Here is a 173,524-nt window from a genome sequence, read left to right as displayed (position 1 = left end):
CCACCTCGCCGACGGCAAAACCAAGAAAGACATCCTCCGCCTCCTCAAACGAGCCCTCTGCCGCGAACTCTTCCCCCTCCTCTGCCGACCTTGACAAATAGAAGCTTCGAGATCCACCGTGATCAGGACGGCGGGTCTCGATACGCCGCTCCGCGGCTACTCGACCAGCATGCAGGGCCGCTGCTCGACCGGCGTGCGGATCATGCTGATCGAGTAGCCCTCGCAGAGGGCGTATCGAGATCCACCCTGCTGGAGACGGCGGGTCTCGATACGCCGCTGCGCGGCTACTCGACCAGCATGCAGGGCCGCTGCGCGGCTACTCGACCAGCACGGGGGCAGCCGCGCCGCTCCTCGATCAGCAGGAGGCGGCCGCGCCGCTCCTCGATCGGCAGGGGTGCCCCGCGCGGTCAGAGCCAGGCGTCCGCGAACCAGGGGGTCGAGACGGTGGCCAGGGCGGCGACGCCCTGGACGGCCGAGCGGTGCAGGTAGTGGTTCTGCTGGTCGTAGAGCGGCAGGATCCAGTAGCCCTCGAGCACGATCCGCTGGGCCTGCGAGTAGAGGTCGGCGCGCTCGGTCTCGTCGACGGTCGCGCTCGCCTGCTCGAGCAGGGCGTCGAGGGCGGGGTCGTTCACCTGGGCGTGGTTGGCGAAGTAGCCGCTCGGCGCCGGGGTGATGCCGGAGGACGCGTAGAGCGTGCGCAGGACGTCCGGTCCGACCTTCGTGTACGGCGCGCTGACCAGCTCGTACTCGTTCGCCGCGAGCGCGGTGTACCAGCTGGAGAGGTCGAGCAGGCTGATCTGCACGTCGAAGCCGGCGACCTTCGCCGACGCCTGGATCTGCTCGAACAGCGACTGCTCAGCCGGGATCGACTGGTTGGTGCTGACCGGCAGGCGCAGGACGAGCGGCGCGTCGTCCTTCTCGCGGATCCCGTCGCCGTCGGAGTCGACCCAGCCCGCGGCCGTGAGGAGGTCCTCCGCGGCGGCGATCTCGTCGTCCGAGCCGGCGTCCTCGAAGAGCGACGGATCGGAGTAGGCGGTCGCCTCGCTGCTCGACAGCGGCGAGTACGAGCGCTCGGCGGTGCCGAAGAAGAGGGAGTCGATCGCGTCGTTCACGCCGACGGCGCGGATGAACGCCTCGCGGACGCTCTGGTCGTCGAACGGCGCCTGGCCCGAGTTGAGCTCGAGGCGGTTCACCGAGCCGGGGCGGGGCGCGTCGATCTCGACCAGGTCGGAGGCGTCGGTCGCAGCCGCGAGCGTGTCGGGCTGGGCGTTGTCGATCACGTCCACCTCGCCCGCCTGCAGTGCCGCGTAGCGGGTGGCGGAGTCGGGGATGAAGCGCCAGGTGATGCTCGAGAGGTAGGCGGGGCCGTCGTGGCCCTCGCCGGTCGGGCCCGTGGCGGCGTCGTAGTCGTCGTTGCGGGTGAGGGTCACGTGGTCCTGCTTGACCCACTCCGTCACCGTGAACGGACCGGTGCCGACGGGCGCCTCGCAGTTGGCCTCCTCGCCGCGGGCGATGCCGGTGGGCGACTCGATCGCGGTCCACGGCTGCGAGAGCGACTCGAGCAGGGCGCTGTCGGGGGCACTGAGGGTGAAGCGGGCGACGGTCGGCGAGACGGCGGTGACCGACTCGACCTTCGCGACGGCGAGGTAGCCGGTGGAGGACTTGGTCGCCGGGTCCTGCAGGTGCTCGATGTTCGCGGCGACCGCGTCGGCGTCGAGCGGGGTGCCGTCGGTGAAGGTCAGGCCCTCGCGGAGGGTGAAGTCGTAGCTGAGCGCGTCGTCCGAGACGGTCCACGACTCCGCGAGCCACGGGGTGATGGTGCCGTCGTCGCTGCGCGAGACGAGCGACTCCAGCACCTGGGTCGCGAGCAGCGCCTGCGGGTAGTTGCCGCCGACGTGCGGGTCGAGGCAGGTGGGCTCGGCGTCGCCGGTCGCGTAGGTGAGGACGCCGTCGGCGACCGGGGTGCTGGAGTCTCCCCCGGCGTCGCCGTCGGACGCGGCGGTGCAGCCGGTCAGCAGGAGGGCGGAGGCCGCGAGGGCGGCGAGGGCGGAACGGCGCAGAGTCATGGCGGCTTTCGTCAGGAGGGGGAAGCCGCGTTTCTTGGACCCGGCCCACTAAACGCTACCAGCGCGCTCAGCCTCCGGGCGGAGGTCCCCTGTTCTGCCTCCTCCCGCGAGATGCCACTTGAGTACGCGACACGCCGAGGAAAGCGTGCACAAGTGGCATCTCGCGGGAGGGGGCAGACGCGCGGGTCAGCCGGAGGTCGAGGCGCGGACGACGAGCTCGGGCTGGAAGACGACCTGGCGGGGCTCGGACTCGAGGAGGAGCTCGACGGCGGTCGCGCCGATCAGGGCGCTGGGCTGGCGGATGCTCGACAGCGGCACGATGGTCGCGGTCGCGAAGGCGATGTCGTCGTAGCCGATCAGCGCCACGTCCTCCGGCACCCGCACCTCGCCCAGCAGCATCAACCCCTGCAGCACGCCGACGGCGAGCAGGTCGTTCGCGCAGAAGACGGCGTCCGGGCGATCGGCGGGAGCGCGCTCGGCGAGCGCCCGGCCCGCGGCCCGGCCATCCAGCACGGTGAGCCCCGGCGTCGGCAGCACCTCGAGCGTCGCGCTCGGCACCGCCGCCACGGCCTCGCGCGCGCCTGCGAACCGGTCCGCGACCTGGCGGATCGACTCCGGCCCGCCGACCACCGCGATCCGGCGCCGCCCGAGCCCGAGCAGGTGCTCGACCGCGAGCCGCCCGCCGGCGACGTCGTCGACCGCGACCGACGAGAACGCGCTGTCCCCCGACTCCCGGTCGACCAGCACGCAGGGGATGCCGTGCGCCCGGAGCCGGTCGAGCCGCGCCGATCCCTCCCCCTGCGGCGAGATCAGCACCCCGCTCACCCGCTGCTCCTCGAACAGGTCGAGGTAGGAGTCCTCGCGGTCGGCCTCGGCGTCGGTGCTCGCCAGGAGCACGGAGAGCCCCGCCTCGGCGGCGCGGGCCTGGGCTCCGCGGGCGAGCTCGGCGAAGAACGGGTTGCCGGCGTCGAGCACGACGAGGCCGATGCTGCGGCTGCGGCCGGCACGGAGCTGGCGGGCCGCGTCGTTGCGGACGAAGCCGAGCTCGGCGATCGCGGACTGCACGCGGCGGACGGACTCGGCGCCCACCTTCTCCGGGCGGTTCAGCACGTTCGAGACGGTGCCGACCGAGACTCCGGCGCGAGCGGCGACCTCGCGGACACTGATGGACGGCACATCGTCTCCTCGGGTCGTCGCGGGTCGCAGGGCTGCGCGCGATCCGGGAATCATCTCATCCGGCGGCACCGCAGGCGTGCCCCCTCTCTGCAGGCCTTTGACAGCCCGGGAAGCGGAGCGATACGCTCGGCCCACGGCGCTGTGAAACGATTCATACGGTGCCGCCCGGTCGGCGTCCGCCGCACGGCCGGATCGCCCCGCACAGAAGGACCCCGCCGTGACCGACCTCAGCCCCGACATCCTCCGCCAGCTCGAGCAGCAGGCGATCGAACTGCCCTCCTGGGCGTTCGGCAACTCCGGTACCCGCTTCAAGGTGTTCAGCACGCCGGGCACCCCGCGGACCATCGAGGAGAAGATCTCGGACGCGGCGAAGGTCAACGAGCTGACCGGCCTCGCGCCGAGCGTCGCGCTGCACATCCCGTGGGACAAGGTGGACGACTACGCGGCGCTGGGCGAGTTCGCCGCGTCGAAGGGCGTCGCACTGGGCACGATCAACTCGAACACCTTCCAGGACGACGACTACAAGTTCGGCTCGCTCACGCACTCCGACCCGGTGATCCGCCAGAAGGCGATCGACCACCACCTCGCCTGCATCGACATCATGGACGCGACCGGCTCGCGCGACCTCAAGATCTGGCTCGCCGACGGCTCCAACTACCCGGGCCAGCAGGACATCCGCGGCCGCCAGGACCGCCTCGCCGACTCGCTCGCCGCGATCTATGAGCGCCTCGGCACCGAGCAGCGCCTCGTCCTGGAGTACAAGTTCTTCGAGCCCGCGTTCTACCACACGGATGTTCCGGACTGGGGCACCTCCTACGCGCACGTCGCCGCGCTCGGCGACCGCGCGCTGGTCTGCCTCGACACCGGACACCACGCGCCGGGCACCAACATCGAGTTCATCGTCGCCCAGCTGCTGCGCCTCGGGAAGCTCGGCTCGTTCGACTTCAACTCGCGCTTCTACGCCGACGACGACCTGATCGTCGGAGCGGCCGACCCGTTCCAGCTCTTCCGCATCCTCTACGAGGTGGTGCGCGGAGGCGGCTACGGCCCGGACTCGCCCGTCGCCTTCATGCTCGACCAGTGCCACAACGTCGAGGACAAGATCCCCGGCCAGATCCGCTCGGTGCTCAACGTGCAGGAGATGACGGCGCGCGCGCTGCTCGTCGACCGCGCGGCCCTCGAGGAGGCGCAGCTCGCGGGCGACGTGCTCGGCGCGAACGGGATCTTCATGGACGCCTTCTACTCCGACGTCCGCCCCGCCCTCGCGGCCTGGCGCTCGGAGCGCGGGCTGCCGGCCGACCCGATGGCGGCCTATGCGGCGTCCGGGCACGCGCAGGCCATCGCGGAGGAGCGCGTCGGCGGCACGCAGTCGAGCTGGGGCGCGTAGGTCTCGGCGGGAACGTGTGCACAACTAAGGCTGGAAGGGCCGATCCGACCGTTTCTCGACGGATTCGGGGCTTCCAGCCTTAGTTGCGCACGGCGGCGGGGTGTGACCGGCCGGCGAGCGGGGTCCTGAGCGCCGTCGGGTCCGGGATCCGAGGGCCGATCGGGCCGTCCGGCTGACAGAGATGAGCTCCGGCTCGCGGAACGAGCTCCGGCACGCTCATTCGCGGCGTTTCGACGAGCCGAAGGTGTTTCCGCGAGCCCGACGTCGCCTCCGCATCCTCCGGCACGCAAAAGCAGCTCCGGCCCTTGAAATCGGCGAATTCTCGCAAGCCGGAGGTGATTCCGCGAGCCTGAGGCGGCTTCGGCAGGACCTCCGGCTCGCGGAACGAGCTCCGGCACGCGGGAACCCGGCGTTTCGACGAGCCGAAGGTGCTTCCGCGAGCCCGAGGTCGCCGCGGCATCTTCCGGCACGCAGAAGCAGCTCCGGCTCGCGGAATCACGGGATTCTCGCGAGCCGGAGGTGCTTCCGCGAGCCCGAGGTCGCGTCAGGGGTCAGAGCGCCGACCGGAGTCCGTCGACAAGGTCGTGCTGCGCCTCGCGGCCCGCGCGGGTCGGCACCAGCGGGTACACGTGCAGCTGGCCGACCGCCTCGTGCAGCTCGAACGGCACTCCGGCCGCCGCCGCCTTCTCGGCGAGGACGTGCGCGTCGGGGTTCAGGACGTCGCGGGTGCCGGTGTAGACGCTCAGCGGTCCGAGGCCGGCGAGGTCGCCGAAGAGCGGACTGACGATCGGGTCGAGCAGATCGAGCTCGCCGCGCCACTTCTCGGCGAGCACGCGGCCGCCCGGCGTGCCGAGCCACGGATCGCTCGGCTGCACCTCCGGGATGCGCGGGTTGCTCCAGGAGAGATCGAGCGCGGGCGAGATCAGCGTGGTCGACGGCAGGATTACGCCCTCGTCACGGAGGGCGAGGGCCGTCGACAGCGCGATCTGGCCGCCCGCGGAGTCGCCGGCGAGCGCCGTCGCGCCGTACCGGTCGAGACTCCGGTGCACCAGCGCGCGGACGCCGTCGCGCGCCTCGAGGGCCGTGCCGAACGGGACCAGCGGGTAGATCGGCAGGGTGACCGCCGCAGAGGCCTCGTCGGCGATGCGCGCCGCCAGCCACCAGTGCTGCGGCGCGATCTCGTTGACCCAGCCGCCGCCGTGGGCGTAGACGACCCCGCCGCGGATCCGCCGCGGGCGGATCGTGTAGACCGGCCAGCCGCCGACCTGCTCGACGTCGACGCGCACTCCGGGTCGCAGTCGCGGGGGCGGGCCGTAGCGGGCCGGGCGGAGGGCGTTCTCGCGGATCCGGCGGCGAGCGCCGTCCGCGCTGACGAACGTGCGGTTGGCGCGGGCCAGGCGCAGGGCGAGCGGGACGAGGGCGTCGGGGACGGCGAGGGGCATGCCCCAGCATCTCCCGCGGGGATCAGCGGAGCCTGGGCACTCCGGCGAGCGACGGATGCGGTCGCGGCTCCCCTCGGCCAGGGTGGTGCGATGGACACTGCACCGCTGCTCACCTGGACCCTCGCGCAGGAGATCCCGGTCCCCGCCGACGTCGACTCCCTCCTGGTGGAAGGGGAGAAGGCGGTCGCGTCGTTCCGCACGCTCCGCGACTCCGCCACCTTCACCACGAAGCGGCTCATCGTGCGCGACGCCCAGGGGCTGACCGGCAAGAAGGTCGAGATCTACTCGCTGCCGTACAGCTCGATCAACATGTGGTCGAGCGAGAACGCGGGCACGTTCGACCTCAACTCCGAGGTCGAGCTGTGGACGCGGGCCGGGCACATCAAGGTGAAGCTCGGGCGCGGAGCCGACATCCGGCGGCTGGACTCGCTGCTCGCCTGGGCGGTCCTGCACCAGCACTGACGCGGCGGCGCGTCCGCGAGCCCGGCGTGGCCGGCGTCGTCTCCGGCACGCGGGACGACCGTCGGCACGCGGAAACCAGAAGATTCGGCGAGCCGGAGGTGACTTCGCGAGCCGGAGATCGGACCCATCACCTCCGGCACGTGGAACGGGCCTCGGCTCGCGGAAACCAGCAGATCCCGCGAGCCGGAGCTGACTCAGCGAGCCGGAGATCGGACCCGTCGCCCTCCGGCACGGGAAACGAGCCTCGGCTCGCGGAGATCAGCGGACCCAGCGGGCCGGATGTGATTGCGCGAGCCGGAAGTGGGGCGGGCCTCCAGAATCGGTGGGCGGTGCCGTGGCTCAGTCGCCGCCCCCGCCGCCGCCGCCGTCGGAGCCTCCGCTGTCCGGCGAGCCGCCGTCCGGGGAGCCGCCGTCGTCGGCACGGCCGTCGCGGGTGTCCGATCCGCTCGAGGTGCCGTCGCCCGTCGCGGCGGTCGAGCCGCCGTCTCGTGAGGCCGGGCGCGCTCCCGGTGCACCCGCGCGCATCCGCAGGACGGTCGCGATGACCGATCCGACCACCGCGATGGCGACGACGAGGGCGACGAGCGCCGCGATCTGCTGGTTCTCCACGTCCGGCTCCTGACTGCGTGAGTGAATCCTCAGCGTCACCGTAGCGAGCGGGGCTGGACGAGGGCGACGGGACGGAGGCCGCGCAGAACATCAGCCAGGAGTGGTTCTCGTCGCCGATGGGCGATGGCGGACGCTCTCAGCTGATGTCCTGCCGAGCGGACGGGAGAAATCGCCTCGGGGAAGTGGGGGAACCCCATGCTGATCGAGTAGCCCGCGCAGCGGGCGTATCGAGATCCACCAGCGCCAGAAGACGAGTCTGCAGACCTGTCCTGCTGAGGACGGCGGGTCTCGATACGCCCCTGCGGGGCTGCTCGACCAGCATGCAGAGGCGCCTGCGGGGCTGCTCGGCCAGCATGCGGAGGCCGCTCCGGGGCTGCTCGACCAGCATGCGGAGGCCGCTCCGGGGCTGCTCGACCAGCACGGTGGGCCACGACGGCCGCGAGCGCCGGGCGCTACGGTGACCCCATGCCGAGACAGCCGACGATCCGCGACGTCGCGGTCAGCGCGGGCGTCTCGTACCAGACGGTGTCGCGCGTGCTCAACGACAGCCCGCAGGTCCGGCCGCGCACCCGCGACAAGGTGCTCGCGGCCATCGACGACCTCGGCTTCCGGCGCAGCGCCGCAGCCCGGGCTCTCGCGGCCGGCCGCTCCGGGCTGATCGGCATCCTCGCCGCCGAGAGTCACAGCTTCTACGGCACCGCCACGGCGATGGCCGCGATCGAGCAGGCCGCGCGCGACGCCGGCTACCGGGTGCCGGTGGTCAACGCGGCGCCCGACGCGGAGTCGCTGGCCGCCGCGCTCGAGCACCTCCAGCGCGAGGCGGTCGAGGCGATCGTCGTGCTCGCGCCGCAGGAGCGCGCGCTCGAGGCGATCGAGAGCCTCGCGATCGGAGTGCCGTTCGTCACCCTCGGCGCGGCGGGGCGCGGGGCCGACCCGCGGCTCCTCGTCGACCAGGCCGCGGGTGCGCGGCTCGCCGCCGAGCACCTCCTCGCGCTCGGCCACACCCGGATCGCCCACCTGGCCGGCCCGCAGCACTGGGTGGAGGCGCACGCCCGCCTCGACGGGTTCACCGCGCGGATGGCGGAGGCGGGGCTGGAGCCGGCCGCGGTGATCGGCGGCGACTGGACGGCGGAGTCCGGATACCGGGCGGGACTGCGGCTGCTCGACGAGGTCGCCGACCTCACCGCGGTCGTCGCCGGGAACGACCAGATGGCGCTCGGGCTGCTGCACGCCTGCGCGGACCGCGGCGTGCGCGTGCCCGAGGACCTGAGTGTCGTCGGCTTCGACGACGTGCCCGAGGCCGCGCACTACCGGCCGCCGCTGACGACGATCCGGCAGGACTTCGCCGAGGTCGGCCGCCGCACGATCGGCGTGGTGCTGGCGGAGCTGCGCGGCGAGCCGGCCGCCGTCGACCGGCCGGTGCCGCCGGTGCTGGTCGAGCGGGACTCGACACGGGCGGTCTGAGGCGGCGCGCCGGCGACGCCGGGTCTCGATACGCCCCTGCGGGGCTACTCGACCAGCATGAGGACGGCGGGTCTCGATACGTGCCCCGCGGGCGCTACTCGACCAGCATGAAGACGGCGGATCTCGATACGCGCCCTCCGGGCGCTACTCGATCAGCGTGGGACGCCGGGCCTCCTGGGAAAGCTCACCTACTGCGGAGGGGGAAGCCATGTTGATCGAGTAGCCCGCACAGCGGGCGTATCGAGATCCACCCGCGTCGGAAGACAAGTCTGCAGACCGCCCTGCCGGCGACGCCGGGTCTCGATACGCCCCTGCGGGGCTACTCGACCAGCATGACTGAAGACCGCCGCGTGCTTTCCCTCACCGCCGAGACGCGAAGCGGCTTCGCCGGACGGTGGATCTCGATACGCGCCCTGCGGGCACTACTCGATCAGCGAAGGACGCGCCCTGCGGGCGTCCTCCATCAGCAGGCCAGAGCTCCGCGCTTGCCGACCACAAGACACTTCGCCTACGCTGGCGCGTGGCTTTGTGAACGGTCACATGGCCCTCAGCGAGGAGTGCAATGGACCAGCGACGGCCCCCCGCCGAGGCGATCACGAGCGGCGCGACCGCCCTCGGGATCGAGCTCGGCTCCACCCGCATCAAGGCCTGCCTCGTCGACGCGGCCGATCCCTCCGTGGTCCTCGCCGTCGGCAGCCACGAGTGGGAGAACCAGCTCGTCGACCGCCGCTGGACGTACTCGCTCGACGCCGTGCACGAGGGGCTCCAGGCCGCCTACGCCGACCTCGTCGCCGACGCCGAGAAGCGCCACGGCGTGCGCCTCACCACGGTCGGCGTCCTCGGCGTCTCCGCGATGATGCACGGCTACCTCGCCTTCGACGAGGCCGGCGAGCTGCTCGTCCCGTTCCGCACCTGGCGCAACACCAGCACCGGCCCGGCGTCGGCCGAGCTGACCGAGCTGTTCGGCGCGAACATCCCGCTGCGCTGGTCGCTCGCGCACCTGCACCAGGCGGTCCTCGACTCCGAGCCGCACGTCGAGAGGATCGACTTCCTCACCACCCTCGCCGGCTACGTGCACTGGCGCCTCACCGGCGAGAAGGTCCTCGGAGTCGGCGACGCCTCCGGCATGGTCCCGACCGACCCGGCGACCCGCGACTACGACGAGACCGTCCTCGAGCGCTACGACGCCCGCGTCGCCGGCACCCTGCCGCCGCTGCGCGAGCTGCTGCCCGCCGTCCTCCCCGCGGGCGCCGCGGCCGGCGAGCTCACCGCCGAGGGCGCGCTGCTGCTCGACCCGACCGGCGCGCTCCAGGCCGGCGTGCCGTTCTGTCCGCCCGAGGGCGACGCCGGCACCGGCATGGTCGCCACCAACTCCGTCGCCCCGCGCACCGGCAACGTCAGCGCCGGCACGAGCATCTTCGCGATGGTCGTCCTGGAGCGCCCGCTCGAGAGCGTGCACCACGAGCTCGACCTGGTCGCCACTCCGGCCGGCGACCTCGTCGCGATGGTGCACTGCAACAACGGCGCGAGCGAGCTCGCCACCTGGGTCGGCCTGTTCTCGCGGTTCGCCGCGGCCTCGGGCGGACCCTCCGACAGCGACGCCGTCTACGGCACCCTCTTCGCGGAGGCGCTGGCCGGCGAGGCCGACGCGGGCGGGCTCCTCGCCTACAACCACCTCGCGGGCGAGCCGATCGCCGGGCTCGTCGAGGGCCGCCCGCTCGTCGTGCGCACCCCCGACTCCCGCCTCACGCTGGCCAACTTCATGCGCGCGCAGCTCTACGGCGTGTTCGGCACGCTCGCGCTCGGCATGCGCGTGCTGGCCGGCGAGGGCGTCGTGATCGACGAGATGTTCGCCCACGGCGGCATGTTCCGCACGGCCGGAGTCGCCCAGCGCTTCCTCGCCGGAGCGCTCGACGCCCCGGTCTCGGTCGCCGCGACCGCCTCCGAGGGCGGCCCCTGGGGCATGGCGGTGCTCGCCGCCTTCCGCCTGCAGGAGGGGACGACCCTCGACTCCTACCTGACCGAGCAGGTCTTCGGCGACGCCGGCTTCGAGACGGTGGCGCCCGACAGCGCCGACGTCGCCGGCTTCACCGCCTACCTCGAGCGCTACCGCGCCGGCCTCGCCGTCGAGCAGACGGCCGTCGACACCCTCACCACGCAAGGAGACACCGCATGACCGACAGCACGACCGCTGCGCCCGCCGGGTTCGGCCCCGAGGTCGAGGCGGCGATCGCCCGCGTCCGAGAGGACGTCGCCCGCCTGCACGCCGAGCTCGTCCGCTACGGCCTCGTCATCTGGACCGGCGGCAACATCTCCGGCCGCGTGCCCGGCGCCGACCTCTTCGTGATCAAGCCGAGCGGCGTCTCCTACGACGACCTCGCGCCCGAGAACATGATCCTCTGCGACCTCGACGGCACCGTCGTCCCGGGCAGCCTCGGGTCCGAGCGCAGCCCGTCCAGCGACACCGCCGCGCACGCCTACGTCTACCGCGAGATGCCCGAGGTCGGCGGCCAGGTGCACACGCACTCCACCTACGCCACCGCGTGGGCCGCTCGCGCCGAGGCGATCCCCTGCGTCATCACCGCCATGGCGGACGAGTTCGGCGGCGAGATCCCGCTCGGCCCGTTCGCGATCATCGGCGACGACTCGATCGGCCGCGGCGTCGTCTCGACGCTCACCGGGCACCGCTCGCGCGCCGTCCTGATGCAGAACCACGGCGTCTTCACCATCGGCAAGGACGCGAAGGACGCCGTCAAGGCCGCGGTGATGACGGAGGACGTCGCCCGCACCGTGCACATCGCGCGCCAGGGCGGCGAGCTCGTCCCCATCCCGCAGGAGTCGATCGACGCCCTGTTCGACCGCTACCAGAACGTCTACGGACAGAACCCCACCGGAGCACTCGCATGACCCGCTACAAGAGCATCGTCCCCGACCTCGCGACCCGCACCGTCCGGTTCCTCACCGGCAGCCAGGACCTCTACGGCGAGGACACCCTCCGCCAGGTCGCCGAGCAGTCACAGGCCGTCGTCGCGCAGCTCAACGAGTCCAGCGACATCCCCGTCACCGTCGAGTGGAAGCCGGTGCTGAAGAGCTCCGACGCGATCCGCCGCACGATGATCGAGGCGAACTCCGACGACTCCGTCGTGGGCGTCATCACCTGGATGCACACCTTCAGCCCCTCGAAGATGTGGATCCACGGCTTCGACGCGCTGGCCAAGCCGCTGCTGCACTTCCACACCCAGGCGAACGTCGCCCTGCCGTGGCAGGACATCGACTTCGACTTCATGAACCTCAACCAGGCCGCGCACGGCGACCGCGAGCACGGCTACATCCTCAGCCGGATGAGCGTGCCGCGGAAGACCGTCGTCGGCCACGCGAGCGACGCCCGCGTCACCGAGTCGATCGGCATCTGGTCGCGCGCCGCGGCCGGCTGGTCGGCCTCGCAGAGCATGAAGGTCGCCCGCTTCGGCGACAACATGCGCAACGTCGCCGTCACCGAGGGCGACAAGACCGAGGCCGAGATCCGCCTCGGCGTCAGCGTCAACACCTGGGGCGTGAACGAGCTCGTCGAGCGCGTGGACGCGGCGACCGACGCCGACATCGACGCGCTGGTCGCGGAGTACGTCGAGAGCTACGACGTGGTGCCCGAGCTGCTCCCCGGCGGCGAGCGCCACGAGTCGCTCCGCTACGGGGCGGCGGTCGAGATCGGCCTGCGCTCGTTCCTGGAGGAGGGCGGCTTCGAGGCGTTCACCGACAGCTTCGAGGACCTCGGCGGGCTGCGTCAGCTCCCGGGTCTCGCCGTGCAGCGGCTGATGGCCGACGGCTACGGCTTCGGCGGCGAGGGCGACTGGAAGACCGCCGTCCTCATCCGCATCGCCGCGGTGATGGGCGCCGGCCTGCCCGGCGGCACCAGCCTGATGGAGGACTACACCTACGACATGACGCCCGGCGAGGAGCTCATCCTCGGCGCGCACATGCTCGAGGTGTCGCCGTCGCTGTCGTCGAAGCGCGCGTCGCTCGAGATCCACCCGCTGGGCATCGGCGGCCGCGAGGACCCGGTGCGCCTGGTCTTCACCGCCGACGCCGGCGACGCGGTCGTCGTCGCGCTGAGCGACGTGCGCGAGCGCTTCCGCCTGGTCGCGAACAAGGTGACCACCGTCGAGCCGCCGCAGACGCTGCCGCACCTCCCGGTCGGCCGCGCCGTCTGGCAGCCCGCCCCCGACTTCGGCACCAGCGCCGCGGCCTGGATCACGGCCGGCGCCGCGCACCACACCGTCATGACGACGCAGATCGGCCTGGAGGCGTGGGAGGACTTCGCCCGCATCGCCGGCGTCGAGCTCCTCGTCATCGACGAGTCGACCACCCTCCGCGGCTTCGAGGCCGACATCCGCTCGAACGCGGCGTACTACCGCCTCGCGCAGGGGCTGTAGCGACACTGCACGACCGACGGCCGGCTCCCCGCGGGGGCCGGCCGTTCGTGCGTTCCCAGGGTCGCCTGATCAGCGGAGGTCCCCCTCGCATGCTGGTCGAGTAGCCGCGGCGCGGCATCTCGAGACCCGGCGTCGCCAGTGCGGCGGGACTGCAATGCCGACGTCTCGGCGACGGTGGATCTCGATACGCCCGCTGCGCGGGCTACTCGATCAGCATGAAGGGCCGCTCGATGAGCATCGAGCCTGCGGCGCTGCACAACATCAGCTGAGAAGGGGTGGCCTCCGCTGTCAGACGAGGGACCCTGCTCTCAGCTAATGTTGCGCCCGCCCCTTGCTGGTCGAGTAGCCGCGGAGCGGCGTATCGAGACCCGACGTCGTCAGAACGACGGGACGGCAGACCGAGGTCTCGGTGACGGTGGATCTCGATACGCCCGCTCCGCGGGCTACTCGATCAGCATGAAGAGCCTGCGGCGCTGCAGAACATCAGCTGAGAAGGGGTGGCCTCCGCTGACGGGCGAGGGACCCTGCTCTCAGCTGATGTTGTGCGGACCGCATGCTGGTCGAGTAGCCCCGCAGGGGCGTATCGAGACCCGACGTCGTCAGAACGACGGGGCTGCAGGCCGAGGTCTCGGTGACGGTGGATCTCGATACGCCCGCTGCGCGGGCTGCTCGATCAGCATGGAAGGGGAGCGCGGCGTCGGCCGCTCGATCGCGGCGGCCGGTCAGTCGGCGGCGCCGCGCCACTCAGCGGGAGGTGGAGAAGGCCGCGTCGAAGGCGTCGGCCGGGGGCGTGATGGCGTTGAGCTTGCGGACGAAGGCGAGGGCCTCGGGGGCGCCGTCGAGGCGGTCCATGCCGGCGTCCTCCCACTCGACGCTGGTCGGGCCGGTGTAGCCGATCGCGTTCAGGGCGCGGAAGACGGGCTCCCACGGGACGGCGCCGTGGCCGGTCGAGACGAAGGTCCAGCCGCGGCGCGGGTTGGCCCAGGGCAGGTGCGAGCCGAGGACGCCGTTGCGGCCGTCGAGGTTGGCGATCGACTCCTTCACGTGCACGTGGAAGATGTGCTCGGCGAAGTCGAGGATGAACGCGACGCTGTCGAGCTGCTGCCAGACGAAGTGCGACGGGTCGAAGTTGAAGCCGAAGGACGTCCGGTGGCCGATCGCCTCGAGGGTGCGCTTCGCGGTCCAGTAGTCGTAGGCGATCTCGCTCGGGTGCACCTCGAGGCCGTAGCGGACGCCGACCTCCTCGAAGACGTCGAGGATCGGGTTGAAGCGGTCGGCGAAGTCCTGGTAGCCGGCGGCGATCCACTCGTCGGAGGCGGGCGGGAACATCGCCACGCCCTTCCAGATCGACGAGCCGGAGAAGCCGTTGACCTGCTTCACGCCGAGCGCGGCGGCGAAGCGGGCGGTGTCCTTGAGGTCCTGCGCGGCCCGCCGGCGGACGCCCTCGGGGTCGCCGTCGCCCCAGACGCGGTCGCTGAGGATGTCGCGGTGGCGCGCGTCGATCGGGTCGTCGCAGACGGCCTGGCCGGTGAGGTGGTTCGAGATCGCGAAGACCTGGAGGCCGTTCTTCTCCAGGATGTCCTTCCGGCTCTGCACGTACTCCGCGTCGTCCCAGCGGGCGACGTCGATGTGGTCGCCCCAGCAGGCGATCTCGAGTCCGTCGTAGCCCCACTCGCCGGCGAGACGGGCCACCTCCTCGAACGGGAGGTCTGCCCACTGGCCGGTGAAGAGGGTGATCGGTCGCGTCATCGCGGAGTCCTTACTCTCGACTCCCGTGCGCCGTCGCACCGGGAGAGGTAATTTGAAGTTCCAGGCAACATATCAGGCGCTCCCACGAGCCCGAAAGGAACCGATCATCTCCTCGATCGACAGCGCATCGTCGCGCACCGACCTCCTCGTCACCGCCACCGCCGCTCCGACCTGGGAGGAGGGGCTGATCGTCGGCAGCGGCCGCGTCGGCGCCGTCGTCCACGGGCCGGCCGACGCGCTCACCGTGTCCCTGGCGCACGAGCGGTACTTCCTGCCCGTCAACGCGCGGCCCGCCGCACCCGATCTCGCCGGGTTGCGCGAGGAGCTGCGCAGCGCCCTGCTGGCCGGCGACGCCGATGCGGCGAGCGAGGCGCTGATCCGCGGCGCGCGCTCCAGCGGCTACGACGGCGGCCTGATCTGGACCGACCCGCTCGGGATCTGCGCGACCGTCTCGATCCGCACGGCCGGAGGCGTCGCCTCGAGCCGCCGCCTGATCGACCCGCGGCTGGGCGAGGTCGCGGTCGAGTGGACCGACCTCGACGGCGGGCGGCACGCGGTGCGGCTGATCGCCCCGCACGGCGGCGAGAGCGTGCGGCTGTGCGTGGAGTCCGACCGCGACGGCGAGAGCGTCGTCGAGCTCGGGCTGGGCGCGGGAGACGCGACCTCGTTCGACACCGGGGTCCCGGACGCGTCGGCGGTCGTCGAGGCGAGCGTCGAGGGCGGGGCGACGGGGCGGCTCGTCGCCCTGGCCGGGACCGGCAGCGCGGAGACCGGGGGCGAGCGCGTCCGCGCGGTCGTGACCGCCGCCACCGGGACGCCGTGGCAGGTGGAGGGAGACATCACGCGCTCCGTCGCGCCGGTCGCGGCCGGGGCGCCCCGGCTCCTCCGCGTCGACCTCTCGCTCTCGGACGGGGAGCCGGTGGCGGACGACCTGTCGTGGACCGACCTGCGCGCGGCGCAGCGCGACGGCCACGGCCGCCTCGTCGGCGCCTCCGCGCTCGACCTGGCCGGCGCCTCCACCGCCGTGCTCACCGAGGACCTCTGGGACGAGGCCCGCGCCGGCGACGAGGGCGCGCGCCGCCGCGTCGTCGAGCTCGCGTACCTCAGCGGCCGGGCGAACATCGTCGCGTCGACCGGCGAGCTGCCGCCGACGCTGCAGGGCGTCTGGCAGGGGACCTGGCGGCCGGCCTGGTCCGCCGACTACACGCTCAACGGCAACGTGCAGAACGGGGCGATGGCGGGGATGATCCCGACCGGCACGCCCGAGCTGGCGCTGTCGATCCTGGAGCTGGTGCTGCCGCACCTCGACGACTACCGCGAGAACGCGCGCCTCGTCTACGGGGCGGAGGGGATGCTGCTGCCGTCGCGGATGTCGACGCACGGCCGCGCGGACCACTTCGCGGCCAGCTACCCGCACCTGTTCTGGACCGGCTGCGGCGGCTGGGTGCTGCGCCTCGCCGCCGACGCCGTGGCCGCGACGGGCGACCGCGGGATCGTGGACGACCGGCTGTGGGAGCTGGCCGAGGGCGTGCTCCGCTTCGCCGAGACCGGCACGACCGTGGTCGACGGGGTCCGGCGGATCGTGCCCTCCTACTCCCCCGAGAACACCCCCGGCGGGGCGCGCTCGCCGCTGGCCGTCGACGCGACGATCGACGTCGCGGTGCTGCGCGACGCCGCCCGGGCGACCGCGCTGCTCGGACGGGCCCGCGGCGACGACGCGCTCGACGAGCGCTGGGCGCGGGTGGTCGCCGAGCTGCCGGAGTACCGCGTGGCCGACGACGGCACGCTCGCGGAGTGGATCGATCCGCGGTTCTCGGAGGAGATCGCGCACCGGCACGCCTCGCAGCTGTACCCGCTCTGGTACGGCGGCGACGCGGCGTTCGAGGGCGACGCTCCGGCTGCCGTGCGGCTGCGGGCGGCCGCGGCGGCGACCGTGGCCGCGAAGATCGCGTGGCGGGCCGAGGCGCCGACCGCTCCCCCGGGGCGGATGGAGATGGCGTTCGGGCTGGTGCAGGTCGGCACGGCGGCGGCGGCGCTGGGAGATGCGGAGTCGGCGCTGACCTGTGCGGAGTGGCTGGCGGTCGAGCACTGGTCGCCGACGCTGACGACCCGGCACGACGCGGGGCGCATCTTCAACCTCGACGCGAGCGGCGGGCTGCCGGGACTGGTCGCGGCGATGCTGCTCGGGTCGGACGACGAATCGCTGACGGTGCTCCCGGCGCTGCCGTCGGTGTGGGCGCGCGGTGCGGTGACGGGGCTGCGGGCGCGCGGCGGGCTGGTCGTGGACCGGCTGGAGTGGTCGCCGGGGCGGGCGTCGCTGTGGGTGCGGCGGCTGCCGGGCGCGGAGTGGCTGGCGCCGGCGGGCGGGACGCGGCTGCGGACGCTCCGCGGCGCGGTGCTGCGGGTCGACGGGCGCGAGGTGTCGGGTGGGCTACCGATCGGCGCGGAGGCGGTGCGCGTGGACGTGGAGTGGCGCGACTGAGGCTGCTCTCGGCGACTTCCGGCTCGCGGAACGCGCCTGGGCACGAGTGGCCGACCCCGCACCCCAGGCGGCCGATCCTCGCGCCTCATCCGCGCGAGAGGCACAGCTGGGCGATTATCCGACAATCGCGACTATGTCAGTTCAACCGCACGGACTCCCGCTCGACGGGGTCCAAGGTGTGGGTCGCAGTTGCGGGCGGCGGTGCTCGCATTCACTGCCGCGCTGGTTCGACGCCTGCCGAAGCGCCAGGGCTGGCCTAGGACGTCGCACCCCGGCCGGTCGGCTGACGGTCCGGTCGCCGCCACTTTCTTCGTGTCGTGGCAGGAGTCGACGCCAGGACGCGCTCGCGGAGGCCACCGCGCGCCCCGCCATCACCTGAGCTGGCGGGACTTCCAGATCGCCTTACCTCAAACGTTTGAGTCATATACATTGCCTCCGACCCCATCTCGACGAGGAGAACAATGACGACCCACACAAGTTCGACGGAGACGATCGCCTCCGTCCGTTCCTTCACCTGGAAGGACAAGGTCGGCTACCTCTTCGGCGACCTCGGGAACGACTTCATCTTCATCCTGGCCTCCAGCTACCTGCTGATCTTCTACACGAACGTGCTCGGCCTGAATCCGGCCCACGTCGGCACGCTCTTCCTCGTGATGCGTCTGGTCGATGCGTTCACCGATGTCGGCTGGGGCCGCTTTCTTGATCGCCACACACCGTCCCGGGCCGGCCGGTTCCGTCCCTGGATTCTGCGCGCGGCCATCCCGCTGGCGGTCGTGAGCGCGTTGCTCTACTCCCCCTTCGCCGCCGACTGGGACTACCCAGCGAAGATGATCTGGGCGGCCGTGACCTATGTCCTGTGGGGCACTGTCTTCTACACGATGGTCAACATCTCGTACGGATCGCTGGCCTCGGTGATGAGCCAGGACCCCGGCCAGCGCGCCTCCCTCTCCGTGTTCCGCGGAGTCGGCGCGAACCTCGCCGGCATCTTCGTCGCCCTCGTACCGCCGCTGTTCCTCTACGCGACGGTCGATGGGGTCTCGCAGGTCCTGCCCTCCGCGTTCTTCACGATCGGCATCGTCTTCTCGGCGCTGGCCCTCGTCTTCTACGTACTCTGCTACTCCCTCGTCCGCGAGCGGGTCCGCTCGATCCCGAACGTCGACAAGCCGAGCTTCGGCAGACTCCTGGCCTCGCTGGCCGGAAACCGGGCGCTGCTCTCGCTCATGTCAGCGAACCTCGTTCTCATCCTGTCATCGCTTCTCACCGGATCCGTCGGCGCTTATCTCTGGCTCATCTACTTCAACAACGGCGCTCTCTCAGGGGTGGCTGGACTCGCCAACGCCCTGCCAGCGTTGATCGCGGCGCCCTTCATCTCCCGACTGGGCCGTCGCTTCGGCAAGAAGGAACTTCTCGTCGTCCTGCTGTTCGGGAGCTCCACCCTCTATTTCGTGCTGTTCTTCGTGGGGGTGACCTCGCCGTGGGTGTTCATCGCCATCAGCGTGATCGCCGGATTCGGGATCGGCTCCTTCAACCTCCTCGTCTGGGCGATCATCAGCGACGTGATCGACTTCCAGGAGGTGCGCACCGGGCAACGCGACGACGGCACGGTCTACGCCGTGAACACCTGGGCGCGCAAGGTCGGACTCGGGCTCGCGGGCGGGCTCGGCGGATACGCACTCGCCTTCATCGGCTTCCAGGCGGGTGCAGCTGTGCAGTCGCCCGGCACGATCCAGGGCATCTACACGGTCGCCACCCTGGTGCCCGGAGTGCTCTACGCCGTCGTCGCGCTGATCCTGCTGTTCTGGTACCCCCTGGGTCGACGCGCGGTCGAGGGCAACAGCGAAGAGCTCGAGAGCCGCCGCGTGGCCGTGGTGTCCTAGTCGCATGAGTCGCATCACCCTCAAGGACATCGCCACACGAGCCGGAGTCTCGGTGTCGACAGTCTCCTATGCGCTGAACGACCAGAGCACGGTGGTGCTGGCATCGGAGACGAAGACGCGGATCCGGATGCTGGCACGCACGCTCGGCTACGTGCCGAACGGGCTGGCGCGCTCACTCCAGGCCCGCTCGAGCCGGACGATCGGTGTGCTCCTGAACAAGCCACTGACCACTCCGCGCTACGCGGAGATCGCTCAGGGGCTGAGTGAAGGTCTGGCGGCAAGGGGTTTCCATCTCGCGCTCCTGGACGGCGATTCGGCCGACAACTGCGTGGAGGACGCCCGCGGCGGACGCCTCGAGGGTCTGGTGTTCATCGGCCACGACGACCACGAGGTTCCGGCCGACCTCGCCCGTGCGGTCGTCGAGCATCGCGTCCCGTTCACGGCGCTCGACTGCGGCTCCACCGCCGACACGGCCTGGGCCACCATCGACTTCGACTACGCCGCTGGTGTGGAGGAGTTGATCAGCCACCTCCGAGAGGAGGGCGTGACGCGGATCGTGCACGTGCTGCCGCAGGTGACTTCACGTGCCGACCGCGTGCGCACCACCGCCATGGCCGCCGCCACCTCCTCCCACGGCCTGTCGTGCCTCCCCGTCTCGACGGGAATGACCGACGATCTGCTCACCCGGCTCGAGTCCGATCCGTCAGCCGGCTCCGACTACTCCGTGGACATCACCCGACGACTCGACGACGCCGCCGCCGCCATCCTCGCCCGCGACACCGACACCACGGCGCTCGTGTGCTCCTGGGGGGCGGACGTCGAGGCGGTCTACCGCTGGGCGGCCATGACTGACGCCGGCCTGCGCGTGGCCGCTCTCGCCGGCGGCCAGCTCGACCCCCGCCTCTGGACGCGGCTCACCTACAGCCGACTGCCCCTGCGACGAGCCGGCGAGATCGCGGCCGGACTCATCATCGACGCCCGCGATCCCGGAACTCGGGCGTCCCGCATCACCCTCGCTCCCACGCTCGATACCGGCGGACGATCGCCGCGAGCACACGACACGGAAGGCCCCCGATGACCAACGTCGTCTTCATCATGTCCGACGACCACGCCGCGCATGCCATCTCGGCGTACGGCAGCCGCGTGAACAGCACGCCGAATCTCGACCGCATCGCCCACGAGGGCATGCGGATGGACGCCGTCTACTGCACCAACTCGATCTGCAGCCCCTCCCGGGCCTCGATCCTCACCGGCACCTACAGCCACCTCAACGGCGTCTCGTCGATCTGGACCGAGATGGACTACCGCGTGCCCACCTTCATCGACGTCCTGCACGACGCCGGCTACCGCACCGCGATGTTCGGCAAGTGGCACCTCGGCGAGCACGGCGTCTCGCAGCCCCGGGGCTTCGACACCTGGAAGGTGTTCCCCGGACAGGGCGACTACGTCGACCCGGAGATGATCGACGAGAACGGCACCGCGGTCGTCCCGGGCTACGCGACGGACATCGTGACCGACCTCTCGATCGACTGGCTCGACAGTCTCGACGAGGGCGAGCCGTTCTGCATGATGGTGCACCACAAGGCCCCGCACCGCCCCTGGGTCCCCGATGAGAAGCACGCCCACCTCTACGCCGACGGCTCGATCCCCGAGCCCGAGACCTTCCTCGACGACAGCGCCTCGCGCAGCAAGGCCGTCCGCGGCGTCCACATGACCATCGCCGACGACATGGGCGGCGACGACCTCAAGGTCGACATGCCGGAGGAGCTGCGCGGCCCGGAGAACCGCGAGGCGCGGATGCGCTGGAAGTACCAGATCTTCATGCGCGACTACCTGCAGTGCATCCAGTCCATCGACGACAACGTGGGACGGCTCCTGGACCACCTGGAGGAGAAGGGCCTCGCCGAGGACACCCTGATCGTCTACACCTCCGATCAGGGCTTCTTCCTCGGCGACCACGGCTGGTTCGACAAGCGCCTGATGTACGACCAATCCCTGCAGATGCCGATGCTGATGAAGTGGCCGGCCGCGATCGAGCCGGGCACCCGGTCGGAGGCGATCATCACGAACGTCGACTTCGCCGCCACCTTCCTCGACGTCTGCGGCATCGCCGCGGACGAGGCGCTGCCCACGTCCCAGGGCCGGAGCTTCCTCCCGCTGCTGCGCGGCGAGCAGGTCGCGGACTGGCCCGACGCCGTCTACTACCGCTACTGGGAGCACGACGACCCGATCCACGCCGCTCCCGCCCACTACGGGATCCGCACGGACTCCTACAAGCTCATCTACTACTACGGCGCCGGCCTCGGCGTCCCGGGCGCCTCCGACGCGGTCTTCGAGCCCGAGTGGGAGCTCTACGACCTCACCGCCGATCCCGAGGAGATGCGCAACGTCGCCGACGAGCCGGCCTACGCCGAGATCAAGGCCGGCCTCGAGGTGAAGCTCGCGGAGTACCAGCGGCACTACGACGACGAGCCCTACGCGGGCCCGGAGACGCCGCGCCCCGAGTGGGGACCGTACGACCACGAGCTCTTCGGGCGCCTACAGGAGTACGTCACTTCGATCCGCTCGGCGCAGTAGGAGCCGCCGACCGCACCCGAGATCCACCTGCGCGCGAAAGGGCCGACGATGACCGCCTCCTCCTCCACGCCTCTCACGGCGACGGTCGCCGTAGGCTCGACGCATGACTGAGTGCGGCCCTTCGTGCACCTGCGGCCCGCCCTCTCGCGGGACGGCGACCCGCATCGGGCCCCGCCCGCTGCCGCTCGGCCCCGCGGTCCGCGGTGAGCACCGGGTGCCTCAGGCGTGGATCCCCCCGGGCGACTACCTCCGGGGCGATTCGTCCGGAGACGAGAACCGCGGCGACGGCGAGACCCCCCGGCACCGGGTCTCGCTCGCCGCGTTCTCGATCGACGCGACGACGGTGACCACCGCGGACTTCCAGCGCTTCACGACCGCGACCGGGTACCGCACCGAAGCCGAGACGTTCGGGTTCTCCGCCGTGTTCCATCTGGCCGTGCGGGCACCTCGGTCCGCTGTCATGGGCCCCGCGTCCGGCACGCCCTGGTGGTACGGGGTGCGCGGCGCGGACTGGGCCCACCCGGGCGGACCGGACTCGGGCATCGAGGACGTCCTCGACCACCCGGTCGTGCACGTCAGCTGGAACGACGCGCAGGCGTACTGCGGCTGGGCCGGCCGGCGACTGCCCACGGAGGCGGAGTGGGAGTACGCGGCCCGCGGCGGGATCGAGGGCGCGAAGTACCCGTGGGGCGACGACGAGGTCGACGCCGGCGGCTGGCGCGCGAACATCTGGCAGGGCCGCTTCCCCACCCAGAACACGGTCGAGGACGGCTGGCTCACCACCGCGCCGGCCGCCGCGTTCACCCCCAACGGGTACGGGCTGCACCAGAGCGTCGGGAACGTGTGGGAGTGGTGCGCGGACTGGTACGACCCCCGCGCCTACACGCCCGAGCCCGTCACCGACCCCCGCGGACCGGCGGCCGGGCAGGCGCGCGTGCTGCGCGGCGGCTCCTACCTCTGCCACCTCTCCTACTGCAACCGGTACCGCAACTCCGCCCGCTCCTCGAACACCCCCGACTCCTCCATGGGCAACGCCGGCTTCCGCACCGTCGGCCTGCGCGACGGCGAGCTGTCATGAGACGGTTCCCAGCGAACGTCTACCGGCACGGCGACGAGCCCGACGCCCGCTTCAGCCTCGCCAACGAGCGCACCTTCCTCGCCTGGATCCGCACCGCGCTGGCCCTGCTCGCCGGCGGCGTCGCCCTCGAGGCGCTCGGGCTGGGCCTGCACCCCGGCTTCCGGCTCGCGGCATCGATCCTGCTGATCACCGCCGGGATCCTCACGCCCCTGCAGGCCTGGATCGGCTGGACGCGCACCGAGCGCGCCCTGCGACTGAACACCCCCCTGCCCTCGGCCGCCCTCGCCCTGCCCCTGGGCCTGATCGTCGTCGTCACCGGGATCCTGGTGCTCCTCGCGATCGTCCTCGCGTGAGCGAGACCGACCGCTCCTCGCGCCCCTTCGACGCCGGGCTGCAGCCCGAGCGCACCGCACTCGCCTGGCGCCGCACCGCGCTCGCACTCACCGCCGGAGCCCTCGTCGGCATCCGCATCCTCCCCACGATCCTCGGACCCTGGGCCCTCCTGCCCGCCGGCGGCGGACTGCTCCTCGCGCTCCTGATCCTCATCCAGTCCCACCATCGCTACCGGACCCACCACCGCGTGCTCACCACCAGCAGCACCGACCGCGTCCCCCTCCCCGACGGCCGGCTCCCCGCACTGGTCGCCGCAACCGCACTCCTCGCGGGAACGGCCGCACTGCTCGTCGTCGTCGCCGGAGCGTCGCGCGGGAGCGGCTAGCTCGAACTGCGGGAGACCAGGACAGGCCCGCCGGGGTCGACGGCCCGGACCGCGTCGGCGATGCGGACCTCGGACGAGCCGCAGCGGGAGGGCATCCGCCGCGGTCTCGACCCGCTGCACGAGCGCTACCGGCGCTTCGCACTCCACGCGCTCGAGGTCACCGACCCGGAGGGGGCGCGGGCGGAGGACGTCGACCTCGTCTTCGGGCTCGTGGAGAGCATCGTGTCCCAGCGCTACTGGGGTGAGCAGGAGGACCGCGAGGCGTACGGCCGGTCGATCGCACGCGGGTGCCTGCGGCTCTCGGAGTCGGCGAGCCGGACATCGAGACGGCCGCGATCAGCGCCGCGGACGTCCTCGCACGGTATAGCGCTGGCGGCCGACGCCACGTGCAGTGATCGCGCCGAAGACGGCGGCACACAGTGCGGCCGCTCCGCCGCGCACGGGCGCCTGGTCGGCGCCTTCCCTCCGACGCCACGGGTCTCGTCGAACTCGTCCTGGTGCGGGCAGGCAGTCGGCCGAGCACCCGGGCATCGTCGGAACCGTCGTGGACGTCCTCGCTGACGAACCCCCAGTGCGCCTCTCAGACCAGTGCGCCTCTCAGAGGAGAGGTCAGGAGGTCGGTTCCAGCAGCAGGCCTGCCTGCTGCTGGAAGGTGAGGTCGTCCTCGAGGTGCCAGTCCTCGACGATCCGTCCGCTCGCGCCGATGTGCTGGATGTCGATCGCGCCGAACTCGATCGGCCGGCCCTCGCCCTGGACTCCGCCGGAGACGCCGGTGAAGTGGCCCGTGAAGGTCAGGCGTGCGGTGAAGGTGTCACCCGTGACGTAGAGGTCGTCGAGCGAGCACGCGAGGTCGGGGACGGCCGCGCGGAACTGCTCCGAGGCGGCGATCGGCCCCTCGGGCCCCTGGGGTCGCCCCTCGGGGAGGGGGCGGTCGAGGAAGGAGTCGTCGACGGCGAGCTCGAGCCAGGACGCGTCGCCCGTGTTCCAGAAGGCGTAGAGCTGCTGCGCGCGGAGGACGACGGGGCGGCTCGCGTCGACGCTCGAGCTGCCCAGATGCACCGTGCCGGGCTGCACGAGGCCGTCGTCGTCACTCACCGCCGCGGCCGGGTCCTCTGTCGGGACCGTGCCGGCGCATCCGGCGGTGGCGAGGAGTCCGGCGAGACCGACGGCGAGCAGGGGTGCGCGACGCTTCACGAGAGCCGCCCGCCGCCGTCGACGTGCAGCGTCGTCCCGGTCACGAACGTGTTGTCCATGGCGAAGCGGACGGCGGAGACGATGTCGCCGACCGAGCCGATCCGGCGAGCGGGGTTCCCGGCCGCAGTCTCGGCGAACATCGCTGACTTCTCCTGCTCGCCCAGCGCGTCCCAGGCGCCGGAGTCGATGATCCCCGGCGAGATCGCGACGGCGCGGACCGGGGCGAGCTCGACCGCGAGCGCCTCGACGAGGAAGGACACCGCTCCGTTGGTCGTCGCCATCACCACGAGCCCCGCCGACGGCTTCCACGCCGCGACACCGGAGAAGAAGAGGAAGCCGCCACCCGGCCGGATCGAGGAGGCGAGGTGCTTGGCGAGGAGGATCGGCCCGATGACCTTCGCGTCGAACGCCGTCAGGACGGCGTCGCGCTCCAGCTCGCGGACCGGGCCGTTCGCGTGCGCCGCCGCGAACGACACGACGAAGTCGAGCGGCCCGAGGTGCGCGGCCGCGGCGATGCTCGCCTCGTCGGCGAGGTCGATCCGAAGGGACCGGAACCGCTCTCCGAACTCCGTCGCGTCATCACCGAGGGCCTCCGGGTGACGCCCGCCGACGATCACCTCATCGCCCTTCGCGAGCAGCTCGCGCACGAGGGCGCGGGCGATGCCCGATCCCCCGCCGACGACGAGCACGCGGTTCTTCTTCTCGTTCATGGTGGCCTTCCTGTCGGGGAGCCGGTGCGGCTCCTTCCTTCGAGACAACCAGGGGAAGGACGCGCTCAGTCCATAAACGACCGTCGTATATCAGAGGTCAGGCATAGAGTTCGTCTATGCCCAGTCTTCGAGCTCTCGAGGTGATGGTGGTGCTGGCGCGGGTCGGATCGATCGGCGCGACCGCTCGCGAGCTGCACCTCTCGCAGCCCGCGGTCTCCCACCAGGTCGCGTCCCTCGAGCGCGAACTCGGAGTGCCCCTCGTGGACCGGAACCCTGCCGGCGCGACCCTCACCCGGTACGGCCGAGCGCTCGTCGTGCACGCCCGCCTCGCCGTCGACGCCGCTGAGCGCGCCGTGGCGGCCGCGCGGACGGCGGACGCGGAGCAGCCGATCCGGCTCGCCGTCGCCGAGAGCTTCACGCTGCCCTTCCTCGTCCCTGTGGTCACCCGGTGGAACGCCGACGGACGCACGCCGCTGCAGCTCGTCGAGACGACCAGCGCCTCCGCCTCGATCGAGGACCTGCGCGCCGGCCTCCTCGACCTCGTCGTCGTCCCCGGGCCGGCGACGCTCGACGGACTGCTCGTGGAGCGCCTGGGGATCGAGGAGATCGTCGTCGTCGGCCGGACCGCCGGAGAGGACTCGCCGGGTCGGATCCCGATCGCGGCGCTCGGCGACGAGGCGGGCGTGATCGGGGTGGACGCGTCGAACGGCTACAGCGCCTGGTTGGCGGAACGCCTCGCCGGCGCGGGAGTGGTCGTCTCCTACCGCCTGCAGACCCGCTCCGTGCAGCAGGCCGCCGCCCTGGCGTCCGCCGGTTTCGGGATCGCCCCCGTCCCGCGGAGTGCCCTCTCGGCCGGAACGGTCGCCGTCGGACTGCGACCCCCGCTCGAGCGCACCGTCCTGGCCATCACTCGATCCTCACCCGATGAGTCCGTGACGGCCCTCGTCGAAGCCCTGCGCAACAGAGTCTCCTCCGCGACCCGCGTGTAGAGCCGCGTCGCCGTACGAACGGTCGATACTCCGAGTTCCAGGAGCGGGAGGCTCCGGCTCGAACGATGCGCACTTCGCGTGCCCTCATCGGGGAACGCCCGCACCATCCGGCACTCACAAGCGCTCTCCATGCGGCGATGCTGCTCGGGTCGGACGACGAGACGCTGCCGGCGCTGCCGGCGCTGCCGTCGGTGTGGGCGCGCGGTGCGGTGACAGGGCTGCGGGCGCGCGGCGGGCTGGTCGTGGACCGGCTGGAGTGGGAGCCGGGACGCGCGTCGCTGACGGTGCGGCGGGTGCCGGGCGCCGAGTGGCTGGCGCCGGCGGGCGGGACGCGGCTGCGGACGCCCCGCGACGCGGTGCCGCGGGTCGACGGGCCGGCTGGTGCCGGCGGACGGGACGCGGCTGCGGACGCCCCGCGACGCGGTGCCGCGGGTCGACGGGCGCGAGGTGTCGGTCGGGCTGGCGATCGGCACGGAGCCGGTGCGCGTGGACGTGGAGTGGCGCGACTGAGGCCGCTGGGGTGACCTCCGGCTCGCGGAACGCGCCTCGGCACACCGAAACAGACGGAACCAGCGAGCCGGACGCGGAACCGCGAGCCGAAGATCGGCCGGAGGCCAGCCGCGGCGACCTCCGGCACGCGGAACACGCCTCGGCACGCGGAGACACGCGGATCCAGCGAGCCGGACATGGAACCGCGAGCCGGAGATCGGCCGGAGGTCGGCCGGGGTGACCTCCGGCACGTGGAACGCGCCTCGGCACGCGGGAACAGCCGGATCCGGCGAGCCGGAGGCGGTTCCGCGAGCCGGAGATGCCGCCGGAGATGCCGCCGGAGGTGCTGCCGGACGCCGCCCGCGCTCAGGCGTCCCGCCGCCCGTAGCGGTCGTAGATGCGGTTGCGCGCCGCCAGCTCGGCCGGCGGGAGGCGCTGGGCGTCGGCGATCTCGTAGACGCCGAAGGTGTCGCGCAGGCGCGAGGACGGGTCGACCTCGACGAAGGTGCACCAGGGCAGCCAGTGGTGGTGGCTGCGGAGGGTCTGGGTCGCGAAGTCGCCGCTCTCGTGGCCGAGGCCGGGCATCGCGTAGCCGATGCTGCCGTCGACGTCGGTCGACTGGCGGGTGTTGCGGTGCAGGAACTCCGCGACGTCCCGGTAGTGGTCGTCGCCGGTGATCAGGAACAGCCGGTAGTAGCTGTACGAGCAGGCCGCCAGGTAGACGTCCGCCCCGCCGCCGAGGGTGATGATGCTCTGGCCGCTGATCGAGTAGCGGTTGAACGGATGCGGCCAGGGCGCGACCACCGGGAAGGACCAGGCGTAGGTCCAGGTCTCGGTGTAGTCGGCGGCGCGGACGGCGCCCTCCAGCCAGCGGTGCTCCTCGGTCAGGTCGTAGAGCGCGAGGAAGCCGAACAGGCCGTAGATGCCGGCCTCCTTGTCCTGGATGTCGGCGTTGTCGCAGGTGCCGCCGCGGTACTCCAGGGTGCGGTGGATGTTCGCGAACGACCACTCGCCGGCGCGCACGGCGGACTCGCGGTAGCGCGCCTCCCCCGTCACCAGGTGCAGCTGCACGAGGAAGCGGATGACGCTCGGGGTGTTCGAGCGCGAGTCCATCCGCACCGAGCCGTCGGCGTTGTAGGCGCGGTGGAAGCTGCCGTCGGGGTCCTGCACCTCCAGCAGCCAGTCGGCCGTCCTCCGGCAGAACTCGAGCCAGACCGGCCGCTCGTCGCCGAGGCCGCGCAGGTGCAGGTAGGCGTCGAGGATCGCCTCGACACCGTCGGCGAGCATCCGCAGGTAGTGCGGGTACGGCTCGAAGCCGCCGAGGGAGGGGTTGAAGCACATCCGCGGCGGACCGGACTCGGGCAGGGCCGTCCGCGCCCAGAAGTCGACGATGCCGACGCCCTGCTCGAACGCCTCGGGCACGCCCTCGCGGTCGCCGTAGCGCAGCAGCTGGTAGCCGATGCCGGGCTGCTGCCCGACGAAGCCGAACTGGAACGAGACGCTCGAGACGTCCAGGTCCAGCAGCTGGCAGGCGAACGGCAGGCCCCAGGAGTCGCCGTAGCGGCGGGTGAGGCGCTGCAGGATCGCCATGCCGTGGTGGAAGTGCCGCTCGTTGTCGACCTCGAACAGGTCGTCGCGGAGGCGCGCGTAGGCGCTGCGCCACGTGACGCGCATCATCGTCGCGAAGTCGTCGTGGCGGCCGAGGTCGACGGCGACGGCGTAGCGCTGGCGGAAGCCGACCTCGACCGGGTGGTTGACCCGCTGCAGCGACTTCGGAGCCGCGTCGTAGTCGAGCCCGGAGTAGGGGTTGTCGACCGGGCGCTCGCCGTCGGCGCCGGGATAGACGTAGTCGATCGACAGGCCGGCCGGCTCCTCGTCGAGCGGGGTCCGCACGCCGAAGCCGTAGTAGAGGTAGTTCAGCGTGGTGCCCTGCGGGCGGCTCAGGCCGATCGAGCCGACGGTGCACTCCGGGTCGGTGAAGTTCTCCGAGCGCACCACGTCCAGGCGCGGCAGCGTGACGTCGGCCGCCCAGCGCGAGAGCGCCACGGTCTCGCCGGTGGCGAGGCTCTGCGCGGCGAACAGCGGCAGCGCGTAGTGCGTCTCGGTGCGCCAGAAGTACTCGCTGCCGGGGTCGCGGCCCATCGCGTCGGCCGGGCCGAAGGCGTTGTCGCGGTACCAGGCGCCGGGCGCGAAGCACTCGTAGTCGCGCAGGTCGGCGGACCCGGTCAGCCCGAGCGAGATGGCCGTCGAGAAGCCGAGGTCGCCGCCGGCCGCGAGCACCTCGACCTCGCGGTGCACGGAGAAGCCGGCGCCGGCGACGCGCCAGACGTCGGTGACGGCGAAGGACGAGCCCGAGCGCGCGGTGATCGTGCCGGTGGCGGTGAGCGCGCCGTCCGCGATCGAGACGTCGTCGTAGGGCGCGCCGGAGTACTCGCTGATCGCGGTGACGGTCTTCACCGTGACGCGCAGCGGGCGGTCGTTGGCGTAGAGGACGTGCTCGCCCGAGAGCACCTCGAGGCCGCCCGCGCGGGCGCGCAGGATGTAGTCGCCGGAGCGGAGTTCCACGGTGGATCCTTCCTGGAGGGTCATGTCAGTGCTTCTCGTCGTGCGTGCGGAGGTCGGGCGCGGGCGCGTCCGCCGGCCCCGGCTCGTCCTCGAGCCGCCGCGCGCCCGGATCGAAGCGCCGCGAGCCCGGCCGGAACAGCAGCGCCACCCCGCCCTCCACGAGCGCCGCGACGAGCAGGAGGATCGCGAACGGGATCAGCGAGATCTCGGCCCATGCGCCCATCACCGGCATCACCAGGCCGGCCGCGGTGAAGCTGACCGTGCCGAGGATCGCCGTGACGCTGCCCGCCTCGCTCGACGGGCCCTGGAGCGACAGGTACTGCACCGGCGCGAAGCCGAGCGAGCGGCCCGCGAGCGCGAAGGTGAGCGCGCCGACGACGACGAGCAGCGACTGCGTCCCGGTGAGGGCGAGCACCGCGACCACGACGGCGCCGAGGCCCGTGACGATCGCCGAGGCGAACATCGCGAAGCGCGGCCCGAACCGCGGCACGATCACCCGGCCCGTCGTCTGCCCGACCGCGATGGTCACGAGCGAGGTGACCAGGAACAGCAGCCCGTAGAGGTCCGGCCCCACCGCGTAGACGTTCGTGTAGAGGAACGGCGCCGTCGCCAGGTAGGCGAATCCGACCGACCAGCCGGCGGCTGAGGCGGCGGCGAGCGCCAGCACCCGTGGCCGCCTCAGCATCCCGAACGAGTTCCGCAGCGACGGGCCGAGCCCGCCCTGGTGCCGCCGCTCGCGGGGCAGCGTCTCGGGCAGCACCAGCAGCGCGATCACGGTGGCGAGCGCTCCCCAGGCGGCGACCGCGAGGAAGGAGCCGCGCCAGTCGATCACCTTGGTCAGCTGCGCGCCGACGGAGGGCACCAGGATCGGGAAGACCGACACGATCACGGCGAGGTTCGCGAGCATCGTCACGAGCCGCTTGCCGCTGTAGAGGTCGCGGACGATCGCGGTGACGACCACTCCGGCCGCGGTGCAGGCGGCGCCCTGGACGAAGCGGGCCGAGAGCAGCACCGCGGTGTCCGAGGTCATCGCCGCGACGAGGCTCGCCGCGATGTGCAGGGCCGCCGAGACGCCGAGCGGCCACTTGCGGCCGACCGCGTCGCTGAGCGGACCGGAGATCAGCTGGCCGGCCGCGAAGCCGAAGGTCGCACCGGTGACGACCAGCTGGGCGGTCGCGACCGAGACGCGGAGGTCGTCCTGCAGCGTCGGCAGGAAGGGCAGCACCAGGTCGATGGTGAGCGGCCCGAAGCCGACCAGCATCGCGAAGATCGGCAGCAGCAGCCGGCCGCGGGGCATCGCCCGGGTGGCGGAAGCGGCCGTGGCGGAGGCGGTCATGAGCGCGGAGCGCAGGTCACGGAGAGAGTCCTGTTCATCGGCTCCCGGCCGAGACCGGGAAGTAGAGCGAGAAGGGTTCGTCGACGACCTCGTGCAGAGGCCGGAAGCGGATCGCGACGGGCTGGCCGAGGGTGCGGTAGCCGCGGAGCCACTGGGTCCACTGCCGCTCGTTGTCGGGGGCGAGCAGCGCGGGGGCGTCCTCGAGGCGGCCGCGGAGGCTCACCTCGCGGTCGACGAGGCCGGCCAGCACGACCGGCCCCTCGACGAACGCGACGGTGCCGGGCTCGTCCGGGATCGGCACGGCGCGGATCTCGGTGCCGAAGGCGAGGTCGACGCCGGTGCGGCCGCCGGGGTGCGTCAGCAGGAGCTCGCCTTCGAGGCGCTCGACTCGCGCGGAGTCACCCGCGACGCCCGGCTCGCCGACGGTCCACTCCGGCACCCGGATCCGCACCTGCAGCGCGACCCCCTCCGCCGACTCCACATCGATGCGGATCCGCGAGGCGGAGGGCCGGTGCGCGTCGCCCGCGGCTCCCGCGTTCGCGTCCGGGCCCACGTAGCCGGCGTTGTCGAGCACCTCGACCCGCACGGCCACCTCGCCCGCCGCGGTCGCCATGCGGACGCTCGCGTCGACGTGCTGCGCGATCGTCAGCTCGGCGTCGCCGCCGCGGTAGAAGACGAGACCGGAGTGGCGGGTGTGCGCCTGCACCAGCGTGCCGTGGCAGCACCAGAAGTCCTCGGTCGGGCTGCCCCAGTCCTTGCGGGCGCCGCCCTCCAGCGGCAGGAAGTAGGCGACCATCCCGGTCCTCGGGTTCTGCTGGGCGAGCAGGCCGTTCCAGAGGTTCCGCTCGATGTAGTCGGCGTAGGCGAGGTCGCCGGTCCAGCGCAGCAGCACGTCGGCCAGCCGGATCATGTTGTAGACCGTGCAGTGCTCCTGCGTCTTCTCGCCGCGGCGGGCGGCGAACTCGAACGGCGGCGTCCAGATCTCGCCCGAGGTCTGGCCGCCGGTGCAGAAGGTGCCGCGGTGGACGACCGCCTGCTCCCAGTAGGCCTCGACGATCCGCCGCCAGCGCTCGTCGCCGGTGACCTCGTAGGCGCGGGCGGCGCCGAGCACCTCGGGGATCGTGGTGTTGGCGTGCATGTTGGTGAGCACGTCGCGGCCCGCGAGCAGGCCCTCGAAGAGCGAGCGGCGGTCGTAGCGCTCGAGCAGCTCGGCGTAGACGGGGTCGCCGGTGATCGCGAGGAGGTCGGCCCAGACCTCGAGCATGCCGCCGGTCTCGACCTCGAGGATCTCCTGGAACGCGTCGTCGTCGAAGCCGCGGACCCACTCCAGCAGCGGGGTCGTCGCCGCCCGCGCCATCCGCAGCGCCCGCTCGTCGCCGAGGTCGAGGTGCAGGTCGACCAGGCCCATCAGCAGCTTGTGCATCGCGTACTGCGGCGCCCAGATCGGGCGGCCGGTCGCCAGGCGGTCGAGGTAGCCGCGCGGGATCGCCCAGATCCAGCCGCCGCCGTTCTCCTCCTGGCAGCGCTCGAGGCCGTCGAGCACGGAGTCGATCCGGACGCGCAGCAGCGGGTCGCCGGTGACCGCGACCTCGCGCGCCGCTGCCGAGAGCCAGTGGCCGAGGAAGTGGCCGCGCAGCTGCGAGCCGGGCGTCTCCCAGCCCCAGTGCCGGTCGAGACCACGGGACTCGCGCGACTCCTGGGACGGGTGCAGGTGCCAGCCCTGGTCGCCGATCCCGGCCTCGATGCGGAAGTTCTGCAGCAGCCCCTCGTCGGTCAGCGAGAGCAGGTAGTCGCGGTTGAGCCGCCGCCGGGCGTCGAGCACCCCGCGCTCCAGGCGGGACTCGTGCGGGGCCGGGTGGGTCAGCGGCATGGGTGCTCCTCGGCGGTGAGTGATCGGGGTGGGTGGATCGAAGCGGGGTGGATCTGCAGTGAGCGGGACGACGACGGGATCGCCGGCGGTCGAGATCGATCTCTCACTGTACTCAGACCAGGATCGACGGTAGGAATGTCATCATGCAATCCCCGAGAGTGATCCATCTCGTCGCCGATGACGTGTCCGCCCTCCTCACTCAGTCGGGAGGCGACCTGCCCGTCCTGCTGCACTGGGGTCCGCGGATCGAGGCGAGCGACGACGACCTCGCCGGTTTCGCAACCACCCCCGTGAGGACGGGGATGGACGGCGGTTCCGACGTGCCCTACGAGCCCGGGATCCTCCCCGAGCACTCCTTCGGCTGGGCCGGTCTGCCGGGTCTCCGCGTGCACCGCGAGGGCGCCGGCTGGTCGCCGCGGCTCACCGTGGACGCCGTCTCGGTGGCCGGCGAGGCCCTTGCGGAGGGCGCCGTCGCGCAGCCCGGCAGCGCCGCCGTGACGGTCGAGGCGCACGACGCGCAGGCCGGAATCGGGGTCGTGCTGGAGATCGTTCTCTCGCCCGCCGGACTGCTCCGGACGCGCGTCTCCGTCCGCAACGACGGCGCCGGGCACCTCGAGGTGATCGGCGCCGACCCCGCCCTGCGGATCCCCACCGAGGCCCGCGAGATCCTGGACTTCTCCGGCCGCTGGGGCACCGAGAAGATCCCGCAGCGCCACCCCGTCGTCACCGGCAGCCACTCGCGCTCCTCGCGGCGCGGCCGCACGGGCCTGGACGCGACGACGGTCGTCGCGATCGGCACCCCCGGCTTCGACGCGGCCGACGGCAAGGTCTGGCTCTGCCACGTCGGCATCGGCGGCAACCACGAGCACGCCGTCGAGCGCGGCGACGGCTGGCTCGCCTTCCGCGGCGGCGAGCTGCTCCTGCCCGGCGAGGTCCGCCTGGCGAGCGGCGAGAGCTACTCCTCCCCCTGGATCTCCGGCAGCTTCGGCCACGGCCTCGACGCCGCAGCGGCCCGCTACCACGCCTACCTCCGCGGAGTCTCGCGCTCCTCGCGCCGCCCGCGCCCGGTCACCCTCAACGTCTGGGAGGCGGTCTACTTCGAGCAGGACTTCGCGACCCTCGCCGAGCTGGCCGACCGAGCCGCCGCCCTCGGGGTCGAGCGCTACGTGCTCGACGACGGCTGGTTCCTCGGCCGCAGCGACGACCGCGCGGGCCTCGGCGACTGGACGCCCGACCCCGTCTCCTGGCCGGACGGCCTCCTCCCCCTGGCCGAGCACGTCCGCGGCCGGGACATGGAGTTCGGCCTCTGGGTCGAGCCCGAGATGATCAACGAGGACTCCGACCTCGCCCGCGCGCACCCCGACTGGATCCTGCGCGCCCGCGAGGAGCTGCCGCCGCGCTTCCGGTTCCAGCAGGTGCTCGACCTGACGAATCCGGACGCGTTCGCGCACATCCTCGGCGTGCTCGACGGGCTGGTCGCCGACCTCGGCGTCGCGTACCTGAAGTGGGATCACAACCGCGATCTGATCGACGCCGGCCACCCCGCCACCGGCACCGCCGCCGTGCACGAGCAGACGCTCGCGCTCTACCGGCTGATCGACGAGCTGCGCGAGCGGCACCCCGAGCTCGAGATCGAGAGCTGCGCCTCCGGCGGCGGCCGCGTCGACCTCGGGATCCTCGAGCGCACCGACCGCGTGCACACCTCCGACAACCAGGACCCGCTGGACCGCTCGCGGATGCTGCGCTGGACCGGGCTGCTCGTGCCGCCGGAGATGCTCGGCTCGCACGTCGCCTCGCCGGTCAACTCCGTCACCGGCCGCACCAGCGACCTGCACACCCGCTGCGCGATCGCCTTCCTCGGCCACTTCGGCATCGAGTGGGACCTCCGCGAGCTGGACGCCGAGGAGGAGCCGGTGCTGGCCGGCTGGATCGCGGCGTACCGCGAGCACCGCGGGCTGATCGCCACCGGGCGGGTCGTCGGGAGCGGAGACTCCGATCCCGACGCGCCGTCGCTGCGCGGCGTCGTCGCGACCGACGGCTCCGAGGCGCTCTACACGCTGGTCACGCCCGCGCTGACGGCGGACTCGCGCCGCCGCGTCCGCCTCCCGGGCCTGGATCCGCGGGCCCGCTACCGCGTCGAGGCCGCGCGCCCCGGCTCGCTCGGCCCGCCCTGGCAGAGCCCGCGCTGGCTGGAGGCGACCGTGCCGCTCGACTCCGACGCCCCGGCCCCCGCCTACTCGGGGAGCCTGCTGGGCGAGGCGGGCCTGGACCTGCCGACCTTCCACGCCGACCGCGCGATCGTCCTGCGGCTCGTCCGCGTCGACGCATGAGCGCCGACGCGTGAGCGCCGCCGCCCCGACCACTGCCGACTCGCCCGCCACCACCCTGGAGCACCCCGTGAACACCACCGTCACCGTCGACCTCGACCGGCCCGGCGCCACCATCAGCAAGCACGTCTACGGCCACTTCGCCGAGCACCTCGGCCGCTGCATCTACGACGGCTTCTGGGTCGGCGAGGACTCGCCCGTCCCGAACGCCGGCGGGATCCGCCTGGACGTCGTCGAGGCCCTGCGCGCCCTCGACATCCCCAACCTCCGCTGGCCGGGCGGCTGCTTCGCCGACCGCTACCACTGGACCAACGGCATCGGTCCGCGCGAGGAGCGCCCCGGCCTGATCAACACCCAGTGGGGCGGGGTCGCCGAGGACAACTCCTTCGGCACCCACGAGTTCATGGCGCTCTGCGAGCTGCTCGGCGCCGACGCCTACATCTCCGGCAACATCGGCTCCGGCACCGTGCAGGAGATGGCCGACTGGGTCGAGTACCTCACCGGCTCCGGGAAGTCGCCGATGGCCGACCTCCGCCGCTCGCACGGCCGCGAGGAGCCGTGGACCGTCCGCTACTGGGGCCTCGGCAACGAGACCTGGGGCTGCGGCGGCAACATGCGCGCCGGCGCCTACGCCGACCTCGCCCGCCAGTTCGGCACCTTCGTGCAGAGCGGCAACGACGTGCCGCTGCACCGCATCGCGGCCGGCGCCGACGGCGCGGACACGCACTGGACGCAGACGCTGATGGAGGTGATCCCCGAGATCGAGGGGCACCCCTTCTCCTCCGTGCCGTGGGAGTCGGTCTCGGTGCACTACTACACGATCGGCGGCAGCTGGCACGCGAAGGGCAGCGCCACCGACTTCGACGCGGACACCTACTGGAGCACGATCGTCGCCGCGCAGGGCATCGAGGAGCTGCTGCGCTCGCACGCCGCCGTGATGGACGTGCACGACCCCGAGAAGAAGTACGGGATGGTGCTCGACGAATGGGGCACCTGGTGGGACGTCGAGCCGGGCACGCACCCGGGCTTCCTCTTCCAGCAGAACACCATCCGCGACGCGATGGTCGCGGGAATCCACTTCGACGTCTTCCACGCCTTCGCCGACCGGCTCTCGATGGCGAACATCGCGCAGACCGTCAACGTGCTGCAGGCGATGCTGCTCACCGACCCCGATGGCGGCGAGATGGTGCGGACGCCCACCTACCACGTGTTCGAGATGAACAAGGGCCACCAGGACGCGACGGTGCTGCCGACCACGGTCGCCGGGCCGACCCACGCGGTCGACGGGCGCGAGATCGCGCTGGCCTCCGCCTCCGCCTCGGTGAAGGACGGGCGCGTGCTGGTCTCGATGACCAACGTCGACCTCGACGAGCCGCTGGAGATCGAGCTGTCCTTCCGCGGCGGTTCCGTGACCGGAGCGACGGGGCGGCTCCTCACCGCCGACTCGCCCCAGGCGCACAACCGGCCGGGCGACGCCGACGCGGTCAGCCCGGTCCCGCTCGAAGGGCTGGAGACCACGGCGACGGGGCTGCGGGTGACGCTGCCGCCGCACTCCTTCGCGACGGTGTCGCTGGAGCTGGCCGGGGACGCGGCGGGCTCGCTCGTGGCAGGGTCGGACGCATGATCGCAACGCGAACCGAGGCCGCCCGCCGCCCGCCCATGGGCTGGAACAGCTGGGACTGCTTCGGCTCCTCCGTCACCGAGGACGAGGTGCTCGCCAACGCCGAGTACCTCGCCGAGCACCTGCTCCCGCACGGCTGGGACACGGTCGTCGTCGACATCCAGTGGTACGAGCCGGACCCCGGCACGAGCGACTACCAGGAGGTGTCGGAGCCGGTCCTGGACGACTGGGGCCGGCCGCAGCCCGCGGTGGGGCGCTTCCCCTCCGCGGCGACCGGAGGCTTCACCGCGCTCGCCGCGCGCGTGCACGCCCTCGGGCTGCGCTTCGGCGTGCACCTGATGCGCGGCGTGCCCCGCCGGGCCGCCGAGCTCGGGCTGCCGGTGCTCGGCTCCGACGCGACCTGCGCCGACATCGCCGACCGCGGGAACGTCTGCCCGTGGAACCCGGACGACTACGGCGTGGACATGACGGTGCCGGGCGCGCAGCAGTACTACGACTCGGTGATGGCGCAGCTGGCGTCGTGGGGCGTCGACTTCGTCAAGCTCGACGACGTGCTCTACCCGCCGATCCAGGCCGACGAGATCGCCGCGCTCTCCCGCGCGATCGACGCGACCGGCCGGCCGATGGTGCTGAGCCTCTCGCCGGGCAAGCAGCTCTCGCTGGAGAACCTGGACCTGCTCCGCGACACCGCGCAGATGTGGCGGATCTCGGACGACTTCTGGGACGACTGGGCGCACCTGCAGGAGCAGTTCCAGCGCGCCGCGCGCTGGGCGCCGCACCAGCGCCCGGGCGCGTGGGCCGACGCCGACATGCTGCCGCTGGGCCGGATCGGCGTGCGGGCGCACGTGGGCGAGGACCGCCTGTCGCGGTTCACCCCCGCCGAGCAGCGCACGCTCGTGACGCTCTGGTGCCTGCTGCGGTCGCCGCTGATGATGGGCGGGCACCTCCCGGACACCCCGCCCGAGACGCTCGCGCTGCTGACGAACGACGACGTGCTGGCCCTGCTGTCCAGCGAGGGCAGCCGCGAGATCGTCCGCGACGGCGACCTCGTCGTCTGGAGCGCCTGGCAGGGCGACGTGCAGTGGCGCGGCGTCTTCTGGCTCGGCGACTCCCCGCGCGAGTACTCCGCGCACCTCGCCGACCTCGGCTGCACCGGCACCCCCGTCGACGCCTGGACGGGCGAGCCCCTCCCCGTCGCCGACGGCGCGGTCACCCTGACCCTCGAGCCCCACGGCGCGCACCTGCTCCGCTTCGCCTGACCCGCCGCGCCCCTTCATGCTGATCGAGTAGCGCCCGCAGGGCGCGTCTCGAGATCCACCGCCGCAAGCACGCGAGGTCTCGATACGCCGCTCCGCGGCTACTCGACCAACAAGAAGGAAGCCGCTCCGCGGCTGCGTTTCCGGCATGAGAGGGAGCCGCTCCGCGGCTGCTGGACCGGCGTGAGAGGGCCGCTCCGCGGCTGTTCCACCCCGCAGGAGCAGGGCGCCGCTGCGCGGCTCCACGACCTCCCTGGCAGCTCGCGCGCACTCCCTGATGATTCGACCAGCACCCGAAGAGCACGGATCGAGAGCGACCTCACGCCGGAAAGTCCTCGCACAACCACGGTATGAGGATTTCCACACAAAGCACGGCTGTGCATTTTTCCTCACTGGGGCGTATTGTGAGGAAATACCCACAGTCGAGGTGTGACCCGAGTCGCACTCGAGCCTTCAGGAGGAGCAGTGCCGATCATCAAGGCTCGCAAGGCGAGCGACCTCGCCTCGATCGTCCGCGCTGTACGCGAGGAGTCCGGCCTGAGTCAGACCGAGCTCGCGGAACGGATCGGCCTGTCACGCGAGTACGTCGTGAACCTGGAGACCGGGCAGCCGACGCTCTACGCGCGAAGACTGTTCCGCATCATGCATGAGCTCGGTATCACCGTCTCCCTCGAGTATCAGGACTCGGCTCGTGATGACGACGGCGTCACCGCTTCGAACAAGCGCACGTGATCTTGGCGAGGATCGACGTCGGGCGACTTCGAACACGTGGGTCTCGATACGCCGCTCCGCGGCTACTCGACCAGCGTGCTGCCGCGAGTGCGCAGAAGTTGCGGTAGTCGGGCGCGACTACCGCAACTTTCGCGTTCTGGGGGCGGGTCAGGACTCCGTGTCGGTGAGGGCGTCGAGGCGGGCGACGTCGTCGGCCGAGAGGGGGAAGTCGACCCGGGCGTTCTCGCGGATGCGCGCGGGGGTGGTCGACTTCGGCAGGGGCAGGACGTCCTTCTCGAGCAGGTAGCGGATGCAGAGCTGCGCGACGGAGACGCCGTTCGCCTTCGCGATGTCGGCGAGGTCCGAGTTCTCGAGCAGGCCGCCGGTCGCCAGCGGCGAGTAGCCCTCGACGAGGATGCCGTTGGCGCGGCAGTAGTCGGTCGTCTCGTCCTGGGTGTTGCCGACGAACCAGCGGATCTGGTTGGCGTGCGGCTTCACGTCGGTCGCCGCGATCAGCGACTCCAGGTCGTCGACGGAGAAGTTGGAGACGCCGATGGCGCGGGCGCGGCCGGAGTCGTAGATCTCCTCCATCGCCTTCCAGGCCGCGATGTTGCCGTCGCGGTGGTCCGAGCCCATGTCCGACCACGGCCACGGGGCGTGGATCAGGTACAGGTCGACGTGCTCGAGCTCGAGCGCCGCCATCGTCGTCTCGAAGCTGTCCTTCGCGCCGGCGTGGTCCTTGACCTCGGCGGGCAGCTTCGTGGTGATGAAGACCTCGTCGCGGGGGATCCTGCTGTCGCGCAGGGCCCGGCCGACGCTCGCCTCGTTGCCGTAGCCGCGGGCGGTGTCGATGTGGCGGTAGCCGGCCTCGAGCGCCGTGGTCACCGCGTCGTAGGCGTCGGCGCCGTCCTCGATCTGCCAGGTGCCGAAGCCGATCTTCGGGATCTCGACCCCGTTGGACAGGGTGAAGGTGTCGGTCAGTGCAGGCATGTCTCTCCTCGAGAAGTCCGGCCCCGCGCGCGTCCTCGCGCCGGGGGTGCTGCCGTTCACGGTAGGCGCGCGGGGCGGCGGGCGCAGGCCCCTTGCGCCCCATGCTGATCGAGTAGCGCCCGCAGGGCGCGTATCGAGATCCGCCGTCACCAGGAGGGTGGGTCTCGATACGCCCCTGCGGGGCTGCTCGACCAGCATGTGCGGCCGCCGCTCAGTGGCTGCTCGGCCAGCAGGCGGCGGGTCAGCCGCGGGTCACCGACCAGGGGGTGCGGAGGGCGCGCTCGGCGAGCACGCGGCGCGCGCCCGTCAGCGCGACGTCGGCGGTCTGCGCGGCGTCGGCGGCCGACGGGCCGGCGATCAGGCGCAGCGGGCCCGGGTCCACGCTGAGCGCGCCGTCCTCGCCGGTCGCCGCGAGCCGCGCCGCCTCGACGTGGAAGTGCACGGTCAGCGACTCCCCCGCGGCGATCGGCACGCGCGCGTAGCCGAGCAGCTGCGCGGCCGGCCGCACGACGGGCGAGGTCGGGTAGGCGGCGTACAGCTGCACGACCTCGACGGTGTCCTCGCCGCTGTTGCGGATGGTGACCGCGGCGTCGAGCGCCCCGTCCACCGCCAGCACCGCCGGTGCGGACAGCGCCTCGTAGGAGATGTCGCCCCGCGTCAGCCCGAAGCCGAACGGGTGCAGCGGCGTGTTGTCGAGCGCAGTGATGCCCGGGTTCGAGAGCCCGAGCGACGGCTGCAGGTACGTCGTCGACGCCGAGGGGAGCCGCGGGATCTGCACGGGCAGGCGCCCGGTCGGCGAGACCCGTCCCGAGAGCACGCCGGCGACCGCGGCCGCCCCGTCCGCTCCGGGGAAGAACGCCTGCACGACCCCGCGCGCCGAGCCGTACGCGCCGAGCGCGTAAGGCCGGCCCGAGAGCACGACCAGCACGGTCGGCACGCCGGTCGCGAGGACCGCCGAGACCAGCTCGTCCTGGGCGCCCGGCAGCCGCAGGTCGGCCGCGTCGCAGCCCTCGCCCGAGGTCCCGTCGCCGAACAGCCCGGCCACGTCGCCGACGACGACCACGGCTGCGTCGCTCGAGCGCGCCACGGCGACGGCCTCGGCGATCGCGGAGGTGTCCGCGGAGGTGATCGATCCGCCGGCCGCGAAGCGCACCCGCTCCTCGCCGAGCTCGGCGCGCAGGGCGGTGAGCACGGTCGGGATCTCGATCCCGAGGTCGTGCCCCGGGTGCTTGGAGAGCACGTGGTTCGGGAAGGCGTAGCAGCCGACCAGGCTGCGGAACTGGTCCGCCGCCGGACCGACCACCGCGACCGTGCCGGAGGCGAGCAGCCCGATCATGTCCTCGTCGCGCAGCAGCACGACCGACTCCTCCGCGATCCGGAGCGAGATCGCCCGGTTGCGCGCGCTGTCGAGGTCCACCGACTCGGCGCCCTCGGGCACCAGCGGCCCGCCGTCGAGCAGCCCGGCCTCGAACTTGTGCCGGAGGTGCCGCTCGACGGAGCGATCGAGGTCGCGCTCGTCGACGACCCCCTCGCGGATGAGCCGCGGCAGCTCGCCGTACGCCGCGGTCTGCGGCAGCTCGACGTCCACGCCGGCGCGGATCGCCAGCCGCCCCGCGTCGGCGGTGTCGACCGCGACGTGGTGCATCGCCTGGAGGAACGGCACGGCCCAGTAGTCGGCGACGACCGTGCCCTCGAAGCCCCACTTCTCCCGCAGGATCGTGGTCAGCAGGTGCCGGCTCGCGCTGCTGGGCACGCCGTCGATGTCGGTGTACGAGGTCATCACGCTGCGCGCGCCGCCGTGCCGCAGCGCGGCCTCGAACGGCGGCAGCACGGTGTCCGCGATCTCGCGCGGCCCCATGCTCACCGGAGCGTGGTTGCGGGCGCCGCGGGAGGCCGCGTAGCCGGCGAAGTGCTTGAGCGTCGCGATGATCCCCGCCGACTCGAGCCCCGCGACGTACGCGGTGCCGAGCTGCGAGACCAGGTACGGGTCCTCGCCGAGGGTCTCCTCGACGCGGCCCCAGCGGTAGTCCTTCACGACGTCCACCACCGGCGCGAGCCCCTGGTGGATGCCGAGGGCGCGCATGTCGGAGCCGATCGCCTCGGCCATCTCGCCGACGAGGTCCTCGTCGAAGGTGGCCGCCCAGGCGAGCGGCGTGGGGAACGCGGTCGCGCCGTACGCGGCGAGCCCGGTCAGGCACTCCTCGTGCGCGATCGCCGGGATGCCCAGGCGCTGCGAGCCGACGACCCGCTCCTGCAGCTCGCGGAGCCGGCGCACGCCCTCCGGCACCGAGACGGGCTCGGTGCCGAAGACGCGGGTGAGCTGGCCGAGACCGCCGTCGAACGGGTCGGCAGCGGTCTCGGGGCCGCCCTCGAGCTTCGGGGCGAAGTCGTCGGCGGAGTCGGTGAGCCAGACGGAGCCGAGCTGGGCCGCCTTCTCCTCGAGCGTGAGCTCGGCGGTGAGGAGACGGGCCCGCTCGCTCGCGGAGAGGGAGCGGTCCCGCCAGTCGCGACCACCGCTCCGATCCCCGGTCTCGTCGGTGCGGTCGGAGGGGACGAGAGTGGTGGAGGCGTCGTGCATCAGCCCTTGAACGCTCCGTCCATGATCCCGGACACCATGCGGCGGCCGACGAAGAAGAACGCGATCAGCAGCGGCAGCGTGGCCATGAACGACCCGCCCATCGCCAGGGCGACGTCGATCGAGCGGTTGGCCTGCAGCTGCTTCAGCGCGATCTGCACCGTGAACAGCTCCGGCGACTTCAGCACGATGAACGGCCACATGAAGTCGTTCCAGACCGCGGTGAACGTGATCAGCCCGAGCACGAACGCCGCAGGGCGGACCACCGGGAAGGCGATCCGCCAGAACAGCTGCCAGGAGTTGGCGCCGTCGATGCGGGCCGCCTGGATCAGCTCGTCGCTGACCGTCGTGGACATGTGCTGGCGCATCCAGAAGATGCCGAAGGCGCTGGCCAGACCCGGGACGATGATCGCCTGGAGGGTGTCGACCCAGTCGAGGGCCGAGACGATCAGGTACTGCGGGATGATGCTCAGCTGCGCCGGCACCGTCATGGTCAGCAGCACGATCAGGAACAGCACGTTGCGGCCCGGGAACTGCAGCTTCGCGAAGGCGAAGCCGGCCATCGCGCAGAGGATCGCGGAGAGGACCGCGATGCTCAGCGACACGATCAGCGAGTTGAAGAGCGACGCGATGAACGGGACGGTGTCGAACACCTTCTCCGCGATGGCGAAGAAGTTCGTGCCCGGGTACAGGCGCGGCGGGATCGACGTGACGGCGGTCGCTCCGACCGACGCGATGACGAACATGTAGTAGAGGGGGAACACCGAGACGAGCACGGCGACGACGAGGAAGACGTACGTCGGCCAGCCGACCCCGCCGCCCTTGCCGCGGCGCTTCGGCAGCACCTTCGGGGTGTCGCCGGTGGCGACGGCCCGGGCCTGCGGGAGGGCCTGATCGATCACATCGGACATCAGACGGCCGCCTTCCGGGTGCGGGTGGACAGGTAGAAGTTGATCAGCGAGACGACCACGACGATCACGAACAGCACGACGCCGATGGCGGAGCCGTAGCCGAACTTGAACTGGCCGAAGCCCTGCTCGTAGAGGAACAGCGCGAGCGTCTGGCACTGCCGGCCGGCGCCGCAGGTGAGGCCCGATTCGGGAGACACCAGGAGCGCCTCCGTGAAGATCTGCAGACCGCCGATGGTCGACATGATCACGGTGAAGACGATGATCGGGCGCAGCGCCGGGATGGTGAGGTGGCGGAACTGCTGCCAGCTGGAGGCGCCGTCGACCGAGGCGGCCTCGAACATCTCGCGCGGGAGCGACTGGAGCCCCGCCAGGTAGAGGAGCGTGTTGTAGCCGAACCAGCGCCAGAAGACCATCGTCGAGATGACGATCCAGGAGCCGTAGTTGGTGGCCAGGAAGTTGATCGAGGGCAGTCCGAAGATGCCGAGGAACCAGTTGATCAGGCCGAAGTTCTTGTCGAAGATCTGCGCGAAGACGATCGCGGTCGCCGCGACGGAGGTGATGTAGGGCACCAGCAGCGCCATGCGCCAGAAGTTCGCCCAGCGCAGTCGCGCGTGGTTGAGCAGGTGCGCCAGGAAGAGCGCGAAGAGCAGCTGCGGCACCGTCGAGATGATGAAGATGCCGAAGGTGTTGACCAGGGCGTTCCAGAACCGGCTGTCCGCGAAGAGCTGCTGGAAGTTCGCGAGGCCGACGAAGGTCTGCTCGCCGATCGGGTTCCAGTCGAAGAGCGAGACGTAGAACGTGAAGAGCAGCGGGAAGAGCCCGAACACGATGAAGATGAGGAAGAAGGGCGCGACGTACGCGTAGGGGGCGATCCGCTCCGAGAGGGAGTTGCGGATCTTCGCGGCCTTCTGGACCGGGACGCTGGGCTGCTTGCGCTGCCTGGGGGGACGTATGGCTGTCGCCGTTGACACGTGGGTTACCTCCGTCGAAGGGGCGGCCCGGCGCGCGAGGCGCCGGGCCGCTCGGGTGGGTGGGGCGATCAGCCGCCGATGGCCTGCTTGGCCGTGTCGAGGGCCGTCGACCACGCCTTGTCGGAGGTGACGTTGCCCGCCTCCAGCTCGACGAGGGTGTTCAGCAGGGCGCCGTTGATCGGCGTCGTGTCGGGACCGTTGTAGAACGAGGGGAACTGCTCGACCGAGGTGGCCATGACCTCGCCGATCTTCGAGTCGCCGAAGAACGGGTCGGTGTAGTTGCGGACCTCGTCGCTCGCGACCGCCTCGGTGGCGGCGGGCAGGGTGCCCGAGGCCGCGAAGTGGTCGGTCTGGCCCTCGGCGGACATCATGGTCTTGATGTACTGCCAGGCGGCCTCGGGGTGCTCGGCGCGGGCCGGGATGGCGATGACGCTGCCGCCCCAGTTGCCGCCGACGCCGGGGACGCTCGTGACGCGCCAGTTCCCGGCGGTGTCGGGGGCGTCGGTCTTGATGCCGGCGAGGATCCACGACGGCGCGATGGTCACGGCGAAGGCGCCGTTGGCGCGGCCGGGAGCCCAGCCCGAGGACCAGGCGGCGATGCCGGCGCTGATGCCGGCGTCCTTGGCGTCCACGGCGACCTGGAACGCGTCCTTCACCTGCGGGTTGGTGTCGTAGACGAGCTCGCCGTCGGGCGAGTAGTACTTCTCGGAGACCTGGTTGACGGTCGAGAAGAAGACGCTGGTCTCGATGTTGTCGACGAACAGCTTGCCGGTGGCCTCGGTGTACTTCTCGCCCATGGCGATGAAGGACGGCCAGTCCTTCCACATCGCGGCGACCTCGGCCGGGTCGGTCGGCAGACCGGCGGCCTCGAAGAGGTCGGCGCGGTAGGCGAAGCCGAGTCCGCCGACGTCGGTGGGCACGCCCACGACGGAGCCGTCGTCGGCGGTCGCCGCGGAGGCGGCCCACGGGAGGTAGGCCGAGGCCACGTCGTCGCCGCCGAGGGTGCGCAGGTCGAGGAAGTTCGAGCTGTTGGCGACGAACTGGGGCAGGTCGTCGTTCTGGATCATGACCAGGTCGGGCACCTTGCCGCCGGCCAGCGCCGCGGTGAGGGCGGTCGCGGTCTCGGTGGTGCTGCCGACCTCGGAGAGCTTGATCTTCGCGTCGGGCATCTTCGCGAGGTACTCGTCGACGCTGTCCTTGGCGTTGATGCCGGTGAAGGACCAGAAGGTCGCCTCGGCGTTCGGGTCGTCGGACGCGCCGCCACCGCTTCCGGACGAGCATCCGGTGAGGGCGAGGGCCACGGCGGCGGCTGCTGCGGCCACGGCCGTCAGTCTTCTTTTCACGATTGTTCCTCTTCGTCGGGGATTCGCGGGGGGTCTCGCTGGAGGAGACCGGGAGCAAGAGAACGATCTCTTGGACGCCAAGGTAGCTGGCCTTTCCCCCTCGTGCAAGCGCGATCTCGGAGTCGTTATCGCAGCATGAGATATCGATCTCCCCTAGTATCTGTAAGAAGTTTCGCAAATCGGACCGCTACGGCCCCGGGGGAGGCGTCCCCGTGGGACTCTGGAGATCGAGCATCCGGCGCCCCGGCCGGCTCCCCTCCTCGTTCAGAAGGATGCAGCCATGACCCGACCCACGCTCGTGGACGTCGCACGGGCCGCGGGCGTGTCCCGCGCCACCGCCGCCCGGGTTCTCGCGGGCGGCACGAACGTCGACGTCCGCATGTCGGCCGCCGTCGAGCACGCCGCGAAGCAGCTCGGCTACGAGGCCAACAGCGCCGCGCGGATGCTGCGCGGCGGCCGCTCCGGCGCGATCGCGCTGATCGTCGCCTTCAACGAGCTCGACAGCCTCACCGGCACGTTCTTCACCTCGGTGCTCAAGGGCGCCGCGAAGGGGCTCTACGCCGCCGAGGTGCAGCCGGTGCTGCTGCCCGCGGACCACGACGACGGCGACCGCATCCCCAAGTTCCTCCGCTCGCGCGCGGTCGACGGGGCGATCGTGATCCTGCAGCACGAGATCACGCACCTCGCGCAGGCGCTCGCCGACTCCCCCGTGCCGATCGCCTGGGTCGGCCGGCCGCGGGTCGCGCTGGCCGAGGACGCCATCGTGATCGACTCCGACAACTACGGCGGCGGCCGGCTCGCCGCCCGCGCGCTCGCCGACTCCGGCCGGCGCCGGCTCGGCATCATCGCCGGCCCGCACGACATGGAGCCGGCCCGCGACCGCATCCGCGGCTGGCGCGACGAGCTGACCGAGCTGGGGCTGGATCACAGCCCGATCGTGCACGGCGAGTTCACCCTCGAGAGCGGCTCGGCCGCGATGGCGCGGCTGCTGCAGCGCCACCCCGACCTCGACGGCGTCTTCGCCTCCTCCGACCTGATGGCCAACGGCGCGATCCGCGTGCTGCAGGCCTCCGGCCGGCGCGTGCCCGCCGACATCTCGGTCGTGGGCTTCGACGACGTGGTCATCGCGACCACCTCGGACCCGACGCTGACCACGATCCGCCAGCCGCTGGAGGACATGGGGCGCGTCGCCGCGGAGACCGTGGTGGCCGTGGTGGCGGGCCGCGAGGTCGACCGGCAGCCGATCCTCGCGACGACGCTCGTGCAGCGGGAGTCGGCATGATGCCGCCGCCGCATCGCGTGATCGTCAGCACCGACGCCGCGAACGAGGCGGACGACCAGTTCGCGATCGTGCAGGCGCTGCTGAGCGCGACGCTCGACGTCCGGGCGCTCGTGGCGGCGCACTTCGGCCGGCCCGGCAGCCTGCGGGAGTCGCGCGCGGAGATCGATCGCGTGGTCGCCCTCGCCGGGGCCGACGTGCGGGTCGTGGACGGGGCGTCCGCGGCGCTGGTCGCCGGCGGTTCCGCGGAGTCCGTGGCGTCCGAGGGCTCGCGCGTGATCGTCGAGGAGGCGCTGCACGGCGAGGGCCGGCTGTGGATCGCCGTGCTCGGCCCGCTCACCGACGTCGCCGCGGCGCTGCTGGCGGAGCCGTCGATCGCCGAGCGCGACGTCGTCGTGGTCTGGGTGGGCGGCCCGCCCTACGAGGGCATCGCCGCGTACCACCCGGAGTTCAACCTGATCAACGACGTCGCCGCCGCGAACGCCGTGCTCGCCTCCGGAGTCGCCGTCTGGCAGATCCCGATGCCCGTCTACACGATGGTCGGCGTCGGCCACGCCGAGCTGCGCACGCGGCTGGGCGGCACGAGCCCGCTCGGCGACTACCTCGTCGACCAGCTGATCGCCTTCAACGCGACGATCCCCTACGGCCCGCTCGACTTCCGCTCCCTCGGCGACAGCCCCGCGATCGGCGCCGTGATGAACCCCGCCGGCGGCCGCTGGCGCGCCGTCCCCGCCCCGCGCTTCACCGCCACCGGTGACCTCCAGCCCGGCGTCGGCCCGCACCCGATCCGCGTCTGCGAGTCCTTCGACACCCGCTGGCTCCTCGAGGACCTCTTCGCGAAGCTCCTCGAGTTCGGCCGCGCCGGCCGCTGACCGGCCCGTGCTGGGCCGTCCGCGAGACGTCTCCGAGGAGCCGAGGCCGCCCGTTGCACGGGACGCCTCGGCCGTTCGAGGACCTCTCACCGGCGACGGCATCTCCTCCGGCGCACAACATCAGCTGAGAGCACAGGGCCTCCCCTGTCAGAGGAGGGACCCCCGTCTCAGCTGATGTTGTGCGCGACTTCGGCGGCAGAGCAGCAGCCGGATCGGGTGCAGACGGGGCCACGGTCAGGCGCGGGCCGCCTTGACGTAGGCGACGACCGCGTTCGCGTGCCCGTGGCCGAGACCGTGCTCGGTCTTCAGCCAGGAGACGACCTGCATGTGCGTCTCGGAGTCGAGCCGCTCGTTCACCAGGTCGAGCCACTCCTGAACGGGACGGCCGTAGGTGGTCTCGATGCTCGGGAAGTACGACGCGGGTCCCTTCGGCTTCGAGCCGTCGGCGGGAGGCTCCGGAGCGAGGACGCGCGAGGGGGTCATGCCGGTCACTGTAGCGGCGCCGGGGGCGGCGGGTCTCGATACGCGGCTGCGCCGCTGCTCGACCAGCATGGAGGAGGCGCCGCCCTGCGATGCCGGGCCGGCAGAGCCATGCTGATCGAGTAGCCCTCGCAGAGGGCGTATCGAGATCCACTGGCCTGGAGACGTGGGGTCTCGATACGCGGCTGCGCCGCTACTCGACCAGCATGAACGGCCCGCTCCGCCCCACGGCAGCCCGCCGGCCGCCCCACGGCAGCCCGCCGGCAGCCCGCCGGCCGCAGCATGCTGATCGAGTAGCGCCCGCAGGGCGCGTATCGAGATCCGCCCCTCCGGGCACGGCGAGTCAAACCTGCAGCTGCTCCCTCGCACCCTGAGCCGCTGACGCGACGCGGCGCGGCTGCGGCCCCTCGTTCCGCGTCACGCCCTTGTCGACCCTGATGGCTTGGGGGACGCTTATGGCCATACACAGAAGACCATGTCGATGAGGCGAGATCACCGGGCGGTCCTACTTCGACGAGGAGAAGACGGATGCAGAGGACGGACGAGGAGCGATGAGGTCCCTGGGCGGCGAGGTCCGGAGGGAGCTGCGCGGCGCGGTCGCCTCCCGGCTCCTCCTCGTCGTCCTGCTCGCGGGCGCCGTCTTCGCGGTCTGGAGCGCGGTGACCGACGTCGGCAACGCGCGGTCGACGGCGGCGCTGTTCGAGAGGACCGCCGCGGAGTACCGCTCGGCCGGGCACTCCGTCGAGGAGGCACTGGCGGAGCCCGTGAGCGTGACCACGGACGAGGACGGGCGGACGGAGATCGACAATCCGCTGCGCTACGACTTCGAGGCGGCGACGGCGGCCTCGGCGGCGCTGACTCCGCTCGGTGCGGTCGGCACGGGGCTGAGCCTCGCGGTGTTCCTCGTGACCCCGCTCCTCGGCTACGCGACGGGGCTCTTCGCGGCGACCACGGATCTCCGCGGCGGGTCGATCATCGTGCGATGGCCGCAGGTCCGCCGGGCGCGCACCTTCGTCGCGGCGAAAGCGACGCTCCTCGTCGTGGCCGTCCTGGCCTTCGGCGCGGCGCTCGTGCTGACGGCGGCCGTCGCCGGGCTCATCACCGCGCAGCTGAGGCCGTTCCCCGTCGACGGATCGTCGGCGCCGCTGTCCGCGGATCCCGCGGCGATCGGCGCAGTGGCGGCCGCCTTCGCGCTGATCGGGGTCGCGTTCGGGGCGCTGGGCTTCCTCGTCGCGACGCTGACACGGGAGCGCGCCTTCTCGCTCACCGTCTTCGCCCTGGCCTACTACCTGCTGCCGATTCTGGGGCCGTGGGACCCGCGGAACCTCGTGCCGAGCGTCGCGGCGCCGTGGCTCGTCTTCCACGGCGGGTTCCAGCCGCGGGCCGTCGGCGACCTCGGCGTGCCGCTGAGCGCAAGCGCCCTCGGCGTCGGAGCGCTCGTGCTCCTCGCCGTGAGCGCGGCGGTGTGGTCGCTGCGCGACAAGACGCCGCGGGGCGTCTGAGCGGCTCCCGCGCTGTCGTCCTCGGCGTCCACTGCGCTGGGGACGCCGGGTCTCGATACGCGGCTGCGCCGCTACTCGACCAGCATGAGGGGGGCGCCCCACGGCAGCACACCGACCGAAGCGCGCTGAACAAGCAGCGCCCGCAGGGCGTCCGCAGCATGCTGATCGCGTAGCCCTCGAAGCGGGCGTCTTGAGATCCACCTCGCTCGGGACAGGGCCGCGCCCATCATCAGCCGACACCGCCCGGCCTTCCCCGTCAGCGGAGGGACCCTCTTCTCACGCCGGCCGTCAGCGCTGCTGGTCGACCGAGCTCTCCCCCAGCGCGGGCTCGAGGTCGACCGACGGCGGTCCCGGAAGGGCGCCGGTCTCCGGCGGCTCCGCGCGCAGGTACTGCGCCGAGATCGTGCGGTACGAGCGGGTGAGCATCGCGGCGCCGGCCGCGACCACCATGACCGCCCCGCCGATCAGGAACACGAGCGCGATCCCCCGCCCGACCCCGTCGCCGAGCAGCCAGCCGTACGCCGCCCGCCCGTCGGCCGACTCCATGTACGGGATCAGCGCGAACTCCGCGATCGGCGCGATCAGGAACGCGGTGATCGGCGCCGCCGCCGACTCCAGCGCCGCCGCGAAGCCGAAGACGCGTCCCTGGGTCTCGAACGGGACGACCTTCTGCACGACGGTCTGCTCCGCCGCCTCGACCGCCGGGATCAGCGTCATGTAGACCCAGATGCCGCCGGCGTACAGCCACCACCAGTCGCGGAGGGTGAAGACCGCGCCGATCACGCCCATCGCCATGACCAGCAGCAGCATCGTCCGGATCGGGTTCCGGCCGAGACCGAGCTTCGCGACCAGCAGCCCGCCGATGATGAAGCCCGTCGCGGTCACGCCGAGCACGACGCCCCACAGCTCCACCGGGAACAGCTCGAGCCCGTAGGGATCCATCAGCGCCAGGTACACGCCGCCGATCAGGTTGTTGAAGGTCGAGAAGACGATCAGCGCGAAGAGCCCGGTCGCCTCGCGCACCGCCGTGATGCTCCCTCGCAGATCGATCAGCGGGGCCCGCGAGCCGGCCGCCGCGGGGATCGCCTCGGCGATCCGCAGGAACAGCAGGTGCACGAGCGCCGCGGCGGAGACGCCGATCGCGATCAGCAGCGTCCAGCCCATGCCGAGCAGGCCGATCGACAGCCCGCTGAACACGCTCGTCACCACGAACGCGAGCCCCTGCACCGTGCCGACCAGGCCGTTCGCGTTCGCGTGGCGCTCCACCGGCACCATCAGCGTCACCGTCGTCGACAGGGCGATGTTCCGCATGTTCTCGATCACCGCGCCGAAGAGGACCGTGCCGGAGAAGACCCAGAACCAGGGCCCGCCGAAGTCCAGCAGCGCCGCCTCCGGCAGCGCGAGGTACAGGCCGCCGGCGACGCCGAACGACACCAGCGTCACCGCCCCGGCGAACACCATCACCCGATGCTTGCGGTGCCGGTCGACGATCGTGCCGAAGGCCATCGCGAAGACCGCGACGAGCAGCATGTACGCGCCGCCGATGATCCCGGTGGCGAGCACCGAGCGCGTCTCGAGGTACACCCAGAAGGTCAGCGCGAACCAGAGGAAGCTCGTCGTCACGTTCGCGACCGCGGTGTTGACGAGGATCCAGCCGAAGGTGCGCAGGCTCGCCGCGCTCGGCTCCGCGGCGGGTGCGCCGGCGGCGTCGGGGACGGTCGAGGACATGGCTTCCCTCCGCTCGGCGACGGCCTGCCCGGAGTCGTCCCGGACCGCCGTCGCAGCCACTGTAGGCCCGAGCCGCCGACCGGTCGAGAGGCGACCGGGAGAGCAACGCGACCTCTCCGCGGACGCCGTCGCGTCACTCCGCTCGCGGCAGCGCCACCCCCATCCGGTAGAACCGGTCGGCCGTCCCCGCGAACACCGCGAGCCGCTCAGCCGGTGAGAGCTGCGCCGTCAGCGCGTCGAACGCCGAGTACAGCTCGGTGAAGGAGCTGTAGAGCCCGTCCACGGGGAAGTTGCTGCCGAACATCGACCGGTCCGGACCGAAGACCTTCAGGGTCTCGAGGACGAACGGCGCGATCGACTCCCGGGTCCAGGAGTGGTCGTTGGTGCCGAGCGCCGAGATCTTGACGACGGTGTTCTCCTGCGCGGCGACCGCGGCCAGGCCCGCGCGCCACTCGGCGACCGACTCCGGATCGCGCCCGATCGGCATGCCCAGGTGATCGAGCACGATCGCCGTCTCCGGGAAGTCCGCGGCGAGCGCCGCCGCCTCCGCGAGCTGCGCGGGGAACACCTGCAGATCGAACGAGAGCCCCAGCCCCTGCAGCCGGCCGAAGTTCGCCCGCCAGACCGGATCGCCGAGGACGTCGCCCCGGTCCCGGTGGCTGTAGACCGGGTCCGGATGCCAGTTCAGGATGTCGCGGACGCCGCGGGTGACCGCGAACGCGGCGTGCTCCTCGAGCAGCCGCGGCGCCTCCGGATCGAGCAGCGACACGTGCGCGACGTGGACGGTCGGCACCGTGCTCTCCCGGGCGAGCGCGTCGATCCACGCGGTCTCGGCGAGCGCGTCGGCGGCACCGTTCTCGACGTGCACCGAGGCGAGCAGCGTCACGTCGCGGGCGTCCGCGCGGTAGTCGTCGACGCTGTAGGAGCGGCGGAGCGGGCGGTCGTCGCCGTGGTAGCGGAACGGCTCGGCGGGTCCCTCCAGCCACGGGTACGAGCGGCGCAGGTCGGTGAGGTGGTGGTGCGCGTCGATGACGACGAGGTCAGGCATGCGGCTCCTCCGGTCGGCGGGCGAGCCCGGCGAGCGTGCGGTGCACGCCGGTGTGGTCGAGGTCGCCGTCGCCCTCGGCGATCATCCTCTCGAACAGCGCGGTCACCGCGGCGGTGGTCGGCAGCACGACGCCCTCCGCGGCGGCGGACTCGGCGACGAAGCGCAGGTCCTTGAGCTGGTTGCGGGCGCTGCCGCCCTCGGCGAAGTCCTCGTCGAGCCACTTGCGGCTCTTCTGCTCCAGGACCTCGGTGCGCGCCAGTCCACCCTGCAGAAGCTCGACGACCGTGGCGGGGTCGAGACCGGCGCTCCGGGCGAGCAGCAGCGCCTCCGACACCACGGCGACCGTGCCGGCGACGACGATCTGGTTGCAGAGCTTGGCGGTGGCGCCCGCTCCGCTCGGCCCGAGGTGGCGGACCGTGCGCCCGAGCCGCTCGAAGACGGGGAGCACGCGGGCCACCGGCTCGTCGGCGCCGCCGACCATGATGCTGAGCGTCGCGTCGCGGGCGCCGACCGTTCCGCCGCTGAGCGGGGCGTCGACCACCTGCACACCGTGCTCCGCGGCGAGGCGGCGGGCGAGCCCCGCGACCGCGACCGGCGAGATCGTGCCGTGCACGACGAGCACCGGAGCGGCGATCCCCGCCGCGCGCCAGCCCGCGAGCAGGCCGTCCTCGCGCTCGAGCAGCGATTCCACCTGCACCAGATCGGGCAGCACCGTCAGCACGACGTCGCCGGCCGCCGCCGCAGGGGTCGGCGCGACCACGGCGCCGAGCTCCGCGAAGGGCGCGGCCCGCGACGCCGTCCGGTTCCACACCGTGAGCGCCCCGCCCGCGAGCAGGTTCCGCGCCATGGGCGCGCCCATCGGTCCGAGGCCGAGCAGCGAGAGCTTCACGCGCCGTACCCCGCGGGCGCCACGTCGGCGAGCTCCTGCGGTGCGACGTCGTCGAGCAGCACCCGCGCCTCGAAGCCGAGCAGCTCGCGGGAGCGGGTCAGGTCGAGCCCGACCGCGCGCCCCTCGAGCCGCCCGCGCGGGACGTCCGGGGCGATCGCGTCGAGCGCGTCCGCGGTGCTCCCGCGCAGATAGGTGAGCGGAGCGGCGACCAGGATCCCCGGCGCCGGCGGTGTCTCGTGCAGCAGCGCCGCGAGCACGGCCCGCGCCGAGTCGGCGGCGTCGAGATAGCTCCAGCCCTCCGCCGCCTGCCGTCGCGGGTCGGCCGCCAGCACCGCTCGCAGGTGCGCGCCGAACACGCGGCCGCCGTCCACGGTGATGTCGCGGACCAGCGGGTAGCGCAGCCCGGTGAGGCTCAGCCCCCAGGTCGCGTGCGCCATCCGCGCCGCGTCCTCGGTCGCGAGCTTCGACAGCGAGTACTCGTCCGAGATCCGCGGCTGCGCGTCCTCGGAGTAGGGGAAGACGGGCGGCAGCACCTGCTCGGCGCCGAGCGGGTAGCCGTTCGCGTTGATGCTCGAGGCGTAGACGACCTCCGCGACCCCGGCCCCGGCGGCGGCGGCGAACACCGCGAAGCTGCCCACCGCGTTCACCCGGTAGGTCTCGACCGCGTCCGCCATGCCCAGCCCGGCGTAGCCGCCCAGGTGCACCACCGCGTCCTGCCCGGCCACCGCCTCCGCCAGCACGGCCGGGTCGGTCACGTCGCCGACGATCGAGCGGACGTCCGCGTCCGACGCGACGCGGTCCAGGACGGTGACCACCGCCCCTTCCGCCAGCAGCGCCCCGACCGTGGGCCGGCCGATCAGGCCGCAGCCGCCCGTCACGAGGACGCGGGCACCGTCGAGCGTCGTCAGCCGCGCCGTCGCGCTCCGCCGCGCCGTCACGCGCGCACCGACGGCGTCGACTCGGTGGGCGGCGCCGCGACGTCCTCGCGCTGCTTCTTCCTTCCCCGCGAGAGCATCGGCCAGCCCTTGCTGCCCTGGTCGAGGGTGACCGCGATGAGGACGACGAGTCCGGTCACGATCTGCTCGTAGAAGCTCGGCACGTTCAGCAGCACCAGGCCGTTGGTGAGCGCGCCGAGGATCAGCGCACCGACCAGGGTGCCCGCGATGCGGCCCTCGCCGCCCATCAGGTTCGCGCCGCCGATCACCGCGGCCGCGATCGCGGTCAGCTGGTACGGGCTGCCCGCGTCCGGCTGCGCCGCGTTGATCCGGGCGACGATCACCAGGCCGGCCAGCGCCGAGAGACCGCCGGAGATGCAGTACACCGCGATCTTCACCCGGTGCACCCGCACGCCCGAGAGCCAGGCGGTCTCCTCGCTGCCGCCGACCGCGATCACGTTCTGGCCGAAGACGGTCTTGCGCAGCAGCAGCCAGGCCGCGATGCCGACGACCGCCACGATCAGCACGACGACGGGCACACCGCCGACGTAGCTGTTGAGCAGCAGGATGAACTCCTTCGGCACGTCGTAGACCGGCTTGCCGTTCGTGGCGACGTACGCGCCGCCCTGGAAGACGCTCATCGTGCCGAGCGTCGCGATGAACGGCGGCAGGTTCAGCTTGGTGACCAGCAGCCCGTTGATCCCGCCGCAGACGAGGCCGAGGACGATGCCCGCGGCCAGCCCGAGCAGCGGCGGCACCCCGCCGTTGACCAGCAGCGAAGCGCTGACGATGCCGACGAAGCTGGCCATCGCGCCGACCGCGAGGTCGATGCCGCCGGTGATGATGACGAAGGTCAGCCCGATGCCGATGATCGCGTTCACGCTCGCCGACACCGCGACGTCGCGGAGATTGCCGAGGGTGAGGAAGTTCGGGTTCAGGACGCCGAGGACGACGAAGAGGACGACCGCGGCGAGGTAGATGCCGAAGGCCTGCAGGTTGAAGGAGCGGCGGGGCGGCGTGGCGACGCCCCCGGTCTCGGGGGAGGTCATGAGATTCCTTTCGCGACGCCCATGGCGTTGGTGACGATGCTGTGCTCGGTGATGTCGTCGCCGATGTGCTCGGAGACGAAGCGGCCCGCCCTCATGACGAGGACCCGGTCGCTGAGGGAGATGATCTCGGGCAGGTCGCTCGAGACGACGATCACCGCGTGCCCCTCGGAGGCGAGCTGGTCGATGAGCTCGTAGATCTCGACCTTGCCGCCGACGTCGACGCCCTTGGTCGGCTCGTCGAAGAGGAAGACGCTCGCGCCGAGCCAGATCCACTTCGCGATCACGATCTTCTGCTGGTTGCCGCCGGAGAACTGGCGGGCGTTCAGCCGGACGTCGGCCGGGCGCAGCGACATCCGCCGGCCCATCTCCTCCGCCGTCGCGATCTGCCGCTTCGTGCTGATGAACGGACCGAAGCCGTTGAGCTGCCGATCGGAGGTGAGGGCGACGTTCGCGTAGGCCGGGGTCTGCAGCACGAGTCCCTGGTGCTTGCGGTCCTCCGGGATGAAGGCGATCCCCGCGTCGCGGCTGTCGCGCGGCGAGCGCACCTTGAGCGTGCGGCCGGCGAGCCGGACCGTGCCCTCGCTGCCCTCGTCGGCGCGGATCAGCGCGCGGAGGAACTCGGTGCGCCCCGAGCCGACCAGGCCCGCGATGCCGACGACCTCGCCGCGCCGCACCTGGATCGACTCCGGCCCGACGCCGCTCGGGTGCGTGACGCCGGAGGCTTCGAAGTGCACCTCGGCGTCCGCGGCGACCGGGTGCCGCCGCTCGAACGAGAGCAGCTCGCGCCCGACCATCCGCCGGACGATGTCCTCGGAGGACGTCTCGGCGATCGGCGCGTCGTAGGCGGGCCGCCCGTCGCGGAGGACGACGACCGTGTCCGAGACGCTCATCACCTCCGGCATCTTGTGCGAGACGTAGATCACGCCGACGCCCCGCCCGTGCGCGATCTCGCGCACCCGGGTCAGCACGCCCTCCACGTTGTGCTCGAGCATGCTGGTCGTCGGCTCGTCCAGAGCGACGATCTTGGCCCCGAAGGCGAACGCCCGCGCGATGGTGAGCGCGTGCCGCTGCGCCGGGCTCAGCCGGCCGACCGGCGTCCGCCCGTCCATCGGGAAGCCCATCCGGTGGACGTCCTGGAGGGCCTGGTCGAGGTCGTCCTGGGCGGAGGCGCGCTGCGTGCGCGTGCGCCCGAGCAGCAGGTTCTGCGTCACCGTGAGCTGGGGCACGATGGCCGGCTCCTGGTGCGCGATCCGCACCCCCTCCGCGAGCGCCTGGCGCGAGGTGTACTCCATCCGCCGCACGCCGTCGATGGTGATCGAGCCGCGGTCGGGGCGGAGGGCGCCGCCGAGGATGTTGAGCAGGGTGCTCTTCCCCGCGCCGTTCTCGCCCGCGAGCGTGCGGATCTCCCCGCGTTCGAGGGTGAAGCTCACGCCGTCCAGGGCGCGGACGCCGGGGAACGACTTCGCGATGCCGCGGACCTCGAGCAGATGCTCGGCCATGTTCCGTCTTCTTTCCTGATCGAGAGGGACCTTGCTGGGAGCGCACTCCGCCGGAGGGGTCTCCGGCGGAGTGCGGGGGTCAGCCGCGGGTCACGGCATCCCGGTCTCGTAGTCGGCGACGTTCTCGCTGTCGATGATGAAGGCCGGCACGTCGATCCAGCCCGGGACCTCCTTGCCGGCGAGGAGCCAGAGCGCGGCGTCCACGCCGGTCGCGCCCTCCGTCGTCGGCAGCTCGCTGACGGTGGCGGTGTAGTCGCCGGCCAGGATCTGCTTCTTGGCCTGCGGGATGCCGTCGGTGCCGACGAGGATCACCTTCCCGGTGAGGCCCTTCGCGTCGATGGCGGCCTGCACGCCGAGCGCCATGCCGTCGTTCTGCGAGTAGAACGCCTTGATGTCGGGGTTCGCGGTGAGCATCGTGGTCGCGATCTCCTGCGCCTTGGTCTGGTCCCACGAGGCGGTCTGCGAGGCGACGAGCTCGAGGTTCTCGTGCTTCGCGAGCGCGGCCGTGAAGCCGTCGCCGCGGTTGATCGCGTTGGAGGAGCCGGGGTCGCCCTCGATCATCGCGACCTGGCCGCCGTCCGGCAGCAGGTCCGCGATGTAGTCGGCGGCCGTGGCACCGATGGTGGTCGCGTCGGGGCCGACGTAGACGACACCGGGGACGTCGCTCTTCGCGTCGTTCAGCACGACGGCCGGGATGCCGTCGGCGAGGGCGGACTCGAAGACCGAGTCGAGGCCGGTCGCCGAGATGGGCGAGGCGAGGATCGCGGTGCAGCCCTGGTTCATCGCGCTCTTGGCCTTGTCGAGCTGCTCGGTGATCGAGGACTCGTCCGTGACGTCGAAGGTCTGGTAGTCGACGCCGAGCTCCTTCGCGCGGTTCTCGAAGCCGTCGCGCTCGTAGCCCCAGAACTCGTTCGAGAGGGTGCGGGTGATGTAGCAGAGCTTGGCGCCGTCGGGGACGGCCGGGTCGCCGAGCGAGGAGGTGACCTCGTCGACCGGGGTCTGCGCGGACGAGTCGACGAGCGACACGATGTCGGCGCCGGAGCCGCCGGCGGCGGCACCTCCGCCGTCGCTGTCGGGCGAGGCCGAGCAGCCGACGAGGAGCGTCAGGGAGGCGAGCCCGGCGAGGGCGGCGCCGGTGGCGCGGGTGGGGAAGGACATGGGAGGGGGCCTTTCGTCATCGGAAGGTGGGGCGGGGTGTGCGGGGTCGCGGATCGCGAGGGTGGTGCGGAGGCGGGCCGGGCGGAGGACGCGCCCGGCCCGAGGGGGTCAGGAGGCGAGCAGCGCCTCGGTCTCGCGGCGCAGCTCGAGCGCCTCGGCGAGCGACTCGTCGATGATCACGTCGTCCCAGCCGACCGTCGCGCCCTGCGCGATGTCGTGGCGCAGCTCGACGTGGTGGGCCAGGGCGACGGGGAGCGCTCCGATGGCGACCGAGTGCTTCGCGGAGACGAGCTTGCCGTAGACGGTGAAGCCGCCCTCGCCGTCGAGGAACTCGCCGGCCTTGAGGTCCTTCTTCGCGGTCGCGACGACGTCGCCGTAGAAGCCCTCGGGGTGCCCGGTCGAGATGCCGCGCAGCGCCGCGTTGGCGATCGACACGTTCAGCTCGAGACCGACGTAGTGGTACGGCCGGTAGAGCGCCGCGTACTGCTTGGTCGGGTCCGGGTGCCACGGGTACTCGTCGAAGCAGGTGGACACGTAGGGGTTCGTCGCCTTGACCACGACGTAGACGCCCTCCTGCGTGTTGTGCGGGATGAGGGAGCCGTCGCGCCGGACGCTCGACATCACGTCGACCGTCCCCTCGTGGTCGAGGGCGCCGCCGATCGAGCTCGGCCGGCTGATCGTCGCGATCTCCTCCACATCGCCCGGCGTGAACGTGAGGCCGGAGTCGGAGGGCACCAGGCCCGCCGCGTTCGCGACCGCCGCCATCTCGATCGCGGCCTTCGTGCCGTCGCGGAACGAGGTGTGCATGTACGGGTTGAGCTGGCCGGAGTCGGTCAGCTCCTTGCTGAACTCCCAGTTCTCCCAGACGTTGTCGGGGTTCATCTGGTGGTAGTGCTCGAGGTACTTGGCGCCCTTGCCGGCGCAGACGACGTCGAAGCCGCTGGTGCGGGCCCAGTCGACGAGCTCCATGATCAGGGCCGGCTGGTCGCCGTAGGCCATCGAGTAGACGATGCCCGCGGCCTCGGCGCGCTTGGCGAGCGCGGGGCCGGCCAGCGCGTCGGCCTCGACGGTGACCATGATGATGTGCTTGCCGGTCTCGATCGCCCGGAGCGCGTGGTGCACGCCGACGATCGGGTTGCCGGTCGCCTCGACGATGACGTCGATGTCGTGCTCGAAGAGGACGGCGGCGTTGTCGACGATGGTGGTCGTCCGGTTCGCGAGCGCCTCGGGGATGTCCGCGGCCATCGCCTCGGCCGGCCAGTCGACCAGCTCGAAGGCCCCGCGGGCCCGGGCGACGTTGACGTCGGCGATGGCGACCACGTGGACGCCGGGGATGTTGCGCGCCTGCGAGAGGTACATGGTGCCGTAGCGCCCGGCACCGATCAGCCCGATGCGGATGGGGCGGCCCTCTCGTTCGCGATCGCCGAGGAGTTTGTACAGGTTCACGGTGGCCTCTCTGGTCCGGGGGCGCACGGACGCAGAGGGCCGCCTCGGGGGCGGAGGACGTCGTCGTCGTGCGCAGTCTTCGTCGGGGAAGTGCTGCTCGCCGGCTCCCAGTGGAACCGGTACCAGTTTTGTACCAGCAACGATTAGAGTGTGTCAACAGCGAGCGCGGCGGCCCGGTCCCGCGCCGATACGATTGCCCGACAGCTGGGGAGGAACCGTGCAGAAAGCACCGACGATCCGCGACGTCGCGCGCAGTGCGGGCGTCTCGGTGTCCGTGGTGTCGCGCGTGCTCAACGACGGGACCGGCCCGGTCGCCGTCGACACCCGGCGCCGTGTGGTCGAGGCGATCGAGCAGCTCGGCTTCCGGCCGCGCGCCGCGGCCCGCGAGCTGAGCCACGGTCAGACCCTGTCCATCGGTCTGGTCCTGCCCGACCTCACGAACCCGTTCTTCGCCCGCCTAGCCGACAGCGTCGTCTGGGAGGCGCGCGCCCGCGGCGCCCAGGTTCTCCTGATGACGACGCAGGAGGACTCGCACGTCGAGGGCGAGTCGCTCACCAGCCTGCTCGACCGCTCGGTCGGCGGCGTCATCGCGACCCCGTCCGGCGAGAACCTCGAGAAGTGGTCACGGCTGCGCCGGGCCGGGATCGACGTCGTCTTCGTCGACCGCACCACCCCCGGTCTCGACGACGTCGACGTGGTCAGCATCGGCAACTCCGCCTCCGCCGCCCGAGCGACCGATCATCTCCTCGCGCTCGGCCACCGCCGGATCGCGATCGTCTCGGGGCCGCTGCGCACCTCGACCGGCCAGGCGCGCGTCGCCGGCTACCGCGCCGCCCTCACCGCCGCCGGGCTGCCGATCGACGGGACGCTGATCCGCGAGGTCCCGTTCCGCGGCGACATCGGCGGCGAGGCCGTCGCCGCGCTGCTCGCGCTTCCGGAGCCGCCGACCGCCCTGATCGTCGCCAACACGGCGCAGGTGCGCAGCGCCGTGCACCGCCTGTTCCAGCTCGGCGTCGCGATCCCCGAGGCGCTCTCCGTGGTCGTCTTCGACGACAACCCGTGGAGCGAGCTCGTCACCCCGCCGCTCAGCGTCGTCCGCCAGCCGATCGACATGCTCGCCCGGCACAGCGTCGACCTGGTGCTGGCCCGGATGCAGGGCCGGATCCCCGACACCCCCCAGCACATCGAGGTCCAGGCCGACCTCGTCATCCGCTCCAGCTGCGCCGCCCCGGCGCAGCGCTGACTCCGCCCCACCACCCCTCCACGAAAGGCACTGCCATGTCCGACCCCGTCGTCGTCACCGCGATCTTCACCCCCGCCGAGGGCAAGCGCGACGCCCTCGTCGCCGCCCTCTCCCCCGCCATCGCCGAGGTCCACGGCGAGGAGGGCTGCGAGCTCTACGCGATCCACGACTCCCCCGACGGCACCATCGTCATGCTCGAGAAGTGGACCAGCGCCGAGGCCCTCGACGCCCACGGCGCCGGCGACCCCGTCGTCCGCCTGAACGCCGCCATCAAGGGCCTCGTCGCCGCACCCCCGGTCGTCACCCGCCTGTCCCCGATCCCCGCCGGCACCCCCACCCAGGGCGCCCTCTAGCCCCCCGCCCCACCGAATCGCCCGAGAAGGCTCGTTCTCCACCCCGAGAACGCGCCTTCTCGGGCGACTCGGCGCCGCGACCCCGCCGTGGTGGGCGAGCGGCCCCGCAGGGGCGTGCCGATTCATGCTGGTCGAGTAGCCCCGCAGGGGCGTATCGAGACCACCGTCCTCCGAGCATCCAGCCCGCAGACCCGCCGTCCGGCAGGGGTGGATCTCGATACGCCCGCTCCGCGGCCTACTCGATCAGCATGGGAGCGCCCGCACCGAATCGCCCGAGAAGGCTCGTTCTCCACCCCGAGAACGCGCCTTCTCGGGCGACTCGGCGCGCTCCCGGCACTCAGAGAAGAATCGGCCCTGGCGAGGGCGGCTTCTCCGGCAGCCCCGCCTCGAGAATCCGGGTCACGATCGCGACGGCGCGGTCGGCGAGCGCGTCGCCGGGGTAGAAGCTCTCGAACAGGTCTTCAGCGGCCTCCAGAGTGCCGACCTCGCAGAGACTCAGAAGCTGACGGATGTCGTTGGTATCGCGACCGGGTCGATTGGCGCGAAGCTTCATCGCGAGAAGAGCATCAGCTGATGCGACCTGGATCACGACCCCCGCACGGTCGTACACCGTCTCCCACTCGACGACCCGCTCGCCGAGAGTCGGCACCGATCCGGTCTGCTCCACCGCGAAGTTCAGCCAGTCGTCGCTCCACCCGTGCCTGCGTGCCACCTTCGCAGCCGCCCCTGTCACCACGTCATCACTGCCCGGGTTCACGTGGAGCGAGTCCAGATCCTGCGTCGTGCCCCTGTCGAAGTAGCGGAGGGCGAGGGCGGCACCGCCGACGAGCCGGATGCCCGCCGTCTCCTGCAGCTGATGGAGCTCAGCGACGAGTTCCGCGAGACCCGCGATGATGTCGTCGCGGTCGAGCGAGACGGCCACGATCACACGCTCGCGAAGGTGTCTCGCCACACGTGCACGCCGCGCCGCAGGAACTCCTCGGGCACCTCCGACTCGGGCGGCGCCGGATCCGCGGGGTCGATCTCGAGGACGACGGCGACAGGGAGGTAGCGCATGGGCCGGGTCACCCAGGCCGGGAGAGGCAGCCCCTCCTCGCCCAGACGCCAGGCGACGAGCGCGGCGATCGCCGCGTCCCACGCGCGGTTCCGCGTCGGCTCGGGCTCCGCCAGCCCCAGCACACCTCGGAGGAGCCCGTGCTCAGCGACGAGGTTGTCGTTGAGCTGCAGGAGTGCCCGCAGGGCGCGATCCCGATCCCCCACTCGCAGCCGTCCGCGGATCTCGACAGCGGCGTCCGCGGCATCGTCCCGCTGGAGGGGCAGCGCGTAGAGCCGGTGCCCCGCGCCCGCCAGGACGCGCTGCACCGTGCTGAAGTCCGCGTCTCGGCCGTTCTCGATGCGCGAGATCCGGGCCTGATCGACATCGGTCAGGTCCGCCAGCTGCTGCTGCGTGAAGCCGCGGCTGGAGCGAGCGGAGCGCACGGCGGTCGAGCTCTCCGTCATCAGCACACCTCCACGATCATGTCTCCAGAGACATAATCTACTCGCCTCGACCGCGGTGCGGGGAACGGCGCGGTCGACTGCTCAGAGGAGCAGTACGCAGCCCACCCGGCGGACCGCCCTCAGCGCGGACGCGCCACCGACGCGCGCTCGATCAGGCGCGTCTCGAGCTCCAGCCGTGTCGCGCTCGAGGACAGCGGCCGGGCCGCGCGGTGCGCCTGGTGCAGCATCCGGAAGGCGGCGGCCCCCATCTGGGCGATCGGCTGCTGGATCGTGGTCAGTGGCGGCGTCGCCCACGCCGACTCCTGCACGTCGTCGAAGCCGATCACGCTGAGGTCGTCCGGGATCCGCAGGCCGGCCAGATCGGCCGCGTCGTAGACGCCGAGCGCCATGGTGTCCGAGAGCGCGAAGAGCGCCGTGGGCCGGATCAGCGCGTCCGCCAGCATCGCGGAGGCGACGACCCGGGAGCGGTCGCGGTTCCAGCCGCCGTAGACCACGCGCTCCCGCGGCAGCGGCACCCCCGCGTCGCGCAGCGCCGTGCTGAAGCCGTCGAGCCGGGCGCTGCTGTAGAGCTGCCCGCGAGCGCCCGCGATCACGCCGATGCGGGTGTGGCCCTGAGCGAGCAGGTGCTCCGCCGCCATCCGGCCGCCGTCCCAGTTGGTCGCGCCGACGCTCGCCACGTCGGCGGGCGGGCGGGTGATCGGGTCCACGATCACCACGGGCAGCTCCGCCGTGGTGAGCAGGTGCAGCTGCGCCGCCGTGACGTCCACGAGGACGACGATCGCACCGAGGGACGAGCGGCGCAGGAGCCGGTTGACCCACTCCCCGTCGGGCCGCGCGCGGGTGAGCACCAGGTCGACGCCGGCCGCCGCGGCCTCCTCCTCGATCCCGCCGAGCACGGGCCCGATCCAGGTGCCGTCGAGGTGGCCGACCACGACGTCGACGATGTGCGCGACGTGCGGGTCCTCCGCCGGCGGGCGCAGCCGCGGCCGGCGCCGGTAGCCGAGCTCGTGCGCGGCCTCCATCACCCGCAGCCGGGTCGCCTCGGAGACGTCGGTGCCGCCGCTCAGCACCTTGGAGACCGTCGGCACGCTCGTCCCCGCGCGCTCGGCGATGCGCGCCATCGTCGGCCGGGGAGCGGCACCGCTGTCGTCCATGCCCCCACTGTAGAGCAGAACGAGTTGCGAAACCCAGCGGGGAGACGACCATTGCAGACACCCGGATACCGCCTTGCTCACGACTCTCCTCGGGTGCAGACTGGACGCACACGGGCGGCAACGGCAACAGAGTTGCGCAACTACCGTTCGATGACGAACCGCGGAGCGATCCGCCGAGCACCCCGAGGACACCGATGACCGACCTCCCCCCGTCCACTCCCGCCAAGAGGGCGCTCGTCGTCCGCGGCGGCTGGGACGGCCACCAGCCCGTCGAGGCGACCGAGCTGTTCCTCCCCTTCCTCGCCGAGAACGGCTTCGAGGTGCGCGTCGAGGAGTCGACCGCCGTCTACGCCGACGAGGACTACCTGCGCACCGTCGACCTGATCGTGCAGTCCAACACCATGACCTCGATCGAGTGGCCCGAGTTCCTCGGCCTGCGCGCGGCCGTCGAGCGCGGCACCGGCCTGGCCGGCTGGCACGGCGGCATCGCCGACTCGTACCGCAACAACTCCGACTACCTGCAGCTGATCGGCGGCCAGTTCGTCTCGCACCCGGGCAAGCACCCGGACGAGCGCACCGGCGAGCAGTCGGACAACTACGTCCCGCACACGATCGAGATGACGGCCCTCGCGGCCGACCACCCGATCACCCAGGGCATCGGCGACTTCGAGCTCACCACCGAGCAGTACTGGGTGCTGCACGACGACTACAACGACGTGCTCGCGACCACCACGCAGGCCGTCCGCGAGTGGGACCCGTGGCACCGCCCGATCACCTCCCCCGCCGTCTGGACCCGCCAGTGGGGCGAGGGCCGCATCTTCGTCTCGACCCCGGGCCACCGCGTCGAGATCCTCCAGGACGCCAACGTCCGCACCATCATCGAGAGGGGACTGCTGTGGGCCTCCCGCTGAGAGTCGGCATCATCGGAGTCGGGAAGATCAGCGAGCAGTACCTCGCCAACCTCCCGACCTTCCCCGGCCTCCGCCTCGTCGCGGTCGCCGACCTGAACACCGCGCGTGCGCAGGAGGTCGCCGACGAGCAGGGCGTCCGCGCCCTCTCGGTCGACGAGCTGATCGCCGACCCCGAGGTCGACGCGGTGCTCAACCTGACCATCCCCGCCGCGCACGTCGAGATCGGCACCCGCGCGCTGAAGGCCGGCAAGCACGTCTTCGCGGAGAAGCCGCTCGGCCTGAACCCCGCCGAGGCCGCGCCGATGCTCGACCTCGCCGAGGAGCTGGGGCTGCGCTTCGGCAGCGCCCCCGACACCGTGCTCGGCACCGGCGTGCAGACCGCGCGGCAGACGCTCGACTCCGGAGTGATCGGCACGCCGATCGCCGCGCAGGTGCACTGGGCCGCTCCCGGCCACGAGCGCTGGCACCCGGCGCCGGAGTTCTACTACCAGCCCGGCGGCGGCCCGCTGCTGGACATGGGCCCGTACTACCTGACCGCGCTGGTGCACTTCTTCGGCCCCGTCGTCCGGGTCACCGGTCTCGCGACCCGCTCGGACCGGCCGCGCACCATCGAGTCCGGCCCGCGCGCCGGCACGCCGATCCCCGTCTCGATCGACACGCACATCAGCGCGCTGCTCGAGCACGAGAACGGCGTCACCTCGACGGTGATGGTCAGCTTCGAGGTCTGGCGCACCCGCGCACCGAAGTTCGAGATCTTCGGGACGGAGGGCACCATCGCCGTCCCCGACCCGAACATGTTCTCCGACCCGGTCGAGGTCGCGGTGCGCGACGAGGACTGGCGGGTCGTCCCCGACTCCGCCGGCGTCGTCGACACCGGGCGCGGCGTCGGTCTCGCCGACATCGCCGAGGCGATCGAGGAGGACCGGCCGCACCGCGCCTCCGGCCGTCTCGGGCTGCACGTCCTCGAGATCATGGACGCGATCCTCCGCTCGAGCGCCGAGAAGGCGGTCGTCGAGATCGAGTCCAGGGTGGAGCGGCCCGAGCTGCTCCCGCTGCGGACGGCCGCCGGCGAGCCGGTCGGCGACCCCGTCCGCGCCTGACACCGCCCGCGCCCGCAGGCACCACCCGACCCCTCCCGCGCCGGCCGCGACCTCTTCCTGGTCGCGGCCGGCGCGCCCCTTCCGAGGAGACCCCCGATGACAGCACCCCTCCGCGTCGCCATGATCGGCCACGCCTTCATGGGCCGCGCCCACGCCCAGGCCTGGCGGACCGCCCCGCGCTTCTTCGACCTGCCGCTGCAGCCCGAGCTCGCCGTCGTCGTCGGCCGCGACGAGGGCCGCGCGCGGGCCGCCGCCGAGAACTTCGGCGCGGCCGAGTCCTCGATCGACTGGCGCGCGGTGATCGCCCGCGACGACATCGACCTGATCGACATCTGCACCCCGGGCGACCAGCACGCCGAGATCGCGATCGCCGCCCTCGAGGCCGGCAAGCACGTGCTCTGCGAGAAGCCGCTCGCGCGCTCCGTCCCCGAGGCGCGGACGATGACCGAGGCGGCCGCCGCCGCGACCGGCTTCGCGATGTGCGGCTTCAGCTACCGCCGCACCCCGGCGCTCGCGCTGGCCAAGCGCTTCCTCGAGGAGGGTCGGCTCGGCGAGATCCGGCACGTCCGCGCGCAGTACCTGCAGGACTGGCTGAGCGACTCCGAGGGCCCGCTGACCTGGCGCCTCGACAAGGAGAGGGCCGGCTCCGGCGCCCTCGGCGACATCGGCGCGCACAGCATCGACACCGCGCAGTGGCTCACTGGGCAGACGATCGACGGCGTCTCGGCGATGCTGCGCACCTTCGTCACCGAGCGCCCGGTCCTCTCCGCGCAGGCCGGCCTCGGCGGTCGTGCCGAGGAGGGCGCCGAGCGCGGCCCGGTCACCGTGGACGACGCCGCGCTGTTCACCGCGACGCTCAGCGGAGGCGCCGTCGGCGTCTTCGAGTCGACCCGCGTCGCCACCGGCCGCAAGAACGCCAACCGCATCGAGATCAACGGCGAGACGGGCTCGATCGCCTTCGACTTCGAGCGGCTGAACGAGCTCGAGTACTACGACGCCCGCGACCCCGAGGACGCCCAGGGCTTCCGCACCATCCAGGTGACGGAGCCGGTGCACCCCTACGCCGCCGCCTGGTGGCCGACCGGGCACGGGCTCGGCTACGAGCACGTCTTCAGCCATCAGGTCGTCGACCTCGTCACGGCGATTTCCGAGGGCGTCCAGCCCACGCCGTCGTTCGCCGACGCCCTGCAGGTGCAGCAGGTGCTCGACGCCGTCGAGCGCAGCGCCGCGGACGGCTCCCGCCTCACGGCCGTCGCCTGACCGGGGCGCCCTGACCGGGGCATCCTGACCGGGGCGTCCTGACGGGGGCGTCCCGACGGGGGCGTCTCCGCGGGCGATGGCCGAAGGGTCACCGCCCGGGGAGACGCCGCCCGATCGCACCCTCCGTCGAGACCGCTCGCGGCCGTCCGCCCTGCCGCGTCGGCCCTCCTCCGATTCCCGACACGGCCGCGGACCCCTTTCGGGGGGAGGGAGGCCGGGGGACCCCGTAAACTGGGGACCTGGGGGGTCGAGTGGGTCCCCCGAGTGGGGGAGTGCTGTAGTGGGGATCGGTTTCCGGACCGCAGGAGAGCTGCGCGTCCTCGCGGGTGCTCGCCTGCACCCCGTCGTGGGCCCGGCCCTCAGCCGCTCCCTCAGCCGCTCCCGGCTCTCGGCCGGGCTGTCGATGCCCAGCGGCCCCGGTCTCGTCCGGCCCTCGCCGCTGGCGCAGCCGTGGGAGGCGCCGCTCATCCGCCTGATCCGCGCGGGCGCCCCCGCCGCCGAGCTGCACGAGGCGACCGCCGCCTCCCCCGAGGGCTCGAAGCTCGCCGCCGTGATCGAGCTGGTCCGCGACGCGCTCTCGCGCCGGGAGGACGACCGCGCCCTCCGCCTCGCCGGCTGGCTGGTGCGGATGCGCTACGACCCGGCCGCCGATCCGTTCCTTCGCCGCTACGGGATCGTCCTCACGGCCCATCTACCGCTCAGCGCCGGACTCGACATCGACGTCCCACTCGACGCGACCGCGCTGCGCCTGCTCTTCGCCGAGCTCGCCGCCGTCGACGACCCGGCCGGCGCCACGGCCGCCGTCGAGACCCTGCCGCCGTCGACGCTGGCCGCCTCGACGCTCGCCTCGCTCTACTCCGCCCGGCGGCGCTGGGGCGACATGGCGCAGTTCTCGGCGCCGGTGGTCAACGTCGACGCCCCGTCCGCCGCGGTCCTCATCCGCCGCGGCGTCGCCCTGCGCGAGCTCGGCCTGATCGAGAGCGCCCTCGAGGCCTTCGACCGCGTGGTGCGGCCCAACGTCACGACCGCCCGACCCGTCGAGCTCCGGATCGAGGCCCTCTACGAGCGGGCCAGCACCCACCTCGCCGACGGCCGGCGCGCCCCGGCCCGCCGCGACCTCGAGCGCGTCCTCGCCCAGTACCCCGAGAGCGCCGAGGCCCACGAGCTGATGGCCGCCGTCGGCCGCTGACCCACCCGCCGTCGCCCCCCCCCCTCCTCAAAAGTTGCGGTAGTCGCCAGCGAGTACCGCAACTTCTGCTGAATGGACTGCCGTCGCCGGATCATGCGGGCGAGAAGCCCGCGCAGCGGGCACCCCCTGCTGATCGAGAAGCCAGCGCAGCAGGCACCCCATGCTGATCGAGTAGCCCGCGCAGCGGGCGTATCGAGATCCCCCCACCGCAGGCAACGGAAAGGGGCGCCCCCCACCGGGAACGCCCCTCCACCTCCGAGCCTTCGGCTCAGCCCTCGGCCTTCGAGGGCTTGCCCTCGGCGGGCAGCACCTCGACCGGGGTGTCGCGCGGATCCTCGCCCTCGGCCTGCGAGGGCTTGTCGGCCTGGTCGTCCGGGTCCTCGACGGGGCTCGGGGTCTGGTCGCTCATCGCAGTCCCTCCGGCTCGTCCGAGGTGGCGGACGGCTCGGGGTGCGCCTCGAACTCCATCCAGGCCCGGTCGAGCGAGGCCTGCGCCGAGGCGGGCTCGCTCGCGAAGTAGCCGTCGTAGATGGCGCGTCCGCCGTGCTCCGGCAGGTCGCCGCGGCCGGCGTAGGTCTGGGCGAGCTCGCCGACCTCGTCGTCCCTCTTCTCCTGGTCCCGCAACCACGCGGGGAAGGTCTGCGTCATGGTGACACCTCTCTCTCCTCCCTCCAGACAATCCCTCCGATCGGCGGGCTGCAAGCCCTTGCCCCGGACGTTCGCCCGCCGCGATCAGGGGCCGCGAGCACTGCGAGGATTCCGGTATGGACAGCAGCGAGCACCCCCGGCCGGACGTCACGACCGTCGACATCGTCGGCGGCGCCGAGCCGCTCGCGGTCGGACTGCACGCGTACGACGAGGGCTGGCCGGAGGCGTTCCGCGAGCACCAGCGGCGGATCGCGCAGGCCCTCGCCGCGCTGGACGTCGCGATCGAGCACATCGGCTCCACCGCGGTGCCCGGCCTCGCGGCGAAGCCGATCATCGACATCGCCGTCGCCGTCCCCGACATCACCGCGGAGGAGGACTACCTCGACCCGCTGCTCGCAGCCGGCTACGCGCTCCGGGTCCGCGAGCCCGGCCACCGCCTCGTCCGCACCCCGGAGCGGGACGTGCACGTGCACCTCTACGCCCGGGGCGACGCCGCGATCGAGGAGTACCTCCTGCTCCGCGACCACCTCCGGCGCGACGCGGCCGACCGCTCCCTCTACGAGGCGACCAAGCGCTCGCTGATGGAGCGGAGCTGGGCCGACATGAACGCCTACTCGGACGCCAAGACCGAGGTGATCGAGGCGATCAAGGCGCGGGCGCGAGCTGCACGCGGTGACACGGCGACGTCGGTCTCGACGCCGACCTGAGCCCCGGTGCGTCGCCTCGCGCCGGTTCGCCGAACGGCGTCGCCCACCGCGCCGCCGTCGCGTGAGGCTGGACGGATGCATGCCGACGAGTACGTGTCCCCCGAGGAGCTTCCCGAGCCGCCGACGCTGGACGTCGTGACGCGGTTCTTCCGAGGTCCGCTCTTCACCCTCACGCCGCAGCCGTCCCTGGAGGAGTGGGTGTCCTCGGCCTCGGCGCGCGATGCGGGCGGGGTGATCCTCTTCGACGAGGCCTCGATCGGCTACACCTTCTGGCGCAACCCGGACGACCACGACGACCCCGCGAATCTCGAGGAGCTCGGCGGCGAGCCGAGGCCCTCGCTCGACGTCTCGCCGACGCGCCCCGTGCCCGAGTGGATGGCGGAGATCGCCGCCCGGATGCCGTACCCCCAGCTCTGGGACGCGGTGCGGACGAGCGTGGCGGAGGAGCACTCGCCGTGGCAGAGCATCGAGTTCGCGCTCCTCGAGCACGTGAACCGCGTCCTGAGGAGCCGCCTCCGCAGCGAGCGCGCCGGTGGGAGCGACCCCGGCGAGCTCCTCGGCCCCGCGATGGACCTCGGCGTCGAGCACGGCGTCCCGCTCCTCCTCGACGGGCGGTGGGTCCCCGGCATCCGGATCGACACCGATCCGCACGTCCTCGGCGTCGGCGCCCACCTCGGCGACCGCTTCCTGACGGCCGTCGTCGAGCGCGACCGCCTCCCCTTCCTCGACTTCACCTTCGTCACCCGCCACGCCCCCGCCTGACCACCGTTGCTGGTCGAGCAGCCCGCGCAGCGGGCCCCCCTCATGCTGGTCGAGTAGCCCGCTCCGCGGGCGTATCGAGACCCACCATCACCGAGAGCCGAGTCTGCAGAACACACGTGCTGATGGCGTCGGGTCTCGATACGCCCCTGGCGGGGCTACTCGACCAGCATGCTTCCGCCGAGCACCGCGGAGCGACCCGCCCCCCTCCGCCCTTCGAGGAGCCCGCGCAGCGGTCCTCCTCGCTGGTTGATCGGCCCGCGCAACGGAAGTCCTTGCTGGTCGAGTAGCCCGCGCGGCGGGCGTATCGAGACCCGCCATCGCCGGACCGCCGCTCGCCTCCCCCGCTTCGCGCCGGCTCACCGCCCGCCATTGCGCCCGCCGCGCCGCCGCGGCACCCTCGGAGGATGTTCTACGACGAGAGCGCCCGCCTCGAGGACGTCCCGGTCCCGCCGACCCTCGACGAGGTGGCGCGAGCCTTCCCGGGCCCGCTGTACGGCTTCGTTCCTCAGCCGTCGCTCGAGCCGTGGACGTCCGGCACGTCGTCGAGCTCCTCCGGCGGACGCGTCGAGATCGAGTCCGTGGCGATCGGCTACACGCTCTGGCTCAACCCGGACGACCACGACGACCCCGCCAACCTCGCGGAGCTCGACGACGAGCAGCGCGCCTCGCTCGACGCCCCGCCGGTACGCCCGCTGCCCGACTGGATGACCGCGATCAAGGCCCGGATGCGCTACCCGTGGCTGTGGGAGGCGGTGCGGACGACCGTCGCGCACGAGCCCGCCCCGCCGTGGCACTCGGCCGAGAGCGTGCTCGTCGAGCACGTGAACCACATCCTGAGGAACCGGTTCCACGCCGAGCGCGTCCGCGGCCGGCTCCCCGGCGAGCTGCTCGGCCCCGCGACCGAGAAGTGCGTCGAGCACGACGTCCCGCTCCTCCTCGACGGCCGCCCGGTCCCCGGACTCCGGATCGACACCGACGCGCACGTCCTCGGCGTCGGCGCCGACCTCGGCGACCGCGTCCTGACGGCCGTCGTCGAGCGCGACCGCCTCCCCCTCCTCGACCTCGCCTTCGCCACCCACCGCGCCCCCGCCTGATCTCCCCTGCTGGTCGAGCGGCGCGCGCAGCGCGCGTATCGAGACCCACCCTCGTCAGGAGCCAAGTCTGCAGAACGCACGTGCTGACGGGGCCGGGTCTCGATACGCCCCCGCGGGGCTACTCGACCAGCATGATCGGGCTGAGCACTCCCGCTGGAGACCTCCCCTGCTGGCGAGCCGCCCGCACAGCGGGTTCTTCTGCCGGTCGAGCAGCCCGCGCAGCGGGCGTATCGAGACCCCCGACCCGCAACGTTCGGCCGGGGCTCTTCGACTCAGGGCGCAGCGAGGTGGAGCCGGTCGTCGCACCAGCTCGCGATCGCGGGGTCGTGGGTCGCTACGACCACGCTCGCGCCGTGACCGGCCAGCTCGGTCAGCACGTCGAGCACGGTCTCGCTGTTCTCGGCGTCGAGGGCGCCGGTCGGCTCGTCGGCGAGGACCAGGGTCGGGCCCTTCACCAGCAGCCGGGCGAGCGCGACCCGCTGCTGCTCGCCGCCGCTCAGCCTGGCGACGCGCTCGCGGCCCCGCCCCGCCAGGCCGACGCGCTCGAGCGCGCGCTCGAACCGGTCGCTGCGGCCGCGCCGCTCGCCGAGCGCGATCGCGAGGTTCTGCTCGACGGTCGCGGTGTCGACGAGGGCGTAGCTCTGGAAGAGGTAGCCGAGCCGGTCCCGCCGGAAGCGGCGTCGGCCGTGCGCCCGCAGGCGGGTCAGCTCCTCCCCGTCGACCTCGATCGAGCCCGAGTCGGGGGCGTCGAGGAGCCCGAGGCAGTTGAGGAGCGTCGACTTGCCGCTGCCGCTCGCGCCGGTGAGGGCGAGGGTGCTGCCCGAGGCGACGGTCACATCGAGTCCGCTCCACAGCGTGCGTCGGCCGTAGCCCTTGGCGAGGTGGGTGGCGAGGATCACGGGAGGCCTTTCCGTTCGGTCGGGAGGGAGGAGTGGAGCGGCGAGCGCATCAGGTGTCGACGACGGGCGAGCGGCTCGCCCTCCGGTGCGCGAGGGCCAGGCACGCGACGAGGAGCGCAGCGCTGGCCGCGACCACGCCGATGTCCAGCGCCGTCTGCTCGAGCAGGAAGTTCTCGGTGTCGACCGTGCCGAGGTCGATCACCGTGCGGACGTCCTTCGGATCGCGGAACCACTGCGGGACGACGGCGAGCGCCAGCGTCGCGGTCAGCAGCACACCCTCCAGCAGGAGCCCGCTGCGGTGCGCCGTGAGCGGTCCGAGCCCGGACAGCCGGTGCACGAACGCCCGCTTGCGGTCCTTCTCCACCAGCACCACCGCCGCGACCAGTCCGGTGAGCAGCACGACGATCCCGCCGCTCACGAACCCGATCACGTTGATCACGTGGGCACCGAGCGCCCGCCGGTACTGCTCGTTCGCCTGGTACGCCACTGGAGTGATGGAGGCCACGAAGGGGGAGAGACCGCCCACCTCGATGGCGGCCGGGAGCGCCGCGGGTTCGGTGAAGATCACTCCTCCCTGGGTGATCACCGCGACCAGCTCGGAGGCGGCGAGCACCCCGACCGATGGCAGAACGACGACGACCGGATCGACGAGCTCGGGCTCCGGGCGGAAGCTGTGCTCACCGGAGCCCAGGGTGACGAGGACCTGCCCCGACGGCACGACGTGCTCCGCGACGGGAAGACCGACGGTCGCGGGTGCCGGATCCAAGACGCTCGACTGCGTGTCCTGCCAGGAGTGCAAGTCGGCCAGCACGGACAGCCGGTACTCAGCAGACGTGTCCTCCGGCTCGAGGACAGTGAGGACGCCGTCGGGGACCTCAGTCATCCGGCGCCCGTCGTCGCCGAGCACCTCGACCCTCCGGAGGTATCCCTCATTGGCGAGCAGCACGTTTCCCTGGTCGCTGAGTCCCGGCGTGACGAAGATCACCCCGCCGGAGGCTTCCTGCGAGACGGCCAGATCGGCCAGTCGCCGATCAGCGGCGTGGTACTCGGACGGGCTCAAGTAACCGCCGATGCCGATCGTGACCGCGTCTTGCGCGACACTCCGGAGCTCGCGGCTGCGCCCCTCGACCTCGGCGACCCGGGCGCTCTGCCCGAGCGCGGCGACGATCGCGAGGAGCACCAGCACCGCCGGGACCCGGACCGCGTAGACGCCGAGCAGCACCCACCAGCCGTCGATCTCACCCTTCACCTGGTCGACGAGCCGGCGGCCGTCGGTGAGGGCGATCGCGAGGATCTGCGCGACGACCGCGGCGAGCAGGAGGAGCGCGAGCAGCCGGCCGGAGAGCGCGAGGACCGTCGGCAGCTGCGCGAGGCCGTTCAGAGCGGCCGTCGCGAGAGCGACCGCCGCCACTCCGCCGACGGAGAAGGCGACCACCGGGAGCGCGAGGAAGCGCCACTCCGCGAGCAGGATCTTGAGAAGCCCCGCGCCATGCAGCCGCTGCACCCCGTGCGCCCGGCTCCGCAGCAGCGTTCCCGCTCCGACCAGGACGATGACGGCGAGCAGCGCGACGGCGAACGAGCGCATCAGATCGCCGTATTCGCGGTACGTGTCGACGTCGATGCCCGAGGCGTAGGGCGCGACCCGGCCCGACCAGCCGCCGTTCTCGATGACAGCGAGCACCGCCTCCGCATCCGCTCGATCACCCCCGACCAGCCAGGCCCCGCGAGGATCGAGCAGGCCGAGGTCCTGCAGCGGCGCGACCGTCGTCGTGATCGCGGTGTCGACAGCGCCGTAGCCGTCGCGGAGCAGCTCCGCCGCGGTCCCCTCGCCTGCGACGTAGAGGTGGCGCACGGTCGCCGGATCCACCGAATCCTCGGCGTAGCGGACGATGTCGACACCACGATCGTCCGCCAGCGCCGTGAGGTCACGGTAGACCTCGCTCGCGGAGACCCGGGGTGTCGCGTCCTGCGACACGACGAGCTGCCAGCCCCCGTTCCACACCGGGCCACGCGCATCGAAGGCGCGAATGAACAGGACGGCGAGCACCGCCGCCAGGACGACGGCCAGCACATAGCCGAGGACCACACTCTTGCTTCTCACAGCTCTCCCGCTGTCAGGGCGGGCGAGGCCGAAGCCCCGCCCGCCTATCGATCAGGACTCAGCAGACGTCGTAGTACGCGGAGTCGACCTCGAACGTGCGAGCGGGTGCACTCACAGAAGCGTCTTTCCCGGGGTCCTTGCACTTCGTGCGGTGGTAATCGCCGTTGAACACTGTCGCCCGGTGCGACCGCGAGTCGTGCTGATACGACGACAGCACGGTCCCGCCGGTCGTCCCGTGGATCCACGTCCCTCCCTCCTCGGGGTGGGACACGGTGTACGCCGCCGCCACGGGCGCGATCAGCATCGCTCCCGTCAGGGCGAGTCCGGTGATGAAGGACCGGCGGGAGCCGGGTGCTCGGAAGGACATGGTGGGACCTCTCTGTATTTCGGACAGCCGTCGCCGAGGCCGGCGAGGCAGGCTGCGCTGCGGCAGCGAGGGAACCGTATGCCTGAAACCATACTGATCTGACCATCTGGGCGAGGTATCACGACAGCTCGTCGCGTTTCAGTGCCCGTGGAGGAGCCTCAACGCCTCCGTGCACCTCTCCGCACCCCTCCGACCGGCCGGGCAAGCGCATACCCGCCCCCACCCCGCGCTCGGCGGCCGGAACCGCCCCCGCACGGGAGTACCGTGACGCCATGACAGCGCAGGACGACATCGGTGCGGAGCAGGCGCCCGCGAAGGACTTCTCGCACGAGCAGGAGGGCTATCAGCACGGTCTGAAGCCCCGCCAGCTCCAGATGATCGCGATCGGCGGTGCGATCGGAACCGGGCTCTTCCTCGGCGCCGGCGGCCGCCTCAACTCCGCCGGCCCGGCCCTCGCGATCGCCTACCTGGTCGCCGGCGTCTTCGCGTTCTTCATCCTCCGCGCCCTCGGCGAGCTGGTCCTGCACCGCCCGTCGTCGGGGTCGTTCATCTCCTACGCCCGCGAGTTCTACGGCGAGAAGTTCGCCTACGCGGCCGGCTGGATGTACTTCCTCAACTGGGCGATGACCTCGATCGTCGACACCACCGCCGTCGCCGTCTACCTCAAGTACTGGTCGGCCTTCACCGCGGCGCCGCAGTGGCTCCTCGCCCTCATCGCGCTGCTCGTCGTCCTCGCCGCGAACATGGTCGCGGTCAAGGTCTTCGGCGAGCTCGAGTTCTGGTTCGCGCTGATCAAGGTGACGGCGCTGGTCGCCTTCCTCGTCGTCGCACTGATCTGGCTCGTCTTCGCCTTCCCGGTGCAGGCGGGCGGCGAGACCGTGCAGACCGGCGTCTCGATCCTCGGCGACAACGGCGGCATCCTCCCCAACGGCCTGCTCCCCGCGGTCCTGGTGATGCAGGGCGTCGTCTTCGCCTACGCCGCGATCGAGCTGGTCGGCACCGCCTCCGGAGAGACGCAGGACACCGAGAAGGTCATCCCGCGCGCGATCAACTCGGTGATCTTCCGGATCGCGATCTTCTACGTCGGCTCGATCGTCCTGCTCTCACTGCTGCTGCCGTACACCGCCTACAAGGAGGGCGAGAGCCCCTTCGTCACCTTCTTCTCCTCGATCGGCGGGCCCGAGGTCGGCACGATCGCCGGCTCGATCATGAACTTCGTGGTCCTCACCGCGGCCCTCTCCTCCCTCAACGCCGGCCTCTACTCCACCGGTCGCGCGCTGCACTCGATGGGCATGAACGGCTCCGCCCCGAAGTGGACGACGCGGATGTCGAAGGGCGGCGTCCCCTACGCGGGCATCCTGCTCACCGCGACCTTCACGGTGGCGGGCGTCGTGCTCAACTACTTCGTGCCGAGCCAGGCCTTCGAGATCGCGCTGAACATCGCGAGCCTGGGCATCATCACGGCGTGGGGCACGATCATCCTCTGCCAGATGCGGCTGCGGCAGTGGGCGAAGAAGGGTCTCGCGAAGGAGCCGTCCTTCAAGCTCCCCGGCGCTCCGGTCACCTCCTGGCTGACGCTCGTCTTCCTGGCCGTGGTGCTGGTGCTGATGGCGATCGACTTCCCGGTCGGCACGCTGACCATCGCCTCGCTGGTGATCATCGTCCCGCTGCTGGTGGCGGGCTGGTTCCTGCAGCGCGGCCGCATCCTGCGGATCGCGGAGCTGCGCGACGGAGTGACGGGGCCGTTCCCGGTGACCGGTCGCGACCCGTCCGCCCAGGTGCGGCGCGACCGCGACGACAAGGGCTGACGCCGGCCCGCACCGGCCCCGCCCGCGCCCACCGTTACTCTCGATCGCGCGGGCGCCCACGCGCCGGCGGAACGGGAGCGGCATGGCCACGGTGGACTCCGCGGAGCGGCGCGCGCGCCTGATCGAGCTGCTCGAGCGCGACGGCGCGATCCGCCTCGACGACGCGGCGACCGAGCTGGACGTCTCGACGATGACCGTCCGTCGCGACTTGGCCGACCTCGAAGCGGAGGGACGACTCAGCCGGGTCCGCGGCGGCGCGGTCGCCGCGCTCCGCCCCCGCCCCTTCGCCGAGCGCCTGGCCGCGGGCGCCGCCGCCAAGCGCGAGATCGCCCGCAAGGCCGTCGCCCTGCTGCCGGACTCGGGTGCGATCGCGGTCGACGCCTCCTCGACCGCCGGCACCCTGCTCGCCGCCGCCCCGGAGTCGCCGCGGCTGCTGATCGCCACCAACTCGCTGGAGAACCACGCCTCGGCCCGCGCCACCCGCGCCCGGGTCGTGCTGATCGGCGGCGAGCTCCAGGCCGAGACCGACAGCTTCGTCGGCCCGCTCGCCTGCGCCGGCGCGGCCGAGCTGCACTACGACCGCTTCTTCACCTCCGCCTCGGCCGTGACCCGCTCGGGCACCAGCGAGGTGACGCTCGAGGAGGCGCAGGTGAAGCGCGTGCTGGTCGCCGCCTCCGCCGAGACGGTGCTGCTGGTCGACTCCTCCAAGCTCGAGCGCACGGCCCTCGCCCGCGCGCTCGACTGGGACGCGATCGCGGTGCTCGTGACCGAGCTCGACCCCGCGGACGAGCGACTCGATCCGTTCCGCGGCCTCGCCGACGTGCGCTGACGAGCATTGACCGGAACGAGTCGGCCTGTTAGCTTCTGTGATAGTTAACACACTCGTTCAATCAGACGGAGAAGTCATGGCAGCCTCGACCGCCGCAGAGCTCATCGCCCGCTCGAACCGCCTCGGGGCCGACCCGCGCAACACGAACTACGCGGGCGGCAACACCTCCGCGAAGGGCGTCGAGACCGATCCGGTCACCGGCGAGCCCGTCGAGCTGCTCTGGGTCAAGGGCTCCGGCGGCGACCTCGGCACCCTGAGGGAGTCGGGCCTCGCGGTCCTCCGCATGGACCGCCTCCGCGCGCTGGTGAACGTCTACCCCGGCGTCGACCGCGAGGACGAGATGGTCGCCGCGTTCGACTACACGCTGCACGGCAAGGGCGGCGCCGCCCCCTCGATCGACACCGCGATGCACGGCCTCGTCGACGCCGCGCACGTCGACCACCTGCACCCCGACTCCGGCATCGCCTTCGCGACCGCCGCCGACGGCGAGCGCCTCACCGCGGAGGCCTTCGGCGGCACCGTCGCCTGGGTCCCGTGGCGCCGCCCGGGCTTCCAGCTCGGCCTCGACATCGCCGCGATCAAGGAGGCGAACCCCGAGATCATCGGCGCGATCCTCGGCGGCCACGGCATCACCGCCTGGGGCGACACCAGCGAGGAGGCGGAGGCGAACTCGCTCCGCATCATCGAGACGGCCAGCGCGTACATCGCCGAGCACGGCCGCCCCGAGCCCTTCGGCCCCGCCCTCGACGGCTACGCCGCCCTCCCGGAGGAGGAGCGCCGCGCCAAGGCCGCCGCCCTCGCCGCGCACCTGCGCTCGATCGCCTCGCACGACCGCCCCCAGGTCGGCCACTTCACCGACTCCGCCGAGGTCCTCGACTTCCTCGCGAGCACCGAGCACCCCCGCCTGGCCGCGCTCGGCACCTCCTGCCCCGACCACTTCCTCCGCACGAAGGTGAAGCCGCTGCTCGTCGACCTGCCGGCCACGGCCACGATCGAGGAGATCGTCGAGCGCCTCCCCGCGCTGCACGAGGCCTACCGCGCCGACTACCAGGCCTACTACGACGCGCACGCGACGCCCGAGAGCCCCGCGATCCGCGGCGCCGACCCGCTGATCGTGCTCGTGCCCGGCGTGGGCATGTTCTCCTACGGCGCCAACAAGCAGACCGCCCGCGTGGCCGGCGAGTTCTACGTCAACGCGATCAACGTGATGCGCGGCGCCGAGGCCATCTCGACCTACGCGCCGATCGACGAGGCCGAGAAGTTCCGCATCGAGTACTGGGCGCTCGAGGAGGCGAAGCTGCAGCGGATGCCGAAGCCCAAGCCCCTCGCCTCCCGCATCGCGCTGGTGACCGGCGCCGCCTCCGGCATCGGCAAGGCCATCGCCACCCGCCTCGCCGCCGAGGGCGCCTGCGTCGTCGTCGCCGACCTCGATCTCGCCAAGGCGCAGGCCGCGGCCGCCGAGCTCGGCTCGACCGACGTCGCGGTGGGAGTGGCGGCGAACGTCTCCGACGCCGCCGCCGTGAAGGCCGCGATCGACGCCACCGTGCTCGCCTTCGGCGGTCTGGACCTGGTGGTCAACAACGCCGGCCTCTCGCTCTCGAAGTCGCTCTTCGACACCACCGAGGCCGACTGGGACCTCCAGCACGACGTGATGGCGAAGGGCTCCTTCCTCGTCTCGCAGGCCGCGGCCCGCGTGCTCGTCGACCAGAAGCTCGGCGGCGACATCGTCTACATCTCCTCGAAGAACTCGGTCTTCGCCGGCCCGAACAACATCGCCTACTCCGCGACCAAGGCCGACCAGGCCCACCAGGTGCGCCTGCTGGCCGCCGAGCTCGGCGAGCACGGCATCAAGGTCAACGGCATCAACCCCGACGGCGTCGTCCGCGGCTCCGGCATCTTCGCCTCCGGCTGGGGCGCGAACCGCGCCAAGACCTACGGCATCGACGAGGAGGACCTGGGCGCGTTCTACGCCAAGCGCACCATCCTCAAGCGCGAGGTCGTCCCGGAGAACGTCGCCAACGCGGTGTTCGCGCTCTGCACTTCCGACTTCTCGCACACGACGGGGCTTCATGTCCCTGTCGACGCGGGAGTCGCGGCGGCGTTCCTCCGATGACCGCGACCGAAGGGATCCTCCGATGAAGGCCGTCGCTGCGGTCGACCTCGGCGCCACCAGCGGGCGCGTCATCCTCGGCTACGTCGGCCACGACGAGCTGCGGATGCGGCACGTCGCGCGCTTCCCGAACCAGCCGGTGCGCGTCCAGGAGGGCGGCGAGTCCGCGCTGCACTGGAACATCCTCGAGCTGCACCGCTCGCTGACGACCGGACTGACCAACGCGCTCCGCGACGAGCCCGAGGTCGTCTCGATCGGCGTCGACTCCTGGGCCGTCGACTACGCCCTGCTGCGCCGGGGCCGGATGCTCGGCGCGCCGTACCACTACCGCGACGAGCGGACCGCGCGCGGCGTCGCCGACGTGCACGCACGGATCGGCGCCGAGGAGCTCTACGCGCGCAACGGACTGCAGCACCTGCCCTTCAACACGCTGTTCCAGCTCGCCGCCGAGCGCGACGTGCTCGCCCTCGCCGACCAGGCGCTGCTCGTGCCGGACCTGATCGGCTACTGGCTGACCGGCGTCGCCGCGACCGAGATCACCAACGCCTCCACCACGGGTCTGCTCGACCCGCACACCCGCGCGTGGGACCACGAGCTCCTCACGCGCCTCGATCTGCCGCTCGGGATCCTCGCGCCCCTGATCGAGCCGGGCTCCCGGCTCGGCTCGCTCATGCCCGCCGTCGCCGCCGATCTCGGCGCCCCGGCCGGGCTCGGCGTCGTCGCCGTCGGCTCGCACGACACGGCCTCGGCCGTCGTCGCCGTGCCGGCCGCTGGCGAGGACTTCGCGTACATCTCCAGTGGCACCTGGTCGCTCGTCGGCGTCGAACTCGAGGAGCCGGTGGTCTCGCTGGAGGGTCGGGCCGCCAACTTCACCAACGAGGGCGGCGTCGACGGGCGAGTCCGATTCCTGAAGAACGTCTCCGGGCTGTGGCTGCTCTCGGAGTCGATCCGCACCTGGGAGCGCAGCACCGGCGAGCAGATCGACCTCGCCGAGCTGCTGCGCCAGGCCGCGGCGATCCGCGGACCGATCACGACCTTCGACCCCGCCGACGAGCGCTTCCTCGCGCCCGGCAACATGCCCGGCCGGATCGTCGAGTGGTGCGTCGAGCGCGGTCTCGCGCAGCCGCGCACCCGCCCCGAGTTCGTCCGCTCGATCCTGGAGTCGCTGGCCGAGGCCTACGCGAGCACCCTCGCCGACGCCGTCCGGCTGAGCGGCAAGCGGGTCCGCACGATCCACGTCGTCGGCGGCGGCTCGCAGAACGAGCTGCTCTGCCAGCTGACCGCCGACCGCACCGGGCTCCCGGTCGAGGCCGGCCCCAGCGAGGCCACGGCGATCGGGAACATCATCGTCCAGGCCCGCGCGCAGGGCCTCGTCTCCGGCTCGCTCGAGTCGCTGCGCGCGCTCGTCCGCCGGGCGTTCCCGCCGACGCGCTACGAACCCCGTCCCTCCTCCCCCGAGAAAGGCTGACCAGCATGGTCCAGCGCCAGTTCCCGAAGCCCGTCGAGCTGCTCGAGTACCTCAGCTTCAAGAAGCCCGAGCTCGACGGCCGCAAGCGCCGCCTCGACGCCGCCCTCACCATCGAGGACCTCCGCTCGATCGCGAAGCGCCGCACCCCGAAGGCCGCGTTCGACTACACCGACGGCTCCGCCGAGGGCGAGATCTCGATCGCCCGCGCCCGCCAGGCCTTCGAGGACGTCGAGTTCCACCCCCAGGTGCTCCGCGACGTCGCCGCCGTCGACACCACCGCGACCGTCCTCGGCGCACCCTCCGCCATGCCGTTCGGCATCGCACCCACCGGCTTCACCCGCCTGATGCAGACCGAGGGCGAGACCGCCGGAGCCGGAGCGGCCGCCGCCGCGGGCATCCCCTTCACCCTCTCCACGCTCGGCACCACCTCGATCGAGAACGTGAAGAAGGCGAACCCCCACGGCCGCAACTGGTTCCAGCTCTACGTCATGCGCGACCGCGAGATCTCCTACGGCCTCGTCGAGCGCGCCGCCGCCGCCGGCTACGAGACCCTCTTCTTCACCGTCGACACCCCCGTCGCCGGCGCCCGGCTGCGCGACAAGCGCAACGGCTTCTCCATCCCGCCCCAGCTCACCGTCGGCACCGTCCTCGACGCGCTGCCCCGCCCGTGGTGGTGGTTCGACTTCCTCACCACCCAGAAGCTCGAGTTCGCCTCCCTCAGCGCGACCGGCGGCACCGTCGGCGACCTCCTCGACCTCGCCATGGACCCCACCATCAGCTTCGAGGACCTCAAGGTCATCCGCGAGATGTGGCCCGGCAAGCTCGTCATCAAGGGCGTTCAGAGCGTGGAGGACGCCCACAAGTTCGCCGACTTCGGCGTCGACGGCATCGTCCTCTCCAACCACGGCGGACGCCAGCTCGACCGCGCCCCCATCCCCTTCCACCTCCTCCCCGAGGTCGTCCGCGAGGTCGGCACCGACACCGAGGTGATGGTCGACACCGGCATCATGAACGGCGCCGACATCGTCTCCTCCATCGCCCTGGGAGCGAAGTTCACCCTCATCGGCCGCGCCTACCTCTACGGCCTCATGGCCGGCGGCCGCCAGGGCGTCGACCGCACCATCGCGATCCTCTCCGACCAGATCGTCCGCACCATGAAGCTCCTCGGCGCCCACTCCCTCGAAGAGCTCACCCCGGCCCACGTCACCCAGCTCGAGCGCCTCCAGCCCCGCCCCCGCGCCTGACCCGGCACCTCCGGCACGCAGAACCGGCTCCGGCTCGCCAGGATCCCCCGATCCAGCGAGCCGGAGCCGTTTCCACGTGCCGAGCCGCCCGCGCCGGTCGAGTGGCCGGTACATGCTGATTGGGAGGCCGCCGCAGGCCTTCCATGCTGGTCGAGTAGCCGCGGAACGCGGCGTATCGAGACCCGCCGTCGCCAGCAGGGCGGGTCTGCAGACCTGTCTTCTGACGGTGGTGGATCTCGATACGGCCGCACTGCGGCCTACTCGATCAGCATGCAAGGGGCAGCCGCTCCACCGTCCTCCCGTCCGCGTAGGCGCCTCATGCTGGTCGAGCAGCCGCCGCAGGCGCCCTCATGCTGGTCGAGTAGCCGTCGCAGGCGCCCTCTTGCTGGTCGAGTAGCCGCCACAGGCGGCGTATCGAGACCCGCCGCACCCAGCCTCTTGCCAGGAACACCCGCAGCCCGCTACGGTCGACGAACGCCACCACGAAAGGAGCCGACCATGACGAACGCACCGCACTTCACCACCGCCGGCTTCTTCGGCGCCCTCTCCGACTGACCGGTCGAGCCTCCCGCTCGTCATCGCTCAGACGGTGACGGCGCAGAAGAAGCTCCCGGTCCGCGGCACCGCCGCACGGACCGTCGTCCCGTTCCCGACCCGATCCCCGGGTCCCGCGCGCCGCCCCTCCGGCGGCCGCTCCGCGCGCTCCGAGCGCGCTCCTCGCCGCGCCCACTTGGCGCTCTCCGGCGCGCCCGCGCGCCAGCCGCCCGGCATCGACCGGGCCCCGCACGAAGGACACCATCGTGAACACCGCAGCGACACTCGTCGCCCGCCTCCCCCGACCCCGCACCGCCCGCCTGCTCGACCGCCTCGCGCTCCGCGCGGGCATCGCCCTCGTCGCGTGGAGCACCCGGGAGCGCCGCCTCCCGCCGACCCACGCGGAGGTCGCCGCCCTCCGCCACGAGCGCGCCGCCCTCCAGGACCGCGAGCGCCGCACCGCACTCCAGCGCCTCCCGCGCTGACCCGCGGCCACAACGCAGAAGTTGCGGTAGTCGCACTCGACTACCGCAACTTCTGCGTCATGAGCCGAGCGGCCTAGAGCTGCTGGTCGAACACCTCGGCCTTTCGGAGTGCGTCCTGGAACCCGAAGCCCAGGACGCCCTCGTACTCCCAGACCTCCAGTCGATCGCCGGGGTTCACCCCGTCGATGAGGAAGGTCGTCTCCGCGTCCTCGGTCGACTTCGAGACACCGGCCACCCCGCGGGCATCGTTCTGCCGCATCTCGGCGACGGGCTTCCCGCCGACCACGACCACGAAGCGCCGATCCGACTCGACGATCGCGTCCGGCAGGGTCACCAGGGCACGACCGTCCGAGATCGACGCCTTCACGAACGTCGGCTCCGCCGGGGCGGGCGAGGCAGGCGCAGCCGGAGCGGCCGTCAGAACCTGGTCGAGCAGCTTCTCCTTGCGGTGGGCCGGATCGCGCGAGTCGTACCACGTGCCCTCGTACTCCCAGACCTCCAGGTGCTGACCCGGCGTCACCGTGCTGAACTCGAACAGCTCGGCGTCGCCCTCGCGCCACACCTTCACGGCCCCGTACGCCGCGTCGCCCTGGATCTCACCGAGGTCTCTCCCTCCGGCGGAGACCACCAACCGCTTGTTCGTCCGGAGGACCTCATCGGGCACGGACAGCACGGCGTTCCCGTTCACCAACGACACCACCACTCCGGGCTTCTCGCCCACCTGCTGATCGAACAGCTTCGCGATCCGCTTGACGCCCTCCACCCCGAAGTCGAACCCTGCTCCCTCGTACTCCGAGACCTCCACCCGGCTGCCGGGCTTCACACCGAGGAGCTGCACCCGCGTCAGGTCGCCGTCGGTCCGCTTGCTGCCGAGGAACATGGTTCTCCCGTCCTGGCCGCCGCCGATGAAGGTCTCCCCGCCGTAGCTCTGACCGACCTCCACCCCGTCGGCCCGGAACACGAGCCTCCTCTCCGCCGCGAAGACGGCGGTGGGCACGCTCACCACCGCGAAGCCGTCCTCGAACGTCGCCGTCAGTCCCGACTCGAGCGGAGCGTCCGACGCCCGGAAGTCGGCGAGCTTCTTGATCCAGTGGGCGTCGTCGACGTCGTCGCCCAGAGATCCCTCGAGCTGGAAGACCTCCAGCCGCTCACCCGCCTGCGCGGCACCGAACTCGACCTTCATCCGGCCGTCCAGCGCGTAATACGACGTCCCGCCGAGGACGACACCGTTCTGGATCTGACCGAGGACCCTCTCCCCGGCGCGGACCATGAGCCAGGTGTTCGACGAGGAGATGTCACCGGGGAGACTCACGATCACGTGGCCGTTCACGAGGGATGCCGTCACAGACGAACTCGGCGCAGGAGCGGACGTGACAGGCGCAGCCGCGGACCGTGAGGCCCCGATCTCGGCTCGATCGGCTGGTGCGGCCATCGCCGGCGTCGCCGACAGCAGCCCGACCAGGGCGGTGGCGGCAGCGCAGGCCGCCAGAGTGCGCGTGCTTCTCATGGAATTCCCTTCCCTCAGTGCGACCGGCGACGACGAAGCGGCATCTCCTGGAGCAGCCCCGGCCGGTCACGAGGAGCCATTGTGTTCGGAGCGCACCGCACCCCTTCTCCCGCTGTCGCGCAGTGCGGCATGCCCGTCCCGCCCCGCTCGAGACCCCGGACGTCGCGGTGGCTGCTCGCGAGTCCCGCTCGCACCGCCGCCGCCTCGACCGCCTCGCGCTCCGCGCGAGCATCGCGCTGAGCCGCCCCCGCAACGCAGAAGTCGCGGTAGTCGCACTCGACTACCGCGACTTCTGCGTTGTCAGCCGGAGCCCGGTGTCGGGCGAGACTGCGGGCGGTGCGGGCTACGCCGCGGGAGCGGTCGGCGTGGTCGCCGGGAAGGCATCGCCGAGCTGCGCCGCGTAGACCCTCGTCCGGCGGAGGGTGTCATCGAACCCGTCGTCCAACGATCCCGCGTACTCCGTGACCGCCATGCGATCGCCGGGCTTCACCCCGGGGATGTAGAGGACCGTCCGCCCATCGACGACATCGGGGACCACCCTCACCACCCCACGAGTCCGCTTGTTCTGGATCTGAGCGACGGGCTTCCCCTCGACGATCACCACGAACCGCTTGTCCGTGCGGTAGAGGTCATCGGACACCGACACCAGCACCCCCTCGTCCGAGAGCGTCGCGATCACGAACGGCTGCTCCGCGATCGGCGCCACTCCGGGAGCGGTCGGCGTGGTCGCCGGGAAGGCATCGCCGAGCTGCGCCGCGTAGACCCTCGTCCGGCGGAGGGTGTCATCGAACCCGTCGTCCAACGATCCCGCGTACTCCGTGACCGCCATGCGATCGCCGGGCTTCACCCCGGGGATGTAGAGGACCGTCCGCCCATCGACGACATCGGGGACCACCCTCACCACCCCACGAGTCCGCTTGTTCTGGATCTGAGCGACGGGCTTCCCCTCGACGATCACCACGAACCGCTTGTCCGTGCGGTAGAGGTCATCGGACACCGACACCAGCACCCCCTCGTCCGAGAGCGTCGCGATCACGAACGGCTGCTCCGCGATCGGCGCCACTCCGGGAGCAGTGTCGGTCGACTCCGTCGCAGCGGCGGGCTCGGCCGAGGTGTCGGCGAGCGCGGGCTCGATCGGCGTCGGAGCCGGGGCCGGCACGGTCGGCACCTCCCGGGAGGGGAGACCGAGCTCGCGGACGTCCGGTCCGCCCGGCTGCCGGCTCGCGGACAGGGCGGCCTCGCCGCGATCCGGCTGCCCGGCCGGCACGTCCGTCACGGAGTGGCCGAGGAGTCCGAGATCGGCGCCGGGCGACTCCTCCCGCTGGACGATTCCTCCAGCACCGCCGTCGAGCGGGCCGGCCACCGCCGGAGTCGCGGACAGCAGCCCGAGCAGAGTGGTCGCAGCGACGCAGGCCGCTGCAGTGCGCGTGTTCCTCATGGAGATTCCCTTCGATGAAGGCGACCAGCATCGGAGAGGCAGCACGTCTCTGTCGGCTGCGGCCGGTCGCGACGAGACATTCTCACCTCGACGCACCTCCGGCCGCTCCCCTGTGACGCGGTACGCACGCGAGCTCACGGAGCCCTGCTCGCGAGCCCCCGGATCACTCACCGCGCTCTCGTCCGCCTCGCGCTCCGCCTCGGGTCACCTAGAGCGTCACGGAGAACAACCTCCCCTTCGAGTTCTCCGCTGTCAGCGGGTCCGTGATCTCCCCCTCGAACTCCCAGACGTCCAGCTGCTCACCGGGCTTCACATCGGGGATCTCGAACAGCCGATCCGTGCCCTCCTTCCACTCCCGGTCCACCCCCACGGCGGTGTCCCCCTTGATCTCGGCGCGGACGGTGGTGATGCCGACCACGAGCAACTGGTTCGCGGCGAGGAACTTCTCCGGCACCGAGACCACGGCCTTGCCGTCCACGAGAGTCGCCGTGATATCGGGACTGACCGCGACCTGCTGGTCGAACACCGTCTCCTCCCGGGGCTCGGTGTCCCGGCCGAGATCCAGTCGGCCGAAGTACCGCCGGACCTCCACCCGGCCACCGTTCCTCCCCGCGTCGATCCGGAAGCGCGCCACTCCGTCCGGACCCTCCGTCGACAGGAGGTGGACGCCGCCGATCTGGCCGTCGGCACTGGTCTCGCCGACGTACGTCCCGTCGACGTAGATCACGAAGCGCTGCCCCGAGGAGAACCGCTCCATGGGCAGGGAGACGATCAACCTCCTGTCCGCTTCGAGGGATGCCGCGAAGCCGGGCGTCGGAGCCGGAGTCGACTCGGTCGGCACCTCCTGCACGGGCCGCGAGGGCAGAGGGGCGTCCGGTCCGCCGGGCTGCGGGGAGCCGAGCATGCCCGCGTCGCCCCGGTCGGGCCGCGCGTCCGCCGCGTCCGTCGCGAAGTGGCCGAGCAGTCCGAGGCCCGAGCCGCGCGACTCCTGCCCCTGGACGATCGAGGCGTCGCCCCGATCGAGCTCGGAGGCCAGCGCCGGCGACGCCGACAGCAGGCCGAGCAGGGTCGTCGCGGCCACGCAGGCCGCCACAGTGCGGGTGTTTCTCATGGGTGTCCCTTTCCTCGATGCGACCAGCAGCGAAGGAGCGGCACGTCGAGGGACGGCCGCAGCTGGTCGTGATGAGACATACTCACCTAGACGACTCGACGATCCGTCCGCCGTGGCGCGCCACGCACGCCCAGCCACCGAAGTGAGCCGACGGCAGGGCCGAGGCACAAGGCGGAGAAAGCAGTCGCTCACAGTCGCCGCACATATCGCTGAGTATCGTTCGGAGCGACACGGTCGTTCGGAACGGCACACTCGGAAGACACACGGAGGTCATCATGAAGAACCAGTCCTCGACCGGCGCGTTCGGCGCCGGCAACCCCGTCGACGGCATCTGGCAGGCGATGGAGCAGGCTCGCGCCGGCTTCGAGAAGCGCGTCGGCACCCGGGTCGGCCGCGGCGACGTCCGCGCCGCCGTCCTCGCCCTCCTCGCCGAGCAGCCGATGCACGGCTACCAGATCATCCACGAGATCGAGGAGCGCAGCGGCGGGAGCTGGAAGCCCAGCCCCGGCTCCGTCTACCCGACGCTGCAGCTGCTCGCGGACGAGGGCCTGATCGCCGCCGACGAGTCGAACGGCCGCAAGACCTACAGCCTCACCGACTCCGGACGGGCGCAGGTCGCGGCCTCCGGCACCGGCACCCCGTGGTCGGAGTCCGACCAGGTCGACTTCGGCGCGCTGCCGAAGGCCGGCGTCGCTCTCGCCCAGGCCGCCGCGCAGGTCGGCCGCTCGGGCACCCCGGCTCAGATCCGGCAGGCCGTCTCCGAACTCGAGGACGTGCGCCGCCGCCTGTACGCGATCCTCGCGCAGGACTGACCCGGGTGGCGCCGGTCCGCCCGGGTCCTGCCGACCCGGGCCGCCGAGCCCGCAGCGACCGGCGTCGCTACCGCCGCATCCTGCGGTTCGCCTCCTGGCACCTCGCGGTGACCTGGTTCTTCGATCTGCTGCTGCCCCGCATCGGGCTGACGGCGATCGCGCTGCGCACCCGCCCGCAGCGGATGCGGCGCTTCGCGCGCAGCTTCCACGTCCTGGCCGTCGACCTCGGCGGGCTGATGATCAAGGTGGGGCAGTTCATGTCGTCGCGCCTGGACGTCCTCCCGCCCGAGATCACCCGTGAGCTGGAGGGCCTCCAGGACGAGGTGCCGCCGGTCCCCTTCCCGCGCATCCGCGCGCTCGCCGAGGCCGAGCTGGGCATGACTCTCGTGCGCGCCTACGCGGACGTCGACGAGTCTCCGGTGGCCGCGGCCTCGCTCGGGCAGGCGCACCGCGCGCGGCTCTCGCCGGTGGACGCGGCAGACTCCGGGCACGAGAACGCCGTCGTCAAGGTCCAGCGCCCCGGCATCGACGAGATCGTCGAGGTCGACCTCGCGGCGCTCCGGCGCATCGGCGGCTGGCTGACCCACGTGCGCCTCGTCTCCGATCGCGTCGACGCGCCCGCGCTCGTCGAGGAGTTCGCGGTCACCAGCCTCGAGGAGATCGACTACCTGCGCGAGGCCGCCAACTCGGTGCGCTTCGCCGCGGACTTCGCCGGTGACCCGCGCGTCGGCGTCCCGGACGTGATCTGGGAGCGCTCGACCCGCAAGGTGCTGACGCTGCAGGACGTCACCGCGATCAAGATCACCGACGCGGAGGGCCTCGCTGCCGCCGGAATCGACCCGCGCGACGTCGCCCCGGTGTTCGCCGCGGTCATGTTCGACCAGCTCTTCACCCACGGCTGGTTCCACGCCGACCCGCACCCGGGCAACGTCTTCGTCACGCCGACCCCCGGCGGCGAGCTGCCCTGGCGGCTCACCTTCATCGACTTCGGGATGATGGGCGAGGTGCCGCCGACGACGCGGGCGGGCCTGCGCGCCATGCTGATCGCCGCCGCGTCCCGCGACGGCAAGGGGCTCGTCGACGCCGCGCGCAACGTCGGCGTACTGCTCCCCTCCGCCGACTCCCGCGAGCTCGAGCGGGCGATGACCCAGCTCTTCGCGCGCTTCGGCGGCATGGGCTTCGCGGAGCTGCGCGAGGTCGATCCGCGCGAGTTCCGCGACTTCGCGATCCAGTTCGGCGACGTGGTGCGCTCGCTGCCGTTCCAGCTGCCCGAGAACTTCCTGCTCATCATCCGGGCCATGTCGCTGACCTCCGGCGTGTGCAGCGCGCTCGACCCGGCCTTCAACCTCTGGGACTCGGTCGAGCCCTACGCGCAGCAGCTGATCCGGGAGGAGCGCGGCAACGTCGCACAGGACGTGGGCCGGCAGGCGCTCGACACGCTCGGGCTGCTCGTCCGGCTGCCGCGACGCCTGGACGAGCTGGCGACGACCCTCGAGGACGGGACCCTCGCGGTCACCGTTCCGACGGTCGAGCGCCGGCTCAACCGGCTCGAGGGGACCGTCCGGCGGGTCGTCTCGGCGGTGCTCTTCGCCGGGCTGCTCATCGCGGGCGCCGTCGTCCGGGCGGACGACACCGTGTTCGGCACGGTGCTGATGGCGGTGTCGGCGCTGCCGCTGCTGCACGCGCTGTTCTCGCGCTCCCGCCTGCTCTGACACGGTCGGCGACTGACCGATTCCCGCCAGGACATCGGTCTCCGCCGATCAGTGGAGAGTCGGCCGGTCGAGGTCCACGGTGGAACCACGGTCACCCACCACCGGGCGCCCGATCAGGTCCGAGGAAAGGAGTCGTCATGATCTTCGCGTTGATCGCCTATCTCATCTCGATCTTCGACTAGTCCCGCCGAATCGGCCGCGGCCACCCGCATACGCACGGGTGACCGCGACCACGACGGGGGCATGTGGATCCCACCACCGTGGATCCCACCACCGTGGATCCCACCACCGCGGATCCCATCACCGCGGACCGGAGCACCACGGAGGAGTCCCGGGATCGTCGAGCGTCAGCGCTCCGATCCGGGCGCGCTCAGTCGCTCCTCCAGCAGGCTGTACTGCCCGTAGCGGGAGCCGAGCGACCCGCCCGGCGTGCCCCCGATCACCGCGACCCGCAGCGCGTCGCCGGGCCTCGCGGGCTTCATCCTCAGGAAGACCCGATCGCCCACGGACCAGCGGTCCGCGTAGTAGGCGGAACCGCAGTAGGTCTCGCCGATGTACTCGTCGTTCACCAGGACGACGATCCGGGTGCGCGTCCGGAAGAGCCCGGCCGACAGGTCGATCACCACGTCCTGACCGTCCAGGTGGGCGTTGACGGTGGTGTCGACCTGGTAGACGGAGTGATTCGTGGTGCAGAGGGTCGGGTCGGTCGCCGTCCCACCCGTGTCGCCCGCCGCCGTCGCCGGGGGCGCGGACGCGAGTCCGAGAAGCGCTGCGGCGATCACGCCGATGGTCGTGGTGCGGACGAGCTTCATCCTGTTCCTTTCGATCGGACTCCCGACCGGTCGGGGGAGGACGGCGGCCTCCCCTCGTCCTGGACGAGAGGGGGTCGTCCGATCCTGGCGGAGCGATCGGCGAGGGACGTCATCGCTGTCACGGACTGACTCGGATGGCGCGGAGGCGACCCTCTGCTCCCTCGCGAAGAACAGCGATTCCGCCGCCCGAGACGATGAGCGCCACGGAGTTGAAGACGCCACGGGGCGTCGGCGACAGTGGACGCCGGTCCTCGCGACCGCTCCCTCCGCCCCCACCACGAAAGGAGACAGCCATGATGCCCAACGCCCTCGTCGCGATCTTCATCGCCTTCTTCGGCTCGCTCTAGCGAGCCGACGGTGGGGAGGGACGACCCGCGCGAGCGCGCCGTCCCTCCCCACCTCGAGGCCGACTCCCGGCCGGTAGGGGGAGGCGGCCCCATCTCCCCGCCTCCCCCTGCCCCACCCCGCACTGCTGAGACCGCGGTCGTGCCGTCTCACGCGAGGACGATCACCTTCCCCGCGATCCGGCCCGCGGCCGCCTCGGCGTGGATCGCCGGCAGCTCGGCCAGCGACACCCGGCGGGTGACCTCCACGGTCAGCTCCCCCGCGTCGACCAGGGCGACCAGCTCGGCGAGCCGCTCGCGGTTCGGGAGGACGAAGACCGTCGCGCCCCGCACGCCGCGGGTCTCGTCACCCGGAGTCGACAGGAAGGCCGTCGTGCTGACGACAGCCCCGCCGTCCCGCACCACGGCGACGAGAGCGGCGAACCGCTCCGGCTCGAGCGGCGCCAGGTTGAGCAGCACGTCGACCTGCTCGCCGAGAGCACCGAGGACGTCGGTCCGGGTGCGGTCGACGATCTCGTCGGCCCCCGCGGCACGGAGGGCGTCGATGCTGCGCGGAGCGGCGGTCGCCACGACGTGCACGCCGGCGCGCTTCGCGAGCTGCACGGCGTACTTCCCGACCACCCCGCCCGCGCCGACGATGAGGACCCGCTGCCCGGCGACGAGCCTGCCGTCGTCGAACAGCGCCTGCCAGGCGGTGAGCGCCACCGACGGCAGCGCGGCCGCGTCCGCGAGAGGAAGGCTCGTCGGAGCGGAGACCACGGCCTCGGTCGGCGCCAGCACGTACTCGGCCGCTCCCCCATCCCGCTCCATCGGCAGGAACGCGACGACCGGATCGCCCACCGTCACTCCCTCGACACCGTCGCCGACGGCATCCACCGTGCCGGACACGTCGTAGCCGGGCACGTGCGGGAGCTCGACCGGGATCGGCAGGAAGCCGGCGCGCATCCCCGCGTCGGCTGCATTGAAGGCCGAGGCGGCGACCCGGAGCCGCACCTGCCCGGCGCCCGGAACCGGAACCGGGATCTCCTCCCGGACGAGGACCTCGGGTCCGCCCACCTCGTGGAACCGCACTGCATGCATGATCGTCTCCCTCGCATATTTGCTTCCAATTCGAAGCACTGCGGTCACGCTAGCACTGCTTCAAATTCGAAGCAACGGTAGGATCGGAGGCATGACGAAGCCCGCCCTGACCGCGACCCAGCTCTCGGCCTATCTGGCCTTCACCGAGGTGGGCAGCCTGCTGCGGCCGGCGGTCGAGCAGCAGTTGCGCGAGGCGGGCGACCTCAGCTATCTGCAGTTCCAGCTGCTGGCGCGCCTCGGCGACGCCCCGGGCGGCCGGCAGCGGATGACCGACCTCGCCGACGGCGTCGTGCACAGCCGCAGCGGCCTCACCTACCAGGCGCAGCTGCTCGAGCAGCGGGGTCTCGTGACCCGCTCCCCGTCGCCGGACGACGAGCGCAGCACGGTCGTCGCGCTCACCGGCGCCGGGCGCGACGTCCTGGCGGCCGTCTTCCCGGGGCACATCGCGACCGTGCACGGCCTGCTGTTCGCACCTCTCACCGACGCGGACGCGGGCGAGCTGGCGCGCATCCTGGGGCGGGTCGGCGAGCACCTGCGGGCGGCTCCGCCGAGGTCGGCGCGGCGCCGACGGCCGAGAGCGGCGCCGGCGTCCGAGGCGCCCGGCGGGTTTTAGAGCAGGCCGGTCAGCACGCCGCCGTCCGCGCGCAGGGCCGCACCGTTCGTGGCGGAGGCGCGCGGGCTGGCGAGGTAGGTGACGAGCGAGGCGATCTCGTCCGGCTCGAGGAAGCGCTCGACGAGCGAGGTCGCGTTGCCGCCGATGATCGCGGCGCGGAGGACGTCGGCCGGCACGCCCTGGGCTTCCGCGATGCCCTGGACGCTGCTCGCGACACCGTCGGACCAGGTGGGGCCGCCGAGGACCGTGTTGACCGTGACTCCGGTGCCGCGGGTCAGCTTGGCCAGGCCGTTGCCGAGCGCCAGCATCCCGGCCTTGGTCACGCCGTAGTGCGTCATGTCGCCCGGCACGTTCACGCCGGACTCGCTGCTGACGAAGACGATGCGCCCCCAGCCCGACTCGAGCATCGGGTCGAGGAGGTGCCGGGACAGGCGGACTCCGCTCAGCACGTTCACCGTGAAGTAGCGCAGCCACTGCTCGTCGGTGATCGCTGTGAAGGGGGCGACCTCGAACAGGCCGACGTTGTTGATCAGGACGTCCACCCGGCCCAGGAGGCCCAGGAGCCGGTCCACCGACTCCGCGTCGGCGAAGTCGGCGGCGATCCCCGAGACGACGGCGCCCGGAACCTGCGCGCGAAGGCCCTCGACCGCTGCGCGGACTCCCGCCTCGCTGCGGCCGTTGACGACGACCTCGACGCCCTCCCGCAGCAGCGCGAGGGCGATGGCACGGCCGATGCCCTGCGTCGATCCGCTCACGAAGGCGCGCTTGCCGTCCAGTTCCAGGTCCATGCGGGTCGGTTCCTCTCCGTCGCAGCCGAATGCTTGCCTGGGAAACCATAGTCGAATCACTTTCCTGGTCAAGTGAAATCCGGCTACGCTCAGGGGATGCCCGATCCCGATGACTCCCCACTCAGCGGGGACGACCTCGCGGCCTGGAGCGCGCTCGCGACCCTCCTCGAGTGGCTTCCCGCAGCGCTCGACGCGCAGCTGCTGAAGGACTCCGGCCTCAGCCACTTCGAGTACGGCATCCTCTACGCCCTGGCCGCCGCGCCGGAGCGGACCCTGCGGATGAGCGCGCTCGCCGGCTTCGCGAACAGCTCGCTGTCGCGACTGTCGCGGGCGGTCTCGCGACTGGAGAACCGCGGCTGGGTCGGGCGGCGGGCCGACCCCGAGGACGGTCGAACGACCCTCGCGACACTGACCGCGGCGGGACTCGCTCAGCAGGCGAGCGCGGCTCCGGGGCACGAGGCCCTGGTGCGCGACGTCGTCCTCGGACCGCTCAGCGAGCGGCAGCGCCGGGAGCTGCGCGGGATCGCCACGACCATCGCCGGCGCGCTCCGCCCGGACGGCTCGTGGTCGGCGCCGCGGGGTGAGACGTCGCGGGACGGCCGCGCCGCGGGGTGAGACGTCGCGGGACGGCCGCGCCGCGGGGTGAGCCCTCGCGACGCGGCCGAACGGCGGCCCCACCGGGGCGCCACCAGGTGAACGTGTAGCCGGGAAGGTCGAAGACGCTCTGGTAGAACCACGCGACGGAGGGGTTGCCGGCGGGCATCTCCCCGGGGTAGCTCCGCTCCGCGAGGACCGCGCCCGAGGCGTCCTTCACCTGGAGGTCGACCTCGCGATCATCCCCCTGGAGGGTGGTCTGCCACGCGGGACCACCGGGCCGCAGGAGCGGGGACACCTCCTTGAAGGAGTCGCCGTTGCCCTGCTGGTAGCGCACCTCGAGGTACGCGGCGCTCGGAGCCTGCGGGGGGTTCGTGAAGGTCAGCGTCCTCTTGGGGGCCGGGGTCGCGGCCGGGTCGACCACCCGGTACTCGACGGTCCGCTCCTCGACCGGGACGAGTCGGTAGCCGGGCGTCTCGAGGTCACGCGCGGGTCCCGTCAGGAGCGCCGAGAGGTCGTGCGCGGGGGCCAGCGCGGCCGCGACCGGCCCGCCACCCTCGGCCGGTGCCGCCGTCGCCGGGGCGGCGGACAGCCCTGCGAGCAAGACCGTCGTCGAGCAGATCGCCGTCGTCTTCCAGAGTCTCATCGTGATCCCTTCTCTCGCCGCGCGCGGTGGCGGGAACCCGGACCACCGGGTCACCGCTCGCGGACCGTGGAGAGCACAGTCTGCGAGTGGCGCGCCGGATCTCCGCAGTCCGCGTCGGAGAACGATCGGGATGGCACGGAACAGTGCGACCGGCGTCCGATCGCCGGGCCCGTGGAGCACTCCCGGGCGGAGTCAGCTCACGACGATGCGGGTGAAGACGGTGCTCTCGTCGGGGGCCGCGTTCACGTAGGCGTAGCGGCGGGCGGTCGAGAAGGCGATGTGCTGCCCGGTCACGAGCCGGAGGTCCGGCTCGCCCTCGCGCTCGAGCAGGAGCACACCCGCGGTGACGAGGAGGATCTCGTGCCGGCCGTCGGGGTCGGGCTGTGCCTGGTAGCGGTCGCCGGGGCCGAGGGTCCAGGTCCAGAGCTGCGCCTCGGCACGGGCCGGGACGGAGGCGAGCAGCACGGCGACGCTCCCCGCGTCCTCGCCGCGCCAGGCGATCTCGTCGACCGCCGCGGGGAGGGAGCCCGGTGCGGAGACGAGGGCGGTGAAGCTGGAGCCGAGCGCGCTCGCGAGGCGGTCGACGCCGGTGAGGCTGATGTTCGCCTCGCCCGCCTCGACGTTGACGATCGTGCGCCGGCTGATGCCGGAGAGCTCGGCGAGCGCCGCCTGACTCAGCCCGGCCTCCACCCGCGCCCGGCGGAGGTTGCTGCCGACGTGAGCGAGGACGGCGGAGGGCTCTGGCGTGCGCATCGTTCTGCACTCTATAGTGTGCAGAATGCTGCGCACCCGCCTCCTCTCGGCCGTCCGGTTCTCGCGACCCGAGTGGGCGCTGATCGGCATCACGGCGCTCTGGGGCGGCACCTTCCTGGCGGTGCACGTGGCGATGCAGCACAGCGGTCCGCTCTTCTTCGTCGGGGTGCGGTTCCTGGCGGCGGGAGTGATCAGCGCGGTGGTCTTCCACCGGTCGCTGCGCGGGATGCGGCGTATCGATCTCGGCGCGGGGGCGGCGATCGGGGTGATGATCGTCCTCGGCTACGGGCTGCAGACGTACGGACTGCAGACGATCCCGAGCAGCACCTCCGCCTTCCTCACCGCGCTGTACGTTCCGCTGGTGCCGCTGCTGCAGTGGGTCGTGCTGCGGAAGCGGCCCGGCGTCTTCACACTGGTCGGCGTCGGTCTGGCGTTCGTCGGACTGCTGCTGATCGCGGGGCCGCAGACGGGAGTGGGGCTGGGCCCGGGCGAGCTGGCGACGCTGATCAGCACCCTCCCGATCGCCGCCGAGATCATCCTGATCAGCGCGTTCGCCGGCCGGGTCGACCTCGGGCGGGTGACGGTCGTGCAGCTCCTGGTCGCCGGGCTGCTCTCCTTCGCCGGCATGCCCTTCGCGGGAGAGGCGATCCCGGCGTTCTCGTGGGTCTGGCTGATCGCCGCCCTCGCGCTCGGGGCGAGCAGCTGCCTCATCCAGCTGACGATGAACTGGGCCCAGCGCTCCGTCTCGCCGACCCGCGCGACGATCATCTACTCCGCCGAGCCGGTCTGGGGCGGGGTGATCGGACGGCTCGCCGGCGACCGGCTGCCGGCGCTCGCGCTGGCGGGGGCCGCGCTGATCGTGGCGGGGACGCTGGTGAGCGAGCTGCGGCCGCGGCGGGCGAGCGGGGAGGATGCGGCGGGTGCGCGGGGACCGGAGGAAGCTGTCGAGGCGGCCGCTCCTGCGCCGGAGCGGCTGGACCGCACCTCCGGCTCGTGAGAACGCCTCCGGCTCGCTGGATGTTCGCGATTCGGCGAGACGGACTCTGTCCCACGGGCCGACCCTCACACCTCCTGACCTCGGCTCGCAGGAACATATTCGGCTCGCCGGAATCCGTCGATTCCGCGTGCCCGGGGCGGTTTCACGAGCCGAACCTCGGCCCCACGACGTCCGGCTCGCAGAAGCACCTTCGGCTTGCCGGAATCCGCGGATTCCGCGTGCCCAGGCCGGTTTCACGAGCCGAACCTCGGCCTCACGACGTCCGGCTCGCAGAAGCACCCTCGGCTCGTCGGAATCCGCGGATTTCGCGTGCCCGGGGCTGTGTCCCGAGCCGAACCTCCGGCGCGACGACCTCCGGCTCGCAGAAACACCCTTGGCTCGCCGGAATCCGCCGATCCCGCGTGCCGGACGCGGTTCCGCGTGCCGAACGCCGGACGGAGCCACCGCAGGCCCAGCGGAGCCAGGCCGGCGGACGACCAGCCTTGGAACTGGCAGCGGGCCAGGAAGTTAGGTTAGGTTAACCTTCGCAACCCCGTCACCCCCTCCGAAGGATCGCCGTGCCTGTCTCCCGCACCCCCCTCCGCCGCACGCCCCTGCGCGTCTCCGCCGTCGCCGCGCTCGGCCTCTCCGCCCTGCTGCTGACCGGCTGCTCCGCGGGGGCCGACGCCGCCGGCACCGACGGCGGCACCGACGCCGCCGCGACCGGCGCGGGCTTCCCCGTCACCGTCGAGCACGCGTTCGGCGAGACGACCGTCGAGTCGGCGGACCGCGTGGTCGCGACCAGCTGGACCAACCAGGACGTGGCGCTCGCCCTCGGCGTGACCCCGGTCGGTTTCGCGAAGGCCTCCTACGGCGACGAGGACGGCGACGGCCTGCTCGCCTGGACCAAGGAGGCGCTCGACGCGAGCGGCGCCGAGACGCCGACCCTCTTCGACGAGACCGACGGCGTGCCGTTCGAGGCGATCTCCGACCTCACCCCCGACGTGATCCTCTCCGCCTACTCCGGCCTCACGCAGCAGGACTACGACACCCTCAGCCAGATCGCCCCGACCGTCGCCTACCCGGGACTGCCCTGGGCGACCACCTGGCAGGACTCCGCGAAGCTCGACGGCGAGGCGCTCGGACTGGGCGACGAGGCCGAGGCGAAGGTCGCCGAGGTCGAGGGCGAGATCGACGCCGCCGTCGCCGCGAAGCCCTCGCTGGCCGGCAAGACCTTCACCTACGGCTGGTACGACCCGACCGACGCCAGCACCTTCACCTACTACACCGGCAACGACGCGCGCGTGAAGTTCGTCGAGGACCTCGGCCTCGAGCTCGCCCCGAGCGTCGTCTCGCTCACCGGCGACTCCGAGCTGTTCAGCGGCACCGTCAGCTCCGAGAACGCCGACCAGCTCGACGCCGACGTCCTCATCGTCTACGGCGACGACACCACCCTCGCGGCGCTGCAGGCGGACCCACTGCTCTCCAAGATCCCCGCGGTCGCCCGCGGCTCGGTCTACGTCCTCACCGACGACTCCTCCGAGGCGATGGCGACCTCGTCGCCGAACCTGCTGAGCATCCCGTGGGTGCTCGACGAGTACACGACCGGCCTCGCGACCGCCGCCGACAAGGTGTCGTGACCGCCGAGGCCACGGCACCCCACCGGCGCCCCGGACGCGACGACACTCGCCTCCGGGGCGCCGGTGCGCGCTGGCGCGTCCCGGCGCTGATCGCCGTGCTCGCCGCGCTGGTCGTCGCGTCGGTGCTCTCGCTGGTCTACGGCTCGCGCGAGATCCCGCTCGGCGAGATCTGGCCGGCGCTCACGGCACCCGACCCGGACTCGATCGTCGACGCGGCGGTGCAGGGGCGCGTCCCGCGCACGGTCCTGGCGCTGCTCGTCGGTGCCGCGCTCGGGCTCGCCGGCGCGGTGATGCAGGGGATGACCCGCAATCCGCTCGCCGATCCGGGGATCCTGGGGCTGAACGCGGGCGCGTCCCTCGCGGTCGTGCTCGGGATCTCGACGGTCGGTGCGACGACGCTCTCCCAGTTCATCTGGCTCGCCTTCCTCGGCGCGGCGGCGGCCGGCGCCTTCGTCTACGCGGTCGCCTCGCTGGGTCGCGAGGGCGCCACTCCCCTCAAGCTCGCGCTCGCCGGCGCCGCGACCGCCGCGGCCCTCGCCTCGCTGATCAGCGCGGTGCTGCTCACCCAGGATGCGACGCTCAACCGCTTCCGGTTCTGGCAGGTCGGCGGGGTCGGCGGCGCCGAGTTCACGAGCATCGTCCAGGTCCTGCCGTTCCTCGCGGTCGGCGGGGCGCTCGCGATCGGCAGCGCCCGCGGGCTCGACGCCCTCGCGCTCGGCGACGACCTCGCCAAGGGGCTCGGCCGCCGCGTCGGCCGGACGCGCCTGGTAGCCGGACTCGCCGCGGTGCTGCTCTGCGGGGCGGCGACCGCCATCGCGGGGCCGATCGGCTTCATCGGGCTCACCGTCCCGCATCTCGCGCGGCGGTTCACCGGGCCGTCGCACTCCTGGCTGCTCCCCTCCTCCGCACTGCTCGGCGCGCTGCTGCTGCTGGTCGCCGACGTGATCGGGCGGGTCGTCGCGCGACCGAGCGACGTGGAGGTCGGCATCGTCACCGCACTGATCGGGGCGCCGGTGCTGATCGCGATCGTGCGCCGCTCGAAGGTGCGGGCCCTGTGAGCGCCGCTTCGTCACTCCGTTCTCCTGCGGGTGCTCCGTCGCTCGGCGTCGCCGTGGGTCGTCGCCGCCGCGCCCGCCGCACCGCGCTGGGCTGCGGGGTGCTCGCGCTGGTCGCCCTCGCACTCGCCGTCGTGTCGCTCACCGTCGGCAGCACCGTCTACTCGCCGCTCGAGGTGCTGCGAGTGATGCTGGGCGAGACGGTGCCCGGCGCCTCCTTCACCGTCGGCACGCTGCGGCTGCCGCGCACGCTCACCGCCGTGCTGGTCGGCCTCGGCTTCGGGATGGGCGGCGTCGTCTTCCAGACGATGCTGCGGAACGCGCTCGCCAGCCCCGACATCATCGGCATCACCTCGGGCGCGAGCGCGGCGGCCGTCGTCGCGATCGCGTTCTTCGGACTCTCGGGCGGCGCCGTCTCGGTGATCGCGGTCGCCGCGGCCCTCGTCACGGCGCTGCTGATCGCCTGGCTCGCCGACGGCAGCGGAGTGATCGGCGCCCGGCTGATCCTGATCGGCATCGGGATCGCGGCGATGCTGCAGAGCGTGATCGCCTATGTGCAGACGCGCGCGCAGTTCGAGGACGTGCAGGAGTCGCTGCGCTGGCTGACCGGGAGCCTCAACTCCGCGTCCTGGGCGGGGGTGCCGGCGCTCGCGCTGTCGATGCTGGTGCTCGTGCCGCTCGCGCTGCTGCTGGCCGGACGGCTCTCGATGCTGCAGCTCGGCGACGAGTCGGCGACCGCACTGGGCGTCGACGTGCGGCGCAGCCGGCTGGGGCTGCTCGCGGTGGCGGTGTGCCTCGTCGCGGTCGCGACCGCGGCCACCGGTCCGATCGCGTTCGTCGCCTTCGTCTCCGGGCCGATCGCGCGGCGGCTCGTGCCGGACGCGCGCGTGCCGCTGATCCCGTCCGCGCTGGTCGGGATCGTCGTCGTGCTCGCGGCGGACCTGGTCGCGCAGCACGTCGCCGGGCTCGCCTTCTCGGGCGCCCGCTTCCCCGTCGGAGTGGTGACCGGTGCGCTCGGCGCGCCGTTCCTGCTCTGGCTCCTCGCTCGCCGCAACCGCACCGGAGGATCCCTGTGACCGCCCCGACCTCCCCCGTGACCGCCGGTCACTCCACGCTGTCCGTCGACGGCGTGACACTCGCCTACGACGAGCGCGTGGTCGTCGACGGGCTGTCGCTGACGGTGCCGACCGGGGCGATCAGCGTGATCGTCGGGGCGAACGCCTGCGGCAAGTCGACGCTGCTGCGCGCGATGGCGCGGCTGATCACGCCGAGCGCGGGGGCCGTGCTGCTGGACGGCGAGGCGATCCACCGGCTCCCGACGCGGCAGGTCGCGCAGCGGGTGGGGCTGCTGCCGCAGACGCCGATCGCGCCCGAGGGGATCGCCGTGGCGGATCTGGTGGCGCGCGGGCGGTACCCGCACCGCGGCTGGTTCGGGCGGGGCGCCTCCGCGGACGACGACGCGATCGTGGAGGACGCCCTGCGCGCGACAGGGACGCTGGAGATCGCGGACCGGCCGGTCGACGAGCTGTCCGGCGGGCAGCGGCAGCGGGTGTGGATCGCGCTGGCGCTCGCCCAGCGGACGGACGTGCTGCTGCTCGACGAGCCGACGACCTACCTCGACGTGTCGCACCAGATCGAGGTGCTCGACCTGCTGACCGACCTCAACCGCGAGCGCGGCACGACGATCGTCATCGTGCTGCACGATCTGAACCTCGCGGCGCGGTACGCCGACCACCTCTTCGCGGTGCGGGCCGGCGCGCTGTACGCCTCGGGCACGCCGGCCGAGGTGGTGACCGCGGAGACGGTGCGCGCGGTGTTCGGCATGGAGTCGCGCGTGATCGCGGACCCGGTGTCCGGGACGCCGCTGGTGCTGCCGATCGGCCGGCACCACTCGGGGTGACGGGTCTCGATACGCCCCTGCGGGTCTACTCGACCAGCATGAGGGCGGCGAGACGTCCTCGGACGGTCGAGGCGTCCCGGTGCTGCTGGACGCCTCGACCGTTGCAGGACGCCTCGGGGGGGTGCAGTCCATGCTGATCGAGCAGCCCGCGCAGCGGGCGTATCGAGATCCACCGGTGCCGAAAGGGTGGGCCGCAGACCAGCCGTCCTGACGACGGCGGGTCTCGCTACGCCCCTCCGGAGCTCCTCGACCAGCGTGCGGTGTGCGGTGGGAGCGGTTTCCTGGGGCGGGTGTCGGAGGCGTGTGGCACCCTCCTCCGAGGAGTCCGCAGGCGGCGGACGGAGCGGAGCGGCAATGATCGAGCTGGACCTGAGCGGACGGACGGCCCTGGTGACGGGGTCGGGGCAGGGCATCGGACTCGCGATCGCCGTCGGGCTGGCGCGCGCCGGCGCCGAGGTGGTCGTCAACGCACGGTCGGAGCGATCGGTGCGGCGCGCGATCAAGGACGTGCGCGCGGCGGTGCCCGACGCCACCGTGCGCGGTGTGGCCGCCGACGTCTCGAGCGAGGCCGGGACGGCGAAGCTGCTCGAGTCGGTGCCGCGCGTGGATGTGCTGGTCAACAACCTCGGCATCTTCGGCAGCACCGAGCCGCTCGACATCACCGACGACGAGTGGCGCCGCTACTTCGAGGTCAACGTGCTCACCGGCGTCCGCCTCACCCGCGCCTACCTGCCCGGGATGACGGAGGCGGGCTGGGGCCGCGTCCTCTACATCGGCAGCGACTCCGCCGTCGTCACGCCGGCCGAGATGATCCACTACGGCGTCTCGAAGACCGCGCTGCTCGGCGTCTCCCGCGGCTTCGCGAAGGCCGCCGCCGGCACCGGGGTCACCGTCAACAGCGTGCTCGCCGGGCCGACCCACACCGGCGGCGTCGAGGACTTCGTCTACGAGCTCGTCGACCACTCCCTCCCCTGGGAGGAGGCGCAGCGCGAGTTCATGCGGCTGCACCGCCCGCAGTCGCTGCTCCAGCGCCTGATCGAGCCGGAGGAGATCGCCAACATGGTCGTCTACCTGGCGTCGCCGCTCGCCTCGGCGACGACGGGCGCCGCGGTGCGCGTGGACGGCGGGTACATCGACGCGATCGTGCCGTGAGAGCCGGACCTCGAGGCGCCGGCGCGGACGGCAGGAGGACCGCGCGCGCCGGCGCAGGAGGTGCACTGCGCCGGATCACGACTCGCAGGACCGACACCACGCGCCACCGTTAAAGATGAAACCGCCGTGATCGAGGCGATCTACGGCGGTTTCCGAAACCCGACCGCGGCCGGTGCCGGGGGGATATGACCCCGACCATATCATTGTGGATGTGATCCCACAACTCAGTGAAGGAGAGCAGAGGGCTCTGATCGAGAGCCTCGCGAGGCAGCGTCTGCGCAGGTTCCGCGCCGCCACGACCGGTGACCGGGACGCGGTAGCGCTCTACCTGCTCGACGCGGAACTCGCCGCGCACCTCCACGCCGCGGTGCGCTTCGCTGAGGTAGCGCTTCGCGAGGCCCTTCATCGCTCGCTGACGGCTGTGTACGGCGAGAGATGGTTCCAGACGCAGCGAGGGCTCCTGGACAAGAAGGTCGACGCGGCGTTCGGCGAGGCCGAGGCGACGGTCGGTGTCGGCGCTCCGGGCGGGAAGATCATCGCTCAGGTCATGCTGGGAACCTGGGTGAACCTCCTCGGGAAGGGTGACGAGAAGCTCGACGGAACGCGTGCGCACTACGTTCGCGACCTCTGGGAACCTGCCCTGAAGCACGGCCTCTCGAAACCGCGCAAGGATGTCGCGCGTCTGGCCCAGCGCATGAATTGGGCTCGTAACCGGATCAGTCACTGCGAACCGGTGGTCTTCGGTCTGCCCATGCCGGGACTCGGCGCCCCGGGTCTCCAGGTGCGCAAGTCGCCGGAGCTGATCCTCGTCGACATCCAGGAGATCCTGCGCCTCACGGCTCCCGGCTTCTCCACCTGGCTCGATCGATGGACAGTGACGCGGAGACTCTGCACCGAACGGCTGGCACAGCAAGCTCTCGACCACATCGCCCGGGCTGGATCCATCCAGCTCGAGCGCTGACGCAGGCGAGGAATCCGACGCCGATCGTGAACACGGCGGCGCCTCCGGTATCCCCGCCGGCCTCAGCCCACTACGGGACCGCGGTCCGGTGGACGGCGGGTACATCGACGCGATCATGCCGTGACAGCCGGACCTCGAGGCGCCAGGCGCCGGAGTCCTCAGCGTGCCGGTGCCGGTGCCGGCGCCGGGAGCGTCAGCGACGTGAAGCGCCGCACCTGCTCCGTCAGGGCGCGCTCGGTCGGCAGCCGCTCCATGGAGGAGGCGCCGTAGAAGCCGTCGAGGCCGACTGCGTTGCTGAGCACGTACTGCGCGTCCTCCGGCTCGGCGACGGGGCCGCCGTGCACGAGTACGATCACGTCGCTGCGGACGCGGCGGGCCGCGGCCGCCCAGGCCGTGGCCAGCTGGACGCCGTCGTCCAGGGTCCGTGCGGTCTCGGCGCCGATCGAGCCGCCGGTGGTCAGACCCAGGTGCACCACGACGACGTCGGCGCCCGCCTCGGTCATCGCGACCGCGTCCTCCTCGGAGAAGACGTACGGCGTGGTCAGCAGGTCCTCGGCCCGCGCGGCGCGGATGAGCTCGACCTCCTTGTCGTAGCCCATCCCCGTCTCCTCGAGGTTGGCGCGGAAGTTGCCGTCGATCAGTCCTACGGTCGGGAAGTTCTGGATGCCCGAGAATCCCTGGTCCTTCAGCTGCCGGAGGAAGCGCGGCACGTCGAGGAACGGATCCGTGCCGTTCACCCCGGCGAGCACGGGCGTGCGCTGCGGCACGCCGAGGATCTCGCGCCCCATGTCGACGACGATGTCGTTCGCGTTGCCGTAGGCGAGCAGGCCGCTGAGCGAGCCGCGGCCCGCCATCCGGAAGCGGCCGGAGTTGTAGATGATGATCAGATCGGCCCCGCCGTCCTCCTCGCACTTCGCCGAGAGGCCGGTGCCAGCGCCGGCCCCGACGATCGGCTCGCCGAGGGCGACCTTGGTGCGGAGACGGTCGAGGATGTCGGTGCGGGCGACGAAGGTCATGAGTGCGCTCCCTGGAGGGTCGGTGTGCGGGGTGCGGTGATCGCGGCGTGCAGCCGGGCGACGGCCGCCTCGGCGAAGGCCGGATCGTTGATGTCTGTGTCGAGCTCCACGAGCTCGACCGGGGAGCCGGCGAGTCCGGCTCGGACCGCTCCGAAGAGCGCGTCGTCGGCCTCGCCGTCGGAGAAGGGACCGCCGGGAACGGCGATCGCCGAGACTCCGCCGAGCGGGAGCAGCACGGTGGTGGGCCCGGAGGACTCCGCGACCCGCGCGGCCAGGCGCGCGCCCAGCTCGGCGCACTCCGCGGCCGTCGTCCGCATCAGCGTGACGCTCGAGTTGTGCACGTGCAGCCGACGCTCGTGGAAGCGCTCCGGGACCGTGTCGACGGCGCCGAAGTTCACCATGTCGAGCGCGCCGACGGAGACCACCTGCGGCACGCCGACGGCGGCCGCGGCGCGCAGGCGGTCGGGCCCCGCCGAGAACACTCCGCCGACGAGCTCGTCGGCCAGCTCGGTCGTCGTCAGGTCGAGCACCCCGGCGAAGAAGCCCTGCCGGATCAGCGACTCCATCGCTCGCCCGCCCGAGCCGGTCATGTGGAAGACGAGCACCTCGTAGCCGAGCTCCTCGAGCCGCTCGCGCGCCCGGGTCACGCACGGGGTCGTCACGCCGAACATGCTGGCGGCGATCATCGGGCGCACGCCGTCGTCGGGAACGGGCTCAGCGGTGACCATCCCGGCCATCGCCGCCGCGGCGTTGGCGAGGATGCGCAGCGAGATCCGGTTCAGCCCGGCGATGTCGACGACCGAGGGCGCGAGGATCAGGTCGCTGCTCCCGACGTACTGCTCGGTCGCTCCCGACGCGGCCGTCGAGACGATCAGCTTCGGGAAGCCCAGCGGCAGCGCACCGAACGCGGTCGCGGCCAGCGAGGTGCCACCCGTCCCGCCGAGCGCGAGCGCGCCCTGCACGGAGCCCTGCGCGACGAGGTCGCGGACGACGGCCGTCGCTCCGGCCGCCATGACGGCCATCGCGGCGCCCCGGTCCCCCGCGGCGGCGAGCGCCGCAGCGCTCGAGCCGCCGGCGCGGGCCACCGTGTCGCGGTCGATGTCCGGCGCGAGTCCCGGTGCGCCGAGCACTCCGGCGTCGATCACGATCGAGTCGACGCCCGCCGATCTCAGGCGGTCTCGGAGGAACGCGTACTCCTCGCCCTTGGTGTCGAGCGTTCCGAGCAACACGACGGTGTGCGGCATCGCGAGGTCCTTCCTCCTCCGGCCCCGTCGCCATCGGTCGATTGACCCGGCCGGGGATTGCTCCCATGATGTGCCGATGACGTATCAGGCAGCGAGTGCCAATGCCTTCCGATTGGTCGCGGTCGGCGCGAACCGGCTCCTCCGGCTGCTCGGCGAGTGGCAGCAGGGTGAGAGCGCGCTGCATGAGGAACTCGCCGCGGCGCTGCGCACGCTCATCCGCAGCGGGGCGCTGCCGTCGGGATCGCGGCTGCCGTCCGAGCGGATCCTCGGCGCGGCGCTCGGCGTGAGCCGCAACACGGTGACCAAGGCACTCGACGACCTCCGCGCCGAGGGTCTGCTCTCGAGCCGACGGGGCGACGGGACGTACGTCAGCGCGTCACGGCACCCGCAGACCAGTCGTGGCGGCGACCGCCTCCGGTCCTTCGTCGGTGAGGCCGCGGCCGTCGACCGCATCGATCTGCGGAGCGCGGCGCTGCCCGGCCTGCCGATGGTCGCGGACGAGTTCAACGCGATCGACAGCTCGCGCACCCGCGATCTCGTGGCGGGCCACGGCTACATCCCGGCGGGTCTCGCCGAGCTCCGGCTGGCGGTCGCCGGGTACTACACCGACCTCGGACTGCCGACGATGCCGGAGCACATCCTGATCACCTCCGGGGCGCAGCAGGCCCTCCGGCTCGCTGCCGCGGTGTTCGTCGCCCCGGGCGCCACGGTGCTCGTCGAGGAGCCGACCTTCCGCGGGGCCATCGAATCGCTCAAGGCGCTGGGCGCGCGCCTGGTCGGCGTGACCTCCGGGCCGGACGGCATCGACGTCGACGAGCTCGCGAAGCTGACCGTCGCCCTGAAGCCGGTGCTGATCGTCGTGCAGTCCACGGCGCAGAATCCGACGGGCTCGGTGCTCGACCACTTCCGCCGGAGCCGCCTGGCCACCCTCTCGGCGCGGCACAGCGTCCCGGTCATCGACGACGCGACGCTCGCCGACACGGTCATCGACGGCGAGCGCCGCCCCATCCCGCTCGCCGCGGGCGGGGAGTCGATCATGACCGTCGGCTCGGTGAGCAAGTCGTTCTGGGGCGGGCTGCGCGTCGGCTGGCTGCGCGCCCGGCCGGACCTCGTGGCCGAGCTCGCCGCGGTGAAGGGCGGGGAGGATCTGGGCACCTCGGTCCTCGCGCAGATCGTGGCCGCGCGGCTGCTCGGGCGGATCGAGCGCGCTCGCGACGAGCGGCTGCTCCTGCTGTCGGAGCACCGGCGCCTGGTGCTCGACGCGGTGGCGGAGCACCTGCCGAGCTGGTCGCCGCAGATCCCGCAGGGCGGCGGCTCGCTCTGGATCAAGCTCCCCGAGCCTCGCGCGACGGCCCTCGCTCAGCGGGCGGAGCGGGCGGGAGTGCGGATCCTGCCGGGTCCGACCTTCAGCGTCGACGACCGCCTCGACGACCACGTCCGGATCTCCTACGCCAACGATCCGGCGCTCACGCGGGCCGGGATCGAGATCCTGGCCGCTACCTGGAACACGCTTCCCGACTGAGGGCGTCCCGTGGGCCAACGTGCCCGTATTGGCTCTCTTCTCGATCGGATCGGCCCTCCAGGCTGAACTCGAAGCGGCGACCGTGCCGCTCGACGCCGAGGTCGAACACCCTGACCTCGTCGTCCGACGAGGAGGTCCGGATGAACGACAGCGCAGGACAGACCGACAGCGCGGAGCAGACGAGACGGCACCGCATCGCGGTGGTGGGCGCCGGCGGTGTGAGCGAGATGCACTTCGACGGCTTCCGCCTGCGGCCCGAGCGGATCGACGTGGTCGCCGTGATCGACCCCTCGCCCGAGCGGCGCGAGTGGGCCGTCTCGACCTACGGCGTGCCGAGCGCCTTCGCCAGCATCGCGGAGGCCCTCGCGGCCGTCGATTTCGACGTCGCCGTGGTCTGCACGCCCAGCCACGTCCGGCTCGAGACCGTCCGCGAGCTCGCCGCGGCCGGCAAGCACCTCCTGGTCGAGAAGCCCTTCGCCGACGGGATCGACGAGGCGCGCGAGCTGGTCCGCATCACCGACGAGGCGGGAGTGCAGCTGGCGGTCGACCAGAACTTCCGCGAGCACTACGGCTTCGAGCTGGCCCGCGAGCTGATCCAGGCGGGCCGGATCGGGCGGGTCCGCGTGATCAACCACCGCGAGCTGATGCACCGCGTCGACGAGGGCTGGCGCAACGATCAGCCCCACCACGCTCTGATGGTGATGGGCGTGCACTGGCTCGACGGCTTCCGCCGGTTGATCGACCAGGACGCCACCTGGCTCACAGCCACCACGTTCTCGTCGCCGTCCGTGCCCGCCGTCGGCGAGACCGACGCGAACCTGCAGATCCGCTTCGGCGACGTCACCGTCACCTACACCGACAGCTTCTCGAGCTGGATCACCCAGTGGGACACCATCGTCCTGGGCGACGAGGGCACCCTGCACATCACCGGCGGCGGCATCGTCCTCGCCGGCCCCGACGGCACGGAGCGGATCGAGAACCCGCTGTCGACGGGCGAGGCGAAGCCGCTCACCGCCTACGGTGCGCTGGCCGGCCTCCTCGACGCCGTCGAGACCGGGGTCGAGGCGCCCAACTCCGGCCGCGACAACCTCAAGACGGTGTCGCTGATCGACGGGGCCTATCGCTCGGCCGAGACGGGTGCGCCGATCGATCTGGTGGACGGGCTCCTGCCATGACCACGGTGCTGGAGCCGCCGCGGCGCACGCCCGCGCCGCCGCCCGCGGTGACCCCGCCGGCGCGCACTCCCGTCGCGGCGTTCCGGGAGGTCCTCCAGGTCCGCGCCTTCGCGATCCCGCTGCTCATCGTGTTCGCGGTGCTGTTCGCGTATCCGCTGGTGCAGTCGCTCTACTGGAGCTTCACCGACTTCGGCGGCTACAGCACCGAGGTGTCCTTCGTCGGCCTCGACAACTACGCGGCGATCTTCACCGACCCGTCGATGATCGCCGGCCTCGGCTTCACGATCCTCTTCACGCTCGGCACGACGGTCCTCGTCACGGTGATCGCGATCCCGGCCGCGGTCGTGCTCAACCGGGCCTTCCTCGGCCGGAACTTCGTCCGCTCGGTCTTCTTCTTCCCGTCGATCCCGAGCGTCGCGATCCTCGGCCTCGTCTGGGGGTTCATCCTCTCGCCGCTCGGCTCCGGCGCCCTGAACTCGCTGCTGCGGAGCACCCTCGGCATCGGACCCGTGCCGTGGCTGTCCGACTCCGCCCTCGCCCAGCTCTCGGTGATCGTCGTGGGGGTGTGGTCGACCGCCGGCTGGCACGCGATCCTCTACCTCGCCTACCTGCAGTCCATCCCGGCCGATCTCTACGAGGTCGCGACGGTGGACGGGGCGAGCGCGCTGCAGAAGTTCCGGCACATCACCGTTCCGCTGCTCACCCCGGCGCTGACGATCAGCTGCCTGCTGCTGATGACCAGCGGCCTCAAGGTCTACGAGCTGCCGTTCACGCTGACCAGCGGCGGACCCGGATTCTCGACGAACACGATCACGCAGACGATCATCCAGAACGGCATCTCGCAGGCCCAGTTCGGGCGCGCCTCCGCCCTCGCGGTCGTCTTCATGCTGCTCGTCGGCGCGATCGTCGCCGTGCAGCTCCTGCTCTCGAACCGACTCGAACGGAGGACGTCATGAGCCGCACCGTCGCCGCTCCCGCGCCCGCGACCGCCCCCGATCCGGCGAGCACTCCTGCCCCCGCCCGCACCGCCGCCCGGCGCTCGGAGGTCCTGCGGCCGGGCGCCCTGCTCACCAGCGCGATCATGCTGCCGCTGGCGCTGATCGTCGGCCTGCCCTTCTACTACATCGTCGTCAACACGTTCAAGACGCAGGCCGAGACGGCCGCCGCTCCGCTCGCGCTGCCGACGGTCTGGCGGCTCGACACCTACACCCGCGTGCTCGAGAGCGTGCCGATCGTCCAGGCCTTCGGCAACACCCTGCTGGTCACCGCGGTCTCGATCGTGCTGATGCTGCTGATCGGCTCGCTGGCCGCCTTCTCGGTGATCCTGCGCCGATCGCGGTTCGTCACGATCGTCTTCGTGATCGCCTTCCTCGTGCCCGGGCAGGTGACGCTGATCCCGCTCTACCGGCTCTTCGCACAGCTCGGCCTCGTCGACTCGCTGTGGGGGCTGATCCTGATGTACACCGCGGGATCGGTCTTCTGCTACTTCCTGATCGTCGGCTACATGCGCACCATTCCGGGCGAGATGATCGAGGCCGCCAAGCTCGACGGCGCGAGCCCGTTCCAGATCTACTGGCGCATTGCGCTCCCCCTCATCCGCCCGATCCTGATCACGGTCGGCGTGTTCCAGACGATGTGGGTGTGGAACGACTTCCTCACCCCGGTCGTCTTCCTCAGCTCCCCGCAGAACCAGACGCTGGTGCTGCAGGTGTACAAGGCGGTCGGCGAGTTCTCGGTCGACTGGCCGGCGTTCCTCGCCCTCTCCGTCCTCGCTCTGATCCCGATGGTGATCTTCTTCGTCGCCATGCAGCGGCACATCGTGAACGGCCTCCTCGCCGGCAGCGTCAAGGGCTGACCTCTCCCTCCCTCTCCTCTCCTTCTCCTCTCTCTTCCAGAAAGCGAATCCTGCAATGACGCACAGATCCCGCACCCGCACCCGACTGCGCACCGCGCTCCTCGGCGGTGTCGCGCTCGCCCTCGTGCTCAGCGGCTGCTCCGCCGCCGGTGGCGACGGCCGCACGACCCTCACCTTCATGACCTGGGACAACCCCGAGGTCATGGAGCCGGTGGTCGCCGCCTTCGAGGAGGCGAACCCCGACATCCGCGTCGAGGTCTCGCACGCCCCTCCGGTGGCCGAGTACATCTCGACGCTGCAGAACCGGCTGCTGGCCGGCACCGCCGCCGACGTCTTCGTGATGGGCTCCGAGAACAAGACGAACCTCATCGACGGCGAGCTCGTCGTCGACATCACCGACGAGCCCTACATGGACGTCGTCGCGCCCCTGAACAAGGAGATCCGCGGCAGGGACGGGCGCACCTACGGACTCTCGATCTCGTCCTGGTCGACGGGGCTCGCCTACGACACGGATCTCGTGGCGTCGCTCGGCTACGACGAGTTCCCGACCGAGTGGGACGACTTCGTGCAGCTGCTGCGCGACATCAAGGAGACCGGCACGACCCCGTACCTCGAGCCGTGGAGCGCGCTGCCCGACAGCATCGCCTCAAGCGTCGGCGCCGCGAACGCCCGCAACGGCGTGAGCGATCTCGACGCCTTCGACGGCGGCGGCTCCTTCGAGGAGAACTGGGCGGAGCCGCTGGGCCAATGGGCCGAGCTGTTCGACGAGGGCCTGATCTCGCAGGACGTCGTCGGAGTGAACGGCGACCAGGTGCTGGAGGAGTTCGTCACCGGGCGCGCCGCGATGATCCCGATGGGTCCGTGGAACGTCACGAAGGTGCCGGAGCTGAACCCCGACCTGAACTGGGAGATCGCGGGCTTCCCGCAGCCCGACGGCGAGCCCTGGTTCTCGGGCAACGCCTCGCCCGGCTGGGTGATCAACGCGAAGGCGAAGCAGCCGGAGGCCGCGCAGGCGTTCCTCGGCTTCCTCGCCAGCCCCGAGGGCGTCGCCGCCTTCCAGAAGGCGACGAACTCGATGACGACGACGACCAACTACGAGCCCGCGATCGACGAGCACCTCGCACCCAACCTGCTCGCCCTGCAGGAGGACCGGGTGTACCTGCCGCAGGCCGCCTGGCCGCGCTACCAGGACGCGCTGAACGTCGAGATGGTCGCGCAGCTGCAGCTGATGGCGCAGGGGCAGCTGACTCCGGCGGAGGTCGGCGCGGCGCTGGACGCGAAGGTCGCGCAGCTCGGGGGCTGACGCTCTCGGCGCCCGGCCTGTCCGGGCCGGGCGCCCCTTGATGACGTATCGACTACGACGAAGGAGACGACATGATCGAGAACCAGACCCGCCGCGGCGGCTTCGTGCCCGCCGGAGGCGCCACCACGGTCCCGCAGGAATGGGGCCGGCTCGAGTGGATGATCGCCGGCTCGGAGGGGAACTCCGACGTCCTCACCGTCGGCAAGTGCTTCATCCAGCCCGGCCGCAACAACCCCGTGCACCACCACCCCAACTGCGACGAGGTGCTCACCGTGATCCGCGGCCGAATCCGCAACCGGGTGAACGACGACTACGTAGAGATGGGCCCCGGCGACACCATCTCGATCCCTCTCGGCGCCACCCACAACGCCGTGAACATCGGCGACGAGGAGTGCGAGCTGCTCATCGTGTTCGACACGGCCGAGCGCGAGGTGATCGGAGAATGAGCGTGTCGCGGCTGGCGTTCTCGAAGTTCTTGGAGCCGGCGGAGGTTCCGGTGCTGGTGTCGAGCTTCCGGGCGGAGGGGTACGAAGGACTGCAGCTGAAAGGGGCGCAGTACGCCGAGTACGTGGGTGATCCCTCTCGTGCCCTCGCCTCGCTGGGAGAGGATCCGGGCATCTACTCGGCGCTGATCACCGGGGATTCTCTGGACGAGGCGGGGCAGGAGCGGATCGCGGCGACCATCGCGTTCGCCGCGGCGGTGGGGGCCGAGCGGATCGTGTTCTGCCACGGGCATCCGCACGAGGGGGTGGATGCTGCGATGCGGCGCTCGTTCGCCTCGACGCTGACCGATATCGCCTCTCGGTCGCGGGACGCCGGCGTGGCGTTCTCGCTGCACCACCACACGGACCAGCCGGTGATGGAGCTCGCGGACTTCCGCGAGTTCTTCGACGGGAGGGAGCCGGGGGTGCTCGGGCTGACCGTCGACACGGCGCATCTGGCGCGCTCGGGGGTCGAGGACCTGCCGGGCTTCATCGACGAGTTCGGGGCCTTCGTGGACAACCTGCACCTGAAGGACTACTCGATCCCGGTCGGGCGGGATGGGGAGTGGCGGGTCGCCGGGGAGGGCGTGCTCGACCTGGGCGGGGTGCTGAAGGCGCTCGGGCGGGCGGGGTACGCCGGGTGGATCTGCGTCGACGAGGAGAGTGAGGCGACGCTGGAGGAGGGGCTGCGGCGGTCGAAGGGGTGGCTGGCGCGGCGGGATCTGGGCGCTGTGCGGTCGCCGGCGTGACCGTCCGCCCGCCGGCTGCGGCTGCCATGGCGTGACCACGAAGTCGACCGGCTCGATCCCGCTCGCCGAGCTGCTGCCGCCGGGCCTCGCCCGCCCTGCTTGAATGAGTCGATGACCTCCCGCGCCGACCACCTCGCCGACTTCGCCGAGTTCCTCACCGCCTCGCCCTCCTCCTTCCACGCCGCGGCGGAGACCGCGCGGCGACTGGCGGCGGCGGGGTTCGAGTCCGTCGACGAGACCGCCGCGTGGCCCTCGGAGCCCGGGCGCTACTTCGTCCTCCGCGACGGGGCGGTCATCGCCTGGCACGTCCCGGCCGGGGCCACCGCGGTGACGCCGTTCCGCATCCTCGGCGCGCACACCGACTCCCCCGGCTTCAAGCTCAAGCCCCGGCCGACGGTCGAGTCGAAGGGCTGGCTGCAGGCCGGCGTCGAGGTCTACGGCGGACCGCTGCTCAACTCCTGGCTCGACCGCGAGCTCGAGCTGGCCGGCCGCATCGTCACCCGCGACGGCGCCGAGGTGCTCGTGCGCACCGGCCCGTTCCTGCGCATCCCGCAGCTCGCGATCCACCTCGACCGCGAGGCGAACGACGGCCTGAAGCTCGACCGGCAGAAGCACACCGTCCCCGTCTACGGCCTGGGCGACGCGGACGGGAACGACCTGCTCGAGATCCTCGCCGCGAAGGCCGGGCTCGACGGCGCCGCCGACATCACCGGCTACGACCTCATCACCGCGGACACCCAGCCGCCCGCGCGCTTCGGCCTCGACGACGCGCTCTTCGCGGCCGGGCGGATGGACGACCTCAGCTCGGTGCACGCGGGACTCGTGGCGCTGCTCGCGGCGAGCGGCACGGATGCGGACGCCGCCGCCGCGCCGGGGCACATCAGCATGCTCGCCGCCTTCGACCACGAGGAGCTCGGCTCGGCCAGCCGCTCCGGAGCGAGCGGGCCCTTCCTCGAGGACGTCCTCACCCGCGTCGGCGCCGCGCTCGGCGCGGGTGTCGACGAGCGCGCCCGGGCGATGGCGCGGTCCTGGTGCTTCTCCGCCGACGCCGGCCACTCCGTGCACCCGAACTACCCGGAGAAGCACGACCCGGTGAACCAGCCGGTCGCCGGCAAGGGCCCGCTGCTCAAGATCAACGCCTCGCAGCGCTACGCGACCGATGCCCGCGGCGCCGCGCTCTGGGCCGGCGTGTGCGCGCGGGCCGGAGTGGAGTTCCAGGAGTTCGTCTCGAACAACACGGTCCCCTGCGGCTCCACGATCGGGCCGCTCACCGCCACCCGGCTCGGGATCTCGACCGTCGACGTCGGCGTCCCGCTGCTGTCGATGCACTCCGCGCGCGAGCTCGCCCACGTCGACGACCTCGTCGCCCTGACCCGCGCGATCGAGGCCTTCTTCACGTCGGCCGGCTGACGCCGGCGGGGCTGCAGGCCGCCGTCTCGACGGGGGCGGATCTCGATACGCGCGCTGCGCGCGCTACTCGATCAGCATGGAGAGGGCGCGCTGCGCGCACTGCTCGCTCAGCCTGAAAGGGCGCACCGCGCGATCAGCACGGCGGGGCACTGCGCGATCATCACGGCGGGGCGCTGCGCGCGCTGCCCGATCACAAGGCGCCATCTGCAGCACCATGTGATCGGGAGGGAAAGGCGGCCGCTGCCTGACCATGCTGGTCGAGTAGCCCCGCAGGGGCGTATCGAGACCCGCCCTCCTCGGCAGTGCCGGTCCGGAGACGCGGTCCTCCGACGTGAGCGGAACGGCCCCTCCCGGATCGCAACCCCCTTGCCGCGCCACCCGAGCACGGGGTGCCCTGGTGCATGCGCGAAGTGAAGCTCGTCCGTCTCGTCAGCCGTCTCGAGAACGTGGCCGCCCTCGATCCGCTCGTCGACCGGGTCAAGAAGGTGGTCGACGCGGTCATCCGGCCGCAGCCCGTGCGGGACGTGCTGCACGGCGTCCCGATCGGGCACCCGGTGCATCCGCTGCTCGTGCTCGTGCCGACCGGCGCGTGGGTGTCGGCGGCGGTCCTCGATCTGCTGCCCGGCAACGAGCGCGCGGCGCGCACCCTCATCGGCCTGGGGATCGTCAGCGTGCTGCCCACCGCCGCCGCCGGCTACACCGACTGGTCCGAGCTGCACGAGCAGCAGAAGCGCGTCGGGCTCGTCCACGCGGCGGCCAACGTCGCCGGGACCGTCCTCTACACCGCATCCTTCGTCCAGCGCGTGCGCGGGCGGCGCACCAGCGGGAAGGTGCTCAGCGCGCTCGGCCTCGCCGTCGTCTCCGGCGGCGGCTACCTCGGCGGCCACCTCAGCTACCGCCAGGCGGCCGGCGCGAATCACACCGAGGACGTGCCGCACCGCTTCCCGACCGGCTGGCAGCCCCTCGGCCCGCTCGCCGAGCTGCCGCAGGACTCCCCCGTGAAGAGGACCGTCGCCGAGACCCCGCTGCTCGCCGTCCGCCGCGGCGACCGCGTCGACGTCCTCTCGAACGTCTGCAGCCACCTCTCCGGCCCCCTCGACGAGGGCGAGCTCCGCGGCACCGGCGCCGACGCCTGCATCACCTGCCCCTGGCACGCGAGCGCCTTCTCGCTCGAGACCGGCGAGGTCGTCCGCGGCCCCGCCACCTCGCCCCAGCCGCGCTTCGAGACGCGCGTCACCGACGGCCTGGTGGAGGTGCTGCTGCCGCACGCGGGGTGAGCGGGGACCCCCGCGGCGCCACTGCGCCGACGGAGCAGCAGTGACAGGGCGCTTCCCGCCCACGCCGGACCGTCCCGTCGAGCGACCCTGGCCGAGGACTCCTCGCCGCGGTCGTCCCGAATGGACGCGCAACGGGCTTCGGCTGCGCTCAGACCCCGTCGTCCGTCCACTCGCGGGCGGGCACGCGGGCGACCGGACGCGAAGAGGGCTCTGGGACGTGCCACGAGCCCGTTCCGAGTCCACTCGCGCGCGAAGCACGGCAGCTGCGGCGCTGGACGACGGCGGGTGCCCGACTCGGCGGTCAGCTCCGCTCCGCAGGTCCAGGCGCGCCTCCCTCACTCCGCCGATCCTCCGCCAGTGCGGCGAGCTGCTCGCGGCAGCGCGCCAGCAGCGCGTCCTTCTGCTGCTGCGGCTCCGGCGGGAACAGCTCGCCGGGGCGGGACCAGTCGGCCGTGGCCGGGATCGCGGCCTCCTCGTCGATCCACTCCGAGAAGGCCGTCGTCAGGCGGTCGGCCTCGGCGCGGCGCCCGAGCGCCAGGAGCGCGCGGATCGCGGAGACCGTCTGCTCGTCGTAGTGCGGCGCCGTCACGGCGTCGCCGGTCAGCCCGGCGGCCGCCTCCCAGTCGTCGGCGGCGCCCGCGTCGTCGCCGAGGCGCGCCCGCGCGGTACCGCGGCGGAGCAGCAGCCCGGCGGGGACGGCCGACTGCGGGCGCTCCTCGCCGAGACAGGCGGGCGGCGCGAGGGCGGCGCAGAGGAAGGTCAGCGCATCGGCGGGCGACGACGCGTCGGCGAGCGCGATCATCGTCGCGTCCCAGACCTCGAGCACGCGCCCCTCGGGCACCCGGCTCCCCGGGCCCTCCCCCTGCCCGAGCACCCGGCCCAGCAGCAGGCCCTGAGCGCGACCCGCTCGGCCGTCCGCGACCAGCAGCGCCGCGTACTCGAGGGTCAGATCGTCGCGCTCGAGGACGAGCGCCTCGTTCTCCTCGAGGAGGGCGAGCCGCCCCTCGTGCCCGAGGAGCACCCGGAGCCGGTCGTACTCGACGAGGAGCCCCGCGTCGCCGGGGGCGAGGTGCCGAGCGCGCTCGAGGTAGGCGAGCCCCGCCTCGGCGTCGCCGTAGGCGGTGCAGGAGGCCGCCCCCAGCGCGCGCAGCGCGGCCACCCGCACCCACGCCCTCGGGTCGTGCGCGGCGGCGGACCACGTAGCAGCGAAGGCGTCCTCGACGCGGCCCACCGCGGAGTACCAGCCGCCGAGGAGGAAGCGGGCGGTGGTGTCCTCGGCGTCGGCCGCCTCCAGCGCCTCGACGTCCTCGAGGCGGACCGGGCGGCAGCCCTCGAGCGGCGCCTGCTGCGCGGTCCGCCGGGCGGCCCGCGCCTGGTCGGGGCGACCCTGCCGCTCGTGCAGCAGTGCGGCGTGGTAGTGCACCAGCGGCACCACCCCGGTCCGCTCGGCGGGGGTGCGCCGCGCGGCATCGGCCGCGAGCGCCAGGGCGAGCAGTCGCAGTGCGTCGTCCGGCAGCCCCGCGTCGCGGTACTCCAGCGCGACGTCGAGCAGTGCGTCGGCGTCGGCGTCGAGCGGGCGGCCGGCGAGGTCGCGCGCCCAGTGGTCGAGCGGATCGCGCGCGAGCACGCTCTCGAGCAGCGCCCTCGACTGCTGCGCCCGCCGGCCGCGCCGGAGCACGACGGCGAGCAGGACCGTCGCCCGCGCGTGCTGCCCGTCGATCGCGCGCACCTCGCGCAGCACGGCCTCGGCCTCCTCGAGGCGGTCCGTCGCCAGGAGGAGCCGCCCGAGCGCGACACCGGACGGGACGCGCCAGGCCGGTGTCCTCCGCGCCGTGCTCAGAGCCTCGAGCGCCTCCTCCGGCCGTCCCTGCCGGGCGAGCAGCTCGCCCAGCCGGTGGTGCGCCTCGCCGTCGGCCGGCACCACGCCCCGTGAGGTCAGCCGCTCGATCGCGGAGCGGAGGTGGCCCTCCGCCTCGTCGAAGCGGCCCGCGGCGGCGAGCGACCGCGCCAGGGCGACGCGGCAGCGGGCGTCGCCGGGGTCCCGCCAGACCGCCTCCTCCCAGTAGTGCTCGGGCGCGCCTCCGGAGCGCGGGCGCTCCTCGAGGTGCAGACCGAGGAGGAAGAGCTCGTCGTTGGACGCGACGTCCTCCGGAGCGGGCGGAGGGGGAGGCGGCGCAGCGCTTCCCCTGGACGTTCCACTGGTACTGTCGGCGGAAATGGCAGCGTTGTCATCGAGCACGCCGCCCAGTCAAGATCAGATTCGCAGGCGGGACGGAGGACGGAACCCGTGGAACTTCTGGACGGAACGCTGATGCGGTGCGCACGGACGCCGACGATCCTCGGGGCGGGCTTCCCGGGCGAGACGATGCACGTCCTGCCGCGTCCCCGCGTCCGGGAGGCGCTGACGCAGCCGGGGACGTCTCACCTCCTGGTCACCGACTGCGGCCACTTCCCCGAGGCGCGCGGGCACGGACGAGTGCGCACCAGCCCGATCGTGGACGCCGTCGTCCTGGTCTGCACCCGGGGCTCCGGCTGGTGCACGACGGCGGCGGGCACCTTCGCCGTGACCGCGGGGCAGATCGTCCTGCTGCCGCCCGGCGAGCCGCACGGCTACGGGGCCGACGCCGCCGACCCGTGGACGCTGTGGTGGCTGCACCTCGCCGGCAGCGATCTGCCCGAGTTCCTGCAGGCCGCACGCGCCACGGTCGACGCTCCGGTGCGCACCCTGTCCGACGTCTACGCCGCCGTCGCGCTGATCTCGGCGGCGATCACGCACCTGGGCTGCGACTCGACGACGAACAGCCTGCTCGCCGCATCGGGCGCCGCCTGGCACCTGCTGGCGATCCTCGCCTCGGACCGCCCGCCCGGCGACGCGCGCAGCACCGCCCTCGACCGGGCCGCGCAGTTCCTCCACGACCACCCCGCCGAGCGGATCGAGGTGGCGGAGCTCGCCTCGATGGCGTGCCTGAGCCCGTCGCACTTCGCGGCCCTCTTCCGGCGCCGCTTCGGGATGCCGGTGCTGCAGTACCGGACCGAGCTGCGGATGGCGCGGGCCCGCGAGCTGCTCGACATGACGGAGCGGCCGATCGCCGAGGTGGCCGCCGCGGCCGGCTACGAGGACTCCTTCTACTTCGCCCGGCAGTTCAAGCGGATCCACGGCCTGACTCCGCACGCGTACCGGACGCGGAACTGAGCGGAGCGGAGGACCGCGGCGCGGGCGCGGTCCCCCTGGTCTCCCCGAGCTCCCCGGACGCCAGGACGAGGCCGTTCAGCCGCCGCTGCAGCTCGACGTTCGCCCAGCCCGGGTGCTGCGGCGCGGAGTTGGAGCCGACGAGCGTGCCCCAGTAGCCGAGGTCGATGCAGCGCTGGACGGCGTAGCCGGCGAGGACCCGGCCGGCCGGCCCGTCCTCGAACTCCGCCTCCAGCGGCGTGTAGCCGATCCAGCCCTCGCCGACCACGGCGGGCACTCCGCGGCGGCGGGCCCAGGTCGCCACCGCGCGCAGCCGGACGTCGATCGCCTCCCGCATCGCGACCTCGTAGCGGCCGTAGTGCGAGTAGAGCCAGGAGTCCCACGCGACCGGATCGACCCGGTCGTAGGCGTAGAACATGCTCGGGCTGATGCCGGTCGCCGCGAGCCGCCACGGTTCGACGGTGTGCGCCAGGGCGTCGAACTCGGGCGCCCCCTCGCGCAGCAGCGATCTCAGCTCGGCGCTCGGGAACACCGGCGGCTCGGCCCGCACTCCCGCCCACTCCTCCAGCGCCGCGAGGACCCCGTAGACGTAGAAGTGCACGTGCGCGACCTGCGCGTTCTCCGGCACGGAGTCGAGGTCGAGGTACGGCGGGATCCCGTAGCAGACGGTCGACAGGACGTCCGGATGATCCGCCTGCAGGATCTCCAGCGCGGCGGTCAGGTACGGCTTCTGCGCCCAGAAGGTGTCGAGCCCCTCCGCCGGCACCTCGCCCAGCCGGGACAGGTCGACCTCGTTGTGCACCTCGACGTAGGCGATGCGGTCGGCCAGCCCCTCGGCCTCGAGGAAGGCGATCAGCCGCGATTCGGCGCGCGCGAGAGCCTCGTGGCGCTCGGTCGGCGGGATCGCCGCCAGCATGTCGTGCCAGGACGAGTCGCTGAGGAACGCGGGGCTCTGCTGGTACTCCCAGGAGGAGACGATGACGAACACGTCGTGCGCGGCGGCCTGGCGGAACAGCTCGACCAGGCGCGCCCGCAGGTCGAGCACGGCGCCGCCGACGGCGTCGTACCAGCGCGTGCCCCGGCCGACGTCACCGCCCATGTTCGAGAAGCGCAGCTGCGAGGTGTCGATCGAGTGGTCGCCGAACAGCAGGAGCGGAGCCGCGCAGATCCGGACCGTGTTGCAGCCGCGCTCCACCGCCTCGTCGAACGCGCGCCCGAGGTCGTGGAAGGGCTCGCCCGGCATCGTCCGCGTGTACCAGGAGAAGTCCCAGAGCGAGAGGGTCAGCCGCGGCGGCAGGTGAGCGGGCGGGTGGGGTGAGCGGGTCGCGCGGGTCATGCCGGGTGCTCCTTCGGGCCGGAACGGTGCTCCCACGCTAGGCCTCCTGCCGCCCGACCCGCACGGGCGATCCTCCGCAGAAGACTGGAGGATTCGCTGATCACCCAAGAACTGCCACAGATGCCCTGTCTGCGCCACCTGGACGATGGGACGGTCGACCGGCCGGCGCGGTGCGCACGCGCCGAGGGTCAGCCGCGCGGTGCCGCGACGGAGCCGCCCGGGCGCCACGGCCCGCCGATGCGCTCCTGCAGCAGCGGCGCGGCCGGATCGGCGAGGCGGGCGAGCAGCGCCTCCACCCCGCGGCGGCCGAGGGCGTGGCCCGGCGCGACGAGCAGATCGAGTGCCGGGGCGGCGAGGTCCGCGACGTCGGGGTCGGAGGCGAGCAGCACGATCGAGAGGTCTTCGGGCACCCGCACGCCGCGGTGGCGCAGCTCGTGCGCGAAGCCGACGGCCGCGCCGCCGTTGATCACCAGCACCGCCGTCGCCGTCTCCGGGTCGAGCGAGCGGGCCAGCGCGCGCCCGCCGGCGGGCGTCTCCTCGCAGCGCAGGTGCGCGGCGGTCAGGCCGCGGGCCGCGGCCGCCCGCTCGAACGCCTCCCGGGTCCGCGCGTAGGGGCCGAAGTCGGCGCCGCCCTCCGGCCCGAGCACGAGCGCGACCCGGCGGTGCCCCAGGGCGGTCAGGCGCTCGAGCGCCTCCTCGACCATGCCCTCGAAGTCGATGTCCACCCAGTCGAGCGCCGAGGGGTCGCGGGTGCGGCCGAGCAGGGCGAACGGGGTGCCGGAGTCGCGCAGGACCGCCACCCGCTCGTCGTCCGACGTCACCTGCATCAGCACGACGCCGTCGAGCAGGCCGTCGGCGCGCAGATCGGCGAGCTTCTCCGCGCCGCCGACCGTGGGCCAGAGCACGATCGAGTAGCCGCTCTCGGCGGCGGCCTCGGCGGCGCCGGCGAGGAAGGTCGTCGCGGTGTTCAGCGGACGCGAGGGGACCAGCGGGTAGACGATCGCGATCATCATCGAGCGCCGGCGGGCCAGCGCGCGAGCGAGGGCGTGCGGGCGGTAGCCGAGCTCGCGCATCGCCTCGCGGACCCGCTCAGCCGTCTCCGGCGAGACCGGCTTGCTGGCGTTGACGACGAAGGAGACGGTCGCGATCGACACGCCCGCGCGGCGCGCGACGTCCTGCATGGTCGCCATCGCGTCTCCCTCCGCTCGACGCGCCCCGCCGCGGTTGACGCGGGGGCGCGGTGTCCCGCAGTCTAGGAGCACTCGCCGGTAAAGCGCTTAACCGCTGCACCGGCGCACTCGACACCTCCGACGAAGAAGGACCCTCCGTGACCACACCCGCCGCTCCCCTCCGCGTCCTCGTCTGGGGCGAGAACCGCCACGAGCAGATCGAGGAGAAGGTCCGCGCGATCTACCCCGACGGCATGCACACGACGATCGCCGCCGGCATCACCGAGAACCTCGGCGAGCGCGCGACCGTCTCGACCACCACGCTCGACGAGCCCGAGCACGGCCTCACCGAGGAGGTCCTCGCCGGCACCGACGTGCTGGTCTGGTGGGGCCACATGGCGCACGACGCCGTCGCCGACGAGATCGTCGAGCGCGTGCAGCGCCACGTCCTCTCCGGCATGGGGCTCGTCGTCCTGCACTCCGGCCACTGGTCGAAGATCTTCGGGAAGCTGATGGGCACCACCTGCACGCTGCGCTGGCGCTCGGCCGAGGACCGCGAGATGGTCTGGACCGTCGACCCGACGCACCCCATCGCGCAGGGCGTGCCGCACCCCTTCACGATCCCGCAGCAGGAGATGTACGGCGAGTTCTTCGACGTCCCCGCGCCCGACGAGCTGGTCTTCCTCTCCACCTTCTCCGGCGGCGAGGTGTTCCGCTCCGGGATGACCTGGAAGCGCGGCCACGGCCGGATCTTCTTCTTCTCGCCCGGCGACCAGGACTTCCCCGTCTACCACCACGCCGACGTCCGCCGCGTGATCGCGAACGGCGTCGAGTGGGCGCACTCCGACCGCCCCGAGCGCCGCCTGCCCGTGCTGCAGCGCTACGAGTCCGGCGAGTTCTTCGCCGGCGAGGACTACCAGGGGGCGCTCGTCCGATGACCGTCCGTCTCGTCCAGGTCGGAGCGGGCGCCATGGGGCGCGCGTGGATCCGCACCATCCGCGACCACCCCGACGCCGAGCTGGTCGGCCTCGTCGACCTCGACGTCGCGCTCGCCGAGCGGGCCGCCGAGGAGGAGGGGGTCGGGCCGATCGCGGTCGGCAGCTCCGTCGCCGAGGTCGCCGCGCGCTCCGGCGCCGACGCGGTCGTCAACGTCACCGTGCCGCGCGCGCACCTGCCGGTGAGCAGCGAGGCGCTCTTCGCGGGGCTGCCGGTGCTGTCGGAGAAGCCGATCGCGCCGACGATCGCCGAGTCGCTGATCCTCGCCGCGACGAGCGAGGTCGCCGGGCGGCTGCTGATGACCAGCCAGTCGCGGCGGTACTACCCCGCGATCGCGGCGTTCCGCGAGCAGGTCGCCGGGCTCGGAGAGCTCGGAACGGCGTCGGTCCTGTTCGCGAAGGCGCCGCACTTCGGCGGCTTCCGCGAGGAGATGCCGCACGTGCTGCTGGTCGACATGGCGATCCACGCCTTCGACGCGGCGCGCTACGTCCTGGACCGCGACCCGGTCGCCGTCTACTGCGAGGAGTACAACCCGGGCTGGAGCTGGTACGCCGACGGTGCCGCGGCGAGCGCCGTCTTCGAGTTCGCCGGCGGCGTCCGCTTCAGCTACACCGGCAGCTGGTGCGCCGACGGGCTCGAGACGTCCTGGAACGGCGACTGGCGCGTGACCGGCGCGGGCGGCACCGCGCACTGGGACGGCGACGGCGCGCCCTCCTGGCAGGCACAGGAGTCGGAGGCGGTGCAGACCGCGACGCTCGAGCCCGGCCCGCAGGAGATCGCCGGCTCGCTCGCCGAGTTCGTGCGCGTGCTGGGGACCGGCGCCGTGCCCTCGGGCGAGGTGCACGCGAACGTGCGGAGCCTCGCGATGGTCGAGGCGGCGGTGCGCTCCTCCGAGACGGGCGCGCGCGTCCGCATCGACGACGTCCTCGAGGAGGGCTACGCCGAGGCCCTCGGCCTCGCGCGCGACGAGCGCGTGCGCGCCGCCCTGGCCGGCTGGGGCTCGGCGGCGGCAGGCCTCGCGGCCCGCTGACCCGACGGGCGAGGGCGCGCGGACCCATGCTGGTCGAGTAGCCGCGGCACGCGGCCCCATTCATGCTGGTCGAGTAGCCGCGGCACGCGGCGTATCGAGACCCACCGTCCTCAGCAGGACGGCTCTGCAGACTCCACTTCTGGCGCGGGCTGATCTCGATACGGCCGCTCCGCGCCCTACTCGATCAGCATGCATTCCCCCGCGCGGACAAGGTCGGCACGCCCCCTTCCATGCTGGTCGAGTAGCCGCGGCACGCGGCGTATCGAGACCCACCGTCCCCAGCAGGACGGCTCTGCAGACCCCTCTTCTGACGCAGGTGGATCTCGTCACGGCCGCTCCGCGCCCTACTCGATCAGCATGCATCCCCCGCACGTCGGCGCTCCATGCTGGTCGAGTAGCCGCGGCACGCGGCGTATCGAGACCCAGCCGCCCCCGGGCGTTCGCCCGCCGGACACGTGCGCGCGCCGCGGCGTTCACCCGGAGGGGCCAGCGTGGGCGGGTTCCTTCGAAACCGCTCAGGAGACCCGTGCCCCGTCACTTCGCCCCCCGCCGCACCGCCGGCGCCGCGCTCACCCTCGTCCTCGCGAGCTGCACCGTCGGCGCCGCACTGCCCGCCACCGCCGCCGGCGACTCCTTCTTCACCCGCGTCGCCACGGTGCCCGCGTACCTCAACGCCGCCGACCCGGCCGTCGACTCCGCCGTCGCCGAGATCTCCAGCGCCTCGCCCGACGGCCGCCTGGTCTACTCCACCGACTCCGCCGGCCAGCGGATCAACGTCCTCGACATCAGCGACCCGGATGCGCCGAAGCCCCTCGGCGGCGTCGGCGTCGGCGGCGAGCCCACCTCGGTCTACGCGACCGGCGAGTACGTGCTCGCGGTCGTCGACACCTCCGACGGCGACTTCGCGAACCCCTCGGGCCACGTCAGCGTCCTGCACGCCAGCGACCTCGCCCCGGTCGCGACGATCGAGCTCGGCGGCCAGCCCGACTCCATCGACGTCACCACCGCCGGCGACCTCGCCGTCATCGCGATCGAGAACCAGCGCGACGAGGAGTTCACGCCCGAGGGCGCCGAGGAGGGCGACCTCCCGCAGGCCCCCGCGGGCGAGCTCGTCGTCATGGACCTCACCGCCGACCCGTCCGCCTGGGTCGCCGAGCACATCGCGCTCACCGGCCTCGCGGGCCTCGACACCCCGAGCGACCCGGAGCCCGAGTACGTCTCGATCAACCCCGCCGACACCGCCGTCGCGGTGACCCTGCAGGAGAACAACGCCGTCGCGATCCTCGACCTGGCGACCCGCACCGTCACCGCGTCCTACTCGGCCGGCACCGCCTCCGTCTCCGGGATCGACACCCTCGACGACGACCGCATCGCGCTGACCGACTCGATCACCGACGTCCCGCGCGAGCCCGACGCGATCGGCTGGGTCGGCGACGACCACGTCGCGATCGCGAACGAGGGCGACTGGAAGGGCGGCACCCGCGGCTGGTCGATCCTCGACGCGGCCTCCGGCGCCGTGGTCTGGGACGCCGGCAACACCTTCGACCACCTCGCCGTCAGCCTCGGCCTCTACCCCGACAAGCGGTCCGACGCGAAGGGCTCCGAGCCGGAGGGACTGCTCTCGGCGACCTTCGACGGCGTGCCGTACGTCTTCGTCGGCGCCGAGCGCGCCAACTTCGTCGCGGTCTACGACGTCTCCGACCCCACCGCGCCCCGTCTCGTGCAGGCGCTGCCGTCCACGCCCGGTCCGGAGGGGCTGCTCGCCCTGCCCGAGCGCGACCTGCTGGTCGTCTCGAGCGAGACCGACGACGCCGAGGCGGCGGTGCGCGCGAGCGTGCAGCTCTACGCGCTCGGCGCCTCCGCCCCGGCCTTCCCGACCATCGCGTCGGCCGACGTCGACGGCTCGCCGCTGCCGTGGGGTGCGCTCTCCGGCCTGTCGGGCGACCCGGCCGCCGCGGATCGTCTCTACGCCGTGAGCGACAGCGCGTATGCGCCGAGCACGATCCACTCGGTCGACACCTCGGTCGTCCCGGCGCTGATCGACTCCACGCTGACCGTGACGGAGGCGGGTGAGCCGGCAGCCCTCGACCTCGAGGGCATCGCCGCGCGCGAGGACGGCGGCTTCTGGGCCGTGACCGAGGGCGCGACCGGGCCGGAGAACGCGCTGCTGCGCCTGGACGCCTCCGCCGCGGTGCTCGAGCGGATCGCGCTCCCCGCCGAGCTGGGCGACGCGCTCGGCTCGCAGGGTTTCGAGGGCGTCACGATCGAGGCGGGCGAGGGCGGCGAGATCGTCTGGACCGCACTGCAGCGGGAGGCGTCGACCGACGCCGACGGGATCGTCCGAATCGGACGCTACGACGTCGCGGCAGGCAGCTGGAGCTTCTTCGGCTACCCGCTGGAGGCGCCGTCCGGCGCCGAGGGCGACTGGAACGGCCTCTCCGAGATCACGCTGACGCCCGCCGGGACCCTCGCGGTCATCGAGCGCGACAAGCGCAACGGACCGGATGCGGCGCTCAAGGCCGTGTACACGGTGCCGCTGCCAACCGGCCCGGGCGCCGCGATCGGCGAGGAGCTCCCCGTGCTGGAGAAGACGCTCGCCGTCGACGTCCTGCCCGCGCTCGAGGCCGGCCACGGCTGGACGCAGGAGAAGCTCGAGGGCCTGGGCATCACCGGCGCCGGCGAGGTCTTCGCGGTCACCGACAACGACGGCGTCGACGACGCGAACGGCGAGACGGTGCTCGCGTCACTCGGCTCCGCGGCCGACGTGTTCGGAGCGGCGGCGACGCCGACCCCGGTGCCGACGGCCGAGCCGACCGATGCGCCGACGGCCGAGCCCACCACCTCGCCGACCGCGCAGCCCACGGCCGCGCCGACGCACCCCGCCGGTGCCGTGCCGCCGCGGACGGGCTCGGGCTCCGGCTCGCTCGCCTCGACCGGTGTCGAGACCGGCTGGCTCTCGGCCGCCGCGCTGTCCCTCCTCGCCGGCGGAGCCCTCGTGCTCGGCCTCGCCCGGAGGCGCCGCACGGCGCGCTGACAAGAGCGGATCTCGATACGGCCGCTGCGCGGCCTCCTCGATCAGCATGATTCCTCTGCTGGTCGTGGAGGCCGCGGCAGGCGGCCCCACCTGCTGGTCGAGTAGCCGCGGCACGCGGCGTATCGAGACCCGCCGTCGCCAGCAGGCAGGTCCGCAGACTCCTCTTTCGACGCGGGTGGATCTCGATACGGCCGCTGCGCGGCCCACTCGATCAGCATGGAGGACCCGTTGCGCGGCCTCCTCGATCGGCATGGACGACCCGCTCCGCGAGCTGCCCACTCGGCAGGAGCACGCAGCGCATCGAGCCCGGACCCCTCGCCGCAGAACTGAGTACACTCGGTTCTTCAGCTCCGGGAGGTCCGATGTCGACTGCGCTGCCCTCGGCCGCCGCCGGGCGCCGCGAGCGGAACAAGCTCGCCAAGCTCGAGCGCATCACCGCGGCCGCGAGCGAGCTGTTCGCCGAGCACGGCGTCGACGAGGTCACCACGCAGCAGATCGCCGAGCGCGCCGACATCGGCACCGGCACCCTGTTCCTCTACGCGAGGACGAAGAGCGAGCTGCTGCTGCTCGTGCAGAACGCGCACTACGCCGAGGCCCTCGAGCGCGGCCGTGCCGCCGCCGCGGACGCCGCCACCGTGCTCGACGCCGTCCTCGCGCTGGTCGCGCCGATCGTCGCCTGCAACCGCGCCCACGTCGGCAACGGCCGGGTCTACCTCCGCGAGATGGTCTTCGGCGACCCGGCGGAGCCGCACCACGCCGAGGCGCGCTCGATCGTGGGGCGGAGCGAGGAGGCGATCGCCGAGATCCTCGAGCGCGGCGGTGTGCCGAGCGCGAGCACCGTGGCCGGCGTCGTCTCCGCGGTCGTCTTCGTCACCCTCGCGGCGAGCGACGAGCCCGACGTCGCGGCGATCCTCCCCGCGATCCGCGGTCAGCTCGCAGCGGTCCTGCCGGCCTGACCGACAGCCCGGCCCGACCGACAGCCCGGCCCGTCCGCCGCCTCGGCCGCTGATCAGGGCCGCAGGAACTCCGCCGCGACGGGGGCGAACTCCTCCCAGTACTGGAAGATCCCGCCGTGCCCCGAGTTCGGGTACATGATCAGCTCGGACCCCGCGATCCGGCGGTGCAGATCCTCGGACAGGACCGACGGCACCATGCGGTCGTGGTCGCCGTTGGCGATCAGCGTCGGCTGCGTGATGACGGACAGGTCCGACGGCGCGGAGCGGCCGAAGCGCTGGATCGCCTTCAGCTGGGTCGTGAAGGCCTTGGTGCTGACCGCGTCGTCGCGGTCGGCGGTGCGCTCCTTCAGTCGGCCCACGAACTGCTTCGCGGCCTTCCTGCCGGCGGCGTCGCGCTCGAAGAAGAGGAACTCCTTGATGTCCGAGCGGGTGAGGACGGAGCGGACGAGGTCGTAGTAGGTGACCCCCACCACCTTGTCCATGTCCTTCCCGCCGCGGGGCCCGGTGCCCGTGAGCACCAGCCTGCGGACGAGCTCGGGGTGCTTCACGACGAGCTCCTGCGCGATCATCCCGCCCATCGAGAACGAGAAGACGTCGACCTTCTCGAGACCGAGGCCCCGGAGGAAGAGGTACGCGTCGTCGGCGGCCTCCTCGATCGTGCCCGGCACCGTGCCTCCGGAGGCTCCGACGCCCTGCTGGTCGAAGGCGATCACGTGCCGCCGCGCCGCGATCGCGTCGACGATGCGCGGGTCCCAGTTGTCGAGATTCGCGGCGAGATGCCCGAAGAAGACGACGGGGACGCCCTCCTCCGGACCCAGCTCGCGGTAGGCGAAGGTCTTGCCCTGCGTGGTGACGCTCGTCGCGGGGGCGAGCGCGTACGAGGTGATGACGGGATCGGCGGTGCTCATGATGTCTGCTCCTTCAGGGGCGGGCGGGTCGGAGGAGCGGTCAGAGACCGAGGACGACGGTCTTGCCGCGGGCGCGGGAGGCTCCGAGGGAGGCGAGTGCGGCGGGCGTCTCGTGGAAGGGGAAGGTGGCACCGACGACCGGGCGGATCGCGCCGGCGTCGACGAGCTCGGCGATGCGGGTCAGCTGCTCGCCGCTCGACTCCATGAAGAGGAACTCGTAGTGGACGCCCAGCGAGCGGGCGCGGCGGCGGACCCCGAGGCTGAGGGCGGCGATCGCGAGGCGGAGGACGGGGTTCAGCCCCTTCTTCTTCGCGAAGGCGGGGTCGGGCGGGCCGGAGATGCCCACGGCCCGGCCTCCCGGAGCCAGCACGCGCAGCGACTTCGCGAGGTTCTCGCCGCCGAGGCTGTCGAGGACGACGTCGTAGCCGGAGACCTCCTTCTCGAAGTCCCGGCTGCGGTAGTCGATGACCAGGTCGGCGCCGAGGTCGTGGAGGAAGCCGGACTGGGCCGCCGACGCGGTGGTCGCGACGAAGGCGCCGAGGTGCTTGGCCAGCTGGATCGCGACGGTGCCGACTCCGCCGGAGCCGGCATGGATGAGGACCTTCGATCCGGGGCCGACCTTCCCCTTCACGACGAGCGCCTGCCAGGCGGTCAGCGCCACCAGCGGGAGCGAGGCCGCCTCGGTGAGGCCGATCGAGGACGGGGCGAGGGCCACGTCGGCCTCGTCGATCGCGATGCGCTCGGCGAAGGTCCCGATGCGGTGGTCGCGGGGGCGGGCGTAGACCGCGTCGCCGACGGCGAAGCCGCTGACCGCCGACCCGACGCGCAGGACGGTCCCGGCGACGTCGTGGCCGAGGACGAGCGGCGTCTTGTACGGGAGGATCGCCGTGAACTCGCCGAGGCGGATCTTCTCGTCGAGCTGGTTCAGCCCCGCGGCCGCCACCCTCACGAGGACGTCGCGCAGACCGACGACCGGCTCGGGGACGTCGGTCTCGTGCAGGGGCTGCTTGTACCTGTCGATCACGAACGCGCGCACGGGGACTCCTGGAGACGATCGGCGGCCCGACCGGATTCGGCGAGCGCACTCATTACTGAGTGTACTCACTATCGACGACGTCGAGGCGAGCGGGTCAGCCCTTCACGGCCGAGCCGGCGACCGACTGCACGAAGTAGCGCTGGAAGATCAGGAAGACGATCAGCACCGGCAGCACCAGCAGCGTGCCGAAGGCGAACGTCTGCCCCCAGTCGGGCGGGACCTGCGCCGAGAACACGCTCATCTCCAGCGGCAGGGGCCGGGCGGCCGGATCCGAGGTGACCAGCGAGGGCCAGAGGTACTGCCCCCAGGAGGAGAGGAAGGTCAGGATCGCGACGGTCGCGAAGACCGGGCGCGAGTTCGGCACGACCACGCGCACGAAGGTCCCCCAGGCGCCGAGGCCGTCGAGCCGGGCCGCCTCCTCCATGCTCTTGGGCACGTTGAGGAAGAACGTGTAGAAGAGGAAGACCGAGAACGCGTTGGCGATGAACGGGATCATCTGCACGAGGAGCGTGTCGCGCTGCCCCTGCAGCAGGGACATCAGCGGGATCGCGACCGACTCGAACGGCACGATGACGAGCAGCACGATCAGCAGGAACACCTTGTCGCGGCCCACCCACTCCAGCCGGGCGAAGGCGTAGCCGGCCAGAGAGTTGACGACGAGCCCCGCCACGACGATCACGAGCGAGATCACGAACGAGTTGGCGAAGAACTGCCAGAAGTGGCCGGTCGCGTCCGAGCTCAGCGCCGTGAAGACGCTGGCGTAGTTGTCGAAGGAGAGGTTCGTCGGCAGGAAGCCGGCGAAGCCGTCGAGCACCTCCGCCGACGGCTTGAGGCTGCCGATCAGGAGGTAGTAGATCGGCGCGAACATGAGCGCCGCGGCGGCGATCATCACGACGTAGTCGCGGACGATGCGCGCCGTGCGCGCTGTGCGGGCGGTGCGGACGGTGCGGACGGTGCGGGCGGTGCGATGCCCCGATGCTGTGCTCAACTCTCGCTCCCTTGGCGGAGGACCCGACGCTGGATCAGGGTGATGACGACGATGATCAGGAAGAGGACCACCGAGATGGCGGACGCCCGCCCGAGGTTGCTCTCGCTGTAGATCGCCTGGGTCGCGTTGTAGAGCAGGGTCTGGGTGCCCTCCTCGTTGGCGCCGGCGGTGCGGATCAGGATGAAGACCTGGTCGTAGACGCGGAACGCCAGGATCGTCGTCAGCAGCGTGACGAAGATCAGCGTGTTGCGGATGCCCGGGACCGTGATGTGGACGAACTGCTGCCAGCCGTTCGCGCGGTCGAGCCGGGCCGCCTCGTAGCGCTCCTCCGGGATCTCCTGCAGCGCGGCGAGCAGGATCACCATCTGGAAGCCGACGCCCTGCCAGATCGAGAGCAGGATCACCGAGCCGAGCGCGGTCGCCGACGAGCCGAGCCAGTCGTGCGCCGGGACGAGCCCGCCGGTGAGGAAGGTGACGGAGGAGTTGAGCAGCCCGTCGCTGCTGCGATCGAGGATGAGCCGCCAGACGACCGCGACGAGGGCCATCGGGAAGACGACCGGCATGAAGAAGAAGGTGCGGAAGAAGCGCACGCCGGCGAGCTTGCGGTTCAGCAGCACGGCGAGCAGCAGCGCGAGGCCGGTCTGCACCGGGATCACGACGATCGCGAAGACGAGGTTGTTGACCAGCGAGCGCAGGAACGCCCCCGAGATCACCGGATCGGTGAAGAGCCGGACGTAGTTGGTGAGGCCCCAGAACTTCGCGGGGCGGGACTGGTCGACCTGGACGTTGTAGAGCGAGAGCACGATCGCCGCGACGAACGGGACAGCGACGAAGGCGATCAGTCCGAGGACCGCCGGGGCGGCCATGAGGGCGCCGTCGCGGGTGTCCTTCCAGCGGAAGCGGGGTCGGGCGCGGGTGAGAGCGACGGGTCGCATCGGCGTCGATACGGGTGAGGCCACGGTCGGAGTCCTTCGGTTGTCGGCGTCGGTGCCGGACGGCAGGAGGGGATGGGCGGGCGCCCGGCTGCGAGCGCCCGCCCGGATCGGCTACTTGTAGTCGTCGTTGTCCGCGAAGCTCTGGTCGATCGCGGTGGCCGCGTCGGTCAGGGACTCCTTCGGATCCGCGCCGCCCCAGACCGCGGCGAGGGCTCCGGAGAACTTCGCGGTGATCGTCGGGTAGCCGGCGGTGACGGGGCGGTAGACGGCGATGCAGTCGTCCGTGATCGCGTCCGCTGCGCAGGCGTTCGCGAGCTGCTGACCCCAGAGGGCCAGCCCGCCGCCGTCCTGGTAGAGGGCGTCGGCGGCGAAGGCGGTCTTCGTCGCGGGCGGGGCGCCGTTGGCGGTGGTCATCGCGCCGACGTTCTGGTCGTTCAGGAGGTAGTCCAGGAACGCTCCGGCCGCGTCGCCGTTCTTCGTGCCGGAGCCGATGCCCCAGGTCCAGGAGCCGGCGCCGGCCTTGGCGCCGTCGCCGAAGTCCGGCAGCGGCAGGGCGACGAGGTTCTCGCCGAGCGCCTCGGAGAAGGTCGGGTAGTTCCAGTGCCCGCCCCAGGCGACCGCGACCCGGCCGTCGACGAACGCGTTGCCGTCGGAGTTGGGGTCGGAGTAGTCCTTCCAGGACGCGAAGTCGGTCAGCGCCTGCACGCTGGCGTCCGAGTCCACGGCGCCGGCGGCCTTGCCGTCCTCGATCAGGTTGCCGCCCGCGGACTGGATGAGGGGCGCGAAGCCGTAGGTGCCCCACTCCCCCGACAGGCTGGCCTCATTGAGGTCGATGGACTTGCCCGAAGGGTTCGCCGCGGCGAGCGTCTTCAGCGCGGCCGAGAACTCATCAGCCGTCCAGGCCGTGTCGAACGAGGTGGGCACGCTGATCCCCGAGGCGTCGAGCAGGGTCTTGTTCCCGTAGAGGCCCATGGCGGAGTCGAACATCGCCAGCGCGTAGAGCTCGTCGTCCGAGGTGCCCTCGGCGACGGAGCCGGGGGTGGCGTTGTCGAGGGTGGCCTGGTCGACGAAGTCGCTGATCGGGGTGATCTTGTCGTTGTAGACGAAGCTCGCGAGCGTCGGTCCGTCGATCTCGAGCACGTCGGGGAGCTGGTCCTTCGGCGTGCTGGTGATCGTGGTGGTGTACGTGTCGCCGGAGATGATCCGCAGCTTCGCGGTCACCTCGTCCTGCGAGCTGTTGAAGCCGTCGACCGCGGCCTGCAGAGCGGCGTTCTCGCTGTCCTGGCCCTGGTGGGCCCAGACGTCGATCTCTCCCGTGCCGTCGCCGGCGGCGGCGTCCGTGCCGCCACCGCCTCCGGCCGAGCAGCCGGTCATCGTGGCGATCGCCGTGGCGACCGCGACGGCGACCAGGGCGCCGCGGCGGATGGTGCGTGTGTTCCTCATGGTTCTCCTTGGTGCTGTGCGACCGCATCCGTCCTCGGATGCGGGGTGCAGGCTGAGTGGTAGCGGCCGAGACGCGCCTGCGGGCCCCGGCGGGATCGGGGCCGCTAGCGAGCGGCGGCGGCGAGCTCGGCCGAGCCGAGGGCGATCGGGTCGACGATTCCGCCGAGGAAGACGCCGCTCTCGTCGGCGGTGCGGAAGGCGAGGAACTGCCATCGGCCGGCGCGGTCCCGGACGAGGCGGCCCGAGTAGAGCGAGTCCTTCGTCAGGGGTCGTGCGCCGGAGAGGTCGTAGCACTGCGTCGCATCCTCGACCTCGACCGCCCAGGTACCCGCTCGCGGGTGCGCGAGCGCGTGTGCCGGGGTCATCGAGTCCTCCGTCGAGGAGAAGAGCAGCAGCCAGCGCCCGTCGACGAGCTCGAGCTGCGGGACCTCCAGGTGCGCGAATCCGGCACCCGGGCGCGAGAGCGGCGGGCGCACCTCCCAGCTGACGAGGTCGGGCGAGACGGCGTGGCCGATCACTCCGCGGTCGTCGAGCGGCCCCTCCGTGGAGCGCGCCGTGACGAGCATGTGCCAGCCGTCGCCACTCGGGTCGCGGAAGACCCACGGGTCGCGCCAGGCCTCCTCCTTCCACTCGGAGGTGCCCCAGGTCTCGTACCAGCGCGGGTCGGCGACGACGACCGGGCCGGGCTGCTTCTCCCAGCTGCGCAGGTCGGCGGACACGGCGACTCCGATGGTCTCGATGTTCGCGACGAGCGGTTCGGGGTGGAGGAAGCGCGAGCCGGTGTAGAACATCCGCCACAGCCCGTCGTCGCCGCGGACGACGCTCCCGGTCCAGGTGGCGGTCTCGTCGAACGAGCCGATGTCTCCCGGCGCGAACGGCGAGCCCTCGAGCACGGTCCAGGACGACAGGTCCGAGGAGACGGCGTGGCCGATGCGGGCGGCCCGGTGGCGACGGCCCTCCTCGCCGAGCGAGGTCGGTGCGTGCAGGAAGAAGGCGTGGAACTCGTCGCCGTCGTCGGCCAGCCAGAAGTCCCAGACCCACGAGCCCTCGAGGGTCAGCATCCGAGCGCCTCCTCGGCGATGGTCGACCGCATGTGCATCCCTCTCCGTTGAACGAGTAGCGGTGCTAAACCGCTTGACTGGCGAAGTTATGCGGTTTAGCTAGCCAAGTCAATCGCTTTAGCAGAATCGATCTACGATGGGACGACCAGGAACGGCGGAGGGGGCGCGATGGCGCGGCAGCGAGTGACGATGGCCGACGTCGCGCGGAAGGCCGGCGTCTCGACGACCGCCGTCTCTCTCGTGCTGAACGACCGGCAGGGCACGCGCCTGTCCGAGGACGCGGCGAAGCGGGTGCGCGCCGCGGCCGACGAGCTCGGCTACCGGCCGAACCTCACCGCCCGGGCGCTGAGCACGCGGAAGTCGCGGATCATCGGCTTCATCTCGGAGCAGGTCACCGTCGACCGGCTCGCGAGCGGCCTCATCCGCGGGGCGCTGCGCGAGGCGAAGCGACAGAACCACGTGCTCTTCATCGCCGAGACCGAGGGCGAGGCGGATGCCCTCGACGAGGCCGTCGACGCCCTCACCGACCGTCAGGTCGACGGCATCATCTACGCCGCGACCCGGCCGCACGCCCTCCGTCTGCCGGCCCGCGTGGGCGGAACGCCCGTGGTGATGCTGAACGCCGTCGCCGACGATCCCGAGGGCTCCCCGGGCGGTCCGCGGCCCGATGCCGTGCTGGCCGACGAGCGCGCGGGAGCGGTCGACGTCGTCGATCTGCTCCTCGACGCCGGACACTCCGAGGGCGTCGTGATCGTCGGCCGCTCCGTCGACCAGCCCGACGACGAGTGGCTCAGCCTGGCCGTGCAGCGCCGGCTCGAGGGCATCTGGGAGTCGCTGGGCGCGCACGGGGTCCGCCCGATCGCCCAGCTGCCCTGCCTGCCGTGGTCGGTGAAGGCCGGCTACGAGGCGGTCCGCGACCTGCTCGCCGCAGGCGTCACGCCGCACGCCCTGATCTGCCTGAACGACCGGCTCTCGTTCGGCGCCTACCGCGCGCTCGGTGAGGCCGGTCTCCAGGTGGGGCGCGACGTCTCGGTGGTCTCGTTCGACGACGACGACATCGCGGTGTACCTGCACCCGATGCTCACCACCGCCGCCGCGCCCTTCGAGGAGATGGGCGCCCTCGCCGTCCGCCTCCTCCTCGACGACGACCGCGAGCCCGGCGAGCACCTCGTGCCGATGCCCACCCGCGTCCGCGACTCCGTCCACCTCACCCGCGCCCGCGCCGCCGAGCTGCAGCAGCAGAGCCCCGAGCCCGACTGGACCCGCTGACCGGCTGCCCGGCTGCCCGGCTGCCCGGCTGCCCGGCTGCCCGCGGAACCCTGCTGGTCGAGTAGCCGCGGCACGCGGCGTATCGAGACCCACCGTCCCCAGCAGGGCTGGCCTGCAGACTCCACTTCTGCCGCCGGTGGATCTCGATACGCCCGCTGCGCGGCCTACTCGATCAGCAAGAGGGGGCGCCTTCGTCGGTGTGGCCGGACCTCCGGCACGCGGAAACACCTCCGGCACGTCGAATCCGTGGATTCTGACGAGCCGGAGGTCGTTTCGCGAGCCGGAGGTGCGGCCCGAGGGTCAGCTGCCGGAGGGGGCGTCCGACTCCTCGGAGGTGGCGGTGTCGCTGGGGGCGGAGGGGGTCGCACCGGCGTCGGGAGCGTCACCGGCGGCGGGGCCGCTGCCGGGGCGCGCGGGACCGGCGGGCGCTTCACCGGCGGCCGGCGGCGCGGGCGGGGTCGGCGCGGAGCCGTCCGCCGGGGGCGTCGGGAGCTCGCAGTCGCCCGAGGGCGCGGCCGGCGGGGTCGGCGGCGTCACGGCGTCGCCGACCGCGGGCGCGGCGGGCGGGGTCGGGAGGACTCCGTCGGCGGGCGGGGTCGCCGTCGCGCCGTCGGTGGGCGCGGCGGGAGGCGTGGGCGCCTCGCCGTCAGCGGGAGCCGCCGGCGGGGTCGGCATCGAGCCGTCGGCGGGAGCGGCCGGAGACGTGGGCGCCTCGCCATCAGCCGGGGCAGCCGGCGGGGTCGGGATCTCGCCGTCAGCGGGGGCAGCCGGAGGGGTCGGCATCGAGCCGTCCGCGGGGGGCGTGGGCGCCTCGCCGTCCGCGGGAGCGGCGGGCGGAGTCGGCGCCTCGCCGTCGGCGGGCGCGGCCGGCGGGGTCGGCATCGACCCGTCCGCACCGGGCGCCGGGGGCTTCGGCAGTCCGGCGCCCGTGGGTCCGCAGGCGGCCGGGCCGGTCGAGGCCGGGCCGGTGAGGGTCGGCGCGTCGCTGGAGTCCGGGGTCGGCGTCGCACTGGCCGTCGCGCTCGGCGTCGTCTCGATCGTGCTCGAGCTCGTCGAGCCGGAGGTGGGCGCGGAATCGGCGAAGGCGGCGGTCGATCCGATCGCGGCGAAGCCGAGGGCGCCGGCCGCGATGCAGAGGGCGATGGCACGGGTCCGGGGCCGGCGCGGGCCGAAGCCCTGGCCCTCAGTACCCGAGCCCTGGGTTCCGGGGGTGCGGCTGTCGGGGTTCTTGCTCATGGGAGTCTCCTCGGTCCGGCCCGGTGCCGTTCCCGTTCGGGAGCGGTTGCGGCCGGTTCCATTTCAGATTCCGAGCCGAATCTGAAGCGGTCCTTAAGAACAGAGGCTCCCCAGCCGAGTGGCGGTCGACGCCGATCCGCGCCCCCTACGGTCGGAGCATGCTCCCTTCCGCCCGCGTGCTCCTCGTCGAGGACGACGACGCCATCCGCTCCTCCGTCGAGGCCGCCCTCCGCGGCGAGCGCTACACCGTGCGCGCCCTGCCGACAGGCGAGGACCTCGCCCGCGAGCTCGCCGACTTCGCGCCCGACCTGGTCGTGCTCGACTGGATGCTGCCCGGCCCGAGCGGCATCGTGCTCGCCGAGCGGATCCGGCGCACCAGCGACGCGGCCGTGATCATGCTGACCGCGCGCGACGCCGTCGACGACCGGCTCCGCGGCTTCGACGAGGGCGTCGACGACTACGTGGTCAAGCCGTTCGTGCTCGCCGAGCTGGTCGCCCGGGTCACCGCGGTGCTCCGTCGGCGCGGCCGCGTCCCCTCGATCATCGAGATCGGCGACCTGGTCGTCGACCCGGACGCCGGACGCGCCCGCCGCGGCGGCGAGCCCCTCGACCTCACCGCGACCGAGTTCCGGCTGCTCGCGTTCCTCGCCGGAAGCCGCGGCCGCACGCTGACCAAGACGCAGATCCTCACCCAGGTCTGGGGCTACGACCACGTCGACCCGAACCTCGTCGAGGTGCACCTCAGCTCGCTCCGCAAGAAGATGGAGGCGCACGGCGACCGCCTCATCCACACCGTCCGCGGGCTCGGCTACCGGGTGGAGGCATAAGCGTGCCTGCAGGCGCCGACACCGCGGGCACCGCCCCCGCAGGCACCGCCTCCGCACGCCCCGCCTCCGCCCCGCTGCGCACCGGCTCCCTGCGCCTGCGCACTGTGCTCGCCGTGCTCGCCCTTCTGGCGGTGCTGCTGCTGGCGCTGTCCGCGACGGTGCAGGTCGTACTCGGCGAGCGCCTCCGCGACCAGATCGAGGAGCGCCTGGCCGACCGCGCCTCCGCCGCCGCGGCCCTCGTCGGCACGATCGCCGACGACGAGCTCGCCTCGCGGCTCTCGGCACAGGGCGTCGCGGTGCGGATCCAGAGCCCCGACGGCGAGGAGGTCGTCGCCGGCCCGAGCCCCGAGCAGCTGCGTCAGGGGCCGGGAGCGGCGGACCAGCTGGGCGAGCCGCCGAGCCCGCCCGGGAGCACCGGTGCCGCCGTGCCCACGCCCCGCGACGCGACCGTCACCGTCGCCTCGAGCAGCGTCTCCGGCGACGACGGGCTGATCACCCTGCAGTCCGTCCTCAGCGACGGCACCGTGCTGACCCTCAGCAGTGAGGCGGGCTCGGTCGGCTCGACCCTCGCGTCGCTGAACGGGATCCTGCTCGGCGCCTCGGCCGTGTTCCTCCTGCTCGCGGCCGGCGCCCTCGTCCTGGTGGTCCGCGCGACCCTGCGGCCGCTCGAGCGGATGACCACCGTCGCCCGCTCCATCGCGCACGGCGACCGCGGCCGGCGCCTGCGCCCCTCGCGGCCGGGCACCGAGCTCGGCCGCACCGCCACGGCGTTCGACGAGATGCTCGACGACCTCGAGCAGGCCGAGCAGTCGGCCTTGGCCGCCGAGCGCCGGATGCGCGCCTTCGTCTCGGACGCGGCGCACGAGCTGCGCACCCCGGTCGCCGGCATCCAGGCCGCCGCCGACGCGCTGGTCCGCGCCGACGGCACCGAGGAGGAGCGCGAGCGGCTGTCGGTGCACGTGGTCCGCGAATCGCTGCGGGCCGGGCGGCTCATCCAGGACATGCTGCTGATGGCGCGGCTCGACGAGGGGCTCGCCCTCGACGCCCGGCCGCTGGACGCCGGCGCGGTGGCGGCCGCCGCGATCGAGCGGCAGCTGCTGCGCGGCTCAGGCCCCGAGATCGTCCTGCACCGCGATGACGCGGGGCCGCTCGTGCACGCCGACGCCGATCGGCTCGGCCAGATCGTCGGCAACCTGCTCGAGAACGCCGCCCGCTTCGCCCGCTCCCGGATCGACGTCACGCTCGCGCACGCCGACGACCGGGTCACCGTGACGGTCGACGACGACGGCCCGGGCGTCCCCCAGGCCGACCGCGACCGCGTCTTCGACCGGCTCGTCCGCCTCGACGACGCCCGCAACCGCGCCGACGGCGGCTCTGGCCTCGGCCTGCCCATCGCCCGCGGCCTCGCCCGCGCCCTCGGCGGCGACCTGGTCTGCCTGCCCGGGGCCGCCGGAGCGCGCTTCCGCGTGATCCTGCCCGCCGGCTGAGGAAGATCACCCTGCGGCGTGGGATCCCCATGCTGATCGAGTAGCCCGCGAAGCGGGCGTATCGAGATCCCCCACGCCTCGAAGAGCATCGCCCCGGAGAGCGCCATCCCGCTGCCTCCATTGAGACTCCACGCGCGGATCCCGCCAGGACGCATGCCGTCGTGGGAACGAGTGACCTTCGCAGTCCCGAGGCAGGCGATCGCGGCTTCGAGAGGCTCGATGAACGCGCGATACGCCTCCGCGGGCGTCCGGCCGGGCACCGTGGCCTATCGGGCGTAGGGGACGGCCATCACCAGGCGGAGGATCGATGCATCCTCGGTGGTGTCGTACTCTCCGGCATCGACCCGGTCGAAGAACTCGCCGAGAGTGATGCCGAGCCGGTCACTGACGCGCAGCCGGAGGAATTCGCGCCCGTCTGCGAGCGGAACCTCCTCGGCGAGGGGAACGACCACCGTCGTAGCGACTGCACCCATGATTGAACCTCCTCTGTACCGATGAGCCGTCAGTATGACGCACACCCCCGACAGACGGCAGGTCGACGCCGGACGTCCGCACAGGCCCTCTTCGGCCCTCCATCCAGTCGCCCCTCCGCTCCGACCGCCAAGGGGGTCCACCTCCAGCGGGACCCGCTGGCGGGCGCGGCTCAGAGCTCGACCACGAGGCGGTCGGCCGACGCCCAGTCCGCCTCGACATCCGCGAGAGCGACGGCCCGCAGCGGGGCGTCGACACCATCGTCGCCGGGCTCTCGGCCCGCCGCCTAGTCTGAGAGCGTCCGCCGCACGAACGAGGAGACCTGGGTGAACGTCCGCGAGCTGCTCGGCCACCCGGAGCTGCAGCTCACCCTGGTCGGCGGCGACGACGTGCAGCTGGCCCGTGCGATCTCGGGCACCTACACGATCGACCTGCCGGATCCCGGACGCTTCCTCTCCCCCGGCGACGTGGTGCTGACGAGCGCCCTCTGGACCTCCGGCCGGGAGAGCGTCGAGCGCTTCGTCGGCGGCGTCGCCGATCGCGGAGTCGTGGCCATCGTCGTCGGCCTGATCGCGGTCGGCTCGCTCCCGGAGGGGATGCTCGAGGTCTGCCGCCGGCACGGCATCGCCCTGCTGACGGTGGCGCCGGACGTGTCGTTCAAGACCATCGCGCAGACGGTCGCCGGAGTGATCGCGCAGGCCGACCTGCCGACGCTCGGCCGCGAGGCGCGGTTCGCCCGGCGCCTGCTCGCCGACCCCGCCTCGGGCGAGGGCGTCCAGGTCGCTCTGCGCGCCTTCTTCGAGGAGTTCGCGCACGGCAGCTGGGCGGTCGACCGCGCCGGCACCCTGGTCGCCTCCGCCGGCGGACTGCCCACGGCCGCCGACTACGGCGCCGCCTGGGAGGCCTCGCTCTCCTCCCCCGACAGCCGCTGGGAGGTCACCGAGCACGGCCGCTCGCTCTCCCGCCGGGCCCTCTTCTCCGCCGCCGGCGAGCGGCTCGGCGTGCTCGTCGTCACCGGCGATCAGCGCGGCTGGTCGGAGGAGACCGCGGACGGCGTCGAGCTGCTCGCGGGGGCGGTCGCCGGCCGGCTCGACCTCGCCCGCCAGCGCGAGCGCACGTCGGCCGCTCCGCTGCTCGACCTGCTCCGGGCGCTCCTGCACGACGAGCTGCCCGAGTCCGAGACCGCCGTGCGGCTGCGGCTGCTCGGCTTCCGCCTCGGCGCGCCGCTCCGGGTGGTCGTCGCGCGCACCGACGACCCGTCGCTGCCCCCGGAGGCGCTGCTGCAGCCGCTGCGCGCGGCCGCCGAGCGCGAGCACGCGCGGGCGCTGGGCGCGGTGCTCGACGGGGCCGCCGTGCTGCTGCTCGGCGATCCCGCGGACGAGAGGTCGTCGCCCGGGCCCGCGCTGCGCTCGGCGGTCGAGGCGGCGCCGTGGCTGCTGCACGAGCGCCGGATCGCGATCGGCGTGGGCGATGCCTCGCGCGCCGTCGAACAGCTGGGGGTCTCCCTCCTCGCGGCCAGGGAGCGCGCGAGCCGCGCTTCCTCCGACGAACCCGTCTCGATCGTCGAGCACACGGTCCCCGTCTCGAGCGGCGCCCTGCTCGAGCTGGTCGCCCCGCGCACCCGCGCGGCCTTCGCGCTCACCGTCCTCGGACCGCTCGTCCGCTACGACGACGAGCACCGCAGCGACATGGTCGAGACCCTGCGCGTCTTCCTCGAGAGCGGCGGCTCCTGGCGCCAGGCCGCCGACCGCCTGCATCTGCACGCCAGCACCCTCCGCTACCGGATGCAGCGGATCGAGGCGCTCACCGGCCGCGACCTCTCCGCGATGGCCGACCGCGTCGACCTGCACCTGGCGCTGCGCTTCCTGTAGCGGGCCGGCACCTGCCGGAGGACACGGCCTGCGCCAGTCGACCGTGTCGCGTCAGCGTGCGCTGCGGGCGCCAGACCGTCCCGTCTGTGCCAGATGTTCGACGGCCGATGAGGATGGATGCGAGCATTCGTCGTCTCACCTTCCATTCACTCCTGAGGAGCCTCCGTGCATCGTCGTCCCGACTCCCTTCGCCCGCGCCGCTGCGCCGGCACCCCATTCACCGTCGCCGCCTCCCTCGCCCTGACCGTCGGGCTGCTCGGCTCGGCCACGGCCGCCCACGCCGCCGTGGCGCCGACGGCCACTCCGACCCCGACCGCGAGCGCGACCGCCGCCTCCGCCTCCCTAAGCGCGACCGCCCGCGGCGAGCTCGTCCTCAAGCCCGGCGAGAAGCCGGCCTCCGGCACACCGCTGAGGTGGACCATCACGGTCACCAATACAGGCGACGTCCCCCTCCACAACGTCGCCACCACTTTCAGCGACGGACTGATCACCCTCCAGCCTGGCGAGAAGCACGACTTCATCGAGCAGGACCTCCTCACCCAGAACATCATCAGCAACGGCTACGCCCTCCTCACCACCCAAGCCACCGCACTCACCCCCACCGACACCGAGATCACCACCCCCATCACCGCCCGACACGACCTCCCCACCCCCACCCCCGCGCCCGCACCCGCGCCCACGCCCACGGCCACGCCGACGCCGACTCCCACACCGACGACACCTGTGCCCGCTCCGACGACACCTGTGCCCACCCCGACGACACCGGCACCGACGCCGACACCCGCGCGGGGCGCCGCTTTCAGCGCGACCGCAGTCGGCGAGCTCGTCCTCCCGCCCGGCGAGAAGCCGAAGGTCGGCACCGAGGTGAAGTGGACCGTCACCGTCACGAACACCGGTGATGTCCCCCTCGACGACGTCGCTATTGTGGTCGCCGGACGCGGCATCCACTTGGAACCCGGCCAGGGACGCGACTTCGTCTATTCGACGACCCTCGACCAGAAGCAACTCGCGGATGGCTACGCCGTCAGCATCGACACCCTCGGCGCAACGGAACCCGACGGCACGGAGGTTTACACACCCCTCCGCGCCCGACTCGCCCTCCCCGGCGCGACTCCCGCACCGACTCCGACCACGCCGGCGCCCACTCCGACGACACCGGCACCCACCCCGACCACTCCAGCGCCCGTCCCAGCTGGTGAGGGCGCCCTGACGGCCACCGCCCACGGCGAGCTCCTGCTCAAGCCGGGCGAGAAGCCGAAGGTCGGCACCCCGGTGCAGTGGACCATCACGGTCACGAACACAGGCGACGTCCGCATCGACTCCATCCTCAACAAGGTCATCGGGGGCCTCCTCGACCTGCAGCCCGGCCGGAGCGGAAAGCTCATCGGAACGATCGGCCTCACCCAGACCGACCTCACCAACGGCTACGCCGTCCTCGACGTCCCCGTCACCGGAAAGAACGCGAAGGGCGCCGAGATCATCGCCCCGCTGTCCGCCCGACTCGACTTCTCCACCCCGACGCCCCCGACGCCGACGCCCACTCCGACCACACCGGCACCCGCACCCACTCCTCCGGGCCCTGTGCCGGCAACGCCGACATCCGCCCCGGTCACTCCCGCACCGGGCACACCCGCCACAGTGGCACCGGCCGCTGTCGTACCCGCCGCTTCCGGCACGACGGGCTCGTCGAGTTCGACCACGAAGAGCCCGACCGCCGCTGAGACGTCGAAGCGCCGCCTCGCCGAGACCGGATCCGACGCGGCGGGCGTGCTGTCCGCCGCCGGGATCCTCACCGTACTCGGCGCGATCGGCGTGCTCGTCGGCCGCCGGCGCCGCCGTACCCGTCCGGCCACCGACCGAGCCGGCCACTGACCGATCGCCGGTGACGGCGACGCCCTTCGACGCCACCGGCGATCCACCACGGCCCGGGCCCGCTTCTTCGGCGGACCCGGGCCGTTCCTGCGCTCTCCGCACGATCGCCCCCCACCGCGGGCGGGAAGATCGCGCAGCCTGTCACCGCCGAGCTCATCAGTCCCAGATCCATCGCCCGCGCCAGCGTGCGCTGCGAACGCCAGACCGTCTCACCTGCGCCAGATGTTCGACGGCCGATGCGGCTGGATGCGAGCATTCGTCGTCTCGCCTTTCATCACCTCCCGAGGAGCTCCGTGCACCGTCGTCCCGACCCCCTCCGCCCGCGCCGCTGCGCCGGGACCCCGTTCACCGTCGCCGCCTCCCTCGCCCTGACCGTCGGGCTGCTCGGCTCGGCCACGGCCGCCCACGCCGCCGTGGCGCCGACGGCCACCCCGACGCCGATCGCGAGCGCGACTGCGAAGGGCGCCGCTTTCAGCGCGACCGCAGTCGGCGAGCTCGTCCTCCCGCCGGGCGGGAAGCCGACGGTCGGCACCCAGGTGAAGTGGACCGTCACGGTGACCAACACCGGCGACGTCCCTCTCGACGACGTGGCCCGAACGATCGCGGGACCCGGCCGCCATCTGGAACCCGGCCAGACCCTCGAGCTGACCTCGTCGACCACCCTCACACAGAAGCAACTCACGGAGGGCTCCGCTGTCCTCGACGAGTTCACCGGCGCGAGGACACCCGACGGCGTCTCGGTCTACACACGCGTCCGCGGCCGACTCGCCCTCCCCAGCCCGACTCCCGAACCGACCCCGACCACACCGACGCCGACGCCGACGCCGACATCGGCCCCGACACCTGCGCGAAGCGCCTCCTTGAGCGCGACCGCCCGCGGCGAGCTCGTCCTCAAGCCCGGCGAGAAGCCCCAGGTCGGCACCCAGGTGACGTGGACGGTCACGGTCACGAACACCGGCGATGTCCCCCTCGACGACGTCGCCACCGTCTTCGCCGAACCAGGCTTCCGCCTCGAACCCGGTCAGGCCCGCGAGGTGACCACGTCGACCACCCTCGACCAGAAGCAACTCGCGGACGGCTACGCCGACCTCGATGTGTTCGTCGACGCGAGGACACCTCGCGGCGCATTGGCCTACGCACACCTCAACGGCGAACTAGCGCTCCCCGGCCCGACACCCACGCCGACTCCGACCCCGCCTGCACCCACCCCGACACCCACTCCCACCCCGCCTGCACCCACCCCGACACCCACTCCCACCCCGCCTGCACCCACTCCGACCCCGCCGGGCCCCACGCCCGCACCGACACCGACGCCCACCCCGGCTTCCCAGGGCGCGCTGGAGGTGTCCGCCAGCGGCGAGCTCGTCCTCGCGCCCGGCGAGAACCCCGCGGTCGGCACCGAGGTCGAGTGGACCATCACGGTCACCAACACCCGCGCCGACACCGTCTACGACATCACCAGCAGGACCGCGGAGAACTTCTTCGACCTGCAGCCCGGCGAGACCGACGAGCTGACCGCCACGACCGAGCTCACCCAGGCCGACCTCACCAACGGCTACACCGTGCTCGACGACATCGTCGACGGACTCGACCTCTCCGGGGAGGAGATCGAACCGATCAGCACACCCGTCACCGCCCGACTCGCCCTCCCGACGCCCACGCCCACCCCGCCGGCACCCACCCCGACCCCGCCGGCGACGCCCACCCCTCCGGCGCCCACCCCTGCACCGGCACCCACCCCGGCACCGAAGCCCTCACCGACCACCCCGGCCCCCGTCGTGCCCGCAGCCGCCGGCACCACGGGCTCCACCACGAAGAGCTCGAACGCCGCCGAGGCGTCGAAGAACCACCTCGCGAAGACCGGGTCCGACGCGGCCGGCGCGCTCTCCACCGCCGGTATCCTCAGCGCACTCGGCGCGCTCGGCGTGCTCGTCGGGCGTCGTCGCCGGCGCAACCGCTCCGCCCACTGACCGCTCGCCGGCGGAGTCGACGCCCTTCGACACCGCCGCCGAGCCACGACGGCCTGAACCCGCCCTCCCGGACGGGTTCAGGCCGTTCTCGCGTTCCCCGGGGCCTTGCCACCAGCAGAACCCGGCCGATCGGGCCCCTGACCGGCCCCTCCTCGACGCCGACATGCCCGCTTCGACACAACTCCCGCCACTACTGCACATCAGCGCCATTACTCGCATCGGGCGCCTCCTTGACCACTTCACGCCACCGATGTGTCAACTCCTCCTCTCCGATGTGATCGTTTCCGAGCTTCACTCGATATTCGAATCACCACCGCCTAGGAGTTCGCATGACCCCCCGCCGCCACGACATCCAGGGACCCCGCCGGTCCCTCGGAGCACCACTCAGCATCGCCGCCTCGCTCACCTTGAGCGCCTGCCTGCTCGGCTCCACCGCCCTCGTCGCCCACGCCGACGAGGCCACCGCTCCTGCCGCCGTCGAGACCACCGCGCAGGCCGTCCCCGTCGAGACGACCGCGCAGGCCGTCCCCGCGGACACCACCGCACAGCCCGTCACCTCGGCACCCGCCGCACCCGAGGCCGAGCCCGCTCCGGCCGTGCAGCCGTCCGCCCCGACAGCCGCTCCGGAGCCCGTCTCCCCGGACCCCGTCTTCCCCGCCGCCTCAGTGGCGCCCGCGGCGACTGCGCCCGAGGAAGCGACGATGCCGGTCGCCGCCGCCACCCCGGTGCCCGCCGTGCCCGCGACCGAGACGCCGGTCTCGACACCCCAGCAGCAGCCCACTCCGGCCGCGTCAGCAGCCACGTCGGTCGGCGTGACCGCGACGGTGAAGGGCGTCCTCGACCTCGAGCCCGGCGAGAAGCCCCACATCGGCACCCCGGTCAAGTGGACCATCACCCTCCACAACTCCACCTCCCAGGCCGTCGACGTCCTCAAGGCGCTCCTGCACCTCGAGCCCGGCGAGAGCGGCGAGGTCGAGGACAACCTCGCACCCACGACCATCACCCAGGCCGACCTCGACGCCGGCCGCGTCACCTACACCAGCCGCTACGACATCGTCTCCAGCGACGGCCGCCAGATCATCCGCGCACAGGGCGGACTCGATCTGCCCGAGACCGCACCGACTCCGAGCACGACGCCGACCACGAGCCCGACCGCGACGCCGACCACACCCGTACCCGCCCCCACTCCGACCACCACCGCGCCCGACCGGGTGACCGCCTCCGTGCGCGGCGTCCCCGATCTGAAGCCGGGCGAGAAGCCGACGGTCGGCACCACCGTGAAGTGGATCGTCACCTTCCTCCACCACAGCCCCGACACCGTGACGATCGACGGAACCACCCTCGAGCTCACCCCCGGCCGCAGCGGCTACGTCGAGGACACCACCAAGCCGAGCACGATCACCCAGGCCGACCTGGACGCCGGCGTCGTGCACTACGAGAGCGAGTTCGGCGTCGAGGCACCGGGAGGCCGCTACACGATCCCCGCGCGCGGCGAGCTGACCCTCCCGACGCCGGCCCCGGCTCCGGCCGCCGCCGAGCACCCCTCCCTCACCGGGAGGATCGCCGGCGAGGTCGTGCTCCCGGCCGGTGGGCGGGTGCAGGTCGGCACGCCGGTGAAGTGGACCGCCACGCTCACCAACTCCGGCGACGTCGCCCTCTCCGACGTCCACGTCACCGATGCGGGAGAGCACACCGCCCTCGCCGTCGGCGAGACGAAGGACCTGACCTTTTACTCGACCGTCACCCGGAGGGACATCGTCCAGGGCTTCACCTTCGACACCTTCCACGCGAGCGGCCGCACCCCGGCCGGCTCCACTGCGAGCCTCCAGCTGAACGACTCGCTCGACCTCACCTCCGACGAGGGACGCGTCGCCGTCATCACCACCGGCGCGTTCGAGCTGACGGCGGGCGAGCAGGTGAAGGCCGGCACCCGGGTGAGCTGGACCGTCACGGTCACGAACACCGCCGGAACGGACCTGCACGACCTCTCCGCCGACGGTGACGCCCACAGCGAGACGATCGCCGTCCTCACCCCGGGCGAGACCCGGCAGCTGCACCTCGAGACCACCGTCACGGCGCAGGACCTCGCGCAGAACCGCACCCTCCTCGTCGCCGATCTCGTCGGCCGCACCGGCGACGGCCCCTTTTCCGCCTCCGCCTCCGGCGAGCTCGCGATCGGCACCGAGCACCCGCGCCTCGAGGCGAGCTCCACCGGCGCGTTCGACCTCGAGCCGGGACAGCCCGTCGCGGTCGGCTCGACGATCATCTGGACCGTCACGGTGAAGAACACCGGCGACGTGTCCTTCCTCGACCCCGACCAGCAGGGTCCCGGCAGCATCGCCGTCGGCGAGACGAAGGTCTACCAGGTGGTCGACGCCGTGACGCAGAAGGATCTGGACGCGGGAGTGGTGCGACGGGTCTCCACCGCCACGGGCATCCGGAAGGACCGCCCCGACTACACCTCCGCGCCCTTCCTCGGCGTCCTCCCGATCCCGGCGGCCGTGGACGGAGCCGCCCCCGGAACGCCGACGCAGACGGAGACGAGCACCGGGACCACCACCGAGGCCGCGACCACCGGCGGAACCGCCTCCGCGACCGGGCCGACCGTAGGCGCGGCGACCGCCGACGAGGGCGCCCCGGCCGGCTTCGTGGCACTCGCCGGTGCCGCGGGCGTGCGTCCCGACGCAGCCGCAGGATCGGCGCCCAGCGCCCCGGCCGCGGCGAGCACGACTCCGCAGCGCGGGGGCGCGTCCGCAGCGCACCTCGCCCAGACCGGCGTCGACGCGTCGTCCGCGTTTCCGGCTGCCGGCGCCCTCGGGCTCCTCGGCGCGCTCGGCATGCTGCTCGGCGCCCGCCGCCGCCGCGGCCGCACCGCCGACTGACGCACCGTCGGTCAGGCCCAGGGCCGGTGGCGTCGACTCGATTCGACGCCACCGGCCCTCGGTCGTCCTGCACCGCCAACGGTGTCGAAGACTGCCGGGCACCCGCTTCCGCGCCAGAAATTCGCAGCCCTGGGAACACCTGTGTGAACCTTCCCGGAATCGTCTCGACCTCTCGCCGATCCCTGCCCAGGAGTGCCCTTGACCCCCTCACGCCCCGACCCCCGAAGACCGCGCCGAACGCCCAGCACGCCCCTCAGCATCGCCGCGTCCGTCGCGCTGAGCGCCTGCCTGCTCGGAACGACCTCCGTCGCCGCCCACGCCAAAGGAGGCGCCGACGCCACGACCGCGGCACCGGCACAGGACGCCCCGTCGGTGCCCGCACTCCCGGCGCCCACACCCTCGATCGCACCGGACGATGCCGCGCCGTCGGTCGGACCCACTGCGCCCGAGGCCGCCCCGGCCGCCGCCTCCGCGGCACCGGCCGCCGCCTCCGCCGCACCGAGCGCCACCCCCGCTGTGCCGGACGCCTCTCCCTCCGCCGCTCCCCCTGCGCCGACTCCCGAGACCGCCCCGCCCGCGGCCGCTCTCGCTCCGGCCCCGACCGCGGTCGACGTCACGACCCCGCCGAGCGTCGCGGCCGCGCCGGAGGCACCGGTCCCCTCTCTCGCGCCATCGGCACCCGACGCGACGCCGACGCCGACGCTCGAGGCTCCTGCCGCCGCGTCGGAGACGCCGGTCGCCGCCGCCCAGCAGCAGCCCGCTCCGCCGCCGTCCGCACCCATGACCGGGGACTCCCTGGTGAGCGCGACGGTGAGGGGGACGTTCGAGCTGAAGCCGGGCGAGAAGCCGGTGGTCGGCACGAAGGTGAAGTGGATCATCACCTTCCGGAACAACGGCACGGCCACCGCCGATGTCTACGGAACCCAGCTCTCCATCCCGGCGGGGCAGAGCCGCGACGGTCGGGACGACGTGAAGGAGCAGACGGTCACTCAGGCCGATCTCGATGCCGGAGTGATGGGGTACGCGAACACCTGGGGCGTCGTCACTCCGGCGGGCGTGCACTGGATCCCCGTGCGCGGCGAGCTGCCGATCCCGGCGGAGAACCCCGCGCTCGAGGTCGTCTTCACCCCGAGGTTCGAGCCGGCACCGGGCCAGCCCGTCGTCCTCGGCACCGTGGTGGACTCGACCGTCACGGTGACCAACCGCGGGGAGGTGACCCTCCACGACATCACCTTCACCGGCACCACGCCGTTCAGCCTCGCGCCGGGCCAGCAGGCCGTTCTCGGCGTCAAGGACAAGGTCGACCAGCTGGACGTGAACGCCGGCGAGTACCGCCGCGGCGAGGGCTACGTCACCGCGCGCACCCCGAGGGGCGCCGCCTACAAGACCATCGCCCCCGTGAGGCTGCCGTTCCCGAAGCCGAACGTCGCCGGCGCGACGAGCACCGCCACGCCGGCTCCCGCGCCGGGTGCCGGCGCCGGAGGGTCCCCGGCGAGCGGCACGGCCGACGAGTCCTGGCGGTTCCGCGGCGAGTTCGTGCTGCAGCCCGGCGAGCAGGTGAAGGCCGGCACGAAGGTCCGCTGGACCTCGACGCTGACCAACACCGGCCCCGACGACCTGCGCGACCTCGTCGCGGTCCGGGTGGGCGCCGCCCCCGGCAGCCCCGGCAGCACCAGCGAGAAGCTGGCCGTCCTCGCCAAGGGCCGGACCGCGCAGCTGCACCTCGAGTCCACCGTCACGGAGGACGACCTGGCGAGCGGCCTCGCCCACATCGTCGTCGATGCGACCGCGGTGACCGGCGGGAGGACGAACACGGTCCGCAGCGGCGCGACGCTCGCGATCCCTGCCGAGAACCCCCTCCTCGCCGTGACCGCCACGATCGTGCCCAGGCTCGCGCCGGGAGCGGCCCCCGTCGCCGGCACCGTCTTCGACGTGACCCTCACGATCGTCAACCGCGGCGACGTCACGCTCACCGACGTCCGGATCGACAAGCTGGTCCCGTTCACCCTCGCGCCGGGCGAGAGCGCCGTCCGGGTCCTCACGGGCGAGATCGAGGACTGGGACGTGGAAGCCGGCGAATACCGCCGCTCGGGCAACATGACGGCACGCACCCCCCGCGGTGTCGAGTACTTCTCCCCCGACATCGTCGTCGTGCTGCCGATCCCCGCGAGCACGCCGTCCACTCCCGCGCCCACCGGGACCCCCTCCACTCCCGCACCCACCGGCACGTCGGCCACCGCCGTGCCCACCGGGACCGTGCCCACTTCCGCACCCACCGGCACGCCGTCGACCCCCGCCCCCGTTCCGCCGACGTCCCCGGCCGCCACGGGGGACCACCTCGTGAGCGCGACGGCGAAGGGGACGCTCGAGCTGAAGCCGGGCGAGAAGCCGACGGTCGGCACGAAGGTGACGTGGATCGTCACCTTCCGCAACGACGGCCCTGTCGCGGTCACGGTCGCCGGATCCGGCCTCGTCATCCCACCGGGTGCGAGCCGCGACGGTCGGGACGTCACGTTCTCTCGGACAGTCACCCAGGCCGATCTCGACGCCGGCAAGGTGTCGTACGCGTTCACCTGGGACCTCAGCTCGACGCAGGGCAGGTTCGCGCTCCCCGTGGTCGGCGAGCTCGCCCTGCCAGGGGGCCCGGCGGCGGCCGCCGAGCGGCCCGCCCTGGAGGTGGCCTACGCCCCGTCGTTCCGGCTCGCACCCGGCGCATCGGTCACCCTCGGCACCGTGGTCGACGCGACCGTCACGCTGACCAACCGCGGCGACGTGGCACTGAACGACATCCGACTCGCCGGACTCCCCCCGTTCAGCCTCGCGCCGGGCCAGGTCAGCGTCCAGCGCCTCTCGGACACGATCTCGCTGTCGGACCTGACCGCGGGCGAGTACCGCCGCGTGGGCGGCTTCGCCACCGCACGGACACCCCGGGGCGCCGAGCACCGGTCCACCCCCGCCACCATCGTCCTCGCGATCCCGAAGCCGGCCCCCACCGGCACGACTCCGGGCTCCGCGGGAGGCACAACGACCACACCCACACCCACACCCACATCCACGCCCACGCCCACGATCTCCAGCCCGGCCGGCACCGCGACGCCCGCGCCCGGCACGACGGGGACCGCACCGGGTGCCACCGCAGGAGGACCGGCGGCCAACGGTCCGAGCGACGCGGCCTGGAGATTCCGGGGCGAGTTCGTGCTGCAGCCCGGCGAGCAGGTGACGGCCGGCACGAAGGTCCGCTGGACCTCGACGGTCACCAACACCGGCCCCGGCGACGTGCGGGACCTCGTCGCGGTCCGGGTGGGCGCCGCCCCCGGCAGCCCCGGCAGCACCAGTGAGAAGGCGGCGCTCGTCGCGCCCGGCGGGAGCGCCGAGCTGCACCTCGAGTCCACGGTCACGGAGGACGACCTCGCGAGCGGCCTCACCCACATCGTCGCCGACACCACCACCGTGATCGGGGGCCGCCCCACGACGGTGCGCAGCGGCGCGCAGCTCGCGATCCCCGTCGAGCGCCCCCTCCTGGCCGTCACCACCACGAGCACGCCCAGGCTCGCACCGGGAGCAGCCGTCGCCGTGGGCACCATCGTCGACACGACCTTCACGATCGTCAACCGCGGTGACGTCGCGCTCACCGACGTCCGTGTCGACACTCTGCCGCCGTTCACCCTCGCGCCGGGCGAGAGCGCGGTCCGCACCCTCGCGGGCCCTGTCCAGCAGTCGGACGTGGAGGCGGGCGAGTACCGCCGCTCGGGCACCATCACCGCGACCACTCCACGCGGCGCCGCCTACACCTCCGACCTCCTCGTCACCGCCGTCCCGATCCCCCGGGGCAGCACGACCGGCGGCCCCGGCAGCGCGCCGACACCCGCGCCCACCGTGACCCCCTCGACTCCCGCCCCGACCGGCACCCCATCCAGCCCCGCACCCACCGGCACGCCGTCGACCGTCGCGCCCACCGTGACCCCGTCAGGTCCTGTTCCCACCGGCACGCCGTCCACTCCCACACCTACCGGCACCCCGTCCACGCCGGCGCCCATCGGGACCCCGTCGGCTCCCGCACCCACCGGGACTCCGTCAGCTCCTGTTCCCACCGGGACCCCGTCGGCTCCGGTTCCCACCGGCACGCCGTCCACCCCTGCGCCCACCGCTACCCCGTCCATCCCCGCGCCCATCGGGACCCCCTCCACTCCCGCACCCACCGGCACGCCGACCACCCCCGCACCCACCAACACCCCGTCCATACCCGCACCCATCGGGACCCCGTCGGCTCCCGCACCCACCGGCACGCCGACCACTCCCGCACCCACCAACACCCCGTCCATCCCCGCACCCATCGGGACCCCGTCGGCTCCCCCACCCACCGGCACGCCGACCACTCCCGCACCGACCGACACTCCGTCCACTCCCGCGCCCACCGGCTCACCGGCCACCCCGGCGCCCACCGGCACGCCGGGCACGGGCACAGGCCTACCGGCAACGGGCACGGCCGGTGCCGGAGCCACCGGGACGGGCACACCCGCGACCGGGACCCCGGGAACAGCCGGGACCGGCACTCCGAGCACGGGCACCACCGACGCCGGCAGGACCGGCACGCGCCCGAGCACCGCCGGTCCGCACACCACGGACACCGGCACCACCGGCACTCGCCCGACCGTCACCGGCACGACCGGCGCCGCCACCCCGGGCGCCGTCGGCCCGGGAGCCGTCGGCCCGGGAGCCGGCACGACGACCGGCACCATCGCCTCGGGGACGACCTCCTCGGGCGGCGCCGCTGCGGCGAGCGCCGGGACGTCGGACGCCCGCACCACGGCCTCCGGCACCACCGCGTCGGGCACCGGCACCACCACGTCAGGCACCGGCACCACCGGCACCACCCCGTCCGGCGCCGGCTCCGGCTCGCCCCACTCCGGCGTCACCGGCACGAGGCCGACGAAGGACGCCTCCGCCACCCGTCTCGCCGAGACCGGCGTCGATGCGGCGTCCGCGCTGCCCGCCGCCGGGGTCCTCGGCCTGCTCGGCGCGCTCGGCCTGCTCCTCGGCCGCCGTCGACGCGGGAACCGCGCCGCCGACTGACCGCACGGGTCACCCTCCAAAACCGCACCGGACACGGAGAAGGGCGCGGGGCCAGCAGCCCCGCGCCCTTCCGTCGTCCCGTGCGTCAGCTCGCGGCGAGCGCGATCTCGTTCGGCGTGACCTCCAGCTCGGCGCTGGACAGCACCTTCCCGGTGGTCAGATCGAGCGCGTGGACGCTCTTCGCGGCCGGGTCGGTGACGTAGGCGATGTCACCGGCGACCGTGATGGCGGGGTGCGGGTCCTGCCACTCGACGGGGCTCTCCCAGGCGTCCACGACGGGGTACGAGTCGGTGATCTCCCCGGTCTCCGGCTCGATCACGTGGACCGCTCCGTCGGAGCCGATCAGGTAGGCGAGGTCGTCCGGGCCGCGCGCGACGCCGCGGAAGGTGTACTCGACGCCCTCGGGCAGGTCGACGACGTCGAGGGTCTTCGCCTCGGTGTCGATCAGCGCGAGGCGGTGCAGGAGGTAGCCCTCGGCGTCCTGGTCGTCCTTGTAGTCGCCGACGACGATCGGGCTGGTCTCGCTGACCCAGGCGTTGCCCATCCGGCCGTAGGGCTGGTCGGGCGCCTCGAGCTTGGCGATCTCGCCGCCGTCGTAGACGAGGGCGCCGTTCTCGCAGCCGAAGACCACGACCTCGTTCTCGGCGGTGCCCTCGCCGTGCACGCCGGGGCACTGGTCGTTCGTGGCCACGACGGCGCCGGAGGCGTCGCGCACCTCGATGCCGGTGCGGCCGTCGGCGGTGCCGACCGTGGTGAGGAAGGTGCCGTCCTCGAGGACGATCGACACCCCGTGGTGCGCCTGGACGCCCGGGATGGTCTCGACCTCGGGAACGCCCTCGGCGTCGGCCAGGTCCGCGGTCTCGATGACCGTCGTGTCGCTGGTGCCGTCGGCGTAGAGGATCGTCTTCCCGCCGTGGCGGACGACGTGCCCGGGGGTGTCCGCGGCGAAGACGACGTCGGTGAGCTCGGGCTCGCCGTCGGTGCCGGCGGCGGTGTCGAGGAGCTGGAAGCCCTCGCTCATGGTGACCATGACGTGCCGGCCGTCGCCCGCCGGGTTCAGGCGGGTGAACTCCTCGGAGTCCAGGTCGGCCACGGTCTCGAGGGTCTCGCCGTCCAGGACGAGGATGCCGCCCTCGTAGGCGACGGCGAGCCGGGTGCCGGCGGCGGCCGGGCTGGCGGCGGCGGTCGGATCGGCCGCGGGGGCGCTGCTCGAGGAGCAGGCCGCGAGGGTCGCGATCGCGCCGAGGGCGAGGAGGCCGAGGCCGGCTCGGCGGAGGGGCGCTCGCCGAAGCGGCGCTCGGCGGAAGGGGCTGGTGCGCATGGGGATGTGGTTCTCCTGGTGCTGGTCGTGGGCGCTCACGGTGAGAGCCCGGTGGCGATGCGCTGCGTGTTCACGCGCATCATGCTGAGGTAGTCGGGGGCGCCGCCCTCGGGCCCCGTGAGGGACTCCGTGAACAGCTCGACCACCTCGACGCGGATGTCGGCCTCGCTCGCGAGCGCCTGGACCAGGCGGTCGGGAGACGAGGACTCCGCGAAGATCGTGGGGACGCCGGTCTCCTCGACCGCGTCGACGAGGTCGGCGAGGTCGGAGGCGGACGGCGCCGCGAGGGTGGTGCCGCCGGGGATCACCGCGCCGACGACGTCGAAGTCGAAGCGGTCGGCGAGGTAGCCGAAGACGTGGTGGTTGGTGACGAGGGCGCGGCGCTCCTCCGGGATCGCGGCGAAGGCGGCCGTCATCTCGGCGTCGAGCGCCTCGAGCTCGGCGCGGTACTCGGCGGCGCTGCGCTCCAGGGCCGCGGGATCCGCTCCGTCGAGCTCCGCGAGCACCGGCGCGAGCGCGTCGACGACGGCGATCATCCGCGCCGGGTCGGTCCAGAAGTGCGAGTCGGGGCTGCCCTCGGCGTCGCCCTCGGAGTAGTCGAGCACGTCGATCGCGTCGCCGGCGACGAAGGCCGGCACGTCCTCGGCGGCCGCGGCGTCGAGGTGCTGCTGCAGCCCCTCCTCCAGGCCCAGGCCGTTGGAGACGACCAGGTCGGCCGAGCGCAGCCGCGCCGCCTCCTGCGCGGAGATCTCGAAGGAGTGCGGGTCGGCGTTCGGCTTCATCAGCGTCACGACCTCGGCCTCCTCGCCGACCAGGCGCTCGACGACGTCGCCGAGGATGTTGGTCGAGACGATCACCAGCGGGCGGTCGTCGGCGCCGGCCGAGCAGCCGGTGAGAGCGAGCAAAGCGACGGCGGCCACGGCGAGGGGTGCGCGGCGTCGGGTGCGTCCCATGGTCAGCGTCCCGTCTCGGCGGTGAACGCCGGCTCGGTCGCCGTCTCGAAGCTGCGCGCGAGGCGGGCGTCGTCGGCGTAGTCGATCTCGTGCAGGCGCCGCTCGGCGGGGGCACTGAGGTAGGCGCGCTGCTGGTCGGCGACGAGGGTCGGGGCGAGGCCGGCGGCGAGCGACTCGGACGCGAGGGGCTCGGTCTGGGCGAGCACCGTGCCGTCCGCGCCGTCGAGCACGAGCACGCGGCCGTCCTGCCCCAGCGCGAGCACGTGGTCGTCCTCGTCGTCGACGGCGGTCACCTGCGCGAGGGGCGCGGGAGCGGGGAGCAGCGACCACGAGCGGGCGCGGGTGTCGAGCAGCCAGATCCCCTCGCTCCCGGCGAGCCCGGCGACGGTCGGCCGGCCCTCGCGGTTCGCGAAGACGGTCGCGGCGGGCGCGGTCGTTCCCTCGGGGTAGGGGATGTGCTCGACGGTCAGCTCCTCGCCGTCGACGGTGGCGAGCAGCGCGCCGTCCGCGCAGCCGATCACCGCGCCGACGCGGGTGGTGATCGTCCCCGTGGGCTGCGGGCACGCCTCGACGAGGCCGGTGCGCTCGCCGGCGGCCGTGTGCCCGACGACCGACGCCGACTCCCCCGCGCCCTCGGTGACGAGCGCGAACGAGCCGACCGGGACGACCATCCCGGGCCCCGGCTCGCCGTCCAGGCGGAACGACTCGACGATCTCGCCCTTCGACAGCGCCTCGGTGTCGAGGAGCACGGCCTCGCCCGACTCCGGGAAGAACAGCCCGGTGCCGCCGGAGGTGGAGAGGTTCGTGGTGGCGACGACCGCCTCCCCCTCACCCGCGACGGTGCCGAGCAGCGCCGGCTCGGCGCGGTAGTAGTGGAAGTGGTCGACGTGGTCCCAGGTCCAGACGCCGCTGTCGACGATCTCGACCCCGGCGGCGGTCTGAGCGAAGAGGTAGCGGCCGTCGGTCGTCAGCGCGGACGGGGCGCCGACCGTGCCGAGCTCGGCGACGCTCTCGTCCAGGAGGTCGAGGTGCGAGACGGCGCCGGCCGGGTCGATCCAGGTGAGGCCGAGGGCGGGCTCGGCGAGCTCCGCGGCTCCCGAGATCGCGCCGTGACCCTCGCCGGTCGCGTCGTCCACCGGCGGGGCGGCGGGGTCGGCGGAGCAGGCCGCGAGGGCGAGGGCGCCCAGGAGGAGCGCCGGGGCGGTGCGGAGGGAGCGGATGGAGCGGGAGAGCACGGGGTCCTTTCGGAGGGGGGACGAGGGTCAGGCGGGGACGGCGACCCGGCGCGGACGGCGCGACACGGTCATCGCCCGCAGCGCCCAGGACAGTCCGGAGACGGCGAGGGCGGTGGCGGCGACGGAGGCGCCCGCGGCGGTCGCCGCGTACCAGGAGACGAGCAGCCCGACGAGCACGGAGAGCACGCCGAGCACGGCGGCTAACGCCATCCGGGTCGGGATCCGCGTCGTCCAGTGGCCCGCGGCGACGGCGGGTGCGAGGAGCAGCCCGACGACCAGGAGCGAGCCGACGGCCTGGTACGAGGCGACGACCGCGAGGGTCACCAGCCCGACCAGCGCGGCCTGCGCCGAGCGCGGCCCGAGCCCGAGGACGGCGGCGATCCTCTGGTCGAGCGCGAGCGCCACCAGCGACCGGTGGAACACCGCCGCCACCGCGAGCCCGACTCCGGCAGCGACGGCCAGCAGCACGAGGTCGACCGGTGCGATGGCGAGGATGTCGCCGAACAGGATCGAGGTCGCGTCGGTCGCGAAGCTGCCGGAGTGGCTGATGATGATCACGCCGAGCGCGAGCATCGAGACGAAGAGCATGCCGATGCTCGTGTCGTACGACAGGCGGCCCCGACGCTGCAGCGCGGCGATGCCGAGGCTCATCGCGACGGCGCTCGCCGCCCCGCCGACCAGCACGGGCGCGCCGAGCACGGTCGCCAGCGCGACGCCGGGGAGCATCCCGTGGGCGAGCGCCTCGCCGAGGAACGCCATGCCGCGGATCACGACCCAGGTCCCGACGACGCCGCAGAGGACGGCGACGAGAGCGCCGCCGAGGAGGGCGCGCTGGAGGAAGTCGAGCGTGAACGGCTCGAGGATCCCGGAGAGGAGGGCAGGCATGGTGCCCGACCGTAACGGATAATGAGAACGATTATCAAACTGGTACGCTCGGGGCCGTGTCCAGCAGTCAGCAGCCCTCCTCCCGCGTCAGCCTCCGCGGGGTCGGCGTCGACTTCGGCGAGCGGACCGCGCTGGACGGCGTCGATCTCGACGTGCCGCCGGGCACGCTCACCGTCATCGCGGGGCCGAACGGCGCGGGTAAGTCGACGCTGCTCGAGGTGATCGCCGGCACCCGGCAGCCCTCCCGGGGAGTGCGCACGGTCTCGTCCGCGGTCGCCTTCGTCCCGCAGCGCACCGCCGTCTCGGACCGCCTCCCCGTCACCGTCCGCGACGTCGTGACGGTCGGCGTCTGGGGGCGCACCGGCCGCTGGCACCGGGTCGGCGCGGACCTGCGCGCGGTGGTCGCCGCGGCGATGGAGCGGCTCGAGATCTCCGCACTCGCCGCCGAGCCGTTCGCCGTGCTGTCCGGCGGGCAGCGGCAGCGGACGCTGCTCGCACAGGGACTGGCGCGCGGCGCCGACCTGCTCCTCCTGGACGAACCCACGACCGGACTCGATGCGGCGAGCGCCGAGCGCATCCGCGAGATCCTGCGCGCCGAGGCGGAGCGCGGCGTCGCCGTCGTCTGCGTCTCGCACGACCCGGCCGTGATCGCGCTCGCCGACCGCGTCGTGCAGCTGGCCGACGGTCGCCTGCGGGGCGAGGCCGCGCTCACCCGCTGAGGCTCACGGCGGGTCTCGATACGCCCCTGCGGGGCTACTCGACCAGCAAGGAAGAGGCCACTCGACCGGCAGGACGCGCGATCCATGCACGTCTGCTTGGATGAGCAGATGACCTGGAGGCGCCGATGACCGAGGATCTCGAACCCGCGGCCGAGCTCTTCAAGGTGCTCTCCTCCTCCTCACGGCTGCGCCTGCTCCGCGCCCTGGCGAGCGAGCGGTCGACCGTCGGGCACCTCGCGGAGACCACCGGGCTCTCGCAGCCCCTGGTCTCGCAGCACCTGCGCACCCTCCGCGCCGCCGGCCTCGTGGCCGTCGAGCGGATCGGGCGCGAGGCGCACTACTCCGTCGCCGACACCCACGTCAGCCACATCGTCGACGACGCCGTCCGGCACGCCCTCGAGGGCTGACCGCGGTCGGCGCCCCGGCGCCCGGCCCTCAGCCCTGGCGCGCCTTGAACCGCGGGTTGAGCTTGTTGATGACGAAGACCCGGCCGCGGCGGCGCACCACCTGCGACCCCGGCATCGACTTCATGGACTTCAGCGAGTTGCGGACCTTCACGAGTGCTCCTTCTAGTTGATAACGATTATCGTTTAGAGTAGCTCGCCATGGACACTCCGCGCTCACTGCCCCAACCACCCGTCCTCGCCGTCACGCTGGTGAGCGCGTCCGACGCCGCCGACAGCGCCCGGATCGCGCGGCAGCTGTCCGGCGGAGTCACGTCCGTCGAGAGCTTCGCCGTCGACCTCCCGGACTCGGACAGCGCGGAGTTCGCGGCGGAGCTGGCCGCCGAGCTGGCGCGCCAGGCCGACGACGGCGAGAGCGGCGTCACCGCGATCTCGCTCGACCCGGTCGCCGACCCGATGGAGGTCGCCCTCGTCCTCGAGCACCTCTGCGTCCGGCGGCACCCCGGTGACACCCGGATCGGCGTCCTCGACGTCGTCGCCGTCACCTCGGTCGACGAGGTGACCCGGGTGCTGCTCGGCGAGGCCGCGGACCAGGGGCCGGAGCAGGAGCCGCCGCAGTGGGACCGGGCCGAGCGGCTCGCGACGCGCCTCGAGTTCGCCGGCCTGATCGTCCTGACCGACGGCGACGGCGCAGGAGTCTCGCCCGCCGTCGACCTGCTGCGGGCGCTCTCGCCCGGGGCGGAGATCCTCACCGAGCGCGACCTCGACCGCTACCGGCAGCGCCGCGCCGTCCTCACCCCGCAGCGCGCGCACCGCCTCGCCTCGGACCTCGGCTGGCAGCGGGCCCTCCGCGGAATCCCGGCCGACGCGGGATCGGTGACCACGTTCGTCTTCCGCGACCCGCTGCCGTTCCACCCCGGCCGCCTGGACACGGCGGTCGCCGCCGACTTCGTCGCGCACCGGGTCGGCCGGATCCTCCGCTCCCGCGGCCTGGTCCGGCTCGCCAGCCGGGCGGATCGGGTCGCGAGCTGGTCCATCGCCGGCGACGTCCTGAGCCTGGACCCCACGGCGATCCGGAGCTGGAGCACCGACGCGCCCGTCGGCCAGGAGATCGTCTTCCTCGGTCGCGACCTCGACGTCGACGCACTCACCCGAGTCCTGCACGGCTGCCTGCTCACACCTCGCGAGCTCCTCGCCGGCCCGGACCTCTGGCGCACCCTCGCCGACCCGTTCCCCCGCTGGGAGGACGAGCACCAGCACTGAGCCCTGGGACGCCGAAACGCGCGCTTGCGCGACTGGACGCGAAACGGGCTCCGCCACCGCAGCAGACCCCGAGACGCGTCCACTCGAAGAGCCGCGAGCGCGCGAGCGGACCCGAACGGGGCGCCGCGGCCGGGTCGGACCCCGGTTCGCGTCCGCTCGCGCAGCCCGGACCCGCGGGTCAGCCCGCGTACTCGTCGATCCGCGCGAGCAGCTCCGCCTTCGACACCTCGGACGCCCAGGACCCCTGTACCGAGTTGCGCGCCAGCTGCACCAGCTCGTCGCGGGTGAAGCCCGCGTCGGCGAGCGCCGTGTAGTTGTCGGCGATGTAGCCGCCGAAGTAGGCCGGGTCGTCGGAGTTGACCGTCACCCGCACGCCGCGCTCGAGCAGCGCGCGCATCTCGGGCGCCTTCGAGTCGCTCGAGACGAAGGAGTTGGAGAGCGGGCAGCAGGTCAGCGCGAGGCCGCGCTCGACCAGGACGTCGATCAGCTCGGGCGCCTCGACGATGTTCGTGCCGTGGTCGATCCGGTCCACGCCGATCTCCTCGAGCACCTGGCGCAGGTGCTCGACGCCGTTCGGCTGGTCGACGTCGCAGTGCATCGTCAGCTTCAGCCCGGCCTCGCGGGCCCGCGCGAACACCTCGCGGAACTTCGCCGGCGGGTTGCCGCGCTCGTCCGAGTCCAGGCCCACGCCGATCAGCCGGTCGGCGAACGGCAGCGCGCGCTTCAGCGTCTCCGCCGCGCTCTCCGCCGACAGGTCGCGGAGGAAGCAGAGGATCAGCGCGGCGTCGACGCCCAGCTGCGCGGCGTCCTGCGCGGCGCGGTGGTAGCCGCCGATCACCGCCTCGAACGGCACGCCGCGCGAGGTGTGCGCCTGCGGATCGAAGAACGCCTCGACGCGGGCGACCCCGTCCGCCGCGGCCCGGCGGAAGTACGCCGTCGCGAGGTCGTAGAAGTCCTGCTCCTCGCGCAGCACGTCCATCGCCGGGTAGTAGACGGCGAGGAACGACGCGAGCGAGTCGAAGTCGTAGGCGAGCGCCTCGGGCACGGGCAGGCCGTTGCGCTCGGCGAGCTGCACGCGCAGCTCGGGCTCGAGCGTCCCCTCCAGGTGCACGTGCAGCTCGACCTTGGGCAGACCGAGGAGGAAGGAGTCGGAGGTCACGGGAGCCTTTCGTCGGGGCGTGCGGTGGTGCGTGCGGTGGTGCGTGCGGTCGGGAGGGGAGAGCAGGATCAGGGGCGCGCCGCGATGAAGTCCAGCGCCACGAGCGGCCCCGGCAGCACCGCGCCGATCACGGTGCGGGCCGGCGGATCGACGGAGAACCGCGCTCCGTAGACCTCGGACGCGGCGGCGAAGTCGCGCTCGAAGTCGCTGAGGATCATCGTGATCCGCACCACGTCGCCGAGGCCCAGACCGAACTCCGTGGCGAGCAGCCGCTCGATGTTGTCGAGGGCCGCGGCGGTCTGCGCGGTGATCCCCTCCGGGACCGTGCCCTCCGGCACCGAGCCGTCGCCGGGCGCGAACGGCCCGATCGCCGAGCCGTAGACGACGCCGTGCGCCTCGACGGCGTGGCTGTACGCGCCACGGGGAGCGCCCAGCGCCTCCGCGGTCACGAAGCGGCGGGTCGCGGTGGCGGTCATCGCGGCAGCTCCCCCGAGACGACGCGGCCGCGCGAGACGACGGCGACGATGCTCTCGGCGCGCAGGTCGTCGATGCTCTCCCACGGGCGGCCGCGCAGCACCACGAAGTCCGCGCCGAAGCCCGGAGCGAGCCGGCCGACCTTCGCGCCGAGTCCGACGACCGCCGCGGCGTCCGAGGTCGCGGAGATCAGGGCGCGCTCGGAGCTCCAGCCGAAGGACTCGCGCATCCGCCGCACCTCGTCGAGCTGCTCGCCCCAGTCCACGTAGACGCCGTTCGCGTCGGTGCCGAGCACGAAGCGCACGCCCGCCTGGCCCGCGGCGAGGAAGCCCGCGTCGCGCACGGCGACCACGTCCTGCGCCTTGAGCGACGCCTCCGGCGACGACGGCGCACGGCCGGCCGCGATCACGTCGTTGATGAAGAGGGTCGGCGCGACGGGCAGGTTCCGCTCGACGAGCGTGGCCCAGTGCTGCGGGCCGATCGCGGTGCCGTGCTCGATCGAGTCGACGCCGAGCGCGAGCGCCCGGTCGAGGCCGACCTCCGAGTGGGTGTGCGCCGCGACGGGCATCCCGAGCGCGTGCGCCTCGTCGATGGTCGCGGCGATCTCCTCGTCGGTCTGATTCCGCCAGCCGACCTTGTCGCCCATCGAGAGCACGCCGCCGCTGGTATAGATCTTGATGCCGTCGGCGCCGGCCCGCGCCCAGGTGCGCACCAGGCGGCGGCACTCGTCGGGGCTGTCGGCGACGCGGTCGCGGTGCGGGTAGTGCGGCGGCACGAAGAGGTCGCCGTGGCCGGCGGTCATGCCGACCGCGCCGTGCGTGACGATCCGCGGGCCCTCCGCGATGCCCTGCTCGAACATCCGCGCCACGGTCATCTGCAGCTCGTCGGCGCCGAGGTCGCGCAGGGTGGTCACGCCCGCCCGCGAGGCCTTCCGCGCGTTGTTCGCGATGTGGAAGACGCGCTCCTCGCGCGGGGTGACCAGCGGCCAGGAGGCGAAGTCGGCCGTGCCCGCGCCGGAGTAGGCGCCGAGGTGCACGTGGGTGTCGACGAGGCCGGGGATGATCGAGAACTCCCCCGATCCGCGCTCGCCACTCGGGCCGTCGGCCGTCTCGACGGAGGCGATCGCGTCGCCGCTCCAGGCCAGGGTCGCCGTGCCGAGGGCGCGGGTGCCGTCCCAGACGGCGCCGGTGATGCTCGTGGTGGTGCTCATGTCCGTCCTCAGTTCTGTCCGCCGAAGCGGACGGCTGCCAGTCTCTCGCCGATCGCGACGACCGCGTAGGCGACGACTCCCAGCGCCGTGATCACCGCGAGCGACGCCCACAGCTCGTCGTAGCGGAATCCGGCGGAGGCGCGCTGCACCGCACCGCCGAGCCCCTGCCCCGTCGCCAGCCACTCGGCCAGCATCGCGCCGCTCAGCGCGGAGGGCACCGCGACCTTGGCGGCCGCGAAGATGGCCGGCACCGCCGTCGGCAGCGCCACCTTGAGCAGCACGTCCAGCGGCGAGCCGCCGTAGACCGAGACCAGCTCGAAGGACTCGCGCGAGAGCGAGCGGAGGCCGAAGCCGACCGTGACCAGCGCCGGGAAGAAGACCGCGATCGCGCCGACGGTGGCGACGGCGCCGATCCCGTTGCCGATCGCCAGGGTCACCAGCGGCGTCACCACGATCAGCGGCATCGACTTCAGCAGCATCGCGATCGGCATCACCGTCGCCTCGAGCGAGCGGATCAGCACGAACAGCACCGCGATCGCCAGGGCGACCAGCAGCCCCGCGACGTAGCCGACGAGCGCATCGACGGCCGTCACGCCGAGGTTGCCGAAGACGATCGCGCGGTTCTCCGCGGCGTCGGCCTCGATGACGAGGTACTCGGCGACGTCGGTCGGCGTCTTGCCCAGCAGCGGCGAGATGTCGGTGATCGCGAGGAAGGCGTACCAGAACGCGAGCGCGAGGACCGCGGCGACGGCGAGCGGCACGAGCTCGCCGCGGACGATGCGCAGCACCATCCGGCCGGTGAGGTCGCTCGGCCGGCGGGCGGCGCGCGACGAGGAGGACGGGGTGGAGGAGGAGGTGCGGGTGGCGGTGCTCATACGACGCCTCCCGTGCCGCGGGCGACCTCGACGCGGGCGCGGCGGCGGTTGGCGCGCGGCCGGCCGACGACCAGCGGCATCAGCCAGCGGCCGAGCGCCGCGATCAGCGCGTAGCCGATGATCGTGACCAGTCCGCTGGTGACGGCGAAGGCCCAGGCCCGCTCGACGTCCATCTGGCGCTGCGCGACCGCGAGGGCGACGCCGAGGCCGGTGGTCACTCCGCCGAGGTACTCGCCGAGCACGGCGCCGAGGATGGCCGCCGGCACGCCGACCTGCAGCGCGGTGATCGTCGCGGGCACGGCCGCGATGGCCTGCACCTTGACGATCTTCGCCCAGCGTCCGCCGCGGTAGGCCGAGACGAGGTCGAGCGCGGTGCGCGGGGCCGAGCGGACGCCGAGCAGCGCGCCGATCAGCGTGGTGAAGAAGACGAGCAGCGCCGCGAGGAAGATCGAGGTGGTGCGGCCGCCGAAGATCACCAGGATCACCGGGCCGACCGCGGTCAGCGGCAGGCAGTGGCTGATCACGCCGATCTGCTCGATCACGCGGTGGGTCCACGGGAGCAGCAGCGCGACGGCGGCCAGCGCCAGGGCCGCGAGATTGCCCCAGAGGTAGCCCTGGCCTGCGGCGAGCACGGTGTCGCCGACGTTGCGGAGGTAGAAGAGCGGCCCGTCGCGGACGAACGCGGCGATGATCGCGCCGGGGCTGGGCACGGCGCGGCTCTCGCGGTAGACGGTGTCGGCGAGGATCCACCAGACCGCCACGAAGACGGCGAGCCCGGCGAACACCCGCCAGTTGGTGCGGATCCAGGGCGTCACGCCTCGTCCTCCATCGCGACGCCGTGCTGGGAGAAGAGGATGTCGGTGATGCGGTCCTCGATCGCGTGGAACTCGGGGCTGCGCAGCATCTCGACCGTGCGCGGGCGCGGCAGATCGATGTCGATCACCTCGACGATCCGGCCGGGCCGCGGCGACATCACGGCGACCGTGTCCGAGAGCAGGATCGCCTCGGCGATGCCGTGGGTGACCATCAGCGTGGTCGCGGGGCGCGCGGTCCAGATCCGCTGCAGCTCCAGGTTGAGCCGCTGCCGGGTCATGTCGTCGAGGGCACCGAACGGCTCGTCGAGCAGCAGCAGATCGGGCTGGACGACCAGCGCGCGGGCGATCGAGGCGCGCTGGCGCATGCCGCCGGAGAGCTGCGAGGGGTAGGCGTCCTCGAAGCCGGTCAGCCCGACGAGGTCGAGCAGGTCCGGGATGCTGTCGCGCTTCGCCGCCTGCCGGGTCAGCTCCAGTGGCAGCCGGACGTTCGAGCGCACCGAGCGCCAGGGCAGCAGCGCCGAGTCCTGGAAGGCGATGCCGAGCTCGGCCGAGCGCTTCGTGCCGAGCACGGGCGTGCCGTGGATCGAGACGGAGCCGGTGGTGGGCTTCTCCAGCCCGGCCAGCATCCGCAGGATCGTCGACTTGCCGCAGCCGGAGGGGCCGAGCAGCGAGAGGAAGGAGCCGCGCGGAGTGACGAGGTCGACCTCGGCGAGGGCCTGCACCGAGCGGCTGCCCAGGTCGAAGCGCTTGCTCAGGCCCGACAGGCGGATGCCCTCGTCCTGGATGGTGGTCGCTTGCTCGGTCAACTGCTCGTCCTCTCCGCGCGGTCCGTGGTGATCGTGTCCGGGTCCTCCGCAGGGCCCGGCCGGGTCGAGGGTCAGCCCTCGAGCAGCTCCGGGTGCTCCTCGTAGACCTCGTCGATCAGCGTGGTGTCGAAGAGCTCGTCGGCGTCGAGCTCGATGCCGGTGAGGGCGAGCGAGGCGACCGACTCGTCCTGCAGCTGCGGCGTGATGGTGAGCAGGCCGTTCGCGTCGGTGTCGGGGGTGCTGATCAGCTCGGTCTGGGTCACCATGACCTGCGCCTGCTCCTCGACCTTGTAGTTCTGGTCAGCGGCGTAGTCGGCGACGACGGTCGCGGCGGTCGCGTCCGGGTCGGCGACGGCGTCCTGCCAGCCGCGGGCGACCGCGTAGAGCAGCGCCTTGACCTTCTCGCGGTCGTCGTCGATGCTCTCCTGCGCCACGACGATGGTCTCGCCGACCATCGGCAGGCCGGTGTCCGCGAGCAGGAACTGCTGCGCCGAGAAGCCGCGCTGGTTGAGCGTGTTGGCGCCGGCGGTCGCGTAGCCGATGTAGCCGTCGACCTGGCCGGTGGTGAGCAGCGTGGAGTCGGTGAGCGGCACGCGAGTGACGTCGTCCTCGTCGATCTCGTTCGCGGCGAGGAAGGCGCGCCAGACGAGGTCGTTGCTGTCGCTGACGCCGATGGTCTTGCCGACCATGTCCTCGGGGGTCTCGATCGGGGCGTCGGTCAGCGAGACGATCGCGAAGGGGTTCTTCTGGTAGGTCGCGCCGACGATCTTCATCTCGGCGCCCTCGGAGATCGCAGGGCCGGTGATCAGCGGCGAGGAGACGCCGGCGAAGGCGGAGCCGCTCGCGATGGCGGTCTCGGCGCCGGTCGCGCCGGTGCCGCCGGGGGTGAGGGTGACGGAGTCGAAGCCCGCGTCGGCGAAGTAGCCGTTCGCGTCGGCGAGGTACTCGCCCGCGAACTCGACGTGGGGGACCCAGGAGAGCTGCATCGTGGCCTCGCCGAACGAGCCGGCGTCACCGGACTCGGCGGCGTCGGAGCCGTTGGAGCAGGCGGCGAGCGTGGTGCCGGCCACGACAGCGACGGCGAGGGCGCCGAGCACGGAGCGGAGGCGGGACCGGGACGGGGCGGTGCGGGGCATGCGGGCTCCAAGGGGCGTCGAGGGCTGGGGGGGGTGGGGCGGACCCGATGGGGCGGACCCGGGGGAAGGCACGCGCCGAGGGGGCGGCGCTGACCCAGTCGACCGCAGCCGGGCACTCCACCGCGTCGTCGCACGGAGGATTTCCGCGCCGCGACGGCCCCGACTCCCCGATGCACGGACAAACCGTGTTGCAGTCAGGTTTCCAGCCTCGCATCCCGGCCGCCCCCTCCACGCATCGCGGAGTCTTCGACGCCGTTCACCGGCTTATCCTCCACTTCCTGCGGAGGGTCCTCGAGAGGAGAGCCGCCCTCTCTCTCATGCTGATCGAGTAGCCCGCGAAGCGGGCGTATCGAGATCCCCCAGCTCCAGACGAGCAGCCTGCAGACCACCCCGCTGACGACGCCGGGTCTCGATACGCCCCTCCGGGGCTCCTCGACCAGCAGGGGGTGCGCACAACATCAGCTGAGAGCAGGGTCCCTCCCCTGACAGCGGAGGCCACCCCTTCTCAGCTGATGTTCTGCAGCGCTCGAGCGCTCCCCACCGTTCGAGCGCCTCTCTGCTGATCGAGTAGCCCGCGCAGGGCGTATCACCCTCGCTGAGACCAGCGTCCGCCGACCAGCCCTGCTGGCGACGGTGGGTCTCGATACGCCCCTCCGGGGCTACTCGACCAGCATGCAAGGGCAGCCCGGCCATGCCGATCGAGCATCCTGCACGGTGGGCCGGCCGATCATGCTGATCGAGTGGCCCGGGGAGCGGGCGTATCGAGATCCGCCGGCGCCGGACGTGGAGCCGTCAGCCGGCGGCGACGCGGCGCAGCGCCGCCAGCACGGTGCGGACCGCGGTGCGCGCCAGCGCGTCCGGGCGAGCCAGGACGTCGACGTGGCGGACGAGTCCGGCGCCCTCGAGCGGGCGGAGGACCATGCCGTCGACGGCGAGCGGCGCCGCGGTGATCCGGGGCAGGATCGCGATCGCGGCGCCGGACCGGACGACCTGCGCGGCGACGGAGAACTCGTTGATCCGGTGCGCGACCCGCGGGGCCCGGCCGATCAGCGCGCCGAGGTGCTCGAGCACGCCCGTGAGCGGGAAGCCCTCGTGCGTGGAGACCCACTGCTCGTCGGCGAGCTGCTCGGGCCGGATGCTCGACTGCGCGGCGAGCGGATGCGCGGCCGGCAGCGCGATGTCGAGCGGCTCGACGAGGAGCGGGGTGACGACCAGCCGGGCCCGCGGCCACTCCGGATCCTGCGGCAGCCGGTGCGCGACGACGAGGTCGTGGTCGGCGGTCAGCCCGGCGAAGCGGCTCTGCGCGACGTCCGCATCGGTGAGCGCCACCCGCGGGCCGTCGGCGAGCTCCGCGAGCAGCGGGCCGAAGAAGGCGAGCCCCGCGCTGTGGAACGCCGACACCCGCACCGCGCGATCGTCGTGCCGGAGGAACGAGCCGATGGTGTCCTCCGCCTCGGCGAGCGCCTCCGCCACCCGCGTCCCCGCGATCGCGAGCGCCTCGCCGGCCTCGGTGAGCACGAGCCGCCGCCCCTCCTTCACCGTGAGCGGCACCGGGACGCCGGCCTGCAGCGCGGCGAGCTGCTGCGAGACCGCGGAGGGGCTCACCCCGAGCGCCGCGGCGACGGCAGCCACGCTCCCCCGATCGCCGAGTTCGCGCAGCAGGCGGAGGCGGGCGGGATCCATGGGCGCGAGCCTAACCGGGAAGCGAGCGCTTCATCGTCGGTGAAGGAGCAGCCGGTCGCTCTTCCGCTTCCCGCCTGCGACGCTGTCCCCGTGCCCCTCCGCTCCCGCCCCGACCTCGCCGTCGACCTGCTGCTGCTCGCCGTCGCCGCCGTCTGGGGCGCGAGCTTCGTCGCCGCGAAGGACGTCGCCGCCGACATCGGCGTCCCCTCGAGCGTCGCGCTGCGCTTCCTCACCGCCGCCGCCGCGCTCGCCCTGCTCTGCCTCGCCCGCCGCGAGCGCCTCCCCCGCGGGCGGGGGCTGGCCGTCGCCGCCCTCCTCGGCGCCTCGCAGGCCGCGATCATCGGGCTCGAGACCTGGGGCGTCCACCTCACCTCGGCCACCAACGCGGGCCTGCTGATCAGCCTCGCCCTGGTGCTCACCCCCGCGCTCGAGGGCCTTGCGTCGCGCTCCTGGCTGCCGCGCTCCTTCTTCGTCACCGCCGTCGCGGCCGTGGTCGGGGTCGCCCTGCTCGTCTCGGACGGCGGCCTGCGCACCCCGACCTGGGGCGACGCCCTCGTGCTCGCGGCGGCCGTGGTGCGCGCCGTGCACGTCACGGCCAGCGCCCGGCTCGTCCGCGGGCGCACGGAGGGCTCGCTCGGCGTGGTCCTCGTGCAGCTGGTCGTCTGCGCCGCCGTCTTCTCGCTGCTCGCCGGGCCGGACCTGCCCGCCGCCGCCCGCGCGCTCGACGCCGGCGGCTGGGCCGGCGTCCTCTTCCTCGGGCTGCTCTGCTCGGTCTTCGCCTTCGTCGTCCAGCCCTGGGCGGTCCGGCGCACCTCGGCGGCGCGCGCCAGCATCCTGATGGGCACCGAGCCGGTCTGGGCGCTGCTCGTCGGCGTCGTCGTCGCGGGCGAGGCGATCGGCCCGCTCGGGGCGGTCGGCGCCGCGCTGATCGTCGCCGCGGGCTACGCGGGCCAGGCGATCGAGCGTCGGCACCGGCTCGGCGCGAGCACGCCCGCCGACCGGTCGGCCGACCCGGTCAGTGCGCCACGAGCTCCTGCAGCCCCGTGACCCGGAGCAGGTCGAGCCGCGTCTGATCGGTCGAGCCGGGCGTCGCCGTATAGATCACGATCCGCAGATCGCCGCCCGGCACCGCGAGCACATCGCAGTCGATGGTGATCGGCCCGACCGGCGTCGAGGTGACGGTCTTCCGGCTGGAGCGGTGCTCGGCGACCCGGGCCACGGCCCAGCGCCGCTCGAAGTCGGGCGAGGTCGCCCGCAGCCGCGCCACCAGGTGCGCGAGCGCCGCGTCGTCCGGGTAGCGGCCCACCGCGGCGCGCAGATCCGCCGCGAGATCGTTGGCGAAGTCCTCGGCGTGCTGGTCGTCGAACTCGGTGCCCTCGTGCCCCTGCGTGAAGTAGCGCCAGACCAGATTGCGGTCGAGGCCCGTGTGCCGCGAGGGATCGCCGTTCAGCGCCGCCCAGAGCGGGTTCCAGAGCAGGATGTCGTGCGCCGCGCTGAAGACGGCCAGCGGCACGTCGCCGCAGCGGTCGACGATCCGCTGCACGCCCGGAGTGATGTGCTGCGGCACCTGCGTCGCGGTCGGCGGCGCGACGCCCGCGACCCGGTAGAGGTGGTCGCGCTCCGCCTCCGTCACCCGCAGCGCGCAGGCCAGCGCGCCGAGCAGCTGCGCCGAAGGGTGCACGGCCCGCCCCTGCTCGAGCCGCACGATGTAGTCGACGCTCACGCCGGCCAGCGCGGCGAGCTCCTCGCGGCGCAGGCCCGCGGTCCGGCGGCTCGGTCCGGCGGGCAAGCCCACCTCGGCGGGCGTCACGCGCTCGCGCCAGGAGCGGAGGACGTCCGCGAATTCGCTCATGCCCCCATGATCCCCCGCGGGGGCGGAGCGGTCCTGGTACTGCTGGTCCTCCCGTCGACCGGGGCCTGGGCGGAGGAGGCGCCGGGGCGGAGCATGGAGCCATGACAACGACACTTATCACCGGGGCCAACAAGAGCCTCGGCCTCGAGACCGCCCGCCGCCTGATCGAGGCCGGCCACACCGTGTACGCCGGCATGCGCGACCCCGCCAACGGCGACGCCGCCCGGGCGCTCGGCGCGCAGGTCGTCCAGCTCGACGTGACCGACCAGGCGAGCGTCGACGCGGCCCTCGCCTCGCTCCCCGCCCTCGACGTCCTGGTCAACAACGCCGGGATCCTCGGCACCTCCTTCGGCGTCGACGACCTCTCGGCGGAGGCGATGGCGAGCGTCCTCGAGACGAACGTCGTCGGCATCGTCCGCGTCACCCAGGCCGCGCTGCCGCTGCTGCGCCGCTCGGCCGCGCCCGTCGTCGTCAACGTGTCCTCCGGAGTCGGCTGGCCGCGCGCCCTGGTCACGCCCGGCCGCGACGAGTTCGGCGTGCCCGCGATCCCCTACGCCGCCTCGAAGGCCGCGGTGATCACTCTGACCGTGCAGTACGCGAAGAACCTGCCCGAGTTCCGGGTCAACGCGAGCGACCCCGGCTACACCGCGACCGACTTCAACGGCCACGGCGGGCACCAGACCGTCACCGAGGGCACCGACGCGACCGTCGCGCTCGCCCTGCTCGGCCCGGACGGCCCGACCGGCGAGTTCCACGACCGCCACGGACGCATCGGGTACTGAGCACCACCGCAGGCTCGCCGCCGAGCGCTCGCCGCCGATTCGTTGCACCTGGCAACAAACCGGCGGCGAGCCCGGCAGAATGGGCACATGACCCAACGGAGCAACTGGGCGGGCACCTACGAGTACCGCGCCGCCGACATCCTCGAGCCGGAGTCGATCGACGAGGTGCAGACCCTCGTCCGCGGGAACGAGCGGGTCCGCGCACTCGGCACCCGCCACTCCTTCAACGCCCTCCCCGACACCCCGGGGGCGCTGCTGCACCTCGGCCGCATCGCCCCCGACCCGGTGATCGACGCCGACGCGAGCACCGTCACCGTCGGCGGCGCCACCCGCTACGGCATCGTCGCCTCGCATCTGCACAGCAACGGCTACGCCCTGCACAACATGGGCTCGCTCCCGCACATCTCGGTGGCCGGCGCGATCTCGACCGGCACCCACGGCTCGGGGGACCGCAACGCCAACCTCTCCTCCGCCGTCTCGGCGCTCGAGCTGGTCACGGCCGACGGCTCGCTGCGCACGATCCGCCGCGGCGAGCCCGGCTTCGAGGGCGTCGTCGTCGGCCTCGGCGCCTTCGGCGTCGTCACCCGGGTGACCCTCGACATCCAGCCGACCTTCGACGTCCGCCAGGACGCCTTCGTCGACCTGCCCTGGGACCGCGTGCTCGACGACTTCGACGCGATCACCTCCTCCGCCTACAGCGTGAGCCTGATGACGCACTGGTCGAGCCCCACGGTCGAGCAGCTCTGGCTGAAGACCAAGGTCGAGCAGGGCTCGGTCGCCGACGTCGACGCGACGCACCTCGGCGCGGTCGCCGCCTCCGCCTCGCTGTTCGCCGTCTCGGAGGGCGTCGACTCGAACCTCAACCCGTTCGGCGGCTCCGTCGGCCCCTGGTCGGAGCGCCTGCCGCACTTCCGCCTCGACCGCGAGCCGAGCGCCGGCGACGAGATCCAGAGCGAGTACATGGTGCCGCGCGAGAACATCCGCGAGGCCCTCGTCGCCCTGCGCGCGATCGGCGAGCGGATCGACGAGGTCCTGCTGATCACCGAGCTGCGCACCATGGCCGGCGACGACCAGTGGCTCTCCCCCGCCTCCGGTCGCGACAGCGTCGGCATCCACTTCACCTTCAAGAAGGACCGCGCCGGCGTCGACGCCGTGCTGCCCGCCGTCGAGGGCGCGCTGCTCCCGCTCGGTGCCCGCCCGCACTGGGGCAAGCACTTCCTGGCGACCGCCGCCGACATCGCCCCGCTCTACCCGCACCTCGACGAGTGGCGCACCCTCCGCTCCGCCTGGGACCCCACCGACCGCTTCGCCAGCGCCTTCGTCCAGGACCGCCTCCTCGGCTGACCCCCTCCCTCCCTTCCGCGAGATGCCACTTATGAGCGCGACACGCCGTGAAACGCGTGCACAAGTGGCATCTCGCGGAAGGGGACGGCGGGGGTAGCGTCGGAGCGACGAGAGGGAGGCAGCATGCCCGCGAAAGAGGAGATCCCGTCGACGATCGAGCGGTCGGACGAGCACGCGCAGAAGCTGTGGTCGGCCGCGCACGACTCGGCCGTCGACAGCTACGGCGAGGGTGAGCGCGCGCACCGCACCGCGTTCGCCGCGCTGAAGCACGAGTACGAGAAGGTCGGCGACCACTGGGAGCGCAAGGCCGAGAACGGCCCCTCCGACGACCGCGCCGCCCAGCGCGGCCCGGACGGCGACGGCGACACGGCCGGCGGAGTCGACGCGAACGCCACCAAGGCGCACCTGCTGGACCTCGCGAAGCGCCTCGACGTCTCCGGCCGCTCGCGCATGACCAAGGCCGAGCTCGTCGACGCCCTCCAGCGCGCGAACGCGAAGCAGACCCGCCGCGCGCGCGACTGACCCGCGCGCGCACCGGCCGACGCCCCGCCACTCTCCGAAAGTTGTCGTACTCGGCGCTCGAGTACGACAACTTCTGAGGAATCGGAGGACGTCGTCGTCTTCGGCGCCTAGTGCGACGACGTTCGAGGACCGGGCCGGCGGCTAGGAGATGCCGAGCTCGTGGCTGAGGACGAGCGCCGCGGCGCCCTGCAGGACGAGCTCGCCGGGGTCCGTGCGGGACTCCATCCGCAGCTCGCGGGTGACGGCCGGCAGGGTGCGGCGGGCGATGGTCGCGCGCGCCTCCTCGAGCAGGACCCCCTCGACGAAGCGCTCCGGACCGGCGAGGACGACCGCATCGATCCCGAGCACGGCGACGATCGGCGCCAGCGCGATCCCGAGCGACCGGCCGGCCCGGCGCAGCAGCCGCTCCTGCTCCGGAGCCGAGGCCGCCGCGAGCCGCGGGCCGAGGTGCGCGACGGACACCGCGGACTCGAGGCAGCCCCGCCGCCCGCACGAGCACTGCTCACCGTCCTCGTCGATGACGACGTGGCCGATCTCGCCGCCGGTGAACTGATCGCCCTCGACGAGGGAACCGCCGATGATCAGTCCGGCCCCGACGCCGTCGCCGAGCAGCACGAGCAGCAGGTTCGCTCCCCCGCCGCGGTGGAAGGTGTGCACGGCCAGGGCGGCCGTGTTGGCGTCGTTCGCGACGTGCACGGGCAGGCCGAACCGCTCGGCGAAGACGCGCCGCAGATCGAGGCCTCGCCAGCCGAGGTTGGGGGCCTCGCGCACGACGCCGCCGTGGTCGACGACCCCCGGTGAGCCGATCCCGATCCCGAGGACCGGCGCCTGGGACGAGGCGATCAGCTCGGCCGCGAGGCCGAGGGCGAGCTCGACCGCGTCCGCCCCGGACGCGCCGTCGCGGGCGAGCCGGCGGTGCTCCCGGATCTCGCCGCGCAGGCTGACCAGGGCTCCGGTGCACTCGGCCTCCGCCGAGAGGTCGAGGCCGACGATGCTCCGCGCCCCGTGGTCGAAGGCGATCACCAGCGCGGGCTTGCCCACCCGGGCGTCGACGCGGGGGCCGAGGTCGAGCAGCAGCCCCTCCGAGTGCAGCTCGCCGACCAGATCGGAGATCGTGACCGCGGTGAGCCCGCTGATCCGGGCGAGATCCGCCCTGCTCATCTCACCGTCGTGGAAGAGGCGCTGGAGGACGAGCGAGCGGTTGTGCCGGCGGTTGTGCGACGGCAGTGCCTTCTCGGTGACGCGCAGCTGGCCCATGGTCCTTCATCTCAGCCCGTGACCGGCTCAGCCCTTGACGGCGCCGGCCGACATCCCGGACACGAGATTACGCTGGATGATCAGGAAGAACACGACCACCGGGAGCGAGAAGAGCACGGCCCCGGCCATCTGCCCGCCGTAGTCCGTCCCCACCTGCCCGCCCGACGCGGTGCTGAAGGACGCGAGCCAGACCGGGAGCGTGTAGCTAGCCTGATCCTTCAGGAACGTGTAGGCGACGATGTAGTCGTTCCAGCCGGCGATGAAGGCGAAGACGCTGCTCGAGACGATTCCGGGCATCACCAGCGGGAAGAGGACGCGGGTGAGCAGCTGCCAGGTCGAGGCGCCGTCCAGGCGCGCCGCCTCGTCGAGCTCGACGGGGAGCGCGAGGAAGAACCCGCGCATCACCCAGATCGAGAACGGCAGCACGCCCGCCACGTAGGCGAGGGCGAGACCCGCGGAGGTCCCGATCAGGTCGATCGCGTTCAGGAGCAGGAACTGCGGCAGGAGCAGCGCCGTCGCCGGGAGCATCTGCACGACGAGGAGCAGGACCAGGATCGCCCGCCGGCCCCGGAAGCGGAACCGCGCCAGCGCCGCCGCTGCGAACAGCCCGAGCACCATCGCGAAGACGACCGCCGCGCCCACCACCACGACCGAGTTCTGCAGGTGGCGCAGGAAGTCGCCCTGGGTGAGCGCCCGGACGAAGTTGTCCAGGGTCGGCGACTCGGGGAGGAAGTGCGGGGTCGAGCTGAGCATCTCGGACTGCGGCTTGAAGGCCGTGTTGACCATCCAGTAGACGGGGAAGAGCCAGAGCAGGCAGAACAGCACCGCGATCGCCG

At 72.6% G+C, this 173,524-nt stretch carries 145 protein-coding genes and 1 pseudogene (1 of these 146 cut by a window edge); 78 read left to right on the top strand and 68 right to left on the bottom strand.

Translation table 11 applies throughout. The features are described from left to right. Nucleotides 1–407: 407 nt before the first annotated feature. Entirely contained in the window at nucleotides 408–2,066 is a 1,659-nt protein-coding gene (locus EDF45_RS13315) for an ABC transporter substrate-binding protein (protein WP_123736317.1), read from the bottom strand. A gap of 186 nt (nucleotides 2,067–2,252) precedes the next feature. Then, the gene (locus tag EDF45_RS13310; RefSeq protein WP_260312180.1) at nucleotides 2,253–3,242 is read right to left on the bottom strand and encodes a LacI family DNA-binding transcriptional regulator; all 990 of its coding nucleotides are present in this window, start codon (nucleotides 3,240–3,242) and stop codon (nucleotides 2,253–2,255) included. A 217-nt stretch (nucleotides 3,243–3,459) separates the two neighbouring features. On the opposite strand from EDF45_RS13310, the gene rhaI reads away from it, so the two are divergent. Next, the gene (rhaI, locus tag EDF45_RS13305) at nucleotides 3,460–4,629 is read left to right on the top strand and encodes an L-rhamnose isomerase (RefSeq protein ID WP_185020182.1); all 1,170 of its coding nucleotides are present in this window, start codon (nucleotides 3,460–3,462) and stop codon (nucleotides 4,627–4,629) included. Between the two features lie 551 nt (nucleotides 4,630–5,180). Here the strand turns inward: rhaI and EDF45_RS13300 are convergent. After that, nucleotides 5,181–6,071, bottom strand: a complete 891-nt coding sequence (locus EDF45_RS13300) for an alpha/beta hydrolase fold domain-containing protein (protein ID WP_123736319.1) — start codon at nucleotides 6,069–6,071, stop codon at nucleotides 5,181–5,183. 90 nt (nucleotides 6,072–6,161) lie between these two features. On the opposite strand from EDF45_RS13300, the gene EDF45_RS13295 reads away from it, so the two are divergent. Next, complete coding sequence (locus tag EDF45_RS13295; protein ID WP_123446854.1) at nucleotides 6,162–6,533, top strand: PH domain-containing protein; 372 nt, start codon at nucleotides 6,162–6,164, stop codon at nucleotides 6,531–6,533. Between the two features lie 339 nt (nucleotides 6,534–6,872). On the opposite strand, the gene EDF45_RS13290 is transcribed toward EDF45_RS13295, so the two are convergent. After that, nucleotides 6,873–7,142: a hypothetical protein gene (locus tag EDF45_RS13290; protein ID WP_123736320.1), complete on the bottom strand. Its 270-nt coding sequence runs from the start codon at nucleotides 7,140–7,142 to the stop codon at nucleotides 6,873–6,875. A 465-nt stretch (nucleotides 7,143–7,607) separates the two neighbouring features. Here EDF45_RS13290 and EDF45_RS13285 point away from each other — a divergent pair, with 465 nt between their 5' ends. From EDF45_RS13285 to araA, 4 genes are all read left to right on the top strand, one after another. After that, nucleotides 7,608–8,606: a LacI family DNA-binding transcriptional regulator gene (locus EDF45_RS13285; protein WP_123736321.1), complete on the top strand. Its 999-nt coding sequence runs from the start codon at nucleotides 7,608–7,610 to the stop codon at nucleotides 8,604–8,606. Between the two features lie 562 nt (nucleotides 8,607–9,168). Then, nucleotides 9,169–10,782: a xylulokinase gene (locus EDF45_RS13280; protein WP_123736322.1), complete on the top strand. Its 1,614-nt coding sequence runs from the start codon at nucleotides 9,169–9,171 to the stop codon at nucleotides 10,780–10,782. After that, on the top strand, nucleotides 10,779–11,513 hold the full coding sequence (locus EDF45_RS13275; RefSeq protein WP_123446858.1) for an L-ribulose-5-phosphate 4-epimerase: 735 nt from the start codon (nucleotides 10,779–10,781) through the stop codon (nucleotides 11,511–11,513). The genes EDF45_RS13280 and EDF45_RS13275 overlap by 4 nt, the downstream gene beginning before the upstream one ends. Then, nucleotides 11,510–13,036 carry an L-arabinose isomerase gene (araA, locus tag EDF45_RS13270; protein ID WP_123736323.1) on the top strand — a complete coding sequence of 509 codons (1,527 nt, stop codon included), beginning with the start codon at nucleotides 11,510–11,512 and terminating at the stop codon, nucleotides 13,034–13,036. The genes EDF45_RS13275 and araA overlap by 4 nt, the downstream gene beginning before the upstream one ends. 744 nt (nucleotides 13,037–13,780) lie before the next feature. Here the strand turns inward: araA and EDF45_RS13265 are convergent. Then, nucleotides 13,781–14,785 (bottom strand): sugar phosphate isomerase/epimerase, encoded by a 1,005-nt coding sequence (locus EDF45_RS13265; protein WP_123736555.1) that lies wholly within the window; start codon nucleotides 14,783–14,785, stop codon nucleotides 13,781–13,783. 25 nt (nucleotides 14,786–14,810) lie between these two features. Here EDF45_RS13265 and EDF45_RS13260 point away from each other — a divergent pair, with 25 nt between their 5' ends. The 7 genes from EDF45_RS13260 to EDF45_RS13230 all read left to right on the top strand — a co-directional run bounded on the left by EDF45_RS13260 (nucleotide 14,811) and on the right by EDF45_RS13230 (nucleotide 23,517). Then, complete coding sequence (locus tag EDF45_RS13260) at nucleotides 14,811–17,267, top strand: glycosyl hydrolase family 95 catalytic domain-containing protein (protein WP_185020181.1); 2,457 nt, start codon at nucleotides 14,811–14,813, stop codon at nucleotides 17,265–17,267. 461 nt (nucleotides 17,268–17,728) lie between these two features. Further along, nucleotides 17,729–19,144 carry an MFS transporter gene (locus EDF45_RS13255; protein ID WP_123736325.1) on the top strand — a complete coding sequence of 472 codons (1,416 nt, stop codon included), beginning with the start codon at nucleotides 17,729–17,731 and terminating at the stop codon, nucleotides 19,142–19,144. Between the two features lie 4 nt (nucleotides 19,145–19,148). Continuing rightward, complete coding sequence (locus EDF45_RS13250; RefSeq protein ID WP_123736326.1) at nucleotides 19,149–20,222, top strand: LacI family DNA-binding transcriptional regulator; 1,074 nt, start codon at nucleotides 19,149–19,151, stop codon at nucleotides 20,220–20,222. Continuing rightward, nucleotides 20,219–21,721 (top strand): sulfatase, encoded by a 1,503-nt coding sequence (locus EDF45_RS13245; RefSeq protein WP_123736327.1) that lies wholly within the window; start codon nucleotides 20,219–20,221, stop codon nucleotides 21,719–21,721. The genes EDF45_RS13250 and EDF45_RS13245 overlap by 4 nt, the downstream gene beginning before the upstream one ends. Nucleotides 21,722–21,824: 103 nt before the next feature. Further along, the gene (locus tag EDF45_RS13240) at nucleotides 21,825–22,799 is read left to right on the top strand and encodes a formylglycine-generating enzyme family protein (RefSeq protein WP_185020180.1); all 975 of its coding nucleotides are present in this window, start codon (nucleotides 21,825–21,827) and stop codon (nucleotides 22,797–22,799) included. Next, nucleotides 22,796–23,152, top strand: a complete 357-nt coding sequence (locus EDF45_RS13235) for a YidH family protein (RefSeq protein ID WP_123736328.1) — start codon at nucleotides 22,796–22,798, stop codon at nucleotides 23,150–23,152. The genes EDF45_RS13240 and EDF45_RS13235 overlap by 4 nt, the downstream gene beginning before the upstream one ends. Beyond that, entirely contained in the window at nucleotides 23,149–23,517 is a 369-nt protein-coding gene (locus tag EDF45_RS13230) for a DUF202 domain-containing protein (RefSeq protein ID WP_123736329.1), read from the top strand. Before EDF45_RS13235 ends, EDF45_RS13230 begins: the two co-directional genes overlap by 4 nt. A 609-nt stretch (nucleotides 23,518–24,126) precedes the next feature. Here the strand turns inward: EDF45_RS13230 and EDF45_RS13220 are convergent. Continuing rightward, nucleotides 24,127–24,711, bottom strand: coding sequence for an ester cyclase (locus EDF45_RS13220; protein ID WP_221181115.1), 585 nt, complete (start codon nucleotides 24,709–24,711; stop codon nucleotides 24,127–24,129). Further along, a complete protein-coding gene (locus EDF45_RS13215) occupies nucleotides 24,708–25,421 on the bottom strand; it encodes an SDR family oxidoreductase (protein WP_123736331.1) in 714 nt (237 codons plus the stop codon). The genes EDF45_RS13220 and EDF45_RS13215 overlap by 4 nt, the downstream gene beginning before the upstream one ends. Before the next feature lie 116 nt (nucleotides 25,422–25,537). Here EDF45_RS13215 and EDF45_RS13210 point away from each other — a divergent pair, with 116 nt between their 5' ends. The 3 genes and pseudogenes from EDF45_RS13210 to EDF45_RS21800 all read left to right on the top strand — a co-directional run bounded on the left by EDF45_RS13210 (nucleotide 25,538) and on the right by EDF45_RS21800 (nucleotide 26,920). Then, nucleotides 25,538–26,410: a LysR family transcriptional regulator gene (locus EDF45_RS13210; RefSeq protein WP_123736332.1), complete on the top strand. Its 873-nt coding sequence runs from the start codon at nucleotides 25,538–25,540 to the stop codon at nucleotides 26,408–26,410. Nucleotides 26,411–26,475: 65 nt separating this feature from the next. Continuing rightward, nucleotides 26,476–26,673, top strand: a pseudogene (locus EDF45_RS21965) (glycoside hydrolase family 95-like protein); the annotation flags it as partial. Nucleotides 26,674–26,791: 118 nt separating this feature from the next. Then, nucleotides 26,792–26,920 (top strand): hypothetical protein, encoded by a 129-nt coding sequence (locus EDF45_RS21800; RefSeq protein WP_260312181.1) that lies wholly within the window; start codon nucleotides 26,792–26,794, stop codon nucleotides 26,918–26,920. 345 nt (nucleotides 26,921–27,265) lie between these two features. Here the strand turns inward: EDF45_RS21800 and EDF45_RS13200 are convergent, their stop codons facing one another. Genes EDF45_RS13200 through EDF45_RS13190 form a run of 3 tightly spaced genes read right to left on the bottom strand, consistent with a single transcriptional unit; the run spans nucleotide 27,266 to nucleotide 32,670 of the window. After that, a complete protein-coding gene (locus tag EDF45_RS13200) occupies nucleotides 27,266–29,488 on the bottom strand; it encodes a hypothetical protein (RefSeq protein WP_221181496.1) in 2,223 nt (740 codons plus the stop codon). Between the two features lies 1 nt (nucleotide 29,489). Then, nucleotides 29,490–30,800, bottom strand: coding sequence for a multidrug effflux MFS transporter (locus tag EDF45_RS13195; protein WP_123736334.1), 1,311 nt, complete (start codon nucleotides 30,798–30,800; stop codon nucleotides 29,490–29,492). Between the two features lie 34 nt (nucleotides 30,801–30,834). Continuing rightward, complete coding sequence (locus EDF45_RS13190; RefSeq protein ID WP_123736335.1) at nucleotides 30,835–32,670, bottom strand: beta-L-arabinofuranosidase domain-containing protein; 1,836 nt, start codon at nucleotides 32,668–32,670, stop codon at nucleotides 30,835–30,837. Nucleotides 32,671–32,813: 143 nt separating this feature from the next. Between EDF45_RS13190 and EDF45_RS13185 the strand changes: the two genes are divergently transcribed. The 4 genes from EDF45_RS13185 to EDF45_RS13175 all read left to right on the top strand — a co-directional run bounded on the left by EDF45_RS13185 (nucleotide 32,814) and on the right by EDF45_RS13175 (nucleotide 38,606). Further along, entirely contained in the window at nucleotides 32,814–35,000 is a 2,187-nt protein-coding gene (locus tag EDF45_RS13185) for an alpha-galactosidase (RefSeq protein ID WP_123736336.1), read from the top strand. 10 nt (nucleotides 35,001–35,010) lie between these two features. Further along, nucleotides 35,011–36,621 (top strand): alpha-N-arabinofuranosidase, encoded by a 1,611-nt coding sequence (locus EDF45_RS21295; RefSeq protein ID WP_185020179.1) that lies wholly within the window; start codon nucleotides 35,011–35,013, stop codon nucleotides 36,619–36,621. Further along, entirely contained in the window at nucleotides 36,618–37,877 is a 1,260-nt protein-coding gene (locus EDF45_RS21290; RefSeq protein WP_260312182.1) for an alpha-galactosidase, read from the top strand. The genes EDF45_RS21295 and EDF45_RS21290 overlap by 4 nt, the downstream gene beginning before the upstream one ends. Before the next feature lie 462 nt (nucleotides 37,878–38,339). Then, nucleotides 38,340–38,606: a helix-turn-helix domain-containing protein gene (locus EDF45_RS13175; protein ID WP_185020178.1), complete on the top strand. Its 267-nt coding sequence runs from the start codon at nucleotides 38,340–38,342 to the stop codon at nucleotides 38,604–38,606. 147 nt (nucleotides 38,607–38,753) lie between these two features. Here EDF45_RS13175 and EDF45_RS13170 read toward each other — a convergent pair whose 3' ends face one another. The 5 genes from EDF45_RS13170 to EDF45_RS13150 all read right to left on the bottom strand — a co-directional run bounded on the left by EDF45_RS13170 (nucleotide 38,754) and on the right by EDF45_RS13150 (nucleotide 45,354). After that, nucleotides 38,754–39,575 carry an aldo/keto reductase gene (locus EDF45_RS13170; RefSeq protein ID WP_123736338.1) on the bottom strand — a complete coding sequence of 274 codons (822 nt, stop codon included), beginning with the start codon at nucleotides 39,573–39,575 and terminating at the stop codon, nucleotides 38,754–38,756. A 241-nt stretch (nucleotides 39,576–39,816) separates the two neighbouring features. Next, the gene (locus EDF45_RS13165; protein ID WP_123736339.1) at nucleotides 39,817–42,153 is read right to left on the bottom strand and encodes a glycoside hydrolase family 3 N-terminal domain-containing protein; all 2,337 of its coding nucleotides are present in this window, start codon (nucleotides 42,151–42,153) and stop codon (nucleotides 39,817–39,819) included. Continuing rightward, nucleotides 42,153–43,061 (bottom strand): carbohydrate ABC transporter permease, encoded by a 909-nt coding sequence (locus EDF45_RS13160; protein WP_123706487.1) that lies wholly within the window; start codon nucleotides 43,059–43,061, stop codon nucleotides 42,153–42,155. The genes EDF45_RS13165 and EDF45_RS13160 overlap by 1 nt, the downstream gene beginning before the upstream one ends. Then, nucleotides 43,061–44,032, bottom strand: a complete 972-nt coding sequence (locus tag EDF45_RS13155) for a carbohydrate ABC transporter permease (RefSeq protein ID WP_221180979.1) — start codon at nucleotides 44,030–44,032, stop codon at nucleotides 43,061–43,063. The genes EDF45_RS13160 and EDF45_RS13155 overlap by 1 nt, the downstream gene beginning before the upstream one ends. A gap of 68 nt (nucleotides 44,033–44,100) precedes the next feature. Then, nucleotides 44,101–45,354 carry an ABC transporter substrate-binding protein gene (locus tag EDF45_RS13150; protein WP_123736340.1) on the bottom strand — a complete coding sequence of 418 codons (1,254 nt, stop codon included), beginning with the start codon at nucleotides 45,352–45,354 and terminating at the stop codon, nucleotides 44,101–44,103. Between the two features lie 301 nt (nucleotides 45,355–45,655). Between EDF45_RS13150 and EDF45_RS13145 the strand changes: the two genes are divergently transcribed. Then, a complete protein-coding gene (locus EDF45_RS13145; RefSeq protein ID WP_123446870.1) occupies nucleotides 45,656–46,657 on the top strand; it encodes a LacI family DNA-binding transcriptional regulator in 1,002 nt (333 codons plus the stop codon). Between the two features lie 17 nt (nucleotides 46,658–46,674). Next, complete coding sequence (locus EDF45_RS13140) at nucleotides 46,675–47,526, top strand: nucleoside hydrolase (RefSeq protein ID WP_221181495.1); 852 nt, start codon at nucleotides 46,675–46,677, stop codon at nucleotides 47,524–47,526. A 234-nt stretch (nucleotides 47,527–47,760) separates the two neighbouring features. On the opposite strand, the gene EDF45_RS13135 is transcribed toward EDF45_RS13140, so the two are convergent. Then, complete coding sequence (locus EDF45_RS13135) at nucleotides 47,761–48,009, bottom strand: DUF4287 domain-containing protein (protein ID WP_123736561.1); 249 nt, start codon at nucleotides 48,007–48,009, stop codon at nucleotides 47,761–47,763. A 548-nt stretch (nucleotides 48,010–48,557) separates the two neighbouring features. Between EDF45_RS13135 and EDF45_RS13130 the strand changes: the two genes are divergently transcribed. Continuing rightward, nucleotides 48,558–49,508: a hypothetical protein gene (locus tag EDF45_RS13130; protein ID WP_123736341.1), complete on the top strand. Its 951-nt coding sequence runs from the start codon at nucleotides 48,558–48,560 to the stop codon at nucleotides 49,506–49,508. A 288-nt stretch (nucleotides 49,509–49,796) separates the two neighbouring features. On the opposite strand, the gene EDF45_RS13125 is transcribed toward EDF45_RS13130, so the two are convergent. From EDF45_RS13125 to EDF45_RS13090, 8 genes are all read right to left on the bottom strand, one after another. Next, on the bottom strand, nucleotides 49,797–51,236 hold the full coding sequence (locus EDF45_RS13125) for an MFS transporter (protein WP_123736342.1): 1,440 nt from the start codon (nucleotides 51,234–51,236) through the stop codon (nucleotides 49,797–49,799). Between the two features lie 133 nt (nucleotides 51,237–51,369). Continuing rightward, a complete protein-coding gene (locus EDF45_RS13120; RefSeq protein ID WP_123736343.1) occupies nucleotides 51,370–52,284 on the bottom strand; it encodes an amidohydrolase in 915 nt (304 codons plus the stop codon). Further along, a complete protein-coding gene (locus EDF45_RS13115; protein ID WP_260312183.1) occupies nucleotides 52,277–53,173 on the bottom strand; it encodes an NAD(P)-dependent oxidoreductase in 897 nt (298 codons plus the stop codon). The genes EDF45_RS13120 and EDF45_RS13115 overlap by 8 nt, the downstream gene beginning before the upstream one ends. Continuing rightward, nucleotides 53,170–54,111: an NAD(P)-dependent oxidoreductase gene (locus EDF45_RS13110; RefSeq protein WP_185020177.1), complete on the bottom strand. Its 942-nt coding sequence runs from the start codon at nucleotides 54,109–54,111 to the stop codon at nucleotides 53,170–53,172. The genes EDF45_RS13115 and EDF45_RS13110 overlap by 4 nt, the downstream gene beginning before the upstream one ends. Continuing rightward, nucleotides 54,108–55,157 (bottom strand): ABC transporter permease, encoded by a 1,050-nt coding sequence (locus tag EDF45_RS13105; protein ID WP_123446898.1) that lies wholly within the window; start codon nucleotides 55,155–55,157, stop codon nucleotides 54,108–54,110. Before EDF45_RS13105 ends, EDF45_RS13110 begins: the two co-directional genes overlap by 4 nt. Beyond that, nucleotides 55,154–56,656: a sugar ABC transporter ATP-binding protein gene (locus tag EDF45_RS13100; RefSeq protein ID WP_123736345.1), complete on the bottom strand. Its 1,503-nt coding sequence runs from the start codon at nucleotides 56,654–56,656 to the stop codon at nucleotides 55,154–55,156. The genes EDF45_RS13105 and EDF45_RS13100 overlap by 4 nt, the downstream gene beginning before the upstream one ends. 90 nt (nucleotides 56,657–56,746) lie before the next feature. Beyond that, on the bottom strand, nucleotides 56,747–57,814 hold the full coding sequence (locus EDF45_RS13095; RefSeq protein WP_123736346.1) for a substrate-binding domain-containing protein: 1,068 nt from the start codon (nucleotides 57,812–57,814) through the stop codon (nucleotides 56,747–56,749). Nucleotides 57,815–57,922: 108 nt separating this feature from the next. Then, a complete protein-coding gene (locus EDF45_RS13090; RefSeq protein WP_123446901.1) occupies nucleotides 57,923–59,260 on the bottom strand; it encodes an NAD(P)H-dependent oxidoreductase in 1,338 nt (445 codons plus the stop codon). 217 nt (nucleotides 59,261–59,477) lie between these two features. Between EDF45_RS13090 and EDF45_RS13085 the strand changes: the two genes are divergently transcribed. After that, nucleotides 59,478–60,503, top strand: a complete 1,026-nt coding sequence (locus EDF45_RS13085) for a LacI family DNA-binding transcriptional regulator (RefSeq protein WP_123736347.1) — start codon at nucleotides 59,478–59,480, stop codon at nucleotides 60,501–60,503. Between the two features lie 35 nt (nucleotides 60,504–60,538). Further along, complete coding sequence (locus tag EDF45_RS13080; protein WP_123736348.1) at nucleotides 60,539–60,856, top strand: putative quinol monooxygenase; 318 nt, start codon at nucleotides 60,539–60,541, stop codon at nucleotides 60,854–60,856. A gap of 337 nt (nucleotides 60,857–61,193) precedes the next feature. Here EDF45_RS13080 and EDF45_RS13075 read toward each other — a convergent pair whose 3' ends face one another. From EDF45_RS13075 to EDF45_RS13065, 3 genes are all read right to left on the bottom strand, one after another. Continuing rightward, entirely contained in the window at nucleotides 61,194–61,778 is a 585-nt protein-coding gene (locus tag EDF45_RS13075; RefSeq protein WP_148060273.1) for a hypothetical protein, read from the bottom strand. A 2-nt stretch (nucleotides 61,779–61,780) separates the two neighbouring features. Further along, nucleotides 61,781–62,356: a helix-turn-helix domain-containing protein gene (locus EDF45_RS13070; RefSeq protein WP_123741029.1), complete on the bottom strand. Its 576-nt coding sequence runs from the start codon at nucleotides 62,354–62,356 to the stop codon at nucleotides 61,781–61,783. Between the two features lie 119 nt (nucleotides 62,357–62,475). Beyond that, the gene (locus tag EDF45_RS13065; protein WP_207901695.1) at nucleotides 62,476–63,510 is read right to left on the bottom strand and encodes a LacI family DNA-binding transcriptional regulator; all 1,035 of its coding nucleotides are present in this window, start codon (nucleotides 63,508–63,510) and stop codon (nucleotides 62,476–62,478) included. Between the two features lie 194 nt (nucleotides 63,511–63,704). On the opposite strand from EDF45_RS13065, the gene EDF45_RS13060 reads away from it, so the two are divergent. From EDF45_RS13060 to EDF45_RS13045, 4 genes are all read left to right on the top strand, one after another. Beyond that, nucleotides 63,705–64,421, top strand: coding sequence for a ThuA domain-containing protein (locus tag EDF45_RS13060; protein WP_123706473.1), 717 nt, complete (start codon nucleotides 63,705–63,707; stop codon nucleotides 64,419–64,421). Then, nucleotides 64,406–65,521, top strand: coding sequence for a Gfo/Idh/MocA family protein (locus tag EDF45_RS13055; RefSeq protein ID WP_123736351.1), 1,116 nt, complete (start codon nucleotides 64,406–64,408; stop codon nucleotides 65,519–65,521). The genes EDF45_RS13060 and EDF45_RS13055 overlap by 16 nt, the downstream gene beginning before the upstream one ends. Nucleotides 65,522–65,617: 96 nt before the next feature. Further along, nucleotides 65,618–66,781, top strand: a complete 1,164-nt coding sequence (locus tag EDF45_RS13050; RefSeq protein WP_123736352.1) for a Gfo/Idh/MocA family protein — start codon at nucleotides 65,618–65,620, stop codon at nucleotides 66,779–66,781. 280 nt (nucleotides 66,782–67,061) lie between these two features. Further along, entirely contained in the window at nucleotides 67,062–67,970 is a 909-nt protein-coding gene (locus EDF45_RS13045; protein WP_123736353.1) for a tetratricopeptide repeat protein, read from the top strand. A 268-nt stretch (nucleotides 67,971–68,238) separates the two neighbouring features. Here the strand turns inward: EDF45_RS13045 and EDF45_RS21285 are convergent, their stop codons facing one another. Continuing rightward, entirely contained in the window at nucleotides 68,239–68,379 is a 141-nt protein-coding gene (locus EDF45_RS21285) for a hypothetical protein (protein ID WP_159421935.1), read from the bottom strand. Continuing rightward, nucleotides 68,376–68,618: a hypothetical protein gene (locus EDF45_RS13040; RefSeq protein ID WP_123706469.1), complete on the bottom strand. Its 243-nt coding sequence runs from the start codon at nucleotides 68,616–68,618 to the stop codon at nucleotides 68,376–68,378. Before EDF45_RS13040 ends, EDF45_RS21285 begins: the two co-directional genes overlap by 4 nt. A gap of 116 nt (nucleotides 68,619–68,734) precedes the next feature. On the opposite strand from EDF45_RS13040, the gene EDF45_RS13035 reads away from it, so the two are divergent. From EDF45_RS13035 to EDF45_RS13025, 3 genes are all read left to right on the top strand, one after another. Next, the gene (locus tag EDF45_RS13035; RefSeq protein WP_123736354.1) at nucleotides 68,735–69,325 is read left to right on the top strand and encodes a GrpB family protein; all 591 of its coding nucleotides are present in this window, start codon (nucleotides 68,735–68,737) and stop codon (nucleotides 69,323–69,325) included. Nucleotides 69,326–69,400: 75 nt separating this feature from the next. Further along, nucleotides 69,401–70,087, top strand: a complete 687-nt coding sequence (locus EDF45_RS13030) for a hypothetical protein (RefSeq protein WP_123736355.1) — start codon at nucleotides 69,401–69,403, stop codon at nucleotides 70,085–70,087. Between the two features lie 404 nt (nucleotides 70,088–70,491). Beyond that, entirely contained in the window at nucleotides 70,492–71,181 is a 690-nt protein-coding gene (locus EDF45_RS13025) for a hypothetical protein (RefSeq protein ID WP_123736356.1), read from the top strand. Between the two features lie 272 nt (nucleotides 71,182–71,453). Here EDF45_RS13025 and EDF45_RS13020 read toward each other — a convergent pair whose 3' ends face one another. Genes EDF45_RS13020 through EDF45_RS13010 form a run of 3 tightly spaced genes read right to left on the bottom strand, consistent with a single transcriptional unit; the run spans nucleotide 71,454 to nucleotide 74,548 of the window. Further along, on the bottom strand, nucleotides 71,454–72,080 hold the full coding sequence (locus EDF45_RS13020) for an ABC transporter ATP-binding protein (protein WP_123736357.1): 627 nt from the start codon (nucleotides 72,078–72,080) through the stop codon (nucleotides 71,454–71,456). Between the two features lie 49 nt (nucleotides 72,081–72,129). After that, entirely contained in the window at nucleotides 72,130–74,181 is a 2,052-nt protein-coding gene (locus EDF45_RS13015; protein ID WP_148060274.1) for a hypothetical protein, read from the bottom strand. Between the two features lie 58 nt (nucleotides 74,182–74,239). Next, on the bottom strand, nucleotides 74,240–74,548 hold the full coding sequence (locus EDF45_RS13010; protein ID WP_123736359.1) for a lactococcin 972 family bacteriocin: 309 nt from the start codon (nucleotides 74,546–74,548) through the stop codon (nucleotides 74,240–74,242). 272 nt (nucleotides 74,549–74,820) lie between these two features. Between EDF45_RS13010 and EDF45_RS13005 the strand changes: the two genes are divergently transcribed. From EDF45_RS13005 to EDF45_RS12975, 6 genes are all read left to right on the top strand, one after another. Beyond that, a complete protein-coding gene (locus EDF45_RS13005) occupies nucleotides 74,821–76,356 on the top strand; it encodes an amino acid permease (RefSeq protein ID WP_123736360.1) in 1,536 nt (511 codons plus the stop codon). 82 nt (nucleotides 76,357–76,438) lie between these two features. Beyond that, nucleotides 76,439–77,185 carry a DeoR/GlpR family DNA-binding transcription regulator gene (locus tag EDF45_RS13000; RefSeq protein WP_123736361.1) on the top strand — a complete coding sequence of 249 codons (747 nt, stop codon included), beginning with the start codon at nucleotides 76,439–76,441 and terminating at the stop codon, nucleotides 77,183–77,185. A gap of 76 nt (nucleotides 77,186–77,261) precedes the next feature. Next, nucleotides 77,262–79,298, top strand: a complete 2,037-nt coding sequence (locus tag EDF45_RS12995) for a bifunctional aldolase/short-chain dehydrogenase (protein WP_123736362.1) — start codon at nucleotides 77,262–77,264, stop codon at nucleotides 79,296–79,298. 22 nt (nucleotides 79,299–79,320) lie between these two features. Beyond that, nucleotides 79,321–80,763, top strand: a complete 1,443-nt coding sequence (locus EDF45_RS12990; RefSeq protein WP_123736363.1) for a rhamnulokinase family protein — start codon at nucleotides 79,321–79,323, stop codon at nucleotides 80,761–80,763. Between the two features lie 5 nt (nucleotides 80,764–80,768). Continuing rightward, nucleotides 80,769–82,007, top strand: coding sequence for an alpha-hydroxy acid oxidase (locus EDF45_RS12985; RefSeq protein ID WP_123736364.1), 1,239 nt, complete (start codon nucleotides 80,769–80,771; stop codon nucleotides 82,005–82,007). 800 nt (nucleotides 82,008–82,807) lie between these two features. Next, nucleotides 82,808–83,026, top strand: coding sequence for a hypothetical protein (locus tag EDF45_RS12975; RefSeq protein ID WP_123736366.1), 219 nt, complete (start codon nucleotides 82,808–82,810; stop codon nucleotides 83,024–83,026). 73 nt (nucleotides 83,027–83,099) lie between these two features. Here EDF45_RS12975 and EDF45_RS12970 read toward each other — a convergent pair whose 3' ends face one another. The 3 genes from EDF45_RS12970 to EDF45_RS12960 all read right to left on the bottom strand — a co-directional run bounded on the left by EDF45_RS12970 (nucleotide 83,100) and on the right by EDF45_RS12960 (nucleotide 87,082). Further along, the gene (locus tag EDF45_RS12970) at nucleotides 83,100–84,371 is read right to left on the bottom strand and encodes a hypothetical protein (protein ID WP_123736367.1); all 1,272 of its coding nucleotides are present in this window, start codon (nucleotides 84,369–84,371) and stop codon (nucleotides 83,100–83,102) included. Between the two features lie 505 nt (nucleotides 84,372–84,876). Then, nucleotides 84,877–85,971: a hypothetical protein gene (locus tag EDF45_RS12965; protein WP_123736368.1), complete on the bottom strand. Its 1,095-nt coding sequence runs from the start codon at nucleotides 85,969–85,971 to the stop codon at nucleotides 84,877–84,879. Nucleotides 85,972–86,179: 208 nt separating this feature from the next. Next, nucleotides 86,180–87,082: a hypothetical protein gene (locus EDF45_RS12960; RefSeq protein WP_148060275.1), complete on the bottom strand. Its 903-nt coding sequence runs from the start codon at nucleotides 87,080–87,082 to the stop codon at nucleotides 86,180–86,182. Nucleotides 87,083–87,357: 275 nt separating this feature from the next. Between EDF45_RS12960 and EDF45_RS12955 the strand changes: the two genes are divergently transcribed. Both EDF45_RS12955 and EDF45_RS12950 read left to right on the top strand, forming a co-directional pair. Next, a complete protein-coding gene (locus tag EDF45_RS12955; protein WP_123446929.1) occupies nucleotides 87,358–87,894 on the top strand; it encodes a PadR family transcriptional regulator in 537 nt (178 codons plus the stop codon). A 5-nt stretch (nucleotides 87,895–87,899) separates the two neighbouring features. Next, nucleotides 87,900–89,606 (top strand): AarF/ABC1/UbiB kinase family protein, encoded by a 1,707-nt coding sequence (locus tag EDF45_RS12950; protein WP_123736370.1) that lies wholly within the window; start codon nucleotides 87,900–87,902, stop codon nucleotides 89,604–89,606. 347 nt (nucleotides 89,607–89,953) lie between these two features. Here the strand turns inward: EDF45_RS12950 and EDF45_RS12945 are convergent, their stop codons facing one another. Together EDF45_RS12945 and EDF45_RS12940 are read right to left on the bottom strand one after the other, a co-directional pair. Further along, nucleotides 89,954–90,418, bottom strand: coding sequence for a hypothetical protein (locus EDF45_RS12945; RefSeq protein ID WP_123736371.1), 465 nt, complete (start codon nucleotides 90,416–90,418; stop codon nucleotides 89,954–89,956). 494 nt (nucleotides 90,419–90,912) lie between these two features. Continuing rightward, nucleotides 90,913–91,842, bottom strand: coding sequence for an NADP-dependent oxidoreductase (locus EDF45_RS12940; protein ID WP_123736372.1), 930 nt, complete (start codon nucleotides 91,840–91,842; stop codon nucleotides 90,913–90,915). Between the two features lie 91 nt (nucleotides 91,843–91,933). Here EDF45_RS12940 and EDF45_RS12935 point away from each other — a divergent pair, with 91 nt between their 5' ends. Then, nucleotides 91,934–92,455 carry a MarR family winged helix-turn-helix transcriptional regulator gene (locus EDF45_RS12935; RefSeq protein ID WP_123736373.1) on the top strand — a complete coding sequence of 174 codons (522 nt, stop codon included), beginning with the start codon at nucleotides 91,934–91,936 and terminating at the stop codon, nucleotides 92,453–92,455. On the opposite strand, the gene EDF45_RS12930 is transcribed toward EDF45_RS12935, so the two are convergent. Then, entirely contained in the window at nucleotides 92,452–93,243 is a 792-nt protein-coding gene (locus EDF45_RS12930) for an SDR family NAD(P)-dependent oxidoreductase (RefSeq protein ID WP_123736374.1), read from the bottom strand. The two genes, EDF45_RS12935 and EDF45_RS12930, sit on opposite strands and share 4 nt — an antisense overlap. Before the next feature lie 96 nt (nucleotides 93,244–93,339). On the opposite strand from EDF45_RS12930, the gene EDF45_RS12925 reads away from it, so the two are divergent. After that, nucleotides 93,340–93,858 (top strand): MarR family winged helix-turn-helix transcriptional regulator, encoded by a 519-nt coding sequence (locus EDF45_RS12925; protein ID WP_123736563.1) that lies wholly within the window; start codon nucleotides 93,340–93,342, stop codon nucleotides 93,856–93,858. A gap of 817 nt (nucleotides 93,859–94,675) precedes the next feature. Here EDF45_RS12925 and EDF45_RS12920 read toward each other — a convergent pair. Then, complete coding sequence (locus tag EDF45_RS12920; RefSeq protein WP_123736375.1) at nucleotides 94,676–95,236, bottom strand: helix-turn-helix transcriptional regulator; 561 nt, start codon at nucleotides 95,234–95,236, stop codon at nucleotides 94,676–94,678. Between the two features lie 25 nt (nucleotides 95,237–95,261). Here EDF45_RS12920 and EDF45_RS12915 point away from each other — a divergent pair, with 25 nt between their 5' ends. From EDF45_RS12915 to EDF45_RS12885, 7 genes are all read left to right on the top strand, one after another. Beyond that, nucleotides 95,262–96,233: a DMT family transporter gene (locus EDF45_RS12915; protein ID WP_123736376.1), complete on the top strand. Its 972-nt coding sequence runs from the start codon at nucleotides 95,262–95,264 to the stop codon at nucleotides 96,231–96,233. Between the two features lie 557 nt (nucleotides 96,234–96,790). Beyond that, a complete protein-coding gene (locus tag EDF45_RS12910) occupies nucleotides 96,791–97,852 on the top strand; it encodes an iron-siderophore ABC transporter substrate-binding protein (RefSeq protein ID WP_123736377.1) in 1,062 nt (353 codons plus the stop codon). Beyond that, entirely contained in the window at nucleotides 97,849–98,910 is a 1,062-nt protein-coding gene (locus EDF45_RS12905; RefSeq protein WP_123736378.1) for an iron ABC transporter permease, read from the top strand. The genes EDF45_RS12910 and EDF45_RS12905 overlap by 4 nt, the downstream gene beginning before the upstream one ends. A gap of 53 nt (nucleotides 98,911–98,963) precedes the next feature. After that, nucleotides 98,964–99,983 carry an iron chelate uptake ABC transporter family permease subunit gene (locus tag EDF45_RS12900; RefSeq protein ID WP_260312368.1) on the top strand — a complete coding sequence of 340 codons (1,020 nt, stop codon included), beginning with the start codon at nucleotides 98,964–98,966 and terminating at the stop codon, nucleotides 99,981–99,983. A gap of 17 nt (nucleotides 99,984–100,000) precedes the next feature. Beyond that, entirely contained in the window at nucleotides 100,001–100,807 is an 807-nt protein-coding gene (locus EDF45_RS12895) for an ABC transporter ATP-binding protein (RefSeq protein WP_123447069.1), read from the top strand. Between the two features lie 357 nt (nucleotides 100,808–101,164). Further along, a complete protein-coding gene (locus tag EDF45_RS12890) occupies nucleotides 101,165–101,959 on the top strand; it encodes an SDR family NAD(P)-dependent oxidoreductase (protein WP_123736564.1) in 795 nt (264 codons plus the stop codon). A gap of 205 nt (nucleotides 101,960–102,164) precedes the next feature. After that, nucleotides 102,165–102,920: a hypothetical protein gene (locus tag EDF45_RS12885; RefSeq protein ID WP_148060276.1), complete on the top strand. Its 756-nt coding sequence runs from the start codon at nucleotides 102,165–102,167 to the stop codon at nucleotides 102,918–102,920. 158 nt (nucleotides 102,921–103,078) lie between these two features. On the opposite strand, the gene EDF45_RS12880 is transcribed toward EDF45_RS12885, so the two are convergent. Together EDF45_RS12880 and EDF45_RS12875 are read right to left on the bottom strand one after the other, a co-directional pair. Then, nucleotides 103,079–103,936: a phosphoenolpyruvate hydrolase family protein gene (locus EDF45_RS12880; protein WP_123736381.1), complete on the bottom strand. Its 858-nt coding sequence runs from the start codon at nucleotides 103,934–103,936 to the stop codon at nucleotides 103,079–103,081. Beyond that, a complete protein-coding gene (locus EDF45_RS12875) occupies nucleotides 103,933–105,180 on the bottom strand; it encodes a Tm-1-like ATP-binding domain-containing protein (protein WP_123736382.1) in 1,248 nt (415 codons plus the stop codon). The genes EDF45_RS12880 and EDF45_RS12875 overlap by 4 nt, the downstream gene beginning before the upstream one ends. Nucleotides 105,181–105,256: 76 nt before the next feature. Between EDF45_RS12875 and EDF45_RS12870 the strand changes: the two genes are divergently transcribed. The 9 genes from EDF45_RS12870 (at nucleotide 105,257) to EDF45_RS12830 (ending at nucleotide 114,953) form a co-directional block, all read left to right on the top strand. Continuing rightward, nucleotides 105,257–106,702, top strand: coding sequence for a PLP-dependent aminotransferase family protein (locus tag EDF45_RS12870; protein WP_123736383.1), 1,446 nt, complete (start codon nucleotides 105,257–105,259; stop codon nucleotides 106,700–106,702). A 140-nt stretch (nucleotides 106,703–106,842) separates the two neighbouring features. Further along, nucleotides 106,843–107,877, top strand: coding sequence for a Gfo/Idh/MocA family protein (locus EDF45_RS12865; protein WP_123736384.1), 1,035 nt, complete (start codon nucleotides 106,843–106,845; stop codon nucleotides 107,875–107,877). Continuing rightward, nucleotides 107,874–108,833, top strand: a complete 960-nt coding sequence (locus EDF45_RS12860) for a carbohydrate ABC transporter permease (RefSeq protein WP_123736385.1) — start codon at nucleotides 107,874–107,876, stop codon at nucleotides 108,831–108,833. The genes EDF45_RS12865 and EDF45_RS12860 overlap by 4 nt, the downstream gene beginning before the upstream one ends. Further along, nucleotides 108,830–109,732, top strand: a complete 903-nt coding sequence (locus tag EDF45_RS12855; protein WP_123736386.1) for a carbohydrate ABC transporter permease — start codon at nucleotides 108,830–108,832, stop codon at nucleotides 109,730–109,732. Before EDF45_RS12860 ends, EDF45_RS12855 begins: the two co-directional genes overlap by 4 nt. Nucleotides 109,733–109,787: 55 nt before the next feature. Then, nucleotides 109,788–111,035, top strand: a complete 1,248-nt coding sequence (locus tag EDF45_RS12850) for an ABC transporter substrate-binding protein (RefSeq protein WP_123736387.1) — start codon at nucleotides 109,788–109,790, stop codon at nucleotides 111,033–111,035. Between the two features lie 71 nt (nucleotides 111,036–111,106). Beyond that, nucleotides 111,107–111,481, top strand: a complete 375-nt coding sequence (locus EDF45_RS12845) for a cupin domain-containing protein (RefSeq protein ID WP_123736388.1) — start codon at nucleotides 111,107–111,109, stop codon at nucleotides 111,479–111,481. After that, complete coding sequence (locus EDF45_RS12840) at nucleotides 111,478–112,266, top strand: sugar phosphate isomerase/epimerase (protein WP_123736389.1); 789 nt, start codon at nucleotides 111,478–111,480, stop codon at nucleotides 112,264–112,266. Before EDF45_RS12845 ends, EDF45_RS12840 begins: the two co-directional genes overlap by 4 nt. 111 nt (nucleotides 112,267–112,377) lie before the next feature. Next, nucleotides 112,378–113,676, top strand: coding sequence for a M18 family aminopeptidase (locus EDF45_RS12835; protein ID WP_123736390.1), 1,299 nt, complete (start codon nucleotides 112,378–112,380; stop codon nucleotides 113,674–113,676). A gap of 401 nt (nucleotides 113,677–114,077) precedes the next feature. Beyond that, a complete protein-coding gene (locus EDF45_RS12830) occupies nucleotides 114,078–114,953 on the top strand; it encodes a Rieske 2Fe-2S domain-containing protein (protein ID WP_123736391.1) in 876 nt (291 codons plus the stop codon). 301 nt (nucleotides 114,954–115,254) lie between these two features. On the opposite strand, the gene EDF45_RS12825 is transcribed toward EDF45_RS12830, so the two are convergent. Continuing rightward, on the bottom strand, nucleotides 115,255–117,192 hold the full coding sequence (locus EDF45_RS12825; protein WP_123736392.1) for a tetratricopeptide repeat protein: 1,938 nt from the start codon (nucleotides 117,190–117,192) through the stop codon (nucleotides 115,255–115,257). Between the two features lie 48 nt (nucleotides 117,193–117,240). Between EDF45_RS12825 and EDF45_RS12820 the strand changes: the two genes are divergently transcribed. Then, the gene (locus EDF45_RS12820) at nucleotides 117,241–118,146 is read left to right on the top strand and encodes an AraC family transcriptional regulator (RefSeq protein WP_221181117.1); all 906 of its coding nucleotides are present in this window, start codon (nucleotides 117,241–117,243) and stop codon (nucleotides 118,144–118,146) included. On the opposite strand, the gene EDF45_RS12815 is transcribed toward EDF45_RS12820, so the two are convergent. Together EDF45_RS12815 and EDF45_RS12810 are read right to left on the bottom strand one after the other, a co-directional pair. Then, entirely contained in the window at nucleotides 118,097–119,479 is a 1,383-nt protein-coding gene (locus EDF45_RS12815) for a cellulase-like family protein (protein WP_123736393.1), read from the bottom strand. The genes EDF45_RS12820 and EDF45_RS12815 overlap by 50 nt on opposite strands. 188 nt (nucleotides 119,480–119,667) lie before the next feature. After that, nucleotides 119,668–120,669: a LacI family DNA-binding transcriptional regulator gene (locus EDF45_RS12810; RefSeq protein ID WP_123736394.1), complete on the bottom strand. Its 1,002-nt coding sequence runs from the start codon at nucleotides 120,667–120,669 to the stop codon at nucleotides 119,668–119,670. A 137-nt stretch (nucleotides 120,670–120,806) separates the two neighbouring features. Here EDF45_RS12810 and EDF45_RS12805 point away from each other — a divergent pair, with 137 nt between their 5' ends. The 4 genes from EDF45_RS12805 to EDF45_RS12790 all read left to right on the top strand — a co-directional run bounded on the left by EDF45_RS12805 (nucleotide 120,807) and on the right by EDF45_RS12790 (nucleotide 126,664). Next, nucleotides 120,807–121,586 (top strand): ThuA domain-containing protein, encoded by a 780-nt coding sequence (locus EDF45_RS12805; protein ID WP_123736395.1) that lies wholly within the window; start codon nucleotides 120,807–120,809, stop codon nucleotides 121,584–121,586. Beyond that, nucleotides 121,583–122,674: a Gfo/Idh/MocA family protein gene (locus EDF45_RS12800; RefSeq protein WP_123736396.1), complete on the top strand. Its 1,092-nt coding sequence runs from the start codon at nucleotides 121,583–121,585 to the stop codon at nucleotides 122,672–122,674. Before EDF45_RS12805 ends, EDF45_RS12800 begins: the two co-directional genes overlap by 4 nt. A 526-nt stretch (nucleotides 122,675–123,200) precedes the next feature. After that, entirely contained in the window at nucleotides 123,201–125,708 is a 2,508-nt protein-coding gene (locus EDF45_RS12795; RefSeq protein ID WP_123736397.1) for an esterase-like activity of phytase family protein, read from the top strand. A 362-nt stretch (nucleotides 125,709–126,070) separates the two neighbouring features. Further along, on the top strand, nucleotides 126,071–126,664 hold the full coding sequence (locus EDF45_RS12790) for a TetR/AcrR family transcriptional regulator (protein ID WP_123736398.1): 594 nt from the start codon (nucleotides 126,071–126,073) through the stop codon (nucleotides 126,662–126,664). 53 nt (nucleotides 126,665–126,717) lie between these two features. Here the strand turns inward: EDF45_RS12790 and EDF45_RS12785 are convergent, their stop codons facing one another. The 6 genes from EDF45_RS12785 to EDF45_RS12760 form a co-directional block, all read right to left on the bottom strand. Next, nucleotides 126,718–127,572 (bottom strand): alpha/beta fold hydrolase, encoded by an 855-nt coding sequence (locus EDF45_RS12785; protein WP_123736399.1) that lies wholly within the window; start codon nucleotides 127,570–127,572, stop codon nucleotides 126,718–126,720. Nucleotides 127,573–127,612: 40 nt separating this feature from the next. Beyond that, nucleotides 127,613–128,608 (bottom strand): NADP-dependent oxidoreductase, encoded by a 996-nt coding sequence (locus tag EDF45_RS12780; RefSeq protein ID WP_123736400.1) that lies wholly within the window; start codon nucleotides 128,606–128,608, stop codon nucleotides 127,613–127,615. Nucleotides 128,609–128,702: 94 nt separating this feature from the next. Then, a complete protein-coding gene (locus tag EDF45_RS12775; RefSeq protein ID WP_123736401.1) occupies nucleotides 128,703–129,596 on the bottom strand; it encodes a carbohydrate ABC transporter permease in 894 nt (297 codons plus the stop codon). Then, on the bottom strand, nucleotides 129,593–130,555 hold the full coding sequence (locus tag EDF45_RS12770; RefSeq protein ID WP_243839986.1) for a carbohydrate ABC transporter permease: 963 nt from the start codon (nucleotides 130,553–130,555) through the stop codon (nucleotides 129,593–129,595). Before EDF45_RS12770 ends, EDF45_RS12775 begins: the two co-directional genes overlap by 4 nt. 87 nt (nucleotides 130,556–130,642) lie before the next feature. Further along, nucleotides 130,643–131,974: an extracellular solute-binding protein gene (locus EDF45_RS12765; protein ID WP_123736402.1), complete on the bottom strand. Its 1,332-nt coding sequence runs from the start codon at nucleotides 131,972–131,974 to the stop codon at nucleotides 130,643–130,645. 104 nt (nucleotides 131,975–132,078) lie between these two features. Next, the gene (locus EDF45_RS12760) at nucleotides 132,079–133,035 is read right to left on the bottom strand and encodes a glycosyl hydrolase family 32 (protein WP_123736403.1); all 957 of its coding nucleotides are present in this window, start codon (nucleotides 133,033–133,035) and stop codon (nucleotides 132,079–132,081) included. Nucleotides 133,036–133,203: 168 nt separating this feature from the next. Here EDF45_RS12760 and EDF45_RS12755 point away from each other — a divergent pair, with 168 nt between their 5' ends. Next, nucleotides 133,204–134,304 (top strand): LacI family DNA-binding transcriptional regulator, encoded by a 1,101-nt coding sequence (locus EDF45_RS12755; protein WP_123706410.1) that lies wholly within the window; start codon nucleotides 133,204–133,206, stop codon nucleotides 134,302–134,304. Between the two features lie 300 nt (nucleotides 134,305–134,604). Here the strand turns inward: EDF45_RS12755 and EDF45_RS12750 are convergent, their stop codons facing one another. Then, nucleotides 134,605–135,540: a hypothetical protein gene (locus EDF45_RS12750; RefSeq protein WP_123736404.1), complete on the bottom strand. Its 936-nt coding sequence runs from the start codon at nucleotides 135,538–135,540 to the stop codon at nucleotides 134,605–134,607. A gap of 158 nt (nucleotides 135,541–135,698) precedes the next feature. On the opposite strand from EDF45_RS12750, the gene EDF45_RS12745 reads away from it, so the two are divergent. Both EDF45_RS12745 and EDF45_RS12740 read left to right on the top strand, forming a co-directional pair. Beyond that, the gene (locus EDF45_RS12745) at nucleotides 135,699–136,367 is read left to right on the top strand and encodes a response regulator transcription factor (RefSeq protein ID WP_123446969.1); all 669 of its coding nucleotides are present in this window, start codon (nucleotides 135,699–135,701) and stop codon (nucleotides 136,365–136,367) included. Between the two features lie 2 nt (nucleotides 136,368–136,369). Continuing rightward, nucleotides 136,370–137,854, top strand: coding sequence for a HAMP domain-containing sensor histidine kinase (locus EDF45_RS12740; RefSeq protein ID WP_123736405.1), 1,485 nt, complete (start codon nucleotides 136,370–136,372; stop codon nucleotides 137,852–137,854). A 266-nt stretch (nucleotides 137,855–138,120) separates the two neighbouring features. Here EDF45_RS12740 and EDF45_RS12735 read toward each other — a convergent pair whose 3' ends face one another. Beyond that, the gene (locus EDF45_RS12735; RefSeq protein ID WP_148060277.1) at nucleotides 138,121–138,327 is read right to left on the bottom strand and encodes a hypothetical protein; all 207 of its coding nucleotides are present in this window, start codon (nucleotides 138,325–138,327) and stop codon (nucleotides 138,121–138,123) included. 324 nt (nucleotides 138,328–138,651) lie between these two features. Between EDF45_RS12735 and EDF45_RS12730 the strand changes: the two genes are divergently transcribed. From EDF45_RS12730 to EDF45_RS12670, 5 genes are all read left to right on the top strand, one after another. Next, nucleotides 138,652–140,196, top strand: coding sequence for a PucR family transcriptional regulator (locus EDF45_RS12730; protein WP_123736407.1), 1,545 nt, complete (start codon nucleotides 138,652–138,654; stop codon nucleotides 140,194–140,196). A gap of 165 nt (nucleotides 140,197–140,361) precedes the next feature. After that, the gene (locus EDF45_RS21280) at nucleotides 140,362–142,068 is read left to right on the top strand and encodes an LPXTG cell wall anchor domain-containing protein (RefSeq protein WP_185020176.1); all 1,707 of its coding nucleotides are present in this window, start codon (nucleotides 140,362–140,364) and stop codon (nucleotides 142,066–142,068) included. Nucleotides 142,069–142,361: 293 nt separating this feature from the next. Next, the gene (locus tag EDF45_RS21275; RefSeq protein ID WP_185020175.1) at nucleotides 142,362–144,038 is read left to right on the top strand and encodes an LPXTG cell wall anchor domain-containing protein; all 1,677 of its coding nucleotides are present in this window, start codon (nucleotides 142,362–142,364) and stop codon (nucleotides 144,036–144,038) included. 329 nt (nucleotides 144,039–144,367) lie between these two features. Beyond that, entirely contained in the window at nucleotides 144,368–146,920 is a 2,553-nt protein-coding gene (locus EDF45_RS21040) for an LPXTG cell wall anchor domain-containing protein (protein ID WP_148060279.1), read from the top strand. Nucleotides 146,921–147,118: 198 nt separating this feature from the next. Further along, complete coding sequence (locus EDF45_RS12670; RefSeq protein ID WP_148060280.1) at nucleotides 147,119–151,993, top strand: LPXTG cell wall anchor domain-containing protein; 4,875 nt, start codon at nucleotides 147,119–147,121, stop codon at nucleotides 151,991–151,993. A gap of 85 nt (nucleotides 151,994–152,078) precedes the next feature. Here the strand turns inward: EDF45_RS12670 and aztD are convergent, their stop codons facing one another. From aztD to aztB, 4 genes are read right to left on the bottom strand one after another with little or no spacing between them, the layout of a single operon-like run. Further along, the gene (gene aztD / locus EDF45_RS12665) at nucleotides 152,079–153,314 is read right to left on the bottom strand and encodes a zinc metallochaperone AztD (RefSeq protein ID WP_185020184.1); all 1,236 of its coding nucleotides are present in this window, start codon (nucleotides 153,312–153,314) and stop codon (nucleotides 152,079–152,081) included. 35 nt (nucleotides 153,315–153,349) lie between these two features. Then, nucleotides 153,350–154,267, bottom strand: a complete 918-nt coding sequence (gene aztC, locus EDF45_RS12660) for a zinc ABC transporter substrate-binding protein AztC (protein ID WP_123736415.1) — start codon at nucleotides 154,265–154,267, stop codon at nucleotides 153,350–153,352. A 2-nt stretch (nucleotides 154,268–154,269) separates the two neighbouring features. Continuing rightward, nucleotides 154,270–155,502 (bottom strand): ABC transporter, encoded by a 1,233-nt coding sequence (locus EDF45_RS12655; RefSeq protein WP_260312185.1) that lies wholly within the window; start codon nucleotides 155,500–155,502, stop codon nucleotides 154,270–154,272. Nucleotides 155,503–155,529: 27 nt separating this feature from the next. After that, nucleotides 155,530–156,387 carry a zinc ABC transporter permease AztB gene (gene aztB / locus EDF45_RS12650; RefSeq protein ID WP_123736416.1) on the bottom strand — a complete coding sequence of 286 codons (858 nt, stop codon included), beginning with the start codon at nucleotides 156,385–156,387 and terminating at the stop codon, nucleotides 155,530–155,532. Nucleotides 156,388–156,443: 56 nt separating this feature from the next. Between aztB and aztA the strand changes: the two genes are divergently transcribed. Together aztA and EDF45_RS12640 are read left to right on the top strand one after the other, a co-directional pair. Then, nucleotides 156,444–157,106, top strand: a complete 663-nt coding sequence (gene aztA / locus EDF45_RS12645; protein ID WP_123736417.1) for a zinc ABC transporter ATP-binding protein AztA — start codon at nucleotides 156,444–156,446, stop codon at nucleotides 157,104–157,106. 125 nt (nucleotides 157,107–157,231) lie between these two features. Continuing rightward, nucleotides 157,232–157,513 (top strand): helix-turn-helix transcriptional regulator, encoded by a 282-nt coding sequence (locus EDF45_RS12640; RefSeq protein ID WP_123446984.1) that lies wholly within the window; start codon nucleotides 157,232–157,234, stop codon nucleotides 157,511–157,513. Between the two features lie 28 nt (nucleotides 157,514–157,541). On the opposite strand, the gene ykgO is transcribed toward EDF45_RS12640, so the two are convergent. Next, the gene (gene ykgO, locus EDF45_RS12635) at nucleotides 157,542–157,664 is read right to left on the bottom strand and encodes a type B 50S ribosomal protein L36 (RefSeq protein ID WP_123446985.1); all 123 of its coding nucleotides are present in this window, start codon (nucleotides 157,662–157,664) and stop codon (nucleotides 157,542–157,544) included. Nucleotides 157,665–157,711: 47 nt separating this feature from the next. Here ykgO and EDF45_RS12630 point away from each other — a divergent pair, with 47 nt between their 5' ends. Further along, nucleotides 157,712–158,773, top strand: a complete 1,062-nt coding sequence (locus tag EDF45_RS12630) for a GTP-binding protein (protein WP_123736418.1) — start codon at nucleotides 157,712–157,714, stop codon at nucleotides 158,771–158,773. Nucleotides 158,774–158,951: 178 nt separating this feature from the next. Here EDF45_RS12630 and add read toward each other — a convergent pair whose 3' ends face one another. The 8 genes from add to EDF45_RS12585 all read right to left on the bottom strand — a co-directional run bounded on the left by add (nucleotide 158,952) and on the right by EDF45_RS12585 (nucleotide 166,931). Next, nucleotides 158,952–159,932: an adenosine deaminase gene (add, locus tag EDF45_RS12625; protein WP_123736419.1), complete on the bottom strand. Its 981-nt coding sequence runs from the start codon at nucleotides 159,930–159,932 to the stop codon at nucleotides 158,952–158,954. A 68-nt stretch (nucleotides 159,933–160,000) separates the two neighbouring features. Next, nucleotides 160,001–160,408, bottom strand: coding sequence for a RidA family protein (locus EDF45_RS12620; RefSeq protein WP_123736420.1), 408 nt, complete (start codon nucleotides 160,406–160,408; stop codon nucleotides 160,001–160,003). Further along, the gene (locus EDF45_RS12615) at nucleotides 160,405–161,616 is read right to left on the bottom strand and encodes an amidohydrolase family protein (RefSeq protein ID WP_123736421.1); all 1,212 of its coding nucleotides are present in this window, start codon (nucleotides 161,614–161,616) and stop codon (nucleotides 160,405–160,407) included. The genes EDF45_RS12620 and EDF45_RS12615 overlap by 4 nt, the downstream gene beginning before the upstream one ends. Before the next feature lie 8 nt (nucleotides 161,617–161,624). Then, nucleotides 161,625–162,491 carry an ABC transporter permease gene (locus EDF45_RS12610; protein WP_123736422.1) on the bottom strand — a complete coding sequence of 289 codons (867 nt, stop codon included), beginning with the start codon at nucleotides 162,489–162,491 and terminating at the stop codon, nucleotides 161,625–161,627. After that, nucleotides 162,488–163,306 (bottom strand): ABC transporter permease, encoded by an 819-nt coding sequence (locus tag EDF45_RS12605; RefSeq protein WP_185020174.1) that lies wholly within the window; start codon nucleotides 163,304–163,306, stop codon nucleotides 162,488–162,490. The genes EDF45_RS12610 and EDF45_RS12605 overlap by 4 nt, the downstream gene beginning before the upstream one ends. Next, the gene (locus tag EDF45_RS12600) at nucleotides 163,303–164,112 is read right to left on the bottom strand and encodes an ABC transporter ATP-binding protein (RefSeq protein WP_123446992.1); all 810 of its coding nucleotides are present in this window, start codon (nucleotides 164,110–164,112) and stop codon (nucleotides 163,303–163,305) included. The genes EDF45_RS12605 and EDF45_RS12600 overlap by 4 nt, the downstream gene beginning before the upstream one ends. A 71-nt stretch (nucleotides 164,113–164,183) precedes the next feature. Continuing rightward, entirely contained in the window at nucleotides 164,184–165,248 is a 1,065-nt protein-coding gene (locus tag EDF45_RS12595; protein WP_123736423.1) for an ABC transporter substrate-binding protein, read from the bottom strand. Nucleotides 165,249–166,040: 792 nt separating this feature from the next. Further along, nucleotides 166,041–166,931 carry a LysR family transcriptional regulator gene (locus EDF45_RS12585; protein ID WP_123736425.1) on the bottom strand — a complete coding sequence of 297 codons (891 nt, stop codon included), beginning with the start codon at nucleotides 166,929–166,931 and terminating at the stop codon, nucleotides 166,041–166,043. A gap of 90 nt (nucleotides 166,932–167,021) precedes the next feature. Here EDF45_RS12585 and EDF45_RS12580 point away from each other — a divergent pair, with 90 nt between their 5' ends. Then, a complete protein-coding gene (locus tag EDF45_RS12580; RefSeq protein WP_123736426.1) occupies nucleotides 167,022–167,978 on the top strand; it encodes a DMT family transporter in 957 nt (318 codons plus the stop codon). Here the strand turns inward: EDF45_RS12580 and EDF45_RS12575 are convergent. Then, entirely contained in the window at nucleotides 167,947–168,783 is an 837-nt protein-coding gene (locus tag EDF45_RS12575) for a helix-turn-helix transcriptional regulator (RefSeq protein ID WP_123706385.1), read from the bottom strand. The two genes, EDF45_RS12580 and EDF45_RS12575, sit on opposite strands and share 32 nt — an antisense overlap. A 101-nt stretch (nucleotides 168,784–168,884) precedes the next feature. On the opposite strand from EDF45_RS12575, the gene EDF45_RS12570 reads away from it, so the two are divergent. The 3 genes from EDF45_RS12570 (at nucleotide 168,885) to EDF45_RS12560 (ending at nucleotide 171,431) form a co-directional block, all read left to right on the top strand. Next, nucleotides 168,885–169,565 carry an SDR family NAD(P)-dependent oxidoreductase gene (locus tag EDF45_RS12570; RefSeq protein ID WP_123736427.1) on the top strand — a complete coding sequence of 227 codons (681 nt, stop codon included), beginning with the start codon at nucleotides 168,885–168,887 and terminating at the stop codon, nucleotides 169,563–169,565. A gap of 87 nt (nucleotides 169,566–169,652) precedes the next feature. Continuing rightward, on the top strand, nucleotides 169,653–170,909 hold the full coding sequence (locus EDF45_RS12565) for a D-arabinono-1,4-lactone oxidase (RefSeq protein ID WP_123706383.1): 1,257 nt from the start codon (nucleotides 169,653–169,655) through the stop codon (nucleotides 170,907–170,909). Between the two features lie 123 nt (nucleotides 170,910–171,032). Then, a complete protein-coding gene (locus tag EDF45_RS12560) occupies nucleotides 171,033–171,431 on the top strand; it encodes a ChaB family protein (RefSeq protein WP_123736428.1) in 399 nt (132 codons plus the stop codon). A 141-nt stretch (nucleotides 171,432–171,572) separates the two neighbouring features. On the opposite strand, the gene EDF45_RS12555 is transcribed toward EDF45_RS12560, so the two are convergent. Next, nucleotides 171,573–172,688 (bottom strand): ROK family transcriptional regulator, encoded by a 1,116-nt coding sequence (locus EDF45_RS12555; protein ID WP_123736429.1) that lies wholly within the window; start codon nucleotides 172,686–172,688, stop codon nucleotides 171,573–171,575. A gap of 27 nt (nucleotides 172,689–172,715) precedes the next feature. Beyond that, nucleotides 172,716–173,524, bottom strand: partial view of a carbohydrate ABC transporter permease gene (locus EDF45_RS12550; RefSeq protein ID WP_221181118.1) — the 3' portion only. 58 nt of this gene lie beyond the right edge of the window; the window shows 809 of its 867 coding nt (coding positions 59–867); its start codon lies beyond the right edge, outside the window; its stop codon occupies nucleotides 172,716–172,718.

It is taken from the genome of Rathayibacter sp. PhB186 (genome assembly GCF_003751825.1).
In the GTDB taxonomy this organism is placed as follows: domain Bacteria; phylum Actinomycetota; class Actinomycetes; order Actinomycetales; family Microbacteriaceae; genus Rathayibacter; species Rathayibacter festucae.
Note: the sequence above shows the minus strand (reverse complement) of the source record. Positions and strands in the feature narration are given on the sequence as shown.

What these genes read in the sequence shown, in the direction of transcription:
- araA (WP_123736323.1), top strand. Translation starts at nt 11,510, where the DNA reads ATGACCCGCTACAAGAGCATCGTCCCCGACCTCGCGACCCGCACCGTC.
- EDF45_RS12935 (WP_123736373.1), top strand. Translation starts at nt 91,934, where the DNA reads ATGACGAAGCCCGCCCTGACCGCGACCCAGCTCTCGGCCTATCTGGCC.
- aztD (WP_185020184.1), bottom strand. Translation starts at nt 153,314, where the DNA reads ATGCGCACCAGCCCCTTCCGCCGAGCGCCGCTTCGGCGAGCGCCCCTC.
- EDF45_RS13265 (WP_123736555.1), bottom strand. Translation starts at nt 14,785, where the DNA reads ATGACGCGACCGATCACCCTCTTCACCGGCCAGTGGGCAGACCTCCCG.
- EDF45_RS12990 (WP_123736363.1), top strand. Translation starts at nt 79,321, where the DNA reads ATGAAGGCCGTCGCTGCGGTCGACCTCGGCGCCACCAGCGGGCGCGTC.
- EDF45_RS12875 (WP_123736382.1), bottom strand. Translation starts at nt 105,180, where the DNA reads ATGCCGCACACCGTCGTGTTGCTCGGAACGCTCGACACCAAGGGCGAG.
- EDF45_RS12870 (WP_123736383.1), top strand. Translation starts at nt 105,257, where the DNA reads ATGACGTATCAGGCAGCGAGTGCCAATGCCTTCCGATTGGTCGCGGTC.
- EDF45_RS12810 (WP_123736394.1), bottom strand. Translation starts at nt 120,669, where the DNA reads ATGGCGACCATGCAGGACGTCGCGCGCCGCGCGGGCGTGTCGATCGCG.
- EDF45_RS12835 (WP_123736390.1), top strand. Translation starts at nt 112,378, where the DNA reads ATGACCTCCCGCGCCGACCACCTCGCCGACTTCGCCGAGTTCCTCACC.
- EDF45_RS12575 (WP_123706385.1), bottom strand. Translation starts at nt 168,783, where the DNA reads ATGAGCGAATTCGCGGACGTCCTCCGCTCCTGGCGCGAGCGCGTGACG.
- EDF45_RS12640 (WP_123446984.1), top strand. Translation starts at nt 157,232, where the DNA reads ATGACCGAGGATCTCGAACCCGCGGCCGAGCTCTTCAAGGTGCTCTCC.
- EDF45_RS13195 (WP_123736334.1), bottom strand. Translation starts at nt 30,800, where the DNA reads ATGACCGCCTCCGCCACGGCCGCTTCCGCCACCCGGGCGATGCCCCGC.
- EDF45_RS13050 (WP_123736352.1), top strand. Translation starts at nt 65,618, where the DNA reads ATGACAGCACCCCTCCGCGTCGCCATGATCGGCCACGCCTTCATGGGC.
- EDF45_RS13300 (WP_123736319.1), bottom strand. Translation starts at nt 6,071, where the DNA reads ATGCCCCTCGCCGTCCCCGACGCCCTCGTCCCGCTCGCCCTGCGCCTG.
- EDF45_RS12840 (WP_123736389.1), top strand. Translation starts at nt 111,478, where the DNA reads ATGAGCGTGTCGCGGCTGGCGTTCTCGAAGTTCTTGGAGCCGGCGGAG.
- EDF45_RS12860 (WP_123736385.1), top strand. Translation starts at nt 107,874, where the DNA reads ATGACCACGGTGCTGGAGCCGCCGCGGCGCACGCCCGCGCCGCCGCCC.
- EDF45_RS21290 (WP_260312182.1), top strand. Translation starts at nt 36,618, where the DNA reads ATGATCGCAACGCGAACCGAGGCCGCCCGCCGCCCGCCCATGGGCTGG.
- EDF45_RS13010 (WP_123736359.1), bottom strand. Translation starts at nt 74,548, where the DNA reads ATGTCCTTCCGAGCACCCGGCTCCCGCCGGTCCTTCATCACCGGACTC.
- EDF45_RS13145 (WP_123446870.1), top strand. Translation starts at nt 45,656, where the DNA reads ATGACCCGACCCACGCTCGTGGACGTCGCACGGGCCGCGGGCGTGTCC.
- EDF45_RS13215 (WP_123736331.1), bottom strand. Translation starts at nt 25,421, where the DNA reads ATGAACGAGAAGAAGAACCGCGTGCTCGTCGTCGGCGGGGGATCGGGC.
- EDF45_RS12800 (WP_123736396.1), top strand. Translation starts at nt 121,583, where the DNA reads ATGACCGTCCGTCTCGTCCAGGTCGGAGCGGGCGCCATGGGGCGCGCG.
- EDF45_RS12595 (WP_123736423.1), bottom strand. Translation starts at nt 165,248, where the DNA reads ATGCCCCGCACCGCCCCGTCCCGGTCCCGCCTCCGCTCCGTGCTCGGC.
- EDF45_RS12940 (WP_123736372.1), bottom strand. Translation starts at nt 91,842, where the DNA reads ATGCATGCAGTGCGGTTCCACGAGGTGGGCGGACCCGAGGTCCTCGTC.
- EDF45_RS12555 (WP_123736429.1), bottom strand. Translation starts at nt 172,688, where the DNA reads ATGGGCCAGCTGCGCGTCACCGAGAAGGCACTGCCGTCGCACAACCGC.
- EDF45_RS12570 (WP_123736427.1), top strand. Translation starts at nt 168,885, where the DNA reads ATGACAACGACACTTATCACCGGGGCCAACAAGAGCCTCGGCCTCGAG.
- EDF45_RS12755 (WP_123706410.1), top strand. Translation starts at nt 133,204, where the DNA reads ATGGCGCGGCAGCGAGTGACGATGGCCGACGTCGCGCGGAAGGCCGGC.
- EDF45_RS13235 (WP_123736328.1), top strand. Translation starts at nt 22,796, where the DNA reads ATGAGACGGTTCCCAGCGAACGTCTACCGGCACGGCGACGAGCCCGAC.
- EDF45_RS13295 (WP_123446854.1), top strand. Translation starts at nt 6,162, where the DNA reads ATGGACACTGCACCGCTGCTCACCTGGACCCTCGCGCAGGAGATCCCG.
- EDF45_RS12880 (WP_123736381.1), bottom strand. Translation starts at nt 103,936, where the DNA reads ATGACCTTCGTCGCCCGCACCGACATCCTCGACCGTCTCCGCACCAAG.
- EDF45_RS13035 (WP_123736354.1), top strand. Translation starts at nt 68,735, where the DNA reads ATGGACAGCAGCGAGCACCCCCGGCCGGACGTCACGACCGTCGACATC.
- EDF45_RS12830 (WP_123736391.1), top strand. Translation starts at nt 114,078, where the DNA reads ATGCGCGAAGTGAAGCTCGTCCGTCTCGTCAGCCGTCTCGAGAACGTG.
- EDF45_RS12560 (WP_123736428.1), top strand. Translation starts at nt 171,033, where the DNA reads ATGCCCGCGAAAGAGGAGATCCCGTCGACGATCGAGCGGTCGGACGAG.
- EDF45_RS13040 (WP_123706469.1), bottom strand. Translation starts at nt 68,618, where the DNA reads ATGACGCAGACCTTCCCCGCGTGGTTGCGGGACCAGGAGAAGAGGGAC.
- EDF45_RS12750 (WP_123736404.1), bottom strand. Translation starts at nt 135,540, where the DNA reads ATGAGCAAGAACCCCGACAGCCGCACCCCCGGAACCCAGGGCTCGGGT.
- EDF45_RS13210 (WP_123736332.1), top strand. Translation starts at nt 25,538, where the DNA reads ATGCCCAGTCTTCGAGCTCTCGAGGTGATGGTGGTGCTGGCGCGGGTC.
- EDF45_RS13240 (WP_185020180.1), top strand. Translation starts at nt 21,825, where the DNA reads ATGACTGAGTGCGGCCCTTCGTGCACCTGCGGCCCGCCCTCTCGCGGG.
- EDF45_RS12845 (WP_123736388.1), top strand. Translation starts at nt 111,107, where the DNA reads ATGATCGAGAACCAGACCCGCCGCGGCGGCTTCGTGCCCGCCGGAGGC.
- EDF45_RS13160 (WP_123706487.1), bottom strand. Translation starts at nt 43,061, where the DNA reads ATGTCCGATGTGATCGATCAGGCCCTCCCGCAGGCCCGGGCCGTCGCC.
- EDF45_RS12865 (WP_123736384.1), top strand. Translation starts at nt 106,843, where the DNA reads ATGAACGACAGCGCAGGACAGACCGACAGCGCGGAGCAGACGAGACGG.
- EDF45_RS13190 (WP_123736335.1), bottom strand. Translation starts at nt 32,670, where the DNA reads ATGCCGCTGACCCACCCGGCCCCGCACGAGTCCCGCCTGGAGCGCGGG.
- EDF45_RS12630 (WP_123736418.1), top strand. Translation starts at nt 157,712, where the DNA reads ATGGACACTCCGCGCTCACTGCCCCAACCACCCGTCCTCGCCGTCACG.
- EDF45_RS12610 (WP_123736422.1), bottom strand. Translation starts at nt 162,491, where the DNA reads ATGAGCACCGCCACCCGCACCTCCTCCTCCACCCCGTCCTCCTCGTCG.
- EDF45_RS12785 (WP_123736399.1), bottom strand. Translation starts at nt 127,572, where the DNA reads ATGAGCACCGCCGATCCCGTCATCACCTCGTACGCGCTCGCCCCCGCG.
- EDF45_RS12930 (WP_123736374.1), bottom strand. Translation starts at nt 93,243, where the DNA reads ATGGACCTGGAACTGGACGGCAAGCGCGCCTTCGTGAGCGGATCGACG.
- EDF45_RS12565 (WP_123706383.1), top strand. Translation starts at nt 169,653, where the DNA reads ATGACCCAACGGAGCAACTGGGCGGGCACCTACGAGTACCGCGCCGCC.
- EDF45_RS13070 (WP_123741029.1), bottom strand. Translation starts at nt 62,356, where the DNA reads ATGACGGAGAGCTCGACCGCCGTGCGCTCCGCTCGCTCCAGCCGCGGC.
- EDF45_RS12920 (WP_123736375.1), bottom strand. Translation starts at nt 95,236, where the DNA reads ATGCGCACGCCAGAGCCCTCCGCCGTCCTCGCTCACGTCGGCAGCAAC.
- EDF45_RS13005 (WP_123736360.1), top strand. Translation starts at nt 74,821, where the DNA reads ATGACAGCGCAGGACGACATCGGTGCGGAGCAGGCGCCCGCGAAGGAC.
- EDF45_RS13095 (WP_123736346.1), bottom strand. Translation starts at nt 57,814, where the DNA reads ATGTCCTTCCCCACCCGCGCCACCGGCGCCGCCCTCGCCGGGCTCGCC.
- EDF45_RS13315 (WP_123736317.1), bottom strand. Translation starts at nt 2,066, where the DNA reads ATGACTCTGCGCCGTTCCGCCCTCGCCGCCCTCGCGGCCTCCGCCCTC.
- EDF45_RS13030 (WP_123736355.1), top strand. Translation starts at nt 69,401, where the DNA reads ATGCATGCCGACGAGTACGTGTCCCCCGAGGAGCTTCCCGAGCCGCCG.
- EDF45_RS12735 (WP_148060277.1), bottom strand. Translation starts at nt 138,327, where the DNA reads ATGGGTGCAGTCGCTACGACGGTGGTCGTTCCCCTCGCCGAGGAGGTT.
- EDF45_RS13000 (WP_123736361.1), top strand. Translation starts at nt 76,439, where the DNA reads ATGGCCACGGTGGACTCCGCGGAGCGGCGCGCGCGCCTGATCGAGCTG.
- EDF45_RS13065 (WP_207901695.1), bottom strand. Translation starts at nt 63,510, where the DNA reads ATGGACGACAGCGGTGCCGCTCCCCGGCCGACGATGGCGCGCATCGCC.
- aztC (WP_123736415.1), bottom strand. Translation starts at nt 154,267, where the DNA reads ATGGGACGCACCCGACGCCGCGCACCCCTCGCCGTGGCCGCCGTCGCT.
- EDF45_RS13170 (WP_123736338.1), bottom strand. Translation starts at nt 39,575, where the DNA reads ATGCCTGCACTGACCGACACCTTCACCCTGTCCAACGGGGTCGAGATC.
- EDF45_RS12620 (WP_123736420.1), bottom strand. Translation starts at nt 160,408, where the DNA reads ATGACCGCCACCGCGACCCGCCGCTTCGTGACCGCGGAGGCGCTGGGC.
- EDF45_RS21040 (WP_148060279.1), top strand. Translation starts at nt 144,368, where the DNA reads ATGACCCCCCGCCGCCACGACATCCAGGGACCCCGCCGGTCCCTCGGA.
- EDF45_RS13285 (WP_123736321.1), top strand. Translation starts at nt 7,608, where the DNA reads ATGCCGAGACAGCCGACGATCCGCGACGTCGCGGTCAGCGCGGGCGTC.
- EDF45_RS12855 (WP_123736386.1), top strand. Translation starts at nt 108,830, where the DNA reads ATGAGCCGCACCGTCGCCGCTCCCGCGCCCGCGACCGCCCCCGATCCG.
- EDF45_RS13120 (WP_123736343.1), bottom strand. Translation starts at nt 52,284, where the DNA reads ATGCCTGACCTCGTCGTCATCGACGCGCACCACCACCTCACCGACCTG.
- EDF45_RS12765 (WP_123736402.1), bottom strand. Translation starts at nt 131,974, where the DNA reads ATGAGGAACACACGCACCATCCGCCGCGGCGCCCTGGTCGCCGTCGCG.
- EDF45_RS12995 (WP_123736362.1), top strand. Translation starts at nt 77,262, where the DNA reads ATGGCAGCCTCGACCGCCGCAGAGCTCATCGCCCGCTCGAACCGCCTC.
- EDF45_RS13250 (WP_123736326.1), top strand. Translation starts at nt 19,149, where the DNA reads ATGAGTCGCATCACCCTCAAGGACATCGCCACACGAGCCGGAGTCTCG.
- EDF45_RS12985 (WP_123736364.1), top strand. Translation starts at nt 80,769, where the DNA reads ATGGTCCAGCGCCAGTTCCCGAAGCCCGTCGAGCTGCTCGAGTACCTC.
- EDF45_RS13125 (WP_123736342.1), bottom strand. Translation starts at nt 51,236, where the DNA reads ATGTCCTCGACCGTCCCCGACGCCGCCGGCGCACCCGCCGCGGAGCCG.
- EDF45_RS13185 (WP_123736336.1), top strand. Translation starts at nt 32,814, where the DNA reads ATGCAATCCCCGAGAGTGATCCATCTCGTCGCCGATGACGTGTCCGCC.
- EDF45_RS13135 (WP_123736561.1), bottom strand. Translation starts at nt 48,009, where the DNA reads ATGACCCCCTCGCGCGTCCTCGCTCCGGAGCCTCCCGCCGACGGCTCG.
- EDF45_RS13200 (WP_221181496.1), bottom strand. Translation starts at nt 29,488, where the DNA reads ATGACCCTCCAGGAAGGATCCACCGTGGAACTCCGCTCCGGCGACTAC.
- EDF45_RS13060 (WP_123706473.1), top strand. Translation starts at nt 63,705, where the DNA reads ATGACCGACCTCCCCCCGTCCACTCCCGCCAAGAGGGCGCTCGTCGTC.
- EDF45_RS12790 (WP_123736398.1), top strand. Translation starts at nt 126,071, where the DNA reads ATGTCGACTGCGCTGCCCTCGGCCGCCGCCGGGCGCCGCGAGCGGAAC.
- EDF45_RS13255 (WP_123736325.1), top strand. Translation starts at nt 17,729, where the DNA reads ATGACGACCCACACAAGTTCGACGGAGACGATCGCCTCCGTCCGTTCC.
- EDF45_RS12960 (WP_148060275.1), bottom strand. Translation starts at nt 87,082, where the DNA reads ATGAGAAACACCCGCACTGTGGCGGCCTGCGTGGCCGCGACGACCCTG.
- EDF45_RS12745 (WP_123446969.1), top strand. Translation starts at nt 135,699, where the DNA reads ATGCTCCCTTCCGCCCGCGTGCTCCTCGTCGAGGACGACGACGCCATC.
- EDF45_RS12945 (WP_123736371.1), bottom strand. Translation starts at nt 90,418, where the DNA reads ATGAAGCTCGTCCGCACCACGACCATCGGCGTGATCGCCGCAGCGCTT.
- EDF45_RS12585 (WP_123736425.1), bottom strand. Translation starts at nt 166,931, where the DNA reads ATGGATCCCGCCCGCCTCCGCCTGCTGCGCGAACTCGGCGATCGGGGG.
- EDF45_RS13080 (WP_123736348.1), top strand. Translation starts at nt 60,539, where the DNA reads ATGTCCGACCCCGTCGTCGTCACCGCGATCTTCACCCCCGCCGAGGGC.
- aztB (WP_123736416.1), bottom strand. Translation starts at nt 156,387, where the DNA reads ATGCCTGCCCTCCTCTCCGGGATCCTCGAGCCGTTCACGCTCGACTTC.
- EDF45_RS13130 (WP_123736341.1), top strand. Translation starts at nt 48,558, where the DNA reads ATGAGGTCCCTGGGCGGCGAGGTCCGGAGGGAGCTGCGCGGCGCGGTC.
- EDF45_RS12615 (WP_123736421.1), bottom strand. Translation starts at nt 161,616, where the DNA reads ATGAGCACCACCACGAGCATCACCGGCGCCGTCTGGGACGGCACCCGC.
- EDF45_RS12955 (WP_123446929.1), top strand. Translation starts at nt 87,358, where the DNA reads ATGAAGAACCAGTCCTCGACCGGCGCGTTCGGCGCCGGCAACCCCGTC.
- EDF45_RS13275 (WP_123446858.1), top strand. Translation starts at nt 10,779, where the DNA reads ATGACCGACAGCACGACCGCTGCGCCCGCCGGGTTCGGCCCCGAGGTC.
- EDF45_RS21285 (WP_159421935.1), bottom strand. Translation starts at nt 68,379, where the DNA reads ATGAGCGACCAGACCCCGAGCCCCGTCGAGGACCCGGACGACCAGGCC.
- EDF45_RS12760 (WP_123736403.1), bottom strand. Translation starts at nt 133,035, where the DNA reads ATGCTGACCCTCGAGGGCTCGTGGGTCTGGGACTTCTGGCTGGCCGAC.
- EDF45_RS12965 (WP_123736368.1), bottom strand. Translation starts at nt 85,971, where the DNA reads ATGAGGAACACGCGCACTGCAGCGGCCTGCGTCGCTGCGACCACTCTG.
- EDF45_RS13280 (WP_123736322.1), top strand. Translation starts at nt 9,169, where the DNA reads ATGGACCAGCGACGGCCCCCCGCCGAGGCGATCACGAGCGGCGCGACC.
- EDF45_RS13100 (WP_123736345.1), bottom strand. Translation starts at nt 56,656, where the DNA reads ATGGCCGAGCATCTGCTCGAGGTCCGCGGCATCGCGAAGTCGTTCCCC.
- EDF45_RS13025 (WP_123736356.1), top strand. Translation starts at nt 70,492, where the DNA reads ATGTTCTACGACGAGAGCGCCCGCCTCGAGGACGTCCCGGTCCCGCCG.
- EDF45_RS13245 (WP_123736327.1), top strand. Translation starts at nt 20,219, where the DNA reads ATGACCAACGTCGTCTTCATCATGTCCGACGACCACGCCGCGCATGCC.
- EDF45_RS13105 (WP_123446898.1), bottom strand. Translation starts at nt 55,157, where the DNA reads ATGACCTCCCCCGAGACCGGGGGCGTCGCCACGCCGCCCCGCCGCTCC.
- EDF45_RS12915 (WP_123736376.1), top strand. Translation starts at nt 95,262, where the DNA reads ATGCTGCGCACCCGCCTCCTCTCGGCCGTCCGGTTCTCGCGACCCGAG.
- EDF45_RS13165 (WP_123736339.1), bottom strand. Translation starts at nt 42,153, where the DNA reads ATGCACGACGCCTCCACCACTCTCGTCCCCTCCGACCGCACCGACGAG.
- EDF45_RS12850 (WP_123736387.1), top strand. Translation starts at nt 109,788, where the DNA reads ATGACGCACAGATCCCGCACCCGCACCCGACTGCGCACCGCGCTCCTC.
- EDF45_RS12925 (WP_123736563.1), top strand. Translation starts at nt 93,340, where the DNA reads ATGCCCGATCCCGATGACTCCCCACTCAGCGGGGACGACCTCGCGGCC.
- EDF45_RS12815 (WP_123736393.1), bottom strand. Translation starts at nt 119,479, where the DNA reads ATGACCCGCGCGACCCGCTCACCCCACCCGCCCGCTCACCTGCCGCCG.